This window comes from Pseudomonas khavaziana (assembly GCF_036704165.1).
In the GTDB taxonomy this organism is placed as follows: domain Bacteria; phylum Pseudomonadota; class Gammaproteobacteria; order Pseudomonadales; family Pseudomonadaceae; genus Aquipseudomonas; species Aquipseudomonas khavaziana.
Genome location: NZ_CP129946.1, coordinates 3,568,148 through 3,798,833, shown reverse-complemented (window position 1 = coordinate 3,798,833; position 230,686 = coordinate 3,568,148). Strand labels below are relative to the sequence as shown.

General features: G+C 60.7%; 189 protein-coding genes and 1 pseudogene (2 of these 190 cut by a window edge). 86 read left to right on the top strand and 104 right to left on the bottom strand.

The genetic code is table 11. The features are described 5' to 3' along the window. Both QYQ93_RS16745 and QYQ93_RS16740 read left to right on the top strand, forming a co-directional pair. On the top strand, positions 1-838 hold the 3' portion of the coding sequence (locus tag QYQ93_RS16745) for a sugar-binding transcriptional regulator (RefSeq protein WP_005788844.1). It extends 143 nt beyond the left edge of the window; the window shows 838 of its 981 coding nt (coding positions 144-981); its start codon lies off the left edge, out of view; its stop codon occupies positions 836-838. 394 nt (positions 839-1,232) lie between these two features. Continuing rightward, positions 1,233-2,801: a TerC family protein gene (locus tag QYQ93_RS16740; RefSeq protein ID WP_043051431.1), complete on the top strand. Its 1,569-nt coding sequence runs from the start codon at positions 1,233-1,235 to the stop codon at positions 2,799-2,801. A gap of 28 nt (positions 2,802-2,829) precedes the next feature. Here the strand turns inward: QYQ93_RS16740 and QYQ93_RS16735 are convergent. After that, positions 2,830-3,111 (bottom strand): annotated as a pseudogene (locus QYQ93_RS16735) (thioredoxin family protein); the annotation flags it as partial. Between the two features lie 320 nt (positions 3,112-3,431). Between QYQ93_RS16735 and QYQ93_RS16730 the strand changes: the two are divergent. The 8 genes from QYQ93_RS16730 to QYQ93_RS16695 all read left to right on the top strand — a co-directional run bounded on the left by QYQ93_RS16730 (position 3,432) and on the right by QYQ93_RS16695 (position 10,025). Further along, positions 3,432-4,280 carry a transporter substrate-binding domain-containing protein gene (locus QYQ93_RS16730; protein ID WP_043051430.1) on the top strand — a complete coding sequence of 283 codons (849 nt, stop codon included), beginning with the start codon at positions 3,432-3,434 and terminating at the stop codon, positions 4,278-4,280. Between the two features lie 52 nt (positions 4,281-4,332). Then, positions 4,333-4,995 carry an amino acid ABC transporter permease gene (locus QYQ93_RS16725; protein WP_043051429.1) on the top strand — a complete coding sequence of 221 codons (663 nt, stop codon included), beginning with the start codon at positions 4,333-4,335 and terminating at the stop codon, positions 4,993-4,995. A gap of 10 nt (positions 4,996-5,005) precedes the next feature. Next, positions 5,006-5,668: an amino acid ABC transporter permease gene (locus tag QYQ93_RS16720; protein WP_153871789.1), complete on the top strand. Its 663-nt coding sequence runs from the start codon at positions 5,006-5,008 to the stop codon at positions 5,666-5,668. Then, the gene (locus QYQ93_RS16715) at positions 5,665-6,447 is read left to right on the top strand and encodes an amino acid ABC transporter ATP-binding protein (RefSeq protein ID WP_056846219.1); all 783 of its coding nucleotides are present in this window, start codon (positions 5,665-5,667) and stop codon (positions 6,445-6,447) included. Before QYQ93_RS16720 ends, QYQ93_RS16715 begins: the two co-directional genes overlap by 4 nt. 15 nt (positions 6,448-6,462) lie before the next feature. Continuing rightward, positions 6,463-6,852: a RidA family protein gene (locus QYQ93_RS16710; RefSeq protein ID WP_034119946.1), complete on the top strand. Its 390-nt coding sequence runs from the start codon at positions 6,463-6,465 to the stop codon at positions 6,850-6,852. 169 nt (positions 6,853-7,021) lie between these two features. Continuing rightward, a complete protein-coding gene (locus QYQ93_RS16705) occupies positions 7,022-7,786 on the top strand; it encodes an IclR family transcriptional regulator (protein WP_338475084.1) in 765 nt (254 codons plus the stop codon). A gap of 9 nt (positions 7,787-7,795) precedes the next feature. Further along, complete coding sequence (locus QYQ93_RS16700) at positions 7,796-9,004, top strand: amino acid deaminase (protein WP_338475083.1); 1,209 nt, start codon at positions 7,796-7,798, stop codon at positions 9,002-9,004. 115 nt (positions 9,005-9,119) lie between these two features. After that, positions 9,120-10,025 (top strand): sugar kinase, encoded by a 906-nt coding sequence (locus QYQ93_RS16695; RefSeq protein WP_338475082.1) that lies wholly within the window; start codon positions 9,120-9,122, stop codon positions 10,023-10,025. A 121-nt stretch (positions 10,026-10,146) separates the two neighbouring features. On the opposite strand, the gene QYQ93_RS16690 is transcribed toward QYQ93_RS16695, so the two are convergent. The 12 genes from QYQ93_RS16690 to QYQ93_RS16635 all read right to left on the bottom strand — a co-directional run bounded on the left by QYQ93_RS16690 (position 10,147) and on the right by QYQ93_RS16635 (position 25,777). Further along, positions 10,147-10,422 (bottom strand): peptidylprolyl isomerase, encoded by a 276-nt coding sequence (locus QYQ93_RS16690; protein ID WP_003174397.1) that lies wholly within the window; start codon positions 10,420-10,422, stop codon positions 10,147-10,149. 43 nt (positions 10,423-10,465) lie between these two features. Continuing rightward, positions 10,466-13,003: a PAS domain-containing hybrid sensor histidine kinase/response regulator gene (locus QYQ93_RS16685; RefSeq protein ID WP_338475081.1), complete on the bottom strand. Its 2,538-nt coding sequence runs from the start codon at positions 13,001-13,003 to the stop codon at positions 10,466-10,468. Between the two features lie 140 nt (positions 13,004-13,143). Continuing rightward, complete coding sequence (locus QYQ93_RS16680; RefSeq protein WP_043050499.1) at positions 13,144-15,099, bottom strand: acetoacetate--CoA ligase; 1,956 nt, start codon at positions 15,097-15,099, stop codon at positions 13,144-13,146. Between the two features lie 161 nt (positions 15,100-15,260). Beyond that, complete coding sequence (locus tag QYQ93_RS16675; protein ID WP_043050500.1) at positions 15,261-16,034, bottom strand: 3-hydroxybutyrate dehydrogenase; 774 nt, start codon at positions 16,032-16,034, stop codon at positions 15,261-15,263. A 7-nt stretch (positions 16,035-16,041) separates the two neighbouring features. Then, entirely contained in the window at positions 16,042-17,433 is a 1,392-nt protein-coding gene (locus tag QYQ93_RS16670) for a GntP family permease (protein ID WP_043050501.1), read from the bottom strand. Positions 17,434-17,715: 282 nt separating this feature from the next. Then, positions 17,716-19,119 (bottom strand): sigma-54 interaction domain-containing protein, encoded by a 1,404-nt coding sequence (locus QYQ93_RS16665; protein ID WP_338475080.1) that lies wholly within the window; start codon positions 19,117-19,119, stop codon positions 17,716-17,718. A 121-nt stretch (positions 19,120-19,240) separates the two neighbouring features. Next, positions 19,241-20,812: an ABC transporter ATP-binding protein gene (locus QYQ93_RS16660; RefSeq protein WP_043050503.1), complete on the bottom strand. Its 1,572-nt coding sequence runs from the start codon at positions 20,810-20,812 to the stop codon at positions 19,241-19,243. A 10-nt stretch (positions 20,813-20,822) separates the two neighbouring features. Then, positions 20,823-21,845, bottom strand: coding sequence for an ABC transporter permease (locus tag QYQ93_RS16655; RefSeq protein WP_338475079.1), 1,023 nt, complete (start codon positions 21,843-21,845; stop codon positions 20,823-20,825). Next, positions 21,845-22,903, bottom strand: coding sequence for a microcin C ABC transporter permease YejB (locus QYQ93_RS16650; protein WP_043050505.1), 1,059 nt, complete (start codon positions 22,901-22,903; stop codon positions 21,845-21,847). Before QYQ93_RS16650 ends, QYQ93_RS16655 begins: the two co-directional genes overlap by 1 nt. Beyond that, positions 22,903-24,762, bottom strand: a complete 1,860-nt coding sequence (locus QYQ93_RS16645) for an extracellular solute-binding protein (RefSeq protein WP_338477269.1) — start codon at positions 24,760-24,762, stop codon at positions 22,903-22,905. Before QYQ93_RS16645 ends, QYQ93_RS16650 begins: the two co-directional genes overlap by 1 nt. Positions 24,763-24,891: 129 nt before the next feature. Next, on the bottom strand, positions 24,892-25,173 hold the full coding sequence (locus QYQ93_RS16640) for a peptidylprolyl isomerase (RefSeq protein ID WP_043050507.1): 282 nt from the start codon (positions 25,171-25,173) through the stop codon (positions 24,892-24,894). Between the two features lie 109 nt (positions 25,174-25,282). Then, complete coding sequence (locus QYQ93_RS16635) at positions 25,283-25,777, bottom strand: DUF1543 domain-containing protein (RefSeq protein WP_338475078.1); 495 nt, start codon at positions 25,775-25,777, stop codon at positions 25,283-25,285. Positions 25,778-25,883: 106 nt separating this feature from the next. Here QYQ93_RS16635 and QYQ93_RS16630 point away from each other — a divergent pair, with 106 nt between their 5' ends. Beyond that, complete coding sequence (locus QYQ93_RS16630) at positions 25,884-26,705, top strand: aldo/keto reductase (protein ID WP_043050509.1); 822 nt, start codon at positions 25,884-25,886, stop codon at positions 26,703-26,705. Between the two features lie 53 nt (positions 26,706-26,758). Here QYQ93_RS16630 and QYQ93_RS16625 read toward each other — a convergent pair whose 3' ends face one another. Beyond that, on the bottom strand, positions 26,759-27,274 hold the full coding sequence (locus QYQ93_RS16625) for an Hcp family type VI secretion system effector (RefSeq protein WP_043050510.1): 516 nt from the start codon (positions 27,272-27,274) through the stop codon (positions 26,759-26,761). Between the two features lie 456 nt (positions 27,275-27,730). Between QYQ93_RS16625 and tssA the strand changes: the two genes are divergently transcribed. Genes tssA through QYQ93_RS16550 form a run of 15 tightly spaced genes read left to right on the top strand, consistent with a single transcriptional unit; the run spans position 27,731 to position 45,001 of the window. Further along, positions 27,731-29,281 (top strand): type VI secretion system protein TssA, encoded by a 1,551-nt coding sequence (gene tssA, locus QYQ93_RS16620; protein ID WP_338475077.1) that lies wholly within the window; start codon positions 27,731-27,733, stop codon positions 29,279-29,281. A gap of 24 nt (positions 29,282-29,305) precedes the next feature. Further along, positions 29,306-29,815 carry a type VI secretion system contractile sheath small subunit gene (tssB, locus tag QYQ93_RS16615; RefSeq protein WP_338475076.1) on the top strand — a complete coding sequence of 170 codons (510 nt, stop codon included), beginning with the start codon at positions 29,306-29,308 and terminating at the stop codon, positions 29,813-29,815. Positions 29,816-29,830: 15 nt separating this feature from the next. After that, positions 29,831-31,309, top strand: a complete 1,479-nt coding sequence (gene tssC / locus QYQ93_RS16610) for a type VI secretion system contractile sheath large subunit (protein ID WP_338475075.1) — start codon at positions 29,831-29,833, stop codon at positions 31,307-31,309. 14 nt (positions 31,310-31,323) lie between these two features. Beyond that, positions 31,324-31,725: a type VI secretion system baseplate subunit TssE gene (tssE, locus tag QYQ93_RS16605; RefSeq protein WP_043050513.1), complete on the top strand. Its 402-nt coding sequence runs from the start codon at positions 31,324-31,326 to the stop codon at positions 31,723-31,725. Further along, positions 31,715-33,502, top strand: coding sequence for a type VI secretion system baseplate subunit TssF (gene tssF, locus QYQ93_RS16600; protein ID WP_043050514.1), 1,788 nt, complete (start codon positions 31,715-31,717; stop codon positions 33,500-33,502). The genes tssE and tssF overlap by 11 nt, the downstream gene beginning before the upstream one ends. Then, positions 33,466-34,473: a type VI secretion system baseplate subunit TssG gene (tssG, locus tag QYQ93_RS16595; RefSeq protein ID WP_338475074.1), complete on the top strand. Its 1,008-nt coding sequence runs from the start codon at positions 33,466-33,468 to the stop codon at positions 34,471-34,473. Before tssF ends, tssG begins: the two co-directional genes overlap by 37 nt. Positions 34,474-34,485: 12 nt before the next feature. Beyond that, positions 34,486-36,015 (top strand): sigma-54 interaction domain-containing protein, encoded by a 1,530-nt coding sequence (locus QYQ93_RS16590; RefSeq protein WP_043050516.1) that lies wholly within the window; start codon positions 34,486-34,488, stop codon positions 36,013-36,015. A 35-nt stretch (positions 36,016-36,050) separates the two neighbouring features. Then, entirely contained in the window at positions 36,051-36,182 is a 132-nt protein-coding gene (locus QYQ93_RS16585) for a hypothetical protein (RefSeq protein WP_043050517.1), read from the top strand. A 17-nt stretch (positions 36,183-36,199) separates the two neighbouring features. Then, positions 36,200-37,384 (top strand): type VI secretion system-associated FHA domain protein TagH, encoded by a 1,185-nt coding sequence (gene tagH / locus QYQ93_RS16580; RefSeq protein ID WP_338475073.1) that lies wholly within the window; start codon positions 36,200-36,202, stop codon positions 37,382-37,384. 5 nt (positions 37,385-37,389) lie between these two features. Continuing rightward, positions 37,390-37,875 carry a type VI secretion system lipoprotein TssJ gene (gene tssJ, locus QYQ93_RS16575; RefSeq protein WP_338475072.1) on the top strand — a complete coding sequence of 162 codons (486 nt, stop codon included), beginning with the start codon at positions 37,390-37,392 and terminating at the stop codon, positions 37,873-37,875. A 1-nt stretch (position 37,876) separates the two neighbouring features. Next, positions 37,877-39,205 (top strand): type VI secretion system baseplate subunit TssK, encoded by a 1,329-nt coding sequence (gene tssK / locus QYQ93_RS16570; protein ID WP_338475071.1) that lies wholly within the window; start codon positions 37,877-37,879, stop codon positions 39,203-39,205. 5 nt (positions 39,206-39,210) lie between these two features. Beyond that, positions 39,211-40,071, top strand: coding sequence for a type IVB secretion system protein IcmH/DotU (gene icmH, locus QYQ93_RS16565; protein ID WP_338475070.1), 861 nt, complete (start codon positions 39,211-39,213; stop codon positions 40,069-40,071). A 15-nt stretch (positions 40,072-40,086) separates the two neighbouring features. After that, positions 40,087-43,437, top strand: a complete 3,351-nt coding sequence (gene tssM, locus QYQ93_RS16560; protein ID WP_338475069.1) for a type VI secretion system membrane subunit TssM — start codon at positions 40,087-40,089, stop codon at positions 43,435-43,437. Continuing rightward, positions 43,434-44,165 carry a PP2C family protein-serine/threonine phosphatase gene (locus tag QYQ93_RS16555; protein ID WP_043050522.1) on the top strand — a complete coding sequence of 244 codons (732 nt, stop codon included), beginning with the start codon at positions 43,434-43,436 and terminating at the stop codon, positions 44,163-44,165. Before tssM ends, QYQ93_RS16555 begins: the two co-directional genes overlap by 4 nt. After that, complete coding sequence (locus tag QYQ93_RS16550; RefSeq protein WP_338475068.1) at positions 44,162-45,001, top strand: serine/threonine-protein kinase; 840 nt, start codon at positions 44,162-44,164, stop codon at positions 44,999-45,001. The genes QYQ93_RS16555 and QYQ93_RS16550 overlap by 4 nt, the downstream gene beginning before the upstream one ends. An 8-nt stretch (positions 45,002-45,009) precedes the next feature. On the opposite strand, the gene QYQ93_RS16545 is transcribed toward QYQ93_RS16550, so the two are convergent. Together QYQ93_RS16545 and QYQ93_RS16540 are read right to left on the bottom strand one after the other, a co-directional pair. Continuing rightward, positions 45,010-45,339: a DUF6388 family protein gene (locus tag QYQ93_RS16545; protein ID WP_043050524.1), complete on the bottom strand. Its 330-nt coding sequence runs from the start codon at positions 45,337-45,339 to the stop codon at positions 45,010-45,012. Between the two features lie 11 nt (positions 45,340-45,350). Next, positions 45,351-45,629 (bottom strand): hypothetical protein, encoded by a 279-nt coding sequence (locus QYQ93_RS16540; RefSeq protein WP_338475067.1) that lies wholly within the window; start codon positions 45,627-45,629, stop codon positions 45,351-45,353. A gap of 315 nt (positions 45,630-45,944) precedes the next feature. Here QYQ93_RS16540 and QYQ93_RS16535 point away from each other — a divergent pair, with 315 nt between their 5' ends. Beyond that, on the top strand, positions 45,945-48,014 hold the full coding sequence (locus QYQ93_RS16535) for an EAL domain-containing protein (protein WP_338475066.1): 2,070 nt from the start codon (positions 45,945-45,947) through the stop codon (positions 48,012-48,014). A gap of 427 nt (positions 48,015-48,441) precedes the next feature. Here the strand turns inward: QYQ93_RS16535 and QYQ93_RS16530 are convergent, their stop codons facing one another. Genes QYQ93_RS16530 through QYQ93_RS16520 form a run of 3 tightly spaced genes read right to left on the bottom strand, consistent with a single transcriptional unit; the run spans position 48,442 to position 51,725 of the window. Further along, complete coding sequence (locus tag QYQ93_RS16530) at positions 48,442-49,284, bottom strand: metal-dependent hydrolase (protein ID WP_043050872.1); 843 nt, start codon at positions 49,282-49,284, stop codon at positions 48,442-48,444. A gap of 15 nt (positions 49,285-49,299) precedes the next feature. Further along, entirely contained in the window at positions 49,300-50,190 is an 891-nt protein-coding gene (locus tag QYQ93_RS16525) for an SDR family NAD(P)-dependent oxidoreductase (RefSeq protein WP_217882754.1), read from the bottom strand. Then, positions 50,187-51,725 (bottom strand): NAD(P)/FAD-dependent oxidoreductase, encoded by a 1,539-nt coding sequence (locus tag QYQ93_RS16520; protein ID WP_338475065.1) that lies wholly within the window; start codon positions 51,723-51,725, stop codon positions 50,187-50,189. The genes QYQ93_RS16525 and QYQ93_RS16520 overlap by 4 nt, the downstream gene beginning before the upstream one ends. A gap of 288 nt (positions 51,726-52,013) precedes the next feature. On the opposite strand from QYQ93_RS16520, the gene QYQ93_RS16515 reads away from it, so the two are divergent. The 10 genes from QYQ93_RS16515 (at position 52,014) to QYQ93_RS16470 (ending at position 65,598) form a co-directional block, all read left to right on the top strand. Next, complete coding sequence (locus tag QYQ93_RS16515; RefSeq protein WP_338475064.1) at positions 52,014-53,012, top strand: alpha/beta hydrolase; 999 nt, start codon at positions 52,014-52,016, stop codon at positions 53,010-53,012. A gap of 309 nt (positions 53,013-53,321) precedes the next feature. After that, positions 53,322-54,602, top strand: coding sequence for an alkane 1-monooxygenase (locus tag QYQ93_RS16510; RefSeq protein WP_338475063.1), 1,281 nt, complete (start codon positions 53,322-53,324; stop codon positions 54,600-54,602). 124 nt (positions 54,603-54,726) lie between these two features. Continuing rightward, the gene (gene praA / locus QYQ93_RS16505; protein ID WP_043050877.1) at positions 54,727-55,221 is read left to right on the top strand and encodes an alkane oxidation protein activator PraA; all 495 of its coding nucleotides are present in this window, start codon (positions 54,727-54,729) and stop codon (positions 55,219-55,221) included. A 134-nt stretch (positions 55,222-55,355) separates the two neighbouring features. Next, positions 55,356-55,859, top strand: a complete 504-nt coding sequence (gene praB, locus QYQ93_RS16500) for an alkane oxidation protein activator PraB (protein ID WP_164486650.1) — start codon at positions 55,356-55,358, stop codon at positions 55,857-55,859. A 126-nt stretch (positions 55,860-55,985) separates the two neighbouring features. Beyond that, positions 55,986-57,395, top strand: a complete 1,410-nt coding sequence (locus QYQ93_RS16495; RefSeq protein ID WP_043050880.1) for an outer membrane protein transport protein — start codon at positions 55,986-55,988, stop codon at positions 57,393-57,395. Positions 57,396-57,646: 251 nt separating this feature from the next. After that, positions 57,647-60,172, top strand: a complete 2,526-nt coding sequence (locus QYQ93_RS16490; RefSeq protein ID WP_338475062.1) for an acyl-CoA dehydrogenase — start codon at positions 57,647-57,649, stop codon at positions 60,170-60,172. A gap of 157 nt (positions 60,173-60,329) precedes the next feature. Beyond that, positions 60,330-61,673 carry a 3-oxoacyl-ACP reductase gene (locus QYQ93_RS16485; RefSeq protein ID WP_338475061.1) on the top strand — a complete coding sequence of 448 codons (1,344 nt, stop codon included), beginning with the start codon at positions 60,330-60,332 and terminating at the stop codon, positions 61,671-61,673. Between the two features lie 4 nt (positions 61,674-61,677). Continuing rightward, positions 61,678-62,568 carry a MaoC/PaaZ C-terminal domain-containing protein gene (locus QYQ93_RS16480; protein WP_338475060.1) on the top strand — a complete coding sequence of 297 codons (891 nt, stop codon included), beginning with the start codon at positions 61,678-61,680 and terminating at the stop codon, positions 62,566-62,568. After that, positions 62,565-63,863 (top strand): acetyl-CoA C-acetyltransferase, encoded by a 1,299-nt coding sequence (locus tag QYQ93_RS16475; RefSeq protein ID WP_043050884.1) that lies wholly within the window; start codon positions 62,565-62,567, stop codon positions 63,861-63,863. The genes QYQ93_RS16480 and QYQ93_RS16475 overlap by 4 nt, the downstream gene beginning before the upstream one ends. 31 nt (positions 63,864-63,894) lie before the next feature. Further along, on the top strand, positions 63,895-65,598 hold the full coding sequence (locus QYQ93_RS16470) for an AMP-binding protein (RefSeq protein WP_338475059.1): 1,704 nt from the start codon (positions 63,895-63,897) through the stop codon (positions 65,596-65,598). Positions 65,599-65,622: 24 nt separating this feature from the next. Here QYQ93_RS16470 and QYQ93_RS16465 read toward each other — a convergent pair whose 3' ends face one another. Together QYQ93_RS16465 and QYQ93_RS16460 are read right to left on the bottom strand one after the other, a co-directional pair. Further along, entirely contained in the window at positions 65,623-67,707 is a 2,085-nt protein-coding gene (locus QYQ93_RS16465; RefSeq protein WP_338475058.1) for a M10 family metallopeptidase C-terminal domain-containing protein, read from the bottom strand. Positions 67,708-68,085: 378 nt separating this feature from the next. Then, positions 68,086-69,201, bottom strand: coding sequence for a Gfo/Idh/MocA family oxidoreductase (locus tag QYQ93_RS16460; RefSeq protein ID WP_338475057.1), 1,116 nt, complete (start codon positions 69,199-69,201; stop codon positions 68,086-68,088). Positions 69,202-69,532: 331 nt separating this feature from the next. Here QYQ93_RS16460 and QYQ93_RS16455 point away from each other — a divergent pair, with 331 nt between their 5' ends. After that, complete coding sequence (locus QYQ93_RS16455; RefSeq protein WP_043050888.1) at positions 69,533-70,573, top strand: WD40/YVTN/BNR-like repeat-containing protein; 1,041 nt, start codon at positions 69,533-69,535, stop codon at positions 70,571-70,573. 16 nt (positions 70,574-70,589) lie between these two features. After that, positions 70,590-72,965: an efflux RND transporter permease subunit gene (locus QYQ93_RS16450; protein ID WP_217882742.1), complete on the top strand. Its 2,376-nt coding sequence runs from the start codon at positions 70,590-70,592 to the stop codon at positions 72,963-72,965. Positions 72,966-73,021: 56 nt separating this feature from the next. Here QYQ93_RS16450 and QYQ93_RS16445 read toward each other — a convergent pair whose 3' ends face one another. After that, positions 73,022-77,971, bottom strand: coding sequence for a hypothetical protein (locus QYQ93_RS16445; RefSeq protein WP_338475056.1), 4,950 nt, complete (start codon positions 77,969-77,971; stop codon positions 73,022-73,024). Positions 77,972-78,200: 229 nt separating this feature from the next. On the opposite strand from QYQ93_RS16445, the gene QYQ93_RS16440 reads away from it, so the two are divergent. The 3 genes from QYQ93_RS16440 (at position 78,201) to QYQ93_RS16430 (ending at position 79,989) form a co-directional block, all read left to right on the top strand. Continuing rightward, positions 78,201-78,491, top strand: a complete 291-nt coding sequence (locus tag QYQ93_RS16440) for a DUF5629 family protein (protein WP_338475055.1) — start codon at positions 78,201-78,203, stop codon at positions 78,489-78,491. Next, a complete protein-coding gene (locus tag QYQ93_RS16435; RefSeq protein ID WP_043050893.1) occupies positions 78,478-79,653 on the top strand; it encodes a lactonase family protein in 1,176 nt (391 codons plus the stop codon). Before QYQ93_RS16440 ends, QYQ93_RS16435 begins: the two co-directional genes overlap by 14 nt. Before the next feature lie 156 nt (positions 79,654-79,809). Next, the gene (locus QYQ93_RS16430; RefSeq protein ID WP_338475054.1) at positions 79,810-79,989 is read left to right on the top strand and encodes a hypothetical protein; all 180 of its coding nucleotides are present in this window, start codon (positions 79,810-79,812) and stop codon (positions 79,987-79,989) included. A gap of 482 nt (positions 79,990-80,471) precedes the next feature. On the opposite strand, the gene QYQ93_RS16425 is transcribed toward QYQ93_RS16430, so the two are convergent. The 12 genes from QYQ93_RS16425 to QYQ93_RS16365 form a co-directional block, all read right to left on the bottom strand. Then, a complete protein-coding gene (locus QYQ93_RS16425) occupies positions 80,472-81,065 on the bottom strand; it encodes a glutathione S-transferase (RefSeq protein ID WP_338475053.1) in 594 nt (197 codons plus the stop codon). Further along, a complete protein-coding gene (locus QYQ93_RS16420) occupies positions 81,062-84,700 on the bottom strand; it encodes an AAA family ATPase (protein WP_338475052.1) in 3,639 nt (1,212 codons plus the stop codon). Before QYQ93_RS16420 ends, QYQ93_RS16425 begins: the two co-directional genes overlap by 4 nt. Next, positions 84,697-85,938, bottom strand: a complete 1,242-nt coding sequence (locus QYQ93_RS16415) for an exonuclease SbcCD subunit D C-terminal domain-containing protein (protein ID WP_338475051.1) — start codon at positions 85,936-85,938, stop codon at positions 84,697-84,699. Before QYQ93_RS16415 ends, QYQ93_RS16420 begins: the two co-directional genes overlap by 4 nt. A 411-nt stretch (positions 85,939-86,349) precedes the next feature. Next, positions 86,350-87,902 (bottom strand): IS3 family transposase gene (locus QYQ93_RS16410; RefSeq protein ID WP_124421718.1). Its coding sequence is split into 2 segments (ribosomal slippage): positions 86,350-87,440 and positions 87,440-87,902, totalling 1,554 coding nucleotides; the frame shifts between segments, so codons are not numbered across the junction. Positions 87,903-88,626: 724 nt separating this feature from the next. Beyond that, positions 88,627-90,267: a BatD family protein gene (locus QYQ93_RS16400; RefSeq protein ID WP_338475050.1), complete on the bottom strand. Its 1,641-nt coding sequence runs from the start codon at positions 90,265-90,267 to the stop codon at positions 88,627-88,629. After that, positions 90,264-92,003, bottom strand: coding sequence for a tetratricopeptide repeat protein (locus tag QYQ93_RS16395; protein WP_338475049.1), 1,740 nt, complete (start codon positions 92,001-92,003; stop codon positions 90,264-90,266). Before QYQ93_RS16395 ends, QYQ93_RS16400 begins: the two co-directional genes overlap by 4 nt. Continuing rightward, positions 92,000-93,088, bottom strand: coding sequence for a vWA domain-containing protein (locus QYQ93_RS16390; protein ID WP_124400873.1), 1,089 nt, complete (start codon positions 93,086-93,088; stop codon positions 92,000-92,002). Before QYQ93_RS16390 ends, QYQ93_RS16395 begins: the two co-directional genes overlap by 4 nt. Continuing rightward, entirely contained in the window at positions 93,081-93,575 is a 495-nt protein-coding gene (locus QYQ93_RS16385; RefSeq protein WP_043051325.1) for a DUF4381 domain-containing protein, read from the bottom strand. The genes QYQ93_RS16390 and QYQ93_RS16385 overlap by 8 nt, the downstream gene beginning before the upstream one ends. Beyond that, positions 93,572-94,504: a DUF58 domain-containing protein gene (locus tag QYQ93_RS16380; protein ID WP_043051324.1), complete on the bottom strand. Its 933-nt coding sequence runs from the start codon at positions 94,502-94,504 to the stop codon at positions 93,572-93,574. The genes QYQ93_RS16385 and QYQ93_RS16380 overlap by 4 nt, the downstream gene beginning before the upstream one ends. A 5-nt stretch (positions 94,505-94,509) precedes the next feature. Further along, a complete protein-coding gene (locus QYQ93_RS16375; protein ID WP_032892134.1) occupies positions 94,510-95,469 on the bottom strand; it encodes an AAA family ATPase in 960 nt (319 codons plus the stop codon). Positions 95,470-95,656: 187 nt separating this feature from the next. Beyond that, a complete protein-coding gene (locus QYQ93_RS16370) occupies positions 95,657-96,007 on the bottom strand; it encodes a hypothetical protein (RefSeq protein ID WP_043051323.1) in 351 nt (116 codons plus the stop codon). Between the two features lie 103 nt (positions 96,008-96,110). After that, positions 96,111-97,865, bottom strand: a complete 1,755-nt coding sequence (locus QYQ93_RS16365; protein WP_338475048.1) for a dermonecrotic toxin domain-containing protein — start codon at positions 97,863-97,865, stop codon at positions 96,111-96,113. Between the two features lie 464 nt (positions 97,866-98,329). Here QYQ93_RS16365 and QYQ93_RS16360 point away from each other — a divergent pair, with 464 nt between their 5' ends. Then, complete coding sequence (locus QYQ93_RS16360) at positions 98,330-103,189, top strand: NAD-glutamate dehydrogenase (RefSeq protein ID WP_043051321.1); 4,860 nt, start codon at positions 98,330-98,332, stop codon at positions 103,187-103,189. 99 nt (positions 103,190-103,288) lie between these two features. Here the strand turns inward: QYQ93_RS16360 and QYQ93_RS16355 are convergent, their stop codons facing one another. The 4 genes from QYQ93_RS16355 to QYQ93_RS16340 form a co-directional block, all read right to left on the bottom strand. Then, positions 103,289-104,293: a hypothetical protein gene (locus tag QYQ93_RS16355; RefSeq protein ID WP_338475047.1), complete on the bottom strand. Its 1,005-nt coding sequence runs from the start codon at positions 104,291-104,293 to the stop codon at positions 103,289-103,291. 73 nt (positions 104,294-104,366) lie between these two features. Then, positions 104,367-105,053 carry a GntR family transcriptional regulator gene (locus QYQ93_RS16350; RefSeq protein ID WP_338475046.1) on the bottom strand — a complete coding sequence of 229 codons (687 nt, stop codon included), beginning with the start codon at positions 105,051-105,053 and terminating at the stop codon, positions 104,367-104,369. A 17-nt stretch (positions 105,054-105,070) separates the two neighbouring features. Beyond that, a complete protein-coding gene (locus QYQ93_RS16345) occupies positions 105,071-105,772 on the bottom strand; it encodes a FadR/GntR family transcriptional regulator (RefSeq protein WP_043051318.1) in 702 nt (233 codons plus the stop codon). Between the two features lie 82 nt (positions 105,773-105,854). After that, positions 105,855-107,165, bottom strand: coding sequence for a C4-dicarboxylate transporter DctA (locus QYQ93_RS16340; protein ID WP_043051317.1), 1,311 nt, complete (start codon positions 107,163-107,165; stop codon positions 105,855-105,857). A 231-nt stretch (positions 107,166-107,396) separates the two neighbouring features. On the opposite strand from QYQ93_RS16340, the gene QYQ93_RS16335 reads away from it, so the two are divergent. Next, a complete protein-coding gene (locus QYQ93_RS16335) occupies positions 107,397-108,026 on the top strand; it encodes a DNA-3-methyladenine glycosylase I (RefSeq protein WP_043051316.1) in 630 nt (209 codons plus the stop codon). A gap of 551 nt (positions 108,027-108,577) precedes the next feature. On the opposite strand, the gene QYQ93_RS16330 is transcribed toward QYQ93_RS16335, so the two are convergent. From QYQ93_RS16330 to QYQ93_RS16300, 7 genes are all read right to left on the bottom strand, one after another. Next, positions 108,578-108,979 carry a cupin domain-containing protein gene (locus tag QYQ93_RS16330; RefSeq protein ID WP_043050948.1) on the bottom strand — a complete coding sequence of 134 codons (402 nt, stop codon included), beginning with the start codon at positions 108,977-108,979 and terminating at the stop codon, positions 108,578-108,580. An 84-nt stretch (positions 108,980-109,063) separates the two neighbouring features. Continuing rightward, positions 109,064-110,497: a PLP-dependent aminotransferase family protein gene (locus tag QYQ93_RS16325; protein WP_043050947.1), complete on the bottom strand. Its 1,434-nt coding sequence runs from the start codon at positions 110,495-110,497 to the stop codon at positions 109,064-109,066. A gap of 70 nt (positions 110,498-110,567) precedes the next feature. Beyond that, positions 110,568-111,335, bottom strand: coding sequence for an SDR family oxidoreductase (locus QYQ93_RS16320; RefSeq protein ID WP_043050946.1), 768 nt, complete (start codon positions 111,333-111,335; stop codon positions 110,568-110,570). Between the two features lie 21 nt (positions 111,336-111,356). Then, the gene (locus QYQ93_RS16315) at positions 111,357-112,424 is read right to left on the bottom strand and encodes a phosphotransferase family protein (protein WP_043050945.1); all 1,068 of its coding nucleotides are present in this window, start codon (positions 112,422-112,424) and stop codon (positions 111,357-111,359) included. 129 nt (positions 112,425-112,553) lie between these two features. Beyond that, complete coding sequence (locus tag QYQ93_RS16310) at positions 112,554-113,507, bottom strand: 2-hydroxyacid dehydrogenase (protein WP_043050944.1); 954 nt, start codon at positions 113,505-113,507, stop codon at positions 112,554-112,556. Positions 113,508-113,680: 173 nt separating this feature from the next. Beyond that, positions 113,681-114,112 (bottom strand): hypothetical protein, encoded by a 432-nt coding sequence (locus QYQ93_RS16305; RefSeq protein WP_043050943.1) that lies wholly within the window; start codon positions 114,110-114,112, stop codon positions 113,681-113,683. Positions 114,113-114,203: 91 nt separating this feature from the next. Then, positions 114,204-114,704: a DUF4822 domain-containing protein gene (locus tag QYQ93_RS16300; protein WP_043050942.1), complete on the bottom strand. Its 501-nt coding sequence runs from the start codon at positions 114,702-114,704 to the stop codon at positions 114,204-114,206. A gap of 478 nt (positions 114,705-115,182) precedes the next feature. Here QYQ93_RS16300 and QYQ93_RS16295 point away from each other — a divergent pair, with 478 nt between their 5' ends. Next, positions 115,183-116,460 carry a serine/threonine transporter gene (locus QYQ93_RS16295; protein WP_043050941.1) on the top strand — a complete coding sequence of 426 codons (1,278 nt, stop codon included), beginning with the start codon at positions 115,183-115,185 and terminating at the stop codon, positions 116,458-116,460. Positions 116,461-117,218: 758 nt separating this feature from the next. On the opposite strand, the gene acnB is transcribed toward QYQ93_RS16295, so the two are convergent. Beyond that, positions 117,219-119,828, bottom strand: a complete 2,610-nt coding sequence (acnB, locus tag QYQ93_RS16290) for a bifunctional aconitate hydratase 2/2-methylisocitrate dehydratase (protein WP_043050940.1) — start codon at positions 119,826-119,828, stop codon at positions 117,219-117,221. 396 nt (positions 119,829-120,224) lie between these two features. On the opposite strand from acnB, the gene QYQ93_RS16285 reads away from it, so the two are divergent. Beyond that, the gene (locus QYQ93_RS16285) at positions 120,225-120,695 is read left to right on the top strand and encodes a DUF1289 domain-containing protein (RefSeq protein WP_043050939.1); all 471 of its coding nucleotides are present in this window, start codon (positions 120,225-120,227) and stop codon (positions 120,693-120,695) included. Positions 120,696-120,818: 123 nt separating this feature from the next. Here QYQ93_RS16285 and QYQ93_RS16280 read toward each other — a convergent pair whose 3' ends face one another. Next, positions 120,819-121,682 carry a universal stress protein gene (locus QYQ93_RS16280; RefSeq protein ID WP_043050938.1) on the bottom strand — a complete coding sequence of 288 codons (864 nt, stop codon included), beginning with the start codon at positions 121,680-121,682 and terminating at the stop codon, positions 120,819-120,821. Between the two features lie 147 nt (positions 121,683-121,829). On the opposite strand from QYQ93_RS16280, the gene QYQ93_RS16275 reads away from it, so the two are divergent. Further along, complete coding sequence (locus QYQ93_RS16275) at positions 121,830-122,432, top strand: tRNA-(ms[2]io[6]A)-hydroxylase (RefSeq protein WP_056846174.1); 603 nt, start codon at positions 121,830-121,832, stop codon at positions 122,430-122,432. Here QYQ93_RS16275 and QYQ93_RS16270 read toward each other — a convergent pair. Continuing rightward, the gene (locus tag QYQ93_RS16270) at positions 122,388-123,587 is read right to left on the bottom strand and encodes an MFS transporter (protein ID WP_043050937.1); all 1,200 of its coding nucleotides are present in this window, start codon (positions 123,585-123,587) and stop codon (positions 122,388-122,390) included. The genes QYQ93_RS16275 and QYQ93_RS16270 overlap by 45 nt on opposite strands. A gap of 157 nt (positions 123,588-123,744) precedes the next feature. On the opposite strand from QYQ93_RS16270, the gene QYQ93_RS16265 reads away from it, so the two are divergent. Together QYQ93_RS16265 and QYQ93_RS16260 are read left to right on the top strand one after the other, a co-directional pair. Further along, positions 123,745-124,452 carry a response regulator gene (locus tag QYQ93_RS16265; RefSeq protein WP_043050936.1) on the top strand — a complete coding sequence of 236 codons (708 nt, stop codon included), beginning with the start codon at positions 123,745-123,747 and terminating at the stop codon, positions 124,450-124,452. Then, positions 124,453-125,730 (top strand): ATP-binding protein, encoded by a 1,278-nt coding sequence (locus QYQ93_RS16260; protein ID WP_338475045.1) that lies wholly within the window; start codon positions 124,453-124,455, stop codon positions 125,728-125,730. It abuts the gene before it with no gap. 139 nt (positions 125,731-125,869) lie between these two features. On the opposite strand, the gene QYQ93_RS16255 is transcribed toward QYQ93_RS16260, so the two are convergent. From QYQ93_RS16255 to QYQ93_RS16240, 4 genes are all read right to left on the bottom strand, one after another. Continuing rightward, positions 125,870-126,661 carry a MipA/OmpV family protein gene (locus QYQ93_RS16255; protein ID WP_338475044.1) on the bottom strand — a complete coding sequence of 264 codons (792 nt, stop codon included), beginning with the start codon at positions 126,659-126,661 and terminating at the stop codon, positions 125,870-125,872. A 16-nt stretch (positions 126,662-126,677) separates the two neighbouring features. Beyond that, entirely contained in the window at positions 126,678-128,501 is a 1,824-nt protein-coding gene (locus tag QYQ93_RS16250) for a serine hydrolase domain-containing protein (protein ID WP_338475043.1), read from the bottom strand. 344 nt (positions 128,502-128,845) lie between these two features. Then, positions 128,846-129,334, bottom strand: coding sequence for a GFA family protein (locus QYQ93_RS16245; RefSeq protein WP_043050932.1), 489 nt, complete (start codon positions 129,332-129,334; stop codon positions 128,846-128,848). Between the two features lie 33 nt (positions 129,335-129,367). Continuing rightward, positions 129,368-130,258, bottom strand: coding sequence for a LysR family transcriptional regulator (locus tag QYQ93_RS16240; RefSeq protein ID WP_338475042.1), 891 nt, complete (start codon positions 130,256-130,258; stop codon positions 129,368-129,370). A gap of 270 nt (positions 130,259-130,528) precedes the next feature. Between QYQ93_RS16240 and QYQ93_RS16235 the strand changes: the two genes are divergently transcribed. From QYQ93_RS16235 to dctM, 8 genes are all read left to right on the top strand, one after another. Then, entirely contained in the window at positions 130,529-131,347 is an 819-nt protein-coding gene (locus tag QYQ93_RS16235; protein ID WP_338475041.1) for an FAS1-like dehydratase domain-containing protein, read from the top strand. Between the two features lie 28 nt (positions 131,348-131,375). Beyond that, positions 131,376-132,539 (top strand): acyl-CoA dehydrogenase family protein, encoded by a 1,164-nt coding sequence (locus QYQ93_RS16230; protein ID WP_338475040.1) that lies wholly within the window; start codon positions 131,376-131,378, stop codon positions 132,537-132,539. A 10-nt stretch (positions 132,540-132,549) separates the two neighbouring features. Further along, positions 132,550-133,899: an MmgE/PrpD family protein gene (locus tag QYQ93_RS16225; protein WP_338475039.1), complete on the top strand. Its 1,350-nt coding sequence runs from the start codon at positions 132,550-132,552 to the stop codon at positions 133,897-133,899. 10 nt (positions 133,900-133,909) lie between these two features. After that, entirely contained in the window at positions 133,910-135,103 is a 1,194-nt protein-coding gene (locus tag QYQ93_RS16220) for a CaiB/BaiF CoA transferase family protein (protein ID WP_043050927.1), read from the top strand. 15 nt (positions 135,104-135,118) lie between these two features. Next, complete coding sequence (locus QYQ93_RS16215; protein ID WP_043050926.1) at positions 135,119-135,937, top strand: HpcH/HpaI aldolase/citrate lyase family protein; 819 nt, start codon at positions 135,119-135,121, stop codon at positions 135,935-135,937. A gap of 220 nt (positions 135,938-136,157) precedes the next feature. Then, positions 136,158-137,141, top strand: a complete 984-nt coding sequence (locus QYQ93_RS16210; protein WP_338475038.1) for a TRAP transporter substrate-binding protein — start codon at positions 136,158-136,160, stop codon at positions 137,139-137,141. 163 nt (positions 137,142-137,304) lie between these two features. Next, on the top strand, positions 137,305-137,937 hold the full coding sequence (locus QYQ93_RS16205) for a TRAP transporter small permease (protein ID WP_217882710.1): 633 nt from the start codon (positions 137,305-137,307) through the stop codon (positions 137,935-137,937). After that, the gene (gene dctM / locus QYQ93_RS16200; RefSeq protein WP_043051820.1) at positions 137,937-139,217 is read left to right on the top strand and encodes a C4-dicarboxylate TRAP transporter large permease protein DctM; all 1,281 of its coding nucleotides are present in this window, start codon (positions 137,937-137,939) and stop codon (positions 139,215-139,217) included. The genes QYQ93_RS16205 and dctM overlap by 1 nt, the downstream gene beginning before the upstream one ends. A gap of 119 nt (positions 139,218-139,336) precedes the next feature. Here dctM and ampC read toward each other — a convergent pair whose 3' ends face one another. After that, positions 139,337-140,479 carry a class C beta-lactamase gene (ampC, locus tag QYQ93_RS16195; protein ID WP_338475037.1) on the bottom strand — a complete coding sequence of 381 codons (1,143 nt, stop codon included), beginning with the start codon at positions 140,477-140,479 and terminating at the stop codon, positions 139,337-139,339. 130 nt (positions 140,480-140,609) lie between these two features. Here ampC and QYQ93_RS16190 point away from each other — a divergent pair, with 130 nt between their 5' ends. Continuing rightward, the gene (locus QYQ93_RS16190; RefSeq protein ID WP_043051818.1) at positions 140,610-141,482 is read left to right on the top strand and encodes a LysR family transcriptional regulator; all 873 of its coding nucleotides are present in this window, start codon (positions 140,610-140,612) and stop codon (positions 141,480-141,482) included. 152 nt (positions 141,483-141,634) lie between these two features. Here the strand turns inward: QYQ93_RS16190 and yghX are convergent, their stop codons facing one another. From yghX to QYQ93_RS16175, 3 genes are read right to left on the bottom strand one after another with little or no spacing between them, the layout of a single operon-like run. Continuing rightward, positions 141,635-142,522 carry a YghX family hydrolase gene (gene yghX / locus QYQ93_RS16185; protein ID WP_043051782.1) on the bottom strand — a complete coding sequence of 296 codons (888 nt, stop codon included), beginning with the start codon at positions 142,520-142,522 and terminating at the stop codon, positions 141,635-141,637. Positions 142,523-142,565: 43 nt separating this feature from the next. Further along, positions 142,566-143,060, bottom strand: a complete 495-nt coding sequence (locus tag QYQ93_RS16180) for a PaaI family thioesterase (protein ID WP_043051783.1) — start codon at positions 143,058-143,060, stop codon at positions 142,566-142,568. Between the two features lie 51 nt (positions 143,061-143,111). Further along, positions 143,112-144,002, bottom strand: coding sequence for a DMT family transporter (locus tag QYQ93_RS16175; protein WP_338475036.1), 891 nt, complete (start codon positions 144,000-144,002; stop codon positions 143,112-143,114). A gap of 89 nt (positions 144,003-144,091) precedes the next feature. On the opposite strand from QYQ93_RS16175, the gene QYQ93_RS16170 reads away from it, so the two are divergent. Further along, positions 144,092-145,417, top strand: a complete 1,326-nt coding sequence (locus tag QYQ93_RS16170; RefSeq protein ID WP_043051785.1) for a PLP-dependent aminotransferase family protein — start codon at positions 144,092-144,094, stop codon at positions 145,415-145,417. Positions 145,418-145,424: 7 nt separating this feature from the next. On the opposite strand, the gene QYQ93_RS16165 is transcribed toward QYQ93_RS16170, so the two are convergent. Further along, entirely contained in the window at positions 145,425-145,856 is a 432-nt protein-coding gene (locus tag QYQ93_RS16165) for a nuclear transport factor 2 family protein (protein ID WP_043051786.1), read from the bottom strand. 157 nt (positions 145,857-146,013) lie between these two features. Here QYQ93_RS16165 and QYQ93_RS16160 point away from each other — a divergent pair, with 157 nt between their 5' ends. Further along, on the top strand, positions 146,014-146,229 hold the full coding sequence (locus tag QYQ93_RS16160; protein WP_338475035.1) for a DUF6434 domain-containing protein: 216 nt from the start codon (positions 146,014-146,016) through the stop codon (positions 146,227-146,229). Positions 146,230-146,363: 134 nt separating this feature from the next. On the opposite strand, the gene QYQ93_RS16155 is transcribed toward QYQ93_RS16160, so the two are convergent. Next, positions 146,364-148,073 carry an amidase gene (locus QYQ93_RS16155; RefSeq protein WP_338477268.1) on the bottom strand — a complete coding sequence of 570 codons (1,710 nt, stop codon included), beginning with the start codon at positions 148,071-148,073 and terminating at the stop codon, positions 146,364-146,366. A gap of 192 nt (positions 148,074-148,265) precedes the next feature. Here QYQ93_RS16155 and QYQ93_RS16150 point away from each other — a divergent pair, with 192 nt between their 5' ends. Further along, positions 148,266-148,580, top strand: a complete 315-nt coding sequence (locus tag QYQ93_RS16150) for a DUF2834 domain-containing protein (RefSeq protein ID WP_338475034.1) — start codon at positions 148,266-148,268, stop codon at positions 148,578-148,580. 669 nt (positions 148,581-149,249) lie between these two features. On the opposite strand, the gene QYQ93_RS16145 is transcribed toward QYQ93_RS16150, so the two are convergent. Then, positions 149,250-150,461, bottom strand: coding sequence for an MFS transporter (locus QYQ93_RS16145; RefSeq protein ID WP_043051802.1), 1,212 nt, complete (start codon positions 150,459-150,461; stop codon positions 149,250-149,252). 144 nt (positions 150,462-150,605) lie between these two features. On the opposite strand from QYQ93_RS16145, the gene QYQ93_RS16140 reads away from it, so the two are divergent. Then, positions 150,606-151,379 (top strand): AraC family transcriptional regulator, encoded by a 774-nt coding sequence (locus tag QYQ93_RS16140; protein ID WP_043051801.1) that lies wholly within the window; start codon positions 150,606-150,608, stop codon positions 151,377-151,379. Here QYQ93_RS16140 and QYQ93_RS16135 read toward each other — a convergent pair. Next, the gene (locus tag QYQ93_RS16135) at positions 151,372-152,559 is read right to left on the bottom strand and encodes an MFS transporter (protein WP_419178741.1); all 1,188 of its coding nucleotides are present in this window, start codon (positions 152,557-152,559) and stop codon (positions 151,372-151,374) included. The genes QYQ93_RS16140 and QYQ93_RS16135 overlap by 8 nt on opposite strands. Before the next feature lie 193 nt (positions 152,560-152,752). Here QYQ93_RS16135 and QYQ93_RS16130 point away from each other — a divergent pair, with 193 nt between their 5' ends. Beyond that, positions 152,753-153,673, top strand: a complete 921-nt coding sequence (locus QYQ93_RS16130; protein ID WP_043051799.1) for an AraC family transcriptional regulator — start codon at positions 152,753-152,755, stop codon at positions 153,671-153,673. Here QYQ93_RS16130 and QYQ93_RS16125 read toward each other — a convergent pair. Further along, positions 153,648-154,151: a GAF domain-containing protein gene (locus tag QYQ93_RS16125; protein WP_338475033.1), complete on the bottom strand. Its 504-nt coding sequence runs from the start codon at positions 154,149-154,151 to the stop codon at positions 153,648-153,650. The two genes, QYQ93_RS16130 and QYQ93_RS16125, sit on opposite strands and share 26 nt — an antisense overlap. A gap of 52 nt (positions 154,152-154,203) precedes the next feature. Then, the gene (gene proP, locus QYQ93_RS16120; RefSeq protein ID WP_043051797.1) at positions 154,204-155,706 is read right to left on the bottom strand and encodes a glycine betaine/L-proline transporter ProP; all 1,503 of its coding nucleotides are present in this window, start codon (positions 155,704-155,706) and stop codon (positions 154,204-154,206) included. A 934-nt stretch (positions 155,707-156,640) separates the two neighbouring features. On the opposite strand from proP, the gene QYQ93_RS16115 reads away from it, so the two are divergent. Together QYQ93_RS16115 and QYQ93_RS16110 are read left to right on the top strand one after the other, a co-directional pair. Next, positions 156,641-157,171 carry a GNAT family N-acetyltransferase gene (locus QYQ93_RS16115; RefSeq protein WP_338475032.1) on the top strand — a complete coding sequence of 177 codons (531 nt, stop codon included), beginning with the start codon at positions 156,641-156,643 and terminating at the stop codon, positions 157,169-157,171. A gap of 143 nt (positions 157,172-157,314) precedes the next feature. Further along, positions 157,315-158,718 carry an MFS transporter gene (locus QYQ93_RS16110; protein ID WP_043051648.1) on the top strand — a complete coding sequence of 468 codons (1,404 nt, stop codon included), beginning with the start codon at positions 157,315-157,317 and terminating at the stop codon, positions 158,716-158,718. Here QYQ93_RS16110 and QYQ93_RS16105 read toward each other — a convergent pair. Continuing rightward, positions 158,705-159,565 (bottom strand): alpha/beta hydrolase, encoded by an 861-nt coding sequence (locus tag QYQ93_RS16105; RefSeq protein WP_338475031.1) that lies wholly within the window; start codon positions 159,563-159,565, stop codon positions 158,705-158,707. The genes QYQ93_RS16110 and QYQ93_RS16105 overlap by 14 nt on opposite strands. Beyond that, positions 159,558-160,544, bottom strand: a complete 987-nt coding sequence (locus QYQ93_RS16100) for a DMT family transporter (RefSeq protein ID WP_338475030.1) — start codon at positions 160,542-160,544, stop codon at positions 159,558-159,560. The genes QYQ93_RS16105 and QYQ93_RS16100 overlap by 8 nt, the downstream gene beginning before the upstream one ends. A 92-nt stretch (positions 160,545-160,636) precedes the next feature. Here QYQ93_RS16100 and QYQ93_RS16095 point away from each other — a divergent pair, with 92 nt between their 5' ends. Further along, on the top strand, positions 160,637-161,545 hold the full coding sequence (locus tag QYQ93_RS16095) for a LysR substrate-binding domain-containing protein (RefSeq protein ID WP_043051651.1): 909 nt from the start codon (positions 160,637-160,639) through the stop codon (positions 161,543-161,545). Between the two features lie 30 nt (positions 161,546-161,575). Here the strand turns inward: QYQ93_RS16095 and QYQ93_RS16090 are convergent, their stop codons facing one another. From QYQ93_RS16090 to QYQ93_RS16080, 3 genes are all read right to left on the bottom strand, one after another. Continuing rightward, positions 161,576-162,868: a PQQ-dependent sugar dehydrogenase gene (locus QYQ93_RS16090; RefSeq protein ID WP_043051652.1), complete on the bottom strand. Its 1,293-nt coding sequence runs from the start codon at positions 162,866-162,868 to the stop codon at positions 161,576-161,578. Further along, the gene (locus QYQ93_RS16085; RefSeq protein WP_043051653.1) at positions 162,865-163,290 is read right to left on the bottom strand and encodes a DUF2231 domain-containing protein; all 426 of its coding nucleotides are present in this window, start codon (positions 163,288-163,290) and stop codon (positions 162,865-162,867) included. Before QYQ93_RS16085 ends, QYQ93_RS16090 begins: the two co-directional genes overlap by 4 nt. An 88-nt stretch (positions 163,291-163,378) precedes the next feature. Further along, positions 163,379-163,702, bottom strand: coding sequence for a hypothetical protein (locus QYQ93_RS16080; protein WP_043051654.1), 324 nt, complete (start codon positions 163,700-163,702; stop codon positions 163,379-163,381). 224 nt (positions 163,703-163,926) lie between these two features. Between QYQ93_RS16080 and QYQ93_RS16075 the strand changes: the two genes are divergently transcribed. From QYQ93_RS16075 to QYQ93_RS16065, 3 genes are read left to right on the top strand one after another with little or no spacing between them, the layout of a single operon-like run. After that, a complete protein-coding gene (locus QYQ93_RS16075) occupies positions 163,927-164,406 on the top strand; it encodes an ATP-binding protein (protein ID WP_338475029.1) in 480 nt (159 codons plus the stop codon). A 14-nt stretch (positions 164,407-164,420) separates the two neighbouring features. Further along, on the top strand, positions 164,421-165,200 hold the full coding sequence (locus tag QYQ93_RS16070) for a nucleotidyltransferase domain-containing protein (RefSeq protein ID WP_338477267.1): 780 nt from the start codon (positions 164,421-164,423) through the stop codon (positions 165,198-165,200). Beyond that, on the top strand, positions 165,193-165,642 hold the full coding sequence (locus QYQ93_RS16065; RefSeq protein WP_338475028.1) for an NUDIX hydrolase: 450 nt from the start codon (positions 165,193-165,195) through the stop codon (positions 165,640-165,642). The genes QYQ93_RS16070 and QYQ93_RS16065 overlap by 8 nt, the downstream gene beginning before the upstream one ends. Here QYQ93_RS16065 and QYQ93_RS16060 read toward each other — a convergent pair. Beyond that, positions 165,639-166,691, bottom strand: coding sequence for an FAD-binding oxidoreductase (locus tag QYQ93_RS16060; protein WP_338475027.1), 1,053 nt, complete (start codon positions 166,689-166,691; stop codon positions 165,639-165,641). The genes QYQ93_RS16065 and QYQ93_RS16060 overlap by 4 nt on opposite strands. Positions 166,692-166,704: 13 nt before the next feature. Continuing rightward, positions 166,705-167,265 carry a cysteine hydrolase family protein gene (locus tag QYQ93_RS16055; protein WP_043051659.1) on the bottom strand — a complete coding sequence of 187 codons (561 nt, stop codon included), beginning with the start codon at positions 167,263-167,265 and terminating at the stop codon, positions 166,705-166,707. Positions 167,266-167,637: 372 nt separating this feature from the next. Between QYQ93_RS16055 and QYQ93_RS16050 the strand changes: the two genes are divergently transcribed. Beyond that, a complete protein-coding gene (locus QYQ93_RS16050; RefSeq protein WP_338475026.1) occupies positions 167,638-171,141 on the top strand; it encodes an AAA domain-containing protein in 3,504 nt (1,167 codons plus the stop codon). A 144-nt stretch (positions 171,142-171,285) separates the two neighbouring features. Continuing rightward, a complete protein-coding gene (locus QYQ93_RS16045; RefSeq protein ID WP_338475025.1) occupies positions 171,286-173,484 on the top strand; it encodes an OsmC domain/YcaO domain-containing protein in 2,199 nt (732 codons plus the stop codon). A gap of 526 nt (positions 173,485-174,010) precedes the next feature. Here QYQ93_RS16045 and QYQ93_RS16040 read toward each other — a convergent pair. The 5 genes from QYQ93_RS16040 to QYQ93_RS16020 form a co-directional block, all read right to left on the bottom strand. Beyond that, positions 174,011-175,177, bottom strand: a complete 1,167-nt coding sequence (locus QYQ93_RS16040) for a cystathionine gamma-synthase (protein WP_338475024.1) — start codon at positions 175,175-175,177, stop codon at positions 174,011-174,013. After that, positions 175,174-176,550 (bottom strand): cystathionine beta-synthase, encoded by a 1,377-nt coding sequence (locus QYQ93_RS16035; protein WP_338475023.1) that lies wholly within the window; start codon positions 176,548-176,550, stop codon positions 175,174-175,176. The genes QYQ93_RS16040 and QYQ93_RS16035 overlap by 4 nt, the downstream gene beginning before the upstream one ends. A gap of 280 nt (positions 176,551-176,830) precedes the next feature. Next, entirely contained in the window at positions 176,831-177,313 is a 483-nt protein-coding gene (locus tag QYQ93_RS16030; RefSeq protein WP_338475022.1) for a VOC family protein, read from the bottom strand. A gap of 54 nt (positions 177,314-177,367) precedes the next feature. After that, complete coding sequence (locus QYQ93_RS16025; protein ID WP_338475021.1) at positions 177,368-177,769, bottom strand: ester cyclase; 402 nt, start codon at positions 177,767-177,769, stop codon at positions 177,368-177,370. A gap of 16 nt (positions 177,770-177,785) precedes the next feature. Continuing rightward, positions 177,786-178,991, bottom strand: a complete 1,206-nt coding sequence (locus QYQ93_RS16020) for an MFS transporter (protein WP_338475020.1) — start codon at positions 178,989-178,991, stop codon at positions 177,786-177,788. 94 nt (positions 178,992-179,085) lie between these two features. On the opposite strand from QYQ93_RS16020, the gene QYQ93_RS16015 reads away from it, so the two are divergent. The 3 genes from QYQ93_RS16015 (at position 179,086) to QYQ93_RS16005 (ending at position 181,937) form a co-directional block, all read left to right on the top strand. Further along, on the top strand, positions 179,086-179,979 hold the full coding sequence (locus QYQ93_RS16015) for a LysR substrate-binding domain-containing protein (RefSeq protein WP_043047767.1): 894 nt from the start codon (positions 179,086-179,088) through the stop codon (positions 179,977-179,979). A 109-nt stretch (positions 179,980-180,088) separates the two neighbouring features. Continuing rightward, positions 180,089-180,511: a hypothetical protein gene (locus tag QYQ93_RS16010; RefSeq protein WP_043047765.1), complete on the top strand. Its 423-nt coding sequence runs from the start codon at positions 180,089-180,091 to the stop codon at positions 180,509-180,511. A 211-nt stretch (positions 180,512-180,722) separates the two neighbouring features. Beyond that, entirely contained in the window at positions 180,723-181,937 is a 1,215-nt protein-coding gene (locus QYQ93_RS16005) for an aldose 1-epimerase family protein (protein ID WP_338475019.1), read from the top strand. 104 nt (positions 181,938-182,041) lie between these two features. Here the strand turns inward: QYQ93_RS16005 and QYQ93_RS16000 are convergent, their stop codons facing one another. Then, the gene (locus tag QYQ93_RS16000) at positions 182,042-182,365 is read right to left on the bottom strand and encodes a thioredoxin family protein (protein WP_043047762.1); all 324 of its coding nucleotides are present in this window, start codon (positions 182,363-182,365) and stop codon (positions 182,042-182,044) included. Positions 182,366-182,675: 310 nt separating this feature from the next. On the opposite strand from QYQ93_RS16000, the gene hchA reads away from it, so the two are divergent. Together hchA and QYQ93_RS15990 are read left to right on the top strand one after the other, a co-directional pair. Continuing rightward, on the top strand, positions 182,676-183,554 hold the full coding sequence (hchA, locus tag QYQ93_RS15995) for a glyoxalase III HchA (RefSeq protein WP_338475018.1): 879 nt from the start codon (positions 182,676-182,678) through the stop codon (positions 183,552-183,554). 23 nt (positions 183,555-183,577) lie between these two features. Beyond that, on the top strand, positions 183,578-184,270 hold the full coding sequence (locus QYQ93_RS15990) for a PA1136 family autoinducer-binding transcriptional regulator (RefSeq protein WP_225924374.1): 693 nt from the start codon (positions 183,578-183,580) through the stop codon (positions 184,268-184,270). Between the two features lie 108 nt (positions 184,271-184,378). On the opposite strand, the gene QYQ93_RS15985 is transcribed toward QYQ93_RS15990, so the two are convergent. The 3 genes from QYQ93_RS15985 to QYQ93_RS15975 form a co-directional block, all read right to left on the bottom strand. Then, positions 184,379-185,131, bottom strand: coding sequence for a class I SAM-dependent methyltransferase (locus QYQ93_RS15985; protein WP_043047758.1), 753 nt, complete (start codon positions 185,129-185,131; stop codon positions 184,379-184,381). A 488-nt stretch (positions 185,132-185,619) separates the two neighbouring features. Further along, on the bottom strand, positions 185,620-185,940 hold the full coding sequence (locus QYQ93_RS15980) for a DMT family transporter (protein ID WP_042955101.1): 321 nt from the start codon (positions 185,938-185,940) through the stop codon (positions 185,620-185,622). A gap of 76 nt (positions 185,941-186,016) precedes the next feature. Next, entirely contained in the window at positions 186,017-186,463 is a 447-nt protein-coding gene (locus QYQ93_RS15975; protein ID WP_338475017.1) for a carboxymuconolactone decarboxylase family protein, read from the bottom strand. A gap of 195 nt (positions 186,464-186,658) precedes the next feature. Between QYQ93_RS15975 and QYQ93_RS15970 the strand changes: the two genes are divergently transcribed. From QYQ93_RS15970 to QYQ93_RS15960, 3 genes are all read left to right on the top strand, one after another. Continuing rightward, a complete protein-coding gene (locus tag QYQ93_RS15970) occupies positions 186,659-187,261 on the top strand; it encodes an FMN-dependent NADH-azoreductase (RefSeq protein WP_338475016.1) in 603 nt (200 codons plus the stop codon). 16 nt (positions 187,262-187,277) lie between these two features. Then, a complete protein-coding gene (locus QYQ93_RS15965; protein WP_338475015.1) occupies positions 187,278-188,690 on the top strand; it encodes a PLP-dependent aminotransferase family protein in 1,413 nt (470 codons plus the stop codon). Between the two features lie 83 nt (positions 188,691-188,773). Further along, positions 188,774-189,367: a TIGR00730 family Rossman fold protein gene (locus tag QYQ93_RS15960; protein ID WP_338475014.1), complete on the top strand. Its 594-nt coding sequence runs from the start codon at positions 188,774-188,776 to the stop codon at positions 189,365-189,367. Between the two features lie 124 nt (positions 189,368-189,491). On the opposite strand, the gene QYQ93_RS15955 is transcribed toward QYQ93_RS15960, so the two are convergent. The 3 genes from QYQ93_RS15955 to QYQ93_RS15945 form a co-directional block, all read right to left on the bottom strand. After that, on the bottom strand, positions 189,492-190,379 hold the full coding sequence (locus QYQ93_RS15955; RefSeq protein ID WP_338475013.1) for a serine hydrolase domain-containing protein: 888 nt from the start codon (positions 190,377-190,379) through the stop codon (positions 189,492-189,494). 126 nt (positions 190,380-190,505) lie between these two features. Beyond that, positions 190,506-190,946, bottom strand: coding sequence for a VOC family protein (locus QYQ93_RS15950; protein ID WP_338475012.1), 441 nt, complete (start codon positions 190,944-190,946; stop codon positions 190,506-190,508). Positions 190,947-191,177: 231 nt separating this feature from the next. Further along, the gene (locus tag QYQ93_RS15945) at positions 191,178-191,765 is read right to left on the bottom strand and encodes a TetR/AcrR family transcriptional regulator (protein ID WP_046068320.1); all 588 of its coding nucleotides are present in this window, start codon (positions 191,763-191,765) and stop codon (positions 191,178-191,180) included. A gap of 135 nt (positions 191,766-191,900) precedes the next feature. On the opposite strand from QYQ93_RS15945, the gene QYQ93_RS15940 reads away from it, so the two are divergent. Together QYQ93_RS15940 and QYQ93_RS15935 are read left to right on the top strand one after the other, a co-directional pair. After that, on the top strand, positions 191,901-192,932 hold the full coding sequence (locus QYQ93_RS15940) for an NADP-dependent oxidoreductase (protein WP_338475011.1): 1,032 nt from the start codon (positions 191,901-191,903) through the stop codon (positions 192,930-192,932). A 162-nt stretch (positions 192,933-193,094) separates the two neighbouring features. After that, entirely contained in the window at positions 193,095-193,394 is a 300-nt protein-coding gene (locus tag QYQ93_RS15935; protein ID WP_043047753.1) for a hypothetical protein, read from the top strand. Positions 193,395-193,435: 41 nt separating this feature from the next. Here the strand turns inward: QYQ93_RS15935 and QYQ93_RS15930 are convergent, their stop codons facing one another. Continuing rightward, a complete protein-coding gene (locus tag QYQ93_RS15930) occupies positions 193,436-194,056 on the bottom strand; it encodes a LysE family translocator (RefSeq protein ID WP_043047752.1) in 621 nt (206 codons plus the stop codon). Between the two features lie 150 nt (positions 194,057-194,206). Between QYQ93_RS15930 and QYQ93_RS15925 the strand changes: the two genes are divergently transcribed. From QYQ93_RS15925 to QYQ93_RS15905, 5 genes are all read left to right on the top strand, one after another. Continuing rightward, on the top strand, positions 194,207-194,995 hold the full coding sequence (locus tag QYQ93_RS15925; protein ID WP_338477266.1) for an NAD(P)-binding domain-containing protein: 789 nt from the start codon (positions 194,207-194,209) through the stop codon (positions 194,993-194,995). A gap of 87 nt (positions 194,996-195,082) precedes the next feature. Further along, complete coding sequence (locus QYQ93_RS15920; RefSeq protein WP_338475010.1) at positions 195,083-195,748, top strand: TIGR02466 family protein; 666 nt, start codon at positions 195,083-195,085, stop codon at positions 195,746-195,748. A 221-nt stretch (positions 195,749-195,969) separates the two neighbouring features. Beyond that, entirely contained in the window at positions 195,970-196,473 is a 504-nt protein-coding gene (locus QYQ93_RS15915; protein ID WP_422394024.1) for a sigma-70 family RNA polymerase sigma factor, read from the top strand. Further along, positions 196,470-197,438 (top strand): FecR family protein, encoded by a 969-nt coding sequence (locus tag QYQ93_RS15910; RefSeq protein ID WP_338475008.1) that lies wholly within the window; start codon positions 196,470-196,472, stop codon positions 197,436-197,438. The genes QYQ93_RS15915 and QYQ93_RS15910 overlap by 4 nt, the downstream gene beginning before the upstream one ends. A gap of 75 nt (positions 197,439-197,513) precedes the next feature. Continuing rightward, a complete protein-coding gene (locus tag QYQ93_RS15905) occupies positions 197,514-199,943 on the top strand; it encodes a TonB-dependent siderophore receptor (protein ID WP_052501132.1) in 2,430 nt (809 codons plus the stop codon). A gap of 44 nt (positions 199,944-199,987) precedes the next feature. Here the strand turns inward: QYQ93_RS15905 and QYQ93_RS15900 are convergent, their stop codons facing one another. The 22 genes from QYQ93_RS15900 to QYQ93_RS15795 form a co-directional block, all read right to left on the bottom strand. Then, positions 199,988-201,115 carry a sensor histidine kinase gene (locus QYQ93_RS15900; protein ID WP_043047746.1) on the bottom strand — a complete coding sequence of 376 codons (1,128 nt, stop codon included), beginning with the start codon at positions 201,113-201,115 and terminating at the stop codon, positions 199,988-199,990. A 359-nt stretch (positions 201,116-201,474) separates the two neighbouring features. Continuing rightward, the gene (locus QYQ93_RS28610; protein ID WP_422394056.1) at positions 201,475-202,188 is read right to left on the bottom strand and encodes a methyl-accepting chemotaxis protein; all 714 of its coding nucleotides are present in this window, start codon (positions 202,186-202,188) and stop codon (positions 201,475-201,477) included. A 962-nt stretch (positions 202,189-203,150) separates the two neighbouring features. Beyond that, positions 203,151-205,304 (bottom strand): TonB-dependent siderophore receptor, encoded by a 2,154-nt coding sequence (locus tag QYQ93_RS15890; protein ID WP_043047744.1) that lies wholly within the window; start codon positions 205,302-205,304, stop codon positions 203,151-203,153. 287 nt (positions 205,305-205,591) lie between these two features. After that, positions 205,592-208,159, bottom strand: a complete 2,568-nt coding sequence (locus QYQ93_RS15885; RefSeq protein WP_338475006.1) for an autotransporter outer membrane beta-barrel domain-containing protein — start codon at positions 208,157-208,159, stop codon at positions 205,592-205,594. Positions 208,160-208,407: 248 nt separating this feature from the next. Next, complete coding sequence (locus QYQ93_RS15880) at positions 208,408-209,169, bottom strand: PIG-L deacetylase family protein (protein ID WP_043047743.1); 762 nt, start codon at positions 209,167-209,169, stop codon at positions 208,408-208,410. Positions 209,170-209,348: 179 nt separating this feature from the next. Then, positions 209,349-210,008, bottom strand: a complete 660-nt coding sequence (locus QYQ93_RS15875) for a glycosyltransferase (protein ID WP_338475005.1) — start codon at positions 210,006-210,008, stop codon at positions 209,349-209,351. Beyond that, positions 210,005-210,604 (bottom strand): SAM-dependent methyltransferase, encoded by a 600-nt coding sequence (locus QYQ93_RS15870; RefSeq protein WP_338475004.1) that lies wholly within the window; start codon positions 210,602-210,604, stop codon positions 210,005-210,007. The genes QYQ93_RS15875 and QYQ93_RS15870 overlap by 4 nt, the downstream gene beginning before the upstream one ends. Further along, positions 210,601-211,359, bottom strand: coding sequence for a PIG-L deacetylase family protein (locus QYQ93_RS15865; protein WP_217883418.1), 759 nt, complete (start codon positions 211,357-211,359; stop codon positions 210,601-210,603). Before QYQ93_RS15865 ends, QYQ93_RS15870 begins: the two co-directional genes overlap by 4 nt. Further along, entirely contained in the window at positions 211,356-212,354 is a 999-nt protein-coding gene (locus QYQ93_RS15860) for an acyl-CoA dehydrogenase family protein (protein WP_043047736.1), read from the bottom strand. Before QYQ93_RS15860 ends, QYQ93_RS15865 begins: the two co-directional genes overlap by 4 nt. Position 212,355: 1 nt before the next feature. After that, on the bottom strand, positions 212,356-214,515 hold the full coding sequence (gene glgX / locus QYQ93_RS15855; protein WP_338475003.1) for a glycogen debranching protein GlgX: 2,160 nt from the start codon (positions 214,513-214,515) through the stop codon (positions 212,356-212,358). 121 nt (positions 214,516-214,636) lie between these two features. Further along, positions 214,637-214,906 (bottom strand): DUF2934 domain-containing protein, encoded by a 270-nt coding sequence (locus tag QYQ93_RS15850; protein WP_043047733.1) that lies wholly within the window; start codon positions 214,904-214,906, stop codon positions 214,637-214,639. A 23-nt stretch (positions 214,907-214,929) separates the two neighbouring features. Continuing rightward, entirely contained in the window at positions 214,930-217,680 is a 2,751-nt protein-coding gene (locus tag QYQ93_RS15845; protein ID WP_338475002.1) for a malto-oligosyltrehalose synthase, read from the bottom strand. Next, complete coding sequence (gene malQ / locus QYQ93_RS15840) at positions 217,677-219,761, bottom strand: 4-alpha-glucanotransferase (RefSeq protein ID WP_338475001.1); 2,085 nt, start codon at positions 219,759-219,761, stop codon at positions 217,677-217,679. Before malQ ends, QYQ93_RS15845 begins: the two co-directional genes overlap by 4 nt. Next, on the bottom strand, positions 219,758-221,503 hold the full coding sequence (gene treZ, locus QYQ93_RS15835) for a malto-oligosyltrehalose trehalohydrolase (protein WP_338475000.1): 1,746 nt from the start codon (positions 221,501-221,503) through the stop codon (positions 219,758-219,760). The genes malQ and treZ overlap by 4 nt, the downstream gene beginning before the upstream one ends. A gap of 20 nt (positions 221,504-221,523) precedes the next feature. Continuing rightward, positions 221,524-223,080 carry a glycogen synthase GlgA gene (glgA, locus tag QYQ93_RS15830; protein WP_338474999.1) on the bottom strand — a complete coding sequence of 519 codons (1,557 nt, stop codon included), beginning with the start codon at positions 223,078-223,080 and terminating at the stop codon, positions 221,524-221,526. 498 nt (positions 223,081-223,578) lie between these two features. Then, complete coding sequence (locus QYQ93_RS15825) at positions 223,579-224,532, bottom strand: D-2-hydroxyacid dehydrogenase family protein (protein ID WP_043047725.1); 954 nt, start codon at positions 224,530-224,532, stop codon at positions 223,579-223,581. 25 nt (positions 224,533-224,557) lie between these two features. Continuing rightward, a complete protein-coding gene (locus QYQ93_RS15820) occupies positions 224,558-225,559 on the bottom strand; it encodes an alpha/beta hydrolase (protein WP_338474998.1) in 1,002 nt (333 codons plus the stop codon). A gap of 45 nt (positions 225,560-225,604) precedes the next feature. Then, positions 225,605-226,048: a YqaA family protein gene (locus QYQ93_RS15815; RefSeq protein ID WP_338474997.1), complete on the bottom strand. Its 444-nt coding sequence runs from the start codon at positions 226,046-226,048 to the stop codon at positions 225,605-225,607. Positions 226,049-226,051: 3 nt separating this feature from the next. Further along, positions 226,052-226,498 carry a DUF411 domain-containing protein gene (locus QYQ93_RS15810; RefSeq protein ID WP_338474996.1) on the bottom strand — a complete coding sequence of 149 codons (447 nt, stop codon included), beginning with the start codon at positions 226,496-226,498 and terminating at the stop codon, positions 226,052-226,054. Positions 226,499-226,582: 84 nt separating this feature from the next. Further along, positions 226,583-227,041, bottom strand: coding sequence for an SRPBCC family protein (locus QYQ93_RS15805; RefSeq protein WP_043047699.1), 459 nt, complete (start codon positions 227,039-227,041; stop codon positions 226,583-226,585). Positions 227,042-227,131: 90 nt separating this feature from the next. Then, positions 227,132-229,126 (bottom strand): methyl-accepting chemotaxis protein, encoded by a 1,995-nt coding sequence (locus QYQ93_RS15800; RefSeq protein WP_043047698.1) that lies wholly within the window; start codon positions 229,124-229,126, stop codon positions 227,132-227,134. Positions 229,127-229,296: 170 nt separating this feature from the next. Then, positions 229,297-230,686, bottom strand: the 3' portion of a protein-coding gene (locus tag QYQ93_RS15795; protein ID WP_338474995.1) for a M91 family zinc metallopeptidase. 137 nt of this gene lie beyond the right edge of the window; only the last 1,390 of its 1,527 coding nucleotides appear in the window; the start codon falls outside the window, past its right edge; its stop codon occupies positions 229,297-229,299.

Genomic DNA, 230,686 nt, shown 5'->3' with positions numbered 1-230,686 from the left:
GCGGGCGCGGGATGAAGGCATTGTCGAGGTGCGCGTATTGCAGCACCCGGCGATGAATAATGAGCTGGAGAGGGCGCTGGTGGAGCGCTTCAAGCTTGACCGTGCCTTGATCGCGGTCGACCACAGCGACCCTGACACCCAGCGCTCGGCGGTCGCCAGCCTGGTGGCCAACTACCTGAACAAGACCCTCGGTGACGGCATGATCGTCGCCGTCGGCATGGGCCGTAACGTCGGCGCGGTGGCCGACAACGTCTTTCTGCCGGTGACGCGCAACTGCACCTTTGTGTGTGCCATTGGCGGTTCGCTCAAGGCCGGGGAGTACATGAACCCCGACCATATCTGCCGGCGCCTGGCCCTGCGCTTTGGCGGCGAGAGCGAAAGCCTGTATGCCCCGGCGCTGGTGGCCAACCCGGAACTGCGTGGCGTGCTGATCAATAACGACACGGTGCGCTCCACCCTCGACCGTGCACGGCGAGCCGACATTGCCCTGATCGGCATCGGCGACATGAGTGAGAACAGCAACATGGTGCGCATGGGCTGGTTCTCGCCCCAGGAGATCGCCCAGGCGCGGTTATCCGGCACCGTGGGGGACATGATGGGCTATGACTTCATCGACATTCACGGCCAGCCGGCGGTCAACGCCATTCAGGGCCGGGTGATCGGGTTGACCGTGCAGGAGCTGTTCCGTATCCCGGATGTGGTGGCGATTGCCAGTGAAAACACCAAGGCGGCGGCGACGTTGGGGGCGTTGCGCTCGGGGGTGATCAATACGCTGGCGACGACGGTGACCAATGCCCACACCATCCTGGCGCTGGATGATGCTACCCGAAAGTCCTGATCCCACACCGTTCCAAATGTGGAATGGGGGCTTGTGTGGGAGGGGGCTTGCTCCCGATAGCGGTGTGTCAGCCAGCTTGTATATTGACTGACACACCGCCATCGGGAGCAAGCCCCCTCCCACATTGGTTTTGCATGAGTTTGGGAGACAGGTTTTGTAATAGTTTTGCCCTGTGGGAGTTTTGTGTTTGGGCTGTAGGATTCAAGTCCTTTTGTCATTTCAGGACTTGCATGAACACCCTCTCGGAGCCTCCCAGTCGTCTTTCCCCAAGACAACCGCTGTTGCTGTTCCCGCTGAAGCACCCCGTATTCCGTCAACTAACCTTGTCCCGGTCGTATGACCGCACTTTGCCGTGCCCGGCGTTCTGAACACTTTAAAGACAGAGAATTTATAAATGGAATGGTTAGCGGATCCAACAGCCTGGCTCGGCCTTGCGACCTTGATTGTGCTGGAACTGGTGCTGGGTATCGACAACCTGGTGTTTATCGCGATCCTGGCGGACAAATTGCCGCCGGAACAGCGTGACCGTGCGCGGTTGATCGGTTTGTCCCTGGCCTTGCTGATGCGCCTGGGTCTGTTGGCGAGTATTTCCTGGTTGGTGACCCTCACGCAGCCGCTGTTCGAGGTGTTCGACAAGAGCTTCTCCGGTCGCGACCTGATCATGTTGTTTGGTGGTGTGTTCCTGTTGTTCAAGGCCACCATGGAATTGCATGAGCGCCTGGAAGGCCATGTGGCCCAGCACAAGGGCAGTGTGGCCTACGCCATGTTCTGGCCGATCGTCGCGCAGATCGTGGTGCTGGATGCGGTGTTCTCCCTCGACGCGGTGATTACCGCCGTGGGCATGGTTGACGAGCTGGCGGTGATGATGATCGCGGTGATCGTGTCCATTGGTTTGATGATCGTGGCGAGCAAGCCGCTGACCCGTTTCGTCAACGCCCACCCCACGGTCATCATGCTGTGCCTGGGCTTCTTGATGATGATCGGTTTCGCCCTGACCGCCGAAGGCTTGGGCTTCCATATTCCAAAGGGCTACCTGTACGCGGCCATTGGCTTCTCGATTTTGATCGAGGTGTTCAACCAGATCGCCCGCTCGCGTCGCAAGAAATCGGCACAAGGTGTGCTGCCGGTGCGTGAGCGTACGGCCCATGCGGTGATGCGTCTGCTCGGTGGTCGCAGCCTGGCGGTGGAAGAAGTGGGCGAAGAGGTTGCCGACATGCTGGGCGAGCCGGATGCCAACCAGGGGCCGCTGTTTGATCGACGTGAGCGGGTGATGATCAGCGGTGTGCTGCAACTGGCCGAGCGGCCGATTCGCTCCTTGATGACGCCTCGGGCCAAGGTTGACTGCATCGACCTGGCGGACGATCCCGAGACTATCCGCCTGAAGTTGATGCATTCGTCCTACTCGCGCCTGCCGTTGATCCGCAATGGCGCGGTGGATGAACCCCTGGGCTTTGTGCACAAGAAGGAGCTGCTCAAGGAATACCTGGCTGGTAACGAGCCGAACCTGGAACACCTGGCGCGCCGGGCGATCAATCTGCTGGAGAGCTTCTCGATCCTCAATGCCCTGGAACAGATGCGTCAGGAATCCACTCACATCGCCTTCGTGATCAACGAGTTCGGGGATTTCATGGGTGTGTTGAGCATGACCGACATCCTCGAATCCATCGCCGGTGAACTGCCCGACGCCAGTGAAATCGAGGGGCCGGACATTATCGAGGAGGGTGATGGCTTCCGTGCCAATGGGGCCTTGAACCTGAACCAGATTCGTCAGCGCACCGGCTTCAAGGCTGCGGCGACCGAGGATTATCAAACCTTGGCGGGTTTGGTGATGAGCCTGCTCGACCGTCTGCCGGTGGTGGGCGATAGCCTGGAGCATGAGGGCTGGCGTTTGACGGTGGTTGAAGTGGAGGAGCGTCGAGTGACGCAAGTGCGCTTACGCCCTTGCTTAGGTCATAACGGCTGAATATGTCTTTCACGCACTGCTCTTGTTCTTCCGTGGGGCCAAAGCCTTTGAATTTTTCTACCAGGGCCCCATTCAAGTAGATCAGCAGCGTCGGGGTGCCTGTCACGTCGGGGTGCCTCGGCGTGTGTGCGCAATCGAGCGCCAGGCAGACTATCCATGGATGCCTCCAGGCGGCCAGTTCAAAGAGGAGCCCTGCGCTCGCGCAGGCGGGGCAGTGCTCTGAAACGAAAAGAAGGAACACGGGGCGCGGTGTGTTCAGAACCCACTGAAATTCCGTCGCGCTGGAAATTTTTCGCGTGGCAATTCCCATGACAATCTCCCTTAAAGCCGTGGCGGTTTTTGCTGACGCTATGCCCGTGGATTGCCCACGTCTACTGTCAACTTTCACAGGTCAGCCCAGACGCTCAGTATCGGTGCGCAGTAACACCGGTGTGGGGCCTTGCGTAGCAAGTCCACTGCGCTGATGGCGTCTCACTGTCTACCTGTTCGAGCGCTATCGCGCTGACCCATAAGGCATTTCTGCCCCAAATAGTTTTTCTCCAGCGCCTATGGCACACTTTCTGCTGTCTATTCCGTTGTTACATACTTAGTTCCGGTATAGCGGAATATACAACCCTTGGAGTGCTTGTCATGCATCACCGACCTTCCGTGTTCAAAGCGTGTGCTCTTCTCTTCGCCGTCTCGGCGTCCCTCGCCAGTGTTGTGCAGGCGGCGGACAGCAAGCTCGATGACGTGCTCAAGCGCGGGCACCTAATCGTGGGTACAGGCAGTACCAATGCGCCGTGGCACTTCCAGGGAGCGGATGGCAAGTTGCAGGGGTTCGATATCGACATCGGCCGCATGGTGGCCAAGGGTTTGTTCAATGACCCGAGCAAGGTCGAGTTTGTGGTGCAGTCGTCCGACGCACGCATTCCCAACCTGCTCACCGACAAGGTTGATATGAGCTGCCAGTTCATCACCGTCACCGCCAGTCGTGCGCAGCAGGTGGCCTTCACCCTGCCGTATTACCGCGAAGGTGTCGGCCTGTTGCTGCCGAACAACAGCAAGTACAAGGAAATCGAAGATCTGCAGGCAGCGGGCGATGACGTCACCGTGGCTGTGCTGCAAAACGTGTATGCCGAAGAGCTGGTGCACCAGGCGCTGCCCAAGGCCAAGGTCGACCAATACGACAGTGTCGACCTGATGTACCAGGCCGTGAACTCCGGTCGCGCCGATGCCGCCGCCACCGACCAGTCTTCGGTCAAGTACCTGATGGTGCAGAACCCAGGCCGCTACCGCAGCCCTGCGTACGCCTGGAGCCCGCAAACCTATGCGTGCGCGGTCAAGCGCGGCGACCAGGACTGGCTGAACTTCGTCAACACCGCGCTGCACGAAGCCATGACCGGTGTGGAATTCCCCACCTACAAAGCTTCGTTCAAGCAGTGGTTTGGCGTGGACCTGCCAGAACCGGCGATTGGTTTTCCCGTGGAATTCAAGTGATCCGCAACAATAGGGGCGTGCCTGAACACGCCCCACTCAGGTACTGCTGACCATGAACTATCAGTTGAATTTTGCCGCCGTCTGGCGTGATTTCGACACCTTGCTGGCGGGGCTCGGCCTGGGCCTGCAGCTGGCGTTGCTGTCGATTGCCATCGGCTGCGTGATCGGCCTGCTGATGGCGTTTGCCATGCTGTCCCGGCACCGCGCGTTGCGCATCCTGGCCTCGGTGTACGTGACGGTGGTGCGCAATACGCCGATCCTGGTGCTGATTCTGTTGATCTACTTTGCCTTGCCGTCCCTGGGGATCCGCCTGGACAAGATCCCCTCGTTCATCATCACCCTGTCGCTGTATGCCGGTGCCTACCTGACCGAAGTGTTCCGCGCCGGGCTGCTGAATATTCCCAAGGGCCTGCGCGAAGCCGGGTTGGCCATCGGACTTGGCGAGTGGCGGATCCGCGCCTATATCACCGTGCCGGTGATGCTGCGCAATGTGTTGCCGGCGTTGTCGAACAACTTTATCTCGCTGTTCAAGGACACCTCCCTGGCCGCGGCGATTGCGGTGCCGGAGCTGACCTATTACGCCCGCAAGATCAACGTCGAAAGCTACCGGGTGATTGAAACCTGGCTGGTCACGACCGCGCTCTATGTGGCTGCCTGTTACCTCATTGCCATGCTGCTCCGTTACCTGGAACAGCGCCTGGCGATCCGTCGTTAAGGAGGGTTTCATGTACGAATCCCCCAGTTGGCTGCATGAATTATGGGTCGCCCGCGATACGCTCTGGGCCGGTTTCCAGGCCAGCGTGTACGTGTCGGCCCTGGCGATTATCTTCGGTACCCTGATCGGCATCGTCGCCGGGTTGATCCTGACCTACGGCAAGTTCTGGATGCGCGCGCCGTTTCGCCTGTACGTCGATTTGATCCGGGGCACACCGGTGTTTGTGCTGGTGCTGGCGTGTTTCTACATGCTGCCGGCCCTGGGTTGGCAGATCAGCGCATTCCAGGCCGGTGCGGTTGGGCTCACGTTGTTCTGTGGCTCCCATGTGTCGGAAATCGTGCGTGGCGCGCTGCAAGCCATTCCCCGGGGGCAGCTGGAAGCCGGCAAGGCGATTGGCCTGACGTTTTACCAGTCCCTGGGCTACGTGCTGTTGCCCCAGGCGCTTCGGCAGATCCTGCCGACCTGGGTCAATTCCTCCACGGAAATCGTCAAGGCCTCGACCTTGCTGTCGGTGATCGGCGTGGCTGAATTGCTGCTCAGTACCCAGCAGGTGATCGCACGCACCTTCATGACCCTGGAGTTCTACCTGTTCGCCGGGTTTCTGTTCTTTGTCATCAACTACGCCATTGAATTATTCGGGCGCTACATTGAAAAGCGGGTGGCCTTGCCATGAACCAAGCTCAAACCAACCAACCGCTGCTGGCTATTCGCGGCCTGCGTAAACAATACGGCGAGGTGGAAGTGCTCAAGGGCGTGGACCTGTCCATGCAGCGCGGCAATGTGGTGACCTTGATCGGCTCCAGCGGCTCGGGCAAGACCACCTTGCTGCGCTGCGTCAACTTGCTGGAAGAGTTCCAGGGCGGGCAGATCACCCTGGATGGCGAGTCCATCGGCTACCGCGAGGTCGGCGGCAAGCGCGTGCGCCATCCGGAGCGGGTGATTGCCCAGCACCGCGCAATGACCGGCATGGCGTTCCAGCAATTCAACCTGTTCCCGCATCTGACTGCGCTGCAAAACGTTACCCTCGGCTTGCTCAAGGTCAAGAAGATGGGCAAGGATGAAGCCGTGGCGCTGGCCGAGAAATGGCTGGACCGCGTCGGCCTGCTGGAGCGCCGTAATCACTTCCCGGGCCAATTGTCCGGTGGTCAGCAACAGCGCGTGGCGATTGCTCGGGCGATTGCCATGAACCCTAGCCTGATGCTGTTCGACGAAGTCACCTCGGCCCTCGACCCGGAGCTGGTGGGCGAAGTGCTCAGTGTGATCAAGGGGCTGGCGGAAGAGGGCATGACCATGTTGCTGGTCACCCACGAAATGCGCTTTGCCTATGAAGTCTCGGACCAGATCGTCTTCATGAACCAGGGCCGCATTGAAGAGCAGGGCACCGCCAAAGACATCTTCGAACGACCGCAGTCGCCGCGACTGGCGGAATTTCTCAAGAACATTCGTTTTTAACAAGGAGCAACTTGCATGAGCATTACTCGTTACGGTACCGGCAGCACTGCAGGTGGCGGCCAGCCACGTCCCTTCGCCCGTGCGGTGGAGGCCGATGGCTGGCTGTATGTGTCAGGCCAGGTGCCCGCCGTGGACGGCGAAATCATCAGCGGCGGCATCATCGAGCAGACCCGGCAGACCATGCGCAACGTGGTGGCGATCCTCGAAGAAGCCGGTTACGAACTCAAGGATGTGGTGCGCGTGGGTGTGTGGCTGGAAGACCCACGGGACTTCTGGAGTTTCAACAAAGTCTTCGGTGAATACTTCACCCCGGAACACGCCCCGGCGCGCGCCTGCGTGCAGGCCAATATGATGGTCGATTGCAAGGTCGAGATCGATTGCGTGGCCTACAAGAAAAAGGGCTGAAGTGCCCGGATCCTTAGCCCACAGCAAATCCAGTGTGGGAGGGGGCTTGCTCCCGATAGCGGTGGTTCAGTGACAGATTTGTTGACTGACACACCGCTATCGGGAGCAAGCCCCCTCCCACAGGGAATCTCTGCCAAATCCTGGAACTTTGACCGGATCCATCACTGCTATGAACGAAGACACCATCAAGCGCCGCGCCAAAGGCCTGGACCGTGCGTTCGATATCCTCGATTTTCTCAAGGAGATCGGCCAGCCCCTGCGCCCGAATGACATTGCCAGCGGCATTGGCAGCCCCAAGTCCACGGTCTACGAGCTGGTCGCTTCCCTGCTGGAGCGGCGCATCCTGGAAACCGTAGGCAAGGACGGTCACGTGTATCTGGGCCGCCAGTTGTATTTCCTCGGCCAGGCGCACCTGCGCCACTTCGACCTGACCCGCGAGGCCGACCACGCCTTGCAGGACATCGTCAGCCAGACCCACGAAACCGCGCAGATGTGCCTGCTCAATGGGCGCAAATACACGGTAGCCTTGATGCGCGAGGGCCAGCGGCATTTCAGGATTTCTTCGGATATCGGTGAAAACGCACCGATCCCATGGACCGCCTCCGGGCGCCTGCTGCTCGGGCATTTGAGCGACCAGCAGATCATCGACCTGATCGACCCCGACGATTTCATCCTGCCGGACGGCCAGCGCCTGCCGTTACACATCTTCCTGGCGCAGATCCGCCAGGCCACCCTCGATGGATTTTTTTCCTTCGACAGTGTGGCCGACACCTTTACCCATTGCTTTGCCGCTCCGGTGCGGGACGCCCAGGGCGTCAGCATCGCGACTTTGTGCATCGTTGCTCCGCGGGCCGATGCCAGCAAAAATTACCACGACTATCGCCGGGTGCTGATCGACAGCGCCAACAGCCTGGCCCGGCGTATCAACGATTAGGAGTTTTCCATGTCTGCCCTCAATGCCGTTGAAAAAGGCGCCGCCGTTATCGGTGCCCACTTGGTCCGCGACGTCAGCCTGCCTGCCCTGGTACTGCACCGCGACGCCCTGGAACACAATATTCGCTGGATGCAGGACTTTGTCAGCCGCAGCGGTGCCGAACTGGCGCCCCACGGCAAGACCAGCATGATGCCCGCGCTGTTCCAGCGCCAGCTCAGCGCCGGCGCCTGGGGCATCACCCTGGCCAGCGCCGTGCAGACCCGCGCTGCCTATGCGGGTGGCGTGCGTCGCGTGTTGATGGCCAACCAGTTGGTGGGCGCGCCGAACATGGCGTTGATCGCCGAGCTGCTGGCCGACAAGGATTTCGACTTCCATTGCATGGTCGATCACCCGGATAGCGTCGCCGACCTGGGCTTGTTCTTCGCCGCCCGTGGCCTGCGCCTGAACGTGATGATCGAATACGGCGTGGTCGGGGGCCGTTGCGGTTGCCGCAGCGAGCAGGAGGTGCGTGAGCTGGCCAAGGCAATCAAGGCCCAGCCCGCGCTGGCCCTGACCGGTATCGAAGGCTACGAAGGGGTGATCCACGGTGAACATGCCATCAGCGGCATTCGTGACTTCGCCGCCAGCCTGGTGCGCCTGGCGGTGGACTTGCAAGACAACGGCCTGTTCGACCTGCCCAAGCCGATCATCACGGCTTCGGGCTCGGCCTGGTACGACCTGATCGCCGAGTCGTTCGAAGCGCAGAATGCCGCCGGGCGTTTCCTCAGTGTGTTGCGCCCCGGCAGTTACGTGGCCCACGACCATGGCATCTATAAGGAGGCGCAGTGCTGCGTACTTGAACGCCGCAGCGACCTCAACGAGGGCCTGCGCCCGGCAATGGAAGTCTGGGCGCACGTGCAGTCGCTGCCGGAGCCGGGCTTTGCGGTGGTTGCCCTGGGCAAGCGCGACGTGGCTTATGACGCCGGTTTGCCGGTGCCGCTCAAGCGCTACAGGGCCGGGATCGTGCCGGCCCAAGGCGATGATGTGAGTGCCTGCAAGGTCACGGCGGTGATGGACCAGCATGCGTTCATGAGCGTGGCGCCGGGGGTTGAATTGCGTATTGGCGACATCATTTCGTTTGGTACGTCCCATCCTTGCCTGACCTTTGACAAGTGGCAGGTGGGGTGCCTGGTGGATGAGCAGTTGCAGGTGGTCGAGTCCCTGCATACCTGCTTCTAGACCGAGTCGCTCCTATCGGGGGCAAGCCCCCTCCCACATTTGAACTGTGCACACATTCGAAGGTGGGAGGGGGCTTGCCCCCGATGAGGCCATCAGCCCCACCGAGACAGCAGCCATGACCAACCAACCGCGCATCGCCCTCATCGGCGAATGCATGATCGAACTGCAACACCGCGCCGACGGCAGCCTGCATCAGAGCTTCGGCGGCGACACCCTGAACACGGCGGTGTACCTGCGCCGCGAACTGGGCGAGGTCGGCAGCGTCGACTACGTCACGGCCTTGGGCGATGACAGCTTCAGCGATGCCATGTGCGAGCAATGGCACGAAGAGGGCCTTGGCCTAGGCATGGTCCAGCGCCTGCCCGGACGCCTGCCGGGTTTGTACTGCATTCAGACCGACGCCAATGGCGAGCGCAAATTTCTCTATTGGCGCAACGAAGCGGCGGTGCGCGACTGCTTTACCACGCCGGCGGCCGAGCCGATACTGGCGGCGTTACCGGGTTATGACGTGGTGTATTTCAGCGGCATTACCCTGGCGGTGCTGGGAGCAGCGGGGCGCGAACGCCTGCTGCAAACCCTGGTGCAAACCCGTCGTCGTGGCGCCAGGGTAGTGTTCGATAACAATTACCGGCCAAGGCTGTGGGCCGATGTGGCAGCGGCCCGTGGAGCTTATCGCAAGGTGCTGGCCGAAGTGGATATCGCCTTGTTGACCGAGGACGACGAGCGCGCCTTGTTTGCCTATCAAGACAGCGAGCAGGTGTTTGCGGCGTATCCATCGATTGCAGAAGTGGTGCTCAAGCGTGGGGCGGATGCCTGTCTGATTCGTTGTGCGGGGGAGCGCTTTACAGTGCCTGCACTTAAAGTGGAGACGGTGGTGGATACCACGGCTGCGGGGGATTCGTTCAGTGCGGCGTATCTGGCGGGGCGGCTCAAAGGTGAGTCGCCGCAAGAGGCTGCCTTGGCGGGGCATCGGTTGGCGAGTCGGGTGATTCAGGTGTCGGGGGCTTTGATACCGAGGTGAATGGCCGCCTGGGGCGGATCGGGAGCAAGCCCCCTCCCACATTAGACTGCATTCCTTCAGTTGGAATAGGCTCAACTGTGGGAGGGGGCTTGCTCCCGATGGCGGTGTAAAGCCAGGCCCATCAGTCCCGGTAAAACACCTGCACCAGGTGATACCCGAACTTGCTCTTGATCGGCCCATGCACCACCTTCACCGGCTTCTTGAAGATTACCGCATCAATCGCCCCCACCATCTGCCCGGGCCGCACTTCACCGAGGTCACCGCCGCGTTTGCCCGACGGACAGGTGGAGTACTTTTTGGCCAGCACATCAAAGGCTTCGCCCTTGGCAATGCGCTGCTTGAGTTGTTCGGCTTCTTCGCTGGTTTTCACCAGGATATGACGGGCTTGGGCTTTCATTGGTCTCTATCAGCAGTGCGACGGCGCGCGATTATGCCTGAACTCATGCCTCGACGCCGAGCATGCTGCGGATTTTGGTGGCCAGCAGGTCGATGGAAAACGGCTTGGACACCATGTCCATGCCGTCTTCCAGGAAGCCTTGGCGTTCGGCGGCTTTCTCGGCATAACCGGTCATGAACAACACCCGCAGGCCCGGGCGATGCTGGCGGGCGATTTCCGCCAGTTGCCGACCGTTCATGCCCGGCAGACCAACGTCGGTCACCAGCAGGTCGACGCGCAGATCCGACTCCAGCAGCGGCAGCGCCGCGCGGGCATCCGCCGCCTGGTGGGCGGTGTAGCCCAGCTCGTTGAGCACGTTGACCACCAGCATGCGCACCGCCGGGTCGTCCTCGACCACCACCACGGCTTCACCGGCCTGGGCCACGGGGGCTTCGGCCAGGCTGGCGGGCAGGTGGCTTTCCAGCGCGGTGCCATACAAGCGCGGCAGATACAGGCGCACGCAGGTGCCCTGGCCCGGTTCGCTCTGGATGGTGACGTGGCCTCCAGACTGCTGGGCAAAGCCATAGATCATCGACAATCCCAGGCCGGTGCCTTGGCCGATGGGCTTGGTGGTGAAAAATGGATCGAAGGCTTTGGCGAGGATTTTCGGCGCCATGCCGCTGCCATTGTCGCTCACGCCGAGCATCACATAGTCGCCGGCCTTGACCGGCTCCAGGGTGGTGATATCGGTGCCGTCCAAATAGCTGTTGGCGGTTTCGATCAGCAACTCGCCGCCATCGGGCATCGCATCGCGGGCGTTGATCACCAGGTTGAGCAGGGCGTTTTCCAATTGGCTGGCGTCGGTGTTCACCGGCCAGATGTCCTTGCCCAATTGCACATTGAGTGTGATATGCGCGCCCTTGGTGCGCCGGAACAGGTCTTCCAGGGACGCCACCAACTGGTTGGGGTCGGTGGGGCGCCGGTCCAGCGACTGGCGCCGCGAGAACGCCAACAGGCGATGAGTGAGGGCCGCAGCACGGTGGGCGGAGGCGACGGCGGCGTCGGCAAAGCGGCCGATATCGTCGCTGCGTCCGGCGGCGATGTAGCGTTGCATCAGGTCGAGGCTGCCGATGATGCCGGTGAGCATATTGTTGAAGTCATGGGCGATGCCGCCAGTGAGCTGGCCCACCGCTTCCATCTTTTGCGCATGACGCAAGGCATCTTCGGCGCGCTCGCGCTCGAACATCTCGTTTTGCAGGCGCTGGTTGGCTTCGGCCAGGGCCTGGGTACGCTGGGCCACGCGTTCTTCGAGGTTTTCGTTGAGATGGCGCAGCGCTTCTTCGGTGAGCTTGCGTTCGGTCTCATCGATCACAAAGATGTAGAAACCATTGACCGAGCCGTCGTTGCTGAAACGTGGCAGGTACTTCATCAGCGCGTGGCGCGGGCGGCCGTCGCGATGGGGCGTGATGGTCATGAAACTGCATGCCTTGCCGTTGAGGGCGGCTTCGATCTTGTCTGCACGCCCGGCATACACCTCGTCGCCGAGCACTTCGCGGATGGACTTGCCGTACAGCTCCTGGGGGGTCATGCCGTACCAGTCGAGGTAGGCGCTGTTGTTCAAGCGGAAGCGCTGCTCATGGTCGACATAACCGATCAGCACCGGCATGGCGTTGATGATCAGTTGCAGCTCGGTCTGGCTTTGGCGCAGGGCCTGTTCGGTGTGCTTGCGCTCGGTAAGGTCCAGCGCGGCGCCGAGGAACCGCGCAGGGCGGCCTTGTTGGTCCTTGTAGCAGCGGCCACGGGCGAACACCCAGCGCACCTGGCCGTCGGCTTGCAGCAGGCGGTATTCCTCGGCGTATTCGGTGCCGAAGGTGATGCAATGCTTGATGCTGCGCGCCACCATGCCACGGTCTTCGGGGTGCACGCCTTGCAGGTAGGCGCTGATGGGCAGCAGGCCGGCGTCATTGGGGTCGACGCCATGCAGGTGGGCGAAATGGGCGTCGGCGATAAAGCGGTCTTCACCGATATCCCAATCCCAGGTGCCCACCGCATCGGTGGCTGCCAGGGCCAGTTGCAGGCGCTGCTCGGTACTGTGCTGGGCCTTGAGGCTCTCTTCGGAGCGCTGCTGCAGTTCGAGGGCTTTGCTGCGCCGCTCGTTGGTTTCGATGGCGGTGACCAGGATACCAGCCACCAGGCCGCTTTCATCGCGCACCGGGCTGTAGGTCAGGTCGAGCCAGATGTCGGTGTCGCGGCCCTGGCGTTGCACCACGAAGCGCTGCTCGCTGAAGGTGCGCACCTGGCCGCTGAGGACCGCGTCGTAGACCGGCCCGGCGAAGCTCTCCAGCTCCGGCCAGGTATGGTGCGCCGGCTGACCAAGGGCGCCGGGGTGCTTGTTGCCCACGAGCAGGGCAAAGGCATCGTTGTAGAGTTGAGTGAGTTGCGGCCCCCACAGCAGCACCATCGGCATCGGCGAATGCACGACGATATCGACGGCGGTGCGCAGGCTTTGCGGCCAATCAGTGGCCTCACCGAGGGGGCTTTGCGCCCAGTCCAGCCGCTTGATCAATGCAGCGGCTTCGCTACCGGTGGATGTTCCATTCATGAAAAAGCCCTGAGCATGACGCTTTGAAAAAATGACAACACCCATTGTCCCAAGGGATAACAGCGGGTGACTACCCCCGAAAAATAGCATGCCTTGAGGGTTTTTCTTCAAAACGCTGCGTCAGCGCTGAAACCTTTCATCTAATAATCCAGTTCAGCTCGATTGCGAAACTGGTCCAGCGCCTGGGGATTAGCCAGGGCATCGGTGTTCTTCACCGGCTCCCCGTGCACCACGTTGCGCACGGCCAATTCAACGATCTTGCCGCTGATGGTGCGGGGGATATCCGTGACAGTGAGGATCTTGGCCGGTACGTGGCGCGGTGTGGTGTTGGCGCGGATCACCTGGCGGATCTGCTGTTGCAGCGCCTCATCCAGTTGCACTCCGTCATCGAGACGCACAAACAGCACCACGCGCACATCGTCCTGCCAGCGTTGACCGATGGCGAGGCTTTCCAGCACCTGGGGGAGTTTTTCCACCTGGCGATAAATCTCGGCGGTGCCGATGCGCACGCCACCGGGGTTGAGCACAGCGTCCGAACGCCCGTGGATCAACAGGCTGCCATTGGCGCGTTGCTCGGCATAGTCACCCTGGGCCCATACACCGGGAAACTGGCTGAAGTAAGAGGCGCGCAGTTTTTGCTGGTGCGGGTCGTTCCACAAGCCGATGGGCATGGCGGGAAAGTGTCGAGTGCACACCAGTTCGCCTTTCTCCCCAAGCAGTGGTCGGCCCTGGTCGTCCCACACTTCAATGGCCATGGCCAGGCTCTTGCACTGCATCTCGCCGCGCCGCACCGGCAGTACCGGATTGCCAATCACAAAGCAGGAGACGATATCGGTGCCGCCGGACATCGACGACAGGCACAGCTCGGCCTTGATCTCGCGGTACACATAGTCATAACTCTGGGGCGACAGCGGCGAGCCGGTGGAAATCAGGCCCTTGAGGCTGCCCAGGTCGTGGCTCAGGCGCGGTTGCAGCCCGGCTTTTTCCAAAGTGGCAAGGAACTTGGGGCTGGTGCCGAACACACTGATTTTTTCCGCATCGATCAGGTCGATCAAGCGCTCGGGGCCGGGATGAAACGGTGAGCCGTCGTACAGCACCGCGGTGGCACCGAGCGCCAGCACCGACACCAGCCAGTTCCACATCATCCAGCCGCAGGTGGTGTAGTAGAACAGGCAGTCTTCGCGGCCGAGGTCGGCGTGCAGGCCGTGTTCCTTGAGGTGGGTGAGCAGCACGCCGCCGGTACCATGGATGATGCACTTGGGCACACCGGTGGTGCCGCTGGAATAGAGGATATACAGCGGGTGATCGAACGGCACCGCGACAAATTCAGGCTCGCCACCGGCTTGGTAGAAGTCGTTCCACAGCGCGACCCGGGCTTGGGTGCGGTAGTCCCCGACCCGCGCCTGAGGCTGGGTGTAGGGCACGATGATCAACTGTTGCAGGGACGGCAGGCGTTCGAGGATGTCATTGAGCTTGGCGCTCTGGTCGATGGCCTTGCCGGCATAGCGGTAGCCGGCGCAGGTGATCAGCACCTTGGGTTCGATCTGGCCGAATCGGTCGATCACGCCCTGGGTGCCGAAGTCCGGCGAGGAGCATGACCAGATTGCACCAAGGCTGGTGGTAGCCAGCATGCCGACCAGGGTTTGCCAGGTGTTGGGCATGCACGCCGCCACCCGGTCGCCGATGCCCACACCTGCCGCCCGCAGGCTGCGTTGCAGGCCGGCGACGTGGGCGGCCAGTTCGGCATAGCTCAGTTGTTCGCGCTGGCCGTCTTCGCTGATCGCCACCACGGCGGGGTGATCATCGCGGCGGCGTAACAGGTGTTCGGCAAAGTTCAGGGTGGCGCCAGGGAACCACTGGGCACTGGGCATTGCAGCGCCCTCGTCCAGGGCCGTGGTGGGTGGGCTGCGAAATTGCACGTCGAAGTACGCGACAATCGCCTGCCAGAAGTCCGGGCGCTGGTCGATGCTCCATTGGTGCAGGGCAGGGTAGTCGTGGAGCTGCAGGCTGTGGCGATCATTGATAAAACGCCGGAACTGGTCCATCCGCGTGTTGGCGATGCGTTCGGGGGAGGGTTGCCAGAGGATGTCGGACATAGCGAAATCTCTTGTTCTTGTATCGGTCTTTAAAACAATAGCGTTCCAATGTGGGAGGGGGCTTGCTCCCGATAGCAGTGTGTCAGGCAAACATCTGTAACTGAACCACCGCTATCGGGAGCAAGCCCCCTCCCACATTTTGATTTCCGGTGTCGGGGGGGTTATTGGGCCAGCCAGCCACCGTCGATATTCCACGCCGCACCGCGCACTTGGGCGCCAGCCTCGCTGCACAGGAACAACACCAGCTCGCCCAGTTGCGAAGGCGTGACGAACTCCAGCGACGGCTGTTTCTCCGCGAGCAAATCCTGCTGCGCCTGCTGCGGGTCGACCCCCGTGGCCACCCGATCATCAATCTGCTTCTGCACCAACGGCGTCAGCACCCAGCCCGGGCAGATGGCGTTGCAGGTCACGTTGCTGGTGGCAGTCTCCAAGCCCACCACCTTGGTCAGGCCAATCACCCCATGCTTTGCCGCCACATACGCGGCCTTGCCCACTGAGCCGACCTGGCCGTGCACCGAGGCGATGTTGACGATGCGTCCCCAGCCCTTGGCCTTCATGCCCGGCAAGCCCAGGCGTGTGCTGTGGAACACCGAGGACAGGTTGATGGCAATGATCGAATCCCAGCGTTCCACTGGAAAGTCTTCCACCGCCGCCACATGCTGGATGCCGGCGTTGTTGACCAGAATGTCGACGCCGCCGAACTCGCGCTCGGCGTAGGCGAACATGTCGGCAATCTGCGCCGGGTCGCTGACGTCTGCCGGGTGGTGACCGACCTTGCCGCCAAACGCCTGCACCTGGGCGATTACCGCGCTGGCGTCGCCGAAGCCATTGAGGATCAGGTTGGCACCGGCCTTGGCCAGGCTCAGGGCTATGCCTAAGCCGATGCCGCTGGTGGAGCCGGTGACCAGGGCGGTCTTGCCATTCAAAGTCGTCATGAAAACCTCACACAATGCCAGTGGCGTAGAAAGTACCGATCACCACGAACACCGCGAGGGTCTTGATGACGGTGATGCCGAAAATGTCCTTGTAGGCCTCGCGGTGGGTCAGCCCGGTGACCGCCAGCAGGGTGATCACCGCGCCGTTGTGGGGCAGGGTGTCCATGCCGCCGCTGGCCATGGCCGCGACCCGGTGCAGCACTTCAAGGGGGATATTGGCCGCGTGGGCCGCCGAAATAAAGCTCTCGGACATTGCCGCCAGGGCGATGCTCATGCCGCCGGAGGCGGAACCGGTGATGCCCGCCAGCAGGGTCACGGTAATCGCTTCGTTGACCAGCGGGTTGGGGATGCCCTTGAGCCAGTCCGCCAGTACCAGAAAGCCCGGCAGCGAAGCGATCACCGCACCAAAGCCGTATTCCGATGCAGTGTTCATGGCGGCGAGCAAGGCACCGCTCACCGCGCTCTTGCTGCCTTCGGCCAACTTGCTTTTGATTGCGGAGAAGCCGAACACCAGCACCACGATAATCCCCACCAGCAGCGCCGCCTGCACCGCCCAGATGGCGGTGAGTTTGGCAATTTCGGTGGTTACCGGCGTGCTCATGCCCGGCAGGCTGAGGCTGTGGGTCTTGCCGTACCACTGCGGGATCCAGTGGGTAAACAACAGGTTCATAACCCCCACCAGGATCAGCGGCGACAGCGCGACCCATGGGTTGGGCAAGGTGAGGTTCTCAGCCGTTTCTGGCTCATTGCGCAGCTCGGTGCCATAACCTTCACCGGCACGCTGGGCCTTGTTGCGCTGGCGCGCCAGGTAGAGCATGCCGGCACAGAACACGAAGATCGTGCCGATCAGCCCCAGCCACGGCGCCGCCCAGGCGGTGGTGTTGAAGAAGGTGCTGGGGATGATGTTCTGGATCTGCGGCGTGCCGGGCAGGGCGTCCATGGTGAACGAGAACGCACCGAGGGCAATGGTCGCCGGGATCAGGCGCTTGGGGATATTGCTCTGGCGGAACATCTCCGCCGCGAACGGGTACACCGCAAACACCACCACAAACAGCGATACGCCGCCGTAGGTGAGCAGGGCGCAGACCAATACGATGACCAGCATCGCCTGGCGGGTGCCCAGTAAGCGGATCGCAGCCGCCACGATCGAGCGCGAGAAACCCGACAACTCGATCAGCTTGCCGAATACCGCACCGAGCAGGAACACCGGGAAATATAGCTTGATAAAACCGACCATCTTTTCCATGAACACCCCGGTAAAGGCAGGGGCGACGGCTGATGGGTCGGTGAGCAGCACCGCGCCGAGGGCGGCGATGGGGGCAAACAGGATGACGCTATAGCCACGGTAGGCCGCCAGCATCAGCAGCGCGAGCGCGGCCAGGGCAATGATCACACTCATGGTGTGTCTCCATCGGATTGTTATTGTTGTGGGGTGAAGCGGTGGGAAGGGCTATAGCTAGATGTGTGCCATGTTGTTAACTTATTGAAAAACAACAATATTTTCAGGATTTTCAATGGTGCTTTGAAATTTTATCTCTATTTGGAGACAAACAATTACCTAATGTGGGAGGGGGCTTGCTCCCGATAGCAGTGGATCAGGTACAGATATTCAACCTGACACACTGCTATCGGGAGCAAGCCCCCTCCCACATTAGATTGTCTTTATATTGAGAATATTGTCTCAATTTAAAGAATGAGTAAGGCCCAACGCTACCATTTTCTTGTACAGGGTCGACCGCCCCAGCCCCAACCGCTTGGCGGCCTCCACCACATTGCCTTCGCACATCCTCAACGCCGTATCAATCACCTGCCGATCAAACCGCTCCCGCGCCGCCGCGAAGGTTTCACCCTCGACCGCCGCCACCGCGCCACGGTCCACCGGGCTGAACGTGCCAATCGCTGCGCGAATCTCACTGGCGTTCAATACCAGGTCATCACTCAACAATGCCGCCCGCTCCAATACATTGCGCAGTTCGCGGATATTCCCCGGCCACGCATGCTGGGCCAACAACGCCAAGGCATCACGATCAAGCTCGTGCTGGCTGCGCAGCTCTTCGAGGATCGCCTCGCTCAGGGCCGGTATATCTTCCAGGCGCTCGCGCAACGGCGGTACCTGGATTGGCAGCACGTTCAGCCTGTAATACAAATCCGCACGAAACTCGCCACGCTTTATCGCGGCTTCCAGGTCCATGGACGTGGCCGCAATCACCCGCACATCGCTGTGCAGCATCTCGTTGGAACCCACCGGTTCGAATTCCTTTTCCTGCAATACCCGCAGCAGTTTGCTTTGCAGCGGCAGCGGCATGTCGCCGATTTCGTCGAGGAACAGTGTGCCGCCCTGAGCGATCTGGAACTTGCCGGGGCGGCCCTTGCGGTCGGCGCCGGTAAACGCGCCGGGGGCGGTGCCGAAGAACTCGGCCTCGAGCAGGTCATGGGGAATCGCCGCGCTGTTGATGCTCACGAAAGCTTTGTGCGCCCGCGGTGACGCGCCGTGGATGGCCTGGGCGAGCAGTTCCTTGCCGGTGCCGGTTTCCCCCAGCAGCAACACCGGTGACTCGGCGCTTGCACTGCGCCGCGCCCGGCGCTTGACCTCGAGGCTGGCGGCACTGGTGCCGATAAAGTGCGCGAAGTTGTATTTGCTTTGCCGCGAACGCAGCAGCGAGCGCGTCGAGGCGAGCTCCTGCTGCATGCTCAGGTAACGCTCGATCAGCGGCGACAGGTTGCGCAGCTCATCGAACAGCGCGAACCCAATCGCGCCGATGACCGCCCCGGCATCGTCGTGGATCGGCAGGCGCATCACCACCAACGGGCCCTTGGGGGTGTCCTGGATATCCAGCAGGATCGGCCGGTCGTTGCGCACCACCTGGCGCAACAGGCTGTTGGAAATCACTTGCTCGCAGGGCTGGCCGATGGCCTCATCGGCGCTGTGCAGGCCAAAACGCTTGGCGTAACGCTCGTTCATCCACACGATATTCGCGTCGCGGTCGACGATGACCGTGCCTTCGCTGGACTGCTCGATGATCTCGAACAGCGACTGGATGGCCAAGCCGCGAACGTGCTGGTAGTCCTTGAGGCTGGTGCTCATGGGTACAGAATCCTGTTAATGATCGTTCCCACGCTCTGCGTGGGAATGCCTACCGTGACGCTCTGGGTCACTTGGCGTAGGGCCAGGGCGCGACGCGGAGCGTCTCGGGTTGTGTTCACCTCTACAAGGGAATATGCGCCGCTGCCAGCAGTTCTTTGGTGTAGGGGTGCTGCGGTGCTTCGAACACTTCATGACTGGCACCGCGCTCCACCACCTTGCCATCCTTGACCACGATCAGGTCATGGGCCATGGCACGCACCACGGCCAGGTCATGGCTGATAAACAGGTAGGTCAGGCCGTATTTGTCCTGCAGTTCACGCAGCAGCGCCACCACTTGTTTCTGCACCGTACGGTCCAGGGCCGAAGTGGGTTCGTCGAGCAGCATCAGCGCCGGCTTGAGCACCAGGGCGCGGGCGATGGCGATGCGCTGGCGCTGGCCGCCGGAGAATTCATGGGGGTAGCGATGCCGGCTGGCGGGGTCGAGACCCACGTCCTTGAGTACCTGGATGACTTGCGCGTCGCGCTCGGCCAGGCTGCACGGCGCGTGCACTTCCAGGCCCTCGCTGATGATCTGCTGCACCGACATGCGTGGGCTGAGGCTGCCATAGGGGTCTTGGAACACCACCTGCATCTGCTTGCGCCATGGGCGCATCTGCTGATGGTTAAGTGGGTCGAGGGCCTCGCCCTGGAAGCGGATGCTGCCGCTGGAATCGAGCAAGCGCAGGATCGCCTGGCCCAGGGTGGATTTGCCCGAGCCGGACTCGCCGACAATCCCCAGGGTCTTGCCGCGCTGCACGCTGAGGCTGATGCCGTCCACCGCATGCAGGTAGGTCTTGGGCCGAAACAATCCGCCGCCGAGGGGGAATTTCACGTTCAGGTCATCCACCTGAAGCACCGTTTCGCGCTCATCACCGCACAGCGCATCACCCGTGGGCTCGGCGTCCAACAGCAGGCGGCTGTAGGGGTGCTGCGGGGCCGTGAACAGGGTCTGGCAGTCGGCTTGCTCGACAATTTCCCCAGCGCGCATCACACAGACACGCTGGGCAATGCTGCGCACCAGGTTTAGGTCATGGCTGATCAGCAGCAGTGACATGCCCAGGCGTTGCTGCAAGGACTTGAGCAGCAGCAGGATCTTGCGCTGCACGGTCACGTCCAGCGCCGTGGTGGGTTCGTCGGCAATCAGCAGCTCCGGCTCGCAGGCCAGGGCCATGGCGATCATCACCCGCTGGCGCTGGCCACCGGACAGCTGGTGCGGGTAGGCCTTGAGCCGTTCCTGGGGCTTCTGGATGCCCACCAGTTCCAACAGTTCGAGGATGCGCGCCTGCGCCGCCTTGCCGCCCATGCCCTTGTGCAGCAGCAGGGTTTCGCCGATCTGCTTTTCGATGCTGTGCAGCGGGTTCAAGGAGGTCATCGGCTCCTGGAAGATCATCGCAATGCGGTTGCCGCGCAGCTTTTGCAGGGTGGCCGGCGACGCGCCCATCAGCTCCTGGCCACGATACTTCACCGAGCCGGTGCTCAATGTGCCGGCTTCGGGCAACAGTTGCAGGATCGAATGGGCCGTCACCGACTTGCCCGAGCCCGATTCCCCCACCAGCGCCAGGCACTCGCCGGGGCGCACGTCCAGGCTCAGGTTGCGCACCACGGTATGGCCGCTGAACGCGACGCACAGGTCGCGGATTTCGATCAGGTTCATAGGCAATTACTCATGAGCGAGGGTCGAAGGCGTCACGCAACGCCTCGCCGATAAACACCAGCAGCGACAGGATCAGCGCCAGGGTAAAAAACGCCGTGAGGCCCAGCCACGGCGCCTGCAGGTTTTGCTTGCCCTGGGCGATCAGCTCACCCAGCGAAGCACTGCCGGCAGGCATACCGAAGCCGAGGAAGTCCAGGGCGCTCAAGGTGGATATCGCCCCGGTGAGGATGAACGGCAAATAGCTCAAGGTGGCGGTCATGGCATTGGGCAGGATATGCCGGCGAATGATCTTGCCGTCGCCCAGGCCAAGGGCGCGTGCGGCCTTGACGTACTCCAAGTTGCGCCCGCGCAGGAACTCGGCACGCACCACATCCACCAGCGTCAGCCAGGAGAACAGCGCCATGATCCCCAGCAACCACCAGAAATTCGGCTCCACAAACCCGGACAGGATAATCAGCAGGTACAGCACCGGCAGCCCGGACCACACCTCGAGAATGCGCTGTCCGAGCAAGTCCACCCAGCCGCCGTAGTATCCCTGCAAGGCTCCGGCGGCGATGCCGATGGCGGCGCTGATGGCGGTCAAGGCCAGGGCAAACAGGATCGATACCCGCGCGCCAAAAATCACCCGCGCCAGCACATCGCGGGATTGGTCATCGGTGCCCAGCCAGTTTACCGCCGACGGTGGGCTCGGGGCAGGACGGGTCAATTCGTAGTTGGGCGTGTCGTCGCTGAACGGAATCGGCGGGAACAGCATCCAGCCGCCGTCCTGCTTGATCAGCTTTTGCACGTAGTCACTGCGGTAGTCGGCCTGGAAGGGCAGTTGCCCGCCGAACTGTTGCTCGGTGTAGCGCTTGAACACCGGGAAATACAGCTCGTTCTTGAAACTGAGCACCAGCGGTTTGTCGTTGGCGATCAACTCGCCGCCCAGGGTCAGGATAAACAGGCCGATAAACAACCACAGCGACCACCAGCCGCGACGGTTTTTCTTGAACCGCTCGAAACGCCGACGGGCTACGGGAGACAGGTTAAGCATCAGGCGTTCCTCGCGGCGAAGTCGATACGCGGATCCACCAGGGTGTAGCAGAGGTCACCGATGAGCTTTATCAAGAGCCCGAACAACGTAAAGATAAACAGCGAACCGAACACCACCGGGTAGTCCCGGGATACAGCGGCTTCATAGCTCATGCGGCCCAGGCCATCGAGGGAGAAAATCACCTCGATCAGCAGCGAGCCGGCAAAGAACACACTGATGAATGCCTGGGGAATGCCCGAGATCACCAGCAACATGGCGTTGCGAAACACATGACCGTACAGCACCCGGCGTTCGCTAAGGCCCTTGGCGCGGGCGGTGACCACGTACTGCCGGGTAATCTCATTGAGGAACGAGTTCTTGGTGAGGATGGTCAAGGTGGCGAATCCACCGATCACCAGCGCCGTCACCGGCAGCACCAGGTGCCAGAAATAGTCGGCAATCTTGCCCACTGTGCTCAGTTCGGCAAAGTTTTCCGAGACCAGCCCGCGCACCGGGAACCAGTTCAGCGAGGTGCCGCCGGCGAACACCACGATCAGGAACATCGCAAACAGGAACGCCGGCATCGCATAACCGATCACAATGGCGGTGCTGCTCCACATATCAAAGCTGCTGCCATGGCGCACGGCCTTGCGTATGCCCAAAGGGATCGACACCAGGTAGGTAATCAAGGTGGCCCACAGGCCAAGGGAAATCGTGACCGGCATTTTTTCCAGGATCAGGTCGGTCACCGTCGCGCCGCGAAAGAAGCTGTTGCCGAAATCCAGCTGGGCGTAGTTCTTGAGCATCAGCCACAGGCGTTCCGGCGCGGACTTGTCGAAGCCGTATTGTTTTTCGATGTCCTTGATCAGCTTCGGGTCCAGGCCGCGGCTGGCCCGCGAGCCGCTGATGCCTTCGCCGGATGCGCCGGCGACACCACCGCCGCCAATGCCTTGCAGATGGGCGATGGCCTGTTCCACCGGCCCGCCGGGCGCCGCTTGCACGATCACGAAGTTCACCAGCAGGATGATCACCAACGTCGGGATGATCAGCAGCAGGCGTCGTAGGGTATAGGCAAGCATCAGCGGGCCCCTCCGCGTTTTTTCAGCTCGGCTTGCATCTGCTCATTGGTCAGCGGGGTGGGGCTGACCTCCCACCAGGTTTCCAGGGCTTCATCGTTCTTCGCCTCGATGGCCGGGCGGCCGAAACGGTTCCACCACGCGGCGGAGGTGCCAGGCGGGTAGTAGTTGGGGATCCACAGGTAATTCCATTGCAGCACGCGGTCCAGGGCATGGGCGTAGGTGAGCATCTGCGCCTGGGTATTGGCCTTGACCAGACCATTGATCAGCGTATCGACGGCGGGGTCCTTGAGCACGATGTAGTTGTTGGCGCCCGAATCGAACGCGGCGGCGGAACCGAAGTAGTTGTACAGCTCCATGCCCGGCGAGGTGGTGACCGGAAAACCGGTGACGATCATGTCGTAGTCCCGGGCCATCAGGCGGTTGACGTATTGCGCGGAGTCGATGCGGCGGATATTGAGGGTGATGCCGATCTGCGCCAGGTTGCGTTTGTAAGGCAGCAACAGGCGCTCAAGGCCGTTCTGAACGTTGAGGAAGGTGAACTCCAGCGGCTCGCCTTCGGCATTTACCAGCTTGTCGCCAAGCGGTTTCCAGCCGGCCTCTTCCAGCAGGGCCAGGGCTTGCAATTGTTTATCGCGGATCATGCCGCTGCCGTCGGTGACCGGGGCCTTGAACACCTGGGTAAACACCTCGTCGGGGATCTGCCCGCGCAATGGTTCGAGGATCGCCAATTCTTCCTGGGTCGGCAATTGAGTGGCTGCCAAGGGGCTGTTGGAGAAGTAGCTCTGCTGACGGATGTACAGGTTACGCATCATCTGCCGATTGGCCCATTCGAAATCCCACAGCATCGCCAGGGCCTGGCGCACACGGCGATCCTTGAATATCGGTTTTTGCACGTTGAACACATAGCCCTGGGCCGGTTGCGGCATCTCCTTGGCCAGATGCGCACGTTGCAGGCGGCCATCGTCCAGCGACGGACCGTTGTAGCCGATGGAGTAACCGGTGGCGGAAAACTCACGATTGAAATCGTAGGCGCCGCCGCGCAGCACCTGGCGCGCCACCTCGGTGTCGCCGAAGTATTCCAGGCTCAGGTGATCGAAGTTGTACAGGCCACGGCTGACCGGCAAGTCCTTGCCCCACCAGTCGGGATCACGAGTAAAGGTGATGGTGCTGCCGGAATCGATCTTGCTCACCTTGTACGGGCCGCTGCCCAGCGGGGCTTCGTAGCCGCCACCGTTGGCAAAATCGCGGGTCTTCCACCAGTGCTCGGGGAACACCGGCAAGGTGGCGATATCCAGGGGCAGGGTGCGGTTCTCGTTGCTGGAAAAATCGAAGCGCACCTGGCGCTCACCTTCGACTTCGACGTGCTTGACGTCGGCGAACAACGTGCGAAAGCGCAGGCTGCCCTGGGTCATCAGCAAGTCAAAGCTGTAGCGCACGTCTTCGGCGGTAATCGGCGTGCCATCGGCAAAACGTGCCTTGGGGTTCAGGTAAAAGCGCAGCGACAGGCCGTCGTCGGCGCGCTCCATCTTTTCTGCCACCAGGCCGTAGACGGTGTAGGGCTCATCCAGCGAGCGCAGGGCCAGGGGCGCATACACCCAGCCGTCGACCTGGGACACGCCGATGCCTTTGTCGATATACGGCAACACATGGTCGAACCGCCCGACCTCCAGCGCCGAGCGTCGCAGGCTGCCGCCCTTGGGCGCATTGGGGTTGGCATAGTCGAAATGGCTGAAACCGGCCGGGTACTTGGCCGGCTCGCCGTAGACCGTCAGGTAGGTTTGCGGGGCCGCGATCACCGCAGTGCTGGCCAACAGCAGGGCCAAAGTAGAAGAGAGCAGAGATGAAAAAGCCAATCGCATAACAGCCTTGAACGCCGGGTGAAGAAGAATAAGGATTTGTACGCTAACGGCCTGGGCATCGCCAGTCATCAGATGCACAACGGCCCACCAAAGGGCGGGCCGTTGTTTATAGCATCAGCGCGGATTGAATCAATCCTGGCGGCTGGTGACTTCCAGCAGGTGATAACCGAACTGGGTTTTCACTGGACCTTGCACGGTGTTGACCGGCGCGCTGAAGACTACGGTGTCGAATTCCTTGACCATCTGGCCTGGGCCGAACGAACCCAGGTCACCGCCTTGGCGGCTGGATGGGCAGCTGGAATTGGCTTTGGCGATTTCTGCGAAATCAGCGCCGCCTTCGATCTGGGTCTTAAGTTCATTGCACTTGTCTTCAGTGGCAACGAGGATGTGACGGGCGGTGGCTTTGGCCATGGGGAATAACTCCTAGAGTAAAAAAACGGTGAGCCTACCGGATTCAGTCGGTTATTTCCTGGCAAAGTTCCCATCACTTGCTTGAGTCACTCCAAAAGCGTTCCAGGGCTCAGGGCAACACGATGTAGTCATTGCGCTGGACGACAGGGGCGTGCGGGCCTTGTACGAGATGGACATAACGCCCGTCCACCAGATCGATGGGCAGGCAATCGTCGATATCCAGGACCGCGTCGGTGTGGGCCTGGGACCAATGGCGCAACATCTGCCGTTTGCCCATGCTCATCGCTTCGCGTTTGTCACGGGCGACCACCAGGAGATAGTGGTGATCTTCTCCAAAACGATTGGCCTCATAGCCGCCGAGGTTGATGAAGTACAGGTGACGGGCGTCGCCGTGGGGCGCCAGTGGGCTGAGTTCGATCTTCCAGCCGTCGACGCCATCCACCGCCATCCATGAGTCGATGTGCACGCCCTTGGAGCTGCCGAACCAGGCTTCGCGTAGTTGCGCGTAGGTGGCCTGCAAAGTATCTGCCACTGCGAACACTACATCGTGCACCTCGATTTTGGCCCGTGGATGCTTGCCCCCGAGCATGACGACAAACAGCATTGCAGGTGATTCCTGGCGACTGGCGAGAGGGCAACCATACTGGGATTGAACCCTTTTGTCCGCTCAATGCCACATTGTTAATCCGTATCATCACCAGGAGGTTGTCATGCGTACCATTGATCTGGCCGGCGTTCCCGTCCCCGTCATCGGCCAGGGGACCTGGCGCATGGGCGAAGACCCGAGCTGGCGCCGCGCCGAAGTCGCCGCATTACAACTGGGTATCGACGAGGGCCTGACCCTCATCGATACCGCCGAGATGTATGGTGAGGGCGGTGCCGAAGAGGTGGTCGGCGAAGCCATTCGCGGCAAGCGCGACCAGGTGTTCCTGGTCAGCAAGGTCTACCCCCATAACGCCAGCCGCAACGGCGTGCCCCGTGCCTGTGAAGCCAGCCTGCAGCGCCTGGGCACCGATTACATTGACCTATACCTGCTGCACTGGCGCGGCCAGTACCCACTGGAAGAAACCGTCGAAGCCTTCGAACGTTTGCGCGAGGCGGGCAAGATCGGCCGGTGGGGGGTATCCAACTTCGATGTGGCGGACCTGCAGGAGCTCGCATCCCCGGCGTGTGCGACCAACCAGGTGCTCTATAACATCGAAGAACGCGGGATCGAATTCGACCTGCTGCCATGGTGGCAACAGCACCATTTGCCACTGATGGCTTACTGCCCGATCGCCCAGGGTGGTGAACTGCTATCGAGCTCGACCCTCAAGCAGATCGCCCTTCGCCATGAAGCGACACCGGCCCAGGTGTGCCTGGCCTGGGTCCTGCGCCAGGATGGCGTGATTGCTATCCCCAAGGCGGTCAACCCCGAACACATACGACTCAATGCCAGGGCAGCCACCCTCGTGCTGGATGAGCATGACCTCGACGCGATTGATCGTGTGTTTGGCGCGCCCAAGCGTAAGCACCCGCTGGCGATGGTCTAGGCCGTCAACAGGAACGGCGCCGTCCCTGGCAGCCGTTCCTGCTTCGAGCGCCGTTAGCCGGCTACCGGGCTACGCCAGTCGTCCGAGCCTGACGTACCGGCCACTTCGTGGGTCCAGGTGATCTTGCGATAAGTGAAATACACCTCCTCCAGATGGGTGAAATGGGCATTGTCCGGGTCCTGGCAGCTGGGCATGCGCGACTGGATGTCCACGATGGTCGCGCCTTCCAGTTCAATGGTGAAGTAGTGCTCCTGGGTGCCCGCCGAAGAAGTGCGCAACCATTCCAGGCGGCATGACACTTCTTCACCGGTGGTCAGTGCGCTGAACAGCAACGGTGATGATTTATCGAAGACCTTGCTGATCATCATGGGCTTATGCACGCGTTGGCCGGTTGGCTGGCCCGATTGCGGGTCGCGTGGAATGATCACTTGGTGGGCGAATGCCTGCACCAGTATCTGGTCCTCGTGACCTTCCTGATAAATATTGCCTACCGAGTCCTGGGTGAATGTACCTGCCGTGATCAAACCTTGTTTGACGCCAGTGATGGAGAGGTACGCGGGTGTTGGCATGATGGGTTTCCTTGCCTGGTTGAGTAGGTATGCCGAACGGCTAAGTTGCCGGACGGGCAGCTGCCTATTACAAGAAGCGTGCCTGAAAGTGTGGAGGCCAATGAAGCCGCAGGCTGTAATAAAAACAAGTAAGGTGGTCCGCAAATAATCGGTTTTTTAGTCATGGTAGTTGCGCAGATGTGCGCAGTTATTTGCTCGCATCGGTGGGCCAGAAAGTACAGCGGTGTGCGGGGTTTTCTGCGGCTGAACCGTGCAAATAACTGCGCAGCGCGCTGTATATAGTGGGGTGTAGGACATTCCTTAATTAATGCTCGGTTACTTGCTGGGCGTTTTTTTCACGGCTAAGGTTCACATAATTCAGTAAGGCTCTACGGAAGTTAAAGGCCTCCCTGACAATTTTGTTAATAATATTAAAAGTTTGCTTGTCTTGCCTTGGAAGGTGATGTGATCGAAAAAATGGAATATTCAGAAGAACTGTTCGACTATTATCAGGAAGTTGCGAAACTACCTTGTCGTCCTGACGGTTTTGCCGGCAGCGACATGCGTTTTTCCGCGGAGTTTGAAGCCCTCGAAGACGAGTTGGGCAAGATCCGATCGATTCATACGGAAGGTCCACCAGACTGGCACAAGGTCTGCCAGCTAAGCGAGTCTCTATTGCGCGGGCATTCCAAGGATCTGCGCGTTGCTGTCTGGTTGGCCTGGGCTCTGTATCAATGTCATTCATTCACTGGGTTACTGGCCGGTCTCGGGTTGCTGCGCGATCTCTGTGAGCACCATTGGGCACAGGTCTACCCCAGCAAGTTGCGTACGCGCGTGGCCGCGCTGGGTTGGCTGGTGTTGCGCATTGAGCCACTGTTCGCGCAGAACCTCTATGTTGCCGGGCAGTTGCCTGTGTTCCAGGCCCTGCTTGAGCACCTCGTGCGGCTTGATCAGCTGTGGGGGCAAAAGCTTGGCAATGAAGCGCCACAGTTGTTGCCGATCCGCAGGCAACTGTCGGAACGCCTGGCCTGCACCGAACAAGAGGGCGCCAAACCTGAGGTCGTCGTGGGCATCGCTCCCGTCAAGCCGGCAACCACCCAGTTGCCCCAACCCGGGCAACCCATTGACAACGAAAAGGACGCGCACAGGCTGCTGCGTTCATTGCAAGAGCAAGCCCGCCCATTGTGTGCCTGGTGGTTGCGCCAGGACACCAGGGATCCGCGTGCCTTGCGCCTGGGTCGGACCTTGGCGTGGATGACGCTCATCCATTATCCCGATGCCAACACTGAGCGAGTCACGGCGCTGCGCCCTCTGGCCGCCGACAAGCTCAAACGCTGCCAGGAACGCCTGGGCCAAGGCCAATATGCCGAGCTTTTGCTTGAGCTTGAAGTCAGCCTGACGGGCGCAATGTTCTGGTTCGACGGTTTACGCATGGCCTGGGAATGCCTCGAGGCCTTGCACGCAGACCTGGCCATGACCGAGCTGGAAATGCATTTCGCGTTGCTGCTGCAGCGCCTGCCGGACCTGCCGGAGTACCGGTTCGACGACGCCACACCTTTTGCCGACCCAGCCACCTGTGAGTGGATTGCGCTCCATGTCAGGCCGCATTTGCAACGGAGCGAACCTTTGGCCGTCGTGGCAGACACCCCCTGCGAACCCTGGGAGGTCGCGTTGGAAGCGGTGCTGCCTTGCCTGCGGAAGAAAGGGCTCAAGGCTGCGGTCGCAGTGCTCAAGCAGGGCTTGCACGCCGCGTCCGGCGAGCGGGCGCGTTTTCACTGGCGCCTGGCACTGGCCAGGTTGTGTGCGAAAGCGGGCAAGCACGACCTGGCCAGGGTCCAGCTGGAGCAGCTGCAGGAGCAATTGCAGCGTAACGGCCTGGAGCGCTGGGAGCCGGAACTGGCCGTGCAAGTGGGCCAGCGCCTGTACCGATGTTATGACCTGTTGCCACAAGGCCACGGCATACGCGAGTGCAAGGAGTCTCTCCATCGACGGTTATGCCAACTCGATCTCGAAGCAGTACTTGAATAAAGCCCTATCAAAAGGAGTAGCACCATGGCCAAAGACGGTTCGGTAGCCCCCAAGGAACGGATCAACATCACCTTCAGACCGGCCATTGGCGGCGCACAAGAGGACGTCGAACTGCCGCTGAAGTTGCTGGTGCTGGGGGACTTCACCCAGCGCGAGGACCTGCGCAAGCTCGAGGATCGCAAGCCCATTGGCATCGACAAGCACACCTTCGACGACGTACTGGCCAAACAAGCGCTGGGCTTGACACTGAGCGTACCCAATCGCCTCCAGGATGAAGTTTGCGTGGAGGAGTTGGCAATCCAGGTGCGGATCAACACGATGAAGGACTTCAACCCCGCGAACCTGGTCGAGCAGATCCCCGAATTGCAGAAACTGATGGCATTGCGTGAAGCCTTGGTGGCGCTCAAGGGCCCGCTGGGCAACACGCCGAACTTTCGCAAAGCCATTGAACATGCCCTGGCCAACGGCGATTGCCGCGCCCGGGTGCTGGCCGAGCTGGGGCTTCCCAGCCCTAACGCCGCACATATTCAGTAAAAGGACACTGAGACCATGACCACGAGCCAACAGGAATTGCAAACGGTACAAACCCCAGAAGCCGGCAGCATCCTCGATAACATCATTGCCCAGACATTGCTGAGCGCTGACGACGAGGCCTATGGCATCGCCAAGCGAGGAGTGTCGGCGTTTATCGCCGAGCTACTCAAGCCGCACAACCGTGAGGAGCCGGTAAAGAAGCGCCTCGTCGACCGGATGATCGCCGAGATCGATACCAAGCTCAGCCAGCAAATGGATGAGATCCTGCACCACCCCGACTTCCAGGCGCTGGAGGCTTCCTGGCGAGGCCTGCAGTTGCTGGTCGAACGCACTAACTTTCGCGAGAACATCAAGATCGAACTGCTGAATGTCTCGCGCCAGGACCTGCTGGACGATTTCGAGGACTCCTCGGAAATTACCCAGTCGGGACTCTACAAACATGTGTACAGCGCCGAATACGGCCAGTTCGGCGGCCAGCCGGTGGGCGCGATCATTGCCGACTACTTTCTTTCGCCCAGTGCCCCCGATGTGAAGCTGATGCGATACGCATCCAGCGTCGCCAGCATGGCCCACGCGCCGTTTATCACTGCCGCGGGCCCGAATTTCTTTGGCCTCGAAAGCTTCACCGGGCTGCCGGACCTCAAAGACCTGCAGGATCATTTCGAGGGACCGCAGTTTGCCAGGTGGCAAAGTTTTCGTCAGAGCGAAGACGCCCGCTACATTGGCCTCACCGTACCGCGCTTTCTGCTACGCACCCCGTACGACCCCCTTGAGTGTCCGGTCAAGACCTTTACCTATCAGGAGAACGTGGTCAACAGCCACGAGCACTACCTGTGGGGCAATACCGCCTATGCCTTTGCTACGCGCCTGACCGACAGCTTCGCGCGTTTTCGCTGGTGCCCGAATGTCATAGGCCCGCAAAGTGGCGGCGCTGTCGAGGGCCTTCCGCTGCACCACTTCCAGAGCATGGGAGAGATAGAAACCAAGATTCCTACCGAGGTACTGGTGTCGGATCGGCGCGAGTACGAGCTGGCGCAAGAAGGTTTCATCGCCTTGACCATGCGCAAGGGTAGCGATAACGCCGCGTTCTTCTCGGCCAGCTCGGTGCAGAAACCCAAGTTTTTTGGTGCCAGTGAAGAGGGCAGGGCCGCGGAGTTGAATTACCGGCTGGGCACTCAATTGCCCTACATGATGGTGGTCAATCGCCTGGCCCATTACCTCAAGGTGCTGCAACGCGAGCAACTGGGGGCGTGGAAGGAGCGCACGGACCTGGAGCTGGAGCTCAATAAATGGATTCGCCAGTATGTGGCGGACCAGGAAAACCCCAGTGCCGAAGTACGCGGACGGCGCCCCTTGCGTGCTGCGCGCATCGTCGTCAGCGATGTCGAGGGCGAGCCTGGTTGGTATCGGGTCAACCTGAGCGTGCGCCCGCATTTCAAGTACATGGGGGCGGACTTCACGTTGTCCCTGGTCGGTAAGCTCGATAAAGAATGAGCAGAGGCCAGGGCATGCCCCACCACAATAGCCTGTTCGAACGCCTTGAAGGCGATGCATCGACCCGCACATGCACCGTTGTGTCCGTCGCCGCACATTTGGGCAGGATGCTCAGCACTCGCGCAGGCAGTGTCCAGGCGCTGCCTGATTATGGTTTGCCTGACTTCAACGATATGCAGCTGAGCCTGCATGAGTCCCTGACCCGGTCGCGCCTGGTGATCGAGCGGTTCATTCAGGCCTATGAACCGCGGCTGGTGAATGTACGTGTGAGGTTGTTGCCCGCTGCCAAAGAGCCTTTGGCCTTGGCATTTGCCATCGATGCCGGGTTGGTCATCGACGGTACCACCCAGCCCGTGGTGTTCCAGGCGCGCCTGATGGATGCTGGACAAATCAAGGTCTGCGTCGATGACCATTAACCACTATTTTCAACACGAGCTCAGTGCGCTGCGCCAACTTGGGCGGCGCTTTGCCGAGCGCAATCCCGCCCTGGCGCCGTTTCTCGCAGAGGCTGGCCAGGACCCGGACGTCGAGCGCTTGCTGGAAGGCTTTGCGTTCCTGACCGGGCGGCTGCGCCAGAAACTCGATGATGAATTGCCGGAGTTGACGCATTCGTTGATGCACTTGCTGTGGCCCAATTATATGCGGCCAATCCCGGCCTTCAGCATCCTGCAGTTTGACCCCTTGAAGCGTGCAGGCCCCAGCGTCCGAGTGGCACGGGACACTGCGGTGGAAAGCACGCCGATACAAGGTGAGCGTTGCCGTTTTCGCACCTGCTATGCCACCGACGTCATGCCCCTGCAACTCAGCGGCCTGGAGTACCGGTGCCAAGGCGACGGGGCGTGGCTGGACCTGTGCCTGACCATGAGCGCCGAAGGCAGCTTCAATGACCTGACGTTTGATTCGTTACGGTTGCACCTGGCCGGCGACGATTACGTCAGCCAAGGCCTGTACCTTGGTCTATTGCGCCATCTTGACGGCATCCAATTGTCGTTGTCGGGGCACGACGGCTTGCCGGTCAACACAGCCGATGGACACCCCGTGACGCTACGCCTCAGTGCCGGTCAGGTTCAGCCCGTGGGTTTTGCCCCGGAGCAGGCGCTGATGCCCTATCCGCAAAATACGTTCGATGGTTATCGCCACCTGCAGGAGTACTTTGCCTTTCCTGAGAAGTATCTGTTTGTCGATATTCAAGGGCTGAATGTACTGCACACACTGCCTGGTGAGCTGCTCAAGCAGGCGCACGGAATGGTTGTGCGCTTCCAATTGCGCACGCAGGGGCGCGATGGCCTGCGCCCGTCCCTGGATAACGTGAAGCTGTACTGCACGCCTATCGCCAACCTGTTCAATCAAGACGCGATTCCCATTCGCCTGGATGGCAAGCAGGATGAGTACCTCCTGATGCCCGGTGGTTATGCGCCGGGCCACGCCAGTGTGTTCTCCGTGGACCGGGTCACCGGGTGGCGCCCCGGTGGGTTGGGTCACCAAACCTACGTGCCGTTCGAGTCCTTTGAACATGACACACACCACGAATCGCTGGCTGCACCTCCCAGCTACAGCATTCGACAGCGCTCGTCGTTGCAACATGGCGGGCTGGACACCTGGATGGGTTTTGGCACTCGCCGCGCACAGGGTCAGGAAACGTTGTCGGTCGAACTGACCTGTACCAATAGCAACCTGGCGCAGCAGATCCGTCCGGGCGAAATCAACCAGCCCGGCGAGCACACGCCGGAATCGTTGACGTTTCACAATATCACCACGCCTACCGCGAGCTTCACGCCGCCCTTGGAGCAGGATTTTCTGTGGAGGCTGATCAGCAACATGTCGCTCAACTATCTATCGTTGACCGATATCAACGCCTTGAAAATGGTGCTTGAAACCTATGACCTGCCGCGCCATCACGATCGACAGGCGCTCAAGGTCAGCCAGAAAAGGTTGGGCGCGCTGCGTTCCATCCGCTACGAGGCGGTGGACAGGCTGCACCGCGGGTTGCCTATCCGGGGGCTGCGCATCGACCTGACCGTCGACCCTCAAGGCTTCGTCGGCCACGGCGACCTGTTTCTGTTCGCCTCTGTCATCAATCAGTTCTTTGCGCTCTATGCCAACCTTAATTCTTATCACGAGTTGCGAGTCCTCAGCACACAAGGAGACGTGTATCTATGGCCATCCCGGACGGGCCAGCAACCCTTGCTCTGACCCGGCTTTGCCGTGTCATCCGCGAGTACACGCTGTACCAGGCGGTCTTGCAGGTGACCGAACGGTTGCGCGAAGCGCATCCGCTGCTGGACGAAGATGCGTTGTACGACCAACTGGAATTCCAGGCCAATCCGAGCCTGGGGTTTGCGGCACACGATATCGATCTGGTGGAGTTCTTCACGGACCACGGGCGTTTGCGTGCCCGCCTGCGCCTCAACGTGCTGGGGCTATTCGGTGCGGGTTCTCCACTGCCGGCGTTTTATGCTGAACAGGCGCTTGCCGAGCAGCCAGGGGGCAATCCCACCCGCGACTTCCTGGATATGTTTCACCATCGCCTGCACCGCCTGATGTTGCCGATCTGGCGTAAATATCGCTATCGGGCGTGTTTCCAGGCCGGGGCCAATGATGCGTTCTCTGCGCAGATGTTTGCGCTGCTCGGCCTGCGCGGCGACGCGATACGGCGTGCATCCCAACTGGACTGCAAACGTCTGCTGCCTTACCTGGGGCTGCTGAGCCTGCGGACGCGCTCGGCTGCCGTGATCGAGTCGGTGCTGCGCCACTACTTCAAGCACGACGCGTTGTTCATCGAGCAATGGGTCAAGCGCCGGGTTGATATCAATCCCGTGCAGCGCAACGGCCTGGGGCGTGCCAATTGTGCACTCGGTGAAGACCTGGTCCTGGGGCAGCAGGTTGCGGACCGCTGCGGCAAGTTCCGGGTGCAGTTGCAGGCGCTGGGCTGGCAACGGTTTCACGACTTCCTGCCGACTGGAAAGGCCCATCAGCCGCTGTGTGCACTGGTGCGCCTGGCTACTGGCAGTCCTTTGGACTATGACCTGCGCCTGGTGCTGGCGCGCAGCGAAATCAAGGCGCTGCACATTGGCCAGGACAACGTTTGCCGCCTGGGTTGGACCAGTTGGCTGGACCATGAGCGAGCCGATGGCGTGGTGATGCTCGCCGGCAATCTTTATTAGGGACTGATGACCATGCTTAATGAGGACATGCAGGCGCTGACCGGTACGTGTGCATTCACTGTCGATGCGCTGGCCGCCTGCTTCACCCGCCTGGGGTTTGAAAGTGATGAACACGTGCTGCCTGGAAAATGCGTTGCGGACGTCGCGCAACTGGCCCGGTGCGAGCTCAGCCAGCTGTATCTGCTCGATGAAGCGAGCGACCGATTAGAGCTGGTCGCCCAACATTTTCCCGATGGGCCTGCACCGGACTTGGCAAGCACACCCGTCGACCTGCGCAATCAACAACTGCTGCACTACACCTTGAACCGGCGCGCGGCCCTGAGCCTCGATGAGGTACAAGGCAGTTGCTATGACACCCGCTTCCTGCCTGTGTCGCCGACACCGTGGCGTGCGCTGCTGAGCATGCCTCTGTTCAGCGCAACGGATCGACTGACCGGCGTGTTGTTGTGCGCCAGCCAAAGCCCGCTCCAGTTGCACAGCTACGCAATCTCCCTGGGCCAATTGGGTAGTTTTGCCGTGAGCAGGCTGCTCCTGCTACGTGGCATGCGCCAAAGGCTTGGAGCGACGCCGAGGCAGGCTGTGCCGTTGGCCGGGGCATACGGCTTGATCGGCAACAGTGCAGCCATGGCCCAGACGCGCGAGTTGATCAGCAAAGTCCTGCATACCCCTTACACCGTGTTGCTGCGCGGCGAGACCGGCACCGGCAAGGAAGTGGTGGCACAGGCGATTCACGCGGCCGGCCCGCGCGGTGCCAAGGCTTTTGTCGTGCAGAACTGTGCGGCATTTGCCGACGGGTTGCTGGAGAGTGAACTGTTCGGCTATCGCAAAGGCGCGTTTACCGGTGCAGACCGCAATCATGCCGGGCTGTTTGACGCTGCCGACGGCGGTACGTTGCTGCTCGATGAAATCGGTGACATGCCGCTGCTATTGCAAGCCAAGTTGTTGCGGGTTCTGCAGGAAGGCGAGATTCGTCCGCTGGGCGCCAGTACGGCGCACAAGGTCGATGTGCGCATCATCGCCGCGACTCATCGCGACCTGACGGCCATGGTCGCCGAGGGGCGCTTTCGCGAAGACCTGTATTACCGGCTTGCGCAGTTCCCCCTCCAATTGCCCGCCCTGCGTGAGCGCGACGGCGATGTGCTGCAACTGGCCCGGCATTTCACCGACCAGGCCTGCTTGCAGTTGGGCAGGGCGCCGGTCGAGTGGTCGAGCGCTGCCCTCGATCAGCTGTCGAGCCACAGCTTTCCCGGCAATGTGCGTGAGCTCAAATGCCTGGTCGAACGCGCCGTGCTGCTGTGTGACGACAATCTGATTCTACCGGCGCACCTGTCAATGCCACTGGCGCCGGCACCGACCGCTGACGACGTAACGCTACGCCAGCGTATGGAGCGGGTAGAGCGGGTATTCCTGCTCGATTGCCTGCACAAGAACCAGGGCAACCGCACCCGTACCGCACGGGAGTTGGGGGTTGCGCGACGCACGCTGCTCTACCGGCTGGCGCGCTTGAACATTCCCGTTGGCAAGGCCAGGGAAGAGCGTTGAGTGGTGTACTTGATTTTCACTGAGGGAGAAACCTGATGCCTGATCGTTCGTGGCAAGCCGTCTTGCTGGTGTTGTGTTTATTGGGCGGCTGTAACGCCAACACCGTCTTTGACGATGCCGAGTATCGTCCTTTGGGCGACCCCCAGGCGGTCACCCGTGGCCGATGAATGGAGGGAGCCAAAGGATGCAGCTGGTGTTTGAGGCCTGCGCGGTCGAGGGTGCGCAAAACGTAGCCCCGGCCCGCAAAGTATTTGACAGTAGAGGCGGTGTGATCGGCCGCGGCTCCGGATGTGACTGGGTAATACCCGATCCGAGCCGCGTGCTCTCCAGCCATCACGGCTTGGTCGGCTATCGTGGGGCCCGCTATTTCCTGACGGATATCAGCCGCAATGGAATCGGGGTGGTGGGCAGCGCCGAACGCCTGCGTAAAGGGCAGGCGCGCTTGATCAGCGATGGCGATGTATTTGACCTCGGGCCGGTGACGATACGTGCGCAATTGCTGCAAGCGCCGCGCCACGGTAGCGAGCAGCGGGTTATCACGGGGGGACTGATTCCGGATGATGCGTTTCTGTCCTTGGATCCTCTGCATGCGTTGGACCTTGATCACCCGCGTAAAGCCAACTCGGAGGACTTGGACGCATTGAGCGAGAGAGTCGATGAGTCCGGCATCTGGACTGACAGCCAGGGTGCCGAACGGGAACACCTGATAGTGCCGTGCCCGGTCGAACCCGTTGCGGCACTTGGCGCGGAGGACCCGATAGCCGTGCCCTTGGATGAACTGTTCTGGGTGCAGTTTGCAACAGCCTTGGGCATCGACCTGGCTACCCTCGAAAGGTCCGGTCGGGAAGCACTGGCAATCAAGGTGGCGCGCTTGTTCCACCTGGGAGTGAACGGCTTGCAACAAACGCTGCGCACCTGTGACGAACTGAACAGCGAGTTGGCCTCGGGGGCCGGTGCCAGCCTGGACCTGTCCCAGAACCCTTTGAAGGTGTGTCCCGATACGGGGGCTGCGATTGCCGCCATGCTGGGTTCGCAGGTGTTGGGGCAACTGTCCGCTGAACGGGCGATCGTCCAGGCCTGCCGGGACCTGCAAGTGCGTCAAGCCGCCCTGCTGGCCGCATGCCGAAGCGCGCTGCGTAACGCCAGGACCGCCTTCGAGCCCAGCTACCTGATGGGGTGCTTCGAGTCCCAGGACAGGCCACCTAGATTTTTCGCGGATGCATGGCATTGGCGGGCTTACCAGCGTTACTACCAGCGGCTGGCGGCAGATGAACAACTGATCCGGCGTCCGCTGGACGGTGATTTTGCCAAGGCCTATGAGGAGCAGGTTCGCCTGATTGGCGCTCTGCATATGGATTTCCCAGGATGAACGTCATGTATCGAATTAACTCTGCAGCCGTGCTGCTGCTGTTCGGTCTGTTGGCAGGCTGCAGCGCGATTTCGCCTTTTTCGACGTTGACCAAGTTGGATCTGGTGCTGACCGCCAGCGAGCAGGTCAACCTTGACCTGCACGGTCGACCCTCTCCAGTGGTGGTCCACCTGATTGAACTGCGCCATGGCGTGGCCTTCGAGAATGCCGACTTCTTCAGCCTGTATGGCCATGCCGAGCAGGTACTGGCGAAGGACTGGGTGAGCAGTGAGGAAGTTGAACTGCGCCCCGGTGACCGCCTGGCGCTCAAACTCAGGGTCGGGCCTGACAGTCGCTTCGTGGGTATGCTCGCGGCTTATCGAGACTTGCCTCATGTACGCTGGCGGATGCTGGTGCCCGTCACCTCCCGGAAAGTGACACGGGCCGAGCTGGCGCTGGACCAGGCCGGCATTCGAGTGGCCGGCCAGGTGCCTGATCTGGAGACGCGCTGATATGCCTATCCATAAAGTCATCTGGCAGGAAGGTATGTTGTTGCGCCCACAGCACTTGCAGCACAACGACCGTTATTACCATCAGCAACTTGACCAGACGCGCCTGCTGGGCAGTGACGCCTGGGGTTTCCTGACGTTGGACCTCAACGTGCAGTACCTGAACCTGGGCAAGCTGGTGGTCAATCAGGCCAGCGGCGTATTGCCGGACGGCAGCCTGTTTGAGTTGAGTGCAGCCACGGAACCCTTGGTATTGCAGGTGCCGCCGAATACGGAACAGCAAGGGATATACTTGGCGCTGCCCCTGGCGACCGGCAATCAGGTCGAAGTGCGCCAACCGCAGCACAGCGATGTCCTGGCGCGTTACCTGAGCTGTGAAGTGGAAGTGGGGGATAGCAACGTGGGGGTAGATTCGCGTTGCCAGGTGCACTGCGCACGCCCCGATTTGCGTCTGCTGTTGGGCGAGCGCCAGAGCGACCAGCGCTTTGTCAAACTCAAGATTGCTCAGGTGCTCAATTCCAGCGCTGAGGGAGGCCTGAGCCTGGATACGGACTTTCTTCCGTCGTTCATTTTTGTGCAGGCGCATGGCTATGTGGCGTCGTGTCTCAAGGAAGTGATCGGCCTGCTTGCCAGCCGAGGCGACGCTATTGCGGCGCGAATCCGCGCCGGAGGCACCGGCGCGGGCGCGCAAATCGGTGACTTGTTGATGCTGCAAGTGATCAATCGCACAGAGCTGGAACTGCGTCACCGCCTGAGCCAGCCCCAGGTGCGTCCGGAGGCGGTGTTCCGCGCGTTGGTGTCGATGCTTGGCGAGTTATCAACCTTCGCCAACGACAGCAAGCGTGCGCAACTGGAGGTGCATTACCGGCATGGTGACCAGGGCGCGAGTTTTCGTGGGCTGATGGAGCCCGTGCGAGCGGTGTTGTCGATGGTGTTGGAACAGCACGCTATCGAATTGACCCTGCAGCAACGCCAGTACGGCGTGCTGGTGTGCCCGGTGAGCGATTTGAAATTGCTCGGTGCGGCCACATTCATCCTGGCCGCCACGGCGCAGTGTGACGCAGAGGAACTGCGCCAGCGTCTGCCGGCTCATCTGAAGATTGGGCCGGTAGAGCGCATACGGGAGTTGGTCAACCTGCACCTGGCCGGGATCAGGGTCAAACCGCTGCCGGTGGCGCCGCGGCAGATTCCGTTTCATGCCGCTAAGACCTATTTCATGCTCGACATGAGTGCCCGCGATATCGCGCAGCTGGAGCAGTCCGGTGGTTTTGCTTTCCATGTGGGAGGTGAGTTCGTCGGGCTTGAACTGGATTTTTGGGCCATCAGGAACTGAATGTCATGGACAGCGACTACTCACAAGATGAAAAAACCGTCCTGCTCGACCGCGACAGCCATGGGCCTGTACAGGGACCGCTGACGGACTTCCCGTCGCCGCCGCGCTACGAGCAACTTGAGGACCGCATGATCTACGCGGGTCATCTGCTTGACACGCAGAGTTTCAACGCGGGGCTCAACCCGGTGGTCGCCGCAGCCGGAGAGTTATTGTCGGAGATCGTGCGACTCAAGGTCAGCGCCGAGCGCGAAGACCTGTGCATGCTCAACGACCGGTTGTCATTGGCTGTGACTCAATTCGAAACCCGTGCCTTGCAGGGGGGTGTTGAAAACAACCAGGTCATCTCCGCGCGCTATGTGTTGTGCAGCGTGCTTGATGAGGCTGTCGTCACCACCCCTTGGGGAGCGCAGAGCGACTGGTCGAAGATGAGCTTGTTGAGTCGCTTCCATAACGAGACCTTTGGGGGCGAGAAGGTTTTTCAACTGCTGGAGCGACTGTCCCGTGATCCGCTCAAGCACCTGGCAATGCTAGAGCTGATGTACCTGTGCCTGTCCTTGGGTTTCGAAGGGAAATACCGGGTCATGGAGAGAGGTGTGTTGCAAGTCGAAGCCGTTCGCGATGCCTTGTATCGGCAGATCAGGCATGTGCGTGGGGATGCGCCGACAGGGCCCGTATTACCGGCACCCCATGGGCTGGCGAGGGGCAGGCGGCTGCGTGTGATTCCGGCCACTTGGTGGGTAGCCGCCACCCTGGCCTGCCTGCTTGCGATGTACACAGGGTTTGCCTGGTTGCTGAGCCAGGAGCGCGCGGATGCATTGCAAGCCCTTCAATTCCTGGCGTCGGACCCGATCCGCACGCCCTTGTAAACGCTGGAGCAATCAATGAGCGCATTTTTCAAGGGCGTTGGCGCCGTGCTGAGTCGGGTTTGGGTCTGGAGTCTGCTACTGGTACTTTGCAGCGCTGTACTGGTGTGGTGTCTCGGGCCGCTGCTGGCGGTGGCCGATCACCGCTTCTGGCAAGGACCGACGGCCCGCCTCGCCAGCATCAGTGTGTTGTTCCTGCTGTGGGGTTTGGCGATGGTGGTGGTCGGCGGACGACGGGCCGGTGGGCGCGAACGACCTGAACGCCTGGCGCCCCCTCAAGCCTTGAAATGGGTGGCGGACGAGCAGAAACACCTGCGCAGTCGGTTCAAGGAAGCGCTCCAGGTGCTCAAGACTTCTCCCCGTTATGGGATGCACAACGCGCGCTGGCGCCATGATCTGCCCTGGTACCTGATGATCGGCGATCAGGGCAGTGGCAAGACGCAGCTGCTGGCAACAGGCGGCTTGCAGTGGCCGCTCGATCACGCCGACACGCGAGCACTGGGCAACCACTGTGACTGGTACTTCGCCGATGCCGGCGTGCTGATCGATGCCCCTGGACGCTACCTGAGCCAACCCGACAGTGCCGTGGATGCAGCAGGGTGGGCGGCGTTGCTGGAAAGGCTCCGGTGGCGGCGCAGCGTGCGCCCGCTCAGTGGCGTGATCGTGACGCTTTCCGTGGACGCGTTGCTGACCACCACCGAGTACGATCTGGATCAGCACGCGCGACATGTACAGTCGCGCATGCAGGACATCCAGCAGTCATTGCATGTGGACGTACCGATCTACCTGGTGCTGACCCAGGCTGACCGACTGCCGGGCTTCGCCGAGTTTTTCGACGTGCCGCTCAGGGAGGCATCCGACGAGGTGCTGGGCCAACCCCTCGATGGCAGCTGCGCGACTGACGTCACGCAGGTTCGCCAAGCCGTCGAGCAATTTTTGCGGCGTTTGAACGCTGAACTGATCAGCCGCCTGCACCAGGAGCGCAATGTCGAGCGCCGCGGCCTGATGCTTGAATTCCCGCAACAGGCTGCGCGGATAGGCGAGCGTATTTGCCTGTTCATTGAGTCGGCTTTTTCGGCTCATCGCTACCAGCGTATCAATGGTCTGCGCGGCTTCTACCTGACCTGCGCCGGTGACAAACACGCTCGTTTTGTCCAGGGGCTGTTCAGCCGGGTGATCTTTGCCGAGGCCGACCTTGCAGGTTTGCAGGCTCCGGAGCAGCAGCGTATCCGGCGACGCCAGGGGCTGCTGGCAATGGCTGTAGCACTGGTGCTCGGTTGCGCCGCAGCGCTGTGGATGCACAGTTATTCCGTCAACCATCAACGGCTGACGCAAATGGCGGCGCTGACAACCGCCGTCTTGCCGGTCCTGAAGGGCCATGATGATGCGTCGTCGCTATTGCAGCTGTTGGATGCACGCCTGGCGGCGACCCAGGTCTTTCCTGCGTCGGCAGAGGTGCGCCTGATTGAACGCGCCGGCTTGTACCAAGGGGAACCGAGCCGCCCATGGGTTACCCAGGCTTATGATCAGGCGCTGCAACAGCACATGCTGGCGTGGATAACGGCCCAGCTCGGAGAGCAGGTGCGTGCCAACCTTGGAGACCGCGAGCAGTTGTTGGATCACCTGCGCGCATACCTGATGCTCAACGCACGTGAGCGTCGCGATAACAGTTGGTTGGCACAACACCTGACGAATCATTGGGCAGTACGTTTTGCCGCAGACATGTCGACCCGCAAACGCCTGGGCCAACACTTGGCGCGATTGCTTGAACGGCCATTCGTAACCCCCCTTGATGACAACCTCGTTGCCCAGGCGCGGGAAGCCCTGAGGGGTGAGTCATTGGCCGATGTGGTGTATCGGGTACTGCGCGAGCAGGCACGCGACCTGGAGCCCTTGCGCCTGGCCGAAGGCAAGGTATTTGCTGCGCTCGACCCACCGATTCCCGGGTTCTATACCAAGCGCTATGTGCAGTTCCTTGATGCTCAAGGTTCGAGGCTGGTAAATGCCATTGCCCAGGACAACTGGGTGCTGGGGGAGGCCACCGATTTGAGCTCCGAGGATTTGCGCCGGCTGATGATCCAATTGCAGCAGCGTTACTTCGGTGAATACGCCGATGCCTGGAGTGCGGCGCTCGGCCGCGTCAGGCTGCGGCAAACCGACAACCTGCGCGAAGATGCCGAACAACTCACGGCCCTGACATCGGCCCAGTCACCCCTGATCCTGCTATTGCAGCAACTGCGTGAAAACACTCGTCTGCTGCCGGGTCACGAACTTTTGGATCAGGTGACCCAGCGCTCGGGTGAACTGGGGGTAATAGCCAAGGCCTCGCTGGGGCAGGCGGGCCTTCCCGACGCCGGGCGACGAGCGTTGCAACGGCGTTTTGAACCCTTGCACCAGTTGCTGGACGAGCAGCAGGACCCCGGCGCGGCGTTGTCCCAGGCGTTGCGGCTGCTGGATGAGCTACACCTGCAACTGACGGCATTGAACCGCGATAGCGCACCGGAGCAGGCAGCGTTCCGGAGGGTAAAGGGTCGTATGGAGGGGCAGCACGATGTGATAGGGAACCTGCGTGATGCTGCAGCGCGCTTGCCGTTGCCACTTGCGGGGTGGTTTGAAGGGGTGGCCGATGTCAGTTGGCGGCATTTGTTGGAGCAGGCTTATGTGCACGTCAACCAGCGTTACCAGAGCGAGGTTTATAGCCTGTACGCCAAGGCGATTCGCCAGCGATACCCATTCAATGCCCATGCGGCCAGCGAAGTTGCTCTTACTGACTTTCATGAGTTTTTCAAACCGAATGGGGTCATGGCACGTTTTTACGACGGGTATCTGCGGCCATTCGTCAGTGTCGACGGTGCCCGCTATCGGTTGCGTGGCCTGGATGGTCAGGGCTTGCCGGTGTCGCACTCGTTGCTGGATCAACTGATGAAGGCCCAGGTTATCCGGCGCGGCTTCTTCACCCCGGATCAGGGTGAACTGTCGGTTCGGTTTACCTTGGCGCCCTACAGCCTGGATCAGTCAGTCAGCCGGGCGATCCTGCGCTTTGGCGACCAGCAGTTGGAATATCGCCACGGCCCGATCGTGCCCATGGCGTTCCATTGGCCAACCGATGCAGACAATGGGCGCAGCAGCCTTGTCCTGGAGAGAGGGGGGGACCAGCGGCCACTGGGAATCGAGAAGAACGCAGGCGCATGGTCGTTGTTCCGCTTTTTGGACCTGCTGCACAAAGAGCCCGCTAACGGACGAAACACACAAATTTTCAAGGCGGACCTCGCCGGCCTGCGTGCCAATTACCTGCTGACCAGCCAGCGTATACCTGGCCCGTTTGACATCGGCACCTGGCGCACTTTCCGACTGGCGCAGCAACTGTGAGCCAGGGACCTGGCCGGTGGCGCAGTGCCGGGCGCACCCAGCGCGGGCAGGCGCGGTTGCGCAACGAAGACGCGTTCCTGGACTGCCCGCAACATGGCTGCTGGGCAGTGGCCGACGGGATGGGCGGGCATCGACATGGCAATGTCGCCAGCCGCTGGGTGGTCAGCAGTCTCGCTTCAGTGTCGGCCCGGGGCAACCTAGATCAACGCATCGACGCGGTCCGCAAGAGCTTGCAAAGCGTCAATCAGCGCTTGAGAAGTTGCCGAGCCGGGCCTGACACAAGCGCTGATGCCATCATGGGCAGTACGGTGGTGGCCTTGTTGCTTGAGAGCGGGCGTGCGGCCTGTCTCTGGGCGGGGGATAGTCGCTGCTATCTATGGCGTGGGCAGCGTCTTTACCAGTTGTCGAGGGACCATTCGCTGTTGCAAGGCCTCATGAACGAGGGGCAAGTCAGTGCGACCCAAGCCCGGGCTTACCCTGGCGCCCGGGCCCTGACCCGGGCCATTGGTGCACGTTCGCCACTGCATCTGGAGGTACTGGAACTCAGTACCCGTCCAGGCGATGTGTTTTTGCTGTGCAGTGATGGCCTCTACCAGGCGCTCAGTCATGCAGACCTGGTCCGAGCGTTGCGCCTGGGCGCGCCGCAGCAGGCGGTGGAACGGCTGTTTGCCGAGGCGTTGCGTGGGGCAGCACGGGACGACCTGACCGCTGTAGTGGTGCAGCCTTGAGCTCGACGGGCGAGCCGCCTCGTTTGCTGGGCGGGCGCTATCACCTTGAGTACGTACTGGGCAAAGGCGGGATGGGTGTGGTGTATCGTGCTCGTGACCTGTTGCACGAACAATTAGGCGAGGCGTGTTCGCCTGTGGCACTCAAGCTATTGGGCGAACCTTTTGCCCAGTGCCCGGATGCACATGTGTTGTTGTTCAGCGAATTTGCGTTGGCGCGTAGCCTGCGACATCCGCGCGTGGTGCGGATGTTTTCGTTCGAGGTCGACACCCAGAGCCAAATCGCGTTTTTCACCATGGAGTGGCTGCAGGGCTTGACCCTGGACCGGCTGCTCCTGGAGTGTCCCGATGGTTTGCCCTGGCGGGAGCTGCAACCCATGGCCCTGCAGTTGCTGGATGCCCTGGGCTACACCCATCAACAGAATGTGCTGCACGGCGACGTCAAGCCAGCCAATGTCATGGTGGGACAGGAGGGGGTGTGCTTGTTCGATTTTGGGCTGGGGTGTGCACAAGCGCAGGTGGCGAGCCTGTCGAGCCTGAGTCGCAGCCGGTTCAATGCCTGGACGCCCGCTTATGCAGCGCCGGAGTTGCGCGAAGGCGGTGCGTTGAGCGCTGCCGCCGACGTGTACGGCGTGGCCTGTATCATCTACGAATTGGCCCATGGCAAGCGTCTTGGCAAGCACGCGCCGATGGATAGATTGACCTGCCCGAGGCAACTGCCCAGGCGCTGCTGGTCGGCGTTGCGTGTGGCGCTGGCAACAGACCCGCAACAGCGAACCATCACGGTCGCCGAACTAGGCAGGGCCATGAGTTGCAAACGGCCGCGTTGGTATCTGTAGGGCGAGGATCAGACCTTCAAGTCATGCAACTGGCAGTATTCGACCCAGTCCATGCCGGCCATCTGTGCGACTTCTTTATGCACCTCGCGACGTTGCGCCTCGAAGGCTTCGCTGGACTCGGCCGTCAGCTTGAGCGTCAGTTCCCAGGCGAACAGATGCTGTTGTTCTGCTTGTGCTTCGAAGGCTGCGTGCAGGCGTTCGGCGCGATACTGCGCCAGGGTTTCGCCCCTGGCCTGGGCCGCCAGTGGATTGAGGTTGTCCAGCTCACTGGCGATGTGCGGGTGTTCGCGCAGGAATCTGTCCAGTGCAAGCTGGTAGGTATCACTGGGTGTTGACAACGCTATGCACCTTAATTGGAGGGCCGGATCTCGGCATCGGAAGTATGGCTGCTGACCTGGCGCCGAGCCCGTTTGCGCGCCCTGCGCTGCATCCAGTTCTGCAACGGCGCGAGCAGAAAGAACGTCAGGTAGGCGACCAGCACCAATGCCAAGTCTACCCAGGTCTCGGCAACGGGTCCGGTAAACAGCTCGATGACGTTTTTGATCACGAACAGCAGCGCCACGCTGCACAACCACAGCAGGATGGTGACAAATAAGGGACGCATGGTGCTTGGTCGCTTGTCTTGCATAGTAAGGCTCCTTTGTGCCCGTTGTCGTTCCAGGCTAGATTCCCTGAGCGCACCCGCTGTTACGCAGGTTGTAACATCCTTTGACACGCAGAAAGGCGCGGATGATACCGACTCAGACAGCCTTAGGGGATGACTCAAGTCAGAAAGTTCGATAATTCATTAGAGAATTCGTGTAGTAACCCAGCAGATAGTGCCGAAAAAGCCTGAGAACCGTGGGCAAAAGGCTTTCACTCCCACCATCAGGACGTGTAGCGTTAGCGAGGGTCTCCGGCCCTGGTATCAAGCGGCAGTAAGGTGACGGGCAGAGGATGGCTCATGGCACAAACGCTGTTCAGACTTTTCCTTACCCAGCGCCTGGCAGTCTTGGCCAGCGCCGAATCGTTGCGTGTGATTCGTGAAGGACTGCTATGGATCCTGCCTTGCCTGCTGGTATCCGCCGGTTTCCTGATCCTGTCCGAATGCGCCCGGGTGCTGGGGTTCAGCCCGCAGGTGGTAGCGTTCCTGGCAGGGCTGCACAACCAGATCAGTTCGGTGATTCCCCTGCTGGTCGCGGCCTCCATCGGTTACATGTTGGCGATCCAGCACCGCCTTCCACAGTTGCCGGTCGCATTCCTGTGCCTCGCCCATGTGGTGGTTGCCACTTTTGTGCTGCGCGAATACCCCAGGGCTTCGGCCACTTTCTTGCTGTTTATAGCTATCGCCTCACCCTTGGTCAATGTGCCCGCCATCGCCTGGCTGCACCGCTTTCGTTGGACGCGACTGGTCAACGAAGACCTGGTCGGGCATAACCTCAAGGGCACCATCAATATGGTGCTCCCCGGTGCGATCACGGCGGTGTCGTTGGTGGTGCTGCTGTCGTTGCTGCTGATGATCCCTTGTGTGGCGCAATTGCAGGGGCCCCAGGTGCTCGATGCATTGCAAGCGCCCTACGGCGGCGGACTCTTTGTAACGCTGATGAATTCGCTGCTGTGGTTCTTCGGCATTCACGGCGTGTATGCGATGCAGCCGCTGTTCGACGTGCTGGACAAGGCCGTGGTGCTCAACGGCGCGGCGCAGGCCGCGGGGGAGCCAGTCCTGTACCTGCTCAACAGCGGCCTGTTGGGTAGTTTTGCGTTTATCGGCGGTTCCGGCGCCACATTGTGTCTGCTGCTGGCGATCCTGCTGTTTTCCAGGAGCCAATCCATGCGGTTGCTGGCTATGGCCAGTTTGCCGCTGTCGTTATTCAACGTCAGCGAGGTGCTGTTGTTCGGGTTGCCGATCATTCTCAACCCGCGTTTGTTCATCCCCTTTGTGCTGGTGCCGGCGTTCAACACCGTGGTGGCGCTGACGGCAGTGCAGTTGGGCTGGGTCTCACCGGCGGTGGCCAGCGTGCCATTTACCGCGCCGGTACTGCTCAATGCCTACCTCAGCACCCATGGTGATCTGGCGGCGGTGCTGCTGCAGCTGGCGCTGCTAGGTGTGGGTACTTTGGTGTATGCGCCCTACGTGCGGGCAATTCATCGCCAAACCTGCGAGGGTGGCACGGTTTATTTGAAGTCCCTGGACATGACCTTTCGCGGTCTTGAAGAAAAAGGCCGTCTGCTGAAGTTCGACCCGGTGCTGGCCTCCCACAGGGCTTCGGCACGACAGGCCGTGGAGTTGAGTCGAATCCAGCAGATCAGCGATTACGAGTTCTACCTTGAGTTCCAACCCCAGGTGTCGACCCGCACCGGCCTTTGCACCGGGTGCGAGGCGTTGATGCGTGCCCGGGACAGCCAAGGCACGGTGCATTCACCCTGGGAGTTCCTGCAATGGCTTGCGCAGGCCAGGCTGATGCCGGATGTGGACGTGTGGGTGGCGTCCCAGGCCGTGCGCCAGTATCAGAAGTGGAAGAAGGACGGTTTTGAATTGCCGATGACCATTAACATTTCCAGCGCCACCTTGAAGGACGCGGCCTATGCTGATCGTCTGGTGGACATTCTTGCCCAGGCCCATGGCTGGGTATCGGTGGAGATCACTGAGGACGCGCTGGTCAGTGATATCCCGGCTACGCGCCAGACCATCGAGAAACTGCAGGCCACGGGCGCCAAGGTGTATCTCGATGATTTCGGCACCGGCTTTTCTGCATTGAGTTACCTGCATCAGTTTCCTGTGGACTTCATCAAGATTGACCGCAGTTTTGTGGTTGCCCAGCGCGACCCCAAGGGCGCCCAGGTGCTGACCGGCATGTTGCGTTTTTGCGAGGCCTTGAAGCTGGGGGTGGTGGTGGAGGGGGTGGAAACTGCCGAGCAGTTGGGTTTTCTGAGTACGGGGCCCGAGGTGTTTATCCAGGGGTGGTATTTCAGCAAGGCACTGCCGGGGGATCAGTTGCCGGGGTTTGTGCGTGAGCGGGCGGCGTTGGCTTGATTCATATGTGGGAGGGGCCTGCCCCCGATCCCGGCCTGACGGCTGACCAGTATTTGACTGATGGTCTCGGTCCAAATGTGGGAGGGGGCTTGCTCCCGATGGCGGTCTCACAGCCAACCAGGATGTTCGGTTGATCGAGTACATATCCATTGTTTAGGTGACGGCCACTATTGGTTCCGCTCTTACAGCGGGTCACTTTGAAAAGCGCAAAGTAACCAAACGCTTTTGCCCCACCACTCGGCACCTCGCCCGGGCTCGGTGTGCCCGTAATCCGACAGGGATTTGGGGCGGCTAAACCGGCATCCCTGCCGGTTTACCCCCCAAAACCCTGTCGAATTCCGGCCAGCGTGGTTTAACGGGGCGCCTCAAATCAAAAGCAGATCAAGATCAAGGGCGGCTCGCTGCGCATCGTGGTTACGTTCGGCTGCTACGCCGACTCATACCCGCGCCGCGTCCGCTCAATCTCTTGCACCAACCCGTCTATCCCCGCCAGGCGTGCCCGGTTGTCATGATCCCAAGGATGAAACCCCGGTTTGAAATAATGCAGCCACGGCCGCAGCATGCGCGGGAACACGCCCTTGGGGCCATACAAATACTTGATCATGCGCCACAGCCCCTTGAGCTTGCCGCCCGAGGTGCGGTCGGCAATCAACAGGCGTACGTGGAAATCCAGTACCACCAGCCAGAACATCAGGGTGGTGGTCAGCATGGTCCCGGTGCGCAGCAGATAGCGTGCAGGGCCGGGCGTGATGACGCGGTTCCAGACATCGAACGCCACGGCTTTATGTTCGGTTTCTTCCAGGGCATGCCAGTACCACATCTGCTGGTAACCCTTGAGCGAGTCGCCAAAGCGCGAGGGGTCGCTCAGCAGGATTTCCGCGAGCATCGCGGTGTAATGCTCAAGGGCAATGGTTACTGCCAGGTTGAACGCTGGCGGCAGGTGTTTTTTCTGCAGGTCGAGGAAGAATTTCAGGCGCCCGTCGAGGGTGTGCGCCGGTAGCCCGGCCGCTTGCAGCAGGTCGTTGTAGGCCACATGTTCGCGACTGTGCATGGCCTCTTGGCCGATAAACCCCTGGATTTCCTTTTTCAGTTCTGGATCGTCGATCTGCCCACGGTAGTGGCGCACGCTGTCCATGAAAAAGAGTTCGCCTTGGGGAAACAACAGCGACAGGGCATTGAAGAAATGACTGATGACCGGACCTTGTTCATGCCAGTCCTTGATGCGCTCGGCAGGCAAGGCGAAACGGATATCGCGACGGATCGGCAACATGGTGCGTCCTCCTGTTCAGAGACGGGGCTCGTCGTTGGTTTCAAATACCGGCCTGCGTGGCTTGGGCGCCATGCGCTTACTGGCCAACACCACCAGCGCTTGATAGGCCGATGGCAGGCAACGGGCGAGTAGGTCGAGAAAATAGGCGTCGCGACCGATCAGCACGCGACGCTTGTTTTTGCGCACGCCTTGCAGGATCACCTTGGCGGCCTGGTCGGCATCGGTGATGAACAGCTTTTCAAAATCGGCGCGGGCTTGTTGCTCGCTGTGGATGAGAAACCCGGTCATGTTCGCGTCGATGCGGCTGCTGCGGCAGATATCAGTGCGAATGCCACCGGGGTGCACACAGGTGGCCGAGACCCCGCAGCGTTGCAGGTCGAGTTCCTGGCGCAGGGCTTCGGTAAAGCCGCGCACGGCAAACTTGGTGGCGTTGTAGCCGCTCATGCCGGGCTGGGCAAACAGGCCGAACACGCTGGAAGTGTTGACCACATGCCCGTCGCCGCTGGCTTTGAGGTAGGGCAGGAATGCCTTGGTGCCATGCACCACGCCCCAGAAGTTGATGCCGACGATCCATTCCAGGTCGGCGTAATCCACGCCTTCCACGGTACTCGACAGTGCCACCCCGGCATTATTGAAGACCAGGTTGACCTGGCCGTGCTCGGCGGCACAACGGGCCGCCCAATCCTGCATGGCTTGGCGGTCGGAGACGTCCAGCACTTGGGTGGTGACGGTCACGGGCGCCAAGGTCGAAGTCTGCACCAGTGTCAGGGTCTGCTCCAGCCCCTGGCTGTTCTTGTCCGCCAAGGCCAGGTGGCAGCCCTCCCGTGCCAGGGCCAGGGCCAGTGCGCGGCCCATGCCGGAGGCCGCACCGGTGATCGCCGCGACGCGGCCGTTGAATGACTTCATGACAGGCTGCCTTCTGTGGCGGAGTGGGGCGCGGGTAGCGGGCGCGGTGTGGCGGGCGTCGGCAGTGGGCTGGCAAGATAGTCCTTGAGCGCAAAATGCCGGGTGACCTGCTTAAAGCGCCAGGTCGAGCCGGGCCACAGCGTGGTGTTCTTGCCGGTGCGTGGGTCCAGGTACCAGCTCTGGCAGCCGCCGGTGTTCCAGATGGTGCGCTTGAGCTTGTCCTGCAACTGGCGGTTGTAGGCCTGCTCCACGGCGGGCTTGACCTCTACCGTGGCAATGCGCTGGCGCTGCATTTGGCGCAGTGCGTCGAGGATGTAGCTGACCTGGGCTTCGATCATCAGAATCATCGAGTTATGCCCCAGGCCGGTATTGGGCCCCACGATCAGGAACAGGTTGGGATAGCCCGGCACGGTGGTGCCTTTGTAGGCATGGGCGCCATCGCTCCAGGCGTCCATCAGGTCGATGCCGTCGCGGCCGATGATGCAACCGCGGGGCAAGGGGTCGCTGGCCTGGAAACCCGTGCCGAAGATCAGGCAGTCAGCGGGATGCTTGATGCCGTCGGCGGTGATCACACCGTCGGCTTCGATGCGTAGCACGCTGTCGGTGACCACCTCGACATTGCTGCGCGAGAGAGCCGGGTAGTAGTCGTTGGAGATCAACACGCGCTTGCAGCCAATGGTGTAGTCCGGCGTCAGCGTCTTGCGCAGGGAAGGGCGCGCCACTTGTCTGCGCAGGTGACGCAGGGCGATTTTCTGCACCATCTTCATCAGCCGTGGGTGCAAGGCAAAACCCACCACCCGGCCTTCCAGCGCCCAGTAGAGGGCGCTGCGCACCAGCTTTTGGGTGAACGGCAGGTGCTTGAACAGCCAGCGCTCGAGGGTTGAAATCGGCCGGTCGGGCTTGGGCATGATCCACGGTGGTGTGCGCTGGAACAGGTCCAGGTGCGCCACTTGCGGCGCGATGTGCGGCACGAACTGAATGGCACTGGCGCCGGTGCCGATCACCGCTACGCGCTTGCCTTTCAAGGCGTAGTCGTGGTCCCAGTGCTGGGAGTGGAAGCGCTTGCCCTTGAAGCTGTCCAGGCCTGGAATGTCCGGCATCGCCGGGCGCGACAAACCACCCATGCCCGATACCAGCACCCGTGCACTGACCAGGCGGCCATTGCTGAAGGTCAGGTGCCAGCGTTGCTGCTGCTCATCGAACTCCGCACGTTGCAGGCCCATGCCAAAACGCAGGTAGGGCGCCAGCTCGAAGCGCGTGGCGCATTGTTCCAGGTAGGCGCGGATCTCAGGTTGCGCCGCGAACTGCCGCGTCCAGTCCGGGTTGGGCGCAAAGGAAAACGAATACACATGGGACTGCACGTCACAGGCGCACCCTGGGTAATGGTTATCGCGCCACGTACCGCCGAGGGTCTCGGCCTGCTCAGCGATAAAGAAGTCGGTGAGTCCGGCCTCCTTGAGTTTGATCGCCATGCACAAGCCCGCGAAACCCGAGCCGATGATGGCGATGTCGATTGAATCACTGCGGGCATTCATAGGGCTGCCTCATTAGTAGCAAGCTTGGGCATCGAATCTGCTCCTGTTTTTGTTTTGTCTTTTAGATAGAACACCATTGCAAAGGAAAATTGAATTATTTATTTTAAAAAAGATTTTAAATAATCTACCTGAAAAAATCGCCTACGCTAGGACCTTGTTGCGCATGTGGGATTTGTCCGACGGGCGAGCACGCCATGCATCAAGTCCAGGTCCAGGGTGTGGACGATGGCTGAGGCCTTGATCAATTCCGGTCGGGTCGCCAGCCGCAGGGAAGCAGAGGACCGAGCTATGGCTGTCGAATGGGTAGTGGCTGCGGGTGTGCTGGTGGGCGCCAGCGCGGCGTTATGGGGCTTGAGTGCCTGGATGACGCGGCGCATTGAAGCGGCCGTTCCGAGCAACGGGCGCTTCGTCGAGGTACAGGGCGAGCGCTTTCATTATGTCGAAGAGGGCAAGGGCCCACCGCTGGTGATGATCCACGGGCTGATGGGCAACAGTCGCAACCTGACGTATGCCTTGTCCGGCCAACTGCGTGAACATTTTCGCGTGATCACCCTCGACCGACCGGGTTCGGGCTATTCCACCCGGCGCCGTGGTACGGCGCCAGACCTGCCGGCCCAGGCCCGTCAAATTGCCGCCTTCATCAACACACTCGATTTGGATAAGTCGCTGGTCCTGGGGCATTCCCTGGGCGGCGCGATTGCCTTGGCGCTGGCCCTGGACCATCCCCATGCGGTGTCCGGATTGGTGCTGGTGGCGCCCTTGACCCATCCCCAACGCATGTTGCCGCTGGTGTTCCTGTCTTTGGCGGTACGCCCGGCCTGGTTGCGCCGCTGGATGGCCCACACGTTGACCATGCCCGTTGGCCTGCTGACCAAGGACGCGGTGGTCAGGGGGGTATTCGCTCCCGATGCTGCGCCGCCGGACTTTGCCACCCGTGGCGGCGGGTTGCTGGGCATGCGCCCCGACAACTTCTACGCCGCCTCCACCGAGATCAACCGCGTCAACGATCACCTGCCGGACATGGTCAAGCGCTACCCGCAGCTGACGCTGCCTATCGGGCTGATCTATGGCGCGCAAGACCAGGTGCTCGACTTCCAGAAACACGGCCAGGCCCTGGCGAGCAAGGTGCCAGGATTGAAAATGCAGGTGGTGGAAGGCCGTGGGCACATGTTGCCGATCACCGCGACGCAGCGAGTGGCGGCGCTGGTAGAGCAGGTTGCCAAGCGCGTTCGAACCGGCGAAAACGTCAGGCAGTTGCAGCCACCCGTGGCCCTGGCGAGCAAATAAGTGTGCGACCCGACTCGCGGTTCAACGGCGTTGATGCCTGCCCTAGACACCTGACCACGCGGCTGAAAAAGAGACTGCTCGGTCACGGAAGAAAGGGCTGGAGAAACTAGTTGACGACCTAACGATTCCGCGCTATTTATTTAAAAAAATTATTTCAATGTGTAATTTGAAATTATTTTTGAAATGCCTAAGAGCGAATAAAATAATGAAAAAAACGCCTTTTATCGCATGGTCAATGTCTCGGAGCTGTCAGCGCTCCGTGAACCTCTCAGCTGCCCGAGCATTCAGTGAATGCGTGTGGAGGTTGCCATGAATCAGGCCCTGGCAACCTCGCAAGTCTGGACGGACGGCAAGCGCCACCTGTGGTGGCTGGGCATCATGCCCCTCGCAACTCCGCTACTTTCCGGCGCCCTGGCAATCGGCACCGGCGTGCAGCAACTCTGGTGGGTCGGCGTGCTGGTGATCTTCGGCTTGATCCCGTTGATCGATGGCCTGCTCGGCGAAGACGTCAGCAATCCACCTGAATCGGCCGTCAGCAATCTCGAATCCCAAAGCTACTACCGCTGGATCGTCTACACCGGCGTGCTGTTTGTGATCGCCTCAGTGGTCATCACCGGCTGGCTGGCCGCTGGCGGCATCGACTGGATCATCAACGGCGGCCTGCTGCACGCCACTGCCGCGCTGGAGCCCTCAAGCTGGCTGGCAAGGACCGCAGCATTCATCACAGCCCGTACCGAGTTGCACGGCGAAATCAGTGTGTTCACCTACTTGGGCATGGCGATGTCCACCGGCGCCGCCACCGGCATCGCAATTAACACCGCCCATGAACTGGGGCACAAGCCCAAGCCCCTGGAAGTGTTCCTGGCCAAGGTCACCCTGGCGCCGACGTTCTACGGGCACTTCTACACCGAACACAACCGCGGCCATCACGTACGGGTTGCCACCCCGGAGGATCCGGCCAGCTCGCGGCTGGGTGAGAGTTTCTGGGCGTTCCTGCCGCGCTCGGTGTGGTTCAGCGCCGTGTCGGCCTGGAACCTGGAGCGCGAACGCCTGCGCAAACTCGGCCTACCGGCCTTGCACTGGAAAAACGCAGTACTCAGTGCCTGGATGTACAGCGTGGTGTTGTGGGGCGCGATGATTGCCTGGCTGGGCGCGGCGGTGATTCCGTTCCTGATCATCCAGGGTATCTACGGGTTCTCGTTGCTGGAAGTGGTGAACTATGTCGAGCACTACGGGCTCAAGCGCCAGAAGTTGCCCAACGGTCGTTATGAACGCTGCTCGCCGCGCCATTCATGGAACAGTAATCGGATTGTCACCAATATCTTTCTGTTCCAACTTCAGCGGCACTCCGATCACCATGCCAACCCGACGCGCAGTTATCAGTCGTTGCGTCACTTCGATGAATCACCGCAACTGCCCTATGGCTACGCGAGCATGATTGTCTGGGCCTATGTGCCGTACTTGTGGCGGCGGCGCATGGATCATCGCGTACTCAATCACTATGCCGGGGATATCAGCCTGACCAATCTTCAACCGTCACAACGCTTGAAGTATCTGGAGAAATACAGCAACAGCGCGAAGCCGTTTTGAGATGAAGTAAGCAGTCAGGGCTTACTCGGGATCTGTGTATCGCGCAGGTCCTTATCGCCCCCAGTTTCAATTGCAAGAACGTGGTTTGACCCTACAAAAATAATTTAAGGGAAGGACGTCCACCATGCAAAGTTCTGCCAAGTTCACCGCCCACATCGTGCTGGCCGCGATGGGCCTGATTGTCTATCACCAGGCCCAGGCTGCCCGTATCGAACCCGCCGGCAGTGCCTTCACTGCCCAGGGGCCTATCAGTTTTTCCAAGGGCAAGCTGATCAGCGCCGACTGCACCATCAAGGTGGCAGGCAAGGTCGCTGCCGATGGTTCATCAGTGAATGTCGATAAAGTCGAATTCGACGGCGGCCTCAAATGCAGCCGCGTTGAAGCAATTAACCTGCCCTGGGTGCTGGTCGCCAAAGATACCAAAAGTGGCTCGATGTCGAAGATCAGCGTGGATGTGCACGCCTTTGGCCTGGGCGGCAAGTGTGGGCCTTCGACGGCCGACGGTACGTGGGATAACGCCACCGGCAAGTTGGAAGCTGCCGATGTGCCTATTGGCGAAGACTGCAAGATCAACACGGTGTCGATCAAGATGCCGGCCAACTTCAAAGTTGTCGAATAAAGCGTTTCGACTGTTGTAGCGGTAGATGCATTGAAATTTGGCTGGAAAGGGAAGTTCTGCAGTTTCACCGTGACCTCTCGATCATGGCCATTACCCCTGGCGAAATGAATCGCCATTACATGTGAGGAAAAACAATGAAAAGCTTGAAAACCCTCGTTTGTGCAACTTCGTTTGCTCTGTGCTTTGGCGCTGCTTCGATGGCGAATGCGGCAACTATTGCGCCTGCCGGTACCGGATTCACCACCGCGGGCTCCATCACTGTGACGTCGCCCGCCTCATTGAACCTGCCGGTGACGTGCAACATTGTATTTACCGGCTCCGTAGCAGGTGATGGTTCGAGTGCCTCGATTACCGGCGCACAAGTCAGCGGTTCCAACGCACTGTGTGGTGTTCCTCAGTTGCTGGGCTTGCCATGGACATTGAACGTGGCAAGTGGTGGTCCTGATGCCTTCAACGGTACGGTTTCGGGTGTGAATTTCAAAATCCTGAATAACTGCTCCGCTTCACCGGTGACCATCAATGTCGGCTTTAAAAACTCCACCAATACCCTGACCGTACCAAGCGCACAAACAGTTGGCTCCTGCAAAATTACCGCTCTGACCGCTACACCAAGCCCGGCCTTTACCGTTACCCCATAAGGGTCTTGAAGGTTTGACGTGATGATCACGCGTTGAAAAATACTAGCGCCTCGTAAGAGGCGCTGGTTGCAGCAGGCCAGGTCGGGACAACCGATCTTGGAGGATAAAAACAATAAGGAGTGGAGCATGAATAATAAGAAACAGCAGGCGCGCACACTGTTGAGCCTGGCAATCCTCGGCGGCCTGATCACGGCAACGGGACACGCTGAGGCTGGCGGTTTTGCGACACCGACCTTTGGTGCTCCAGGATGGGGGCGCGCCTTCGGTGGCGGCTCATTGTTCCAGAACGACCCTTCGGCGGCTTATAACAACCCAGCTGCAATGGCATTTATCGATCGCAACATTTCTCAGTTCACTGTCGATTACGCACGTATCAACATTAAATATAAAGGCACGGCAAAAGACTACGCAGGTAATGCGCCTGCTGCGGTTGATCCGACAGATTTGAGTTCTACACCTCGCACAGGAGATGGTGGGCAGGGCGGCTTCACAGCATGGTTGCCAACCGGCTTCATGGTGATGCCTATCAATGACCGTTTTGCCTTCGGATTAAGCCAAGTAGTACCGATGGGGGCGCGCACGACCTGGGATGACGACTGGATTGGTCGGGACTTTGCGGTCGATACGCGCATTGAAACCGTTGGGGTAACCGGGTCGTTATCGTTCAAGGTCAATGATGAGTTTTCCTTGGGGGCGGGGGCAATTGTCCAGCACACCAAGGGTTTCGTAAGCCAGAACCTCGACCTGTATGCGGCCGCGGCGTTGTCGCCGGAGATCGGTATTGCGTTCCCCTCAGGCGTGGGCTCATCGTTGATGCGGGTCAAGGTGGACAACACCTCGGTCGGCTGGTTTGCCGGCGTGGTTTGGAAACCCACTGAGTTCGATACCCTGGGCTTGAATTACCACGCGAAAATCAAGAACAAACTGGAAGGTAAATACAGTATTTATGCCGACGAGGCGAATAAGTCGCTGATAGAAGGTGGCCTGCCTGCGCTGGCTTATCCGGGGTTGGACCTCAACGTTAACGGCGCCAACGCGTCCACGCAATTGGACGTACCGGCAAACGCCTCCGTCGACTGGGTACACCAGTTCAATGATCGCCTCACGCTGGGCGCCAGCGTCACCTGGACCCAGTGGTCATCGTTCAAATCGCTGACGTTGAAATCTGACGGCACGCAGATTGTGTCGATTCCCTATAACTACAAGGACGCCTGGATGGTGTCACTCGGCGGCGACTACAAATTTACCGACGACTTTACCTTTCGCGCTGGGGTCGCAACCGACCAGACGCCCACGCGCAATTCCACGCGTGACCCACGTATTCCTGACGGTGACAGGGTGTTCGCTTCGCTGGGCTTTGGCTACAACATTCGCGCTATTCCAGGCTTGAGTGTCGATGGTGCTTACTCGCGGCAATTCGTTGAGAAAGCCAAGCTCAGAACTCATAACCAGGATCGTCTGGGCGGAGCCACGCTGGATGGTAAAGCGGACGCCAAAGGCGAAGTTGTCAGCCTTTCAGCCACTTATGCGTTCTGATTCATTAGGAGCGTAGAGCCAGTTGAACACCTGCTGGCAGCGGGGTCGCGCAGGCGACCCTGTTTGACCCGATAAGGTCGTACTTACAAGGCTGACGTGTTCAGCCGCTATTTTTTCGCCGAAGAACTAAATAAAAATTTCAAAACAAAATTTGAATTTGGTCTTTCAAGTTTGTAGTGTGGGTTTACGCCGCAGCTCATTTCGACCTGCCTGTGTATTGGCCGCACCCCGAATCAAGTAGAGGTATCCCCATGCTTATCTGGTTATTGGTGGGTTTCGCCGCAGCGATTGCCCTGGCGTATCGACAAGCCACCGCCACCCTGTGGCTCGGCGCTGGGCTAATCTGGCTGGCGGTTGGCTACCTGTTCAATGCAGTGGCCGGCCTGGGCACTGCTATCGCAGCCGTGCTGGTGGTGTTGCCGGCCTTGGTGCTGGCGATCAAACCCCTGCGCCGCGCCCTGCTGACCAGCAAGGCCCTGGGCCTGTTTCGTACAATCATGCCGGCGATGTCTGATACCGAGCGTGCGGCCATCGAGTCGGGCACTGTGTGGTGGGATGCGGAGCTGTTCAGCGGCAAGCCTAACTGGCAGCGCCTACTGCAAGCCGCGCCGGCCAGCCTGAGTGCCGAGGAGCAAGCCTTCCTCGACAACGAGGTGGAAAACCTGTGCGACATCGCCAATGACTGGGAAACCACCCAGGTCTGGCAAGACATGTCGCCCGAATGCTGGCAGTACACCAAGGATGCCGGGTTCCTCGGCATGATCATTCCCAAGCAGTACGGCGGCAAAGGGTTCTCCCATTACGCCCACTCCCAGGTAGTGATGAAGCTGTCGACCCGCTGCTCGGCGGCGGCGATTTCGGTGATGGTGCCCAACTCCCTGGGCCCGGCTGAACTGCTGCTGCATTACGGCACCGACGCCCAGCGCAATTACTACCTGCCGCGCCTGGCCAGGGGCGAAGACATCCCGTGTTTTGCCCTGACCAGCCCCTATGCCGGCTCCGATGCGGGCGCGATTCCAGACTTGGGCATCGTCTGTAAAGGCCTGCACGAAGGCGAGCAAGTGCTGGGTTTCAAAGTGACCTGGGACAAGCGCTACATCACTCTCGGCCCGATTGCCACGGTGCTGGGCCTGGCGTTCCGCGCCGAAGACCCGGACGGCTTGCTCGGCGCGCCCGGTTCACTGGGTATTACCTGCGCGCTGATCCCCACATCCCACCCAGGTGTGAACAGCGGTCGCCGCCACTGGCCGCTGAACGCGGTGTTCCAGAATGGTCCTACCACCGGCAAGGATGTTTTCATTCCGTTGGAATGGGTAATCGGCGGCCGCGAGCAGATCGGCAACGGCTGGCGCATGTTGATGGAATGCCTGGCGGCGGGGCGGGCGATTTCCCTGCCATCGGCCAACGTCGGCCTGGGTAAAGTCGCGGTGCGTGGTACCAGCGCCTATGCGGCGATGCGCAAGCAGTTCGGCCTGCCCATCGGCAAGTTTGAAGGGGTGCAGGCACCGTTGGCACGCATGGCCGGGCATTTGTATGCCTGCGATGCGGTGCGCAAGGTGTCGGTGGCGTCCCTGGATGCCGGCGAGAAACCGTCGGTAATCTCGGCCATCGCCAAGTACCACGTCACTGAGCGTGCGCGGATCATCGTCAACGACGGCATGGATATCGTCGCCGGCAAAGGCATCTGCATGGGCCCCAATAACTTCCTTGCCCGCGCCTACCAGCAAAGCCCCATCGCCATTACGGTGGAAGGCGCCAACATCATGACCCGCTGCCTGATCATCTTTGGCCAGGGCTTGATTCGTTGCCATCCCTACGTGTTTCGCGAGATGGAAGCGGCGCGCAACCCGGATCGGCGCAAGGCGCTGGAAGAGTTCGACAGCGCGATGTTCGGCCATGTGAGTTTTGTACTGGCCAACACCGTACGCGCAGCGGTGCATGCGCTGACTGGCGGGCGGCTGATTTCGGCGCCGGCCAAGACCGACCCGGCGCTGGCGTCCTACTACCGTCAGGCCAATCGGCTGTCGGTGGTGCTGGCGTTGATCTCGGACATTTCCATGGGCGTGTTGGGCGGTGCCCTCAAGCGTAAGGAAAGCATCACCGGGCGCCTGGGGGATATTCTCTCGCAGCTGTACATCCTGTCCTGCGTGCTCAAGCGTTTTGAGGATGATGGCCAGCCCCAGGCCGACATACCGCTGGTGCATTGGGCGGCCCAGGATGCATTGCTGCGCGCCCATGAAGCCTTGGCCGAAGTGCTCGATAACTACCCCTCGAAACCCGCTGCGGCGGTGATGCGTGGCTTGAGCTTTCCGCTGGGCATTCCACTGCGCAAACCCTCGGATCGGCTGCTGGCCCAGGTGGCGGATGTGGTGCAGACCCCGGGGGAAACCCGCGATCGTTTGCTGGCCAATTCCTATATCCCGCGCCCGGAAATCGACAAGCTGGCCTATGGCGAACTGGGTTTCCGTCTGTTGCCCCAGGTGGAATTGATCGAGGCTCGGCTCAAACCCGCCATCAAGCAAGGCCTGCTCGAGCCGCTGCCGATCTCGGCCATGGCTTTCACCGTCTGGCGCGTCAAGGCGCGGGCACTGGACTTGATCAGCGACGACGAAGACACCTTGCTGGCGCGCTATGTGGAGTACGCCGACCACGGCATCCAGGTCGATGACTTTCCCCAGGATTTTGGTTTGCTGGAGGCCTTGCAGCAGCGTAAGCAGGCGGTGGAGCCGACCGCCAAGCGTCGCAGCAATCAAAGCGAAAACGCGCCGGTCAACTAACAGAAACAGTGACCAAATGTAGGAGCGAGCTTGCTCGCGAAAAACGTCAACGATAACGCGGGTTTCTTGAATAAACGTGGCGCCTGTGAGTTTTTCGCGAGCAAGCTCGCTCCTACAGGCGTTAGGACCAGGATCAGTGTTGTGAGTGGAACCCTCTATGAGTGACTACTACCTTTCATTCGTCAATTCCCCCTGGGGCCGTCGTCTGGCCCAGGCTGTCGGCCTGCCGCAGCCTTTGCCGCTGCAACGCCATCGCGGTGGCCAGGCCGGGCTGGCCAACCCGGTGATCATCGCCGGGGCCGGGCGCCTGGTGGCATCGGTGCAGCGCATTTTCAGCGCCACCGACACCGTTGCCGCCACCCCGGCGACCCTCAAGGCGCCGTCTACCGTTAAGGTGCAAGGCGCGGTGTTCGACGCCAGTGACATCGCCGATCTGCAACAGCTGGATGAGCTCTACGTGTTCTTCCATGCCAACGCCAAGCGCTTCGGCCAACATGGCCGGGTGGTGGTACTCGGCACCGCGCCGGAACATTGCAAGGACTTGCCCCAGGCCGTCGCCCAGCGCGCTCTTGAAGGCTTGGTACGTTCACTGGCCAAGGAACTGCGCCGGGCGATCACCGTGCAGTTGCTCTACGTGGCGCCAGGTGCCGAGGAGGCATTGGACAGCAGCCTGCGCTTCTTCCTGTCGCGCTGTTCGGCCTATGTATCGGGGCAGGTGGTGCGCCTGCAAACACCGGTCGATGGCAACACTGCCGTCAATTGGGACAAACCCTTCGCCGGTCGACGTGCCTTGGTCACCGGCGCCTCCCGGGGCATCGGGCTGGCCATCGCCCAGGTGCTGGCGCGGGACGGCGCCCATGTGGTGTGCGTGGATGTGCCCCAGGCCCAGGATGCGTTGCAGCAGGCCGCCGCCAGTGTCGCAGGTTCGGCCTTGCCCCTGGACATCACTGCCGCCGACACTGCTGCGCTGTTGCAAGCCCACGTCAGTCAATACGGCGCCTTTGACGTGGTGGTGCACAACGCCGGCATCACCCGCGACAAGACCATCGCCAAGATGACCGAAGCTGCGTGGCGCAGTGTATTGGCAGTCAATCTCGAAGCGCCGTTGCAGCTCAGTGAGGCCTTGCTCGACAGCCAGGGCTTGAACCCGGGTGGGCGTATCGTGTGCGTGTCGTCGATTTCCGGTATCGCCGGCAACCTCGGGCAAAGCAACTACGCCACCTCCAAGGCCGGGGTGATAGGCCTGGTGCAGGGCCTGGCGCCGCGTGCGGCGGCTCGGCAGGTCACGGTGAATGCGGTGGCCCCCGGGTTTATCGAAACCCAGATGACCGCAAAAATCCCGCTGATGATCCGCGAAGCGGGGCGACGCATGAACTCGTTGTCCCAGGGCGGGCAGCCGATTGACGTGGCCGAGACCATCGCCTGGCTGGCCCATCCCGCGTCCGGCGGGGTCAATGGCCAGGTGGTGCGGGTGTGTGGCCAAAGCCTGTTGGGAGCCTGAGTCGATGGATTACGTGACGCAGATTATCGACCCAGCGCCCTCGCGCACGCAGTTGTTGCTCGATGGCATGCGCGCCTTGCGCAAGCCCAAGCTCGACGGCGCGCCGTCGTTGCCCACGGCGCGACTGGTGCGCTCGGCGGTGGAGCTGTCGCCCGCAGGTATCGCCGCTTACGCCCGGGCCTGTGGCTTTCGGCGTGAACAGGGCGTGCCACTGTCCTACCCCCATATATTGGCATTCCCACTGCATTTGATGCTGCTGACCCGGCCAAGCTTCCCGTACCCGGCCAGCGGCATGGTGCACCTGGCCAATCGCATTCGCCAGCACCAACGCCTGCACGAAGGCCAGGCGTTGCGCCTGGAGGTGTATTGCGAGCGCTGGGTCGCCCATCCAAAGGGGCAGGCGCTGAGTATCGCCACCCGCGCCTACGGTGCTGACGCCCTGGTGTGGGAAAGCGACAGCCTGTACCTGCGTCGCGACGTTGACAACCCCGTGGGTGAACCCTGGAGTGACCCTTTGCCGCTGCAGGAAGACGGTTTGTTGCGCACCCAACGCTGGGTATTGCCGGCTGATCTGGGGCGACGTTTTGCCAAGGTATCGGGGGACTTCAATCCGATTCACACCTCGGTCATCGGCGCCAGGCTCTTCGGTTTCCGGCGTGCCATCGCCCATGGCATGTGGACCCTGGGGCGCGCATTGGCGGCGCAACAACCACCCGGTGGCCTGGATCAGGCCCAGGCCCATTGCGATTTCAAGTTGCCGATCTTCCTGCCCGGCCAGGTCGCCTTGTGGAACCACCCGGTGACCGGCCCACGGCGTGAGTTCGAAGTGCGCAATTTTGCTGGGGACAAACCCCACATGCGCGGGCTATTCATTTGGAAAGAGAGCCAGGCATGAGTGACTACAGCTTCAACCCGGCCCCGACCCGCCGCGTGGCGATCATCGGCGGCAACCGCATCCCGTTTGCCCGCTCCAACACGGTGTACGCCCACGACAGCAACCAGGATTTATTGGTCGCCGCCCTGCAAGGTCTGGTAGACCGCTACAACCTGCACGGCCAACGCCTGGGCGAGTTTGCCGCCGGGGCGGTGGTCAAGCATTCGAGGGATTTCAACCTGGCCCGTGAGTCGTTGTTGTCCACCACGCTGTCGCCGCAGACCCCGGCCTATGATGTGCAACAAGCCTGTGGCACAGGGCTTGAAGCGGCGCTGTTGGTGGCGAATAAAATCGCCCTCGGCCAGATCGAGGTCGGGATTGCCGGCGGCGCCGACACCACCTCCGATGCGCCTATCGGTATCAACGAAACCTTGCGCCATACCTTGCTTGCCGCCAATCGGGCCAAAGGCATGGGCGACAAGCTCAAGACATTGCTGAAAGTGCGTCCATCGATGTTGTTCAAGCCGTTGCTGCCGCGTAACGGCGAGCCGCGCACCGGCTTGTCCATGGGCGAGCACTGCGAGGAAATGGCTAAGCGCTGGCAAATCAAACGCCTGGCCCAGGACGAACTGACCCTCACCAGTCACCAGCGCCTCGATGCGGCGTACAAACGCGGCTTCTTCGACGACCTGATCAGCCCCCATCGCGGTCTGGCCCGAGACAACAACCTGCGCGCCGATATCAGCCTGGAAAAACTCGCGGGCCTGTCGCCGGCATTCGACCGGCACAACGGCACACTCACCGCCGGCAACTCCACGCCGCTGACCGACGGCGCCTCGGTGGTGCTGCTCGCCAGTGAAGAATGGGCCAGCGCCAACGGCTGGCCGGTGCTGGCTTATTTGCGCACGGGTGAGACGGCGGCGGTGAATTTTGTCGATGGCACCGAGGGCCTGCTGATGGCGCCAGCGTACGCCGTACCGCGCATGCTTGAGCGCGAGGGCTTGAGTTTTGCCGACTTCGATTTATTCGAGATCCACGAAGCCTTTGCCGCCCAGGTGTTGTGTACGCTCAAGGCCTGGGAAGACCCCGAGTATTGCCGCGAGCGCTTGGGCTTGGACGCTCCCCTGGGCGCCATCGACCGCAGCAAGATGAACGTCAACGGCGGCTCACTGGGCTGCGGCCACCCCTTTGCCGCCACCGGTGGCCGGCAACTGGCGGCACTGGCCAAGGCGATCCATGAACGCGGTGGTGGTCGCGGCCTGATCTCGATCTGTGCGGCGGGCGGGTTGGGCATCACCGCGATCGTCGAAAAGTAACGCTGTCAAAAACAACAATAAGGACACTGCCATGAACGCTATCAGCCTGGAACACAGCGAACGCATCTGGTTGAACGCTTACCTGCCCGGCGTTCCGGCCGACATCGATGCCGGGATCGAAGACTACCCGTCATTGCGCGAAGTGTTCCTGGAGCACCTGGAAAAATTCCGCGAGCGGGTCGCCTACGTCAGCATCGGCACCGAAATGACTTACGCCGACTGGCAGGTCCAGGGTATTGCGTTTGCGGCCTGGCTGCAGGGCCAGGGCGTGAAGAAGGGCGACCGCGTGGCGCTGATGATGCCCAACTGCTTGCAGTACCCTATCTGCCTGTTGGGTACGATCCTGGCCGGGGCGGTGGTGGTCAACGTCAACCCGTTGTACACCGCCCATGAACTCAAGCATCTGCTCAAGGACAGCGGCGCCGAGACCGTGGTGATCTTCGAGAATTTTGCCCACACCCTGGAAAAAGCCATGGCAGGCAGCAGCGTCAAGCGCGTGGTGGTCGCGGCGATCGGTGATTTATTGGGCACCTTCAAGGGCACGGCGATGAACTTCATCCTGCGGCGTGTGCAGAAACAGGTGCCAGCCTTCAAGCTGCCCGGCGCGCTGCGTTTCAATCAGGTGATGAAACAGGGCAGGGCGATGAATCATCTGCCGGTCACCCTGGATCGCGACGAACTCGCCTTTTTGCAATATACCGGCGGCACCACCGGCGATGCCAAGGGGGTGATGCTCAGCCATCGCAATATCATCGCCAACCTGTTGCAAGCCAAGGCCTGGGTCGGCGACCAACTGGACCAGCACAAGCAGGAAACCAACGTGACCCTGCTGCCGCTGTATCACATCTTTTCCCTGACGGTGAACTGCCTGATGTTCATGTGCCTGGGCGGGCGCAATATCCTGATCGCCAACCCGCGGGACGTGAAGCGCGTGCAGATGATCCTGCGCAAAGAGCGCTTCAACGGGATTGCCGGGGTCAACACGCTGTTCAACGGCTTGCTGGAGAACAAGGAGTTCTGCGCAAGGGACTTTTCCGACCTGCGCCTGGTGATCGCCGGTGGCATGGCCACCCACACCGCTGTGGCCAAGCGCTGGAAAGAAGTCACCGGGCTGCCGATCGTCGAGGGTTACGGGCTGACCGAATGTTCGCCGGTGGTGAGCATCAGCCCCATCGATATTTCACGCATGCGCGAGATGGAATTCACCGGCAGCATCGGTGTGCCGCTGCCATCGACCTGGGTGCGCTTTATGCGCGAAGACGGCGAGCTGGCGGATATCGGCGAGCAAGGCGAACTGCAAGTACGCGGCCCGCAGGTGATGCAGGGCTACTGGCAACGCCCGAAGGAAACCGCCGAGGTGCTGGACGCCGAGGGCTGGCTGTCCACCGGTGATATCGGAGTGATGGATGCCCGCGGCTATATCCGCCTGGTGGACCGCAAGAAGGACATGATCCTGGTCTCGGGTTTTAACGTGTACCCCAATGAAATCGAGGATGTGGTGGCGATGCACCCGGGTGTCAGCGAAGTGGCCGCCATTGGCGTGGAAGATGCGGTGAGCGGGGAAAAGGTCAAGATCATCGTAGTGCGCAAGGACCCGAACCTGACCCCGGAGCAGATCCTCGCGCACTGCCGGGAATACCTGACGGGGTACAAGGTGCCGCGGTATGTGGAATTTCGCAGTACCGAACTGCCCAAGACGACTGTCGGCAAGGTACTGCGGCGGGCGTTGCGCTGACACTATCGACGTTGCCAGCAACGGTCAGAGGTAACCATCATCCCGAATGTTGAGGCCAATGACATCCTCGCTGTAGATCGGCCGAGTGCTTTTGATCAGAAAGTCAGTCTTGCAATCACCCGTCAGATCAATGGCGAGGAAGTACCGGTGGGTGTTCGGGTTGAAGGTCAGAAGGGTATCGCCCGGTCGCCCGCTGTATTGACTGACGTGGTTGAAAGTGACCTGTGTGTTTTTACTCAGACTGCTCAAGTCGATCTTGTCTTGGCCCGTGGTGAAGTCCATGAGCAAGTCCGGGTTGTCGCGCGTGGAGTCGCTGGCGGCCTGGTAGGTGAACGTGTTGAAGCCACCATTACCGGCCAGGTGGTCGGCTCCGCCCCCGCCGATCAATACGTTATCGCCGCTGTTTCCGGCAATACGGTCGTTGCCTTTGCCGCCAATGGCATTTTCGATGAGGGTGTCGGGTGTGATGTACACATTGTCAGTCAAGCCACCGACGCTGGAGCGCGAATTCGGCGCCAGGTTGATTCGCTGGGCTTGCGCGAAACCGGAAAAGTCCAGAGTGTCATTACCCTTTAGGTCGTGCACGCTGAAAACCGGTTGGTCTGTGGGCGACGAGAGGCTGGTTTCACGCCGGTCGGTATTGGCGTTGAAGCCGTAGACGGTGTCAGCCGTATCGCAGCCTGAAGGTGGAGGCGTGACAGGGGGCGGCGGGGCAGGGGTTGGCTTGGGGGGCGGAATGGGTGCAGGTTCTGGTTCTGGCTGAGGTGGCACGACAGGTGTAACCGTCGCATCTGGTGTAACGGGTATATCGGGCGTAGCCCCTGTCAAGATATCGCCAGGTTTTATCGGGCTTTTGCTCAGGATCACCAGCGCGGATCCAGGGTCGCCATTCACATTTAGAATCAGCCTGTACAGCTTGATGTTTGCATCGTAGTCCAGCGTCAGTTCACCTTTGCGCCCCGTGTGTTGGTCAACGAGTTGAGGAGTCTGGAGGCCCGCTTTTTTCAACAACCCAGATAGATCGATCTTGTCGATACCGCTTGTGAAGTCCGTGAGCGTATCCGGGTTTTCAGCCGGTGAGTCGCTGGCCCGGTTATAGACAAAGGTATCTGCGCCTCCACCCCCGGTCAGCGTGTCGCCTCCTGCACCTCCCGTCATGCGGTTGTTGACGTGATTGCCAATCAACACATCGTGCCCGGAGCCGCCGATGGCATTTTCCATGACCACGCCCTTGGCGATGGAGACGTTGCCCAGGCGACCGCCCACATCCGAGAGTGTCTCGGCGCCCAGGTTGATCTTTTGATTTTGCTTGAAACCGGAAAAATCCAAGGTATCTTCGCCACCCCCATCCCAGACACAAAAGTTGGTCAACTCGTCGGCGGAGGTCAACGTATAGTGGTCACGCTCAGTGTTGGAGTTGAAACCATAAGTTGTATTTCCTTTTCGAGTTTCGTAATTGGGCTCGTATAAGCGTTGAACGGCTGCGATATCGTGCATGGCCGGGGTCAAGTTGCTATCCGAAACACTCACGCCGCGCTCGTCGGCGGGGCGCCACCATTTGTTTTTGTAACTCATGGCAGTGTGCGTTTGGCTGTTTTCGGGATAGTTCTGGTTGGGATGTTGTAATCCCAGGCTATGACCAAGTTCATGAATCATCGACGAATGAGGGGGAGAGTTCCTGTTGCCTACCCCGATGCCTATATTTGCCGTTCCCTGGTCATTTGGCAGGGTTGCGTACCCGCCGACCCCATTGTTGGCGTGAAGGACAAAAAATGCATCTGCATGCTTGGCGTTTTCGGTGAACTTGACCTTGACCACGTCTTCCCAAGCCTTGATCGCGCTCCTGAACGCTTTCTTTCTGGCCTGGCTGAATTCAAGTGCACCACCGCCCTTGAGCCAGGCTGTTTGCGGGTCTGTGGCGTCGAAGAACTTGTAAGAAACGGATAATTGGCCATCGCCATTCTTGTCCTTTAATTTAAAGTTGTCGCGGGTCAGTTGCTGGGCGGCTTTGTCTGATACAGAGAGCGACCCTGGTAGTGGGGAGTCGCCAGCAGGGGGTTGAATTTGTCGGTGCAGGTGCATAGGTGCGTGAGATACGGTACTTGGCATGTTTATGTCCGGGAGGTATTTAATTTGTATGAGCACACAAGAGGTATCTGAGTGTTGGGGCCGAGGTAAAATGGCGTGTTTTTTAACAGAGGGCCAGGAAGCATTTATGTCGGTGTGTGATTAAAGATGAGGGGGTTTCTTAAAGGTTGGTGTATTTGTATTGGAGTGTATGAAGTGTGTTTTTTTGAAGGCAGATGAAGCTATTTAAAGTTGGGAAAAGTTACTGGTTTAAGTGCGATCCAACAGGTTTTTACTTGAGTTTAGTGAGGGGCAGCGCTCCATCCCTGCGAACACACTGATGGATAGGCCGGACAGTGCACGCCGACCCCGTAGGCGAGGGCGGCGTTTAATCGGCAGATCGGCGTGGATCAGCGTGCTCTACAGTTCGTTGACCTTGACCCAGCGTTCTTCGCGAGCCGCCGTACGAATCGCCGTCGCCAGCCTCTCGACTGCCCACGCCGCTTCAAAGTCCGTTCCATCCGCACCCTGGCCGGCCATGGCCATGATCAACTCCTGCACCTCCAAGGTCTTCAATTCGTTGTAGCCCAGTTGATGCCCCGCGGCAGGGCTGAATGCCGCATAACCGGGCAGGGCGGGGCCTGCCAGTACGCGCTGGAAACCGTCCTGGCCGATGCGGTACAGGCGCAGTTCATTCAAGCGTTCCTGGTCGAACGCCAAGGTGCCCTGGGTCCCGCTGATCTCAAAACTCAGGTGATTCTTGTAGCCGTGCTTGAGCCAGCTGCTGCTTACCGTGCCGCGGGCACCGTTGGCAAAGCGCAGCAGGGCATGCACCTGGTCATCCACGGCAATCGGTTTCAAATCGCGGTTTCCTTGGGTAGCGGGGCGTTGGGCATGCACGGTCTGGGTATCGGCACACACACTGACCACATCACCGACCAGATAGCGCGCCATCGACAGCAGATGGCTGCCCAGATCGGCCAGGGCACCACCGGCGTGTTCGACTGCACAACGCCACGACCACGGTGAAGCCGGGTCGGCCATGAAGTCCTCGCTGAATTCACCCTGGAAGCTGATGATCTCGCCGAGGTCGCCCTTGGCAATCATTTGCTTTGCCAGCACGATCATCGGGTTGTGCTGGTAGTTGTAGCCGACTCGCGTCACTACCCCGGCGGCACTGGCGGCGCGGCGCATGGCGTCGGCTTGCTCGAGGCTGACGGCCAGAGGTTTCTCGCAATACACCGCCTTGCCCGCCGCGATGGCGGCCATGGCCATGGGATAGTGCAAATGGTTGGGCGTGGTGATGGCTACGACGTCGACCTTGGGGTCGTCGATCAGTGCTTGCCAGTTGCCATGAGCCTGGGCAAAGCCCCAAGCCGTGGCACAGCGCTGGGCGCGCTCGGTGTCGGCATCGGCCAAGGCGACCAGCTTCAGGTGCACCGGCAGTTCAAACACCGCCCGCGCGTTATTGAACGCCAGCGCGTGGGCGCGGCCCATGAAGCCTGTACCGATCAAGCCGATTCCGAGTTCACGCATAGCCGTGGTCCTTTGGATTATTGTTTTCAGGAAGGCTATTAATGGAATAAATATTCGTTTAATTCAATAGGTGGAATAAAAATTCATTGCTCGTCAGCAAGTGGGCCACGCGCCTTGGGCTCATCATTTCTGCTGATAAAGCCATATTCACCCCTGGCCAAATGCCGTCAGTTAACAAAAGATAACGCAGCGCTGATTGTCAGACGATTCCAAAGCCCGATAGGATGGCCCCTGCTTACTCCAGGCGCTCTAGATTGCAGGTTTCACGGCCCTGGAAGATGAGACGACCTAACAATAATAAATGGGAGAAAGGTCTATGAGTGAGCCTGTCATGGGTTGGGTTGTTTGCCGCCCACGTGCCGCGCGCAGGGTTGCGTTGCTGGCCACAGCGCTCTCGCTGCTTGCCGGTGCCGTGTTGTCGACGCCGGTGCTGGCCGCCAGCGATGCCACCGCCGCCGCGGTCTCGGCGATTGAATCACCCAAGGCTGCCAAAGGCTTGATGATCGACGTAGCCCACGCAGGCAAACGTCTGGTGGCGGTCGGTGATCGCGGGCATATTCTCTATTCCGATGATCAGGGCAGCACCTGGACTCAAGCCAAGGTGCCCACCCGGCAACTGCTCACGGCGGTGTTTTTCGTCGACGACCAACGTGGTTGGGCCGTCGGCCATGATGCGCAAATCCTTGCCAGTGCCGATGGCGGCGCCACCTGGGCCCAGCAATACCAAGACCTCAAGCGCGAAGCGCCGTTGCTCGATGTGTGGTTCAACGATGCCAACCATGGTCTCGCCGTGGGCGCCTATGGTGCGCTGATCGAAACCACCGACGGCGGCACGTCCTGGAACGACGTCAGTGACCGTCTCGATAACGAAGACCAGTTCCACCTCAACGCCATTGCTTCGATCAAGGACGCCGGCCTGTTCATCGTCGGCGAGCAAGGCAGCATGTTCCGCTCCAGCGACGACGGCCAGACTTGGGAAAAACTCGAAGGCCCCTATGAGGGTTCGCTGTTTGGCGTGATCAGCACGGCGCAACCGCAGACTCTGCTGGCTTATGGTTTGCGCGGCAACCTGTACCGCTCTACCGATTTTGGCAGCACCTGGGATCAGGTCGAGCTCAATGCCACACGCGGTGCGTTGGAGTTCGGCTTGTCTGGGGCGACCTTGCTCGATGATGGCTCCATTGTCGTCGTCGGCAACGGCGGCAGCGTGGTGGTCAGTCATGACGATGGCCAGACGTTCAGCGTATTCAATCGCCCGGACCGGATTTCACTCTCGGCGGTCACGGCCGCAGGCAACGGCAACTTGATTCTGGTCGGGCAGGGTGGCGTTCGTGTCGCTACGCCCGCTGGCGCCGAACTCGTAAAACAATAATAAGGGCGGGGAACGCATGAGCAGCCATCACAACGATAAAGCGACCTTTCTTGAGCGCCTGATCTTCAACAATCGCCCGGCGGTGATCGTCATCTGCCTGCTGGTGAGCGTGTTCCTGTTCTGGCAGGCGACCTTGATTCGCCCGTCCACCAGCTTTGAAAAGATGATCCCCCTCAAGCACCCCTTCATCGAAAAGATGATGGAGCACCGCAACGACCTGGCCAACCTGGGCAATACCGTGCGTATCTCGGTGGAGGCCAAGGACGGCGACATCTTCACTAAGGAGTACATGGAGACCCTGCGGCAGATCAACGACGAGGTCTTCTACATCTCCGGCGTCGATCGTTCGGGCCTCAAATCATTGTGGAGCCCCAGCGTGCGCTGGACCGAAGTGACCGAAGAAGGTTTTGCCGGTGGCGAAGTGATCCCGCAGAGCTACAACGGCTCGCCGCAAAGCCTCGACCAGCTGCGTAACAACGTGCTCAAGTCCGGTCAGGTCGGGCGTCTGGTGGCCAACGACTTTAAGTCGAGTATCGTCGATATCCCGCTGCTGGAGTCCTACCCGGACCCGCAGGACCAGGGCAAGTTGCTGGCCTTGGACTACCAGAAGTTTTCCCATGAACTTGAGGACAAGATCCGCAACAAGTTCGAGGCGCAAAACCCTAATGTAAAAATCCACATTGTCGGTTTCGCCAAGAAAGTCGGCGACTTGATCGATGGCTTGATCATGGTGGTGCTGTTCTTTGGCATCGCCTTCATGATCACCCTGGTGCTGCTCTACTGGTTCACTTGGTGCATCCGCAGCACCATCGCCGTGTTGATTACCACCCTGGTGGCGGTGGTCTGGCAGTTGGGCTTGATGCACGCGGTCGGCTTCGGGTTGGACCCATACTCAATGCTGGTGCCGTTCCTGATCTTCGCCATCGGTATTTCCCACGGCGTGCAGAAGATCAACGGCATCGCCCTGCAATCCAGTGACGCCGATAACGCCCTGACCGCCGCACGGCGTACTTTCCGCCAGTTGTTTCTGCCGGGAATGATTGCGATCCTCGCCGACGCTGTCGGTTTTATCACGCTGCTGATCATCGATATCGGCGTGATCCGCGAGCTGGCCATTGGGGCTTCCATCGGTGTGGCAGTGATCGTGTTTACCAACCTGATCCTGCTGCCGGTGGCGATCTCCTACGTGGGTATCAGCAAGCGCGCGATTGAGCGCAGTAAAAAGGACGCGCACCGCGAACACCGTTTCTGGCGGCTGCTGTCCAAGTTCGCCAGCCCTAAAGTCGCGCCGGTCTCGATCTTCCTCGCCCTGATCGCCTTTGGCGGCGGTCTCTGGTACAGCCAGAACCTGAAGATCGGCGACCTTGACCAAGGTGCCCCGGAACTGCGCCCGGACTCGCGCTACAACAAAGACAACAACTTCATCATCAGCAATTACTCCACCAGTTCCGACGTGCTGGTGGTGATGGTCAAGACCAAGTCCGAAGGATGCTCGCGCTATGAAGCCATGGCGCCCATCGACCAGTTGATGTGGAAGATGCAGAACACCGAGGGCGTGCAGTCAGCAATCTCGTTGGTGACCGTGTCCAAGCAGATGATCAAGGGTATGAACGAAGGCAACCTGAAATGGGAAACCCTGTCGCGTAACCCGGACGTGCTCAATAACTCCATCGCCCGCGCCGATGGTCTGTACAACAACAATTGCTCCCTGGCGCCGGTGCTGGTGTTCCTCAACGATCACAAAGCCGAAACCCTCGACCGCGCCGTGCATGCGGTGCAGGACTTCGCCAAGGAGAACAACAAGGACGGCCTGGAGTTTATCCTCGCCGCCGGCAATGCCGGGATCGAAGCGGCCACCAATGAGGTGATCAAGGAGTCGGAGTTGATCATCCTGATCCTGGTGTACCTGTGCGTGGCGACCATGTGCATGATCACCTTCCGTTCCTGGGCGGCGACCCTGTGCATCGTGCTGCCGCTGGTATTGACGTCGGTACTGGGCAACGCGCTGATGGCGTTCATGGGCATCGGCGTGAAGGTCGCGACCTTGCCGGTGGTGGCCCTGGGCGTGGGGATTGGCGTGGACTACGGCATCTATATCTACAGTCGCCTGGAAAGTTTCCTGCGTGCCGGTCTTCCGCTGCAAGAGGCGTACTACCAGACGTTGAAATCCACCGGCAAGGCCGTGCTGTTCACCGGCTTGTGCCTGGCCATCGGTGTATGCACCTGGATCTTCTCGGCCATCAAGTTCCAGGCCGACATGGGCCTGATGCTGACCTTCATGCTGCTGTGGAACATGTTCGGCGCACTGTGGCTGCTGCCGGCCCTGGCGCGGTTCCTGATCAAGCCGGAGAAGCTGGCGGGGCAGAAGGGCAATTCGTTGTTTGCTCACTGAGCCCCGTCAAGGCTCGTGCTGCAGGAGCGAGCAGACTTGCTCCTGCAGCGCCAGGGTTATAGCTTCAGGAACAGTTTCTGATCCAGCGGTGGCTTGATCTGGGTCCGTAGGATGCGGTCGATTGACGAGTTATCCTGGCCGGCCTGGCGCACCAGGTCCTTTTGGGTCAGGTAGCGCTGCTCCGGAATCTTCAAGTGCGCAGCGCTGTAGTTTTCCACGGGCGAGTTTGCCTTGGGGTAATGGAAGTGCGCATACCACAAGTCCTTGAGTCCGTTTTTATCGCGTATCGCGTACTCGGTGAGAAAGTCGCCGCCCTTGAGGGGTTTGTGGCGCTTGACCAGGCCGATATCAACGCGGCCATGGGTCCACAGGTAATCGATATTCTCCGGTCGCGGCGCCTGGCGTAGATACCCATCGCACCGGTGGGCAATAGCCTGCTGGCGCATGTGTTCCACCGCGTTGCGCCATTGCTCTACCAGGGTTGCGGTTTGGCTATCGGCCTTGTGATTGGCCTGCGCTTCCCGTGCCACCTGCTCAAGACGATCCGCCTGGGCTTCGAGCATGTCGCTCCAGTCCTGGGGGTTGACGGATTCCCGTTGCGCCGGGTCATCGAGCTTCCTTTTCTGGAATTGAATCGAGCGTTCGATGGGCGCCTGCTCATCCATCAACTTGCGCGCCGTACCGATATACGCCGACAAAGGTTTAGGCGCGGGTACCGAAGTTGGTTTGAGCGCTACTGGCTTGACCACCTGCACCCATTCGCCTTCGTCCTGATGCCAGCTGTAGGTCCTCAGTGCCTGGCCGCTCTGGGGGTCAAGTACGTCGATGATCGGCACCGTCTCCCCAGGTTGCTTGTCGCGCAGGGTGCCGACCAAGGTCTGCTTGTCGCGGGTCTTGAAGACTCGCTTGCTGGCCGACTTGCGTGCCCGATCTTCCCGGCGGAGCACCAAAGGTGGCAGGTGTTGTTCTTCGCGGATCAGGTCGGCCAGTTCAGCCTGGGCCTGGGTGATGACGTTTTGCAGGCATTGAACGAAGAACTCGCCATAAACCGGCCTGACGCTTTCGGGGCTGATGTCCTGTAGGGCCTGGGTGTTGCGCAGCTCGGCCTGGTATCTGTCGATCAAGTTGCTGAGTACCGCGATACGTTCGTCGGCGGTATAGCCCTCGTGCTGCTGCAACTCGATGTGGGACATGGACACCGCATTGAGCTCGGCACGGTTGAAGCGATCAAGGAAGAACCTTTTCTCGGGAGCGTTAGTCGGGACCATACGGTCGATGCTCAACTCGCGCAGCGTGCTCAGTTGCTCCAGCCGGCTCGTCAGCAGCAGATCTGCCGGTGGTTGTTGAGTGCTCCTGATAAAGATCTCTGCCTGTTTCTTGTTGACCGGCGAGTCGTTTTTCCATTCATCGAGAAACGCTTCATAGGCGTTGCCCGCCTTCATCAAGCGGGCCAGGCGCATCTCGCGCAGGCTCATGGCTTCCACCATTTCAGCGTAGGCCCCCGGCTGATTGGCGCGGACCCTGTCTGCCAGGGCGGCCATCGGTTCACCCGAGGGGGCATGGGTAAACTCATCGGCGTCGTACAAATGATCGACATAGATCGAGCGCAGGATTTCGGCGATTGCCCGGTATTCGCCACCACGCACTTCTCTGAACACTTCCAGATCCATGGCGGGGTTATCGCTGCGTACTGCCTGGATCGCGTCTTTGCGGCCATCAATCGTGAAGCTGGCGTAGCGTTGATAGTCATCCAGGCGCTGGCGTAGCAATGCGGTCAGGTTGCGGTTGTTGCTCAGCTCCTGCTGGTAGCGATCGGTGAAGTCAGCGCCGCGCCCACTGCTGTTGACCAGGCCCCAGAGCGTTCTGAGGGTTTTATCTGACTTTTTCAGGCTCTGCTCGGTTTGCTGAAGACGCTCCCGGGCACTCATCATGAGTACCTCCATGGGCAGCACACGCTGCCTGTGGGACGCGAAGCTTTTAAGCATGGCTTCACCCTGAGTGGCGTTTCCCTCGAGGGTGGTTTGTATCCGGTCACTGACGGGCATGCCGCCCTTGAGCCGAGGAGCAATATCGAACTGCCAATGACCCTGGCCGTCGTGCTTCAAGGATGGACCGGTGCGCGCCTTGTCGTGCTCATCTATTACAAAAAAGCCGTCGAGATCCCTGGCCACCCTGAACCAGTGGTTATCGATATGAGCATGCAGTTTGTCGTCGATAAGGTAGAGACCTTGGGTCTTCCCACTTTGAATCGGTGTGACCTCGCGGGCCGGTGCCGGCACGCTGAAGGTGTTGATATAGGCGCGCTGGGCCGGGCTCAGGCCCCGCAGGCTGGAGAAGGCAAAGTCGAACGGCTGGTTGCTGTCGAGCAACCCGCTGGGCGCAGGCGCGTCTTCTTCGATCAGCACCTGGGTGGGCGGCGGAGTGTCGTCAGTGCGCCGCAGCGGGATCGACACTTGCGCACGCTCGATAAAGGGCACCTTGCCCAAGGGCCGCACGGCGGCCTCGCTGGGCGTGGAATGACTCAACAATGTAGCGACATTCACCAGCAGGTCCACCATCGCCTGCGTGGTGTCGGCATTGGCCGACTCAGTGGCGTGCTTGATGTCGTTTTCAACACTGGCCAGTTGCAGCAGCCAGCCGGCCATGGCCCCTGGGCCGCGCAGCACCGGAAGCAGGGTATTGAACAACAGCCAGCCCAATTCCTTGTGCAGCGCCCAGCGGCTTTGGGCGTCAGAGGTGGACTGGCCTTGGGCAAGGGTCACCAGGCTTTGGGCATTGCTGTTGTACAGGTACTGCATCAGATTGCCGTCGAGCAGGTCGCTTCTGAGCGTGCGGGCCGCAGCAAAATCGTCGAAGGCCAATGCCGTCGGGGCTGGAGTCGGCGGGGCGTCGAACTCATTGAACACACCGTAGCGGGCGACATGGGGCGTCTTGAAACCGCCATTGCCGTACACCGCGCGGGCTTTGTCGTCGGGCAGCCAGGCCAGGATACTCTGTTGCAACTCACCCGGTGCCTGGATGGCAGCCAACAGCGCGTCACGGCTGGTGAACTCGAGCAGCGCCGGCGAGAGCATCGGGCGATAGAGCAGATGCGGGCCGCGGGCCGGGTCCAGTGGCTCGATCAGGAACATATTGGCCACCTCATCCGGTGTCGCGCCAGGTTTGCGCAGGAACGCCAGGGGGCGCACAGTTATCTCCTGTTCGTCGACCCTGCGCGGGCCGGTGCCAGGCCGGGTTACGGCCTCGACAAAGCGGTAGCCTTGCGCGGTGATACCGGCTTGACCTTTGAGCTTGAGTTCCAGGGCCTGCATGTTCAGTTGCAGCGGCACCTGCTCGGCAAACAATGCGGCGCGCCCCCGGGCGACTGCGGTGTCGCTGAGCAGGCGCTGGTTCAGCAGGGCGGGGTAGCGCTCACCGATGTTGACCGTGCTGATCAGGTCCTTGAGCTCCTGCGGCATCTGGGTGTCGGTCACCGGCTGCCCGCGCAGGCGAATATCCATGCTGCCTTTTGGCAGGCCGGCGAGGTTAGCCAGGGCCATGTCCACCAGGCTCATCTTGATCGGCTCAATGTAGCCGCCGGCAAGGGTGCCGACGGCAACCTTGAAAGTGATCTCCAGGTCGCTTGCGCTATAGTCCTTGGAGGCCAGTTGGGCATTGAGCTGTTGTTCGGCATACGTGCGGATATCAGGGATATCGTTGAGAAAGGTTAGCCCCTGATGACGCGCTACGCTGCTGGCCAGGGCGAGGGTGTTGCGCTGGTAGGCAAGCCGCTCGGCCGCGCTGGCGTTGTTAAGCCACGCCGGCAGGTTACGCTTCATTTGCGCCAGCCTCCCTGGCGCTGTGCTCGGCTGGCTGTTGAACAGCTCAGCCGTGTCGGTGGCCTGGGAAACCAGTTGCTCGAGGTCGTCCACCTGCATGCTCGCCGGTAGGTGGATGGCCTGCAGGTTGTGCAACTGGCGATTGAGGATCACAGCGGCCTGGGTGTCGAAAATATTGCCGTCTGGCTCGACGCGCTTCCAGGACAGATGATCGAAGCTCAGTTGCCCTTCGAGCTGCTTGGACAGGGCCGCGGCGAACGCCTCCATCGAGGCATGGGGCGTCACCACACCCGCGGGCGTCACCTGCAATATCAGGTTCTGGCCGTTGACCTGGCGGGTGATCAACAGGTCGGGGTTCAGAAGGGCGGTGGCGGTAGCGGCCTGTTTCAATGTGGTCTGCACCATGAAGACCTGCGCAGCGTCGGTGCCGATCACTTGTCGGCGCTGCGCACTATCGGGGTAACGTACGATCTGGTCGAGGGTCTCGCGCTGCACCGCGCTCAGGCCCGGTTGTTGCAGGCCCGCCACGCGTACGGTGTCATTGAGACTGTCACTGAGCCAAAGCCAGTGGCTGGTAGCGCTGGCGGTATCCTGGCCCCAGAACCGGGTCAGGGCCTCTGCGTACGCGTCCACAAGGTGGGGGCGCAGGCTACGGATGGCCAGCTCGACAATGCGCGTATCCAGGGGTTCGCTACGGTTGCTCGCATCGACGACGCTCAGGGGGTTGGCGGAGTGGGATTCGACCCATCGACTCTGCGCCGTGAAGCCCAGGTCGCTACCGGTTGCCAGGTGCTCGAGGGCCAGGTCCAGCAGTGGCGTCAGTTTGTACTGTACCGAATCGGTCGGCAGGCGGGTCGCCAGGGAAGTATTGGCGCTGTTGAAGTCCAGCGTCGGGTAATGGCGCTTGAGGGCCTCGTCCAGCATGCCCGCAACCACTGAACGCACCGTTGGCCGGCTGGCGAACTGGCTGGCGACCACCTCGGCGGGTGAGTTGGCCGGTAGCGCCGGCATTTCGCTGAGCCTGCTCTGGAGGGTAGAGGGCGCGCGTATCGGTGTCGGCAAGTTCGAGCGTCGGGGCTGCGGACCGGCGAGTGATGGCTGGTCGACCTTTGGCTCAAGGGGGGGCGGCGCAGGTTCGGCGGGTAGCGTGGCAGTAAACATGCGAGGGTTGTTTCTGATCGATTGCATGGAGCAATTCCTTTGCTGGGATGGAAATCGAGCAAGAAAAATATCGTGTTGGCAGACGCGCGAAATCGACATTGCGTTAGGAGCTATTGCCGTAGCGTGCCCAAGCCCCGTGTTCCCTGGAGCCGCCCGGTGTATTTCCTCGTATTTGTAACCGGCGTGCGCGGCAAAGCAGGACCGCACTCGCTGCCCTGCGTTATCATCGAGGCTTTCCCGTAGATGATTGACTGCCATGACTGCCGACACCTTGACCACCGTCCTTGCCACCAGCGACATGCTTGAAATCGATGGCCTGCACGCTTTTGACTTCACGTTTGACGCCGAAAAGCTGCTGATCACCGCCATGGACGGCCGTGCGGAAAAGCGCTGGGCATTCAGCTCAGCCCAGGTGCAGGCGGCCACGTTTGACGACACCCTGCAAAGCTGGACCCTGACCGGTGATTCGGGCGAGCACCGCCTGATCTGCATGGGCGCCTTCACCGGCAACAATAACGATGAGGATGAAGCTGATGTTGATGCGTAAATTCTGGCCCCTGTTGATGGCGGGCAGCGTCGGTGCCATGTCGGTGCAGGCTGCACCGGCTGACACCTATGAACTGCTGGTAGGCAGCTACACCGCTGGTACCAGCGAAGGGATCTATCGCCTGCAGTTTGACAGCCGCACCGGCCAGTTCAGTGGCAAGCCCGTGCTGGCGGCCAAGACGGCCAACCCTTCGTGGTTGACGGTTTCCCAGGACCAGAAGTACCTGTTTGTGGTCAACGAGAACGGCCCGGGTCAGAAAGACCCGGTCGGCCGTGTCAGCAGCTACCGCATCGACCCGAAGAACTATCAGCTCACTTTGATCAACCAGGTACAGAGTCTGGGTAATGAGCCGACCCATTCCAGTATCGCCGCCGACGGCCGCCATCTGTTCGTCGCCAATTATTCGGTGCTGGAAGACCCGGGCGGCAGCCTGGCGATCCTGCCGGTAGACGGCGAGGGCAAGCTGTCGGCCCCGGTGCAGTTGAGCGGGCACCCGGCCAGCCGGGTGAACCCTGAGCGCCAGGCCTCCAACCATGTGCATTCGGTGGTGTCGTCGCCGGATGGCAAATATGTGTTTGTGCAGGACCTGGGCGCGGACAAGGTGTTTGTCTACCAATACGACCCAAAGGCCAATCACGAGCTGCCGCTGACCCCGGCCAACCCGCCTTCGGTGCAGTTGCCGCCGGGCAGTGGTCCGCGTCACTTGCTGTTCAGCGCTGACGGCAAGCACGCCTGGTTGACTACCGAGATGAGCGCCCAGGTCGCCGTGTTCGACTACAACGACGGAAAGCTCACGCAAACCCAGTTGCTGGACTATGCCGCCGGCCAACCGGTATCCGACAAGGCCGGTGCCGCGTTGCATGCTTCAAGCGATGGCAAGTTCCTCTACGTGAGTAACCGTGGCACGGCCAATCAGTTGCTGGTGTTCAGCATCGATCCGGCCACCGCGCACCTCAAGGAAGTCCAGCGCCGCTCCGTCGAAGGTGATCACCCACGCGAGTTCAGCCTCGACCCCAGCGGCAAGTTCCTGCTGACCGCTAACCAGAAAAGCAATGAAATCGTGGTGATAGAACGCGACCCCAAGACCGGCCTGCTGGGTAAAACCGTGCAGAAATTGCCGATCGATGCGCCCAGCGATATCAAGTTCCTGGTGCGTCAATAAGCCACAGGCCCCGCATTGCGGGGCCTGAGCCTTTGTATTAATTGCATTGATAGCAGCTACTGTTTCAAAGCATTTCTAAGGTCCAACCCTCGGGCGTAAGTTTGATTCCAAGGCCTCCAGCGGCCACTCAACCAAACGAACACAAGGGTTACCGCCATGAACTTGAATCTCTTCTCCATCATCGCTGCTTCTGCTGTTTCCGCCACCGTGGCGTTGCCAGCCGCTGCCAGCGTGGAAGTCACCGGCAAAAAATCCAGCGTCACGGCCTATACCCAGAAATACCTGCAACAGAGCGCCAACTTCTATGCCGCGTTGGATCACAAGAACCAGCACTAACGAAGATGAACCTGTGGGAGGGGGCTTGCTCCCGATGGCGGCCTTCGGGCCGACCAGGATCTTGGATCAGACCGAGTACATATCCATTGTTGCGGTAACGGCCACTAAGGGTTCCGCTTTTACAGCGGGTCACTTTTGGAAAAGAGCCCCAAAAGTAACCAAAAGGGCTCTTGCCCCACCACTCGGCACCTCGCCCAGGCTCGGTGTGCCCGTAATCCGCCATGGATTTGGGGAGCCGCCGCCACGCGCCATCCATGGCGCGGGGCGGCTAAACCGGCATCCCTGCCGGTTTACCCCCCAAATCCCTGTCGAATTCCGGCCAGCGTGGTTTAACGGGGCGCCTAAGATCAAGATCAGAAGCAGAGCAAGATCAAGAGCGGCTCGCTTCGCATCGTGGTTACTGACGGTCGCTACGTCAGAGTTGTGTAGATACCTATGGCTATCGGGGGCAAGCCCCCTCCCACAGTTTGATTGTGCTGGTTTTAAGATTTTGCCATTACTGCAATAAATAACGGCGACTCAAGAAACCGCTGCAACCAAGCCTGCAACCGCCGATAGGGCGTAGCCGCAAACCACTCTCGATCCACATGAGCAAACTGCCGTACAAATGGCGCCAGCGCCACATCCGCCAGGCTCAGGTGATCGGCGAGCAAATACTCCCGATTCGCCAGCAAATTCTCCAGCTTCTGCAAGAACACCTCGCCCTCGGCCCGATAATGTTCCATCGGTTGCTCCGGATAGCGTTCAGGGTACTTGTATCGATTCAAATAATGTTTGAACACCTGATCATTCTCGGCTATCAGCGCCAATACCTCAGGGTTGCCCTCGAGCAGCCAATCATCAGGATCGTGCTGTGCCAGGGCCCATTGCATGATGTCCAGGCTTTCTTCGAGCACTCGACCCTCCACGCTCAACACCGGCACCGTAGCCTTGGGCGACAGCGCCAGCATCTCGGCCGGCTTGGCTTTCAGGCTGACTTCGACAATACGCACCGCCACGCCTGAATAACGTAACGCCAACCGCGCCCGCATCGCATAGGGGCAGCGGCGGAACGAATACAGCAGCGCCTCGCTCACTTGACCTCCAGGGTGCTCAAGCCATTGCCCTGACGCTTGACCTGGATCTGTACCGGGATGCGCTCGTGCATTTCCTGCACGTGGGAGATCACCGCCACCTTGCGGCCCTGGGCCTGCAGGCCGTCCAGGGCATCCATGGCCAATTGCAGCGACTCAGGATCGAGGCTGCCGAAACCTTCGTCGATAAACAGCGACTCGATCTTCAAGGTACTCGACGCCATGGACGCCAGGCCCAGGGCCAGCGCCAACGACACTAGGAAGGTTTCGCCACCCGACAGCGAGTGCACCGAGCGCAGTTCGTCACCCATCTCGGTGTCCATCACCAGCAGGCCGAGCATGCTGCCGCCGCGTTTAAGCCGGTAGCGGCGCACCAGTTGGCGCAGTTGTACGTTGGCATGATGCACCAGCAAATCGAGGTTATAAGCCTGGGCGATCTTGCGGAAGGTGTCGCCGGTGGCCGAGCCGATCAGCGCATTCAGGCGCGCCCAGCGTTGCCACTCTTCGTAAGCCTTGGTGATCTGTTCGGTGAGGGCCTGGTTGGCGTCTTGGCGGCGCTGGTCTTCAGATTGACGTGCGCGCAGTTCCGCGCAGTGATTCTCGCCGTCGGCCAGTTGCTGATTCAGCATCGCCAGGCTGTTGTCCAATTGCTCGGCGTCCAGGTTGCCGTTGTGCAATGCCTGGTGTTCGGCCAGGCGTTGTTCACGCTCTTGCAGAAGTACCTTGGCCTGCTCGACGGCTTTCTCGCTGGCGTGCAGTTGCTGGCGCAGTTGTGCGACCTGGGCCTCGTCGAAGGCCAATAGGCGTGTCAGGCCGTCGTCATCCAGTTCGGGGTGCAACGCGCGCCATTGCGTGACGCGCGTTGTCAGGTCCTGTTGCTCAGCTTGCAGTGCTTGCTGACGTTCCTGCAGGGCCTTGAGGTCCGCCGCTATCTGCACCAGGGCTGTGTGTACGCTATGCAGTTGCTGGTTGGCGTCACTCTCGCCCTGGCGTGACTGCTCGACGCTCTGCTCCAGCTGTTGCTGCCAGTGTTCGGCGCTGGGATGCTCACCCAACATGGCGCTGAGTTTTTCCTGGATTACCTGTTGCTGCGCCGCCAACTCGTCGACCTGCAGAGTCAGGGCGTCGAGCTGCTGCTGACGGTGTTGCTGGTGGGTCTGTTGTTTCTCGATGGCTTGTTGGCGCTCTTGCTGTTCGGCCAGTTCATCACGTTGATGGCCTAGCTGCTCCAGGCGTTGGCTGACCTGTTGGTCGAGGCGCATGAAGGTCGTCGCGGGGTCGCTGCGCAGACCTTCAAGGGTGTCGGCCGGCAACAGGCCGACGAAGGCGTTGAGTTCTGTGTCGAGGCGTTCACGGTCGTTAGCCAGTTCGCGCTGCTGGTCCAGCAGCAATTGCCGGGCTTGTTGGCTGGCGTCCTGGGCCGCTTGCAGTTGTTGCTGCAAGCGCCCGGCGTTTTGTTGCAGGTTGAGCAGGGCGCTTTGACGCTGTTCGTCCTGGCTGATGCTTTGGGTCAGCTGTGCCAATTGTTGGGCCAGCCAGTTGCTGCGCTGGGCGACGCCCTGATTGAACAGCGAAGCGGACAGCGAATGGGCTTGCAGACTTAGTGCCAGGCCCTGCTGCTGTGTAGCCAGCTGCTCCTGTTGGCGCAGGAATTCCTTTTGTTCGGCGATCAGTCCGCCCACTTCACCGCGCAACTCGGTGAGTTTTTCCTTGAGGCTGTCCACGGCTTTCTGTGCCGTGGCTTCTTCGTTTTCATCATGGCGACCCAGGCTTTGCAGCAAGGCTTCGGGCTGGTGAAACGGATGCTCGTGGCTGCCGCATACCGGGCAGGGTTGGTCAGCCTGCAATTGCCCACGTAGTTCCTCGACGCTGGCACTGCGGGCCAGGCGTTGGCGCTCCAACAGTTGCTTGGTCACCGACAAGGCTTGCTCGGCAACACTCAGTTCGGCCTTGGTTTGCAGGCCAGCCTGGTTCAACTGTTCGCGTCGTTGCGCAGCGTCAGCCAGTTTCTGCGTCAGCGTGGCAGCCTGTTGATCCAGCTGTTGTTGGCTGTCCCACAAGCGCGCCAGGTCTTCGAAGGCGCGCTGTTGCTTGCGATTGTCTTGCAGCAGGCTGGCCAGTAATTGAATCTGTTCGGCCACTGCGTGAGGTTCGGCACCGGCCTCCTGATAGAGCAGGTCCAGGGCTTCACGCTGTTGGGTGAACTGTGCGGCGGCGGTGTTGGCACGCTCTTCGAGCTGTGGCAGTTCGGCCTGGCCTTGATTGAGGCGATTGCCGGTCAACATCAGCTGTTGCAGGCGGTCGCGGTAGGCATTCCAGGCCTCGCTCAAGGGGGCGAAGGCGGCGCTGTGCTCAAGCTCGGTGGCCAGGCGATGCAGGCGCTCGGCGACTCGGGCCTGCTTTTCCTGCAAACCCTCGAGCAGGGCCTGGCCTTCGACGCAGGCGTTTGCGTGCTGCTGTTTTTCCTCCGTGCGCTTGGCCAGTTCACGGGTCAAGTGGGCGAGGGTGTTTTGTTCTTCCACGGCCTGGCGTAGCAAGGGCGCGGCGTCGGCCTGGTTTTTCAGCGCGTCGGCCAATGCCGCGTGGGCGGCTACTTGCTGTTGTTGGGATTGTTCCTGGCGGACGTGCAGTGCGGCTTGCTGATCGATGTGTTGCTGAATCTGCGCGGCCAGTGGCGTCAGCAAGGTGTCGAGTTCTGCCTGGCGCAAGAAGTGATGGCGTTGCGGCGCCAGCTGGTCGAGGCGACCCAGGTCCTGGCGTTGCGGGCCTTGGCTGTCCCAGTGTTGCTGGGCTTGCTGCAGCTGTTCGACGGCGCTGAGCTGGCGCTCCTGCCATTCACGCAGTTCCTTGAGCCAGGTGTGCTGCAACTCCAGTTGCTTGAGCTGGGCCTGCTGGGTCTTTAGCTGTTGCTGGGCGTCGGCCAGCTGTTGATCCAGCTCGGCGCGGGCTTCGGTGGCCAGGGGCACTACGCCGGTGGCCTGGTCTTGCAGCTGTTTGTGGGCGTCCTTGGCGTCCTTGGCCTTGTCGAAGGCACGGCGGCCAAGCTGGGTGTACAGCGCGGTGTCGGTGAGCTTTTCCAGCAGTTCGCTGCGCTCATTGTCATTGGCCTTGAGAAAGGCGCTGAACTCGCTTTGCGCCAGCAAAACCGCACGGGTGAACTGCTCGAAGTTCAGGCCCAGGGCCAGTTCCAGCTGGGTCTTGTATTCGGTTTTCTGACTGGCCAGCAGTTGCTCGCTGTCCAGGTCGATCAGGCTTTGGCGGCTGTTCTGCAACTTGCCGCTGGCCTTGTCGCGGGCACGGTTGGCTTCCCAGCGCGCACGGTAGCGACGGCCGCTGACGCCGACGAAATCCACCTCGGCGTAGCCACCACCGGTACCGCGGCGAATCAGGGTGCGCGGGTCACCGATGGAGATATCGGTGTCGGCATCCGGCATCTTCGCCTGGCCGGTATCGCCCAGGCGCGGCACCGCGCCAAAGAGCGCCAGGCACAATGCATCGAGCAGGGTGCTTTTACCGGCGCCGGTCGGCCCGGTGATGGCGAACAGGCCCGCACTGGCCAGGGGCTCGGCGGTAAAGTCGATTTCGAACGGGCCGGCCAGAGAGGCAAGGTTTTTCAGGCGGATGGCGAGGATCTTCATGGCTGTTCACCCGCTTGTTGTACTTCCTGGAGCAGCACGGCGAAGTCTTTCAAGGTCTGCTCATCCACTTCACTGCCATAGTTGTCCTGCCAAGCGCGGCTGAACAGTTCCTGGGGCGTGAGCTGGTCGAGTTCGATCAAGCGCTCGTCGTCGGTTTCGGTGTTGCCGCGCTGGCCGGCGTATTCGGCGGCGATGCGCACCAGGCGCACGGCCTTGCCTTGCAGGGCGGTTTCGATCTGCTGGCGCAGGTCGGGTTGCGGCTCGTCAAGGCGCACGCGCACTTCCAGCCAGGGGTGGCGCTGGGTTTCGGCCAGCAGGTCGATGTCCGGCAACGCGGCCAGTTGCGTGAGGATCTCGGCCAGGGGCGCGGCTTCCAGACGTTGCAGGTTGACCGAGCGTGGAATCAGCAACGGCTCGACGCTGACCAGCCGCTCGCCCTGGAACATCACGTCGAGTACCTGGTGCTTGTAGCCGATTTCGGAAAACGACAGCGGAATCGGCGAGCCGCTATAGCGAATGCGCTCTTCGCCATTGACCTTTTGCGGCTTGTGCAAATGGCCGAGGGCAACATAGCCGACAGTTCTATCGAACAGGCTGGCCGGCAGCGCTTCGGCGTTACCAATGATCAGGCTGCGCTCGGAGTCTTCCGACACCGAACCGCCGGCCATATGCGCATGGCTGATGGCTATCAGCGCCTGGCCTTTCTTGCGTTTGGCGTTGGCGGCGGCGATCAGCCACTCATGCACCTGGCCGATACCGCGCAGGTAGTCGTCACCCAGCTGTGCACCGGTGACTTCCGCCGGGCGCAGGAAGGGCAATGCCAGGCACCAGGCGGCAATCTTGCCTTTGGCATCCGGCAAAGGGATCAGCAGGCGTTCGGCATCCAACTGGCCGTCGTCCAGCCACAACACCCGGCCCAGGGCATGGGTGCGCAGGCGGCGCATCAACGGCGCGGGCAATTCGATACGCGAACCGGAGTCATGGTTGCCGGCGATCATCACAATGGTCAGTTTCGGGTTTTGTTCGTGGGCGCTGATGATGAAGTCATACAGGCGCTCCTGGGCCTTGAGCGGCGGGTTGACCGTGTCGAAGATATCGCCGGCGATCAACAGCACATCCGGACGCTGGGCGTTGAGTTGTCCCAGCAGCCACTCAAGGAAACAGGCGTGTTCGAAGTCGCGTTCCTGGCCGTGGAGGTTTTGGCCCAGGTGCCAGTCGGAGGTGTGGAACAGACGCAAGGCGAACTCCGTGGAGAAGATGAAAAGGAGGGGAGTTTACCTGTAAATGCACTCGGGATGCCTGCGGGTGACCCAGATCTGATGTGGGAGGTAGCCAGCTTATCGGTCACTTACCCACCATCATCGGGGGAGCCTCCTCTTATCAAACTTCAAATAAGCTACTGATTTTAAAGAGTTAAAATTTAGTCTTAACGCCGGATATTTTGGCGGCGGCCCGGGATGCTGCGCGACGGCGCCACGTCGACGATGTGACCGGGTTGTTGGGTTGTTGGAGCGAGTACATATCCGTTGCTTAGGTAACGGCCACTATAGGTTCCGCCCTTACGGCGGCTCACTTTGCAAAAGCGGCAAAGTAAGCAAAACGCTCTTGCCCCCGGCGTTTTTCAAGGTAGTTGTCGCGTCAACCGTCTGCTATGCCGCTTTTTGTTCGGTCTGCTGTTCCCTATCCGGATTCAGCAGCACCGTTCCTACTGGTTCCCAGTTACGTGTTTGTCCTGACCACCGTTCAGGTCTTTTCCGGCGCTCCCGCTCATACAGCTCATGACGCAGCGCCAGTATCTGATGATCTTTCCCTCCATGGCGCTCTGATGGGGTGACGAAGCGGATCCGGCTGTGCCTGTGTTCGCTGTTGTACCACCGCATAAAATCCCTCACCCAAGTCCGTGCAGCGTCTAAGCTGGCGAAGCCTTCCAAGGGCCATTGCGGGCAGTATTTCAATGTTCTAAACAGTGATTCCGAATACGGGTTGTCATTGCTTACACGTGGACGACCGCGAGAAGGCGTGATACCCAGCTCATACATTTTGCTTAACAGCGTCACCGATTTCATTGGCGCTCCGTTATCAGAGTGCAATACCAAGGGCTCACGCAGGCACTTCTCATTGATCACGCTACGTTGCAACAGCGCAGCAGCTTTTTCACCACTTTCTTCATCATAAACTTCCCAACCTACCGCCTTGCGGCTGTAAATATCTTCGATCAAATACAGGTAAAAATACTTACCGCGTATGGGCGAAGGAAGATACGTGATGTCCCACGACCACACCTGATTAGGCCTCTGAGCTGCGTGCGTTGTCGGCATTACTACGCGCCGAGGTCGTCGACTACGACCTCTGTGGTGTTGTTGGCCGGCTGCTCGCAAGATGCGATAAAACGTAGCTTCCGACGCCAGATACCGTGCTTCGTCTGCCAGGCGCGGAACGATCTGGCTGGGAGGTAAATGGGCGTATAGCGGGCTGTTGCACAGGGTTACGATGGCTTGTCTTTCAATTTCACTCAGCGCATTACGCGGCTTGGGCCGCAAGGTGGTGGTGCGCGCATCGGCCTGTAACTCTGGCGCCTGAGTCCAGCGCTGCAAGGTTCGCAGCGACAGTCCAACCTCTTGGCAAGCGCGTAATTTTCGGGCGCCTGCGACGATGGCTTCAATCAACCAACCCACCAACAACTGCCGTTCCGGCAAAGAAGTCAGTTGTCCTCGCCGTCGGTCCCCCAGTAATCGTTGAGCTTTTTTCGCAGCACTAACAACGCTGCGGTTTCGGCCAATGCAGCGTCTTTACGGCGCAGATCGCGCTCCAGCTCCAGGATGCGTTTTTTGTCTTTACGCGTCTGCTCATGGTCAGCCATTTTTTGGATCTGCACCGCCTCTTGACCGCTAATACAGGCTTGACGCCAAGCATTGATCTGCTCGGGGTAAAGGCCGTTTCGACGGCAGTACTCACCTAATTCAAGTTGCGTCAGGCTGGCTGTTTCAATGACAGCGGTCAACCGGGCCTCAGCAGACCATTTATCAGAAAGCGATATATCTTCTGGCACTTTGCTTCCTTGGACACTGGCCATCTTGCGCCAGGTATACAGCGATACATCGCTGACCCCTTCACGGCGACAAACTTCGGCTACCGTCAGGTTCAGCGGGGGAAGCAACATCTTAAGCAATGTGGCTTTACGTTCGGGTGAATAGTACGTCACAACCTGTCTCTTTCCGCCCTCGGTATGCTTTTTTGGGGGTAAATCAGGAGAGGCGACAACTATCCTGACACCGGGGGCCCCACCACTCGGCACCTCGCCCGGGCTCGGTGTGCCCTCACTCCGGCTTGAATCCGTGGGCCCACGGCTTCAAACCTGCGTTCGGCCAGCGTGGTTTAACGGGGCGCCTGAGATCAAAAGCGACTCGCTGCGCATCGCAGATACGCTGGCGGCGCTTCTGCTTCTCTCGTAGGAGCGAGCTTGCTCGCGAAAAACCTGAGAACGCCGCGTTCTGTCTGGTTTCCCGCGTCATCGTTAACGACCTTCGCGGGCAAGCCCGCTCCCACAGGGGTACGCGCACGCTTCAACGATCAGGTCGGCTATAAGGCCGCCTCGCTGTGTTTTTGATCTCAGGCGGCCCACCAAATCCCTGTCGGATTACGGGCACACCGAGCCCGGGCGAGGTGCCGAGTGGTGGGGCAAGAGCGTTTTGCTTACTTTTGCCTGGGCCGGCATTCCGGCTTTTCAAAAGTGAGCCGCTGTAAAAGCGGAACCATAAGTGGCCGTTGCCCAAATAACGGATATGTACCCAGGACGAAAACCAACATCCTGCTCGGCTGTCAGGCCGCCACGGGAGCAAGCTCCCTAGTTTGCTGCGCGACAGCGTCACATCGAAGATGTGGTGGGGACTCCCACAGTTGATTTGAGTAGTGTCAGGGACCTTGGGTTATTTCGGATAGAGCGGCGGCAAGCTGGTGGTGTCGGTAGCCGGGTCTTGCCCGCGCTCGGCCACGGGGATGGCCTTGATCGCCCGCCACAGGTCGTCACCCAGCCAGTACTGGCCGCTTTCGCTGTACAGCGCACCATTCAAGCCATCCAGTGCATCTGACAATGGTACAAACCGCGCCGCCATGTCGGCCAGGGTTTCTGGCTGTTGCCTGGCCCAGGCGTCGAGGGCCTGGCGCGTAGCCTGGGGGTCGTTGGCCTGGGTGGCGCGCTTGAGGTCGTCGAGCAGAGTGCGTGGGCTTGGGCCGGTTTGCGCGGCGCGCTGCACGGCCGGTTGTCGGCGGGCACGCCACCAGAGACCGAAGCCCAGCAGGGTGGTGCAGGCCAGGAGCAGCGTGCTCAATTGCCACTGCCACAGGCGCTCATCGTCGGGGGCGGTGATGATGGTCGGTGTGGCAGGTGTATCCACCACCAGGCTTGGGTTAATCGCCACTTGCACGGTGCGCGCCGGCAGGCTGGTGCGCTCCAGGTGGTCTTCGTGGGTGTTCCACCACACCACTTCAACCGGCGGCAGTTCCAGGGCGCCGGCGCGGGTTGGGACCAGGGCTTCGCGGTCTTCACGGCTGCCGGTCAGGCCGCGGTCGCTGGTCTGGTTGCCGAGTACCGGTTGATCGGGATAGCGGCGCAGCCCATTGACTTCAGTGCTGGGCAACGCTGGCAGCTGCGCGCTGGACAGGCCTTCGGCCTTGACGGTGAGGCTGCGCGTCAGCGAGTCGCCGACTTGTACATGGTCGGGCGTGGGGTTCCAGCCTTCGTTCAAGGTCAGATTGCGTGCCGGCAGCCAAGGCGCGTCGGCGGGGTAAAGGTCTGGCTTGGGCTTGATCGTCAAGGGCAGGGCCGCGGAGCTGACGTGAATCATCTTGCCCGGCTTGGTGCCTTGCAGCGTGTTTTCCTGGGCCGGGCGCGACTCCACCAGCGTGGCGCTGAAGGTCTGCGCCGGAATCATCAGGGTGCCGCTGTGTTGCGGGTAGAGGGCGTAGCGGGTCTCGATCACGCCATGGCGAATGCTGTTGATGACCTTTTCATAGGTACGCGACTCGCCCAGTTGCTCGACACGGGCATCGGGAATCTGCAAGGGCGTGAGGCTGCTGTCGTCATACAGCGATACCGAATGATATACGCGCACGGTCAATAGGGCCTGGGCCTGGACGTACACACTGGTCTGGTCGAGGTTGACTTCGATAAACACCGGGGCCAGTTCGGCGCTGGTGTTCTGGCTGGCGGTTTCGACCACTTGCAGGGTGATCGGCTGGGTCTTGAGTGCGCCGACTTGCAGCGGTGGGATAACCACGTTGCCGTTTTCCTTGGGCAGCAAAGTGATGATCCAGCGCGTGGTGGCGTGGTTATCGCCGCCCAGGGTGGTGAGTTGGTTGATCTGGCGGGTGCCGCTGACTTCGAACTGCGCATCCAGGGGCGAGAGGTCGGGCTTGCCGAATTGGGTCACGTCGCTGGATTCCACCGTCAGCTCCACCGTTTCCCCGGAGTTGAGGCGGCTGCGGTCAACGCTGGCGATCAGATTCGCCGCCTGGGCGTGGCCTGCCGATATCGCGAGCAGGAGCAGAAGGGTGGTACGGCGGCTCATCGAGTTGTGTCCTGATGTTGTTGCTGTTCGTACCAGAATTTGCGCCGCAGCAGTTCGCCGGGATTGTCCGGGATCTCCTGCAGCCATTGCTCCAGGGCCTGGCGCCGTTCGCCTTCAAGGCGGGTATCGGCAGGGCGCAGGGGCGGCGTGGTGGTGTTTTCGTCGCCCAGTTCGCTGCCCGGCACTTCATTACCACCTGGCTGTGGCGCGGCGCTGGCTTGGGTTTCGCCGGTGGCGGCTTCACCCTGGCCCTGGGACGATTCCTCGCCAACCTGAGCCGTTTGCCCGCTGGCGCCCGGCTGTGCAGTTTGGCCGGGTTGGGCGGTTTCGTCATCTGCGTTTTTTGTTGGTTCGGCCGGCTCGGAGTGCGCCTGTGCTTGCATCAGCGTTTCAACCAAGGCTTTGTTTTTCAGCGCAGGTTGCAGGTCAGGCTGGGCTTCCAGGGCTTGCTCATAAGCATCGATGGCGGCCTCCAGTTCTCCAGCCTTGGCCAGGGCGTTGCCACGATTGTAGTGGGAATAGGCGTCGCTGCCTTGGGCAAAACGTTTAATGGCCTCGGTGTAATTGCCGGCTTCGTAGAGCGCCACGCCTTGCCATTGCGGGTCCTGGAAGCGTTCAGCGGCTTCGGCCGGGCGCTTGTGCTTGAGCAGGTATTGGCCTTGCTGGTCGGGACGCAGCCACAGGTCTTGCAGTTCAAAGGCATAGCTGGGCTGCGGCGCGCCCAATAGCAGCAACGGCAAGCAGAACAACCAGCCGCGCCGCCCGGCGCATGCAGCCAGCAGCAACAGCGGCAGGAGCAGCCAGTAGCCCTGGTCGGCCCAGGCATCCAGGAGCAGCAATTGGCCGTCGTCGCGCAGGACTTGTGTGCTGTCGAGCAGGCCGAGCTGGCGCAGGTCCTTATCATCCAGGCGCGCCGCCCGGTAGCGGCCGCCCATTTCGCTGGCGAAGGCCTTGAGGGTCGGGCTGTCGAGGCGCGGCACCAGGATCGCGCCCTGGTCGTCCTTGAGGAACTCGCCGTTTTCCTGGGTCACTGGCGTGCCTTCGCGACTGCCGATGCCGAGGATCGACAAGGGTGGTGCATGGGCGCTTTGCAGTTGCAGGCGGATACCTTGGCGTTCCTGTTTCGACAACGAAGAACCGACCAACAGCAAGCGCCCCTGGCCCAGGCCGCCTTGCTTGAGCAGGCCGAGGGCCTTTTCCACGGCCAGGTCCGCGCGGTGGCCGGGCTCGGGCATGATCGAGGGGCGCAGGGCTTCGAGCAGGTTGCGGCTGGTGGCCAGGTCATCCGAGAGCGGCACCAGGGTATGTGCGCTGCCGGCATATACGATGATGGCGGTCTGCGCATCGCTGCGTGCTTGCAACAAGTCATAAAGCTTGCGCCGCGCCTGCTCCAGGCGGTTGGGCGGGCTATCGGTGGCGAGCATTTGCGGGGTCAGCTCCAGCAGTACCACCAACGGGTCGGAGGGTTTCTGGCTGGACTGTTCCACTCGTTGCCAGCTAGGGCCAAGCAGCGCCAGTACGGCCAACAGCCAGGCAATACCGAGCACCACCCAGGGCGATTTGCTCTCGCGACCATTGCCACCACTGAGCAATACGGCATGGAAGGCCGGCGGCAGGATCATCTGCCAGCGCCCGGCGCGTTTTTGCCGGTGCCACAACTGCCACAGCAACCAGCCAAGCAGCGGCAACAGCAGCAGCCACCACGGGCGCAACCAATGCGGCCACAGGGCAATCATCGGCGCCTCCGCAAACGCAGGCGCTGAAGGCGCTGGCGCCATTCAGGGTGTTGTTGCAGGAAAATCCCCTTGCTCGACAGTTTATTGAACCCGCGTTGCAAGGCGTTGTTCGGCCAGCGCTCCTGGATCACCAGCAACAGGCTCAGGATCAGCGCCAGGGCCAACGGGGCGCTGTACAAGGCGTGGGCCGGGCGCGCTTGGGTCGGTTGTTGTTCGACGGGCTCGAGGGTGTCGAGGGTGTCCTTGATCTGTTGCAGTTCTTCGCCATCACGGGCACGGAAATACTGGCCCCCGGTGGCCTCGGCCAATGCCTTGAGCGCCGGCTCGTCAAGGTCCAGGCTCGGGTTCACACCGAGAATGCCCAGGGAACCGGTTTGCTCGGGGTCGGCACCGATGCCGATCGGGTAGATCTTCACCCCCTCTTCGGCCGCCAGGCGCGCCGCTGTCAGCGGGTCGATCTGCCCGGCGTTATTGGCGCCGTCAGTGATCAGGATCAGCACGCGGCTCTGCGCCGGGCGCTGGCGCAGGCGCTTGAGGGCCAGGCCAATGGCGTCGCCGATAGCGGTGTTTTTGCCGGCAATGCCGATGCGCGCTTCATCCAGCCAGGTGCGCACGGTGCGCCGGTCAAAGGTCAACGGAGCTTGCAGGTAGGCTTGCGTACCGAACAGGATCAAGCCCACTCGGTCACCTTCACGTTCTTCAAGAAAATCCCCGAGCAGGTGCTTGACCAGCGATAAGCGACTCACGTCGTCGCCCTGCCAGTGCATGTCGGGAAAATCCATGGAGCCGGATACGTCGACCGCCACCAGCAAGTCCCGTCCACTGGCGGCAACCGGCAAGGGTTCGCCGAGCCATTGCGGGCGGGCGGCGGCGATCAGCAGCAACAGCCACAGCACCACGAACGGCGCTTGCTGGCGCCAGCCGGGCAGGTTGGCGCGGGCGCGACGGCGGGCCAGGCCTTCGAGGTCGCTGAGGTAACTGACTTTCAACGCCGGCTCGCCGCTGTCGGCCACCGGCAGCACCAGGCGCATCAACCAGGGCAAAGGCAACAGGGCGAAGATCCACGGCCAGGCGAACTCAAACATGTTTGCGAATCCAGGTGTCGACGGCCTGGGTCAGGCCGGCGATGGCTTTGTCATCGAGTTTGCATTCGGGTTTGTAGGCGCCTTCCACCAGCACCATCCAGCGCGTCAGGCCGGCCGCGGGGCAGCGGTTATCCAGGAAGGCCAGCCATTTGCGCCCGTTGAGGGTGTGGCTCTGGCTGTAAGGGTAGTCGTTGCGACACAGGCGCTTGAGCAGGCCGTTAAGTTGCTGCAGCCAAGCGCCGGCGGGGGCGCCGTCGTAAGGCTTGGGCATCAGCGCCAACTCGGCCAGGGCGGCGATGCGCAACGGGTCCAGCGGTTGTTCGGCGCGGGCCACAGGGCGGCTGGTCGGCAGCAAGCGACGCAGGGACCACAGGCCCCAACCCAGCAGCGGGATCACCAGCAGCAAGAGCCACCAGCCCGGCGCCGGAGGCCAGAAACCAATGGCTGGCGGGGCAATCAGCGGTTGCAGTTGGTCCAGGCTGCTCATTGTTTTTTAACCGGGCGTTGCGGGTTGAGGTATTCGCGCAGTTGCTCGACCATTTCACTCTGGGTGCTCAAAGGCATCAGCAGCACGCGCAATTTCTGCGCGAGCCGTTCCCAGCGGGCGATTCGCGCCTCGGCCTGGGCCTTGTAGGCGTGGCGCAGGTCGATGTTCAGCGTGTCCAGTTCCAGCTGCGCGCCACGTTCGGCAAAACGCAGCAGCCCGGCGGCGGGCAGGGCGTGGTCCAGTGGGTCGGAGATCGGCAGCAACAGCAGGTCGCAATGGCGCGACAGCAGGCTCAGCTGTTGCTCGGCGCCTTCGGTGAGTGCGCGTTCATCGCAGATCACAATCCCCAGGCTGCCCGGGCGCAGCACTTCGCGGCCACGGCGCAGGGCCATGCCCAGGGCGTCGGCCTCCGGGCGGCTTTCGGTGTTCAGGCTCTGGTTGACCCGCACCAGGCGGTTGAGCAACTGCAGCAGGCTTTGCTTGCTGCGCCGAGGCTTGATCTCGTAGTGCTCGCTGTCGCCGAAGACCAGGCCGCCGACCCGGTCGTTATGCCCCAGCGCCGCCCAGCCGATCAGGCTGGCGGCCTGGGCGGCGAGCACCGACTTGAACATTTGTCCCGAGCCGAAAAACAGCCGGCAGCTTTGCTCGACCATGATGAAAATCGGCCGTTCGCGTTCTTCGTGGAATAACTTGGTGTGCGGCTCCTGGGTGCGCGCCGTGACGCGCCAGTCGATGGTGCGCACGTCGTCGCCGGCCTGGTACACGCGCACTTGGTCGAAGTCGACGCCGCGTCCGCGCAGCTTGGAGTGGTGCAGGCCGATCAAAGGGCTGCGCTGGCCCGGCGTGGAAAACAACTGCACTTCACGCACGCGATGACGCATCTCAATCAGTTCGCTGAGGGTTACGCGGATGCCATCGCCGGGGCTCATCGACTTCAAGCGACGGCAACAACGTCAAGAATGCGCTGTACCACGCGGTCCTGGTCAACCCCGGCGGCTTCGGCCTCGAATGACAGGATGATGCGGTGGCGCAGTACGTCGAACAGCACCGCCTGGATATCTTCGGGGCTCACGAAGTCACGACCGGCCAACCAGGCATGGGCGCGGGCGCAGCGGTCCAGGGCGATGGAGCCGCGGGGGCTGGCGCCGTAGGCGATCCACTCGGCCATTTCCGGGTCGAACTTGGACGGGGTGCGGGTGGCCATCACCAGTTGTACCAAGTATTCCTCCACCGCATCGGCCATGTACAAACCGAGGATTTCCTTGCGCGCGGCAAAGATTGCCTGCTGGCTCACGCGGCGCTCGGGCTTGGTTTCGCCATTCAGTGCTTCGCCCCGCGCCTGTTGCAGGATGCGCCGTTCGACGGCGGCGTCCGGGAAGCCGATTTTGACGTGCATCAGGAAACGGTCGAGCTGGGCTTCGGGCAGCGGGTAGGTGCCTTCCTGCTCGATCGGGTTCTGGGTGGCCATCACCAGGAACAGCGGCGACAGCTCATAGGTGCTGCGGCCCACGCTGACCTGGCGCTCGGCCATGGCCTCAAGCAAGGCCGACTGGACCTTGGCCGGGGCGCGGTTGATTTCGTCGGCCAATACCAGGTTGTGAAAGATCGGCCCCTGCTGGAACACGAAGCTGCCGGTTTCCGGGCGATAGATCTCGGTGCCGGTGATATCGGCGGGCAACAGGTCGGGAGTGAACTGGATACGATGGAACTGCGCTTCGATGCCTTCGGCCAATTCCTTGATCGCCTTGGTCTTGGCCAGCCCCGGTGCGCCTTCGACCAGCATGTGGCCGTCAGCAAGCAGGGCGATCAGCAGGCGATCGATGAGTTTTTCCTGGCCGAGAATCTGCGTAGAAAGAAAGGTTCGCAGCGCAAGCAGCGCTTCACGATGTTCCATCGATGACGGTTCCTGGAAAGATGGGCCTGGGGGTGTGAAAAATGCCAAGACCCTGGGGCGTCTACTTTAATGCATCGAGGAGGCGGCGACTAACGACGTAACGAGTATTTTTGGCAAAATCTGTAGGATTTTTGTATGTGCACCGCCCCTCCCACATTTGATCTTCGGTATCTTGGGGATCCTGGTTTTAAATCTGAATGAAAGTGCCGGTGCCTTTCAGGATGTTCTGCAGTGTCTCCTGCACCTCGGCCATGTCCGAGGCGGCGGTGGCATGGGTGATTTGCAGCCGGTCCTTGCCCCCAAGCGCATCGACATCATCCGCTGCAAGCTCGACCAGCAACGTCGTGGCACTCAAGGTGACTTTCAGCCCATCCAGCGTCGACGGTTCGTAATCCCAGGTCAGTTCCACTTCATCTTCATCCGGGTAACGGCTGAGCATGAACATCTCGCCGTTCTTGCCATGGCAGCAGAGCATAGCCATGTTGTCTTCTTCATCGTCACAGGGGTTGACGATCAAGAGGGTGGTGGTCAATTGCATGAAAAGTCCTGTTTAGGCGCGGTAAAGCGTGATTCTGCCATTAGCTGCGATCTTGTGTCGCTTTAAGTGGTTCACGCAGGCTGACGGTGCTTGGTCTGCGGCCTCAGGCTTTGAAGACAGCATTTGCGAATGATTTCGTAATGGGGGCGAACGCTTTGCCGAAACCCTCGCTCATGAGGGGTTTGAGGGTGCTGACTACACCGCTGACAATGCGCTCAGGGGCGGAGGGCCGGTTGTTGATATGGTCATCGATACCAATACCCAATTCCGCCGCACCGAGGCTGGTAGCGGCTGCGGTGAGGGCTACGCCAAAAGGAGGGAAGGCCATGCCAAGGGGGGCAAGAGCGATCAATCCATAGGAGGCTATCTTCAACCATTTCATCGCCGTGTTTTTCTCGTGGTCGCTATTGAGTACGAATAGCTGATCGGTCGCCGCCTTGGCAGCTTGTTCTGTGCGAAGCTGAAGTTCTTCAAAGGGGTTACCCTTGAACACTTTTCCGTCGAACAAACCGCCTTCTTTCCAATACCCATAACTTTCCTGAGTTTCTTGCGACACATAATGGTCCAGGTCGTCGGCAATCTGATCAATCTTCTTGTCCACGCCCAGGCTCCAGCCCCCAAACGGACCGAACATGGGGCCTGAGGAGGGACGATCTTGTGGCCGGAACAGCAGTTTAAAGGGCTCGCGCTTTTCAGGATCCCTCAATTGTTCACCAAGCCAGCGATTCATGGGTTCAACCGAGTCAAAACCCTGCAGTGGTGGCAGAAGGCCGGGGACATACAAAAGTATTCTTCCAGTTGTCTTGTCGCGTGTGTAGAACATTCGCGATTCAAAGCCGTTGAACGTGAGGAACTTGGATTCCAGGTTCGGATCAGCTTTATATGGTTGTTTAAAATCGTCTGGCGTCGCGCTCAGGTAGGTTTTGTCAGGGTGAAGGCCGGCAACGCCCATGGCGATTTTTCTGTCGTTTTCGGTCAGCGATTTTTCGTGATGCTGAATATGCGCAGCGGTCAAATACGCAATCGTTGAGGTGGCCGTAAACTGGGCGCGTGTATTAGCGTTCCAGTAGTCTTTCAAATAATTGTCGTAAGGCTTTTTATAGGCGTTGTCCCAGACCATCTGTTTGAATTCTTCAGGAGGGATCGGATGGTGGTTGCTGTGATCGTAGATGTCGGGTGCGCCCGGATAAGGCTCGAGATAGATACCGTGGGTCCATTTGTTATAGGTGAAATTGTTTGGGACTGAGTATTGGCCGTCAGGGCTTGGGGGGCCGGTGTGTCGGGACTTCGGATCTATCGTGATCAACGGGGGACCCTCACGATATTCACTCCTCGAACTTGGGCCACTGAAATAAGGCAGTTCAATGCCTTGAATATTAAGTCGGGCTGCATCGGTCAAGGATATTTTCTGGTTGATGACGCCTTTGTTATGTTCCTTGTCACTCTTGTGATTGAAAACAATGGTCATCAGAAAGGTTTTATCGGGATCGACGTCGATGAATCCGAATGTGGCCTCGATATGGGCTTTTACCTGCTCTGACGTGACTTCGTTGGGTGTCTTGATGGGGGTGTAGTTTCTGGCGTAATCATCCAGCGCCTCATTGCGCTTCACTGGGGCATCAAAATAGGCGCGTGAGGCCCCCTCCGGCGTCAGTACGGCTTTATCCTGAGACGCCTCGCTGAGTGTGTCCAAAAAGGCTGGCCGCTTGTAAGGCACTGCGTCAATCTGCTCGTTCAGCCAGTTCAACCAACCTGGCCGTTGCCGGGTAACGCCGGGCTGGGCGTTACCGGCAGAGGCGTCTGCAGGAGGGAGGGAAGGGATTTGTAGTGAAGGAAGATCTATTGGAGCGATAGACATATTCGACCTCAGAATGAGGATATAAAGAGATCTTCCTTGATTCGCCTGATGCCTGATTTAGTTGGCTCGAATTTGGAGGTAGTTCCGCAATGGTTGTAACGCATCTTAGAGTGTAGGAAGCTGACCCAGCGATAACCTTTCGAGTCTGGGTTGCCCTTTGTGCAACCTGTGTCTGCCTGCTGTTGACCGAATATGTCGCAGTGCAGCAAGCACCAGTCTTCCTACACTCGTTAAGCTGCGCAACGTATGTGCCCCGCGCCAGGCGCTTGACCTGCCCGTCGTACCGTCACCCGGCAGGGGCACATCTTATGGACGTTGTATGTGACCTGACTGTCTTGTCCAGCTTCACCCACCTGTCGCCCTGATTCGTTTATCGTGTCCCACGAACAGAGCCGACGGGTCTCCCCGTAAGGGGATAACACGCGACGCTTCCATCAATAACAAGCCCAAGCGGAGTACCACAGATGGCGTTCTTCACCGCAGCCAGCAAGGCCGACTTCCAGCACCAACTGCAAGCGGCACTGGCGCAGCACATCAGTGAACAGGCACTGCCACAAGTGGCGCTGTTCGCTGAACAATTCTTCGGCATCATTTCCCTGGACGAACTGACCCAGCGTCGCCTTTCCGACCTGGCCGGTTGCACCCTGTCTGCCTGGCGCCTGCTTGAGCGCTTTGATCACACCCAACCACAAGTGCGGGTCTACAACCCCGATTACGAACGTCATGGCTGGCAGTCGACCCATACCGCGGTCGAAGTGCTGCACCATGACCTGCCATTTCTGGTGGACTCGGTGCGCACCGAGCTGAACCGCCGCGGCTACAGCATCCACACCTTGCAAACCACCGTGCTCAGCGTACGTCGTGGCAGCAAGGGCGAGCTGCTGGAAATCCTGCCAAAAGGCACCCAGGGCGACGGCATCCTGCAAGAATCGCTGATGTACCTGGAAATCGACCGTTGCGCCAACGCCGCCGAGCTGAACGTGCTGAGCAAAGAGCTTGAGCAGGTGCTGGGTGAAGTGCGCGTGGCCGTGGCCGATTTCGAACCGATGAAAGCCAAGGTCCAGGACCTGCTGGCCGGTATCGACGCCAGCCCGTTTGCCATCGACGGCGAAGAAAAAGCCGAGATCAAGAACTTCCTCGAATGGCTGGTGGGCAATCACTTCACCTTCCTCGGCTACGAAGAGTTTGTGGTACGTGACGAGGCGGACGGCGGTCATATCGAATATGACGCCAGCTCCTTCCTCGGTCTGACCAAACTGCTGCGCGCCGGCCTCACCGCCGAAGACCTGCGCATCGAAGACTACGCCGTGGCCTACCTGCGCGAGCCGACCGTACTGTCGTTCGCCAAGGCTGCACACCCAAGCCGCGTGCACCGCCCGGCTTACCCGGACTATGTGTCGATCCGTGAAATCAGCGCCGACGGCAAGGTCATCAAGGAACACCGCTTCATGGGCCTGTACACCTCCTCGGTGTACGGTGAAAGCGTACGGGTGATTCCTTACATCCGTCGCAAGGTCGCTGAGATCGAACGTCGTTCGGGCTTCCAGGCCAAGGCGCACCTGGGCAAGGAGCTGGCCCAGGTGGTTGAAGTGCTGCCCCGTGACGACCTGTTCCAGACCCCGGTGGACGAGCTGTTCAACACCGTGATGTCCATCGTGCAGATCCAGGAACGCAACAAGATCCGCGTGTTCCTGCGCAAGGACCCGTACGGTCGTTTCTGCTACTGCCTGGCCTACGTGCCGCGTGACATCTATTCCACCGAAGTGCGCCAGAAGATCCAGCAAGTGCTGATGGATCGCCTGAAAGCATCGGACTGCGAGTTCTGGACCTTCTTCTCCGAGTCGGTACTGGCCCGTGTGCAACTGATCCTGCGGGTCGATCCGAAGAACCGCCTGGACATCGACCCGCTGCAGCTGGAAAAAGAAGTGGTGCAAGCCTGCCGCAGCTGGCAGGACGACTACGCCAGCCTGGTGGTGGAAAGCTTCGGCGAAGCCCACGGCACCAACGTGCTGGCCGACTTCCCGAAAGGCTTCCCGGCCGGCTACCGCGAGCGTTTTGCCGCGCATTCGGCCGTGGTCGACATGCAACACCTCAACAGCCTGACCGAAGCCAACCCGCTGGTGATGAGCTTCTATCAGCCGCTGGGCCAGGTCTCCGGCCAGCGTGAGCTGCATTGCAAGCTCTACCACGCTGATACCCCGCTGGCGTTGTCGGACGTGCTGCCGATCCTGGAAAACCTCGGCCTGCGCGTGTTGGGCGAGTTCCCGTATCGCCTGCGCCATGCCAATGGCCGCGAGTTCTGGATCCATGACTTCGCGTTCATCGCCGCCGAAGGCGTGAACCTGGATATCCAGCAGCTCAACGACACCCTGCAGGACGCGTTCGTGCACATCGTGCACGGCGATGCCGAGAACGATGCGTTCAACCGCCTGGTGCTGACCGCCGGCCTGCCATGGCGCGATGTCGCGCTGCTGCGTGCCTACGCTCGCTATCTCAAGCAGATCCGCCTGGGCTTCGACCTGGGCTACATCGCCAGTACCCTGAACAACCACACCGACATCGCCCGCGAGTTGACCCGGCTGTTCAAGACCCGCTTTTATCTCGCGCGCAAACTCACCGCCGACGACCTGGAAGACAAGCAGCAGCGCCTGGAACAAGCGATCCTCACCGCCCTGGACGACGTTCAGGTACTCAACGAAGACCGCATCCTGCGTCGCTACCTGGACCTGATCAAGGCTACGCTGCGTACCAACTTCTACCAGACCGACGCCAACGGCCAGAACAAGTCGTACTTCAGCTTCAAGTTCAATCCGCATGCGATTCCTGAGCTGCCAAAGCCGGTACCGAAGTTTGAAATCTTCGTGTACTCGCCGCGTGTCGAAGGTGTGCACCTGCGCTTTGGCAATGTCGCCCGTGGCGGCCTGCGCTGGTCCGACCGTGAAGAAGACTTCCGTACCGAAGTATTGGGCCTGGTAAAAGCCCAGCAGGTGAAGAACTCGGTGATCGTGCCGGTGGGTGCCAAGGGCGGCTTCCTGCCGCGTCGCCTGCCATTGGGTGGCAGCCGTGACGAGATCGCGGCCGAGGGTATCGCCTGCTACCGCATCTTCATTTCCGGGCTGCTGGACATTACCGACAACCTGAAGGATGGCGCCCTGGTGCCGCCGGCCAATGTCGTGCGTCATGACAACGATGACCCCTACCTGGTGGTGGCGGCGGACAAGGGCACTGCGACCTTCTCCGACATCGCCAACGGTATTGCCATCGACTACGGCTTCTGGCTGGGTGACGCGTTTGCCTCCGGCGGTTCCGCCGGTTACGACCACAAGAAGATGGGCATCACCGCCAAGGGCGCGTGGGTCGGTGTGCAGCGTCATTTCCGTGAGCGCGGCATCAACGTGCAGGAAGACAGCATCACTGTGGTGGGCGTCGGCGATATGGCCGGTGACGTGTTCGGTAACGGCTTGCTGATGTCCGACAAGCTGCAACTGGTCGCAGCCTTCAACCACCTGCATATCTTCATCGACCCGAACCCGAACCCGGCCACCAGCTTTGTCGAGCGCAAGCGCTTGTTCGAGCTGCCGCGTTCTTCGTGGACCGACTACGACACCAGCATCATGTCCGAAGGCGGCGGTATCTTCTCGCGCAGTGCCAAGAGCATTGCCATCTCGGCGCAGATGAAAGAGCGCTTCGACATCCAGGCCGACAAGCTGACCCCGACCGAACTGCTCAACGCCTTGCTCAAGGCGCCGGTGGACCTGTTGTGGAACGGCGGCATCGGTACCTACGTCAAGGCCAGCACCGAGAGCCATGCCGATGTGGGCGACAAGGCCAACGACGCGCTGCGCGTCAACGGCAACGAGTTGCGCTGCAAGGTAGTGGGCGAGGGCGGCAACCTCGGCATGACCCAGCTGGGGCGTGTGGAATTCGGCCTCAATGGCGGCGGTTCCAACACCGACTTCATCGATAACGCCGGTGGCGTGGACTGCTCCGACCACGAAGTGAATATCAAGATCCTGCTCAACGAAGTGGTGCAGGCCGGTGATATGACCGACAAGCAACGCAACCAGTTGCTGGCGAGCATGACCGACGAAGTCGGCCACCTGGTGTTGGGCAACAACTACAAGCAGACCCAGGCCCTGTCCCTGGCGGCGCGCCGTGCCTACGAGCGTGCCGCCGAGTACAAGCGCCTGATGAGCGACCTGGAAGGCCGAGGCAAGCTGGATCGCGCCATCGAATACTTGCCGACCGAAGAGCAGCTCAGCGAGCGCGCCTCTGCCGGCAAGGGCCTGACCCGTCCGGAGTTGTCGGTGCTGATCTCGTACAGCAAGATCGACCTCAAGGAAGCGCTGCTCAAGTCGCTGGTGCCGGATGACGAGTACCTGACCCGTGACATGGAGACCGCGTTCCCGCCGAGCCTGGTGGCCAAGTTCTCCGAGGCCATGCGTCGGCACCGTCTCAAGCGCGAGATCGTCAGCACCCAGATCGCCAACGACCTGGTCAACCACATGGGCATCACCTTCGTGCAGCGGCTCAAGGAGTCCACCGGCATGAGCCCGGCGAACGTGGCTGGCGCCTATGTGATCGTGCGTGACATCTTCCACCTCCCGCACTGGTTCCGTCAGATCGAAGCCCTGGACCACCAGGTCAGCGCCGATGTGCAACTGGAGCTGATGGATGAGCTGATGCGCCTGGGCCGCCGCGCTACGCGCTGGTTCCTGCGCAGCCGTCGCAACGAGCAGGACGCCGGGCGTGACACCGCGCACTTCGGCCCGCACCTGGCGGCGTTGGGCCTCAAGCTCGACGAGTTGCTGGAAGGTCCGACCCGCGAAGGTTGGCAGACCCGCTACCAGGCCTACACCGAAGCCGGCGTGCCGGAGTTGCTGGCGCGCATGGTGGCCGGTACGACTCACCTGTACACCTTGCTGCCGATCATCGAAGCCGCCGACGTGACCGGGCATGACGCCGCCGAAGTGGCCAAGGCCTACTTCGCGGTTGGCAGTGCCCTGGACCTGCCGTGGTACCTGCAGCAGATCAGCGACCTGCCGGTAGCCAACAACTGGCAGGCCCAGGCCCGCGAAGCCTTCCGCGACGATGTGGACTGGCAGCAACGGGCGATCACCATTTCGGTGCTGCAGATGGCCGACGCGCCACAAGACATGGAAGCCCGCGTGGCCCTGTGGCTTGAGCAACACCAGGACATGGCTGATCGCTGGCGCGCGATGATGGTGGAAATCCGTGCAGCCGTGGGCACGGACTACGCCATGTACGCGGTGGCCAACCGTGAGTTGCTGGACCTGGCGTTGAGCGGTCAGTCGGTGCTGTAAAAGTGCTGACAGAGCGTTAAAACCAGAAAAATCCTCGTGTCGAAAGACACGAGGATTTTTTTTGCAGTCGCGCTACTCAGGCTTCAGGCCAAGGCGCGGTCAATGGGGTGAGTAACCTATAACTACCTTGGGCTCATAGTATTTAGGAGCCGAGGCTATTTTGCTTGCCAGCTCCGACTGACTAGCTGGGACGGCTTCATGGTCAGCCACATTCATCTGATGATCGATGAAATTGAGCGCCTCTTCCAGCCCTGGGACAGGCCTGGTGGTAGCCGTTCTATTCCACTCGAATTTCAGCGCGGCATAGGCCTTTGGCAGGTCTCTGTCCATGCCATAGGTACGAGCAGGCTTGGTTTTGTCCCGTGCAAGGCCTGCAAGTGCATAGCCATACTCCAGCAACCCGTCCGGGTCACCTGTCCACGCCAATTGAGCAAGCCTTCGCTGCTTTTCAACCATCGTGGCGGTTGAGGCCGGGGAGAACACACGGTCCGCGAGTGCCCATGGATATCCGCTATCCGCGGCTCTTTGACACAGCACTTCAATTTCGGCCGTGCGCTCTACGGCGTTGGGCATCAGCCCCGGGTGTTCGCGGTAGGTCTGGGCGAGTTTATAGAGGGCCCTGGGATTGCCGGTGTCGGCAGCCTTGGTCAGCCAGGTGATGTCCTGGGTCAGGGCATACAGGTTGAACATGCTCTGTATGTCACCCTGGGCAGCACCCGTCGTGGACAGTGCCTTGGCCTTTGCCAGCGATTGGCTGTCACCCAGCCACATCAAGGCCAGGACATGATCCTGTGCCGCTGCGAGCCTGAGCCATCTTAGAGTCTGCGCAAATGGGTAGCGGAACCCTCCGAGTTGGTAGCCGGTGCAGGTAGCCATGGCGTATTGCGCTTCGGCCTCGCCCGCCAGCCCAGGAAAGGTCAAATAAAATTCGGCCTCTTCATAGCGTTCTTGATGGAACAACGCTGTACCGATCGCTTTCGACGTATGGGTCAGTTCGGCCAACGAGGTTTTCAGCGGCTCTGGCAGGGAGGCTTTTTGCTCGTTTAATTGGCTGATCAGGGTGTACAGGTTCTCGTAAACTTTTGGATCAATGATCATCTTCAATGCCAGTCATGAAGCACTCAATCAGTGCGAAATCCAGGCTATGGGAAGATGTCGGCAAGCCGGCGCTATATATCTAGGGCAGGGCAATTAGGCGGCATTGGAGGTGATCCAGGTGTTGGGTCATTCGCTCTACAGCGGTGGCGCAAGCATGCTGCTCCACGGCATTGGCAATCGCGGCGTGTTCTTCCCAGGTACAGGCCGTATGGGCTGTGTCTGGGCATTGCGCAATGGCCAGAGCCGTCAAAGGCACCAGGCTATTGAGGAATTGCGACAGTGGCGCATTCCTCGCCATTGCCGCCAATTGCAGGTGGAATTCCCCCGACAAGCGGATCGCGGTCCCGCGTTGTCCACGGGCCATGCAGTCACGTTCGCGGTTGATCAGTTCGCGCAATTGGTATACCTGGGCAGGCGTTGACTGAGCGCACGCCAGCTGCACCACGGTTATTTCGACCATGCGCCGCGCTTCCAGGATCTGCCGGGTTTGCAGGGCGTCCGGCGCAGCCACCTGGGCGCGTTGGTTGGGGCGAAGGATGATCACTTGCTGCTGGGATAGCTTTGCCAGCACGCGGCGGATCACACTGCGGCTCGCACCAAAGGTCTCAGCCAGGCCTTCCTCAGTAAAACGACTGGCGGGGGCGAGGCGTTGTTCCAGGATGGCGTCGAACAGTCGAGGGTAGATGTCATCCACCGAAGACTTTTTGCCGCCGACCAGGCGCAGGGGCGCAAGGATGGGTTCGTAGTGCATAGCGTGAGCATTCATGGCCTGCCTCCAAAAAATCAGCTGCCCAGATGGTCGTCCGGGATATTCAGGCGAATGCCCATGCGCAGGCCTTCCTGAAGGATGTGCCGACGCATTTCGGCACTGGCCAGGGCGCTGTTTTTGTTGCGGATGGCGCGCACCACGGCTTCGTTTTCCTGCAGGCGCTCGGCCAGGTGTTCAGGCGAGTTGCGCAGCACTTGTGCGCTTTGCTTGAGTGCGGTGCTGGTTTGCTGCACCACATTCTGGAAAATCGGGTTGGAGGTGAGGGCGAACAGTTCTTCGTGGAAATCGATATAGGCGTTCATGCCGGCTTCGGCATCGCCTGCGTCCAAGGCTTCGCGCATATCCATCAGGGTCAGGCGCAATTGGCCGACTTCCTTGCTGCTGATGGACTGGGCCACCAGGCCGACGATAAAAGGTTCGAGGGTGTAGCGCAGTTGCAGGATATCTTCGAGACTGGCGTCGGCCACGGCGTCGCTTGCGTGTGGCTCGCTGATGCTGGTTTCCAGCACCACTACGCCCTTGCCGGGCATGGAGCGCACCAGGCCGAGGGTTTCCAGCACGATCACGGCTTCACGCAGGCTCGGACGGCTGATGCCCAACTGTTCAGCCAATTCACGCTGGCCGGGCAACATTTCCCCGCGCCGCCACTGGCCGCGCTTGAGTGCGGCGCGCAGTTTTTCTACGACTGAATTGACGACGGTTGAGGTGCTGATCACGTCGTGCGCTCCTTAGGTTGCGAATACGAGGTTCAAACTGTTGAAGATCAAAGCGTGGAAGGGGGCAAGCCCCCCTCACACATTAGAATTCCTGATGCGCCGGCAGTACCGGTTTCTTGGCCTGGAAGGCATACCCTTGCTGGCCGTCCAGCACCTTGTTGGCGCGCTGGATATCAATATCTTTTTCCCAGCGGGCAATCGCCACGGTAGCCACGCAGTTGCCGATCAGGTTAGTCAATGCGCGGCCAATGCCCATGAACCAGTCCACTGCCAGTACCAGCACCAGGCCGACCACCGGAATGGCCGGGATCGCCGTGAGCGTCGCCGCCAGGATTACCAGCGCCGAACCCGGAATACCGTGGGCGCCTTTGGAGGTGATCAACGATACCAGCAGAATGGTCAGCAAGTCGGTCATCGACAAGGGTGTGCCGGTGGCGTTGGCGATAAACACGATGGCCAGGGTCAGGTAGATGGAAAAGCCGTCGAGGTTGAACGAGTATCCCGTGGGGATCACCAGGCCCACGGTGGAGCTGCCGATACCCAGGTGTTCCAGCTTGCGCATGATCTGCGGCAGCACGGCATCGGAAGAAGCGGTGCCCATCACGATCAGCAGCTCTTCACGCAGGTACTTGAGCAGCGGCAGCATGCGCAGGCCCGACAGGCGCATCACCAGGCCGAGGATCAGCGCGACGAAAGCAAAGCAGGTCAGGTAGAACAGCCCCACCAGGCTGCCCAGATGCTGCAGGGAGTCGAGGCCGTAGGTGCTGGTGGTGAACGCGATCGCGCCGAATACACCAATTGGCGCCAGGCGCACGATCATGCCCATGATGCGGAAGATCACATGGCTCAGCTCGTTGATCAGCCGGGAGATGCCGCTGGCCGCTTCGCCCACCAGGTTCAATGCACTACCGAACAGCACCGAGAACAGCAGCACTTGCAGCACGTTGTTGTCGGCGAATGCGCCGATCACCGAGTTGGGGATCAGGTCCATCAGGAACTGGCTGGTGCCCTTGATGTGCTGGCCCTTGTCGGCCAATTCATTCAAGCCGGCAGAGGAAAGCTGTTCAAGGTGGATATTGGCGCCGCTGCCAATGCCGGTGCTGAATGCCATGATCAGCCCGAGCACCAGGGCAACGGTGGTCAGCACTTCAAAGTAGATCACTGACTTGAGCCCGATGCGCCCGACTTTCTTCAAGTCGCCGGCGCCGGAAATACCGCTGACCACCACGCAGAAGACGATCAGGCCAATCAGCATTTTGATCAGCTTGATAAAGCCGTCGCCCAGTGGTTTGAGTTGCGAGGAGAATTCGGGAAGGGCCAGGCCGCAGACGATGCCTAGGATCAGGCCAATCACGACTTGCAGGAAAATCGAACGCGAGCACCATCTGAGCATGGGAAGGATCTCTATTCGGTGCCCTGGTGGTTCCAGGGCTTAATTGTTGTGGTCTTACCGGTAAGTCCAGTGCGCGGCCAGTCTACGCTTGGCTTTTTTCAAATCACAAGTAAATATTTGGCGATCGGCGGGTCCCGGTCTGACCAGTGGGTCGGTAAGTCCGGTGCTTGAGCGGTTGGCGGGGTTTGTTTTTTTTTGCGTATCATCGGCCCTTGGCACACGAGGTGATGGATGGACCAATCAGGACTGACCACCGACGCAGCAGGGCATGCCTATTGCTCTTGGCGCAACGCCGCCCCCGAATACCCGCATTACCACGACCACGAATGGGGCGTGCCGGTGGCCGACGACGTCCTGTTGTACGAGAAGATCTGCCTGGAGGGCTTCCAGGCGGGGATGGCGTGGATCACCATCCTGCGCAAGCGTGAAAGCTTTCGGCAGGCGTTCGAGGGCTTTGATTTTCGTCGGGTGGCGCAATACGGCGAGGCGGATGTGGAGCGCTTGATGCGTAACCCGGGCATCGTGCGCAATCGGGCCAAGATCGGTTCCGCGATCAATAATGCGCGGCGGGCTTGTGAACTGGTAGATGAAACCGGCTCGCTGGCCCACTGGTTGTGGGCATTCGAGCCCGCCGAGCAAGAGCGCCCGGCGGTGGTGGACATTGCGTACTGGACGGCCAATCCGACCTCACCGGCTTCGGTGCGCCTGTCCAAGGCCCTGAAGAAGCGTGGCTGGACCTTTGTGGGGCCGACCACTATGTATGCGTTGATGCAGGCGATGGGGATGGTCAATGATCATCTGGAAGGCTGCGTTTGCCGCCCTCGCATCGAAGCGCTACGGCGTACGTTCAAGCGCCCTTGAATCGGGCTGTAGGGGGCGGTGCGACGATTCGACTTGGTCCCGTTTGCTGTCTGGCAGCTTATAGCTATCTAACTGATGGCCGCGATCCAAATGTGGGAGGGGGCTTGCTCCCGATGGCGGCCTGACGGCCAACCAGGATGTTGGATCAGACCGAGTACATATCCATTGTTTAGGTAACGGCCACTATTGGTTCCGCCCTGACGGCGGGTCACTTTGGAAAAGAGCCCCAAAGTAACCAAAGGGCTCTTGCCCCACCACTCGGCACCTCGCCCAGGCTCGGTGTGCCCGTAATCCGACAGGGATTTGGGGGGGCCGCCGCCACGCGCCATCCATGGCGCGGGGCGGCTAAACCGGCATCCCTGCCGGTTTACCCCCCCAAATCCCTGTCGAATTCCGGCCAGCGTGGTTTAACGGGGCGCCTGAGATCAAAAGCAGATCAAGATCAAGGGCGACTCGCTGCGCATCGTGGTTACGGTCGGCTGCTACAAAGTTGTGTAGATACCCGTGCTCATCGGGGGCGAGCCCCTACATTGGCTCAGTGGTGCGGCGGCTTACTGTGGCAGGGGTGTGAGCACTTCAGCCTCGTCATCCATCACCATCACTACCAGCAGTTTGGCAGGTTGGGTCTGGCTGGCGTTGCTCGACTCGAAGTGCCGCGAGCCCGCCGGTTCGTAGAACGACTCCCCGGCTTTGTAGGTGATCGCCTTCTCATTGTTGACCCGCGACGTGACTTGGCCCTCCAGCACATAGGCCACGGCAGTACCGGTGTGGCTATGGGGTACGGTGGCCTGGCCGGGGGCGTAGTCCACGGTCAGCATGAGGACTTTCTTGCCGGGCACGTTGCTCAACGCATGCTCTTGCAGCACCTTGAGCGTTTCCTTGTTATAGACCGGGTCGTGGGCGTGGGCGCTGAGGGACGCGAGTATCAGCGTGGTGGCGAGCAGTCGTTTCATGGTGACGGTTCCAGGTAGTTCGAGACCTCTTCACCCTACGCCGTAGCCTGCACGCTACCAATGACCAATGCGCCGGAAAAACCCTTAGCCAATCTGCTGGAGGATGTCGCGGACCTTATCCAGCGCCGGGTCGATGTCCAGGGTTTCAATGGCGCCAAAACCGATGATCAGGCCCGGGCGGGCAGGTGCGTCGTGGTAGAACACGTCCAGCGGATACAAGCCCACTTCGGCCTGGCGTGCCATTTCTATCAGCAGCGTGATATCCACCGGCACTTTGCACAACGCTGCCATATGAAAGCCGGCCACCGTGGGCACTGCTTCAAACCAGGGTGACAGATCACCGGCCAGGCGCTGCAGGATGCGCTCGCGGCGCCCGGCATACACGCTATGACAACGGCGGATATGCTTGAGCAAATAGCCCTCGCTGATGAACTTGGCCAGTGCCCATTGCGGCAGGGTCGAACAGTGCTGGTCGGTCAGTTGCTTGGCCTTGAGCACCGCGGCATAAATCGCCGGCGGCAGCACCGCGTAGCCCAGGCGCAACTGCGGCAGCAAGGTTTTCGAGAAGGTCCCGACATAGGCCACCACGCCACGGGTGTCCATGCTTTGCAAGGAGTCGGTGGGGCGGCCTGCGTAGCGGAACTCGCTGTCGTAGTCGTCCTCGATGATGATCGCGCCAAGCTCGATGGCCCGTTCCAGCAGAGCTTCGCGGCGTGGCTGGCTCATGGGCATGCCGAGGGGGAACTGGTGGGATGGGGTCACGTAGATGAGCCGGGTACCCTCGGGAATGTCCTCGACCCGGATGCCCTGGTCGTCCACCGGCACACTGGCGACGCTCGCGCCCATGGCCACGAACAGTTGGCGTGCGGGGCTGTAGCCCGGGTCTTCCATGGCCACGATACTGCCCGGCTCCAGCACCACACGGGCGATCAGGTCGAGGGCCTGCTGGGCGCCATTGGTGACCACGATGTCGCGGTCGAGGCATTTGACCCCGCGGGAGAACGCGATATGCCCGGCGATGGCACTGCGCAAGGCGGGCAAGCCCTCGGGCTGGCTGTAGAAACCGCTGTGCTGGGCGATACGACGCAGGGCGTGCTGGGTGCAGCGCCGCCATTCGTCCTGGGGGAATTGATTGCGCGTGGTAGCGCCGCCGATAAATTCGTAGCGCAGGATATTGTCGTCGGTGGGGTGGCGCATGGGTGAGGGCAGTGCCGCCCACTTGCCCAGGTTGGCGGCGCAGGCCAGGTCGGTGGCGGTCTGCACGCGGTCGGGCTGTGGCGCCCAGGCATTGACGAAGGTGCCCCGGCCAATCCTGCCGACCAGCAGGCCTTCGTAAGTCAAGGTGGCGTAGGTGTCGGACACAGTTTTGCGCGATATACCCAATTGCTCGGCGAGCAGCCGGCTGGGGGGCAGTTGTGCGCCGGCCGAGAGTCGCCCGGTGGCGATGGCTTCGCGCAACTGCTGGTAAAGCTGGGCAGCCAGGTCCTTGCGGCCGGTGATGACGAGGTGCAGTTCCATGTTTCATCCTGGGGCAGATCGATCTGCGCCAAGGTTACGCGCAAACCGATCCGAAGAAACCCAGGCGATGTCAGGACAGGAAGCCGCCATCCACATTCAGCGACACGCCGGTGGTGTAGCTCGAGGCATCACTGGCCAGGTACAACACCGCGCCGGCCATTTCGCTGGGGGCGGCCACGCGCTTGAGCGGGATCTGGGCCAGGGCCGTTTTCAGGATGGAGTCGTTCTTGACCAGCGCCGAGGCGAACTTGGTGTCGGTCAGGCCCGGCAGCAGCGCGTTGCAACGGATGCCGAACGCCGCACATTCCTTGGCAAACACCTTGGTCATGTTGATCACGGCGGCCTTGGTCACCGAATAGATGCCCTGGAACACACCCGGCGAGATGCCGTTGATCGAAGCCACGTTGATGATGCTGCCGCCGCCGTTTTCGCGCATCAGCTTGCCGGCCTCCACCGACATGAAGAAGTAGCCGCGAATGTTCACGTCTACGGTCTTCTGGAATGCACCGAGGTCTGTGTCCAGCACGTTGCAGAACTGTGGGTTGGTCGCGGCATTGTTGACCAGGATATCCAGGCGGCCGAACTGCTCGCGGATGCCGGCAAACACTTGGGCGATCTGCTCCATTTCGCCAATGTGGCAGGCAATGGCGGTGGCCTTGCCGCCGTCGGCGATGATTGCATCGGCCACGTGCTGGCAACCTTCCAGTTTGCGGCTGGAAACAATCACATGGGCGCCTTGCTGGGCCAGCAGCTTGGCGATGGCCTCGCCGATACCACGGCTGGCGCCGGAAACGAAAGCAATCTTGCCGTCAAGGTCGAACAGGTTGGTCTTGGACATGAGGGTTCCTTGTGGTTGCAATCAGAGCGCGGATTTGCCGATGACATTCAGGCTCATCTGCTCAAGCAGTGTGTTCATATGGATGAACTGCGCAAAGCGTTTATCCTGGGTCTGGCCGTGGAAGAAGCGGTAGTAGATCTGCTGCACGATGCCGGCCAGGCGGAACAGGCCGTAGGTGTAATAGAAATCGAAATTGTCGATCTGGATGCCGGAGCGTTCGGCGTAGTAGTCGACGAACTGGCGGCGGGTGAGCATGCCCGGCGCGTTGCTCGGCTGGCGCCGCATCAGTTGCACCGGCGCCGGGTCGGCGGCTTCGATCCAGTAGGCGAGGGTGTTGCCCAGGTCCATCAGCGGATCGCCCAGGGTGGTCAGTTCCCAGTCCAGCACGCCGATGATCTGCATCGGGTTGTGTGGGTCGAGGATCACGTTATCGAAGCGGTAGTCGTTGTGCACGATGCTGGAGGTCGGGTGGTCGGCGGGCATTTTGTCATTGAGCCAGGCGCGCACTGCTTCCCATTTTGGCGCGTCGGGGGTCAGGGCCTTTTCGTAGCGGTCGCTCCAACCGCGAATCTGCCTTGCCACGTAGCCTTCGGGCTTGCCCAGGTCGGCCAGGCCGCAGGCCGCATAGTCGACCTGATGCAACTCGACGAACTTGTCGATAAAGCTCTTGCACAAGGCTTCGGTCTTGGTCGCGTCCAGCCCCAGTTCGGCCGGCAGGTCGGAACGCAGGATGATGCCGTTGACCCGTTCCATCACATAGAACTCGGCGCCGATCACTGACTCATCGGTGCAGTGCACGTAAGCCTTGGGGCAGTACGGGAAGCCATCCTTGAGTTGATTGAGAATGCGGTATTCGCGGCCCATGTCGTGGGCGGACTTGGCCTTGTGGCCAAACGGTGGGCGGCGTAGCACGAATTCCTGGCCCGGGTATTCCAGCAGGTAAGTCAGGTTTGACGCACCGCCGGGGAATTGGCTGATCTTGAGCGTTCCCTGCAAGCCTGGGATATGAGCCTTGAGGTAGGGATCGATCAGGCTGGCATCAAGCTCTTCGCCGGGGCGAATCTGGGTCGATTGGTCGTTCAGCGCCATGCTTATCCCTTCTGCTTATTCTAAAGGCCTTGGACTATTTCCTAATCTAATGCGCACCACCGCCCAGCGACAAGGTCGGGGCGGTTTAATAGGTTAGCGTGTTGAAGGGTGATCAGCGTGCCTGATTGGTCATTTTGCGGGCGCTGGCAACGTGACCGGCGTCAGGACCGGGCGGCCGGCAAAGTATTCCACCAGGTTGTCGGCCACCCGTTGCACCGTGTCGTGAGCGGCTTCCGGTGACAGGCCGGCCACGTGGGAGGTGAGCACGGTATTGTTCAGGCGCTTGAGGGCGTCCGGCACCTTGGGCTCATCGTCGAACACATCCAGCGCGGCGCCGCCGATACGCCGTTGTTCCAGCGCCGCCACCAGGTCGGCGGTCACCACCACGCTGCCGCGGCCGATATTGACCAGATAGCCATTAGGGCCCAACGCATCCAGGGCGTGTTTATCGATCAGGTGTCGCGTGCTGGCTCCGCCGGGCGTGGCCAGGATAAGGAAATCCGCAGTGCGAGCCAGTTCCACTGCAGTTGAGCAGTAGGTGTAATCCACGTCATCGCGGGGCTGACGGTTGTGGTAACTCACCTCCATGCCGAAGCCGAGGGCGGCACGCTTGGCGATTTCCATGCCCACCGCGCCCAGGCCGAGGATCCCCAATTGCTTGCCCGCAAGGGAAGGGCGCATGACCTTCGGCCATTCACTGCGCCGCACGGCTGCATCGGTCTGGGGAATGCCGCGCACCAGTGACAGCAGCAATGCCATGGCGTGGTCGGCCACCGAGGGCGCGTTGACCCCGGCGCCGTTGGTCACCACGATCCCACGGTTGCTCGCCGCCTGCAGGTCTACATGTTCGTAGCCGGCACCGATCACGCAGATGATCTCCAGCAACGGCAACGCGGCGATTTCCTCGGCGTACAGCCCCAGCGGCCCGCGGGTCAGCACGGCCTTGATCTGCCCTGCGTGGGCCTTGATCGCCTGCGCCCGCTCTGCGGGCGTCGGCGCCAGGATCACGTGAAAGTCGTTGCTCTCGATGATTTGCAGGTATTCGTTGATAGTTTCAACCAGGACCAGGACAGTGTTGGGCATGGGGCAGCTCTTACTGTGGGGTTCGATCCTGGGATTATGCGGGATTTTTGTGGCACTAAAACCGCGTCGCCAAAAGAATGTTTGCCTGGTTGAATGGAGGGCGTGCCGCTGGCGCCGACCCGGCTGGCAGCACAGGGTAATAGCGCCTCGGTACCCAGGAGGCGCTGACAGGGTTATTTGCTTTCTCGCGCTTTCTTTTGTGCTGCCTGGAAGATTTCCCGGTAGTCGTAGCTAGGAAAGAATTCCGTTTTGTAAGGACCCCAGGCAGTATTTTCCAGCGCCAGGTTTACGGCCGCCAGTCGCGATGCCGGTAAGCGCAGCACGATAACGTGGCCGATGCCCATGGTGATATTCCAGCTGACAATCTCTACCCCTGCAGGAGGAAATGTCTTGAAGAAATCCTGCTTTTCAAGTTGAGCCCTTAGTTCCCCCAGTGGGCGTGATTGATCATGTTTCAGAAATACAGTCAGCATTAGTGCATTGTCGGGCGTGACCACGGTCTCTTTGACTGCAACAGGTGCAGGGGCTTGGGCACTCACGCCGGTAGAAATAAAGGCTGATGCAACTACCGTGGAGATCAATAGTGATTTGAGTGGGTTTTTCACAGGAGAGTGTCTTCTTGTTGGTGTTTTATGAGTGCGTCAGTCAATAATCAATGCGAGGCAGCATCAATTCAGTCATTAGCGTTGGAAGTCATTAGTGGGTTCTGGTGGTTTTTATCGGACCTTTATACGGGGCGTGCACGACATAGATCCTGACGTTTTCATTGGTCTCTAGCATGTCGCGAGGTACTTCGCGGGAATAGGTGAACTCCTCGTTGTTGAGTGCTTCCAGGCGTCTCACGATGGACCTGTGCGGACCTTTGTCGGGCACGAGGATATGGGTGTTCCTGTCGCCTGTGACGAGGAAGTAACCGCCACCACCCTGTTCATACTTCGACAGCCCGGTGTCGGGGTAGAAGAACTCGTAGCGGTTGCGATTGGGGTCCCACATCGAAATACCCACTACGCCCGGGTACTTGTCCTTGACGTCAACGTCGGCGGCGCCCTCTATATAGACTTTTGTCGTCAGCCATTGAGGTGACGTGCCCAGTGCGTGGCTGTCGGGAAGTTCGGTTGTTTGTTGTGCCTGGCTCACAAGTGGATTAAGGAGTCCGGCGAGAAGAGCGGCGGTGAAGAGCAACTTGCGTTTTGGCATAGCAATTGACCTGGCAAAGTATGGATATGGTGGTGTTGATGGCTTGGTGGACTGAAATATAAGCGTGATAACTTGGTCGCTCAATGCTTGGGAAAATCCTTGTAACAAAAGCTGGGATTAATAATAAAAAACATATTAAAAAATATTATTTCAATGCGTTGTCAGTAGGTTTTTTCTTACAGGTTTTTATATGTGATTAAAGTTTAACTATTTTTTCTAGAGCGTCGCGTCGATCAGTATCTGGTTAATAGAGTCAACTATGCCAATGCCTGTGCTGGCAGCTGTTTAATTGCGCTGAATGGTCAGTGTCGAGGCCACTGCGCACTTGTCCCATGCGCGCGGAAGCCTGACCATTCCTCAGCTAAGTCTTTGCTTATTCAAGAGAATCCCGGACAATCCGGCCCTTGTTATGGTCAGGGCGCTGCCTGTCAGGTTTTTCTGACTCGTCCTGGCCGTGTGAATGCGGAGATCCGACCGGATGAATGATCAGGCCAATAGCGTCGACGAACGCTATGCAACGACACCTGCAACCCTCACAAGCTGGAGCCGCCAGGACACGACCTGGATGCTCGGGCTGTTCGGTACCGCCATTGGCGCCGGTACTTTGTTCTTGCCGATCAACGCCGGCCTGGGGGGCTTCTGGCCGCTGGTGATCCTGGCGCTGCTGGCCTTCCCGATGACATTCTTTGCCCACCGTGGGTTGACCCGTTTCGTGTTGTCGGGCCGTGAAGGCTCCGATATCACCGATGTGGTCGAAGAGCATTTCGGTATCAAGGCCGGTGCGCTGATCACGTTGCTGTATTTCTTCGCGATCTTCCCGATCCTGCTGATCTACAGCGTGGCCCTGACCAATACCGTCAGCAGTTTCATGGAGCATCAGCTGCACATCATGCCGCCACCCCGGGCGATCCTGGCGTTCGTGCTGATCCTCGGCTTGCTGGCCGTGGTACGTTGCGGCGAGCGGGTGATCGTCAAGGCCATGAGCCTGATGGTGTATCCGTTTATCGTCGCCTTGCTGTTCCTGGCCGTGTACCTGGTGCCGCACTGGAACGGTGGCATTCTCAGCACCGCCAGCGAAGTGCCGGCCCCTTCGGCGTTGCTCAACACGCTGTGGCTGGCAATTCCGGTGATGGTGTTCTCGTTCAATCATTCGCCAATCATCTCGGCTTTTGCGGTGGACCAGAAACGCCAATACGGCGCACATGCCGAGGAGCGCAGCTCGCAGATCCTGTCCCGCGCGCACCTGTTGATGGTGGCGATGGTGCTGTTCTTCGTGTTCAGTTGCGTGCTGACGCTGTCGCCCGCGCAGTTGGCCGAGGCGAAAGCGCAGAACTTGTCGATCCTGTCGTACCTGGCTAACCACTTTGACAACCCGACCATCGCTTTTGCCGCGCCATTGATTGCATTCGTGGCGATTGCCAAGTCGTTCCTGGGCCACTACATCGGTGCCAGCGAGGGCCTCAAGGGCCTGGTGGTCAAGACTGGCCGCCGCCCGGCACCGAAGACCCTGGACCGCATGACCGCCGCATTCATGCTGGTGGTGTGCTGGATCGTCGCCACGCTCAACCCGAGCATCCTCGGCATGATCGAGACCCTGGGTGGGCCGGTGATTGCGTCGATCCTGTTCCTGATGCCGATGTACGCGATCCGCAAGGTGCCGGCCATGGCCAAGTACCGTGGGCAGGCTTCGAATGTGTTTGTCACGGCAGTCGGCTTGGTTGCCATTACGGCATTGGTCTATTCGCTGATTGCCTAAGGCCTGACACAGCCTGCAAGGGCTAAGCAGATCCAAATGTGGGAGGGGGCTTGCTCCCGATAGCGGTGTATCAGTCACCCATGAATTGACTGAGCCACCGCTATCGGGAGCAAGCCCCCTCCCACAGTTGTTTGGTGGTGTTGCTGATGCCGAATTACAACCTGGCTGGTGTATCCGCTGTTTGCTCAATGCCTGACACAGCCTGCGAGGGCAACAGAGATCCAAATGTGGGAGGGGGCTTGCTCCCGATAGCGGTGTATCAGTCACCCATGAATTGTCTGAGCCACCGCTATCGGGAGCAAGCCCCCTCCCACAGTTGTTTGGTGGTGTTGCTGATGCCGAATTACAATCTGGCTGGTGTATCCGCTGCTTGCTCAAGGCCTGACACGGCCTGCGAGGGCAACAGAGATCCAAATCTGGGAGGGGGCTTGCTCCCGATAGCGGTGTATCAGTCACCCATGAATTGACTGAGCCACTGCTATCGGGAGCAAGCCCCCTCCCACAGTTGTTTGGTGGTGTTGCTGATGCCGAATTACAGCCTGGCTGGTGTATCCGCTGCTTGCTCAAGGCCTGACACAGCCTGCAAGGGCAACAGAGATCCAAATGTGGGAGGGGGCTTGCTCCCGATAGCGGCGTATCAGTCACCCATGAATTGACTGAGCCACTGCTATCAGGAGTAAGCCCCCTCCCACAGTATTACGGGCATAAAAAACGCCGCGTACCTTGCGATACGCGGCGTCTTTCACATCAACACACCGTTAAGCTTGGATCACCGGGATGTTGGCGCTTGCTGCGATCTTGCGGAACTCAGCGATCTGGTCGAAGTTCAGGTAGCGGTAGACGTCACTGGCCATGGTGTCCAGTTTCGCTGCGTAGCCCATGTACTCTTCAACGGTCGGCAGGCGACCCAGGGTAGAGGCCACGGCCGCCAGCTCAGCCGACGCCAGGTAGACGTTGGCACCATCACCCAGGCGGTTCGGGAAGTTACGGGTCGAAGTCGACACCACGGTGGAGTTTGGCTCTACCCGTGCCTGGTTACCCATGCACAGCGAGCAGCCCGGCATTTCCATGCGTGCGCCAGCCTTGCCGTAGATGCCGTAGTAGCCTTCTTCGGTCAGTTGGTGCGCGTCCATCTTGGTCGGCGGCGACAGCCACAGGCGGGTTGGCAACTGGCCCTTGACCTGCTCCAGCAACTTGCCGGCAGCACGGAAGTGACCGATGTTGGTCATGCACGAACCGATGAACACTTCGTCGATCTTCTCGCCGGCAACGCTGGACAGCAGACGGGCGTCGTCCGGGTCGTTTGGTGCGCAGAGGATCGGCTCGTTGATTTCGGCCAGGTCGATCTCGATGATTTCGGCGTATTCGGCGTCGGCATCGGCTTCCATCAGTTCCGGGTTGGCAACCCAGGCTTCCATCGCCTGGGCGCGGCGTTCCAGGGTACGCGCATCACCGTAGCCTTCACCGATCATCCAGCGCAGCAGGGTGATGTTGGAGTTCAGGTACTCGGTGACGGAGTCCTTGGACAGCTTGATGGTGCAGCCGGCAGCCGAACGTTCGGCCGAGGCGTCGGACAGCTCGAAAGCCTGCTCCAGCGTCAGGTCGTTCAGGCCTTCGATTTCCAGGATGCGCCCGGAGAAGGCGTTCTTCTTGCCTTTCTTCTCTACGGTCAGCAGGCCAGCCTGGATCGCGTAGTAAGGAATGGCATGTACCAGGTCACGCAGGGTGATGCCAGGCTTCATCTTGCCTTTGAAGCGCACCAGGATCGATTCCGGCATGTCCAGTGGCATCACGCCAGTGGCGGCGGCAAATGCTACCAGGCCAGAACCTGCCGGGAACGAGATGCCCATCGGGAAACGGGTGTGGGAGTCGCCACCGGTACCGACGGTGTCCGGCAGCAGCATGCGGTTCAGCCAGCTGTGGATGATGCCGTCGCCTGGACGCAGCGATACACCGCCACGTGTCATGATGAAGTCAGGCAGGGTGTGGTGGGTGGTCACGTCGATCGGCTTTGGATAGGCCGCAGTGTGGCAGAACGACTGCATCACCAGGTCGGTCGAGAAGCCCAGGCACGCCAGGTCCTTGAGTTCGTCACGGGTCATGGGACCAGTGGTGTCCTGGGAGCCCACGGTGGTCATCTTCGGCTCGCAGTAGGTGCCAGGACGAACGCCTTTGCCTTCTGGCAGGCCGCAGGCCTTGCCGACCATCTTCTGTGCCAGGGTGAAGCCCTTGCCGGTGTCGACAGGCGCCTCAGGCAGCTTGAACAGATCGGTAGGGCCCAAGCCCAGTTCGGCACGGGCCTTGTCGGTCAGACCACGACCGATGATCAGCGGGATACGGCCGCCGGCGCGAACTTCATCCAACAGCACCGGGGTCTTCATTTCGAAGGTGGTCAGGACTTCATCGGTGCCGTGCTTGCAGACTTTGCCAGCATGAGGGTACAGGTCGATCACGTCGCCCATGTTCATGTTGGTCACGTCGAATTCGATCGGCAGTGCGCCGGCGTCTTCCATGGTGTTGTAGAAGATCGGAGCGATCTTGCTGCCGAAGCAGAAACCGCCGGCACGCTTGTTCGGCACGTAAGGCACGTCGTCGCCGAAGAACCACAGTACCGAGTTGGTTGCCGACTTGCGCGACGAACCGGTACCGACCACGTCGCCAACGTAGGCGATCGGGAAGCCTTGGCCGCGCATCTCTTCGATCTGCTTCATCGGGCCGGTCTTGCCTTGCTCGTCCGGCACGATGCCTTCACGGGCCATTTTCAGCATGGCCAGGGCGTGCAACGGAATATCAGGGCGGGACCAGGCGTCAGGCGCAGGGGACAGGTCGTCGGTGTTGGTCTCGCCGGTAACCTTGAACACGCGCAGGCTGATCTTGTCGGCCAGGGTAGGGCGGTTGCGGAACCACTCGCCGTCAGCCCAGGACTGGATCACGCCTTTGGCATGCTCGTTGCCATTGCGGGCTTTTTCAGCCACGTCGTGGAACGCATCGAACATCAGCAGGGTGTGCTTGAGCTGGGCGGCCGCGACGGGCGCCAGGGTGGCGTCGTCCAGCAGCTCGACCAACGTCACGATGTTGTAGCCGCCTTGCATGGTGCCGAGCAGTTCAACAGCGCGTTTCTTGTCGATCAGGGGGGAACTGGCTTCGCCCTTGGCCAGGGCAGACAGGAAACCGGCCTTGACGTAGGCGGCTTCGTCAACGCCCGGTGGAATGCGGTTGGTGATCAGGTCAACGAGGAATTCTTCTTCGCCAGCCGGAGGATTTTTCAGCAGCTCGACCAGGCCTGCGGTTTGTTCGGCGTTAAGCGGCTGGGGAACGATACCCAGGGCGGCACGCTCTTCGATATGTTTGCGGTAGGCTTCAAGCACAGTTATTACCCTCATCAGTGGTCCCACGGGACGCTCATCCAGGAACGAACGGCACGCATGCGCTCGGGGGCTTTTTGAGCCGCAAAGCCAGCGCTGCCGTCATTCCTTTACAGAAGCTGCTTTCAAAGTTTTACGCCTGCAGAACGGAGCTGATGAGGGTTGGCGCGGGTTCTGACCTACCGGGTCGAGCCCGCGCCAACACCGTTCTGAAGGAACGACTGTGCTCGTGACGCTTTGAAAACAGCTTCCAGCGGATTATTGGCGCCTTACAAGGCCGGGTGATTCTACGGCAAAAAAAATCTAAAGGTAAGTTGCCTGGCCAAGTTTGCTGGGTGATCAACCTTAGACAAAGGGCTAACATGGCGCACTGTTTCGCTGATTTGCGTGTTGTTGACCATGCCCAACCAAACCATCAAGACCCCCTGCGTCGGCCTGTGCTCCACGGTCTACGGCGATCTCGTGTGTCGCGGCTGCAAGCGCTTTCACCACGAAGTGATCCAGTGGAACGGCTATAACGAAGAGGAAAAACGCGCAGTCTGGCGCAGGCTTGAGCAACTGCTGGTGCAGGTCATGGCCGGCAAAGTGGAGGTCTTCGACCCCAAGACCCTGCGCGGGCAGTTGGAGCAACGCAAGATTCGCTTTGTGCCGCACCAGTCCGAGTACTGCTGGGCCTACCAGCTGATTGCGCGCGGGGCGCGGGTGATCAACAACCTGGAGGCGTATGGCATGGTGCTGTTGCCGGAGTTTCGCGATTGGCCCTTGCCGGACCTGCGCGATGCCATTGATCGGGAGTTTTTTATCTTGTCCGAGGCGCATTACCAGCGCTATATCGCCCCGGCGTTCCTGAAAGACTCGCTATATACCTGACAGCATGCATCCAAATGTGGGAGGGGGCTTGCTCCCGATAGCAGTGTGTCAGTCAGCCCATCCTTCACTGACCCACCGCAATCGGGAGCAAGCCCCCTCCCACATTTTGCCCTCTATTGTGCTTCAGGGCTTGGTTGCCAGTTCTTGCAGATGATCCATCAACTCCTGCGGCTTGAGCACCAGCACATCGCTTTGTACCGCATCCAGCACCACCTCCGCCGTATTGCCAATCAGCGCCCCGGAAATCCCGGTGCGCGCCACGGTGCCGATGATGGTCACTGCCGCTTGCAACTGATGGGCGATGTGCGGGATCAGCACATCGGCGGGGCCTTCCTTGATATGCAGGTGCCTTTCGTCCACGTCGAACTCAGCCTGGAACGCCCGGCACTGCTCGCGATAGCGCGCCTCGATGGTTTCCTTGAGCTGGAAGGTCGGGTCCGCCGCCGACAGCATCGGCGATGGGTGGGCGCTGATCACATGCAGCTGCGCCTTGGCCAGGCTGGCGATATCAAAGCCGTGGTCGATGATCGAATTGTGCAGCGAGCGGTGTTCGCCGTCGGTGTTGCCCACATCGATGGCTGCCAGAATCACTCCGCCGGCCCATGGCGTGGCGGTCTTGACCAGCAGTACCGGCGTCGGGCAATAGCGCAGCAGCTTCCAGTCCGCCGGCGTCAGCAGGGCCTTTTTCAGCGGGCTGTCGGGGAAGTGTTGCTTGATCACCAGGCCGCAGCCCTCGGCTTGCTGCACATCGATGATGGTTTCATGCAGGCTGTCGTTCCAGGCCTGTTCGGTGGAGACGCTGTAGCCGTCGTTCCTTAAACCTTCCTTGAGCACGCTCAACAGTGCCGAATGCTCGTGGTTCTTGTCGCAGACCAGCAGGTGCAAGTGTGCGTCGGTCACCCCGGCGATCAGCTTGGCGCGCTTGAGGGCCAGGCTTTCCGAATGCTCGGGCTCGATGACCACCAGAATGCTGCGGATGGCTTGCATGATCAGGATCTCCAGGAAGGGGCATGCAACAACTATAGTTGCTGCCCGCCAGACGTCATGTTGATACACATCAAGGCCAGTGGCTGGTGGTCTGCGACGGGGTCGGTATAATCGGCGACCTTTTGTGATCCTTTGCCCGTGAGCCCGATGAACCTGCCCGAAATCCATGAATTCCTCGGCTGCCGCACCCCTGACGCTTGGGTGCAGGCTGCCCTGGCCGATCAGGACACCCTGCTGATCGACCACAAGAACTGCGAATTCAAAGCGGCCAGCACCGCCCTGAGCCTGATGGCCAAGTATCACGCCCACGTTGACCTGATCAACATGATGTCGCGCCTGGCCCGCGAAGAGCTGGTGCACCATGAGCAAGTCATGCGCCTGATGAAAAAGCGCAAGGTCGAGCTGCGCCAACTGCACGCCGGCCGTTATGCCTCCGGCTTGCGCAAGGTGGTGCGCAGCCATGAGCCGGTCAAGCTGGTGGACACCTTGGTGGTAGGCGCTTTTATCGAAGCGCGCAGTTGCGAGCGTTTCGAAGCGTTGGTGCCGCACTTGGACGAAGAACTCGGCAAGTTCTACTTCGGTCTGCTGAAAAGCGAGGCGCGACACTTCCAGGGGTACTTGAAGCTGGCGTACCAGTATGGTGACGCCAAGGACATCGCCCAGGTCATCGAGCGGGTGAGGGCGGCCGAACAGGAACTGATCGAATCACCCGACATCGAGTTCCGCTTTCACAGTGGCGTGCCAGCCTGAGGCCACGGCCACACCGAGCAAGGCGCTGATGCCGGCCAGCAGCAGGATCACCGTTCGCATGCCCAGGGGCGCTGCCAGCACGGCAATCATCAGGCCCGCCAATGGCTGGGCCAGGTTGTTGAGCAAGGTGATCACACCCACCGTCTTGCCGAAATCCTGGACTGGAATGACCCGTTGACGGGTGCTGCGCAGGTATACGTTGAACATCTTGTCGAAGCCGGTCACCAGCAGGAATCCCACTGCGTAAGCCCACACGCCGGGACTGATCGCGGTGATCAACGCGCCGACGGCAATCATCGAATACGACAGCCCGCCCATCACCTTCAGCGGCAATGATGAGCGCGCCAGATAAAACAGAATCACGATGGTGACCAGCGCGCCGGCGGCTTGCAGCAGGGCGTAGGCATCCTTGTCGGCGGCGTAATGGCCGGTGACCATCGCGGCCGAAGTGGCCAGCGTCACCCCGACAATCAGGTTCACGCCGACCGCCAGGGTAATGATGCGTTTCAACTCCACCCGACTGCGGATGTGGCCGAACGCGGTGCGCAGGGGTTGCAGCCAGATACCCGGGTGCTGCTCATGGACCTGCACGTTTACCGTGGTGTTGCGCTGCCAGGTCAGCATGGCCAGGTCTGCCAGCACAAACAGTGCGGCGACACCCAGCACTACCCAGGGCCACGCCCAGACTTCCAGCATCAGCGCTGCCAGCAATGGCCCGAGCACCAGCCCGCTCTGGTCGGCGATCTGTGAGTAGGACAAGGTCTTGGCATAGGTGTAATGCTGGAAGACATGTGGCATTACCACTTCGCGCGCCATAATGCCCTGGGTGGTCAATACCCCGCACACGGCGGACAGGATCACCAACCAATGGATACCGTCGAACAGCCCGTAAAGCGCCACCGCCACCACACAGGCCAATGCCCGGTACACCTGGCTGATATGCAGGATGCGCACCGGTGAAAACCTGTCGCAGAGCGCCCCGCACACCGGAAACGCCAGGTAGCGAGGCAGCGACTCGACAAAAAACGCCAGGCCCGCCCATGACACGCTATTGGTAGTCTGGAACACGATCAGCGGCACGATGAACAACAGGATCTGGTCGCCCAACCGTGACAGGAACAGCGAAACGAAGAACGCCAGGTAATCCTTGCGCATGGAACTCCCTGTGAATGGCGTAAAAGATTGCAGGTTATTTGTTAAAAACTCTTAAAAGCATGAAGCTTCGTCGGCACGTACTGGCCAACGGCTTCTGTTGGCTAGCTTGCCACCTATAATGCCCACACTTCAATCCGCCTATCCACACTGAGAATTTATGGAAAACCTGGGTCTGGGCAAGGTCCTGCTCGTTGAGGACGACGAGAAGCTGGCAGGGCTGATCGCACATTTTCTATCGCAACATGGTTTTGAGGTACGGGTGGTCCACCGGGGCGATAAAGCCTTGGCGGCGTTCATTGAGTTCAAGCCGAAGATTGTCGTGCTCGACTTGATGCTGCCGGGCCAGAGCGGGTTGCATGTATGCCGCGAGATTCGCAATGTGTCGGATACGCCCATCGTGATTCTCACCGCCAAGGAAGATGACCTGGACCATATCCTCGGCCTTGAGTCCGGCGCTGACGATTACGTGATCAAGCCGATCAAACCTCCGGTATTGCTGGCGCGTTTGCGCGCCTTGCAACGCCGACAAGTGCCCGAACCCACGGTACGCGGTGCCCTGGAGTTCGGCCGCTTGTCGATTGATCGCAGTTGCCGGGTGGTCAGCCTGGGGGGCGAGAACATCGACCTCACCACCATGGAGTTCGAGCTGCTGTGGTTGCTGGCCAGCAGCTCGGGCAAGATTCTTTCGCGCGATGACATTCTCAATCGCATGCGCGGCATTGCCTTCGACGGCCTCAACCGCAGCGTCGACGTCTATATCAGCAAATTGCGCGGCAAGCTCAACGACAACCCCCGCGAGCCGGTGTGCATCAAGACCATCTGGGGCAAGGGCTACCTGTTCAATCCGTTCGCGTGGGAGGCCTAGATGCTGCGCTTGTATCTGCGCCTCTATGTCATTCTTGCGCTCGGCCTGGCTGGCTCGATCTGGCTGGTCAACTACGGCCTGGACGCGTACATGCCCGAGTCCAACGAGACCTATAACCGTGAAGCCCTGCGCGGCCCGGCATGGGCCTTGGTGGAACAACTGCGACCGGTGCGGGGTGAGGCGCGCCAGGCACGCCTGGACGAGCTGCAACCGCATTATGGCTTGCGCCTGCAACTGGTGCCGCGCGACGCCCAGCACCTGAGCGAGCGCGAACAGAAGCTCTTGGCCAATGACCAGGTGGTGGTGCGCGAGGACTTCATGAAGTTCCTGGCACCTATCGACGACGGCCCGCAATTGCTTGAGATCCAACTCCCGGAAGAGCCCAAATGGCTGTACCTGTGGGCCTATGGGTTCCTCGGCGTGAGTCTGGCCATCGTCCTGTATTTCTGGGTGCGCCCGCACTGGCGCGATCTGGAACACATCCGCCTGGCCGCGCAACGCTTTGGTGACAACGACCTCGGTTCGCGCATCCTGTTGCCGCGTCGTTCCACCGTGCGCGAACTGGCCGGGCACTTCAACCAGATGGCCGAGCGCATCGAAAGCCTGATCGCCAACCAGCGCGAACTGACCAATGCCGTGTCCCATGAATTGCGCACGCCGATTGCGCGTTTGTCGTTCGAGCTCGATCAGCTCAGGCAGCAAAGTGATCCACGCCAGAGCCGTGAGCTGATCAGCGATATGTATTCCGACCTCGGCGAGCTGGAGGAAATGGTCTCCGAGCTGTTGACCTATGCCAGCCTGGAGCGCGGCGCCACCCAGGTGACCCGCGAGAATATCGAGGCCCACAGCTGGCTCGACAGCGTCATCGGCAGCGTGGCCCTGGAGGCCGAGGCGGAAGGGGTGCAGTTGTCACTGCGCACCTGTGAGGTCGACTTTATCCGGATCGAGCCACGCTTTATGGCGCGCGCAGTAATCAACCTGTTGCGCAACGCCATTCGCTATGCCGACCGCCGTGTGGAAGTGTCGCTGGTCAAGTTCGGCAGCGGTTACGAAGTGCGGGTCAATGACGACGGCCCGGGTGTGCCGCTGGAGGGGCGCACCAAGATCTTTGAACCCTTCCTGCGCCTTGACAGCAGCCGCGACCGCCGCACCGGTGGGTTTGGCCTGGGGCTGGCGCTGGTCAAGCGCGTGAGCCAATGGCATGGCGGGCAGGTGGAAGTGCTGGACTCGGAGTGGGGCGGGGCCTCATTCCGGATGACCTGGGCGTATGCCGAGTAACACTTTTTGAATACTGCGCAGGCCAAATGTGGGAGGGGGCTTGCTCCCGATAGCGGTGGGTCAGCTAGACACCTGTCACTGATACACCGCTATCGGGAGCAAGCCCCCTCCCACATTTTGATTGGGTTACCAACTTGAATCAGAAGGTGTATTCCACCATCCCCATTACCGACGTCTGCAAGCGCCGCTCCACAATCGGGCTCTTGCCCGCTTTATCCGCCAGGTACTGCACATCCAGCAAGGTGGAGAACTGAGTGTGCTCGTTGATCGGCAAGCTCCACACCAGGTTCATGCCATTGCTGATATTGCCGCCTGCGGCCTTGTATTCCTTGAAGCGGCTGCGTGCGGCCTGGCCGGTGGTCACGCCATACCAGGTCTGCAGGTAGTCGCGGTCGCCGAAGTGGCTGTTGAGGCTGGCATCGACGGAACCGAAGCGGCCTTCATAGAGGTTGGTGCCCAGGCTCAGCTCCAGGTGGGTGTAGGCCTTGCCGGTATCTTTGTGGTCATCTTCCTTGAGCGCATGTTCCAGGGTGGCGCCGATAATCACGCCGCCGAGGTTATACGCCGCGCTCACCCCCAGTTGCGGGCGTGACTTGATCTCGCCCATGCCTTTGAGGCGTTTGGAGCCGGCATGCATGCTTTGGTTTTTATCTTTACGAGAATCGCTTGCACCGACGTAGGCGCTGAGGCTCAAGGCATTGCCTTCATAGCCCCAGCCCAGGCCCGTGTCGGTGTCGAGGAAGATGCCCCAGGGGCTGACGATTTTGCCGCCCAGCACGGGAGCTGTCATGCGTTCGTCACTGCCGCTGTAGCGCGGCGCATTGGCCACGCCGGCATTGAGACTGTATTGCCAGTCTTCGGCCAGGGCCGTGCCGGCAGTGGCCAGCAGGCACAAGGAGGTGAATGACAGGCACAGGTTCTTTGGGTACATCAGGGGATGCTCCTGGTTAGAAATTCAGGGGGGTGTGGGGGGAATGCGTACGTTTGAAGGAGTAGCCCGAAGCACTCAGGCCGTTGATCTGGCGGCTGACGGTGTCGCCCAGGCCGTAGCCGCTGCCGGCCAACACCGCATGGGCGTTGTCCACGGGCAGCAGGATGTAGTCGGTCAACGGTTCGTCATGCAATTGGCCGCGGATCACCAGGAAACCTTCTTCCAGGCGCACGCTGATGCCGCTCAATGGTGCGTCGGGTTCGTGGGTGTTAAGCACCTGATAGGTGCCGATGGTGTCGGCCCAAACCGTGGACAAAGGCGGCGCTTCAATGCGCTCGCCAATGGCGATGCGCTGGCCGTGGCTGCGCGCGGTGAGTATCTGCCGGCCTTCTACTTTCACCACATCAAGCTGGATGCGGCCCAGGTCGCCCAGGTCCTTGAGCCAGAAACCGAGTACCTTTTTCTGCGCACGCAGCCAGCCTTGGTCATCGCGCAATAGCTCGAAATCATAACCGGCCAGTTCACCGAACAAGCGCTCATGGTCATCCTTGATGCGGAACACTCCCCAGGCGGTCGCGTAGAACCCGCCCAGGCGTTTGCGGTCAACGGCTGCCGGTACCTGACGCAGCTTGAGGCCGTGGCTGGGGGCCTGGCAGTCGTCGGCGCAGACGGGTTTGCCGGTCTGGGCCTCAAGCATCAGGCGCAGGCTGTCGGTGGACAGCGACACCACCATCTCTTCGGCATTGCTGTCGTTGGCCATGATGATCACGGCCAGTTGCTGGTCCGGCAGCAGGGTCAATTGCGCGGCGAAATCGTCACCGCCACCGCTGTGCTGATAGGTGCGCACGCCCGGACCAATCGGCTCGTCACCGCAGGGCGCCAGGAACCAGCCCAGGCCCATCTGGCAGTCGAAGTCCAGGGCGTTGCCGGTGTTTTGCTGGGTGAACATCGCGTCAATCGATGTGCTGTCCAGCACCTGGTTGCCTTTGTAGCTGCCCTTGGCGAACAGCATCTGCACATAGTGGCTCAGATCCTTGGGGCTGGCCCACAGGCCGCCGGCGGCGAGGTCGCGCACCTGCGCATCGGTGCTCGCGTTGCCGTCCTCATAGCCTAGGGCGCGAAAGCTCAAGTGCGCGCCGGTGCCGAGGAAACTGGACTGGTTCATCTGCAAGGGTTTGAACAGGCTGCTTTGCAATTGCGCTTCGAAACTTTTGCCGCTGCTGCGTTCGATGGCGGCGCCCACCAGTGAATAACCGAGGTTGGAATAAGCCACCTGGGAACCTGGCAGGCTGCTCAGCCACACGCCCGATACGCGCATCGGCATCTGCCCCATGGCGTAGGTGCTGTGCAGGTCGCGCAGATGTTCGCTGGGCAATCCGGACTGATGGCTGAGCAAACGCCGCAAGGTGATCGCACGATCAGCCTCGGCCTGGTCGCTATGAAAGCGTGAGCGTACGTAGAATTCGCGCAGGGTTTGCTGGATCGGCGCATCCAGTGCCAGGCGTTGTTGCTCTACCAGTTGCAATGCCGCGGTGGCGGTGATCAGTTTGGAGATGCCGCCGGCACGAAACGCCGTATTGGGCGTGACCGGCACGCCCTGGGCCTTATCGGCCAAGCCAAAGCCACGGGCCCAGATCAGCTCCTGGCCGTTGACCAGGGCAATTGACAAGCCAGCTACGTTTTCCCTCGCCATGTCCTTGGGAATGCGGGCTTGCAGATAACGGATGATCGCGCCGTAATCGCCTTTTTGAATCGCCGGCGGGGCAGGTGGCTGCGAGTGGCAACCGATACTGCCCAGCAGGCAACCCAACAGCGGAATACCGCGCAATCTGCGAAACATGGAAGAGCACCCGATTGGTATTTGGATGCTCGAATGCTAGGGCTGCGGGGGCCAACAATCTTTGAGTGCTTTGTCGGGAAACTGTCAAAGACTGTTAACGGCTACTGCTCCACATTACTTGAGTATGGCGCAACACCTGTGGGAGGGGGCTTGCCCTAATGCCAGTCAGTTAAGCGGTCATCGCCTTCTGTAGGAGCGAGCTTGCTCGCGAAAAACGTCAACGATAACGCGTGTTTGCTGAATGAACGCGGCGCCTGTAAGTTTTTCGCGAGCAAGCTCGCTCCTACAAAAGAGCCTTAACTGACTGGCATTAGGGCTTGCCCTCCCACATTTTCAAACCTCTATTAACCCACAAGTCCCAAACGCTCATGCCAATCGGCAATCGATTCATCAGGGTATTCATCGAACCGCAAGTCACCCTTGCGCACACTGACCTCCACCCACGGCGCCTTGGAGCCCAGCATCAGGTGCGTGTGTTCCGGCGGCACCGGCAGCGGCGTGTCGATGGCCGAGGCAAACGGGTGGATCAGCTCCGGCCACTGCGGGCTGAACAGCCACAGGCCGCTGCCGCACCGGGAGCAGAAATGCCGCTCGGCGCTGCTCGCATGGGCACGGCTGGCGCCCTCGGGCTTGAGCTTGGCGTGGTAGATGGAAATCTGTTTGCGCCCGCGTACCTTCAAGCTCTTGGCGTCACCGCCCAGGTTGATCGCGTATCCGCCGCCGCCCTGGGTCTTGCGGCAGATCGAGCAGTAGCAGCGCTGGTAAGGGTAGGGGTGGGCGCTGGTCAGGCTGAATGTCACAGCGCCACAATGGCAGGATCCTTCGAGTTGCATGGGGCGTCTCCTCTGGCAAGGTGACGTTCAAGCTTAGGCGTTTTCCGGCATCAAGGTAGCGATCAGTGCGCGAATGGTCCCCGGCAGCGCCTCCAATTCGCGCACCAGGATGCTGCGTTCGCGAATTGCCCAGGGCTCGTCCAGCTTCACGGTCACCAATTGCATGGTGCGGCTATGGCGCAGGGCGGCCGACTCGGGAATGATACCGATGCCCACCCCGGCCTCGACCATCCGGCAGATCGCTTCGAAGCTCGAAACCTGGATGCGCAGCGACAAGTGTTTGCCCAGGCGCTCGACGTGTTCGCGCAAAAAGCTCAACAGCGTGCTGCCTTCATGCAGGCCGATATGCTGGTATGCCAGGGTCTGCTCCAGGGTGACCGACGGCTGGTCTGCCAGGGGATGCCCGACCGGCACCATCAGCACCAGTTCATCGGTGCTGAAATGCAGCACTTGCAAACCCGACGCTTCTACGGGGCCGGCAATGATGCCCATGTCACTGGTGCCATCGAGCACGCCGCGCACGATATCCCGGGACAGGCGCTCCTGCAGGTCAACGGTCACCCCCGGCCGCTGGGACAAAAAGCCCGCCAGCACTTCCGGCAAGAACTCGGTGACCGCCGTGGTGTTGGCGAAGATGCGGATATGCCCGGCCGAATCCACGCCGTATTGGGTGAACTCGCTTTTCAGGTAATCGACCTGGCGCATGATCAACCGGGCGTGGTGCAACAGGCGTTCGCCTGCCGGGGTGATCTCCACCCCACGGCTGTCGCGGTACAACAGGCGGGTGTCGAGCTGGCCTTCCAGGGCCTTGATTCGCGCACTGGCGGCGGCCGGCGAGAGGAACGCCCGCTTGGCGCCCTGGGTCAGGCTGGGGGATTCGGCGATATGGATAAACAGGCGCAGGTCGGCGAGATCAAAATGCATAAAAACTCCGGATAGGAACACCAACCTCATCACCATGAAAATCCAAGGTGGGAGGGGGCTTGCTCCCGATAGCGGTGTATCAGCTAGCACATTGGGTACTGACCCACCGCCATCGGGAGCAAGCCCCCTCCCACATTGGGGATGCGGCGTTTTTTTGTAAGTTGGCGTTCAGCATAACCGAACGCTGGATTATTGAAATGCAAATTCTCAGAACGGCCAGGCCCTTGCATGATCGGCAGCAGATACCCACTGCCTGAGGATCTGCACCCGATGAGTGCCACTGATTGGATCGGCCGAAGTGAAACCGCCCACGACCACCTGAGCCATAACCTGCTCAAGCGTATCGCCGCTACGTTGGGCGAAAGCGTGCCCGCCGAGGGCGAAGCCGTTGCGCCACTTTGGCAATGGTGCTTCTTCCAGGACCCACTGCCGGAATCGGCCTTGGGCAGCGACGGTCATCCGGCCCGCGGCGGCTTCCTGCCGCCGGCCGATAATCGCAATCGCATGTGGGCCGGTGGGCGTATCGAATTCCTGCACCCGCTGCGTGCCGGCGAGGCGGCCACCCGTGTGTCGACCATCACTCAGGTCGAAGAAAAGGCCGGGCGCACCGGCGTGTTGCTGTTTGTCACCGTGCGCCATGACTACTCCCAGGACGGTCGTCTGGCGATCCGCGAGGAACAGGACATCGTTTACCGCGAACCCACACCGCCCAAGACCGGCAGTGGCGATGCCCTGGCCCAGGGCGAATGGACGGAGACGGTCGAGCCGACGCCCACCTTGTTGTTCCGCTACAGCGCCGCGACCTTCAACGGCCACCGCATCCACTACGACTACCCCTATGTCACCGGTACCGAAGGTTATGCCGGCCTGGTGGTGCATGGCCCGCTGATCGCCACCTTGAACCTGCGGGCGTTCTGCCGGGCGCATCCCGACGCGACGCTGCGCCGTTTCAGCTATCGCGGCGTACGCCCATTGATTGCGCCGCAACCGTTTGAGGTGGGCGGGCGCATCTGCGCACCCGGGGTCGCAGAACTCTGGGCCGGCAATGCCGAAGGCCTGGCGCAGACCGCCCAGGTGCATTTCGAATAATCCAAGAACAACAGGCGGAGAGCCGTTAATGAACCCCCATGACAATGAAGAACTCAATGCCATCCGCGAAGGCGTGCGTGCCTTGTGCGCCGAGTTCGATGCCGCCTACTGGCGCAGTGTCGATGAACAAAAGGGCTTTCCCGAAGCCTTCGTCAAGGCGCTGACCGACGCCGGTTGGCTGTCGGCGATGATTCCCGAGGAGTACGGCGGCTCCGGCCTGGGGCTGGCCGAAGCCTCGGTGATCCTCGAGGAGGTCAACCGCTGCGGCGGCAATTCCGGCACCGTGCACGGCCAGATGTACAACATGTTCACCCTGTTGCGTCACGGCAGTGAGGCGCAGAAACGCTTCTACCTGCCCAAGCTGGCCAGCGGTGAGCTGCGCCTGCAGTCGATGGGCGTCACCGAGCCGACCACCGGCACCGACACCACCAAGATCAAGACCACCGCGATCAAGCGTGGCGACAAGTACGTGATCAACGGTCAGAAAGTCTGGATCTCGCGGGTGCAGCACTCCGACCTGATGATCCTGCTGGCGCGCACCACGCCCTTGGCCGAGGTGAAGAAAAAGTCCGAAGGCATGTCGATCTTCCTGGTCGACCTGCGCGACGCCATCGGTAACGGCCTGAGCGTGCAGCCCATCGCCAATATGGTCAACCACGAGACTAACGAACTGTTCTTCGACAACCTGGAGTTGCCCGCTGACAGCCTGATTGGCGAGGAGGGCAAGGGCTTCAAGTACATCCTCGATGGCCTGAATGCCGAGCGCACCCTGATCGCCGCCGAATGCGTCGGTGACGGTCGTTGGTTTATCGAAAAGGCCAGCGCCTACGCCCGCGACCGCGTGGTGTTTGGCCGGCCCATCGGGCAGAACCAGGGCGTGCAGTTCCCGATTGCCGAGGCCCATATCGAGATCGAAGCGGCCGACCTGATGCGCTGGCGCGCCTGTGAGGAATACGACAGCGGCAAGCACGCCGGGGCCAGCGCCAACATGGCCAAGTACCTGGCGGCCAAGGCGTCCTGGGAAGCGGCCAACGCCTGCCTGCAAACCCACGGCGGTTTTGGCTTTGCCTGCGAATACGACGTGGAGCGCAAATTCCGCGAGACCCGCCTGTACCAGGTGGCGCCGATCTCCACCAACCTGATCCTGTCCTACGTGGCCGAGCATTTGCTCGAACTGCCACGTAGCTTCTGAGGGCCTGAGCATGCGTGATACCCAGGCCCTGTGCCGTTTCCTCGCCGATCTGACGTACCAACAGGTGCCCGAGCCGGTACTGGCGCGCATCGAAGAGCTGTATCTGGATTGGCTCGCTTCGGCGTTGGCCAGCCGGGGCGCACACCCGATTCCACTGTTCGAACGCTATGCGCAGAAGATGGGGCCGAGCAGCGGAGCGGCCCAGGTGATCGTCAACGGCACCGGCACCAGCGCGTATTTTGCCGCGTTGGTCAACGCGGCCTCATCCCATCTGGTGGAGCAGGATGACCTGCACAACAGCTCGGTGCTGCACCCGGCCACGGTGGTGTTTCCTGCCGCTTTGGCCGCTGCCCAGGACCTCAACAAGTCAGGCCGCGAGTTGTTGTTGGCCTCGGTGGCCGGTTATGAGGCTGGGATTCGCATCGGTGAATTCATGGGTCGCTCCCACTATCGCATCTTCCACACCACGGCCACGGTCGGCACCTTGGCGGCGGCGGTCGCGGTGGGCAAGTTGCTTGATTTCAACCAGGAACAGTTCATCAACCTGCTCGGCAGCGCCGGCACCCAGGCGGCCGGGCTGTGGGAGTTCTTGCGCGATGCCGCCGACTCCAAGCAACTGCATACGGCCAAGGCCGCGGCGGACGGCTTGCTGGCGGCCTATCTCACCGCCGATGGCTTGACCGGCGCACGCAATATCCTGGAAGGCGACCAGGGCCTGGCGGCGGGCATGTCCACTGATGCCGAGCCAGGCAAATTATCCGCCGGCCTGGGCAGCCGTTGGGCGCTGGTGGAAACCTCGTTCAAATTCCACGCTTCCTGTCGCCACACCCATCCAGCCGCCGATGCGCTGCTGGCGGTGATGCAGCGCGAAGGTTTGAGCGCGCTACAGATTGCTCGGGTACAGACCCGCGTGCACCAAGGCGCCATCGATGTGCTCGGTCGAGTGACGGTGCCGACCACGGTGCACCAGGCCAAATTCTCCATGGGCACCGTGCTCGGCCTGATCGCCGTGCATGGCAAGGCGGGTCTGCCTGAATTCCATGAACTGGCGTTGAACGACCCCGCTGTCGCGGCCTTTCGCGACAAGGTCAGCATGACTCTCGACCCCGAGGTCGATGCTGCTTACCCGCAACGCTGGCTGGGCCGCGTCACCGTCACCACCACCGATGGCCGCACGCTGCACGGCGCCATCGACGAGCCCAAGGGCGACCCAGGCAACAGCCTGAGTCGCGCCGAACTGGCGGACAAGTTCCAGCGCCTGACCCATTTCAGCGGTGCCCGCACACCGGCCCAGGCCAATGGCCTGATCGAGCAGGTGTGGAACCTGCGTCACACCGCGTCCATGGCCCATTGGCTTTGAGGGATTTGTCATGAGTAACCAACGACCGCTGGACGGCATTACCGTCGTCAGCCTGGAACACGCGATTGCCGCGCCATTCTGCACCCGCCAACTGGCCGATCTCGGCGCCCGGGTGATCAAGGTCGAGCGCCCCGGTGCCGGTGACTTTGCCCGGGGCTATGACGAGCGCGTGCGTGGCCTGGCGTCGCACTTCGTCTGGACCAACCGTTCAAAAGAGAGCCTGACCCTGGACCTCAAGCAGGACGAGGCGGGCGCCATTCTCGAGGCGTTGCTCGCCGATGCCGATGTGCTGGTGCAGAACCTGGCCCCCGGCGCGGCGGCGCGCATGGGCTTGTCGTTCGAGGCGCTGCATGAGCGTTTCCCGCGGCTGATCGTCTGTGATATTTCCGGCTACGGCGAAGGCGGGCCCTACGAGAAAAAGAAAGCCTACGACCTGTTGATCCAGAGTGAAGGCGGCTTTCTCTCGGTGACCGGTGGCCCGGGTGACGAGCAAATGGCCAAGGCCGGTTGCTCCATCGCCGATATCTCCGCCGGCATGTACGCTTACAGCGGCATCCTTTCGGCGCTGCTGCTGCGTGGCAAGACCGGCAAAGGCAGCCGCATCGACGTGAGCATGCTCGAAAGCCTGGTGGAGTGGATGGGTTACCCGATGTACTACGCCTTCGACGGCGCGCCACCGCCACCGCGTGCCGGCGCGGCGCATTCGACGATTTACCCCTACGGGCCGTTTCCCACCGGTGACGGCAGTACGGTGATGCTCGGGTTGCAGAACGAGCGTGAGTGGGCGGCGTTCTGCGACAAGGTATTGCTCACCCCTGCGCTGGCGACGGACGAACGTTTCAGCGCCAATTTCAAGCGTTCGGCCAACCGCGACGCGCTGCGCCAGATCATTGTCGCAAGCTTTGCCCAGTTGGACGCCGAGGCGCTGATCCAGCGCCTGGAGCACGCGCAGATCGCCAGCGCCCGGGTCAACGATATGCAAGGCGTGTGGGACCACCCGCAACTCAAGGCCCGTGACAGCTGGCGCGAAGTCGACAGCCCGGCCGGGCCGTTGCCGTCGCTGTTGCCACCGGCCCGCAATGCCGCGTTTACCCCGCGCATGGATGGCGTGCCGGCTTTGGGACAACACAGCCAGGGCATCCTCGACAAGCTGGGTTATTGCGCTGACACCATCGACAGCCTGCGTGCACGCGGCGTTATCTAACCAGGAATTTCAGCGATGCCAAAGCCCCTAGTACGTTCAGCGTTATTTGTGCCGGGCAGCCGCCCGGAGCGGTTTGCCAAGGCCCTGGCCAGTGGCGCCGACGCGGTAATCGTGGATTTTGAAGACGCAGTGGAAGAGCCCCTCAAGCGCCAGGCCCGGGACAACCTGGGGGCGTTTTTGCACGCCCATCCCGGGGCCCAGGTGTGGGTGCGTATCAATGCGCCGGAGCACGCCGAGCATTTTGAGGATGTGGCGTTCTGCAAGGCCCATGCAAATGTCGCGGGTGTGCTGCTGCCCAAGGTCGAGAGCGCAGCCCAGGTCGCCGTGGTGGCTGCCACCGGCAAACCCATCTGGCCGATCATCGAAAGCGCTCGCGGCTTGTTGGCCGTGGCCGACATTGCCCATGCGCCGCTGGTGCAGCGGCTGTCGTTCGGTGGCTTGGACCTGGCCCTGGACCTCAACCTGAGCAGCCATTCCCGCGCCGCTGAGTTTGCCCTCGACCAGGCGCGCCTGGCGCTGATCGTGCATTCGCGCGCCGCCGGGCTGGTCGCACCGCTGGACGGCGTACACCCCGCCATCGACGACCCCGAGGGCCTGCGCCGCTCGATCCGGCATGCCTATGAAATGGGTTTTGCCGGGGCGTTGTGTATCCATCCCAAGCAGGTTCCGGTGATTCACCAGGCGCTGGCGCCCAGCGCCGAAGACTTGGCCTGGGCCAAGCGCGTGGTGGAGGCCGGTGCCCATGGGGCAGGGGCGTATCAGATTGATGGGCAGATGGTGGATGCGCCGGTGCTGTTGCGCGCGCAACGGCTGCTCACTGGCGAAACCGAATAAAAACTGTGGGAGCGGGCTTGCTCGCGAATGCGGTATGCCAGGCGCCGAATCGTTGACTAATCCACCGCATTCGCGAGCAAGCCCGCACACATTAGAACATCAGCGCTTAATAGGCCCGCGTTCGGCCAGGCCGAACGCAGGTATCTAAAATTCGAAATTCTCAACACGCATCACATCAGGCACCTTGCCTGACAACACAACAATAAGAAGGTGATTTCCCATGCTCAAGTTTTCTCGGGCGCTGCTGTGCGCCGCCACCTTGTTTGCCGCAGGCCTGGCCCAGGCGGCGGACCCGATTGTGATCAAGTTTGCCCATGTGGTCGCCGAAAACACCCCCAAGGGCCAGGGCGCGCTGCTGTTCAAAAAACTTGCTGAAGAACGCCTGCCCGGCAAGGTCAAGGTAGAGGTGTACCCCAACTCATCGCTGTTCGGCGATGGCAAGGAAATGGAAGCGCTGTTGCTGGGCGATGTGCAGATGCTGGCGCCGTCCCTGGCCAAGTTCGAGCACTACACCAAGCAAGTGCAGATCTACGACCTGCCGTTCCTGTTCAACGACCTGGCCGCGGTCGACCGTTTCCAGGCCGCCGAGGGCAAGCAGCTGCTGACCTCGATGCAGGACAAGAACATCCTCGGCCTGGCCTATTGGCACAACGGCCTCAAGCAGCTCTCCGCCAACAAGGCCTTGCATGAACCCAAGGACGCCCGTGGCCTGAAGTTCCGCGTGCAAGCCTCCAGCGTGCTCGAGGAACAGTTCAAGGCGATCCGTGCCAACCCACGCAAGATGAGCTTCGCCGAAGTCTATCAAGGGCTGCAGACCGGCACCGTGAATGGCACCGAGAACACCTGGTCGAACTATGAAAGCCAGAAGGTCAACGAGGTGCAGAAATACTTCACCGAATCCAACCACGGCCTGATCGACTACATGGTGATCACCAACGCCAAGTTCTGGAACGGCCTGCCGCCGGATATCCGCAGTACCCTGGAGCAGATCATGGCCGAGGTCACCGTCGAGGTAAACAAACAGGCCGAAGCGCTGAACCAGTCGTCCAAGCAGAAGATCATCGACGCCAAGACCAGTGAAATCATCGAACTGACTCCAGAGCAACGTTCCCTTTGGCGCGAGGCCATGCGCCCGGTGTGGCAGAAGTTCGAAGGCGAGATCGGGGCTGACCTGATCAAGGCGGCGGACGCTTCCAACCAGTAATCCCCAGGGTGTACTGAGATCCAATGTGGGAGGGGGCTTGCTCCCGATAGCGGTGGATCAGAGGCAGATCTGCAAGCTGACACGCTGCTATCGGGAGCAAGCCCCCTCCCACATTTCGGGCAAGTTCCACCCTGGTATTTCATTTGCCTCGCGAGGTTTTGCCATGCAAACGCTAAGGCGCGTCTGGGAGCACCTGGAGGAAGGCTTTATTGCCTTCCTGCTCGCCGCCATGACCCTGGTGACATTCGTCTACGTCATGCTCAACAACATCTACACCCTGTTCTTCGCCCTGGCGGATAAATGGGCCTGGAGCAGCAATTTCTTCAACGCCCTGGGCGATGGCACCATGACCTGGGCCCAGGACATGACCTGGAGCGTGGCGCTGACCAAGGCCATGTTCGGCTGGCTGATTTTCTTCGGCATTTCCTACGGTGTACGCACCGCCGGCCACCTCGGCGTGGACGCATTGGTCAGGCTGACCAAGCGCCCGGTGCAACGCCTGCTCGGCCTGCTCGCCTGCCTGTGCTGCCTGGCCTATGCCGGGTTGTTCATGGTGGCCAGCTACAAGTGGGTGAGTGCGGTGATGACCGCGCATATCGGCGCCGAAGACCTCGACCAGTTCGGCATCGATGTGGGCGACATCGTGGCGATCGTGCCCATCGGCTTTGCCTTGGTATTCATCCGCTACCTGGAAATTTTCTATCGCATCTTTACCCACCGCCAGGTCGGGTTGGGGCTGGCCGACGAGGCCGGTGAGGCCAGCAAGTTGGCCGGCAGCCATGAGGAGCGTCACTGATGGCCGTGCTCTGTCTGTTTCTGCTGTTGTTTGTGTTCATGTTCCTCGGCGTGCCGATTGCGATTTCCCTGGGGCTGTCCGGTGCGGTGTCGATTCTGATGTTCAGCCAGGACTCGGTGAGTTCCCTGGCGATCAAGCTGTTTGAAACCTCCGACGCCTACACCTTCCTGGCGATTCCGTTCTTCCTGCTGTCCGGCGCGTTCATGACCACCGGCGGCGTAGCCCAGAGGCTGATCGACTTCGCCAATGCCTGTGTCGGCCACATCCGCGGCGGCCTGGCGATTGCGGCGGTGCTGGCCTGCATGTTGTTTGCGGCGCTGTCCGGCTCGTCACCGGCCACGGTGGCGGCGGTGGGCTCGATTGCCGTGGCAGGCATGGTGCGTTCCGGTTATCCGAAGGAGTTTGGTGCGGGGATCATCTGCAACGCCGGGACCTTGGGGATCCTGATTCCGCCGTCAATTGTGATGGTGGTGTATTCGGCGGCGACCGAAACCTCGGTGGGCAAGCTGTTCATGGCCGGGGTGATCCCGGGACTGTTGCTGGGCCTGATGCTGATGATCGCGATCTACATCGTCGCACGCATCAAGAAATTGCCGGCGCAACCACGGGCGACGTTCCGCGAGTGGCTCAGTTGCGCCCGCCGGGCTTTCTGGGGCCTGTTGCTGTTGGTGATCATCCTCGGCGGCATCTACAGCGGCATGTTCACCCCCACCGAAGCGGCGGCGGTGGCGGCGGTGTATTCGGCGTTTGTGGCGCTGTTTATCTACAAGGACATGAAGCTGCGCGACTGCCCCAAGGTGCTGCTGGAATCCGGGCGGTTGTCGATCATGCTGATGTTCATCATCGCCAACGCCATGCTGTTTGCCCATGTGCTGACCACTGAGCAGATTCCCCAGGAAATCACTGCGTGGGTGATCTCTGAAGGGCTAACGCCGATTGGTTTCTTGATCATGGTCAACGTGGTGCTGCTGATTGCCGGCAGCTTCATGGAGCCCTCGGCCATCGTGCTGATTCTGGCGCCGATCTTCTTCCCGATTGCGATGAAGCTGGGCATTGATCCGATTCACCTGGGCATCGTGATGGTGGTGAACATGGAAATCGGTCTGGTGCATCCACCGGTGGGGTTGAACCTGTTTGTGACCTCGGCGGTGACGGGGTTGACCCTGGGGCAAACCATTCGCGCGGCGATGCCGTGGCTGATGATCCTGTTGGTGTTCCTGATCATGGTCACTTATTTGCCGTTCATTTCCCTCGCACTGCCGCAGTGGCTCGGAATGTAAACGCAGTCAAAAATGTGGGAGGGGGCTTGCTCCCGATGAGGGAGTGTCAGTAGTGCATCTGTAACTGAACCACCACCATCGGGAGCAAGCCCCCTCCCACAGGGCTTTTGTGTTCGGAGTTATTTATCCAGCGCACTCAAGATCGCGTGCGCCACCTTCACCCGCTCGGCATTCGGGTAGTTGCGGTTCGCCAGGATCACCACGCCCATGTCCTTGCTTGGCACATACGCCACATACGCACCAAAGCCGCCAGTGGAGCCGGTCTTGTTGTACAGCACGTTGGCCGGTTGCGCCTGGGCCGGGCTCAGCCAGTTGACCTTGTGCGGCTCCATCGCCATCGGCGTGGAGTTGCCGTCGATCAAAGCTTGCAGGGTGATGGGGTAGGGGTAGCGTTCCCAACCCAGGCCCTGGGTCATTTCGTTGACCCTGTAGTAGCCGGCGTGAGTGGCAGCGATGGCTTGTTGCAGGGGCTGTTCCAGGGTCTGCGGGTGCATGTTGGCGATCACGTAGCGAGCCAGGTCCTGGCTGCTGGTCTTGATGCCGTAGGCTTCGCTGTCCAGGGCGCCGGGGCTCACGCGTACGGGATTTTGCTGCTTGTCATAGCCTTGGGCATATTGGCCGGCTTTGTCGGCACGCACGCGGACATAAGTGTTGGTCAAGCCCAGCTTGGGCAGCAGGGTCTTCTCCATCGCGACGTTGAATGGCTGCCCCAGGCTTCGCGCTGCCAGGTAGCCGAACAGGCCGATACTGGGGTTGGAATACAGACGCTGTTCACCCGGGGCATACGTGGGTTTCCAGTGCTGGAAGTAGCTGAGCATTGAGGCTGCACGGTCGGCGGCGTCCGGAAACTGCAGCGGCAGGCCTCCTGGGGTATAGGTCGCCAGTTGCAGCAGGCTGATGCGGTCAAACGCGCTGCCGGCCAGGGCGGGCAAGTGTTGGCTGGCCATATCCGACAGTTTGAGCTTGCCGGTGGCCTGGGCATACCCGCCGAGGGTGGCGGTGAAGGTTTTACTCACCGAGCCTATTTCGAACAGGGTGTCTTCGGTTACCGGGGCCTGGGTGTCCTTGGCAGCGACGCCGTAGTTAAAGTATTGCACCTTGCCCTTGTTGACCACGGCCACCGACAAGCCCGGGATAGCTTGCTGCTGCATCAAGGCTTTGACGTTGCTGTCCACGACCTGGCGTATATCGACGGCGGCCATGCAACTACCAGACCCCAGCAATAACGCGGAAACCAGCAGTGTTTGTAAGTTGCGCTTCATGGTGACTCGCTTCCATGTAAAAGAGTGATGACGATCAGAACCTGCGCAGGCGTGGCAAATCTAGGTGGATTTCAGGACGCGGGCAAACGATGATATCTCGCACCAGCCATTAGAAAAATTGGGGTAAGCCTTGCTGCGTTCCCATCTGCCGCTCAATGCCCTGCGTGCCTTCGAAGCCTCGGCGCGCCATTTGAGCTTTACCCGTGCGGCCATTGAGCTGTGCGTGACCCAGGCGGCCGTCAGCCATCAGGTTAAAAGTCTCGAAGCCCAACTCAATGTTACGTTGTTCAAGCGCTTGCCTCGGGGCCTGATGCTCACCAGCGAAGGCGAAACCCTGCTGCCGGTGCTGCGTGATGCCTTTGATCGCATTGCCCTGACGTTGGGCCAGTTCGAGGGCGGGCATTACCGTGAAGTGCTGACGGTGGGGGCGGTCGGCACCTTTGCGGTGGGCTGGCTGTTGCCACGCCTGGCGGATTTCCACAGTCGCTACCCGTTTATCGACCTGCGCCTGTCCACCCACAACAACCGCGTGGATGTGGCCGCCGAAGGCCTTGACTACGCGATCCGCTTTGGCGCCGGCGCCTGGCACGGCACCGATGCATGCCCATTGCTGGAGGCGCCGTTGACGGTGTTGTGCGTACCGCAGATTGCCGAGCAACTGCACAGTCCGGCGGACGTGTTGAAGCACACCTTGCTGCGCTCCTACCGTGTCGATGAGTGGAGCCTGTGGTTCCAGGCCGCCGGCTTGCCCTTTGACACGCGGGTGCCGCGCAGTATCGTGTTCGACTCCTCGCTGGCGATGATGGAAGCCGCCCTGCAAGGCAGCGGCGTGGCCCTGGCGCCGGCGCTGATGTTTTCGCGGCAGTTGGAGAGCGATGTGTTCCGCCAGCCGTTCCAGGTAGGAATTACGACTGGCAGCTATTGGTTGACCCGTTTGCAGTCGCGCAATGAGACATCGGCGATGCTGGCGTTCAAAGGATGGTTGCAGACCAGTGCTGCCTGATGTGGGAGAGGGATCGCCCTCTGTAGGAGCGAGCTGGCTCGCGAAAAACGTCAACGATAACGCGTGCTTCCTGAATCAACGCGGTGTCTGTGAGTTTTTCGCGAGCCAGCTCGCTCCTACAAAAGCCTTAACTGATCGGCATTAGGGTGCTGTCAGGCGAGGTATTTGTGGAACCATGCCAGGGTACGCTCCCAGGCGAGGTTCGCTGCCGCTTCGTCATAGCGCGGTGTCGAATCGTTGTGAAAACCGTGGTTGGCACCTTTGTAGATATACGCTTCATAAGTGGTGCCGGCGGCTTTCAATGCCTGCTCATACGCCGGCCAGCCCTCATTGATTCGCGTATCCAGCTCACCGTAATGCAGCATGATCGGCGCCTTGATGCGCGGTACATCCTTGGCATCGGGTTGGCGCCCGTAGAACGACACCGCCGCGCCCAGTTCCGGGTAGGCCACCGCCGCCGCATTGGTCACGCCGCCGCCATAGCAGAACCCGGTGATGCCGACCTTGCCGGTGCTGCTGTCGTGGTGCATCAGCCATTCGATGGCGGCGAAGAAGTCGTTCATTAGCTTGGTCGGGTCGACGGTCTGTTGCAGTGCCACGCCTTTTTCGTCGTTGCCGGGGTAGCCGCCGACCGAGGTCAGGCCGTCCGGGGCCAGGGCGATAAAGCCGGCCTTGGCCAGGCGCCGGGCAACGTCTTCGATATAGGGGTTCAGGCCACGGTTTTCATGCACCACCACCACGGCCGGCAGCTTGCCGGCGACCTTGGCCGGGCGCACCAGGTAGCCGCGCACCGTGCCGTTGCCCTTGGGCGACGGGTAGGTGATGTAGTCGGCGACGATGTCCGGGTCGGTGAATTTCACTTGTTCGGCCAGGGCGTAGTTGGGGCTAAGGGCTGCCAGCAGCGCCGAAGCGGTGAGGCCGCCGAAGGTGAACAGCGCCGCACGGTCGAGAAATTCGCGGCGGTTGAGCTTGCCGTGGGCGTAGCCGTCGTAGAGCTCCAGCAGTTCGGGGGCGAAGTCCTTGGCGGTGAGACGGGTCATTGTGCAGTCCTCGGTCAGCGGTTGCAGTCACTGTAGACCAGGATCACGTCTCGCGACCATGGGCGGCCGCGGCCAGTTGGCCGGTGTCGACGCGCACGAACACCGAGTCGCCGATGGCGGTGAGTACATCGCCGGCATACACCTCGCAAACCACGCGGCTTTTGCGTCCAACCTCGCCTTCGACCCGGGCACGCAGGGTCAGGGGCACACCCATGGGGGTGGGCTTGATGAATTTGATACCGAGGTTGCCGGTGACGCAGTCAATGCGCGGCAGGCTGCCGGGTTCACGTTGCTCGGCGCGGTAGTGGTAGGCCATGGCGGTCCAGTTGGAATGGCAGTCCACCAGCATGGCGATCAGGCCACCGTAGACCAGGTCTGGCCAGCCGCTGTATTTAGCCTCGGGCTGATGCTCGGCGATGACGTGCATGCCATCGTCGGCCCAGCGGCTCTTGATGTGCAGGCCGTGGGGGTTGCTGCTGCCGCAGCCGTAGCAGATGCCTTCAGGCGCGGTGGTGTCCTGCAGAGATGCGCGGTGCATGTAGAGTCCTTGTTGTTCTTGGGGCGACGCCTCTGTTTAGCAGGCCCCGCGTCAGCGAGCAAACTTCTTCGCCCCGACCACGCAGCCGATCACCGCCACCGTCACCAGTACCATGCCCAGGCTGACCTGTTCGTGCAGCAGGCCCGCCGCCAGCGCCAGGCCGAAGAAAGGTTGCAGCAATTGCAACTGGCCGACCGCAGCAATACCGCCCTGGGCCAGGCCGCGATACCAGAACACAAAGCCGATCAACATGCTGAACAGCGACACGTATCCCAGGCTCAGCCACGCCGGCAGGCTGATGCCATTGAAGGACGAAGGCGCCAGCAGCAGGCTCAGCGGCGCCACCACCGGCAGCGACACCACCAACGCCCAGCAGATCACCTGCCAGCCGCCGAGGCTGCGCGACAGTTTGGCGCCTTCGGCATAACCCAGGCCGCATACCAGCACCGCCAACAGCATCAATAAGTCGCCCGCAGGAGCGGCGCTCAAGCCTTGGGCCAAGGCATAACCCATCACCAACAAGCTGCCCAGGATCGAAAACAACCAGAACACCGGCCTGGGCCGCTCGCCGCCACGCAGCACGCCGAACACCGCCGTGGCCAATGGCAGCAGGCCGATGAAGACGATGGAGTGGGCCGAGGTCACGTATTGCAGGGCCAGGGCCGTCAGCAGTGGGAAGCCGATCACCACGCCCAGGGCGACGATGATCAGCGGTGCCCATTGCTGGCGGGCCGGGCGTTTCTCCTTGAACAGCCACAACAGGCCTATGCCCAGCAAGGCGGCGAGGGTTGCGCGGAGCATGGTCAGGAATACCGGGTCGAATTCCATCACCGCCAGGCGCGTGGCCGGCAGCGATCCGCTGAAAATCACCACGCCGATAAAACCGTTGATCCAGCCTTGGGTGCTGCTATCCAGGGGGCCGAGGGGGGAGGTGCGTTCCATGAGGGACTGTCCGGAAAAAGGAGGTTGCGTGTCGGCTATCCTAGGCTCGAAGATTAGGGCAATCAAAAAATTGTCATGGATACAGCCCTATGCCCCGTGCCCGCTACAAGTCGCTGGTCGATACCTTCGCCGAGGCCATTCGCAGCGGCCGGATGTCACCCGGTACGCGCCTGCCCACCCACCGACAATTGGCCGCCGAGCATGGCTTGGCGCTGGTGACTGCCAGCCGGGTGTACAGCGAGTTGGAAGCCATGGGCCTGGTCAGTGGCGAGACCGGGCGTGGCACCTTCGTGCGCGAGATTGCGTTGCCGCCGGGGCAGGGCAGTGGGCAGATGACGGTGGCGGCGGGCCTGCTGGATCTGAACTTCAACTACCCGTCCTTGCCGGGCCAGGCCGAACTGTTGCGCACGGCGTTGCGTCAACTGGCGCTGTCCGGCGACCTGGAGGCGCTGCTGCGTTACCAGCCCCATGCCGGGCGTGTGCATGAGCGCGCCGCTGTGGCGCGACACTTGTTGAACCGAGGGCTGGCGGTGGATGCCGAGCAAGTGCTGGTGGTCAGCGGCGCCCAGCATGGCTTGGCGGTGACCCTGATGGCGTTGCTCAAGCCTGGGGATGTGATCGCGGTGGATGCGCTGACCTACTCAGGCTTCAAGGTGCTGGCTGAAACCCTGCATCTGGAAATTGTCGCCATCCCGGTCACCGCCAGCGGCCCGGACCTGGATCACCTGCACAACCTGTGTCGCAGGCGTCCGGTACGTGCGGTGTACAGCATGCCGACCCTGCATAACCCGCTGGGCTGGGTGCTGAGCCTGGAACAGCGCGAGCGCTTGGTGGCAGTTGCACGGCAGCACAACCTGATGATCATCGAAGATGGCGCCTACGCGTTTCTCGCCGAGGACGCACCCGCGCCGTTGGCAACGCTGGCCCCGGAGCGCACGGTGTATATCGGCGGGTTGTCCAAGAGCGTCGCCACCGGTTTGCGCGTTGGTTTTATCGCTGCGCCGTCGGCCTGGGTGAACACGTTGGAACGCACGATCATGGCCACCACCTGGAACGTACCGGGGGTGATGAGTGCGATTGCGGTGGCCTGGCTCGAAGACGGTACGGTGGCGCAACTGGAGGCGCAAAAGCGCGACGATGCCCAGGCCCGCCAGGTGTTGGCGGCGCAGGTGCTGGCGGGGGTGAGGTATATCAGCCATCCGTCATCGTATTTTTTGTGGTTGCCACTGGCGGAGGATGCGCGCGCCGATCAAGTCGCCATGACCTTGCAGCGCGACGGCGTCTGCGTCTCCACCGCCGAGCCTTTCGCGGTCTCGGCCCAGGTGCCCCACGCACTGCGCCTGGCCCTTGGCTCGGTGTCGATGGGGCAGTTGCGTGAAGCCCTGGTGAAGGTGCGCAAGGTGGTGGCGTGGTGACCTGTCCTCAGTATTTGTAAGCCTGGCGCCCGATCAGCAGCCATTTGCCGTGTTGCTTCTGCCAGACCTGGAAGTTATCGATGTCGGTGGGTGTATCCACGCCACTGTTCACCGCCAAGGCGTGGAAGTGGTTGCGCACCAGAGCGGTATCGCCACTGAGGGTAATGGTCTGGTTTTGCATCTCCAGGGTCTTGAAGGCGCTGGTATGGGATTCCAGATCGGCGATGAATTGCGCCTTGTTCTGCACCTTGCCGCTGGAGTGGCCGTAGGTGAGCTTGTCGGACGTCAATGCGTGAAGCTGCTTGAGGTCCAGGTGCAGCATGGCTTGGGTCAATTGATCGACTGCCTGGGCCACGTCCTTTTCTGCGGTAGCAGGCGCGGCGGCGACATAGCCGCAGAACAGGCACAGAAAACCGATCAGCACTTTGAGCTTGGGCATGGGTGTTTCCTTGTTTTTGTTGGGGTGGACACGACGAGGTATGTCGTCGTACAACCATGCATTAGTTTCGACGGAGAAGGAAAGTGAAATTTTGCAGCGGTGTGATGTGATTAGAGGTTAGGGTGGGTAAACACGCCTCCATAAGCCAAGGTGCAAAATGGACTTTGACTGGCATAGCGACCGTCTCACCCGCGCTACACCCGTGACTCCAAACTACAAAAACACTCAGAACGTCCGCCGTTTCATGCTTGAGCAGTGCGGGCCGACGTTCAAGTTCAACCGTCCATTCATGGCATGGATACGCAATGGCGCCCCCAAGACTATGGGCGATGTGGTGGACGAGTGGCGGCGTCGCGAGGCTGCGCGCTCCTGAGCCACGGTGCTTGATGTGAAAATACGCTCAAAATGTGAGAGGGGGCTTGCTCCCGATAGCGGTGTGTCAGTACCCGATGTGCTGACTGAACTGCCGCTATCGGGAGCAAGCCCCCTCCCACAGTTGAATTGCGTTTAGCTGGCTGCCAATGGTGGCGTACGCGGCGGGATCATCCGTTTACTGCCGGTGGCTTCGAATGCCGAGGCAAAGCGCAGCAGTGCCGAATCGTCATAGGCCCGCCCGGCAAACGTCAGCCCTACCGGCATGCCGATATCCGCCATTACGCCCATCGGCACGGTGACGGTGGGCACGCCCAGGTGGCGAATCGCGAGGTTGCCGTTGGCTACCCACACGCCGTTGCTCCAGGCGATGTCGGCAGACGCTTCGTTCACATCGGCATCCGCCGGGCCCACATCGGCCACGGTCGGGAACAGCACGGCGTCGAGGCCGAGGTTGTCCATCCAGTCTTCCAGGTCGATGCGCCGGGTTTGCTCAAGGCCACGCAGGCCTTCGGGCAGGGTGCCGATCTGGTCCCATGGGGTGATGCCGCGTTGGGCCATGCGAACGTATTCGTCCATGCCGGCGGCCAGGTCGTCTTCACGGTTGGGCAGGGTGCCGGGGTCGTGGGGGAAGATCTTCGGCCCGTCCACATCGGCCAGGCGGTTCAGGCTCGGGTCACCGTTGGCGCGCAGGAAGTCGTCGAACGCCCAGGCGGACAGCTCCCACAACTCATCGTGGAGAAACTCCTTGGATACCAGGCCACGGGTGAACACCGTCGGCGCGCCGGGGCGATCGCCTTCGCAGTTGGACACCAGCGGGAAATCCACTTCGATCACTTCGGCACCCGCCGCTTCCAATGCCTGTCGCGCGGCTTGCCACAACTCGATCACCGTGGCACGGGTGTGGATTTTTTGCCCGGTCGGCCCGCCGATCCCCGGTTTTTCGCTGGTGCCAGCATCCGGGTCGGCATTGATGTACATGCGCGGCACGCCAAAGCGTTTGCCGGCCAGGCTTGCGCTGCCGGTCGCCAGGGCAGCGTACGACGCTGGGCGCACCGACGTGACGCCGGGGATCGGCACCCAGGGCTGCAGGCGCCACAGGTCGCCGCGCTTGTCAGGGTCTTCGGCCACCACCACATCGAGCACTTCGAGCAGGTCGGCCATGGTGCGTGCATAGGGCACTACCACGTCCATGGTCGGGGTCAACGGCCAATTGCCGCGCACCGAAATCACGCCACGGGAGGGCGTGTAGGCACATAGGCCATTGTTGGAGGCCGGGCCGCGACCGCTCGACCAGGTTTCCTCGGCCAGGCCAAACGCCGCGAAGCTGGCGGCAGTCGCGGTGCCGGCACCATTGGAGGAGCCGGAGGCAAACGGCGCGGTGAGGTAGTCGGCGTTGTAGGGGCTTTCGGCGCGGCCATACACGCCACGCTGCATGCCGCCATTGGCCATCGGCGGCATGTTGGTCTTGCCCAGGCAGATGGCGCCGCCGGCACGCAGGCGCTCGATGGTGAAGGCGTCACGCTGGGCGACCAGCTTGGCAAACGCGGGGCTACCGGACGCAGCCGTCAGACCCTTGACCAGATAGCTGTCCTTGGCGGTGTAGGGAATGCCATCCAGCGGCCCCAGGGGCTGGCCCTTGGCACGGCGTGCGTCAGAGGCTTCGGCTTCCTTGAGGGCGTCGGGGTTGCGGACCACCACGGCATTCAATGCGGTGGCGGTGTGCGGGCCATCGTAGGCATCGATCCGCGAGAGGTACGCCTGGACCAGTTCAACTGCCGTGGTCTGACCGGCTTCCAGCGCAGCGCGCAATTGGGCAATGGAGACTTCAGTAACTTGCATCAGGTTTTTTTCGCCGCCTTCAAGTGGGGGTATGGCGGCAGTCTACGTACAGATATTTCACAAAACCAGCGTGGCATGCTCCGGGTAGGCGGCGTGCATGATTGGCCAGATGAGCACGTCAACGCGATTGCGAGCGGCGGGCCTTTGTCGCTAAGGTGGCCGCGATGACGACCATTGCACTTCAAGGAAGAGACCATGCACAGACCCTATATCGCCCTGGCTGCCTTGCTGGGATTTACCCTCTACACGGTGGGGACGATGCTCACGGCCGAGCATTCGCTGTTGGCGTTTGGACGGGAACTGATGTCGCGGCCCGATACGGCGCAGGTGGTGATCGACCTGTATCTGATGGCGGTGCTGGCGTGTGTGTGGATGTACCGCGACGCGCGTGGGCGAGGGCGGTCGCTGGCGTCGGTGTTGCCGTACTTTTTGTTGACGGCGGTGTTTGTGTCGGTGGGGCCGTTGCTTTACATCGTGGTCAATGGGTTTTCCCGTCGGCCACGTAACTGAGCTGATGTGGCGGTTCGTTATGACCTGTGGTGGGACTTATTATGTGGGAGGGGGCTTGCTCCCGATGGCGGCCTGACTGCCGACCGGAATGTTGGATTGGTTCGAGTACATATCCATTGTTTAGGTAACGGCCACTATTGGTTCCGCCCTTACGGCGGGTCACTTTCGAAAAGCGCGAAAGTAACCAAAGCGCTCTTGCCCCACCACTCGGCACCTCGCTTAGGCTCGGTGTGCCCGTAATCCGCCATGGATTTGGGGGGCCGCCGCCACGCGCCATCCATGGCGCGGGGCGGCTAAACCGGCATCCCTGCCGGTTTACCCCCCAAATCCCTGTCGAATTCCGGCCAGCGTGGTTTAACGGGGCGCCTCAGATCAAAAGCAAGATCAAGAGCGGCTCGCTTCGCATCGTGGTTACTGGTGGTCGCTACGGCGGAGTTGTGTAGATACCCATGCTCTTCGGGGGCAAGCCCTAATGCCAGTCAGTTAAGGCTTTTTTGTAGGAGCGAGCTTGCTCGCGAAAAACTTACAGGCGCCGCGTTCATTCAGCAAACGCGCGTTATCGTTGACGTTTTTCGCGAGCAAGCTCGCTCCTACAGAAGGCGATGATCGCTTAACTGACAGGCATTAGGGCAAGCCCCCTCCCACATTTGGATTGGTTGCACCCAGCAATCACACCCCCTTTGTCGAAGGCAGCAATATCGTCAGGATGCCCACCAACGGCAGGAACGAACACAACTTGTAGACATACTCGATCCCATGATGGTCGGCGAGCATGCCGAGCAGCGCCGCACCGATCCCGCTGAAACCGAACATCAGGCCGAAGAATATCCCGGCGATCATGCCCACATTGCCGGGCACCAGCTCCTGGGCGAATACCACGATGGCCGAGAACGCCGAGGCGATGACGAAGCCGATGACCACGCTGAGTACGGCGGTCCAGAACAGGTCGACATAGGGCAGGGCGAGGGTGAACGGCGCGGCGCCGAGGATCGAGAACCAGATGACTTTCTTGCGGCCGATTTTGTCGCCGATCGGGCCACCGGCGAAGGTGCCGACCGCCACGGCGCCGAGGAACAGGAACAGGTACATCTGCGAGCTGGAAACCGACAGCTGGAACTTCTCAATCAGGTAGAAGGTGAAGTAGCTGGTCAGGCTGGTCATGTACCAGTATTTGGAGAACACCAGCACGGCCAGGACCACCAGGGCAAAGGTCACGCGGCCTTTGGACAGGCCATGGGTTGCCTGGCTGCCTTGCTTGAGCTTGAACAGGTTGAGGTGGTGGCGGTACCAGCGACTCAAACCGTACAGCACCAGGATCGCGAACACTGCGAACAGGCCGAACCAGGCGATATGGCTTTGGCCGTAGGGAATGATGATGGCCGCCGCCAGCAACGGGCCGAAGGCGCTGCCGGTGTTGCCGCCGACCTGGAAGGTCGATTGCGCCAAGCCATAGCGGCCACCGGAAGCCAGGCGGGCGACGCGGGAGGTTTCCGGGTGGAAGGTCGACGAGCCGACGCCCACCAACCCCGCCGCGAGCAGAATCGCCGGGAAGCTGCCGACAAACGCCAGCATCAAAATACCGATCAAGGTGCACACCATGCCTGCCGGCAGCAGCCAGGGTTTGGGGTGACGGTCGGTGTGATAGCCGATCCAGGGTTGCAGCAGGGATGCGGTCAACTGGAAGGTCAGGGTAATCAGGCCGACCTGGGTGAAGCTCAGGCCGTAGTTGGCCTTGAGCATCGGGTAGACCGACGGCAGCACGGCCTGGATCAGGTCATTGATCAAATGCGCCAGGGCACAGGCGCCAAGGACGCGCATCACCAAGGGGCTTATCTGGGGCGTGGCTGTGGCAGCGGCGGGTGTCGCGGTGAGACTCGACATGCGGGCATTCCATACAAGGCAGCAAACAGGGGCAGACAGGACTTTAGCTGGCAGCCATTTCTAATTGTTTCGAAAGCTATGCTAAATTCGAAGAAAAAGCCTGTCTCGCGCAATTCGGGCAGAAACCATCGCAAAAAGGGCAAAATGATCAGATCACTGGATAAATTTCTTCGGGATATCGATGAGGGCGACTGGGCTGTCATCAGCTCGGCCACCGATTATCCGGAAAACTGGGTGATCCCTGAACACAGCCACAACAAGCATCAGCTGCTGTACGCCATCGGTGGCGTCATGGTGGTGTATTCGGCCCTGCGGCAATGGACGGTACCGCCCAATCGTGGCTTTTGGATGCCCTGTGGTCAAGTTCACTCATTGCGCTGCGTAGGCACGTTGAAGATGCGCAGTGTGTTCGTGCGCCCGGACAGCTTCCCGAACCTGCCGGCCGAGCCGAAGACAGTGACGGTTTCCCCATTGCTGAGTGAGCTGATCAAGGCTTCGGTCAGCCTGAAACCGCCCTATGCCGAGGACTCACGCGATGCCCGGATCATGCACCTGATCCTCGACGAACTGGCCAACCTACCCGCCTTGCCACTGTCCCTGCCACAACCTGTTGACCCGCGCCTGAGCCAGATCTGCCTGGCGTTGCAGAACGAACCGGGAGATGCCTCCACCGTCGCGCACTGGAGTACGCGCCTGGGGCTGGACCAAACCACCATCCAGCGCCTGTTCCGCAAGGAAACCGGCATGACCTTCGGCCAATGGCGCCAGCAGGCGCGGCTGCTGCTGGCGCTGGAGCGCATTGCGGTGGGGGAGAAGATTATCGATGTGGCGTTTGAACTGGGGTATGAGAGCCCGAGTGCGTTTACCAGTATGTTCAAGAAGCAGTTTGGCAGGACGCCGAGCCAGTTTTTCAGATAACGCCTTTGATAACGTGCATACGCGCTGGGCGGCGTGAGGCCAGGCAGGCCAGCAGCGTGGCGACTATCAGCAATCCAGCGCTCAGTTCAAAGGTAGCCTGGTAGCCGCTCAGGTCGAACGCCACGCCACCGACGGTGGCGCCGGCTGCAATCGCCAATTGAATGATGGCGACCATCAATCCGCCCCCGGCCTCGGCGTCGTCGGGCAAGGTTTTTGCCAGCCAGGTCCACCAGCCTACGGGCGCGGCGGTTGCTACCAGACCCCAACTGCCCAGCAGCAGCGTAGTCATCAGCGTTGAACTGCCGAATGCCACCAGCGCCAGGGCGATGCCTGCCATGATCAATGGAATGGCAATCAGCGTCGGATAAAGGTTGTGCTTCAGGAGACGGTCAATCAAGAACGTGCCCGTCAGACCTGCCAGACCGAGCACCAGCAGTATCAACGACAACGTGGACACCCCGACCCGCGTGACACTTTCCAGGAACGGGCGCAGGTAGGTGAACAACATGAACTGGCCCATGAAGAACACGCTGACGGCGAACATGCCCAGGGCCACCGTAGAACTTTTCATCAGGCGCAATGCGTTGCCGGTTTTCGCTTTGCCGGTGGGCTTCAACGCTGGCAGGCTGACCAGCAGCCACACCAGTGCAATCACAGCCACTGGCACCACGCAGAAAAACGCTCCGCGCCAGCCGATTATGCCGCCGAGAAAGCTGCCCAGCGGCGCCGCAATTACCGTCGCCAGGGCGTTGCCGCCGTTGACGATGGCCAAGGCTCGCGGTACTTGGGCCGGCGACACCAGGCGCATGGCCGTGGCTGCCGACAGCGACCAGAAGCCGCCAATCGCCACGCCGATCAAGCCACGGCCGAGCATGAACACCCAGTATGTGGGCGCGAACGCCACCACCGTGCCGGAGATAATCATCAGCAGCGTCAGCGCCATCAATAGGCGCTTGCGATCCACCCGTGCAGCAATCGACGCGATCACCAGGCTGGTGAGCAGGGCAAACACACCCGATACGGAAATGCCCTGGCCGGCCTGGCCTTCGCTGATGTGCAAGTCGGCGGCCAAGGGCGTCAGCAGGCTGACGGGCATGAATTCGGAGGCGACCAGTGCGAACGCCGCAAGCGACATCGCCAGCACTGCGCCCCAACGTTGCGGTTCGCAGGCGTTGGACATCATTGCAAAAGGCTCAGCAGGTGTTTCATAGGAATGTTCCTTGGCGAGGTATCGATCCATTTTCCCCAGGCAGGCAAGGCTTCTGTAGTGCGTTTCAGCGGATTACTTGCCTGATCCTCTAAGTTTCAGCCATTTGCGGCGACGCCCTGGATGTACGCAGGTAAAGTTGCATGAAGAATTGCAAGGGCCTGCCATGACCAACACTCAATCGCTGCTGGATGCGCTGATTCAGTCCATTGATTCACGCACCCCGGCGCCCGGTGACTATTCGATGTCGATTGCCGGGCTGGGGTTTTATCGGCGTGACCAACCTGCTGCGCCGGTGGTATGCATGGTCGAACCGTGCATCGTGCTGGTAGTGCAGGGCGAGAAGCAGTTGTGGGTCGGCGGTGAGGGCTACCCCTACGACGCCTCCCGCTTCCTGGTGACGTCGCTGGACATTCCGGCCAATTCGCAAGTGCTGGTTGCCAGCCCCGAGCAACCCTGCCTGGGGCTGACGTTCAAACTGGACCTGCGCATGCTGGCCGAGCTGATTGCCCAGGGTGATCTGCCGCCGACCCGTGAACGGACAATGATGAAGGGCGTTGGTATCGGCTCGGTGACTGGCGGCATGCTGGCTGGCTTCGCGCGCCTGGTGGCGCTGCTGGACGAGCCCGAAGCGATACCGGTGCTTGCGCCGCTGATCCAGCGCGAGATTCATTACCGCCTATTGAAAAGCGATCAGGCCGCTCGCCTGCGCCAGATCTGCTCGGTGGACGGGCAGGGCTATCGCATTGCCAAGGCCATCGATTGGCTGAAATTGAATTTTGCCGCCGCACTGCGTGTGGAAGAATTGGCAGCCCGCGTGCAGATGAGCGCGGCAACCTTTCATCATCATTTCCGGCAATTGACCGCAATGAGTCCTTTGCAATACCAGAAATGGCTGCGCTTGAACGAGGCGCGACGCTTGATGTTGAACGAGCACCGGGACGTGTCCAGCGCCGCGTTCAAAGTGGGCTATGAGAGCCCGTCACAGTTCAGCCGTGAGTACAGTCGGCTGTTTGGCTTGGCGCCCAAGCGCGATATCGCCTTGTTACGGGGCAGGGATGTCAGTGATCCGCCGGGCTCAGATTAGCGTAGAAAATGCAGCCGATAAGCCGCGCAAACAGGCTCAGGGTTTCAGGCAGATTGGGGTCATCGAACAGCATCGCCCGCGAATCCAGCGCACACAGCGCTCCGAACAGGCGCCCATCGGGCAGAAAGATCGGCGCGCCGGCATAGCTTTCAATGGCGTATTGCTTGACCACCGGGCGCGACGCAAAGCGGCCGTTTTGACTGATCTGCGGGATGAACATGGCCTGGGGGTTGATGCAGAACTCACTGCATAGGGTGGTTTCCAGGTCGAGTACATCGTCGACATTGATGCCCATTTGCAGAGGGTCGTAGGCCGAGCAGACCACCCATTCCAGGTCAGTAAATTTGGCGATGCCGGCAAATCTCATGCCGGTCAAGCGCGTGACCAGCTTGAGGATGTTGGTTGTGGCTTCGATTTCTGCGATAGCGGCGCGTTCGTCTGCGCTGAGTAGCGATTGTGCGGTGACGCTTGGATGCATGCTGAACACTCCAATGGCGTGGCCGCTCGCAGCGGCCACGCACAGTCAGGTCTTAGTTGATCCGTGGGTGCTGCTGCACCAGGTTTTCACGTTTGGCTTGCAGCGCGGCAATCTCGGCGTCGATGTCTTCGATCTTCTGCTCGATATTGTCATGATGCTCCTGCAGCAGTTCCTTGGCTTCCGCCATATCGGACGCCGCAGGTGCGGCGCCGCGTAGGGGCTTGTTGGCGGTTTCCTTCATGGTCAGGCCAGTGACCAGGCCGACCACGGCGAACACCATCAGGTAGTAGGCAGGCATGTACAGGTCGTTGGTGCTTTCCACCAGCCAGGCGACGACGGTTGGCGTGACGCCGGCGATCAGCACCGAGACGTTGAATGCACTGGCCAGGGCGCTGTAGCGCAGGTGCGTAGGGAACATTGCCGGCAAGGTGGAGGCCATCACGCCGATAAAGAAGTTCAGCACAATGGCCAGGATCAGCAGGCCGCTGAAGATCAGCCCGGTCTTGCCGCTGGTGATCAGCATGAACGCCGGGATCGACAGGAACAGCAGACCGATGCTGCCGGCGATGATGAACGGCTTGCGGCCGATCTTGTCGCTGACAAAGCCAATGAACGGCTGCACGAACAACATGCCGACCATGATTGCGATGATGATCAGTACGCCGCTGTTTTCGGCGTAGTGCAGGTTGTGGGACAGGTAGCTCGGCATGTAGGTGAGCAGCATGTAGTAGGTCACGTTGGTGGCCGCGACGATACCGATGCAGGTCAACAGGCTGCGCCAGTGCTTGGTGGCGATTTCCTTGAACGACACTCGAGGGCCGTGGGTCAGGCCTTCGCGGTCGCCTTGTTCAAGCTTGTCGACGTGCTGCTGGAATGCTGGGGTCTCTTCCAGCGCATGGCGCAGGTACAGGCCGATCATGCCCAGGGGCAGGGCGAGGAAGAACGGCAGGCGCCAGCCCCAGGATTCGAATTCGGCTTCGCCGAGCACGGTGGAGATCAATACCACCACACCAGCGCCAAGCACGAAACCGGCAATCGAACCGAAGTCCAGCCAACTGCCGAGGAAGCCGCGCTTGCGGTCCGGAGCGTACTCGGCGACGAAGATCGACGCGCCAGTGTACTCGCCACCCACCGAGAAGCCTTGGGCCATTTTGCACAACAGCAGCAAAATCGGCGCCCAGATGCCGATGGAAGCGTAGCCGGGAATCAAGCCAATGGCGAAGGTGCTCAGGGACATGATCACGATGGTGGCGGCGAGGACTTTTTGCCGCCCGTACTTATCGCCCAATGCGCCGAAGAACAGGCCGCCCAGTGGGCGAATCAGGAAGGGCACGGAGAAGGTGCCCAGTGCAGCGATCATTTGCACGCTGGGGGACGCGTCGGGGAAGAACACCTTGCCCAGCACATAGGCGACAAAGCCATACACACCAAAGTCGAACCATTCCATGGCATTGCCCAGTGCGGCAGCAGTGATTGCTTTGCGCATCTTGCTGTCGTCGACAATGGTGATGTCTTTCAAGCCGATGGGTTTGACGCGTTTTTTCCGTAATTTCATGCGGGCCACTCTTAAAGCTGAACAGGGGAGGTGCCATCGCCACGATGGCACCACTCTGTCAGTTCAGATACAAGAGGACACGAAATAATTCACCCCGGCGGGTACTTTTTCTCGCGGTTGCGAAAATATCGTTATCAGTGCCCTCGCAGCAGCGTGCAAATCCAGGCTTCAACCAAATTCAAATCTGGGAGGGGGCTTGCTCCCGATGGCCATAGGTATCTACACAACTTCGTGGGCTGTATCCGCCGAGGGTAACCACGATGCGAAGCGAGCAGCTCTTGATCTTGATCTGCTTTTGATCTTAGGCGCCCCGTCAAACCACGCTGGCCGGAATTCGACAGGGATTTGGGGGGTAAACCGGCAGGGATGCCGGTTTAGCCGCCCCGCGCCATGGATGGCGCGTGGCGGCGGCCCCCCAAATCCCTGTCGGATTACGGGCACACCGAGCCTAAGCGAGGTGCCGAGTGGTGGGGCAAGAGCGTTTTGGTTACTTTTGCGCTTTTCAAAAGTGACCCGCTGTAAAAGCCAGCCCTTTCAAGGTCTTTGGAAAAAGCCCCAAAACATGATCGTTTTTTGACCAAAAGAGATGCTGGCTGAGCCAAATTCAACTCGTTTATTTCTTAATTTCAGCCTGGAATTGGCGTAGGACGCGATTTAGGCAAAGACCTTGAAAGGGCTGGCTGTAAAAGCGGAACCAATAGCAGCCGTTACCGCAGGAATGGATATGTACTCGGTCTGATCCAACATTCTGGTCGGCTGTCAGGCCGCCATCGGGAGCAAGCCCCCTCCCACATTTGGTCTTCGCTGCTTTAAGCATTTCGTTCGCTTAACTGACAGGCATTAGAGCAATCCCCCACATTGTTGAGCGGCGGCGATGGCGATATTGGCTAAACTCGGTTCGCAGGTTCATGCCGTAAATCGGGACGTCATTTGTATGCAAAACCGCCATTCACGCCTCAGCTACCGCCAACCACAGCCCGCTGATGTTCAGCAATTGCTCGCGATATTCGGCGACCCGCAGACCAATTTGTTCAACCCGGCCGGGCCCATGCCGGATCTCGCGGCGGCCCGGCGCTTGCTGGCCCATTGGATGGAACAATGGGCCACTCACGGCTACGGCTGGTGGGCGATTGTCCGTAAAGAAGCGCCCGGACACATCATCGGGTTTGGCGGCATTGCGCCGCTAAACTATCTGACACAACGACGCGTCAACCTCGGCTATCGCTTTGCCGTCGAAGCCTGGGGGCAGGGCTACGCCACCGAGGTGGGGCGTGATGCGTTGGTGCTGGCGTTTGAAACCCTCGGTCTGCCGGAAGTCTTCGGGCTGGTACGACCCGACCATGTCGCGTCGATCCGTGTGCTGGAAAAGATCGGCATGCAACCTTTCGGCCTGTTGGACGACGTGCCAGGCCAAGCACCTAGCTTGGTGATGCGGGTTTGTCATCCTACAACTGCTCAAGACTGACATTTTTTATACTCATCTGTTTCCCGGATAACCGGCCCTTTTTCTGATTGACACTGCGCAGGCGTCCCGATATAAAAGTCGCAGTTGTACGACGACATATAACGTTACATATGTCCTATCTAACAAAAATAAAAAGTGATGCCATGAATCTGAACGAGCCCATCAGTGCCCATCGTGTCGGCCAGGCAGTCGGCAGCTATCGCTGGACGATCTGCGCGATGCTGTTTTTCGCCACCACGGTCAATTACCTCGACCGCCAGGTGCTCAGCCTGTTGGCACCGCAACTCTCGACACAATTTGGCTGGAGCAACACCGACTACGCCAACATCGCGGCGGTGTTCCAGTTTGTCTATGCCATCTCCATGCTGTTTGCCGGGCGGTTTGTCGACAAGATCGGCACCAAGACCGCGTATGTAGTGGCGATTGGGATCTGGTCCACCGGGGCGATCATGCATGCTTTCTCGGTGCCGATGGGCGAGGGCATCGCCGCGATCAGCGGGGCAATCGGCCTGGCGGTGATCCCGGTGTCGATTGCCGGTTTCATGTTGTCCCGGGCAGTATTGGCGATTGGTGAAGCAGGCAACTTTCCCATTGCGATCAAGGCGACTGCCGAGTATTTCCCCAAGAAAGAACGCTCCCTGGCCACCGGCATTTTCAACTCCGGTGCCAACGTCGGTGCGATCCTGGCGCCGATCTGTGTGCCACTGATTGCCGGCCTGTGGGGCTGGGAAGCGGCCTTTATGGTCATCGGCATGCTGGGGTTCCTGTGGGTCGCGGTCTGGGCCGCGGTATACGAAAAACCGGAACAGCAAAAACGCCTGTCGGCCGAAGAACTGGCCTATATCCGCAGCGACCAGACCGTACCACCGTTGACTCCAGCGCCTGCGGGCACCACCGCAAAGAAAGTCTCCTGGTTCAAGCTGCTGACCTACCGCCAGACTTGGGCGTTCGCTTTTGGCAAGTTCATGACCGATGGCGTGTGGTGGTTCTTCCTGTTCTGGCTGCCCACCTACCTGTCGGCACAGTACGGCATGAAAGGCGCCGATATCGTCATGCCGCTGGCGGTGCTGTACAGCATGACCATGGTCGGCAGCATCGGTGGCGGCTGGTTCCCCAGCTATTTCATGGCGCGTGGCGATGCGCCCTATGACGGACGCATGAAAGCCATGCTGGTGATTGCGCTGTTCCCGCTGGTGGTGTTGCTGGCGCAGCCGCTCGGTTACCTGAGCTTCTGGGTGCCGGTGCTGCTCATCGGCGTGGGCGCCTCGGCGCACCAGGCGTGGTCGTGCAATATCTTCACCACCGTGTCCGACATGTTCCCGCAGAAAACCGTGGCCTCGGTGGTCGGCATCGGTGGCATGGCCGGTGGCCTGGGCGGCGTGGTCATGACCAAGATCGGCGGCTGGGTGTTCGACTATTACAAGTCGATCAACGACATCCACACCGGCTACATGATCATGTTTGCCATTTGCGCCCTGGCCTACCTGGTGGCCTGGAGCGTGATGAAGGCACTGGTGCCGCGCCACAAGGAAATCACTGATCTCTAGTGGCCACTGCGGGCAAGCGGAGAAACGCCATCAGCGCGGCAACGATAGACTCTGGAGCATCTTCTTGCACCAGATGCCCGGCATGGGGGACGCGCAGGTAGCGTGCCCCGGCCAATCTGCCAGCCAGTGCATCGCCTTGCGCCACCGGGATCCACTGATCCTCCTCACCCCAGAGCAACTGCACCGGGCAGCGGATGCTGGCAAGCTGCACTTCAATGGCGTCGGTATAACGCTGATCCATTTGTGCAATCTGACGGTAAAAGGCTGCCTGGCCACTCTCGCCTGTCCATGGCGTGACATAGGCGTGCAGCACCTCGGCAGGCAGCGGCTTGAAGGCGGCGCCCTGGAGATACGCGCGCACAATCGCCTCATGGATATACGCCGGCGCGTCGCTGAATGCCTGTTCATGGCGGCGCACATGCTGGACCAGCGGCGAACCCCAGGGCGCGAGGGCGACGGGATCGATCAAGGTCAGGCTGGCGTAGTCGCAGCCATCCAGCAGATGTGCCCGTAGTGCCGTGGCACCGCCAAAGTCATGGGCGAGCACATGGGGCCGCTCCAGCCGCCAATGTTGGAGCAGCGCGGCGAGCAGAATGTTTTGCACGCCGAGGGAGACGTCCTGCCCCGAGGCTTTTTCCGACTGGCCGTAGCCAAGCAGGTCGTAATAGAACACGCGACAGTGCCGGGCGAACAATGGCGCGATGCGTCGCCATACGTGGGACGAGAAGGGTGTGCCGTGCACCATCACCAGGGCCGGCCCCTGGGTGCCGAGCTGGCCCCAGCGCACGACGTGGCCATGAAAATCAAAGGCTTCGGGCAGTGCCAGGGCGTCACTTGAGTCAGTCATGTTGCAGTTCTCCCAAAGTCTGGTGGGTTGCCGCAGGTTTTGCCTGCGCCAGGATGATACGCACCGCCATCACCACGCCAATCAGCACGGCGGCCAGGCCCGCGACCTCCAGGAGCGTCGGCCAGCGCTGGTGAAACCAAAGGCCGAGCAGGGTGGCGAACAAGGATTCAAGGGCAATCAATTGACCGCTCAACACCATGGGCAGGCGCCGCGTCGCTGCGTTCCAGGCCCACGCGCCGACGACGGTGGACATCACCGCGATCACCAGGCTCCAGGCATACAACGGCCATGCCTGGCTCCAACCAGCGCCAAGGGATGGCAACTGCAATAAGCCTAGCGCGTATATCCAGGGCAGCAGGCACAGCGCCGCTACGCCTGCACCCACCAGCATCAGGGCGGTCCAAAGACCGGTTGCGCCGGCTGGCAGGCGCGCCAGCTGCTTTTGGTTGATCACGCTGAACCCCAGCCATAAGGCCACCGCACCCAACGAGAAGCACAATCCGGCCAGCCAGGAACCGCTACCCAGCGAGGGCTGGTGCAGGCTGCTGATGTTGGCCAGCAACAGCCCCACCGTGAGGCAAGACAGCGGCATCACCAACTGGCGCCAATGCAGGGTCTTATGGCTGGCGTTGCCTACCAGCGCCAATAGCACCGGGACCATGCCGACGCAGGCTGGCGTCAATACCGGGCCGCCGAATATCACGCCGGCGGCAATACAGACGCCATAGCCCAGGCAACCCAATGCGCCCAGTATCGCCGCGAACAGCCGCTGGCCTGGGCTTAGCACAGGCAGTTGCGCCCGGCACAGGATCATCCAGACGACACCGAGTCCCCCGGCTATCAAGAAGCGCACGGCCATCAGGTCGTAGAGGCTGTAGGCCCCGGTGACGTAGGGCGCAATAAAATTCAGCGCCCAGCCGAGGGTGGCGACCACCGCGAATATCACGCCGATAGAAACCGAGGTTGGGGAAGTGCTCATCAGGCTGATCCATGAAGTAATGCATCCATGGTGCCCAGCCACGTGGGTGTGCTACAAACGAGTTCTCGGCCTTGAATGCATAACCTCAGATTATGAATCTACTCGGCAAAACCCTACCGCCCCTCGCCAGTTTGTTGCCGTTTGAAGCGGCGGCGCGCCTGGAGAGTTTCTCCAAGGCGGCCGAAGAGCTGCACATCACCCAGGCGGCTGTCAGCCGGCAGATTCGTGGGCTGGAAGACAATCTGGGGGTGAAACTGTTCATCCGGCGCAACCGTGCGGTGTTCCTCACGCAAGAGGGGCGTGAGTTGGGGCGGGTGGTCAGCCTTGCGTTGCAAAGCATCAGTGATGGCGCGGCTAACCTGCGCGCCTCCCCGCAACGCAACCGGGTGGTGTTGCTGTGCCAATTGTGTGAGGCGTTCTATTGGCTGATGCCGCGTTTGTCGACGTTTCACCAGCAATACCCGCAGATTGAAATCCAGGTAGTGACCTGCACGCGGCCTATCACCCAGTTCGATGGACATTTCGATGTGGCCCTGCAAAGTACCCGGCGCGCCAGTGGCGCCCATAGGCTGATGTTCACCGCCTCCGACGAGGTGTTCCCGGTGTGCAGCCCGGCCTACCTTTGCCCGCAACAACCGTTATCGCTGGCTGAGTTACAGCCCTGCACGTTTTTGCACCACAGCTCCGAGCCTCCGCACCTGATGGAGTGGAATGAGTGGCTGCAGGTGTTCGGTCGGGTGTTGGCCAGGGATGCGCGCAGTGCCACTTTCGACAGCTACCCGCTGATGTTGCAGGCGGCGGTGGAAGGGCACGGTGTCGCCATGGGCTGGCGTCGTACCGCAAGCCGGTTGATCGAGAGTGGGGCGTTGGTAAGGCCCTGTGCTGAAAGCGTGTTTTTGCCTGAGGCTATTTCGGTCTACAGGCAGCAAGGGGCGGGCAGTCGGGACGAGGTAGAAGCGCTGCTGGCGTGGCTGCAAGCGCAATTGCACAGTGACGGCTGACAGGGGCGTCGCCACCCCTGTCATATCCGGTTAACGGTTACGGGTGACTCGCCAAACGGTATTGGCCAGGTCATCGGCAATGATCAGCGCACCTTTGGGGTCCACCGTCACGCCCACCGGGCGCCCACGGGTCTTGCCATCGTCACCGCGAAACCCTGTGGCGAAGTCGATGGGTTCGCCAGCAGGCTTGCCATTGCTGAACGGCACGAAGATCACCTTGTAGCCCACCGGCTTGTCGCGGTTCCAGCTGCCGTGTTCGCCGACAAACACGCCATCGGCAAATTTTTCACCCATGGCCGGGATGGAAAAATCCACGCCCAATGCCGCCACATGGGAGCCCAGGCTGTAATCGGGCTTGATCGCCGCGGCCACCTTGGCGGGGTTCTGCGGTTGTGCGCGTGGGTCGACGTTCTGGCCCCAGTAGCTGTACGGCCAGCCGTAGAAGGCGCCTTCTCGCACCGACGTCAGGTAGTCCGGCACCAGGTCGGGGCCGAGTTCATCGCGTTCGTTGACCACCGTCCACAGTTGCCCGGAACCCGGTTGGATGGTCAGCGCCGTGGGGTTGCGCAAGCCGGTTGCGTAGGGCCTGTGGGCACCGGTGGCCGCGTCGATCTGCCAGACCATGGCGCGGTCAATCTCCACTTCCATGCCGCGTTCGGTGATGTTGCTGTTGGAGCCAATTCCCACATACAGCTGGCGTCCGTCGTCGCTCACGGCCAATGACTTGGTCCAGTGGTGGTTGATCTGCGCCGGCAGGTCGGTGACTTTGACGGGCGGGGCGCTGGCCTTGGTCTGGCCATCGGCATAGTCGAAGCGCACCAGTGCGTCCTGGTTGGCTACATAGAGTTTGCCGTCGGCGAACGCCAGGCCATAGGGTGCGTTGAGGTTATCGGCGAACACCGTCTTGAGCTCGTAGGTACCGTCACCGTCGGCGTCGCGCAGCAGGGTAATGCGGTTGCCGCCCTTGACCTTGGTATTGCCCTGGGCCTTGATCACGCTGGCGATCACATCCTTGGGCTTGAGCTTGGCCGCACTGCCGCCACGGCCTTCGGCCACCAGGATGTCACCGTTGGGCAGCACCAGGGTCTGGCGCGGGATCGCCAGGTCGGTGGCGATGGCGGTCACGCTGTAGCCTTCGGGCACTTGGGGTTTTTGTTCGCCCCATGGGGTGGGCTCGGCGATCTTCATGCTCGGCAGCAGGCTGCTTTGTTGTTCGGGCAGCTTGGGATCGGGGCCGCGGGCCTGGGTTTTGTCGCCTTCGCCACCGCAGGCACTGAGCAGCAGGGCGGCGCTGAGCAAGGTCAGTGTGTTGAGGGTCTTCATCGGGCAACTCCTGAGCGCAGGTTGGTCAAGCCGATCCAGGTCGCGATGATCGCCATCACAGTGACAATCGCCGACAGCACCAGGCCGGTGGGCATCATGGCGTAGGCGTCCTTGGCATGCTGGAACGCATTGACCAGCCCAAGCACCCAGGTGCCCAGCAACAGCAGGAAGTAAGCCACAGGTCGCCCGCCCTTGTGCTCGGCGCGCACCAGGTTGACCAGCGCAAACAGCAGGGCAAAACCGCAGAACACCAGCGCCCCGGCGATCAGCCACGAGGCGAAGTTGGCCCATTGGATCTGGTAGGTCTGGCCGTAGGCGATATCACTGAGCAAGGCCCCGAGAAACAGCGGCACGGTGCCTGCCAGCAAGGTCCCATGCAATGGGCCAGGTCTGACGACGGGGTAAGTGGGGAGGGTAGTCATGGGGGTGGCGGCTCCTTATCGTTCTGCACCCTGGGCTCAGGGTGCGCTGACTTCGCATAGGAAAGGAGCATGGCATTTGTAAGAAAGTTCACTGGGAGGTCGTGTCGAGATGTTTTTCGAACCATGCCGCGTAGGGGGTATTGCTGACTTTGCAGCGGTTGTAATCCGGAGCGCCGTCGTGCCACCACGCCGGCCCACGCTCGCCCAATGCGACCTTGGCATGCTGCACCTGCTGCCGCGCGGCTTTCAATGCCTGGGCGTCAGTGTCGCCCTTGGCCGCTTTGACCGCTCGGCGTGCATCCATCAGTACATTAACCCAATGCTGGCGGGTTGCCTCATCCAAGGCCGGATTGGTACAGCGCCACAGTTGCCCCTTGACCACAAAATAACGGCCGTCCGGTGTGCTAAGCATGATGCCGGTGTAGCACCCGCAGCACGCCCCACAGCATCGACATCACAATTGCCATCCAACCGGCAAACAGGCTGAAGAGTGTCATTGCAAGGTTCATCACAGTCTCCCCATTGCGTTGTTGTCTCTTTATAGGTGACCTCGCTCGTACACCAGGATTCAACTGGATGTGTTTACGGCTGCGGCTGCATGATTCATCCTGCCGGGCCGATAAGAGGAAACGCCTTATGCCAACCCTGCATCTGCTGTGCGGCAAGATTGCCTCCGGCAAGTCCACCCTCGCCAAGACCCTGGCCGCCGAGCACCGAGCCATTGTGCTCAGCGAAGACCACTGGCTGGCCAGTCTTTACCCCGGTGAAATCCAGGCCATCGCCGACTACCTGCGCTGTGCCCAGCGGGTGCGCGGTGTACTCGGACCGCTGGTGGTCAATCTGTTGGAAACCGGCGTGAATGTGGTCCTGGATTTCCCGGCCAACACCCTGGCCAACCGTGAGTGGTTGCTCGGCCTGGCCCAAACGGCCAACGTGCCCCACCGCCTGCATTATCTGGAACTGGACGATGCGACCTGCCGTGCCCGCCTGCACGCGCGCAACGCCCAGGGCGAGCACGACTTTGCTGCAACTGACGCCGAATTCGACCTGATCACTCGCCACTTTAGTGTGCCGAGTGAAGAGGAAGGCCTGGTGATTGAGGTGCATCGCCCGTGACCCTCCTGCAAAGCATGGGCGTCGATGCCGACGGGTTTATCCTCACCGTCGCCGATGTTCCCGTACAAATCGAGTTCCAGCCCGTGCTGGCGGATGTCTGCGCAACCCTGTACCAGGCGGCGTTCGGGCTGCATGGGCTTTATCTGTATGGCAGCGTCGCACGAGGCCAGGCCGAGGTCGGTTTTTCTGATCTCGACCTCTCGTTGATCCTCAACGATCCCCCGGATGCCTCGGTGCTCGAACAGCTTGAAGCGGCCCGAACTGCCTTGGAGCAACGGCATCCGCAAGTGACCAAGATCGACTTCGATATCGGTCATCGCGTTCAAGTGTTGGCACCGGAAAATCGCAACAGTTGGGGCTTCTGGCTCAAGCATCATTGCCGCTGTGTATCGGGCGAAGACCTTGCACCGCACTTCGACCCGTTTCGCCCGTCACGCGCCATCGCCATGGCGGTCAATGGCGACTTCGAGCAAGCGCTCACGGCGTATCTCGTGCGTATCGAACAGGCCGGCACTGAACACGCACGTCATCGCCTGCAGCGTGAAGCATCGCGGGCCTTGATCCGGGCCACCCACACCTTGCGCGCAGACGATGCCCACATGTGGCCGCACGCCCTGGAAGAGTACGTCGCGCTGTTTGTTCAGCAGTACCCCTCGATGCGCGTGCAAATCGCGTACTTCCTGTTTGAAGCGCGTAATCCCAGCGCTGAGTGCGAGGTGTTTTCCATGCGGCTGCGGGTGTTTTTGAGTTGGATGGTTGCGGCGCTCAGGGAAAGGAATCAATCAAATGCGTGAACGCAAAGCCGCACGACTAATGGTGATAAGCCCTGCAAAGCAGGTGCTGCTGTTCCGCTTCGTGCATAAAGACGGCGCATTGGCTGGCAGGAATTACTGGGCTACGCCGGGCGGTGGTGTTGAAGCCGGGGAAACCTATCACAGCGCCGCAATCCGTGAACTGCGCGAAGAGACCGGCATCACTGTCAGCGGCGTTGGCGAATCCGTGGCAGAACGCAGTTTCCCATTGATGCTGCCCAGCGGCGAAACCGTGTTGGCGATCGAGCGCTATTTCGTGGTGCGGGCGCCCAGCGAGGCGCTGTCCAGGGCCGAGTGGACGGCTGAGGAGACCCAGGTGATGGCGGATCATCGTTGGTGGTCGGCAGAGGCGCTGCGCACTACGACGGACACGGTGTGGCCGCAGGGGCTGGTGGAAATGCTCGAGGACGCCGGCGCCTTCTAACCGTTTTCAGGTTGGAAGAACCGCTCGGGCCTGCAAGGCGCCAGGGCAGGGCAGATCCTATCCTCCATGATCTCTTCGCTGGCAAGACGCCCCACTATGGCTGCCAGCGTCACACCAGGATGCATCGCGCAGACGTACACCCGGCTGATGCCTGGCAAGTCGCCGATAATCGGTACGCCATCGGCCGGGATAGGCCGCAGCCCGACGCAGGCCAATTGTGGCTCGATGAACGTGACCCCTTCGAGTTCATCCGCAATAGCCTGGGCGGTGCGCCGAGCGATGGCGGCCGCCTGGTTTTCCGGGGCGTCGCCCAGATAGTCTTCGGCTGCCAGCCAGGTACCCTCTGCACTTTCGCGCACCTCCATTGCAGGGTTGGAAATAAGCGTGCGCACGATGCCGGGTGGGGCGTTGTAGCGGATAAAGATCGCAGGAGAGGCTTCAATCGGCAGGGGCACACCCAATAGCTTCGTCAGCGCGGGGATCCCGGTGCCGGCTGCGAGCACCACCACGTCGGCATCGATGACGCCCAGGCTGGTTTCAACGCCGGTGACCTGTGAGCCGTGCATCCTGAAACCCAATACCCGGGTGTGTGTCAGCAGCGTGGCACCGTGGGCCTGGGCACCTTCCATTAAGGCATGGGCGGTGTGTATCGCGTCGAGTGCGCCTTCTTCGGCTTTGAATTGGGCCTGCTCAGGCGGGTTTCTCAAACGCGGCTCAAGTGCCTGGATACGCTGGCGAGTGATCCGTGAATCCGCCCCAGGCTGAATGTCTGCGCCGTAACACAGGGCGCCTGTCCAGCGAATTTTCACGGCGGGCAGCTCATGCTCCAGGCGGTGATACGCGTCAATCGCTGCACTGCGCAACGCGGCAATGGGGTCGGGTGCGTCGTGGGTCGTGTTGAGCCAGGCAAATGAGGTGGCCGTGACCCCGGACGCGACTTCGCCGGCCTCGACCACCGTCACATTCGCGCCCTTGGCGGCCAGGTGATAGGCCAGTGAAGCCCCCACGATACCGGCGCCAATCACCACAATGCGCTTACCTTTATGCATATCCGCTTCCTTGTTAATGATTCGCCAGGATCTCGCTGGTCTGGAACACCCTGGCATAGTCCATCGCCAGGTTACTGAGCGACAACGCGTGTACATCTTCAGCCGGCCACAGGCGTCCCGACAAGTCGGTTTGGTCGAAAGTAAAACAGGCGTCCGCCGCCACGATCACATCAAACCCCAGGTTGCCGCCTGAGCGCACGGTGGCCTCCACGGAGTTGTTGGTGATAACTCCGACGATCACCAATTGCCTGATCGAGCGCATGTGCAGCCAGCGCTCCAGGCCCGTGGCGCTGAAGGCATCCGGTACGTTTTTCTCCACCACATGCTCGTGGGCCAGGGGTTGCAGTGCGCCTTGGAATTCACAGCCGGGCTGGCCTGGCCAGAACACCGAGCCCGGAGAACGGGAGATATGCCGCACATGGATGACCGGGCGTTGCGCATGACGCCAGGCGTTAAGCAGTTGCTGTATGCGTAGCTCGGCGTCTGGGTTGTTGCGACGGCCAAGGGCGGGGTCGGCCATGCCTTTTTGCATATCGATGATCACCAGTGCAGCGTTCGTCGCCAACGGTTCCATGGCCTGTCCTTTTGCGGGTGAGGCGCGAAACATAACAGCCGATGCGGGGCTTATACAGTGGCCTGTTCGAAAATATGACGGGCCAATGGCAGTTTGACGCTTGACCGTTATTCAACTGGCCTGGCGCAATCTAAATGTGGGAAGGGGCTTGCTCCCGATAGCGGTGCGTCAGTGAGCTTATTTGTCACTGATCCACCGCTATCGGGAGCAAGCCCCCCACAGAAAATCACCCTGACCCTCGGCGCTTGCTGAGCGCCAGGCAATCAGCGAATGGCTCTGGATTGGCCATCTGGCTGCTGAAACGCTACCCTCGTTCTCAATTCCCCAACCACCGACCGTAACAGTGAGTCACGGTCTGCATGAATCAGGACGATGAACGATTATTCTCTGAAGCTCGCGAACTACTGGCGAAACTCCCTGGCCGATGCCGAAAACGGCAATGGCGCTTTATTCAACAGCCATGTCAAAGCCTATACGGTCTTGCCCATGGCCGCCTTGGCCGCGGGCTGTTTGCCGGCTGAGCAGGTGGAGCTGCTATTTGCCGGCGAACCAGCGCAGTTACTACACGTCGGCGTGACCTTACGACCGTTTGTCTATGCCTCGCGTCCGGAACACCGCAAGGCGCGCAATGGGTTGCCGGCGTTCATCACACCGATTCTTTGCCGTGTGTCGGTCACCCGCGACGGGCGCATCTACGCGACCGGGCCGGCGTTGGTGCCGCGTGACATCCTCGAGCCGTTGGATCATGACAATTTCACCCTCGGGGCGCAGTACGACCTGGACCGCTTTCTGGCCACCCAAGAGGCGCCCCGGTTCGAACCGCCTGCCTCCGGTACCGACGTGGACCCGGAGCAGTATCGCGAAAAGTGGATCAGCTACCTGCGCTACTGCAAGAACATGTTCCACACGGTGTGCAACGCTTGGGACGGTGTGGAAGACGGCTTCGACCCGGTCAACTACTGTTACCTGTTCAAGGAGCAGAAGGCTGACGGTTTCAGCATCAACATCGTTGCGCTCTACGATCACCTGCGTGCCAGCAAACCCGATGTGCCATTGTTCGAGCGATTTGCACAGCGTGGCCCCACCGCCGATGAGCCGTGCCTTGCGGCCAACAGCCTGTTCGCCAGCCGACGCGGGCATGCCGGTGACGAATACGCGCTGGCGCCTGCCCAGCGCGACAGCCTGGCGCACCTTTTGGCCGGGAACGCCGGGGATATACTGGCGGTCAACGGGCCCCCGGGCACCGGGAAAACCACCTTGGTCCTCTCTGTGGTGGCCTCGCTCTGGGCCAAGGCTGCCGCAGAAGGCGGCGAACCGCCGGTGATTGTCGCCAGCTCGACGAACAATCAAGCGGTCACCAATATCATCAAGGCGTTCGGTAAAGACTTCGCCGCGGGCACCGGGCCCTTCGCCGGGCGCTGGTTGCCCGACATCAATAGCTTCGGCGCTTACTTTCCCAAGGCCTCGGCGGAAGCGGAGATGGCGCGCACTTACCAGACCAAGAGCTTCTTCCTTGAGCTTGAGTCGCACGCCTATCTCGACAAGGCCCAGCAGGCTTACCTGGGCCGCGCGGCGATGGCTTTTGCTGGCGACCCGCAACCCACGCTGAAAAATACCGTGGACAAGCTCCAGGCCGAAATTCGCCTGCGCCAGCAGCAACTCGCCGCGATCGAGCATACTTGGCCACGGCTGGTGGCTGCCCGCAAAGCTATTCAGGATCTGCTCGGCAATGATCCACGGGCGGCCATCGGCCGCCTTGAAACCCAGCAGCGGTTGCAGACTGAACAGCTGGCGAACACCCAGGCACGCTTGAAAGACTTCAAGCACTACCTGGCCCATGAATCGTTGATCTACACGCTGTTTGGCTGGTTCGGCCCGATTGCCGCCAAGCGCTTGCGCCTGGCCAAGCTTCACGTCGATGAGGCAGACACTGAGCTGCAAAGCGCCATCGATGTGCATGACATGGAGCGCCGCCTGACCGCCGCCGTGGGCCACGCCGCGCAAAGCCTGAGAACACTCCAAGCTCAGCGGGAGCGGGTGGACGAGTTGCTGCGCGGCGAGCAGCGCGAGCTGTTGAACTGGCAGGCGGTGATTGGCGTATTACCCCGCGCGGTCGGCAAGCCTGCCGCACAGGTGACGCTGGAGGACTGTGATGCCTGGGCGGACACTTCGTTGCGCTTCGAGACCTTCCTGCTGACCACCCATTATTGGGAGGGGCGTTGGTTGATGGAAGTCGCCGAGGAGTTGCCGCTGATCCTCAAAAGCCGTAAAAAAAATGGCCGCAAGACCCTGGAAACAAACTGGCGGCGCTGGATGAAGCTCACGCCCTGTGTGGTCGCGACATTCCACCGATTACCGGGCGAACTGTCGTGCAGCCGTCGTGATGGCGATGGTTATGTCAAAGACTATGCGCTGAATTTCATCGACCTGCTGATCGTCGACGAAGCAGGCCAGGTGCTTCCCGAGGTGGCGGCGCCGTCTTTCGCCCTGGCCAGGCAAGCTCTGGTGATCGGCGACACTCAGCAGATCGAACCCATCTGGTCGATACCGGCAGCAGTGGATATCGGCAATTTGCTCAGCGCCGGGCTGTTGTCACGCAGCAGCGTGGACGACGATTACGAGGCGTTCTGTGACAGCGGGCGCAGCGCCGCCAATGGCAGCGTCATGGCGATTGCGCAGTCGACCAGCCGCTATCACTACGACCCTGACCTGGCGCGCGGCCTTTACCTCTACGAACACCGCCGTTGCTATGACTCGATCATCGATTACTGCAACGCCCTCTGCTACAAGGGCAAGCTGCAACCGCGCCGGGGCGCCAAGCCCGAAGGTGGCTTGCCTGGGCTGGGCTACCTGCATATCGACGGGATGTGCCAGCAGAAACAGGGTGGCAGCCGTCATAACCTGCTTGAGGCACAGACCATTGCTGCCTGGATCAAGGCCAACGAACAGCAGCTCGTTGAGCGCTACGACAAAGCGCTCTGGGAGATTCTTGGGGTGATAACCCCCTTCGGCGCCCAGACCCGAGCGATCATCGAGGCGTGCAGCGCATTGGGCATTCGCACCGGCAAGCTCGACGGTGAAATGACCGTCGGTACGGTGCATTCTTTCCAGGGCGCCGAGCGGCCCGTGGTGATTTTCTCGGCGGTGTACTCCAAGCACGCCGACGGCGCGTTTATCGACCGTCGGGACAGCATGTTGAACGTGGCTGTATCTCGCGCCAAAGACAGTTTCCTGGTGTTCGGCGACATGGACCTGTTCAGCCAGATACCCGCCAGTAAGCCTCGTGGTCGCCTGGCCCAGTACCTGTTGCACAGCCCGGAAAACGCATTGGCGTTCGACTTCCAGCCCCGGGTGGACCTGCTCACGGCGCGCACCGGCTTGAGCCACCTGCATGAATTTGCCGAGCATGACCGGTTCCTGTTGCGCACCCTGGAAACGGCACGCCAGCAGGTGCAGATCGTGACGCCTTGGGTCAAGTTGCGCGGGATGCGCGAAAGCGGCGCCTTGGATGCAATGGTCGGCACGGTGCAGCGGGGCGTGCCGGTGACGGTCTACACCGACTTGCGCTTCAACACCGACATCAACCCCGGCAGGTCCGAAGGCAACCCGGGCAAAATTGCTGAATTCAAGGAGGCGATTGCGGCGCTCAAACAGCATGCCGTACAGGTGCGCGTGGTCAACAAGGTGCACAGCAAGCTGGTGATGGCCGATGAGGAGTTACTCTGCGTCGGCTCATTCAATTGGTTGAGCGCCGCACGTTCGGGCGATTACGTGCACCACGAAACGTCCATGGTCTATCACGGGCCGGACGTCAGCAGTGAGCTGACCATCAACCGCACGAGCCTGGCGCGACGCCTGAGCTCAAGCCAGCCTTAGCCTGGCGCAATGCTATGCCAGGGGCCACAGGCTGCTGGCATAGCGACACCGATCGGCAGCCCACACGCAAAACCCTGAGACTTCCCGGCGAAAATCTTCATAATGGCGGCCAATTCGTTTAGCTCGTTATTCTGGTGTGCCCGCATGGAAATTAAGGTCAACTTTCTCGACAACCTTCGGCTTGAAGCCAAGTTCGATGACTTCACGGTCATTGCCGACCAGCCCATCCGCTACAAGGGCGATGGTTCGGCACCGGGGCCATTCGATTACTTCCTGGCTTCGTCGGCGTTGTGTGCGGCGTACTTTGTGAAGTTGTACTGCCAGACGCGCAATATTCCCACGGAGAATATTCGTCTGTCGCAGAACAACATCGTCGACCCGGAAAACCGCTACAACCAGATTTTCAAGATCCAGGTCGAGCTGCCTACGGATATCTCCGACAAGGATCGGCAGGGCATCCTGCGTTCCATCGACCGATGCACCGTGAAGAAGGTGGTGCAGGCCGGGCCGGAGTTTGTGATTGAAGAGGTAGAGAATCTCGACGCCGACGCCCAGGCATTGCTGATGCCCAACTCGACGTCTGAGGCCGGCACCTACATCGCCGGCAAGGACCTGCCGCTGGAGCAGACCATCGCCAACATGTCCGCGATCCTCGCCGGCCTGGGCATGAAGATCGAGATCGCTTCGTGGCGCAATATCGTGCCCAACGTCTGGTCGCTGCATATCCGCGATGCCCATTCGCCGATGTGCTTTACCAACGGCAAGGGCGCAACGAAGGAGGGCGCCCTGGCGTCGGCGCTGGGCGAGTTCATCGAGCGGCTCAACTGCAACTTCTTCTACAACGACCAGTTCTGGGGCGAGGAGCTGGCCAATGCGCCGTTCGTGCATTACCCGGATGAGCGCTGGTTCCAGCCGGGCAAAAATGACGAGCTGCCGAGTGAAATCCTCGATGCCTACTGCCTGAAGATTTACAACCGCGAGGGCGAGTTGCGCGGTTCGCACCTGTTTGACACCAACTCGGGCAATGAAGCCCGTGGCATTGTCTCGCTGCCGTTCGTGCGCCAATCCGATGGCGAGGTGGTGTATTTCCCCTCCAACCTGATCGAAAACCTCTACCTGAGCAACGGCATGAGCGCCGGCAACACTTTGGCCGAAGCCCAGGTGCAGTGCCTGTCGGAGATTTTCGAGCGGGCGGTGAAGCGCGAAATCATCGAAGGCGAATTCGCGCTGCCGGACGTACCGGCCGAAGTGCTGGCCAAGTACCCGAGCATTCTGGCGGGCATTCAGGGCCTGGAGGCCCAGGGCTTCCCGGTGCTGGTCAAGGATGCGTCCCTGGGCGGTGAATTCCCGGTGATGTGTGTGACCTTGATGAACCCGCGTACGGGCGGGGTGTTTGCCTCGTTCGGCGCGCACCCAAGCCTGGAAGTGGCGCTGGAGCGCAGCCTCACCGAGCTGCTGCAGGGCCGCAGTTTCGAAGGCTTGAACGACCTGCCGCAGCCGACCTTCGAAGGCCAGGCGGTCACCGAGCCGAACAACTTCGTCGAGCACTTTATCGACTCCAGCGGCGTGGTGTCGTGGCGCTTCTTCAGTGCCCAGTCCGATTATGAATTCGTCGAGTGGGACTTCTCCGGCCACGGCGAAGATTCCAACGCCCAGGAGGCCGCGACGCTGTTCGGCATCCTTGAAGGCATGGGCAAGGAGAGCTACATGGCGGTGTACGAACACCTGGGCGCCACCGCCTGCCGCATCCTGGTGCCGGACTACTCGGAAATCTATCCGGTGGACGACCTGATTTGGGATAACACCAACAAGGCGCTGTTTTTCCGCGAAGACATCCTCAACCTGCACCGCCTCGACGAGGACGAGTTGCAGGCACTGGTCGACCGCCTGATCGAAAGCGAGCTGGACGACTACACCGATATCACTACCCTGATCGGCATCGAGTTCGACGACAACACCGCGTGGGGCCAACTGACCATCCTGGAGCTGAAGCTGCTGATCTTCCTGGCCCTCAAGCAGTATGACGAGGCCAAGGAATGCGTGGAGATGTTCCTGCAGTACAACGACAACACCGCCGAGCGTGGCCTGTTTTACCAGGCGATGAACGCAGTGTTGGAGATGGAGCTGGATGACGACCTGGAGCTGGCCGACTACGAAGCCAACTTCCGGCGCATGTTTGGCAACGAGCGCATGGATGCGGTGATCGGCTCGGTGGACGGCAGTGTGCGGTTCTATGGATTGACGCCGACCAGCATGAAGCTGGAAGGACTGGATCGGCATTTGCGGCTGATCGACAGCTATAAGAAGCTGCATGCGGCCCGGGCCAACGTAAGCCTTGGCTGATTTACACTGTCAATGTGGGAGGGGGCTTGCCCCCGATAGCGGTGGGTCAGTTGCAAACAAGCTGACTGATGCACCGCCATCGGGAGCAAGCTCCCTCCCACATTTTTGATCGATGTTTGATGTTAGATGTATGCCAGGGCTCGGGCTGAATTCGCGCGCAGGTCCTCCACATTCTCAACCCGCACTGACATAATCTCGAGCTGATTGCGCATTCAATGTGGGAGGGGGCTTGCTCCCGATAGCGGTGGGTCAGTTACAAATAAGCTGACTGATGCACCGCCATCGGGGCAAGCCTCCTCCCACATTTTTGATCGATGTTTGATGTTAGATGTATGCCAGGGCTCGGGCTGAATTCGCGCGCAGGTCCTCCACATTCTCAACCCGCACTAACATAATCTCGAGCTGATTGCGCATTCAATGTGGGAGGGGGCTTGCTCCCGATAGCGGTGGGTCAGTTGCAAATAAGCTGACTGATGCACCGCCATCGGGAGCAAGCCCCCTCCCACATGTTGCTCGATGTTTGGCGTTAGATGTGCGCCAGGGCTTGGGCCAGGTCCGCGCGCAGATCCTCCACATCTTCAACCCCCACCGACAACCGCACCAACCCATCGCCAATCCCCAACTGCGCCCGCGTCGCCGCCGGGATGCTCGCATGGGTCATGATCGCCGGGTGTTCGATCAGGCTTTCCACGCCCCCCAGGCTCTCGGCCAGGGCGAAGATCTTGACGTTTTCCAGGAAGCGCGTTGCACCGGCCAGGTCGCTGTTCAAATCCACCGAAATCATCCCGCCAAACCCGCGCATCTGTTGTTTTGCCAACTCGTGCTGTGGGTGGGATTTCAAGCCTGGGTAGTGAACACGCGATACCTGTGGCTGTTGTTCCAGCCAGGTGGCCAGGTCCAGGGCATTGCTGCAATGGCGCTCCATGCGCAGCGCCAGGGTCTTTACCCCGCGCAAGGTCAGGAACGCGTCGAACGGCCCGGCAATGGCGCCCACTGAGTTCTGCAGGAAGCCCAAGCGTTCTGCCAGATCAGGGTTGTCGCCCACCACGGCGATACCGCCGATCACATCGGAATGCCCATTGAGGTACTTGGTAGTGGAGTGCACCACAATATCGAAACCCAGCTCCAGCGGCCGCTGGATCCACGGGCTGGCGAAGGTGTTGTCGGCCACGCAGATAATCCCGCGGGCACGGCAGATGCGCGCAACGGCGCGCAGGTCGGTGAGACTCAGCAGCGGATTGCTCGGGGTCTCGACCCAGACCATGCGCGTGTCGTCCTGCAACGACGCTTCAAAGGCCGACAAGTCGCTCAGGTCGACATAGCTGAAACGGTGCCCGGCGCTGCGCTGGCGTACCTTGTCGAACAGCCGGAACGTGCCGCCATACAGGTCATTACCCGAGACGACATGCGCGCCGGCATCCAGCAGTTCCAGCACCGTGGAAATCGCCGCCAGCCCCGAGGCAAACGCAAACGCCTGGCTGCCGCCTTCAAGGTCCGCCACGCAGCGTTCCAGGGCAAAGCGCGTGGGGTTGTGGGAGCGGCCGTAGTCGAAGCCCTTGTGCACACCGGGGCTGTCTTGCAGGTAGGTGGAGTTGGCGTAGATCGGCGGCATCAGCGCGCCCGTGGTCGGGTCGGGTGACTGCCCGGCGTGGATCACACGGGTGGCAAACGCGCTGTTATCGGGCTGACTCATGCAAGGGATCTCCGTAGGTGGTTAAGCAGGTCGACGCGGGTAATCAGGCCATGGAAGCCTGAGGCGTCAGCAATGATGGCGACCAGGCCGCGATCCAGTTCTGCCTGCAGTTCGGCCAGGCTGGCGCTGGGGGCCAGGGTGTGCAAGGTATCGGTCATGGCGCTGGCGACGGTCATGGAAAAATCCGCGGCGTCGTGGTGCAGGCCCAGCAGGATGTCGGACTCATCGATGACGCCCACCAGCTGTTGGCCGTCTACCAGCACCGGCAGTTGCGACACATCCGCCAGGCGCATGCGCTGGAAGGCGGTGAGCAGGGTGTCATCGGGGCTGACGCTGATCACGCGGCCGTCTTCGAAGCGGCGGGCGATCAGGTCGCGCAGGTCGCCGTAGTGCTTGTACTGCAACAGGCCGGCGTCGTTCATCCATTGGTCGTTGTAAACCTTCGACAAGTACCGCGTGCCGGTGTCGCAGACGAAGGTCACCACACGCTTGGGCTCGGTTTGCTCACGGCAGTAGCGCAGGGCGGCGGCGAGCAGGGTGCCGGTGGACGAGCCGCCGAGAATGCCTTCGGCCTTGAGCAACTGGCGGGCGTGGTCGAAGCTTTCTTCATCACTGATGGAGTAGGCGTGGCGCACACTGGAGAGGTCGGCAATCGAGGGGATGAAGTCCTCGCCGATGCCTTCCACGGCCCAGGAACCGGGGGTTTCCAGCTGACCGCTGCGGCTGTATTCGGCCATCACCGAACCCACCGGATCGGCCAGCACCATGGCGAGCTCTGGCTGCACGCGCTTGAAAAAGCGGGTCAGGCCAGTAAGGGTTCCGGCCGAGCCGACGCCCACCACAATCGCGTCGACATCATGCTGGGTCTGCGCCCAGATCTCCGGCGCGGTGCTGGTCTCGTGGGCCAGGGGATTGGCCGGGTTGTTGAACTGGTCGGCGAAGAAGGAATCCGGAATATCCTTGGCCAGGCGTGCAGCAACGTCCTGGTAATACTCGGGATGGTCCTTGCCCACATCGGAGCGGGTGATATGCACCTCTGCGCCCATGGCCTTGAGGTGCAGGACTTTTTCCGTGGACATCTTGTCCGGCACCACCAGCACCACCCGGTAACCCTTGGCCCGGCCCACCAGCGCCAGGCCCAGGCCGGTATTGCCGGCGGTGGCTTCGATGATGGTGCCACCAGGACGCAGGCGCCCGTCGCGCTCGGCGGCGTCGATCATCGCCAGGCCAATGCGGTCCTTGATCGACCCCCCGGGGTTTTGTGATTCAAGCTTGAGAAACAATGTGCAAGGGCCAGTGTCGAAGCGGCTGACCTTGACCAGCGGTGTGTTACCGATCAGCTCCAGTACGGCAGGGCGTGAAGGTGTTGGCATGTCGTCACCTGGTTACGGGATGGGCGTAGGGTAGGGGGACAGCAAAAGGCATGACTTCGAACATAGGCCGGTATCGCCCAGGTCGCAACCTGGCGGTCCGATGCATGACTTTTTTTGGCGCATGGGTGACGCGAGGCGGGCCTAATGTGGGAGCTCGATGAAGAGCATATGTGGGAGCTGTCGAGCCCCAGCGAGGCTGCGATGGCGGCGGCACTGCTGGCACGTGTGGTGGCTGACCCACCGCCGTCGCGGCCTCGCTAAAGCTCGTGCCGCTCCCACATCAGTCACCGGCAATGGCGGCTTCGATAGCAGCAATATCAATCTTGGTCATCTTCATCATCGCCTCAAACGCACGCTTGGCGACGGCGGTGTCCTTGCTGGTCACCGCATCGACCAACACCCGTGGCGAGATCTGCCATGACAGACCCCATTTGTCCTTGCACCAGCCGCAGGCGCTTTCCTTTCCACCATTGCCAACGATGGCATTCCATAACCGATCGGTTTCCTCCTGGTCGTCCGTGGATACTTGAAAAGAAAACGCCTCGCTGTGCTTGAACGCCGAACCGCCGTTCAGGCCGATGCACGGGATGCCCATGACGGTGAATTCCACCGTCAATGCATCGCCCTGTTTACCGGAGGGGTAGTCGCCAGGGGCGTAGTGCACGGCGTTCACTTTGCTGTCGGGGAAGGTCTTGGCGTAGAAGGTCGCCGCCTCCAGGGCATCGCCGTTGTACCAGAGGCAGATGGTATTTTTGTTGTTCATCGCAAACTCCTCGGGTTGATAGGAGTATGAAGTCTAGACGAGGGTGCCGCCCTGTCAGCCGGCGTTCCCTTTCAGCTGATGGGCGACCGCTGCCTTATCGATCACCGACCAGACGCGAGCGAATTTCCCGTCGACGCATTCATAGAAAACGTTTTCGTCAAACACGACAGTTTTGCCGTTGATCGGCAGCCCGAAAAACTCGCCCCTGGGACTGACCCTGAAGTTCAGCCGACTGGCGACGGTCGGCGGGTCGGCAACCAACAGCTGAATGCGGAACACCAGGTCGGGGATTTCCCGGAAGTCGCGCTCCAGCATCGCCCGGTAGCCCTCCAGGCCAACCGGGCTGTCGTTGTAGGTCACATCAGGATGGACAAAATCGCCCAGGTGCTGCCAATCCTGACGGTTCAGACAATCGATATAGCCTTGGTAGAAGTTGGCGAGTTGGTCGCGGGTCATGGGCCGTTCTCCTGGTTTAAGCGCGCTCGTCCACTATCGCCGGCAAGCGGATGTCCCCGCAAGTGCGTGACTGGGTATGCCGCGAACGCCAGCTCAAACCCAGCACCATCAGCAAACCCAGGCCGGCCATCAACGCGCCAGCCAGGGAAATGGCCGGGTAGCCCAGCCCTGCGTTGATCACCGCGCCACCCAACGCCGCGCCAATCGCATTACCGAAATTGAACGCACCGATGTTCATCGCGGAAGCCAGGTTAGGCGCATCCTTGGCGGCTTCCATCACACGCATCTGCAACGGCGGCACCAAGGCAAAACTGGCGGCGCCCCACAGCAGGATCGACAAGGCGGCGGGCAACGGCCATTGCATCAGCACCGAGAAGGCCAGCAGCACGGCAATCAACACCACCAGCGAAGTGATCAAGGTGCGATCCACCGAACGGTCCGCAGACTTGCCTCCCCACACATTACCCAGGGTCAGGCCGACACCGAACAGCACGAGCATGCCGGTGACGAAGTTGGTCGAGGCGTGGGTGACGTCACGCAGAATCGGTGCGATATAGGTGAACACTGTGAACATTGCACTGGAACCCACCACGGTCAGCGCCAGCGCAGCCAGCACCGGCCCGCGCCCCAGTACGCGGATTTCGGCCATCAGGCTGCCACCTTTCGGCGCGGGAGCATTGGGCAATGCCCACCACAGCGCCGCCATCACCACTGCACCTAACCCGCTGATGCCCCAGAACGCCGTGCGCCAACCAAAGTTCTCGCCAAACCAGGTGGCCAGGGGCACACCGCCAATGGTCGCCAGGGTCAGTCCCAGGAACATCGCGGCAACGGCCCCCGCGCGCTTCTCCGGCGCGACCACACTCGCGGCCACAATCGAGCCAATGCCGAAGAATGCCCCGTGGTTCAGCGACGTCACCAGCCTGGCAATCATCAAGGTCTGGTAGTTGGTAGCCATCGCCGAGAGCAGATTACCCAGGGTGAAAATCGCCATCAGCCCGATCAGCAGGTAACGGCGTGGCACCCTGGCCGTGGCGAGGGTCATGATCGGCGCGCCGATCAGCACGCCCATGGCATAGGCGCTAACCAACAGCCCCGCGGCGGGAATGGATACGCCAAGATCGGCGGCAATACCGGGCAACATGCCCATGGGTGCGAACTCCGTGACCCCGATGCCAAAGGCACCGATGGACAAGGCTACAAGGGGGGGATTGATACGCATGGTTGACTCCTCATCTATGTGTCAAATGCTACAATCCAGCCTTTTGCAGCAGTAGCCCTTGGTTGGGAACTACAGCTTTGCGCAGGAGGCACAAATGGACATCGGTGGTCGCTCGGGAGAGATGGAAGTGTTCGCCATGGTCGCCGAGCACGGCAGCCTGTCGGGCGCTGCGCGAGCCCTTGGGCTGACGCCATCGTCCATCAGCCGCATCATCACCCGCACCGAACGACGCATCGGTACCCGGCTGCTGCTGCGCACCACCCGCGCCATCACCTTCACCGCCGAAGGCGAAGCCTACCTGCGCGGCGCCCGGCGCATCCTTGCGGACATGGCCGAAGTCGAAGACGCCATCACCGACCAAGGCGCCCCCCGCGGCCGCCTGCGAGTCAGCGCCGCCCTGGCCCATGGCCGTATGACCATCGTGCCGCTGATCGCCGCCTTCAGCGCCCGCTATCCCGCCATCGTCGTCGACCTGATGCTCGGCGATGAAGTCGTGGACATCCTCGGCGGCCAGGCCGACGTCGCCATCCGCTTCGGCCCCCTCGTCGACAGCCCCCTGACCGCCCGCCACATCGGCTCCACCGGCCAGGTGATCGTCGCCTCACCCGACTACCTCGCGCGCCACGGCACCCCGGTCGTGCCGCAGGATTTACTCAACCACAACTGCCTGCGCTTCAACTTCCGCCGGGCGGCGCCTGACTGGCCGTTTCGGGTGGAGGGGCGGGAGTTTTCGTTGAAAGTGACGGGGACGATTGAAGGCAATAGTGGGGAAGCGTTGGCGCAATTGGCGAAGTTGGGGGCGGGGATTGCACGGATTGGGGCGTTCAGTGTGGTGGAGGAGGTGAGGCGGGGGGAGTTGGTGGTGTTGCTGGAGGAGTATAACCCGGGGGATGTGGAGCCGATTCATGCCGTGTTTGTGGGGGGAGGGGCGATGCCGGCGCGGGTTAGGGCGTTTGTGGATTTTTTGGTGGAGCGGCATGGGGTTTGATGAGGTGTGATTGTGGATCTTTTAGACGATGGGTATTTGACCGGCGGATTTCAGCCACAAGTTGGGCGGCACTCCCCTTGAATAAGCGATAACTAATATGGACTCCGCGATGAAAAACTGGATATCTAATACGAAAATTAATGCGCTGTTAGAGGATGGCTCTCAAGAATTTGATGGCGTGAAAGTTAAGCGGGACCTTATAGAGTACTGCGACAGGTATCAAAAAATATATCCTTTTGAAATTCTGGAAGAGCCACTTAACTTTCTGATAAGCAACGTAAATTCAGATGGTAAATATAGGGAGGTGCGAGCACTGCTTAGGATTGCTGCTGAAGAATACTGCATTAGTTTAAACGAGATAGCCGAGGCTCTTCTTGATCTGTTAGATATGCATATCCTTTCTACTGACCAGGCGAAGAAAATTATCAACCACCTTTTCGAAGCATTTTCCTGCAGTGAAAAACCTGAAGATTTCATTCCAAGGGAGGATGCCTATTTGTGCAAAAAACTATTTGCGATTACCTCTAGCTAGCAAATGGTTCAAACCACTCCGGCCGGATATGTTGAAGCCCATGCCGCTCAACCCGTTTTTCGATCCAATCTGCTCGCGATGGCACCGACTCAATCCTCCAATCTCTCCTGGCTCTATGCTGGTGGTTACCTGCATTGTGTCGCTTTTTAAGCTTGCTGAAACGTTTCATCGAGTTTATAAAACCGCTACAACTCCAAGAAAGGCTACCGCCATGACTCCGCTCAAACTCCTCATCGCCCTCAGCACACTGTCCGCTGCCTCCCACGCCATGGCCTGGGATTACGTCCTGCTCGACACCGACAAAGCTGCCCAGAACTGGCAGGTCACCAGCCAGCAACTCGGCATACGAACCGACAAACCCTTCAGCGTCACTCTGCGCACCTTGCACGGCGGTCGGCAGGAGGGCGTCAGCATTGTCGATATCGATAACGGCACGATGAAACTCTCGGTGGTGCCGACTCGCGGGATGAACGTGTTGCAGGCCTCGGTGGGCGATGTGCGCATGGGTTGGGATTCGCCGGTCAAGGAGGTGGTCAACCCGTCGTTCATTGAACTCAATGGTCGTGGCGGCCTGGGCTGGTTGGAAGGTTTCAATGAGCTGGTCACCCGCTGCGGATACGAATGGGTCGGCCACCCCGGCATCGACAATGGCGAACTGCTGACCCTGCACGGTCGCGCCGCCAACATTCCTGCGAACAAAGTCACCCTGCACATCGATGAAAAACCACCGTACGCCATCACCCTGCGTGGCGAGCTGAAAGAACAGGCGTTCAAGAAGGTCGACTTCTCCGTCGCGACCGAACTGGTCACCGAGGCTGGCAGCGTGGTGTTCGCCCTCAACGATACCCTGACCAACAACGGCGACTACCCGAAGGAATACCAGGCGCTGTATCACAGTAACTTCAGCACGCCGTTCCTGGAGCAGGGCGCTCGTTTCGCCGCGCCGGTGAAACAGGTGTCGCCGTTCAACGACAAGGCCAAGGGCGAACTGGCCGACTGGCAAACCTACCGCGCACCCACCAAGGACTACGACGAAACGGTTTACAACGTAGTGCCGTATGCCGATGCCAAGGGCGATACGTTGACGGTGTTGCATAACAAGGCCGGCAGCCTGGGCGTTTCGGTGGGCTTCAATACGCAGACACTGCCGGTGTTTTCCCTGTGGAAAAACACCGATACCCAAGGCCAGGGCTATGTCACAGGGCTGGAGCCGGGCACAAGTTTTTCCTACAACCGCCGGTATCAGCGGCCACTGAACCTGGTGCCTACCATTGGGCCGAAGGAACACAAACAGTTCCGCATCAGCTACAGCTTGTTGGCGGATAAGGCGGCGGTAGATAAGGCCTTGAAGCAGGTGAGCGAGATTCAGGCCGGGCGGGAGACTGAGGTGCGGCAGACGCCGTTGGTTGATTTGACCAAGGGGTAACACAGGTTAGGAATAAACAGAGAATATGAGTGGCACTTACTTAACCTTCTTCGGTTTCAGTAATTGGTTAGCGGTCAAGTAAGTGCTGTTCAGGTTCGTCTATTTTAGTTTCTTATTGCATTAATAGCATTTTCATAAGCGCTCTTAGGATTAACGCCAACTATTTTGCCCGTCACTTCTCCGTGCTTGAAAATTACTACAGTAGGCACATTTCGTACGCCATATTGCGCTGCGGTGGCTGGAGATTCATCAGTATTTACAATGCCAACTGAATAGCTACCATCAGAGGCCTGTGCGAGCTCCTTGATGACTGGACCTACCATTCGGCAAGGGCCGCTCCACGGGGCTGTAAAAAAAATCAGGATAGAGGCTTGTGAAGGAAGCACAATACTATTGAAGTTATCGTCATTAATTTCGATCGCGTTCATTTTCATTCCTCTTGATGAGACAATTATCCACGGTTCAATGATATTGTGATTTCCATGTTGAGCCTGTCTACTGTGAGAGTTGACAGTTGGTTATGTGTATTTGAAGTAAATATAATTCCAATAGGCATCTTTAGATGCAGGAAGACGGGTGAATAAATTCTATTTTCATCATGCGAGCTCTTGACTTTTTGCTCTTCCAGCAGAGCGACTCAGCAATGCTTCGTTTATTAGAGGGAAATCCCTCATTGCAGCACCTCTATCACCTCACTAGCATGAGCCTCGACACTCAGCCAGTTCAGAGGGAAAGCTCATGACGACCCAACAACATGACGACAAGCAACCCACCCCGGATCCTGCAGAAAACAACGCGTTTTTCCCCTCTCCCTATTCCCTCAGCCAATTCACCTCACCCAAATCCGACCTCAGTGGCGCCGACTACCCCAACCCCTACAATGGCGGGCGCTGGAAGGTCCTGGTGATCGGTGCTGATGAGCGTTACCTGCTGACCGACAACGGCACGATGTTCTCCACCGGCAATCACCCGGTGGAAACCCTGCTGCCCATGTATCACCTGGATAAAGCCGGCTTCACGTTCGATATCGCGACGCTGTCGGGCAACCCGGTGAAGTTCGAGTTTTGGGCCATGCCTTCCGAAGATGTGGAAGTGCAGGGCTTTTATGCCAAATACCGCGAGCAGTTCAAGCGCCCGCTCAAGCTGGCCGAGGTGATCGAGAATGCGCTGGGTGAGGACTCGGACTATATCGGCGTGTTTGTCCCCGGTGGGCACGGAGCGTTGATCGGCTTGCCGCAGAGTGCCGAGGTGAAGGCGGTACTGGAGTGGATGGTCGCGAAGGACAAGTTCGTGATTTCGCTGTGTCATGGCCCGGCCGCGCTGCTCGCAGCGGGTGTGGGCGAGTCCAGGGACTCCTATCTGTTCAGCGGTTACAGGATCTGCGCCTTTCCCGATGCGCTCGATGCCAAGACGCCTGATATCGGTTATATGCCGGGCCATCTGACCTGGAAATTCGGCGAGCAACTGCAAGCGCTGGGGGTTGAGATCGTCAATCAGGACATTACCGGGGCGACCCTGCAGGATCGCAAGTTGTTGACCGGCGACAGCCCGTTGGCAGGCAATAATCTCGGCAAGCTGGCTGCGGATGCATTGCTCAAAGCGGTCGCGGCGGGGTGACTGAGGCCACTGCCGAGAGGGCGATGCGCGCCGTTTTCGCTATCGAGGCGGCGCAGACGCTGGAGGCTATCCAGCAGGCGGTGCGTGGTTTCGCCGAGGCCTACGGCTATGATCGGTTCGTGCTGTTTTCCGCCTCGTCAGCGAGTGAAGAAGTGGTGGAGCGTATCTATTGGGTAGAGGGCGATTGGTTCGGTAGTGGCCAGGGTGTGGATGCCCAGACCTATGTGCGTCGCTGCCCGATCACGCGCCATGTGCTGGATAATCGTGAAGCCTTCTTCTGGATCAAGGTGCAGGACAAAGGCGGGGAGCGCTACCACGTGGTTCGTGCACCAAGCGGCCCTGGTGTGCAAGGACTGCAGGTGCCGGTGTTCGGTCCGCAAGGGCTTGAGGGTGCCATGAGCCTGGGCGGCGAGCGGGTGGACGGCTCGGCTAGAGTACGCCTGGGGTTGAGCATGGTCGCCACGGCGGCTTTTTTCTGCGCACACAGGCTGCTTGAGCCGCCGGTGGCTGAATGGGTAGGCAAGCTTTCCCAGCGTGAGCGGGAAGTGCTGGCGTGGACGGCTGCCGGCCGGCGCCAGGCCGATATCGCGGCAACCCTCGGTTTATCGGAGCGCACCGTGGAGAATCACTTGCGCTCGGCGCGCCGGCGTCTTGGGGTGGCGACGACCGCGCAGGCCGTCAGGATTGCGATTCGCAAGGGGGAGATTGAGGGTTGAAGAAGAGGTATTTTGAATACACGTTAGTTAATACACGGTGACGGCCCACAACGCTTGTCCTGGAGCGGACATGGTAAAGCGCTGGGGCAGCATCGACATTTGAAAGAGTCAAACTTTGCGTGCCCAGCTTCCGAACATCACATCGCCGATGTAGATGCCTGAAGAGGCTGAACGCTCCTGATCCAACCGCTCTTGCAGCGTTTCAATGTCGACCTCTTCTACACTGGCCACCCCTAATGCGGTGATCCGCGGTAAGCACGCTCGAACGATGGCGCCAAGGCTGTAGGGTGTATCAGGTGTTTGTATCAGGCATTCAGCCCGCACGCTTTCAACGCTCAAGCCTGCCTGTGTAAAAATGCCGTGCAGATTAAAACCGATGTGTAGATCGGCGCCTTCGCGAGCAATCATTTCCTGTATCCAGGATTGCGCCCTTTTATGCAAAGGGAAGGGATCCAGGCTTGTGGGCACCATCGTCGTATCGTGCTCTTGAAAGACCATGATGCCAGTGGGGCGCAAGTACTTCGACAGCGCACGAATCGTTGCCACCGCATCCTTCTGATACATCAGGACACGCCGCCCAACGATTGCGTCAAAAGTGCCGAGAAAGTCCTGCAGTTCTGAAACATCACACTGCAGAAATTTCAGCGAAGGGTGGTTTCGTGATGCGTTGCGCTGGCGTGCACTGGCGATGGCTGCGGCGTCACGATCGATTCCGATGATCTCTGCGTCATTCTCCACCAAATCACACAACAGAAATGAAACATCACCCGAGCCGCAGCCTACGTCCAGGATTCGCATCCCTTTTGCGATTCCTGCGTCGATCAGTAAGCGTGTGGTGAAGTCGGGTAGGTTGGTCGACATTACTAAGCCTCACTGAGTTTATGAGTAAACGTATCGCATCTTTTTGGCCATCATGCCTCTTCGTAGCGAAAGCTGCCTGCGACGATCCCGAACTCAAAGAGCTGGATTATCTGCTCGGTTACGAGAACGTCAATTCTTATTACCGGGCTTTTCGGCAGTGAGGAAGGTTTCACTCAGTCAGTGGCGACTCTCCAATGCATGAAGTGTGACGGTGGCGGTATGTGGACTGGGATGTCCGTTTCTGGCCGATTGCTGCCTGTCAACAAGAGCAGCAGTCGACCCACTGCTGACGTTGGCGACAGACAGCAATCGGCCAATAGCGGACGTAGATGGCGGATTCGCTTCTGGGCAAAAGCTGCTCTTGCTGAAGGGCAACGGCAACGCTGGCAGGTCGGATGTTGTACGTCACACAGTGCCCCGCAGTTTATTCAGCGGCTGGCCCAGTATTTATCGAATCTAATAAATACCTGCTCACTATCGACTCGGCACTAATTTGCCGTAACCAGTTTGAGACCGATCACGCCTGCCAGTATCAGCATAATGCACAGAATCCGTAACGGCGCGGTGGAGTCCCCCAGCAGCGCCATGCCAATGATAGCGGTACCGGCGGCGCCGATTCCGGTCCAGACAGCGTAGGCGCTGCCCACCGGAAGCGTGCGCAGGGAGATGGACAGCAGGATCACGCTGAAGACGCCGGTTACGACGGTGAGCAAACCGGGGGTGAATCGGGTGAAGCCATCCGAGGCCTTCATTGAGAACGCGAAGGCAATTTCAAGAATGCCGGCCAAGCCGAGAAGTAGCCATGCCATAGAGTGAACCCTCAAGAAATACAGTAGGTGTGTGGCGAGGGGCCTAGCCTCCTCACCACCACTAATCTGCTTCGACTTAAGCCTTGGCGGCCGCTGCTGGAGCGGTACGGAAGGTGATGCCCAGTCGATTGAAGGCATTCATCAAGGCAATGCCATAAGTGAGATCGGCCAGGTCCTTGTCACTGAACTCGGCTGCAGCGGCAGCGTAGTCAGCGTCCGAAACATCACTGGCGGTGACCGCTTCGGCAAAGGCCAGCGCCACACGCTCACGGAGTGTGAAGACTGCGCCAGCGTCATTCCATACGGGCACCAGCGCCAATTTGTCCACGGCCAGGCCTTGCTTGAGCAAGTCTCGCGAGTGCATGTCGATGCAAAAGGCACACCCGTTGATTTGCGAAACCCGCAGGTAGACCAGGTCGATCAGTTCCTTGGACAGGCCGCTATTCTGCAGGTAGACGTAAACCCCGCCGAACGCCTTGTAACCTTCGGGGGAAGCTTTGGTGTAGTCGAGACGTGTTGTCATGGTTAAATCCTGTAGCGGTTGGATGAGACCGCCATCTTGGAGCGCCATGGCCTAGCCCGGAAGATCCATGATCTGGCTTGAATGCTAGACCATGAATGCGTCGTTATGGTCTAGTCGGAATCTTCATTCTTGGCTCTCTGGAATGGATCATGGGATTAGTAGGCTGAAGGCCATCCATCCAGGAAGTAACGCACCATGAATATCCTCCATGTTAGTGCCAGCCCTCGCGGGCAAGCATCGGAGAGCAACGCACTCTCCCACAAGATCATCGAAAGCCTGCGTCGGCGGCACCCAGATGCCGAGGTGACCGAACGCCCCATCGCCGGCAACGTCCTGGCGCCGGTGGACGAGCCTTATGCAACATCCCAGCAGTCCCTCGTGGATGTCTCTTCCGACGGTTCTATGGCCCAGTCCGAGCGGCTTGTTCGCGAGTTGGAGCTGGCCGATGTTGTGGTGATCGCTACGCCCATGCATAACTACACGGTACCCGCGACGCTCAAGCTTTGGCTCGATCACATTGCGCGGGTGCGCCGCACCTTCGATATCTCGGCCCAGGGCAAGATAGGCCTGTTGCATGACCGGCCTGTGTTCGTCGCAATTGCCTCGGGCGGACGGTTTTCCGGGGAGCGTGCCCACCAGCCGGACTTCTTAACACCGTACCTGAAAACGATACTCGGCATGATCGGACTGCACGACGTGACCTTCTTCACCATTGAAGGCACTGCTTCGCGCCAGGAAACACTGGCCCAGACGCGCCTCCAAACCGACCAGGCGCTGCACGACTACTTTGCAACCTGAACAGGACCGTCGCCGGATGAGCACCTCGATTAAGACCTTCTCACCGCTGGACGCCGGCTCCACTGAGCCGATTTACCGGCAACTATACTGGCGCTTCCGCAGCGCGATTGCCGACGGTTTGCTCAAGCCGGGCGAACGCATACCCGCGGCCCGGGCCCTGGCCAAAGAGCTTGGGCTGGCCAGGGGCACCATCGACACGGCGTATTCGCTGCTGGTGGCCGAAGGTTATATCCAGGCCCGTGGCCAAGCCGGCACCGTGGTGGCTGAAGGGATCAAGGCCAGCCTGCCGGTACGCCCCATGACGGCCAGCGAGCACAACACCGTCCGGCGCAAGGCGGCCGTCTTGCCGTTTCAAATGGGGTTGCCGGCACTGGATGCGTTCCCGCGCAAGATCTGGTCGAAAATCGCCGCGCGTTGCGTCCGGGCCACGCAGCTCGCCGACATGGCCAACCCCTGCATCTTTGGCCTGTACTCGCTGCGCACGGCGATTGCCAGCTACTTGCAGGTTGCCCGGGGTATCCACTGCTCGCCTGCACAAGTCTTCGTCACCTCGGGCTACCGCAACTCGCTGGGGCTGATCGCCCACGCACTGCTGGAACCGGGCGATCGGGTGCTAGTGGAAGACCCGGGCTACCTGTTCACTCGGCCGTTGCTGGATTACCTGAATATCAACGCCATACCGATACCCGTAGACCAGGACGGCATGCTGGTATCCCACGCCGTGCAAAAGGGTAAAGGTGCCCGCGCTGTGGTGGTCACGCCGGCCCATCAAAGCCCGCTGTGTGTTTCGCTGTCCTTGCCTAGGCGCCTGGAGCTGCTGGATTGGGCCAGCCGTCAGCAAGCCTGGATCATCGAGGACGACTACGACGGAGAATACCGTTATGTCAGCCGGCCATTGCCGGCCCTCAAGAGTCTGGATCGCGACGGCCGGGTGCTCTATGCCGGGACCTTCAGCAAGGTGTTGTTTCCCGGCATCCGCCTCGCCTATCTGGTGGTGCCTGCGGCTCAAGTGGAACGCTTCGAACACGTGAGCCAGACCTTCCTAGGCGGTTGCCCGGAGCTGACCCAGGCGATCGTCGCGACGTTTATGACTGAGGGGCATTTTGCGCGGCATATCCAGCGGATGCGAAAACTCTACGGTGAACGTCGGGAAGCCACGGCCAGAGGGCTGCGCAAAGCATTGGGCGAGCATATTTCGATTGATGCCCAACCGGGCGGGATGCACTTGATCCTGCGCCTGAACGCTCAACAGTCAGACCGCCTGTGCATGGAACGCCTGGCACAGGCCGGCATTTATGCAGAAGCCTTGAACGACTGGAATATTGAAGGCCAGACTGGCCCCGGCCTGCTTCTGGGCTTTGCCAATATCGAATCGGAGGCTGTCGCCGAGGTCTTTGGAAAACGCATCTTGGATGCGCTCATGGCCTGATCCGCAAGCCAGTTCTTGGCTCTTTCGCCCTATGGTCGGGGCCGCTAGGCTGCACGGCTTGTTCTCACCAGCCTGGAGTCTTCATGCCCACTCTCCTGCACAGCGTTGCGGTTTTCTGCGGTACCAATTTCGGCTCCAACCCGGAGTATGCGCAGGGCGCTCAGGCCCTAGGCCGGGAAATCGCCCGGCGCGGCATTCGCCTGGTCTACGGCGGCACCCACAAAGGCTTGATGGGGGTGGTGGCGGATGCCGCATTGGCTGAAGGTGGTGAAGTCGTCGGCATCATCACCCTGTTGCTGCATGAGCGCGGTCATTCCCACGCCGGGCTCACCCAACATGAAGTGACCCAGGACATGCGCAGCCGCAAGACCCGAATGAGTGACTACGCCGACGCTTTCATTGCCTTGCCCGGCGGGCTGGGAACACTGGAAGAATTGTTTGAAGCGGCCACGCTGACCCAGGTAGGCGAACACCACAAGGGCGTGGCGTGCCTTAATACGGCAGGGTTCTTCAACCCGGTGCGCAGCCTGTTCGATCATGCGGTGAAGGAAGGCTTCATGAAGGTCGAACACAGCCAGATGCTGATGTTCAACGAGCACCCCGGCGCCTTGATTGATGCTCTGGAGCGGTGGCAGGCGCCGGTGGTTTCCAAACTGATCGAGCCGATGGCGAAGTAATTGTTTTTGGCCTTGGCGATGCTGCTCCCTAATTATTTCGCCAAGGCCTTTTTATTTACCACGGATGGGTAGCACTGGCCTGCACACGAATCAGGAGGCCAACGCCAATAGGACTTCGACGTTCTCAGTCCCTCTGCCGCAGAACTTGCATCAGCTGTCTAACAACAATGGCTTCGACGGCACCTTCGCTGGCGCCCGCCTCAAAAGCAGCGCAACAAGCCGATGCGTTACCGTCGCAGATACGGTAGACAGCAATGACATTGTCCGGCCCGCAGCCTGTGTGCCCGCATAGGGAATATCCGCCTTCAATCGTTCCCTGCATCATGCCAAGGCCATATCCCGGCGTGATCCATGGGCGCCCGGGAATCGGGCCGCCCAATGTTCGTGCGCTCTGCATTTCCTCAAGCAAGTCCGTGGAGAGTAGGTCTGCACAAAAGAGTCGATCCAGAAATAACGCTGCTTGCGAAATGTGGCCGATCAACAAGCCGTGGTAAACCCAGGCGGGATCATAATTTGATGCACTTCCAAGGTGGGTCGTTTGCAAATCTGCTGGCGTTTTTGCAAAGCGAACGCTCGATAAGCCCAGCGGAGAAAGTGTGCGTTGAATTACCGCTTCATCAAGTTTCAGATCAGTCAGCCTTTCGATTAGCCTGCCGACAAGCAGGTAGCCAACATTCGAGTAACGCCAACCTTGTCCGGGACTGTATCGGAGTCGAGCACCGTCAAGGCGTTGCATCATTTCATCGGCCGGCCAGGCGGGCTCACTGTTTTCAACGGCGCAGTGATACTCCGCAAGTTCTGCGTAATCAGCCAGACCGGCCTCATGCCGCAGTAACTGGCGTAGCGTAAAAGGCTGATCAAGAACGGGGTCGTCCAATCCGACCAGCCCGTCACGCACCAACGATAGGGCCGTAGCAGCCAAGACCGTTTTCGTGAAACTCCACCAGGGGACCATCAGTTCTGAGCAATCAGCCGCTTGTAGCTGACCATTTGAAACGAGTGAACTGAACATTGGCTTCCTTGGAGTCTTAAGCGGATCGCAAGCTTGACAAGATACCTCAACCATTCCTCTTCGCGCACGCAAGGTCAGCCGTTGCACTGTCCTGAACGACTGCTCTTGGCCGATAGCTGACGCTCACTAACGACCATTTTCGACCAACAGCGGACGCTCGCCCAACCGCTCTACCAACCTCACGAGATAACCATCGGCATCCTGGACGATGAATTCTCGCTGGCCTACTTCTACATTTTCAGCCCGATACCAAGTGTCTTTGCATTCTCGATAGAGTGAAACACCAGCCTGATCAAGTTTTTGGATGATGGGGGCGACAGCTTCCACATCAATCTGTAGGTTCATGCCTCTTCCAAACGGCCTGGTCAACGGCGCCGTCAGCCATTGACCCGCGCGCGGATCAATCTGCTCAAGCATTACTTGAGCGCCATTCAAATCAAGGTATGCAAACCCATCTTCCGGGCGTTGATAAGCTACTTTGAACCCCAGGCAAGAAACCCAAAAAGCCAAGCTGCCCTGCAGGTTGGTGACCATTAACTCCGGCACCAGTTTGTTGCGTTCGAACATGAGATGACTTCCATTTCACAAGGCCCATTTTTGCAGGCGAACAGGTGTCAGTATCCAATAAATGCGCCGCGATCCAAATGTGGGAGGGGGCTTGCTCCCGATAGCGGTGGGTCAGCCAACATCAATGTTTGCTGGTCTCACGTCTTCGCGGGCAAGCCCCACATTTGGATCGTAGAGTATCAGCTAGATAGCGGTCGGCTGTCAGGCTCCAGGGAGAGCAAGCTTACTCCCCTATCGCAGCAGCCCCGATAGCAAAATACGAAAGCTGGCGATCGCTTGCGTCGACGCCAAATGTGGATCAGCCGCACTGGCAATCCACAAAGACGCATTCAACGCAGCGCCGTTGACCAGATAGGCAGTCGCCTGTGCATCCACGGGTTTGATGACGTTCTGATCGATCAACACCTGAATGCTGTGCATGGTGCTGGCCAGGCACGCGCTTTGGCTGGCGGCCCGCGCCGGATCGCCAAGAACCGCAGGGCCATCCAGCAGAACGATACGTTGAATTTCCGGTTCAAGTGCAAGCTTGATCCACTCGACGCACTCCTCAACGAAACCCTCCCACGGCGTATCTGCTGTTTCCACGACTGCACGTAGGCGCGCCGAGGATTCTTCGTCTATCTGAGCAATCACGGCTTCCAACAGGCCTTTCTTGCCACCGAAGTGGTGATAGAGCGCGCCGCGTGTCAGTTCGGCATCCGCTGTCAGATCCTCCATGGCAGTTTCGGCGTAGCCCTTCTCTGCAAAGGCTTTGCGGCCTGCCGCGATCAATTTGCTACGCGTTGACGCAATCATATCTGCACGTTTTTGTCGCGCCATCAGGCTCTCCTTACTAGATCATGAATGCATTGACATGCAGTGCGTATGTTAATACATTAATTGCATACATTTTGTATGTGAGTGCGGCAGACGTTGCCTACCGCATCATTTGATCAACCCAAGCGCGAGAATGTAATGACAAAACTATCGAATCAGCAGGTCGTATTGGCGGCGCGTCCAGACGGAGACTTGAAGCCATCCGACCTACGTCTTGAGGATGTAGCCGTACCGATACCTGGCGAGCGCGAAGTTCTGCTGGAAACCATTTACCTCTCGATTGACCCTTATATGCGCTGGTGGATGAGGGCTGAAAAGTCCTACAACGATCCTATCGAGATCGACCAGGTCATCGTCGGTGCTACGGTGTCTCGTGTGAGGGAGTCTCATCACCCCGATTGGCAAGTCGGTGCTTGGGTATTGGCTTTTTCCGGATGGCAACGCTTTGCCGTTTCAGACGGCAGCGACCTGCGTCGACTTGATCCAGACCTGGCGCCGCCTTCCACCGCACTGGGCGTGCTTGGAATGACTGGTTTCACGGCCTACGCGGGCTTGCGTAACATTGGCAAGCCCAAGCCGGGCGAAACCGTTGTGGTTGCGGCTGCCAGCGGCGCGGTCGGCTCTATGGTCGGACAAATCGCCCGTCTGCGTGGTGCGCGAGCGGTAGGCATCACTACCGGGGCGCATAAACTCTCTTACGTGAAGGACGAGCTGCGTTTCGATGCAGTGGCCGATTACAACGCGCCAGACTTCGCGGAACAACTGGCCAAAGCCTGCCCGGACGGGATTGACGTCTATTTTGAAAGTGTCGGCGGAAAAATCTGGGATGCGGTGCTGCCGCTCTTGAATACTTACGCTCGCGTACCTGTGTGCGGGGTTATTTCTCAATACGAGAAACCGTCCGGTGCCCAGGAAAACACCGATCGCCTCTCCAATACGATGGCGCAGATTATGGGCAAGAGCCTGACCCTGCGTGGTTTCATCCAGACGGAATATGCTCAAGAGCAGCTAGCTGATTTTCTCGAGGAGGCGGGCCAGTGGATCGCCGATGGCAAATTGAGTTATCGCGAACAGATTACCCATGGGTTGCATACGGCGCCGCAAGCTTTGATCGACCAACTCAAGGGACGTAACTTTGGCAAGACGATTGTCCAGGTAAGTGAGGTGTAATCCGGTCTAGCTGGAACCCTGCCCATTAAAACGAGCTCATACCAGGATAGGGGTGTTATGAAACGATTTGAGATTCAACAGATCGCGCAGCCGCACACGCCGGGAACGAGCGACTGTGCCTGGAAGTCTACCTGTATCTAATCATGGGTAAGGTACAGGGCAATGGACAAGATAATCACCGTGGATCAACTGGCTACTACTGACCTTGGATCCATCAACGAGATATGGCTGGGCGGCACCCATACCCAGCTGTGCCTATGGCGTGGCGAACAAGTGTTCACCCACGAAATGCTCAGCGAGGGCACCCACGATCAGAATATGCGACGCCTATGCTTGCAGTTGGTCGATCCTGACGATCATGCCGCGGTGGCCAGCGTCGAGTTGATCGTGCGCCAACGCCTGGAAAAGATGGGTAAGAAGGGCGAGTTTTATCCGGCGCAGGAGGCGGACACCTATCAATAGCCGCTTCATAGCGCTTTTCCCATCTGGATGAGAGGCGAGGTTCAAGCCCTGCGCGCAGTCAACAACACCGTCGCCGCCGCCGACAACAACCCTGCGCAGCAACGATTGAAGATGCGCTTGCCCCTCGGCTCGGCGAACCAGCGGCGCATATGCAGGCCCATGTAGGCGTAGGCGCTGATGGCGACCCATTCCAGTGCCAGGAACATCGCGCCCAGCAGGGCAAATTGCGTAGTGATGGGCTGGCCGGGCACTACGAACTGCGGGAGGAAAGCGGTGAAGATCAGAATGGCTTTCGGGTTGCCCGCTGCCACCAGAAACTCCTGCCTTGCCAGGGCCCACAAACCCACCTTGTGCGTGGCAGTTTGCGCTTCCTTCTGCGGATCCGCCCCCCACAGTTGATATGCGAGATAAAACAGGTACGCCGCACCGAGCAACTTGATCCCGTAGAACAACAACTCCGACGTTTGCAGCACCACCGCCAACCCTGTAGAGGCGAGGGCGATCATGCCGGCGAAGGCCAGCAAGCGGCCGAGACCGGCCAGGCAGGAGGTGCGATAGCCGTAACGGGTGGCGTTGCTCACCGACAGCAGGTTGTTGGGGCCGGGCGCCATGTTCAGGGCGAAGCAGGCGGGGAGAAAGAGGGCGAGGGTGGCGAGGTCCATGGCGGCTCCAGGTGGCAGGTGGCAGGTGACAGAGGCATGAGCATAAGGCTACGTGGCGCGGTTGGACAATCCTTGCGTTGGCCCGCTGCCTTGTAATCTGGCTATGATGCTGCAACACCCATGATGGGCTTTGAAAACGGAGGAAACACCTTGCTGAGCATCGGCATTCTGGGCGTCGGCGAATTGACTGAAAAAGTCGTGATCGGCCTGCGCCGCGGCGGTTTCAGCGGGCATGTGCTGCTGTCACCACGCAACCATGAGCGCGCCCGGCAGTTGGGCAGGGCCTGGGCTTGTGAGGTTATGGCCGACAACCAAAGCGTGGTCGATCAGGCGGACCTGTTGTTCCTGGGTGTGCGCCCCGATGGGGTGGAAGGACTGTCCAGGGAGGTCCGCCTCAAGCCGGGACAATCTTTGGTTTCCCTGGTCGCCGGCATGAAGCTGGAGGACCTGGCGCGTAGCTTCCCACAGGCGCAGCCAATGCGGGCGATGCTGTCCTACGCCGCGCAGATCAACCAATCGACAGTGGTGGTGACGCCCTCGGGGCAGGCCCATGAGGCGTTGTTGGCCACCCTGGGGAGGTTGATCGTGCTGGATCAGGAAGATGCCTTCGAACTGGCCACCGTCGCGGCCTGCATGAACGGTTGGTTCTATTTCTTTCTCAATGATCTCCAGCAGTGGTTTACCGATAAAGGACTGAGTCCGGAGCATGCCCGGCAATTGGTGATGGGCAATATGCAGGACTGCCTGGCCAGCGCCGGTCATCAGCCTCAGGTGCGCATGGACACCTTGGGCAATGCCATCGCGACACCGGGCACCTTCACGGCGGCCGGGCTCGAAGTGCTGCGCGACAAAGGCGCGCCGCAGGCGTGGGCAGCGGCATGTGATGAGGTGCTGGAGCGCTTGCAGAAAACGTCGCAGGGGCACTCCGGCGATCAATAACCCTTAAGTTCTTAACAAAGGTTTACACCACTGGTTGCGCTTATTCGGTATGTTTTTCAGCCACTTGCGTAACCGGGTAGTGCCTCGATGCAGACTTCTCATCAGCGGTTGGATCCGCAGCTCATCACCATCCGCCGGCTGTTTCCAAGCCCGTTGGCCAGCATCCAGGTGCCGGATGCGCATTGGCTCAACGGGGAGCTCAAAGCCCTGATTGCCCAGCGCATGGCCGCCGACACCCGGGGGGCGCAGCGCAGCAATACCGGCGGCTGGCAGTCCGCCCATGATTTCCCGGAGTGGGGCGGGGCAGCCTGCGAGACGCTGGTGAGGTTTGCCACAGAGTTCGCCACTCAGCTGACGGCCGTGCATAGCGAACAATACGGCTTTATCGAGCCCGGTTTCGAATGGAAGATCAATGCCTGGGTGAACGTGAATGAGGCCGGGCACAGCAATGCATTGCACGGCCACCCGGGGGCGTTCTGGTCCGGGGTGTATTGGGTCGATGCCGGTGGCCGGGAGGACGACCCGGCGGTGGGCGGAGACCTGGAATTCCTCGACCCGCGCGGCATGGTGGCCTCGACCTACAACCCGGCCCTGCGAATGAGAGTGGAGGACTGCCTGACTGCTGGGTTCAGTAGTACCTGCGCGGCGGCCAGCGGCACCTTCGTCATGTTTCCGTCTTGGCTTATGCACTCGGTACGACGCTTTTCAGGTACGCGGCGGCGGATCTCAATTGCGTTCAACTTTGGGGTTTGAGCGTGCCCGGCCGGGCGCGCAGCCACCTGAGTAGAGGAAGCAACGGGCGTCAGGGTCGTGGAATGCCCATCAGAACATCGCCGATTGTTGCCCACCAATACCGCTGCTTCATTGCAGGACCTTTTACGTGTACGGGTAAGACGTTTCACTGATAGAATGCGATGAATTCTCATTAACATCTGTCTTATATCGTGCAACCAACTCCACCAGCCAATCATCACGTGTCTCAATCTATCGGGCAACTCTACAGCCACCACCACGGTTGGCTGCAGGGTTGGTTGCGCAGGCGTTTGGGCAATGCGGCTGATGCGGCAGACTTGGCCCAGGATACGTTCGTGCGTTTGCTCAGCAGTAGGCCTGGCGAGCCGCTGAACTTCACAACTCCACGTGCGTATCTGGCCACTGTTGCCAATCGCCTCACCCTCAACCTCTACCGCCGTCGCTCACTGGAACAGGCCTACCTGGCTGCGCTGGCGCAAACCCCGGAAGACCTGACGCCGTCGCTGGAACATCAGGCGCTGGTGCTTGAAGCCCTCGACGAGATCGACCAGGTACTTGCGCTCTTGCCGGCCAAAACCCGGCAAGCGTTCCTGATGTCACAACTGGAGGGGTATACGCAGGAAGAGATCGCCAGCCGGCTCGGTCTCAGCGTGCGTTCGGTACAGCGCTACCTTGCGCGGGCTCTGGAAGAATGCATTGTGCTCGCCAGCCAGAGCGCGGCATGAATAACACGCCCATCGACCGGCGTATTGCTCGCGAAGCGGCCAACTGGTACGTACGCTTGCAGAACAGCAACGCGTGCGCCGCCGAGCATGCCGCTGGCGCCGAGTGGCGAGCGCGGCATGCCGACCACGAACGGGCCTGGCAACTGGCCGAGCAGTTTTGCGGTCGAGCCCAGCAGCTTGCCGCACGTGCAGAGCGCGCAGCGCTTGAGCGCCCACGCGGCCTGGAGCGGCGGCAGGTGCTCAAGACCCTGGCGATGCTGATCGCTGCCGCTCCGCTGGGCCTTGCCGCCCATCGGGGGCTGCCATGGCGCGAGTGGCAGGCGGACGAGCGCACCGCCGCAGGCGAGCAGCGCACCCTGGACCTGCCGGATGGCGTGCAGATTCGCCTGAACACTGGCAGCGCTGTCGACATTGCCTACGACGACAGCGTTCGTCGCATACGTCTTATCGCCGGCGAGATGCTCTTTGAGGTACCCCACATGACTGCGGGGCCGCCGTTCATCGTCGACACCGCCGAAGCCCGCATCGTCCTTTTCGGCAACCGCCTAATGGTGCGCCAATACCCGCAGCGCACTTACCTCGCCGCGCTGGACGGCACGGCCGTGGTGCGCCCGCGGCTGTTACCCGGGGAGGAGGGCATGATGCGCCTGGCGGCGGGTCGGCAGACCTACGTCAACAACCAGGCCGTGGAATATTCGATGACACTGGCGCATAACCGTCTGGACTGGCTTGCCGGCGTGCTGCGCGCAGAAAAGATGCGCCTGGATGATTTCATCACTGAGTTGGATCGCTATCGTCCCGGCCTGCTGCGTTGCGATCCAGCCGTCGCAGGGTTGCTGATTTCCGGCACCTTCCAGTTGCGCGATACCGACCAGATTCTCCAGGCTCTCAGCCAGACGCTGCCGGTAAGCGTCCTTTACCGCACGCCCTACTGGGTGACTGTCACCCCGCGTAGGAATGCGTAAATAAGCGTGTCGTGTTTTTGCCCAGCTACGTGTCCCTCTCATAACAACATCACTTTCATGGGCGGGGACGAACACATGGCGACGACGCTGGGCATGCAACCATTGGCGCGGGCGGTACACGCGACCGCACTGGGCCTGATCATTGCGGGTGGCGGCCTGACTTGCGCTACTCTGCTGGCCGCCGAGCAGGGCGCGCAGCAGAGCCGGGCCTATCAGGTGCCGGCCGGCAACCTGAGCAGTGCACTCTCTACCTTCGCCAGCCAGGCGGGTATTACCCTGCCGATCGAGCCTGGGATGGTGGAAGGTCTGCGCAGCCCTGGTCTGCATGCCGCCACCAGCGTGGACGATGGCCTGCAGCAACTGCTCCAGGGCACCGGCCTGCAAGCCTCAGCGCAGGGTAATGGTCTCTTCGTGTTGACACCGCAGGTGGCGGATACAGCCCTGGAGCTGGGTGCGACCAGCATCATCGGCCAACGTCTGGCAGCGACGACCGAAAACAGCGGCTCCTACACTACCGGAACCATGCAGACTGCCACAAAACTGCCCTTGAGCCTGCGCGAAACGCCGCAATCGGTCAGCGTGGTGACGCGCAAGCGCATGGATGACAAGGCCATGACCAGCATCAGCGACGTGGTCAAAAGTGCTCCGGGGCTTTTCCTGAATAACTCCGGCGGTGCTGGGCGGCCGACGTTCAGCGCACGGGGGTTCGACGTCGACAACATCATGTACGACGGTTTTCCCACCAGCTTCCTCACCTATCTGCCCAGCGGCGAGGCCAACCTGGCGATGTATGACCGGGTGGAGATCGTGCGCGGCCCCAACGGGCTGGCCCAGGGCGCCGGCAGCCCTGCGGGTGCTATCAACCTGGTGCGCAAGCGTCCTACCTCTCAATTCCAGGGCACATTCACCGGCAGTGCCGGCAGTTGGGATGATTACTCCGGTACGCTGGATGTCGGTGGCCCGCTCAATGACAGCGGCACCCTGCGCGCGCGTACCGTGGTTTCGCGGCAGGACGCCAAGAGTTTCCGAGACTCGGTGGAGAGTGATAATGATCTGTTCTACGGCGTGGTCGATGCTGACCTGAGTGAAACCACCACCCTGACTCTGGGCGGTTACCGCCAAAAGAGCCACACCAACTATATCTGGGGGGGATTGCCCATGGCCCGTGGCGGCGGTCATCTTAGACTGCCCCGCGACACCTTCCTGGGGCAGGACTGGGAATACTCGGACAATCGCACCACCGGCTATTTCGCTACCCTGGAGCAAGGCTTGCCCAATGACTGGACGCTGCGTGCGGCCGCCATGCAGTCCAAGACCGACACCGACGTGCTGGCCTCTTCGATCTGGGAATACAACCGCCGGTATCTTTGGACGGAAGCCATGGAGCAGAAGGAAACCGGCTACGACCTGGCGCTCAGCGGCCCCTTCCAACTGCTCGGCCAACAGCATGACCTGACCCTGGGCGTCAGCAGGCGCAAGCTGGATTATCGCTCCGGCAAAGCCTGGAGCGCATACACCGACGCCGGCATCAACCCTTTTATATGGGATCCACGTGGGCATGCCAAGCCGGATTACGTCAGGGGCAGTAATGGCCTTCCTGAAACCACCACCCAGGACAGCGTGTATGCCAGCACCCGTCTGCGCTTGACTGAGCCGCTCTCGCTGATCCTTGGTGGTCGTGTCGACTGGTATGAGTTCGACGACAGCGCAAACAGCGAAAGCAACTACAAGGTCACGCGCAATCTGACGCGCTACGCCGGCCTGGTCTATGACCTGGATACCCATCATTCGGTGTATGTCAGCTATACCGATATCTTCAAGCCGCAGAGCGAAAAAGGCGTTGATGCAAAAGCCATCGTTCCTGTCGTAGGTGAGAATTATGAAATGGGTATCAAAGGCGAATATTTTGACGGCGCATTGAATGCCAGCATGGCGGTTTTCCAGATTGACCAGAAGAATCGCGCCCAAGAACTGACTGACGTCAAAGGCTGTGGCTCGGGCCCGGCCAGCGCCTGTTATGAAGCTGCCGGCCTGGTACGCAGTCGCGGTATTGATATGGAAATCCAGGGCGCCCTCACCGATAACTGGCAGTTGGCGGGTGGCTACACCTACACCCAGACCCAATACGTCAGCGATGCCAATGCGGCCCGCGAGGGCGAAGACTTCGATCGCAAGAAACCGCGCCAACTGTTCAAGCTCTCGACCATCTACACCTTGCCTGGTGAGTTGCAACGTTGGCGCGTCGGTGGCGATGTCTACCAGCAAAGCCGCATCCGCACCGCGGGAGGCGCCGGTGCCACAGCCTGGAAAAACGAACAGGGCTCGTACACCGTGGTCGGTCTGGTAGCAGGCTACAAGGCCAGCGATCAATTGGACCTGCAGCTGAACCTCAACAACCTGTTCGACCGTGTGTACTACAGCAGCGTGGCCAATGGTGCCTATAGCCCGTACGACATTTATGGCGACCCACGTAATTTGAAATTGACAGCGCGCTACAGTTTCTAGTGAAGCTCTTATCGCTCGATCAAGCCATTAACGGCGTGGGTGGCTTACCGGTCGAGGGGGAGCCTCACGCTAAATACCGTGCCCTGTTCTGCATCCGAGCTGACTTCGATGGATCCGGCATGGGATGCCACGATTTCCGAGGCGATGAACAGGCCCAGGCCCAACCCTTCTGCAGGGCCATGATCGATTGCCGAGCGCTGGGAGAAACGGCCCATGGGGTTGAATATGAAGGGCAGCACGTCCTCGGGTATCGCCTCGCCACTGTTGTGCACGGTGAATATCGCGCAATCCTCCAGGGTTTCCAGTTCGACTTTGATAGGCCGTGTGGTGTCCCCATGCTGCACTGCGTTGCTGATGATGTTCGAGAAGACCTGTTCCATTCTGGCACCATCAAATTTGCCTGAAACGGCAGCCTTCATGTCGAATACGACATTGGCCTCTGGATGAAACGCCTGGATTTCTTCCACCACCCGCTGGCACAGCGGTGCGAGATCGATATCCGCGGTTTTTACCGGGATGCCCGGGCCCATCTGGCAACGTGTCAGGTCAAGCAGGTCGCCAACAATCCGGCTCGCTCGGCGCACACTGGTGTACATCTGGTTGGCAATTTTGGTGTCCCGGGCTCCGGCGTCCTTTGAACGCCTGAGCACGTCGGCTCCCAGCAGGATCGCGCCCAAGGGCGTGCGCAAGTCGTGGCCGAGTATGCCCAGGAACACATTGCGTGACGCCTCGACCGCACGTGAATAGCTGGCGATGGACTCGGCGAGGGCCTGATCGATGGCCTCGTGGAACCGAGTCATATCGTCGACATTGATCGGCGTGCCTTCAGTGACCTGCCTCATCCATTGGCTGACCACACTGGTTCTGAGTGCGCGATATTCCGAGACCATTTGATCAATCGTGAATCCGGCCATCAGGCGCGTCATTGCGTGGGTTTCAGCGGCGGTTTCCTGATCATCGGCCGGAATCAGCCCTTGGGCCTTGGCTATTTGTTCTCGCTTCGTCTGCGTGGTGCGCAAGTCGCTCACGATGGCTCGCAACATCTGCTCGGCATGATCGCGCAGCGCTACGCTATCGAGGTCTGCGCCCGGGGTCTTGATGGTTCTGGCGAAGTCTTCCCAGGCCTGCAGGATCGGCTCGAGGTGCTCAAGGATGAAGTCGGACAGGCGCATGTCTGGAGTCCTGGTAGGAGGCGAGGCGGGCAGAAAAGCGAGGCTGCGCAGGTAAGTGTGAATGTCGGCAGTGTAGGAGGTTGTCCGTTGCTTTAATAGCTCGACCGGTGGCGTGCACTCTGCGGCACCTGGCAGGTGGGAAGGCAGCCGCGGTCCAACTGTGGGGGGGACTTGCCCTAATGCCAGCCAGTTAAGGTTTTTGTAGGAGCGAGCTTGCTCGCGAAAAACCCATAGACGCCGCGTTTGTTCAGGAATCACGCGTTATCGTTGACGTTTTTCGCGAGCAAGCTCGCTCCTACAGAGGACACTGACGCTTAACTGACTGCCACATTTTGCCCGTGGTATGGCTGGTGCTCTACTTAAGGATGAAACCTGCGCCCCAGCGCATCCAGCCGCACCGCAATCGGCGGCAGGCGTTCGCTGCTGCGGGCAAGGGTCTCGACGTCGTCGGCGGTGTTCTGGGCGATGTTTTGCACAGACTGCAGGCGTTCGACAATTTCCAGGTTCGCCGAGGTCTGCTCGCGGGTGGTGGTGACGATGTGGCCGTTGAGTTGATCGATATGGGCAATGTCCTGGCCCACGGAGCGGAGCATGTCCACCGCCAACTGGCTGTCTTCCACGCAGCGCTCCACGCCTTCGCGGCTGGCGTGCATGGCTTCGACGGCCTGGCGACTGCCCTGTTGCAGGCCCTCGATGATGGTCTTGATTTCCTGGGTGGAGAGCGCGGTGCGCTGGGCCAGGCTGCGCACTTCATCGGCCACCACGGCAAAGCCCCGGCCCTGCTCGCCGGCGCGGGCGGCTTCAATGGCGGCGTTGAGGGCCAACAGGTTGGTTTGGTTGGCGATGCTGTTGATCACCTCCAGCACCGAGCCGATCTGCTCGGCCTGCACGGCCAGGGATTGCACGGTGGATTCAGTGCCGTTGATGCGTGATGCCAATTGGCTGATTTCATGTTGGGCGCGACCGACGCTTTCCTGGCCGCGGACAATCTGCCGGCTGGCCTGGCCTGCGTGTTCCACCGCTTGTTCGACCTGCACCGTGATGTGACCGGTGGCGGCTTCCAGGCGCTGCATCGAACCGGTCATCTCGCCGATCTGCGCCAATTGATGGTGCGCGCCTTTTTCCAGGGTGCCGCTGGCGGTGGCCAGTTCCTGACCGAGTTGCCCCAGGCCGTGGGAATCGCGGGCGACGCCATCGATCAGGTGGGTGAGCTGTTGCAGGAAGTGGTCGAAACGCGTGGCCAGGGAGACCCGTGACTTGCCTTCGCCTTTGGCCGACTCCACGGTGATCTGCGAGGTGACGGCGAGCATCTTCTCGAGCATTTCCTGGCTCTCGACCGCTTCGGCCTGGCTATGCACCGCCAGGTAAAGCAGGGCGACGGTTTCCATCACCACGTAGAACGCATGAACGAAGATCATCGTCCAGCCGCCGTGATGCTCCATCACAAACACCGCAAAACCCTGGTGCTGCAACGCGTGGAATACCAGGTGATGCACAGCGATGGTCAGCGCGGCCACGAGGATCGGCAGCCAGTCACGGTAGAAGGTCAACACCGCCAGTAATGCGAAAATGCCGAAGTGGGCTTCGATCACCCCATGCGCCTGGTTGATGTGCAGCGCCGCCATCACCATCAGGCCGGCGCCCAGTGCGCAGCGCATCACACGGGTGCCGCCGATGACGCGGTAGAGCGCGGTCAGCACCACGCCGGTGCCGCCACCGACGATCAGCGCCTGTAGCCAGGTGTCATGCCAGAACGCCAAGCCCAGGGAGAATAGCGACATCAGCCAGATCAATGCCAGCATGATGCGGTCGGCCTTGCGGTAGTGCTCAAGAAAACGGGGGCGGACGGGCATTCACTCTTACTCCATGAGGGTGGGGTGCCGAGGTCAAGCAAGCACGCGGCGTGCCACGAAGGCCTGCCGCTGTGGAGTGAAGCAGATATTCGGGATTTTTGCGGTTGCCAACGTTTTATCGGCAGACCTTGTGGGGACTTTAGAACGGCTGCCCGAACAGGCAGCCGCAGCAGCATGGGCGCTTAGAAGCTGTACTTGGCGGTCAGCATCATGTTGCGCGGAGCGCCATAGGAATCACCGCCATAGCTCGCAGAGTCAGCGATGGCCTGGTAGTACTTGCGGTCAAAGATGTTGTTGGCGTTGAGCTGCAGGTCCAGATGCTGGTTGACCCGGTAACCGGCCATCAGGTCGGTGACCGCATAGCCGCCTTGTTTGAGCCGATATTGGCTGCCATCTGCCAGTGCGATGTCGTTGTACATGCGGCTCTGCCAGGAGATGTTGCCGCCCACACGAAGTTTTTCCAGCGGGCCCTGGAAGTTGTAGCGGGTGGTCAGCTTGAACAGATGCTCCGGGGTGTCAGTGTCGAACTGCTTGTTGACCTTCTGCGGGTTGGCATCGTCCTTGATGGTGTGGGTGCGCGCGTAGGTATAACCACCGCCGACCTGCCAGTTCTCAGTCAAGGCGCCTTGCAGTTCGAAGTCGATACCCTGGCTGCGGATTTCCCCCGAGGCTTGGTAGCAGGAGGCCTGCGGGCAATCTGGCACGACGATCTTTACGGCGCGGTTTTCCTGGTCGACGCGGAACATCGCCAGGCTCGCATTCAGCGCGCCGCCCAGGTATTCGCCCTTGATACCCACTTCATAGTTCTTGCCGACAATCGGCTTGAGCGGGGTCGCGCTGGTGTTCTTTTCCTTCTGCGGTGTGAAGATATCGCTGTAGCTGACATACACCGAGTGCTGGTCGTCCAGCTCGTAGATCAGGCCGGCGTAGCGGGTGAGGTTACGGGTGACCTTGTAGTCACCGTCGCCATCGCGGTTATCGTAGTCGTACCAGTCCAGGCGCCCGCCGAGGATCAGCTTGAGCGGGTCGGCCAGGCTCAGGCGCGTGGTCAGGTAAAAGCCGTCCTGGGTGGTGACGTCGCGTGTGTTGTTGGTGTGGACGAAGTTCGGCTTGCCGGCATTGAGCGGCCAGTCCCTTTCATAGGGACTGTAATTGTGGGTGGTCATGTCGTAGATGCGCTTGCTGGCACCCACCACCAGTTCGTGGGTGCGCCCGAATGCCTGGAACGGGCCGCTGGCAAAGGCGTCGACCCCGGCCTGGTTTTCATCGTAGGCGGCCTGGTACACCGTGCGAGCCAGGATGTTGTCGGTCCAGCGCGACTGGTAGGAGCCGGAAAACAACGCATCCTGTTCGGAATAATTGGCGTTGACCTGCAGGTTCCAGTCATTGGCCAGGCGTTGGCGTAGCTCGGCAAATACCGTGTTGATTTCCTGGTCCTTGTTTTCCCAGTCGGTGCCCGGGTTGTAGGAGCGCGACAGGTTCAGGTGGTGGCCGTCCTGGCCGATCATCGACGAGCCCCAGAAGTAGTTGGTCTTGTCTTTCTGGTTCGAGAAACCGAGGGTCAGGCTGGTGTCTTCGCTCAGGTCGGCTTCGGTCACCGCATAGAACAGGCCGTGATCCTGCTCGGCGTTATCGATGAAACTGTTGGCATCGCGGTAGGAGGTCACGACCCGGCCGCGCCAGGTACCACTGTCATTGAGCGGGCTGGAGGCATCAAGCTCGCCGCGGTAGTCATCCCAACTGCCGGCGGCGCCGGTCAGGGTGACTTTCTGCTCATACAAAGGCCGCTTACGAATCAGGTTGATGGCCGCCGATGGGTTGCCTGCGCCGGTGACCAGGCCGGTAGCGCCGCGCACCACCTCGACGCGGTCGAACATCGCCAGGTTCGGCTGGGCGCCTACCGAAACGCCGTTATAGCCGCTGGGGATACCGTCATACATGAGGTTGTCGATATCGAAACCACGGGCGGTAAAGGCTTGGCGGCCAGGGCCATTGGAGTAGTTCAGGAACAGCCCAGGCGTGGCGTTGACCACGTCGTTGATGCTGGTCATCGCCTGGTCGTCCATGCGCTGGCGGGTGATCACGGTCACGGCCTGCGGGGTTTCGCGCAGGGTCAGGGGAAGCTTGGTCGCGGTGCTCATCGAGCCGGTGGTGTACGACTCGGTGCCTTCGGTGGTTTGGCCCAGCTGTTGACCGGAGACCTGGGTGGCGCCCAGTTCAATGGTCGCCGGTGCTTCGGCATCGGCGGCCAGGGCCGCGTGAGAGGTTGTCAGGCAAATGGCAATCGCCATCAGGCTGGGTGAAAATACGTTGCCGCTGCGTTGTTGCACAAACATTGTTATAGGGCTCCCCAGAAGCCATCCGTGGCGAACAATAAATCTGTTGATAATTATTCGCATCAGTGTGGCAGATTGAATCCGTAGGAAAAAGCCTTGGGGAAGAATTAGTTAACGGAGTTTTCCATGGGTTGCGGCCAGGCGTTTGCATGGCGAGCATCCGGAGCCGGATGGATACCTTGCACTCAGTTGAACGCGGCAATGTATGCGGCCGGTGTCAGAAAACCCTCCGGGTGAAAGACTATGTACCGCAGTGGCCCCGCTTCCACTGCGATACAAAGGCGGTCTCAGAACGCCATTCTCAGGCCGAACGTGCCCTGGCGGCCGCGGAGCATATTGCTGTCCAGATTCTTTTCGGTGCCGATCTCACCATACAGGCTCACACCCTGTGCAACTTCCAGGGTAGCGCCAAGGCTGACATCCACCGTGGTGGATTTCTGCTCGGTGTCGATACGGGTTTCATGGTTGAACAACACGCTGTTGTCTCCAGCGCTGGCGTGCCAGATGTTGGCCCTGATATAGGGCTGCAGCGGCATGCCATTGACGCTGTAATCGCCGCGCAGGCGCACGCCCAGGCGCGTGGTGACATTGGTATCAGCATCATAGGAAATGTCTGAAATTCCATCGTTCTGGCTATCCAGCTTGGTCTTGCCGACGATCAGCTGTGCCTGCGGTTCCACCACCCAGTTGGCGCTCAGGGCCAGCGGCCAGCCGACTTCGGCGGAGGCGGTGACATTATGCCCACGGGTTTTCATTTTCACGCCGCGGTCTGACTCGCTATTGCCATCAAAGCGAGTACCCATCAGTACCAGATCAAGATAAGCCTGGTCAGCGCCGATCAGCGTCCAGTAGACCCCAAGGCTGTCGCCGCGCAACGTGGTCTTGCCGGCATCCTTGTCCTCCCAGCCGCTGTTGAAGCCTTTCACATTGCCCTTGAGACGGCTATGACCGACGAAGAACCCGAGGCGCTGCAGCAGGCCGTTGTCCAGGCTACTGGCGAACACATCGGTGCCCACTTGGAAGCCTGTCAGCGAACCGTCCAGGGTAGGGCTAACAGCACCGGCGAAACTCTGGCGGCTGCTGTTGCCATAGACCCGGCCCCAACCGGCCGGCAAGGCACCGGTTTGTTGCTGGCGGCTCTGGTCGCCCATGCGCTTGTGGTAGGTACCGAGCATGCCTTGCACGATTTGCTGGGCGGCGGGAAACAGCGCAGCGTACAGCGGTACTTCGGGACGATAGATCGGCACCTCCTTGTCAGTCGGGCCAGGCAGAGGCGGGGTTCCTTCCACCGGTTCCGGCGCTGGGATGGTGGGTACTTCAGGGTCAGGGTTGGGCAGCGGAGCGGGCGGCGTAGTGGAGCGCAGGTAGAAGTTCTCTGCCGTTCCAGCGGTGACCCCGCCTTTGTACAGATAGTAGTCATACGCGCCGGCGCTTACCCTGTTGCCCAAGGTAAACGCGCTCTCAGGTCCGCTGGCACCATTAAGCGCTTGCACTATCAGGATGCCGTCTCGCACTGTCGCTGCACCCGCGCCCCCAAGGTTGTTGATCAGCACATCGGTATTGCCTGCGAATGTACCGCTGCTGACCACCAGTTTGTCGCTCGCCGAGTCGTCTGCCCCCAGCACGGTTTGTAACGCCAGGCGCCCGCCGTTGCCGGTGTAATTGCCGTTGATAGTCAAGGTGTCGCTGGCGGTAGAGCTGGCGGTGGTCATGTCGAGGGTGCCGCTGTTGGTCACATTGACCAGTTGGCCGGCGGTGAACGGGTCGATGCTGCCTGTGCCGACCAGCAGCGCACTGCTGCCATCGATGGACAGGGCACCGGTACCGGTCGCGCTGTCTCCCAGCTTCAACGTGCCGCCGAGGGTCATTTGCGAGCCGTTGTCCAGGCGGACGTTTTCCCACTGGGTGAAGAGGGCGGGGTCACCGACCTTGGTGTTGTCCAGAGTCAGGGTATCGATGCCCAGGCCCCCATCCAACAATTGCGCCGCAGCCACCTGCGCTGCCACCAGCCCCTGAAGCAATGCGGTATCGTCGCCTTCCCCCATAAGCACGGAGGAATGCAGGTTGCCGCCGGACCAGACCAAGTCATCATTGCCAAAGCTGAGCAACAACTGCCCATTGACGGTACCACCGGAGATGATTATCTGATCGTCACCGCCACTGACACTGATATTGCCGCCGACGAACGCGTTACCCCAGATCAGGATAGTGTCCCTGCCGAAGCCAGTCACCAGGTTGCCGATGATCCTGCCGCCAGACATATCGAAACGATTGTCATCGAGTTTCATGTTGACCCGGCCAATGATGCCGTTGGTCATTATCGCCTTGTCGCCGTCCTCGAAGGCGCCGGTGATCGTACCGCCGCTCATGAAGAACTCGTCCAGCCCGTCGCCCTGTTCCAGCGAGGCGATGGTGCCGCCGCTCATGGCAAAACGGTCGATGCCTGCCCCCTGGGTGACGGCACCTGCCTGGCCACCGGAAATCTGCACGACATCGGCGCCCGAGCCCTGGCTGACCGACCCGGTGATGCTGCCCAGGTTGAGCCGGAAAATATTGTTGCCGTCGCCTTGGTCGAGGCTGCCATCGATCCCGGCGCTCGGGCCGTTCACATCGACCAGATCATTGCCGCCCACGTACACCACATTTCCGCTCACTCTGCCGGTTGCGGTGATTTCAAGGGTGTTATCGCCGCCGTTATCGCTAAAACCCGGCGCGGTGGCGCTGTCACACGTGGAGGTGTCGCTGCCTGGCGTGTTGTTAATGGTGCACGCCCCATACGAGGCCAGCGGCCAGGCCGCCAGTACAATGGCTGAGGCAATGCCTGAGTACAGCAGAGAAGCAATCCGTGTGCGCATGGTCGGCCCTCGCTTGAGCACAATGATGTCCGGCACCTGGCACACTAGGCGCGGTTCAAAACCATGGCAACGAAGAACACGGTACGGATCAGGGACTACGGGTTACCTGCGTCTGAAAACACCGGCCAATGCAAAGGGTTGGCATGGCTTTCTCGAATGCACCTTAACCAGTGCAGACTTTTTGCACCTTAGCCGTAGATTTGATAGGCCGCTACTGTAAGAAATAACAGGTATAGACGAGTCAGCAGCTAGGCAAATACGATCTCGTAGGGTTCACGAATACGCTCGAGCAACACTTGGGCCAGCTTGGGCGGTAAACCGATCTGCGGATCGCCGACCAATTGGCTGGCATAGGCATGGGTCGCGTGCAGCTTGCGCGCCACGCTCCAGGTATCCAGGCGTATCTTGCGGGCGCGCTGCCAGGGCATCACCGAAGCTTCCCGTGCCGGCCAGTGCCAGGCCCAGACCGGCAGTTCATACAGCCTGGCCCCCACCAGGCTGCAGGCCTTGGCGCTGGCGCGGCCAACGGCATCGTGATCGTCATTACCGTCGTGGCACCACGTGGTAAACACCCTGTCGCCCGGTTGCAGGTAGCGCGCGATGAACTGGCTCATGGGCTGTTCGTGGGCGGCCAGTGCGTCATCGCGAAACCCGCCGCGGATCCATTTCAGGCTGTGCAACGGCATGCCCAGGCGGCGCAATGCTTCGGCGCTTTCCTGGGGGCGCACCACGCTCAAGCGGCTGGCCGGCCACACGTGGGAGCCGGGATGGCTGGCGCTGCCATCGGTGATGGAGATCAATTGCAAGGGGTGTTCGCGGGTACTGAGCAGTTGCAGCAAACCGCCGCACGCCAGCACTTCATCGCCCGGGTGCGGGGCGATGACTACGACGCGTGCGCCGGGCGGCACCAGGCGGGTAAGTGCGATGGCGGGAACCTGTGCCAGCTGCGGCGCACTGTTCCAGATTTGCGCGGGGCCGCGACGGCCTTCGCTTAAGGAGGCAGGCTTCATGGGGTGTCACATCCTTGTCGGTTGATGCCGGGTCGTACCCCGTTGACGGGACGACGCTCTTGTTTTCACCCCAGGCTCCGCTGGAGTGAGTGCACGGCACGCCAATCCTGGCGTGCCGTGCAAGGCGCTATGAGCATAGACAAGGATCTGGAGCTTTTACACGTTGGCGTGTCGTTTTATTACGAAAGCTGCATCAGACTTTTCAAGTAGTCACCGAACCCGCCCTGGGCGCGGCAGTCCAGGCGCGCACTGGTGACCACTTGCGGCGCATGGCTCCAGGCAATCGAGGCGCCGCAACGTTCCAGCTCGCGCACCAGTTGCACATCTTCATGGCAGGCCAGCGGTTCGAACCCACCGGCCTGCACGTAGGCGCTGGCGCTCACTCCCAGATTGGCGCCATGGATATGCCGATGCCCATCGCGAGCCTGGTAAGCCTGGTGATAACGAATCTGTGCCGCCGAGTCGAAGCCTTCGCTCCAGGCATCCACCGTCACCGTGCCACACACGGCATCGCAGCCCAGGGCCAGTTGCGCCACCAGCCAGTCAGGGGCCACGCGGCTGTCGGCGTCGGTGCAGGAAATCCAGCGTGCGCCCTGTTCCAATAAATACCGTGCGCCGTCGCCTCGGGCTTGCCCGACATTGCGCGCCTGCACCGGCAGGCTGTGCACCCCATGCGCCTGGGCGATCGCGGCGCTGCCATCGGTGCAGCTGTCGAGCACCACCAGGATCTGCACCGCTTCCCTCAGCAGGCCGGGATGGTTGGCGGCGATCTGCGCAGCCCTGAGGCAGTGACCGAGCAGCGCTTCTTCGTTGTGCACCGGGATCAGAATACCGATCATCGCAAACCCTCGTGGTGTGCGACCGAGGTACCGTCGCGGCTCCACAGGTCGAGCAGGAAATCCTGGTCATGATATTGCGCCAGGGGTGGTACACCCAGCCGCTGCTGGAGCAGGGCGTGCACCTGTTCGGCGGTTTGCGGGCAACCCTCGATGGGCGGGCGCCAATGGCAGGCCAGCAACTGACCGTCAGCGGTCAGGGCGGCGAGGGCGCAATCGATCAGGTGATGCAGGTCATCGGCATCCAGGTAATAACACAGCTCACTCAGCACGATCAGCTCGAACTGTCCGGCGGGCCATTGCCCGGGCAGGCGGCGCTGTTCCACCTGGGCATGGGAGAACGCTGCCAGCCGCGTCTGTGCCAGCAACACCGCCGCCTGGGACGCGTCGCAACACACCAGGCGATCGCAGCGGCTCGCCAGTTCAGCGCTCAATTCGCCGTTGGCGCAGCCAGGTTCAAGGATCGAGACGTAGTGCGGCCGGGTCAGCACGGCCAGTGTCACAGCGCGCTTGCGTTGTTCGTACCAGCGCTGACGAAAGGCCCAGGGGTCGTCGTTGCCGGCAAACAGTTGATCGAAGTATGGGGTTGCCACACTCATACGAACACCACTTCAAAAGGTTGCAGCAAACGCTCCACCACATAGGGCGCGAGTACCGGTGGCAGGCCGATTTGCGGATCGCCTTCCAGCTGGCTGGCGAAGGCGTGGATCGCGTGGCGTTTGCGCGCCACGGCCTCGATGGTCAACGGGATTTTGCGCGCCCGATGCCAAGGCACCATGTCGTCTTCAGCCGTGGCCCAGTGCCAGGTCCACACCGGCAGCTCATACAAGGTCGCGCCGACGGCCTGGGCCGCCTTGGCGCTGGCGCGGCCTACGGCTTCATGGTCGCAATGGCCGTCTTCGCGCCAGGTGGCGAACACCACGTCGGTGGGTTTGAGGTGGCGCTGGATAAACTCGCACAGTTGGGCTTCGTGCTCGGCCACTTTGCTGTCGGCAAACCCGGCGCGCAGCCATTTCAAACTGTGCAGCGGCAGGCCGAGGCGATGCAGGGCCTGGGCCGACTCCTGGGGGCGCACCACACTCAGGCGCTCCACCGGCCAGCGCCGGGAGCCGGGATGGCTGGCACTGCCGTCGGTCACGGAGATCAACTGGATGGGCCGTCCCAGCGCTGCCAAACCCTGCAGCAGGCCACCGCTGCCGAGCACTTCATCGTCCGGATGGGGGGCGATGATCACCGCGCGATGCCCCTCGGGTACCAACTGGGCGACGCTGATGTGCGGCAACTCGGCCAGCCGCGTTGAGGTTTGCCAGTGATTGAGCGATGTACCTTGGCCGACAATCGGATTGGGCTTCATAACTGCCACCTCCCTGTGGGTTCGCCGGCAACCTGTTCGCCCAGGGCGGCAAGGTCGCGTTCGGCATGGCTTTGGCGCACATACACCGGCAAATCCGCCATCAACTGGGCAAAGTGCGGGTCCTTGCAATAAGGCCCCGCACCGACGCCACGGCCAACGTGATGCATGACTTGTTCGACAGTGTTCTCGATACAGGCCCGTGCCTGTTGCGCCAGTTGCCGGGCATCTGCGCCGGGCTCGCGGTCGATCTGCTCGGCGCTGGCGCGCAGCACGCAGGCGGCACTGTTGAGGGCGCTGTCGACGGCGCCGAGATGGGCCAGGGCATGGGGTTCGGGGCGCTGGGCACAGTGGGCGCGCAACACTTCACCCAGGCGCTGCGCGGTGCCGTACCAGCATGCGGCGATGCCGATCCCGCCGTGCCAGAAACCTGGGCGGGACAGGTAATCGCCCGGGCCACCGACCGCAACACCCCAGGCCTCGCGAAACAGGACTTCGACGCTGCCCGTGGCCGCCATGCCCACGGCACTCCATCCCTCATCGGTGACCGTCACGCCAGGTTGATCCATTGCCACCGCCACCAGTTGCTGGCGATCCTCCTCGTCCCAGGCGGTCAGCAAGCCATGGCTGACCACCGCCGCGCCGGAGCACCACGCCTTGCGCCCATCTACCACGAGCCGCTGGCCAGCGTGTCGCACCCGCACTTTGGCCGTCGGCGGCTCAGACGCCCACATGCCCCATGTACTGCCCAGCGGCGGCAGCGGGCTGTCGAGTTCGGCAATGATCGCCAACGCATCGGTATGGCCTTCGAACAACTTGCACAGGCGCAAGTCATGCCCCGCCACCTGCGCCAGCCCACTGAAGCGGGCCAGGGTCTGGCCACCGCCGGGCAGCGGCAGTTGATCCAGACCTTCTTCCTGGAGCGCCTTCAGTGCGTCACCCAGGGCCTGCGTATCCGCATAACCCCGGTAGCCCTGAAGGAAACCGTGCAACGCCATCTCACACCTCGCCTTCGCGTTGCAGTTCAAACAACAGCAGCGAGCGGCCGGTCACCGCGTATTCATGCTCGAAATCAAAGCGCTCCTGACCGCGTACGGCCGGGTCGTTGGTGTCGAGCATGCAGGTCCAGAACTCACCCTCTGGCACCGGCGGCAGGCGGAAATTGACCATGTCGTGATGAGCATTGACCACCAGCAGCAAGGTAGCGTCCGCACCGGCACGCCGAATTCCGGTTTCCTGGGCGCGGCCATCCATCAGCATGCCCAGGCAGCGGCCCTGGCTGTCTTCCCATTGCTCGGTGGTCATCTCGTTGCTATCCGGCGCCAACCAGGTGACGTCCTTCACGCCGATATCTTCGTTGTAGTCGCCGACCAGGAAGCGCCCGCGGCGCAGGATCGGATACGCCAGGCGCAGCTTGATCAGGCGCTTGACGAACTTGAGCAGGGCCTTGCCGTCGTCGTCCAGGTCCCAATTGACCCAGCCGATCTCACTGTCCTGGCAATAGGCGTTGTTATTGCCATGCTGGGTACGGGCGAACTCGTCCCCGGCGACGATCATCGGCGTGCCTTGGGCCAGCAACAGGGTGGCGAAGAAATTGCGCATCTGGCGCAGGCGCAGTTCGTTGATTTCCGGATCGTCGGTGGGGCCTTCGACGCCGTGGTTCCAGGACAGGTTGTTGTTGCTGCCGTCCTGGTTGTTTTCGTCGTTGGCCTCGTTGTGCTTGTCGTTGTACGAGACCAGGTCGTGCAAGGTGAAACCGTCGTGGGCGGTGATGAAGTTCACCGAGCTGTAGGGCCGACGTCCGCGATGATTGAACATCTCGCCCGAAGCGGTCATGCGCCCGGCGAAATCCGCCAGTTGGCCGTCGTCGCCTTTCCAGAACGCGCGCACGGTATCGCGGAAGCGGTCGTTCCATTCCACCCAGCCTGGCGGGAAGTTGCCCACTTGATAACCACCGGGGCCGCAGTCCCAGGGTTCGGCGATCAGTTTCAACTGGCGCAGTATCGGGTCCTGACGGCAGGCGACGAGGAAGCTGTGGCGTTCATCAAAGCCATCGCGGTAGCGCCCCAGAATGGTCGCCAGGTCGAAGCGGAAACCGTCCACATGCATCTCGGTGGCCCAGTAGCGCAGCGAGTCGGTGACCATTTGCAGCACGCAGGGGTGGCTCAGGTCCAGGGTGTTGCCGGTGCCCGAATCATTGATGTAGAAGCGCTTGTCATCGGGCATCAGCCGGTAGTAGGAGGCGTTGTCGATGCCGCGCATGGACAGGGTCGGGCCGCGCTCGTTGCCTTCGGCAGTGTGGTTGTAGACCACGTCGAGGATCACCTCCAACTTCTGCTCATGCAGGTGCGCGACCATCTCCTTGAACTCGGCGATCTTGCCGCTGGCCAGGTAACGAGGGTCGGGGGCGAAAAAAGCAATGCTGTTGTAGCCCCAGTAGTTGGTCATCCCTTTTTCCAGCAGATGCTGGTCGTTGACGAAGGCGTGCACCGGCAGCAGTTCGACCGAAGAAATACCCAGCTGGCGGATGTGCTTGAGCACGTCATCTTCCATCAGACCGGCGCAGGTGCCGCGTACCGACTCGCCCACCGATGGATGGCGCATGCTGATGCCGCGCAGGTGGGTTTCATAGATGATCGTACGGTCCCATGGCACCCGTACCGGTTGATCATTGCCCCAGGTGTGCGCCGGGTCAATGACCTTGCACTTGGGCACGAAAGGCGCGCTGTCACGCTCATCGAAGCTGAGGTCGTCGTCCGGATGGCCGATGGTGTAGCCAAACAGCGCCTCGGACCATTTGAGCTCACCCACCAACTGCTTCGCGTAGGGGTCGATCAGCAGCTTGTTATGGTTGAAGCGATGACCATTGGCCGGGTCATAAGCGCCATACACGCGGTAGCCGTAAATCAGCCCGGGATGGGCGTCGGGCAGGTAGCCGTGGAAGATCTCATCGGTGTATTCGGGCAGCTCGATGCGCTCCAGCTCTACTTCGCCGGCATCGTCGAACAGGCACAGCTCGACTTTGGTGGCATTGGCCGAGAACAGTGCAAAGTTGACGCCCAGGCCGTCCCAGGTGGCGCCGAGGGGGAAGGGCAAACCTTCACGAATCCGCGACGGTTCATGTTCCGGCGTCGCTGTGGTTTTATCGGGTTTGCTCATTGAGTTGCTCCTGCAAGGGGTCTTTTTTCGGGCCGAACGCGACCGTGCTGACGGTGCTTCAGCGCATGGCATGGACGGAAAAGGGCCTGCAGCTCGCGATGCGGGCTGCAGGCCCTGGCAATCAAGGGGCAGGCGGCTTCGGCTTTTTCGGCGCGGCTGGTTTTTTTGCCGCAGGCTTTGCGGCGGAAGGCGCAGCAGGCTTAGGCTTTGCGGCGGCCTTGGGCGCGGTTTTCGGCTTGGCGGCTGGCTTGGGCTTGCTGGGGGTCAGCGCTTCGGCTTCGGCCAGCTTGCGCGCCATTTCCCAGTGGCGATCATGTGCACCGTCAGGCTTACCTTCAGACTCCCAGATCTGATGCGCTAATTCGCGAATGCGTTTGTCTTCTTTACTCATCACAAACTCCTCACAGAAAATATTCAGCTTTCTTGATTATCAGGATTGATAAAGACATTGACCGGGAGATCCCCCAGGGCAGCGCTGATTAACAGCTCCTTGTTGGGTGTGACTGCGCGTGTTTGAAAAAGTCCCTTCCAGTTTTGTGTTGTGGCGGCGAACGGTAATTTAACCCGCGTATCGCCCCAAACCGGCGCATTGATCTGGGGAAACATGCCGTTTTCCAGCAGTTGATAAGGCCAGCGCGGTACCACCACCAGCAGCTGCTGGCCTTGATGTTGGCGATAGAACGCGACCACCCGCTCGGCATGCTGGCCGACCACTTCCAGCGCGGTATAGCTGCCGTAGCGGAACAGCTCGGGACAGGTTTTGCGCAAGCCCAACACCTGGGCGATCAACGCCTGTTTGATACGCCCGTCACGCCAGTTGAACAACAGTTCGCCGATATCCGGTGGGGTATCGAGCGCGTGTTGGCGCGCAGCGAAATCCACCGGGCGACGGTTGTCCGGGTCCACCAGGCTGAAGTCCCAGAACTCATCGCCCTGGTACACATCCGGTACGCCCGGCACGGTGAGATGAAGCAAGGTTTGCGCCAGCCCGTTCAGGGCGCCGGCGGGGGCGATGGCTTGGGCGGCGCTGTCCAGCGCACGACGCAATGGCGCACCGGCTTCACTGAGTAACAGGCGCTTGAGGAACCCTTCCACACCTTGTTCATAGGCGTCGTTGGGGGCGCTCCAACTGCTCTGCAACTTGGCCTCGCGCAGGGCTTTTTGCTGCCACTGCCAGAGGCGCTGCTGGTAGGCCTTAAGGTCTGGGTTGTGCTCCAGCGGCCAGCTGCCGAGCAACACCTGATACAGGATCAGCTCGTCACCGGCCGAGGGGCTATCAGCATTTTCCCGCAAGGGCGCGGCCAGGCTGCGCCAATGCTCGACTTGTTCGGCATACCAGGGCGCGCACTCGCTGAGCACCGCCAGGCGCGCGCGGGTGTCTTCGCCGCGTTTATGGTCGTGGGTGGCGGTGGCCAGCAGGTTGTCGGGGAAGGCCTCCAGGCGTTGTTGATTAGCGGCGTGGAAGTCCGCCAACGGCGCATTGAACTGTTCGGTGCTGAAACCCACATCATTACGCGACAGCAGCACTGCCGAGCGATAGAACGCGGTGTCTTCCACGGCCTTGGCGGCGGCGGGCGATGTCAACTGCTGGAAGCGCACGCAGGCATGCTTGAGGATCTTGCGCTCACGGCCCACCGGGCGATTGCGCCAAGGCTGGCCGCCCAGCCATTTTTCCAGATGCTCAAGCACCGGCCAGTCGCCTTCGTTGAGGGTGCTGCGCGCACCGTCCATGGCCTGCTGGAATATCTTGTCGTCGGCCGCACTGCGGCCCCTGGCACTGATGTAGGTGCGGTACACCGGGAAGTGCACGATCAGTTCCTGCAAAGCCCGGCGGATGGCGCCCAGGGTCAGGTCGCGGGTCATCACATCGTCGCGGGCCACTTGCAGCAGGGCCTGGGCTACGCTTTCGAAGTCGCCGCCCAACGAGCCATTGAGGATCTGCTGGCGTGCCAGCCGGGCCTCTTCAATAAACGCCGAAGGGCGTTCGCTGTGCCGCGTCCACAACTCGGCCAGCGGGGCAAAGCCATCTGGATGGTGCTGCAGCAATGACAGTTGGTTCATGAATTCGTAGCCGGTGGTGCCGTCCACCTGCCAGTCTTCACGCAGGGTTTCCCCTTCACCAAGGATCTTTTCCACGAAGATCGGCAAATGGCGCTGGGGCGACAAAGCATCCACGCGGCGGCGCAACTTACGGCAATAACCACGCGGGTCGGCCAGGCCGTCGATATGGTCGATGCGCAGACCGTCCACCAGGCCTTCGCTGATCAGCTCGAAGATCTTGCCGTGGGTGGCTTCGAACACCGCCGTGCGTTCCACACGCAGGCCGCCCAGCTCATTGACGTCGAAGAAGCGCCGCCAGTTGATATCGTCAGCGGCGGTGCGCCAGCTGGCCAGGCGGTAGGCCTGTTGCTCGAGCAGATGGTGCAGGCGCTCGAACCCCTCGGGCTGGCGACCGTCGAAAGCGACCAGCCGCTGCTCGATAGCCGGCAGAACTTCGGTAGCGCGTTCGGCCAGCGCTTGCTTGAGCCAGGCGGCTTCGGCGTAGGCGTCGTCCTGATAGGCGAGGGCGGCAAAGCGCTCGGCCAGCGGCTTGAGCCCCTCGTCGTGGCCAAGGATCAAGGCGTAGTCCCTTGGGCAGATCGGAAAGCGATGTTCGTAGTGCTCGGCGTAGAAGGCGCCGTGAGCGGCATCGAACTTGAGGGTCAGCGTGCCGCTCTGCAGGGCTTCACCGTAATCGCTGCCCAGGAAGGGCATGAGCAGTTGGCCTTTGAGCAAGGGGTCGGGCGAATGCCACTGGATATCGAAGAATTCGCTGTAGGGGCTCAAGCGGCCCCACTCCAGCAGGTCCAGCCACCAGGGGTTATCCGCACCGCCCACGGCCATATGGTTGGAGACGATATCAAGGATCAGCCCCATGTCATATTCGCGCAGGGCGGCGACCAGGCGCCGCAGCGCCGCTTCGCCGCCCAGCTCCGGGTTGACACGGGTGGGGTCGACCACATCGTAGCCATGCATGGAGCCGGCGCGAGCACTCAGCAACGGCGAGGCATACAGATGGCTGATGCCAAGCTGGGCGAAATACGGCACCAGCGGTACCGCGTCATCAAGGGTAAAGTCTTTATGAAATTGCAGGCGCTGGGTTGCGCGCAGGGGCAGTGCTTTCATCGGTCACGCTCATAAGCTTGGTTGCGCGCTACCGCCAGCAGTTCGAGGCGGCGCGCAGCACTATTATTGTCGAGCAGGCTGGCGGCCTCGCCTGGCAAGCGACGGCGCCAATTGGGGTGGGTGTCGAGGGTGCCGGGCAGGTTGGCTTGCTCTTGGATGCCCAGTGCGTCCTCCAGCGGCAGCAGTACCAGTGGCGCACGGGTGTGCCCCAGGTAGCGCACACTGGCGTCGATCATATGATCGGTGTCGTTGCGGATCTCATCGACAAAGTTCTGCGGGTCCTGGCCCAAGGCTTGGCGCAGCGCCTGGCGTTCTTGCAGGCGGTGCTCACTCCATTGCTCCACGGTCGGCGCGTCGATCAGGCCGAGTTGGATATTCCATTCGATATCGCGGCTGTGCCACCAACCGTTGAGCGTGGGCAAGTCGTGGGTGCTGGTGGTGGCCAAGGCGTTGTCAGGCCAGTCCAGGATCGGCTTGAATTGGCCTTCATGGTTCTGTTCGAACAGCAGCACGCGCATGCCCAGGATCGAGCGGGCGCTGAGCTTCTCGCGCAGGCCGTCGGGCACGGTGCCCAGGTCTTCACCGAGGACGATGGCCTGATGGCGGTGGGATTCCAGGGCCAGCAGGCGCAGCAGGTCGTCCACCGGGTAATACAGGTAGGCACCTTCACGGGGCGAGGCGCCCAAGGGAATCACCCACAGGCGTTGCAGACCCATCACATGGTCGATACGCAAGCCGCCGGCATGGGCGAAGTTGGCCCGCAACATTTCGATAAAGGCGCGAAAGCCGTTGCGCTTGAGGCCTTCGGGGGAGAACGCGGAGATGCCCCAACCTTGGCCCGCACGGTTGAGAATATCCGGCGGAGCGCCAACCGTGAGATCGGCGAGCAGTTCGTCCTGACGGCTCCAGGCCTGGCTGCCGCCGCCGTCCGCGCCGACTGCCAGGTCGGCGATCAGGCCGATGCCCATGCCGCTGCCACGGGCGGCTTGTTGTGCGCGCTCCAGGCTGCGGGCGATCAGCCATTGGGTGAAAGCGAAGTAACCGATCTCATCGCGGTTTTGCTCGGCGAACTGCGCCAGGGCCGGGCTTTGAGGGGTGCGCCAGGCTTCGGGCCAATGGCGCCAGTCGAGTTCTTCACCGGCAGCGGCGCGCTGAGCTTGTATGGCTTCGAAACGGCAGTGGTTCTCCAAGGCTTCGCCGCCGCACTGGCGGAAGCTCTGGAAGTCGGCATGCTGTGGGTGCGCGCCGTGGCGGAAGTCTTCATACAGCGTGCGCAACAGGTGTTGCTTGGCCTTGGCGGCGGCGGGCCAGTCGATCAGGGGCAGTTGCTCCAGGGCGTGCAGTTCGTCCGTCAGCCCGGCAGCCTCGATGGCATTGCGCACTTCACGCTCGCCCAGGATGCATGCGGGCGAAGCATACAGGCTGTTGAGAAACAGGCGGCTGGACGGCGAGTAAGGGCTGAAACGTTCGGTGTCGGCGCTGAACATCGCGTGCATCGGGCTGATCGCCACCGCCTCGGCACCGCGCTCGGCGGCCGCGCGCACCAGATGCTCCAGGGCCAGGGTGTCGCCGAAGCCGCCATCGCCGAGGCGGCGCAGGGCATACAGCTGCGCGCTCAGACCCCAGGCGCGGGCGGGGCGGCTGTCCACCGCGTCGGCCACGCTGAAGCAGTGAGCGGGGGCAACGGCCAGGGTGAAGGTTTGCCCGTCGATATGTACCTGATGGTAGCCCAGGGCGATCACACCGGGCAGCACGGCATCACCGTCGAGGCGCAGCTCCAGGGTTTCACCGCCTTCGAGGCTGACGCGACACGGGGTGTCCGGTGCAAAGTAACGCGCCAGGTCCAGGCCTTCACCGCTGTCGGTGGTCATCAACGGCGGCAGGTGGGTGTCTTGTTGTACTTGCTCAAGCTCGCGCAGGCTGGCGTCGATCTCCGCATCGGTATCGGCCGGGTGCCCCAGCCCTTTGAGGACCGCACGCAGGGCATCGGCTTGCACATGTTGCGGGCGACCGTTGGCATCGATCCAATCGACGGCCAGGCCCGCGCGGCTGGCGAGTAGTTCCAGGTTCGCTTCGCTCAAAAGTGTTCTCCAGCAGGGGATAGGGACACGCGGGCGCTATGGGGTGGCAACTGCGCACCTTGCTCGGCCGGTGTTTGGAAGATGAGGTGTCGAGGGGCCGGGTGGTCGAGGGGCAGTTCGCCCAGGTTCAGGTCGATCTGCAACAGGCTGCCATTGCCCAGGCGCCAACGCGCCGTGACGGCGCCCTCGGCCAGCACCTGCGCGCCCAGGGCCACGGCGCCGGGCAAATGCGGTGCCACATGCAGGTGGCGCAGGCTCAGCAGGTGACGGTAGAGCTGGGCGTGGTCGTTCTCGACAAATGAAGGCATTGATTGCAAAAAGGTGGGCAGCGCGTTGGGATCGGGGATGCGTTCGCGTTGCTCGGGGTCGTGAAACGCGGCGAAATCAGCAAACTCATTGCGCCGACCTTCGCGTACCGCCTCGGCCAGTTCGCCATGATGATCGGTGAAAAACAGAAAGGGTTCGGCGGCGTTGACCTCATCGCCCATGAAAATCATCGGAATCATGGGGCCCAACAGCAACAGGGCGGTTGCCGCTTTCAGCGCCTGGGGCGAGCACAGCTGGTGCAGACGCTCACCCAGGGCGCGATTACCGACCTGGTCGTGGTTCTGCAGGAACGCCACAAAGGCGCTGGGCGGCAGATCGGCACTGGGTTCGCCGCGTGCATGTCCATGACGGGTGATATCGCCCTGGTAGATAAATCCTTCGCCCAGGCAGCGCGCCAACTTGGCGGTAGGCTGTTCGGCAAAGTCGTTGTAATAGGCATCGGTTTCGCCGGTCAGCAGTACATGCAGCACGTTATGAAAGTCGTCATTCCATTGGGCGTCGAAATCGTCCTTTAACAGGCTGGCCTGGTTCAGCTCGTTTTCCAGCATCAGCCAGACGTGACGCCCGCTGTCCACTTGCTCACGCACTCGCTGCGCAAGTTCCTTCAGGAAACCGGGATTATCGATGGCGTGCACCGCATCCAGGCGCAGGCCGTCGAAGCGGTATTCCAGCAGCCACATCAAGGCGTTGTCGAGGAAGAAATCCCGTACTTCACGGCGTTCGAAATCGATGCCGGCGCCCCAGGGCGTGTGCACGTCTTCATGGAAGAACCCCTTGGCGTATTGGCCCAGGTAATTGCCGTCGGGCCCGAAGTGGTTGTAGACCACATCCAGGATCACGGCGAGGCCGTGGGCATGGGCGCTGTCGATCAGGTGCTTGAGCTGTTCGGGCGACCCGTATGACGCTTGAGGCGCGTAGGGCAGCACGCCGTCGTAGCCCCAATTGCGTTCGCCGGGAAATTGCGCCAATGGCATCAGCTCAATGGCGGTGATGCCCAGTTCGGCCAGGCGTGGCAAGTGCTTTTCGACTTCGGTGTAACCGCCCATGGCGCCAACGTGCAGCTCGTAGATCACTGCTGTATGCCAGGGGCGGCCCTGCCACTGGCTGTGGCGCCACTCATAGGCATGTGGGTCGACCACTCGGCTCCAGCCATGTACATCCACTGCCTGGGCCCTGGATGCGGGGTCGGGCACTGCCCGTTCCCCATCGATATTGAAGCGGTAGAGCGTGCCGGCAGGGCACGCCGTCTCGACTTCGAACCAGCCATCTGCCTGGGGCAGCATGGCAATGGATTTCCCGTGTTCCAATTCAACGCTGACATAAAACGCGTCTGGCGCCCACAGGGCAAAACGCGTGTGTTGCGCGTCCAGCATGATTGCGCCGTGGGGCGAGGTTTCCAGAGTCCGTAGTGGCATCTATGAAGCCCTCCCAATGATTATTTAGTCGATTTCCCCAGGGCCTTGGCCACCAGTTGTTCGTAGAGCTCAGCGTAGGGTTCTACCGCCTGGCACCAGTTGAAGGGTTGGGTCATGGCGCAGCTGCGCATGGCGTTAAGCAGGCCAGGCAGGGCAAAGACCTTGAAGGCGCGGCTCAGGGCTTCCCTGTAGCTGTCCACAGTGGACTCATTGAACAGAAAGCCGGTGACGCCATCCTCAATGGTGTCTGCAAGGCCGCCGGTGTTACGCGCCACCGGCAACGAGCCGAAGCGCTGTGCATACATCTGGCTCAGGCCGCACGGCTCATACCGTGACGGCATCAGCAGGAAGTCGCTGCCGGCGAACATGCGGCGGGCATCGGTTTCGTTGAAGCCGATGCGCACGCCCACCTGGCCAGGGAAACGCAGTGCCAGTTCACGCATGGCCTGTTCTTCTTCCGGCTCGCCACGGCCGATGATCGCGATCTGGCCGCCGTTCTCAACAATGAAACTGGCGACTGCTTCGGTCAGGTCCAGGCCTTTCTGGTAGACCAGGCGCGATACCACGGCGAACAGCGGGCCGCTGGATGGCTGCAGCCCAAACAATTCGCGCACATGGGCGGCGTTGATGGCTTTGCCTTCCCAGTCGCCAATATTGAAATTGTGGGTCAGGTGCGTGTCGGTGGAGGTTTCCCAGCTTTCGTCAATCCCGTTGGGAATGCCGCTGAGCAAGCCTTGCTGGGTCTTGCTGGCGAGGAACCCATCCAGGCCGCAGCCGAATTCGGGTGTGGTGATTTCCTGGGCGTAGGTGGCGCTCACGGTGGTGATATGGCTGGAATACGCCATGCCGGCCTTGAGAAACGACATCTTGCCGTAGAACTCCATGCCTTCCTGTTGCAGGGCATGGGGGGGAATGCCCAGCTCGGGCGTCGACGCCAGGCTCACCACGCCCTGGTAGGCCAGGTTATGAATGGTGAACAGCGTCGGCGTGCGTGACCCACGCCAGTGCATATAAGCCGGGGCCAGGCCAGCCGGCCAGTCGTGGGCGTGCACCAGGTCCGGGCACCAGTGGATTTGCGCCAAGTTGGCGGCCATGTCGGCGGCGGCCAGGCCCAGGCGGGCGAAGCGAATATGGTTGTCCGGCCAGTCACGGCCGTTGTTTGCCCCGTAGGGCGTGCCCTCGCGCTCGTACAGTTCAGGGCAGATGAGCACATAGATGACCAGGCCATCCTTGAGGTCCATGCGCCCGATCTTGCACGGCGGCAATGCAGCGTGACCACCCAACTCGCCGACGATGTGTATCGGGTTGTCGCTTTCCATCACCTGCGGGTAACCGGGGATCAGCACCCGCACATCGTGCAGGTGGGCCATGGCGCGGGGCAGTGCGGCGGACACGTCGCCCAGGCCACCGGTTTTCACCAGGTCGGCGAATTCGGAGGTGACGAACAACACTTTCTTTCGATTCGGGTTCTGACTCACGATCGGCCGCACAGTGTTGGGCAGGTCGGCCAAAGACTTAGGCCCCCCTGCCGGCTGACTAAAACGCTCTCCCTGAGTATCTACTGCGGCACTGATCATAATGCACTCCCATCTGTTGGTCGGCTAATGGCCCGCTGCCATCAGCTCCGATTGACCGCGTCCTGCGGCCAGGCACACAAGCGCTGTACTAACTGGCAAGGCGTATGCCAGTTGCGGCTTAGGCTTAAAAAGATTGGATGGACGGGCATTGGGCGTGAATTGCGCGTGCTCGTCCTTACCTAAAACTGGACCTGCGGCGGAGTTCGAAAGTTTCGATTTTTTGCGGGGTTTTTGTTTTGGAACGGACCCATCGGTCATCAGTCTAGGACAGATCCCAGCGCCTGTAGGGTTTTCAGCGGGATTTTGTAGGACAAAAATCTTTTAAGCTTAAGCTGCTGGCGATTAGCCTCCATTCTCTGTAGGAGCGAGCTTGCTCGCGAAACACTCAAGAGCGCCGCGCATACCTTGAATGTCGCGCGCTATCATTGACCGCTTTCGCGAGCAAGCTAGCGTCTACAGGGGGCAGGCCAAGCACGGCGCTCGCACTGATTTGGTGCGTCAACCAAGACTACGAACGGGCGTACCGTTGGCCCAGGCCTGGATATCTTCGATCATCTGCTGGTAGAACTGCCGGTAATTTTGCTCGCTCACATACCCGATATGGGGCGTCGCCAGTACATTGGGCAAGCTGCGCAACGGATGGTCAGCCGGCAGCGGTTCCTCGGCGTACACGTCCAGCGCCGCCCCAGCCAGGCGGCCACTGCTCAGTGCCTGTACCAGGGCCTGCTCGTCCACAATCGGCCCGCGTGCGGTGTTGACCAGGCGCGCCGTCGGCTTCATCCAGCCCAGTGCCTGGGCATCCACCAACCCGCGACTACGTTCACTGAGTACCAAGTGGATGGTCAGGATATCGGCTTGCTCGAACAGCTCGCGCTTGCTGACCCAGGTCACCCCCGATTCTGCCGCCCGCTGCGGCGTGAGGTTCTCACTCCAGGCAATCACCCGCATGCCGAACACCTGGCCGAAGCGGGCGACCTTTTGGCCGATACTGCCCAAGCCGAGAATTGCCAAGGTCTTGCCGTGCAGGTCGCCGCCCAGGCCGACCTGCCAGCCGCCTGCGCGTAGCGAGTTGGCTTCGGCAAGCAGATTGCGCGTGCAAGCCATGATCAAAGCCCAAGTCAGTTCCGGTGCTGCGTGTTTGTAGCTGTCGGTGCCGCACACCTGGATACCCAGGGCCTTGGCGGCGGGAATGTCGATAGCGGCATTGCGCATGCCGCCGGTCACCAGCAATTTGAGCGACGGCAGGCCTTGCAGCAGCGCCTTGTCGAAGGTTGAGCGTTCGCGCATCACGCAAATCACCTCGAAGCCCTGCAGACGCTCGACCATTGTGGCGGTGTCGGCGGGGTAATCATGGAGAAAGTGCACCTGGCCCACGGCGTCCAGCACCGACCAGTCCACCACACCCCTGGCTACATTCTGCCAATCATCCATCACTGCAATCTGTACCGACATTTACGCGTGCCTCGCAAAGGTTGGATCAAAGGGTTTTCAAACCCTGCAACAGCGCTTTATGAAACTGCTCCGGCTCTTCCATCTGTGGCGCATGGCCCAGGCCCGGGAATTCCACCAGGGTAGCGCGGGGAATCAACTTGGCCACCTGCTTGCCCAGCGCCTGGTAATTGCCAATCCTGGCCTTGACCTCCGGTGGCGCTACATCTTTGCCAATGGCGGTGGTGTCGCTGGTACCGATCAGCAGCAGGGTGGGCACCTGCAAGTTCTTGAACTCGTAGTAGACCGGCTGGGTGAAGATCATGTCGTAAATCAGCGCCGAGTTCCATGCGACCTGGGTATGCCCAGGGCCTTTGTTCAGGCCGACGAGCATATCCACCCAACGCTCGTATTCGGGTTTCCAGCGCCCGACGTAATAGGTGTCGCGCTCATATTTGCGCACGCCGTCGGCGCTCATCTTCAACTCACGCTGATACCACTGGTCGACGCTCTGGTAGGGCACGCCCAGGGCTTTCCAGTCTTCCAGACCAATAGGATTCACCAGCCCAAGCTGCTCGGTTTGGCTGGGGTACATCAGCGCATAACGGGTGGCGAGCATGCCGCCGGTGGAGTGACCGATCACCGTGGCCTTCTGGATGCCGAGTTTTTCCAGCAATTGGTGGGTGTTGGCCGCCAGTTGCTGGAAACTGTACTGGTAGTGGTCGGGTTTGCTGGAAGTGCAGAAGCCGATCTGGTCCGGCGCGATCACGCGGTAACCAGCGTCGCTCAGGGCCTTGATCGAACCTTCCCAGGTGGCACCGCAGAAGTTCTTGCCGTGCATCAGCACCACGCTGCGGCCGTTGGCTGTGCCTTTGGCGGGGATATCCATGTAGCCCATTTGCAGGGATTTGCCTTGGGACTGGAAGGTGAAATACTCCAGCGGATATGGGTATTGAAACCCTTGCAGCTCGGGGCCATAGGTGGCGGCGAACACGGGAGCGGCAGTGCCTGACAACAGGCCAGCGACGCACAACGCACGGATAAAAGGCATGGGTTCCAGCTCCGAGAGAGATGACCGGATGCTCTTTGGACGAGATTAACTGGGGATTAACACCCACTGCAGGGTCAGCGCTGCGAGCACGCCATAACGCATGCCTTTGGCCAGGGTTACCAGCAGCAGGAAACGCCACAATGGCTCACGCATCACCCCGGCAACCAGCGTCAGCGGATCACCAATGATCGGCACCCAACTGAGCAGCAACGTCCAATGCCCCCAGCGCGCGTAATGTCCACGTGCTTTTTCCAGTTGCTTGGCGCTGATCGGAAACCAGCGCCGCTCCTTGAAGCGCTCCACCGAACGCCCCAGCAGCCAATTGACCACCGACCCCAATACGTTGCCCAGGGTGGCGATGCCCAGCAGTAGCCACAGATGGTAATGCCCGCTGAGCAGCAGGCCGACCAGCACCGCTTCCGATTGCAAGGGCAGTAACGTCGCGGCGCCGAATGCCGCGGCGAACAGCCCCAGGTAACCCATCAGCACCGGTCAGTGAGCCGGATACTCGGCCACCACCACATCTTTGCCGTCATGGGTCAGGCCGATGACTTGATAGGGCTCGCTACGGCCTTCTACTTCCATGCCTGGTGAACCCAAAGGCATGCCGGGTGCCGCGAGCCCCAGCAGGTCGTCACGCTTGCGCAAGGCCAGTACCTGCTCGGCGGGCACATGGCCTTCGACGAACTTGCCGTCGATCACCGCGGTGTGGCACGAGCCGAGGCGTGGAGCCACTCCCAGGCGCTGCTTCACTGCGCTCATGTCTGCTTCAACGTGATCGTTGACCTTGAAGCCGTTGCCTTCGAGGTGGCTGATCCACTTTTTGCAGCAACCGCAATTGGCGTCGCGGTGCACGTCGATGGGAATCAGGTCGGCGGCCTGGGCCAGGGTAGTGCTGAACAGCGCGCAGAGCAGGGCCAATCGCAGTGGGTTTTTCATCCTGGGGGTCTCGCTGAAAATGCGGCAATAAACCGCGCATTCTCCCTGCTTTTTGCAGTGGGGCGCTGCTGTAGTGTTTCTAAATTATACGGAGCCGGAGGTTTCCAGCCGCTGCTTGAGCCGGTCCAGCGCAAGGGCGGACAGCTCGATCATGCTTTCGTGAAGGGCCGCCAGTTGCAATTCGGTCTCATAAGTCAGTACACGCTTGAATAGCGTGCCGCCACGCTGAACGTGCAGGAAATAATGGATAGCGCCGTCGACAGCCAGGGACGTGAACGCAGTACGGAATTCATTGGGGCAGCGAGCTATTTGCACGCGGTAGCTCATGGCCACGCGTATGCCCAGCAGGTCAATGATTTCAGTAAACCGCGTACCCACCGGCAGTGAACCGCGGGTGCCGGTGTCGGCGCTGAGGGAGGTGGGGTGCCATTCGTGCCAGCGATCAGGCTGGGTGACGTAGTCGTAGACTGTCTTGATAGGGGCCTGGATGAAGCGTTCCTGACTGATCTGCTCCAAGCGGATCGGATGCTCAGTCACGTGCATGACACACCTCCTGTGTGGCGGGTTATAACACTGGGAGTTGTCAGGATAGTCCGACTCCCGCGCTTTGCACGGGAGTATTCAGACCGCTGATCAACGCACTTTGAAGCGACCCATCAAACTGATCACCCGGCCATTGGCCTCCAGCAGGCTCTGAGTATTGGTTTGCGTGGCATGCCCGCTTTCCACCAGCTCTTCGACCATGTGGCGGATCTGCACCATGCTGCGATTGATTTCTTCGGTCACCGCGCTTTGCTGCTCGGCGGCCGTAGCGATCTGGGTGCTGAGGTTGTTGATATGACTGACTGAACCGGCCATCTCATCCAGGCCGGTGTTGACCCGCGCCGTGGCATCCGCTGCTGATTGGCAACTGGCCTGGGTGTTTTCCATGGCGGCGACCGAGGAACTGACGCCGGTGGTCAGGCGTGCCAGCATCTCGTTGATCTGCGAGGTACTGGCCTGGGTGCGGGCCGCCAGTGCGCGCACTTCGTCGGCTACCACGGCAAAGCCGCGGCCTTGCTCGCCGGCACGTGCTGCTTCAATCGCGGCGTTTAGCGCCAGCAGGTTGGTCTGGCCGGCAATGGCGCCGATTACGCCGAGGGTTTCAGTGATGCGTGCGGCGTCCTGGCGCATGTTTTCCACGGTGTGGGTTGCGCTGGCTACTTCACCGATCAACGCGCTGACGCTGGTGGAGGCTTCACCCACCACCACCCGGGAGCGGTCGGCATGTTCGTTTGCCCGCTGGGTGAACGAGGCGGTCTCGGCGGCGTTTTGCGCCACGGTGTCGGCGGTGGAGCTCATTTCGGTGATGGCGGTGACGGTCTGGTCGGTTTCCGAGGCATGCCTGACCAGGATCTGGTTGGTATGGGCTGATGTTCGTTGCAACTGCTCAAGCCCGGAAGACATGGCGCCGGTGGCTTGGGTCACTTCGCCGATCATGTTTTGCAGGTAGACGATAAAGCGGTTCACCGAGTGGCCGATAGCGCCCAACTCGTCTTCGGCCCGGATGGTGATGCGTCGCGTCAGGTCGGCGTCGCCGGTAGAGAGGGCGTCAATATTGGTTTTCAGCGTTTTCATGCGCTGCACCAGTTGGCGGATGGCATAGGCGGCCAGCAGCACCAGCAGCAACACCATAGGGATCTGCACCAAGGCCAGGCTGCCGAGCACATCATTGCGCTGGGCGGTAATCAGTGAGGTGGGCAGGGCGGTGGCGAGGAACCACGGCGTGCCCTCGATGGCACGCATGTAGAAGGTGCTGGCCACGCCCTGGTTGTCGAATTCACTGCGTTGCGACCCCTGGTCGCGATGGGCCAGGGCTTTGCTGACCTGCGCGGCGAAGGCCGAGGTGCCGGCCAGTTCGCTGATGTTCTTCAACACCACAGGGCTACTCAAGCGCGTGCTGTTGCTGATGATCTTGCCATCGGCCTCGACGATCAGCATTTGCCCGCCGATGTCTTTTTCCTTGCTGGCCACCAGCTCATTGAAGAAACCCAGGGTCACGTCGATGGTGGCCACGCCATAGGCCGCGCCGTCACGCTGGATCGCCATGGCGCAGTTGGTGCGCGGCTCCTGGCTGGCATCGTCCTTGTAGGCGGCAGCCCAGGCACATTGGCCGCGTGGGGAGGCGAGGCCGCCCTTGTACCAGCTCTGGTCGTAATAGTTGGGGGCGGGGTCGCTGTTCCAGAAGGTGTTGACCGCCAGTTTGCCCGAGGCATCGCGGTGCCAGAAGGTACTGTGCTTGTTGCGCCCCGGTGTCCGCTGATTGGGCAACGGCCAGATGCCGCCGCCAAATACTTTCAGCTCGCCGTATTGATCCACCAGGCCAGGCAAGACCTTGTCGATGGCATCGCTGTCGAGCAGGGGGATGGTCTGGGTGATGCTGCGTTGCTGGGCCTGGACCTTGTTCAGTTCGCCCTGGATCTGTTCGGCCACTTCGGCCACTCGATTGAGCACCACCTGTTCTTCGGTGTGCTGCAGCTTGGGCGCGACCAACTGGCCGATACCCACGACGGTCAATACGAATAACACCAGGACGAATAGCACCAGGAACAGGGTGTAGCGGGCTTGGATGGAGCGCAGTGGGGGCATGGGAGGTCGTCCTTACGAAGCGTTATTGTCGACGCGGCTTTGTTAGAGCTTCGTCGAGCTATCGGCTTGGCAAGGAGGAGCTTTAGGCACCAGCGTAAAAAGGAAGGAGTGCTGACGCAGGCGCGTGGCGTCAGCGATCGCCCTGCGCGCACTCTTGAGGGCCGGGCACCTCAGGCGCCGTTGCCCTGGTCGCTCAGGTCAAAGTTGTATGACTTTCTCAACGGCTTACCCATCTCTTCGTTCAACTCGTTTTCAGTGAATGGCTTGGGATTGATTGTGTCTGGAGGCGTTGAGGGGTCGTTGTCGAAATCGTAGGGGGTTGCACGGCTGCGGCGCCCTATGGCTTGAAGCTCGTCATTGCTGACAAGGTTCCACGCTCCCGACTCCAACTGTTCGATACTTTCACCTGCCAGGAAGGTACCGGTTGCGCCATTGTAGGCATGGGCAATCTCATGGAAGAGGCCAGTGACGGGGACCATCGTATTGGTGCGGTCGGCACTTTCCAGAATAGACGGATGGGCGTAGAAAAGCCGCGCCCGATCGGCGCGGGAGCCGGGAACGCCATCCTTGATCACGCCCAGCCTGGTGTCGTCAATCGTGGCGCGAACTTGGGGGGCCATGTTGTCCAGTTCGGTGCTGCCAAACAGGTAGGCAGTCTCGCTGCCACCGCCCTGTTCGACGCTGACGGTGCCACCATTGCGGACCGCCAGTTCATCCATCTTGTCGAGGGCTTGCTGGCCTATGGGTGAACTGCGAAGAAACTCGAAGTCGTCGGCAACCTGCTGCTTGAAACCATGGGTACCGTCCTGCACAGTGAAACCCCGGTCCCCCGCGTTGCTTGGATTCACCTGGGTAAACACCGAACCTTGGGAACGATCGAAATAATCAGTGGCGCCGGCATAGATGCGGTCCTCGGGCCGGTTATTCCAGATAGCGTCATTGCCTTTGCCGGTGTAGAAGCTCGTACGGTCATATCCGACCAAATGGTCATCACCGTTGCCGCCATGTAACACGTTATGCCCGCTGCCTGCGAAAAGCCGATCCTCATCATCGCCACCATCGAGGTAGCTCTGCTTGGTCGAGGGGCCGAGTCCGGCGTGAAGGGCATCCTTGCCCTGATTGCCATACAACACGCTATTGCCGCTTCCACCTATAAGGGTGTCATCGTCTTCGTTGCCCGCGGCATAGCCGAGGCCGCTGCCCAGCCGCAACAAGTCCTTGCCTTTACCTCCATAGAGCCTGCTCCTGCCGCCGCCGGCCTGGATGTCGTCGTCTCCATCGCCACCTTCAACGTCAAGTGTCAGCTTGACGTCATCGTCGACGACCACTGAATCATTGCCGCCTCTGGTCTCTATCCACAGGGCTTGTCGATGACCCCCTTCTTGTGTCTCAAACAGGTACGCCTTGCCATTGATGAGAATCTGCAACTTGTCGCCGCGATAGCTGCGCACATGAATATGGTCCGCGTGATCACCGGTTTCTATATACAGCCAGTTACCCACGATCTGTGGGTCGTTGGGGGGCGATGAATCCCACTCAATGATCCTGCTGATTTGCGTA

Coding starts and splice junctions, on each gene's coding strand:
- QYQ93_RS16335 (WP_043051316.1), top strand. CDS start 107,397: ATGGACCAATCAGGACTGACCACCGACGCAGCAGGGCATGCCTATTGC.
- QYQ93_RS15970 (WP_338475016.1), top strand. CDS start 186,659: ATGAATATCCTCCATGTTAGTGCCAGCCCTCGCGGGCAAGCATCGGAG.
- QYQ93_RS16690 (WP_003174397.1), bottom strand. CDS start 10,422: ATGAAAGCCCAAGCCCGTCATATCCTGGTGAAAACCAGCGAAGAAGCC.
- QYQ93_RS16320 (WP_043050946.1), bottom strand. CDS start 111,335: ATGTCCAAGACCAACCTGTTCGACCTTGACGGCAAGATTGCTTTCGTT.
- QYQ93_RS16535 (WP_338475066.1), top strand. CDS start 45,945: ATGGCACAAACGCTGTTCAGACTTTTCCTTACCCAGCGCCTGGCAGTC.
- QYQ93_RS16250 (WP_338475043.1), bottom strand. CDS start 128,501: ATGTTTCGCAGATTGCGCGGTATTCCGCTGTTGGGTTGCCTGCTGGGC.
- QYQ93_RS16660 (WP_043050503.1), bottom strand. CDS start 20,812: ATGAACCTGATCGAAATCCGCGACCTGTGCGTCGCGTTCAGCGGCCAT.
- QYQ93_RS16145 (WP_043051802.1), bottom strand. CDS start 150,461: ATGTCGAGTCTCACCGCGACACCCGCCGCTGCCACAGCCACGCCCCAG.
- QYQ93_RS16400 (WP_338475050.1), bottom strand. CDS start 90,267: ATGAGCCGCCGTACCACCCTTCTGCTCCTGCTCGCGATATCGGCAGGC.
- QYQ93_RS16235 (WP_338475041.1), top strand. CDS start 130,529: ATGAGTGCCACTGATTGGATCGGCCGAAGTGAAACCGCCCACGACCAC.
- QYQ93_RS15945 (WP_046068320.1), bottom strand. CDS start 191,765: ATGGCGCGACAAAAACGTGCAGATATGATTGCGTCAACGCGTAGCAAA.
- QYQ93_RS28610 (WP_422394056.1), bottom strand. CDS start 202,188: ATGCAGCGCCTGGAAGCCGCCACCGGTCACATCACGGTGCAGGTCGAA.
- QYQ93_RS16380 (WP_043051324.1), bottom strand. CDS start 94,504: ATGAGCCCCGGCGATGGCATCCGCGTAACCCTCAGCGAACTGATTGAG.
- QYQ93_RS16240 (WP_338475042.1), bottom strand. CDS start 130,258: ATGCATTTTGATCTCGCCGACCTGCGCCTGTTTATCCATATCGCCGAA.
- QYQ93_RS16450 (WP_217882742.1), top strand. CDS start 70,590: ATGAGCAGCCATCACAACGATAAAGCGACCTTTCTTGAGCGCCTGATC.
- QYQ93_RS16705 (WP_338475084.1), top strand. CDS start 7,022: ATGAACGAAGACACCATCAAGCGCCGCGCCAAAGGCCTGGACCGTGCG.
- QYQ93_RS16725 (WP_043051429.1), top strand. CDS start 4,333: ATGAACTATCAGTTGAATTTTGCCGCCGTCTGGCGTGATTTCGACACC.
- tssF (WP_043050514.1), top strand. CDS start 31,715: ATGACCATTAACCACTATTTTCAACACGAGCTCAGTGCGCTGCGCCAA.
- QYQ93_RS16540 (WP_338475067.1), bottom strand. CDS start 45,629: ATGCAAGACAAGCGACCAAGCACCATGCGTCCCTTATTTGTCACCATC.
- QYQ93_RS16170 (WP_043051785.1), top strand. CDS start 144,092: ATGCCCCGTGCCCGCTACAAGTCGCTGGTCGATACCTTCGCCGAGGCC.
- QYQ93_RS15880 (WP_043047743.1), bottom strand. CDS start 209,169: ATGAAGCCTGCCTCCTTAAGCGAAGGCCGTCGCGGCCCCGCGCAAATC.
- QYQ93_RS16050 (WP_338475026.1), top strand. CDS start 167,638: ATGAACGATTATTCTCTGAAGCTCGCGAACTACTGGCGAAACTCCCTG.
- QYQ93_RS16680 (WP_043050499.1), bottom strand. CDS start 15,099: ATGTCCGACATCCTCTGGCAACCCTCCCCCGAACGCATCGCCAACACG.
- dctM (WP_043051820.1), top strand. CDS start 137,937: ATGGCCGTGCTCTGTCTGTTTCTGCTGTTGTTTGTGTTCATGTTCCTC.
- ampC (WP_338475037.1), bottom strand. CDS start 140,479: ATGAAGCGCAACTTACAAACACTGCTGGTTTCCGCGTTATTGCTGGGG.
- QYQ93_RS16625 (WP_043050510.1), bottom strand. CDS start 27,274: ATGCCAACACCCGCGTACCTCTCCATCACTGGCGTCAAACAAGGTTTG.
- tssJ (WP_338475072.1), top strand. CDS start 37,390: ATGTATCGAATTAACTCTGCAGCCGTGCTGCTGCTGTTCGGTCTGTTG.
- QYQ93_RS16420 (WP_338475052.1), bottom strand. CDS start 84,700: ATGAAGATCCTCGCCATCCGCCTGAAAAACCTTGCCTCTCTGGCCGGC.
- QYQ93_RS16285 (WP_043050939.1), top strand. CDS start 120,225: ATGCCCAACCAAACCATCAAGACCCCCTGCGTCGGCCTGTGCTCCACG.
- QYQ93_RS15930 (WP_043047752.1), bottom strand. CDS start 194,056: ATGGACCTCGCCACCCTCGCCCTCTTTCTCCCCGCCTGCTTCGCCCTG.
- QYQ93_RS16670 (WP_043050501.1), bottom strand. CDS start 17,433: ATGAGTGTGATCATTGCCCTGGCCGCGCTCGCGCTGCTGATGCTGGCG.
- QYQ93_RS16495 (WP_043050880.1), top strand. CDS start 55,986: ATGAATAATAAGAAACAGCAGGCGCGCACACTGTTGAGCCTGGCAATC.
- QYQ93_RS15900 (WP_043047746.1), bottom strand. CDS start 201,115: ATGCGCCTGTCCGACTTCATCCTTGAGCACCTCGAGCCGATCCTGCAG.
- QYQ93_RS16530 (WP_043050872.1), bottom strand. CDS start 49,284: ATGTTGCCGATCCGTCGCGATATCCGTTTCGCCTTGCCTGCCGAGCGC.
- QYQ93_RS15890 (WP_043047744.1), bottom strand. CDS start 205,304: ATGTTTGTGCAACAACGCAGCGGCAACGTATTTTCACCCAGCCTGATG.
- QYQ93_RS16510 (WP_338475063.1), top strand. CDS start 53,322: ATGAATCAGGCCCTGGCAACCTCGCAAGTCTGGACGGACGGCAAGCGC.
- QYQ93_RS15885 (WP_338475006.1), bottom strand. CDS start 208,159: ATGCGCACACGGATTGCTTCTCTGCTGTACTCAGGCATTGCCTCAGCC.
- QYQ93_RS16470 (WP_338475059.1), top strand. CDS start 63,895: ATGAACGCTATCAGCCTGGAACACAGCGAACGCATCTGGTTGAACGCT.
- tssC (WP_338475075.1), top strand. CDS start 29,831: ATGACCACGAGCCAACAGGAATTGCAAACGGTACAAACCCCAGAAGCC.
- QYQ93_RS16065 (WP_338475028.1), top strand. CDS start 165,193: ATGCGTGAACGCAAAGCCGCACGACTAATGGTGATAAGCCCTGCAAAG.
- QYQ93_RS16525 (WP_217882754.1), bottom strand. CDS start 50,190: ATGAAGTCATTCAACGGCCGCGTCGCGGCGATCACCGGTGCGGCCTCC.
- QYQ93_RS15865 (WP_217883418.1), bottom strand. CDS start 211,359: ATGAAGCCCAATCCGATTGTCGGCCAAGGTACATCGCTCAATCACTGG.
- QYQ93_RS16040 (WP_338475024.1), bottom strand. CDS start 175,177: ATGAGTCAGCCCGATAACAGCGCGTTTGCCACCCGTGTGATCCACGCC.
- QYQ93_RS16175 (WP_338475036.1), bottom strand. CDS start 144,002: ATGGAACGCACCTCCCCCCTCGGCCCCCTGGATAGCAGCACCCAAGGC.
- glgX (WP_338475003.1), bottom strand. CDS start 214,515: ATGAGCAAACCCGATAAAACCACAGCGACGCCGGAACATGAACCGTCG.
- QYQ93_RS16475 (WP_043050884.1), top strand. CDS start 62,565: ATGAGTGACTACAGCTTCAACCCGGCCCCGACCCGCCGCGTGGCGATC.
- icmH (WP_338475070.1), top strand. CDS start 39,211: ATGGACAGCGACTACTCACAAGATGAAAAAACCGTCCTGCTCGACCGC.
- QYQ93_RS15965 (WP_338475015.1), top strand. CDS start 187,278: ATGAGCACCTCGATTAAGACCTTCTCACCGCTGGACGCCGGCTCCACT.
- QYQ93_RS16300 (WP_043050942.1), bottom strand. CDS start 114,704: ATGCCAAAACGCAAGTTGCTCTTCACCGCCGCTCTTCTCGCCGGACTC.
- QYQ93_RS16230 (WP_338475040.1), top strand. CDS start 131,376: ATGAACCCCCATGACAATGAAGAACTCAATGCCATCCGCGAAGGCGTG.
- QYQ93_RS15980 (WP_042955101.1), bottom strand. CDS start 185,940: ATGGCATGGCTACTTCTCGGCTTGGCCGGCATTCTTGAAATTGCCTTC.
- QYQ93_RS16255 (WP_338475044.1), bottom strand. CDS start 126,661: ATGTACCCAAAGAACCTGTGCCTGTCATTCACCTCCTTGTGCCTGCTG.
- tssB (WP_338475076.1), top strand. CDS start 29,306: ATGGCCAAAGACGGTTCGGTAGCCCCCAAGGAACGGATCAACATCACC.
- praA (WP_043050877.1), top strand. CDS start 54,727: ATGCAAAGTTCTGCCAAGTTCACCGCCCACATCGTGCTGGCCGCGATG.
- QYQ93_RS16365 (WP_338475048.1), bottom strand. CDS start 97,865: ATGTCTATCGCTCCAATAGATCTTCCTTCACTACAAATCCCTTCCCTC.
- QYQ93_RS16295 (WP_043050941.1), top strand. CDS start 115,183: ATGAATGATCAGGCCAATAGCGTCGACGAACGCTATGCAACGACACCT.
- QYQ93_RS16665 (WP_338475080.1), bottom strand. CDS start 19,119: ATGAGCACCAGCCTCAAGGACTACCAGCACGTTCGCGGCTTGGCCATC.
- QYQ93_RS16645 (WP_338477269.1), bottom strand. CDS start 24,762: ATGCGATTGGCTTTTTCATCTCTGCTCTCTTCTACTTTGGCCCTGCTG.
- QYQ93_RS16740 (WP_043051431.1), top strand. CDS start 1,233: ATGGAATGGTTAGCGGATCCAACAGCCTGGCTCGGCCTTGCGACCTTG.
- QYQ93_RS16125 (WP_338475033.1), bottom strand. CDS start 154,151: ATGCATCCAAGCGTCACCGCACAATCGCTACTCAGCGCAGACGAACGC.
- QYQ93_RS16160 (WP_338475035.1), top strand. CDS start 146,014: ATGGACTTTGACTGGCATAGCGACCGTCTCACCCGCGCTACACCCGTG.
- tssG (WP_338475074.1), top strand. CDS start 33,466: ATGGCCATCCCGGACGGGCCAGCAACCCTTGCTCTGACCCGGCTTTGC.
- QYQ93_RS16630 (WP_043050509.1), top strand. CDS start 25,884: ATGCGTACCATTGATCTGGCCGGCGTTCCCGTCCCCGTCATCGGCCAG.
- QYQ93_RS16130 (WP_043051799.1), top strand. CDS start 152,753: ATGACCAACACTCAATCGCTGCTGGATGCGCTGATTCAGTCCATTGAT.
- QYQ93_RS16245 (WP_043050932.1), bottom strand. CDS start 129,334: ATGCAACTCGAAGGATCCTGCCATTGTGGCGCTGTGACATTCAGCCTG.
- QYQ93_RS15825 (WP_043047725.1), bottom strand. CDS start 224,532: ATGTCGGTACAGATTGCAGTGATGGATGATTGGCAGAATGTAGCCAGG.
- QYQ93_RS16710 (WP_034119946.1), top strand. CDS start 6,463: ATGAGCATTACTCGTTACGGTACCGGCAGCACTGCAGGTGGCGGCCAG.
- QYQ93_RS16275 (WP_056846174.1), top strand. CDS start 121,830: ATGAACCTGCCCGAAATCCATGAATTCCTCGGCTGCCGCACCCCTGAC.
- QYQ93_RS16000 (WP_043047762.1), bottom strand. CDS start 182,365: ATGAACGCGATCGAAATTAATGACGATAACTTCAATAGTATTGTGCTT.
- QYQ93_RS16015 (WP_043047767.1), top strand. CDS start 179,086: ATGGACATCGGTGGTCGCTCGGGAGAGATGGAAGTGTTCGCCATGGTC.
- QYQ93_RS16030 (WP_338475022.1), bottom strand. CDS start 177,313: ATGAACAACAAAAATACCATCTGCCTCTGGTACAACGGCGATGCCCTG.
- QYQ93_RS16220 (WP_043050927.1), top strand. CDS start 133,910: ATGAGTAACCAACGACCGCTGGACGGCATTACCGTCGTCAGCCTGGAA.
- QYQ93_RS16265 (WP_043050936.1), top strand. CDS start 123,745: ATGGAAAACCTGGGTCTGGGCAAGGTCCTGCTCGTTGAGGACGACGAG.
- QYQ93_RS15805 (WP_043047699.1), bottom strand. CDS start 227,041: ATGCACGTGACTGAGCATCCGATCCGCTTGGAGCAGATCAGTCAGGAA.
- QYQ93_RS16695 (WP_338475082.1), top strand. CDS start 9,120: ATGACCAACCAACCGCGCATCGCCCTCATCGGCGAATGCATGATCGAA.
- QYQ93_RS15860 (WP_043047736.1), bottom strand. CDS start 212,354: ATGGCGTTGCACGGTTTCCTTCAGGGCTACCGGGGTTATGCGGATACG.
- QYQ93_RS15920 (WP_338475010.1), top strand. CDS start 195,083: ATGCAGACTTCTCATCAGCGGTTGGATCCGCAGCTCATCACCATCCGC.
- QYQ93_RS16370 (WP_043051323.1), bottom strand. CDS start 96,007: ATGCAATTGACCACCACCCTCTTGATCGTCAACCCCTGTGACGATGAA.
- QYQ93_RS16180 (WP_043051783.1), bottom strand. CDS start 143,060: ATGCACCGCGCATCTCTGCAGGACACCACCGCGCCTGAAGGCATCTGC.
- QYQ93_RS16385 (WP_043051325.1), bottom strand. CDS start 93,575: ATGAGCAGCCTGGACCAACTGCAACCGCTGATTGCCCCGCCAGCCATT.
- QYQ93_RS16080 (WP_043051654.1), bottom strand. CDS start 163,702: ATGCTTAGCACACCGGACGGCCGTTATTTTGTGGTCAAGGGGCAACTG.
- QYQ93_RS15935 (WP_043047753.1), top strand. CDS start 193,095: ATGGACAAGATAATCACCGTGGATCAACTGGCTACTACTGACCTTGGA.
- QYQ93_RS16310 (WP_043050944.1), bottom strand. CDS start 113,507: ATGCCCAACACTGTCCTGGTCCTGGTTGAAACTATCAACGAATACCTG.
- QYQ93_RS16110 (WP_043051648.1), top strand. CDS start 157,315: ATGAATCTGAACGAGCCCATCAGTGCCCATCGTGTCGGCCAGGCAGTC.
- QYQ93_RS16280 (WP_043050938.1), bottom strand. CDS start 121,682: ATGCAAGCCATCCGCAGCATTCTGGTGGTCATCGAGCCCGAGCATTCG.
- QYQ93_RS16215 (WP_043050926.1), top strand. CDS start 135,119: ATGCCAAAGCCCCTAGTACGTTCAGCGTTATTTGTGCCGGGCAGCCGC.
- QYQ93_RS16360 (WP_043051321.1), top strand. CDS start 98,330: ATGGCGTTCTTCACCGCAGCCAGCAAGGCCGACTTCCAGCACCAACTG.
- tssK (WP_338475071.1), top strand. CDS start 37,877: ATGCCTATCCATAAAGTCATCTGGCAGGAAGGTATGTTGTTGCGCCCA.
- QYQ93_RS15940 (WP_338475011.1), top strand. CDS start 191,901: ATGACAAAACTATCGAATCAGCAGGTCGTATTGGCGGCGCGTCCAGAC.
- QYQ93_RS16085 (WP_043051653.1), bottom strand. CDS start 163,290: ATGACTACCCTCCCCACTTACCCCGTCGTCAGACCTGGCCCATTGCAT.
- QYQ93_RS16515 (WP_338475064.1), top strand. CDS start 52,014: ATGGCTGTCGAATGGGTAGTGGCTGCGGGTGTGCTGGTGGGCGCCAGC.
- glgA (WP_338474999.1), bottom strand. CDS start 223,080: ATGATCAGTGCCGCAGTAGATACTCAGGGAGAGCGTTTTAGTCAGCCG.
- QYQ93_RS16715 (WP_056846219.1), top strand. CDS start 5,665: ATGAACCAAGCTCAAACCAACCAACCGCTGCTGGCTATTCGCGGCCTG.
- QYQ93_RS16020 (WP_338475020.1), bottom strand. CDS start 178,991: ATGCGTATCAATCCCCCCCTTGTAGCCTTGTCCATCGGTGCCTTTGGC.
- QYQ93_RS15990 (WP_225924374.1), top strand. CDS start 183,578: ATGCGCGCCGTTTTCGCTATCGAGGCGGCGCAGACGCTGGAGGCTATC.
- QYQ93_RS16315 (WP_043050945.1), bottom strand. CDS start 112,424: ATGGCGCTGAACGACCAATCGACCCAGATTCGCCCCGGCGAAGAGCTT.
- QYQ93_RS16010 (WP_043047765.1), top strand. CDS start 180,089: ATGAAAAACTGGATATCTAATACGAAAATTAATGCGCTGTTAGAGGAT.
- QYQ93_RS16090 (WP_043051652.1), bottom strand. CDS start 162,868: ATGAAGACCCTCAACACACTGACCTTGCTCAGCGCCGCCCTGCTGCTC.
- tssA (WP_338475077.1), top strand. CDS start 27,731: ATGGAATATTCAGAAGAACTGTTCGACTATTATCAGGAAGTTGCGAAA.
- QYQ93_RS16490 (WP_338475062.1), top strand. CDS start 57,647: ATGCTTATCTGGTTATTGGTGGGTTTCGCCGCAGCGATTGCCCTGGCG.
- QYQ93_RS16375 (WP_032892134.1), bottom strand. CDS start 95,469: ATGGAACATCGTGAAGCGCTGCTTGCGCTGCGAACCTTTCTTTCTACG.
- proP (WP_043051797.1), bottom strand. CDS start 155,706: ATGAAATTACGGAAAAAACGCGTCAAACCCATCGGCTTGAAAGACATC.
- QYQ93_RS15850 (WP_043047733.1), bottom strand. CDS start 214,906: ATGAGTAAAGAAGACAAACGCATTCGCGAATTAGCGCATCAGATCTGG.
- yghX (WP_043051782.1), bottom strand. CDS start 142,522: ATGACCCGTCTCACCGCCAAGGACTTCGCCCCCGAACTGCTGGAGCTC.
- QYQ93_RS16640 (WP_043050507.1), bottom strand. CDS start 25,173: ATGGCCAAAGCCACCGCCCGTCACATCCTCGTTGCCACTGAAGACAAG.
- QYQ93_RS16455 (WP_043050888.1), top strand. CDS start 69,533: ATGGGTTGGGTTGTTTGCCGCCCACGTGCCGCGCGCAGGGTTGCGTTG.
- QYQ93_RS16045 (WP_338475025.1), top strand. CDS start 171,286: ATGGAAATTAAGGTCAACTTTCTCGACAACCTTCGGCTTGAAGCCAAG.
- QYQ93_RS16655 (WP_338475079.1), bottom strand. CDS start 21,845: ATGCTTAACCTGTCTCCCGTAGCCCGTCGGCGTTTCGAGCGGTTCAAG.
- QYQ93_RS16440 (WP_338475055.1), top strand. CDS start 78,201: ATGACTGCCGACACCTTGACCACCGTCCTTGCCACCAGCGACATGCTT.
- QYQ93_RS16005 (WP_338475019.1), top strand. CDS start 180,723: ATGACTCCGCTCAAACTCCTCATCGCCCTCAGCACACTGTCCGCTGCC.
- QYQ93_RS16225 (WP_338475039.1), top strand. CDS start 132,550: ATGCGTGATACCCAGGCCCTGTGCCGTTTCCTCGCCGATCTGACGTAC.
- hchA (WP_338475018.1), top strand. CDS start 182,676: ATGACGACCCAACAACATGACGACAAGCAACCCACCCCGGATCCTGCA.
- QYQ93_RS16635 (WP_338475078.1), bottom strand. CDS start 25,777: ATGCTGTTTGTCGTCATGCTCGGGGGCAAGCATCCACGGGCCAAAATC.
- QYQ93_RS15955 (WP_338475013.1), bottom strand. CDS start 190,379: ATGTTCAGTTCACTCGTTTCAAATGGTCAGCTACAAGCGGCTGATTGC.
- tssE (WP_043050513.1), top strand. CDS start 31,324: ATGCCCCACCACAATAGCCTGTTCGAACGCCTTGAAGGCGATGCATCG.
- QYQ93_RS16585 (WP_043050517.1), top strand. CDS start 36,051: ATGCCTGATCGTTCGTGGCAAGCCGTCTTGCTGGTGTTGTGTTTATTG.
- QYQ93_RS16480 (WP_338475060.1), top strand. CDS start 61,678: ATGGATTACGTGACGCAGATTATCGACCCAGCGCCCTCGCGCACGCAG.
- QYQ93_RS16205 (WP_217882710.1), top strand. CDS start 137,305: ATGCAAACGCTAAGGCGCGTCTGGGAGCACCTGGAGGAAGGCTTTATT.
- QYQ93_RS16340 (WP_043051317.1), bottom strand. CDS start 107,165: ATGCTCAGATGGTGCTCGCGTTCGATTTTCCTGCAAGTCGTGATTGGC.
- QYQ93_RS16675 (WP_043050500.1), bottom strand. CDS start 16,034: ATGACGACTTTGAATGGCAAGACCGCCCTGGTCACCGGCTCCACCAGC.
- QYQ93_RS16025 (WP_338475021.1), bottom strand. CDS start 177,769: ATGACCCGCGACCAACTCGCCAACTTCTACCAAGGCTATATCGATTGT.
- QYQ93_RS15950 (WP_338475012.1), bottom strand. CDS start 190,946: ATGTTCGAACGCAACAAACTGGTGCCGGAGTTAATGGTCACCAACCTG.
- QYQ93_RS15810 (WP_338474996.1), bottom strand. CDS start 226,498: ATGAAAAACCCACTGCGATTGGCCCTGCTCTGCGCGCTGTTCAGCACT.
- QYQ93_RS16390 (WP_124400873.1), bottom strand. CDS start 93,088: ATGTTTGAGTTCGCCTGGCCGTGGATCTTCGCCCTGTTGCCTTTGCCC.
- QYQ93_RS16520 (WP_338475065.1), bottom strand. CDS start 51,725: ATGAATGCCCGCAGTGATTCAATCGACATCGCCATCATCGGCTCGGGT.
- QYQ93_RS16135 (WP_419178741.1), bottom strand. CDS start 152,559: ATGTCCAACGCCTGCGAACCGCAACGTTGGGGCGCAGTGCTGGCGATG.
- QYQ93_RS15985 (WP_043047758.1), bottom strand. CDS start 185,131: ATGTCGACCAACCTACCCGACTTCACCACACGCTTACTGATCGACGCA.
- QYQ93_RS16700 (WP_338475083.1), top strand. CDS start 7,796: ATGTCTGCCCTCAATGCCGTTGAAAAAGGCGCCGCCGTTATCGGTGCC.
- QYQ93_RS16430 (WP_338475054.1), top strand. CDS start 79,810: ATGAACTTGAATCTCTTCTCCATCATCGCTGCTTCTGCTGTTTCCGCC.
- QYQ93_RS16055 (WP_043051659.1), bottom strand. CDS start 167,265: ATGGAACCGTTGGCGACGAACGCTGCACTGGTGATCATCGATATGCAA.
- QYQ93_RS16075 (WP_338475029.1), top strand. CDS start 163,927: ATGCCAACCCTGCATCTGCTGTGCGGCAAGATTGCCTCCGGCAAGTCC.
- QYQ93_RS16095 (WP_043051651.1), top strand. CDS start 160,637: ATGAATCTACTCGGCAAAACCCTACCGCCCCTCGCCAGTTTGTTGCCG.
- praB (WP_164486650.1), top strand. CDS start 55,356: ATGAAAAGCTTGAAAACCCTCGTTTGTGCAACTTCGTTTGCTCTGTGC.
- QYQ93_RS16730 (WP_043051430.1), top strand. CDS start 3,432: ATGCATCACCGACCTTCCGTGTTCAAAGCGTGTGCTCTTCTCTTCGCC.
- QYQ93_RS16460 (WP_338475057.1), bottom strand. CDS start 69,201: ATGCGTGAACTCGGAATCGGCTTGATCGGTACAGGCTTCATGGGCCGC.
- QYQ93_RS16650 (WP_043050505.1), bottom strand. CDS start 22,903: ATGCTTGCCTATACCCTACGACGCCTGCTGCTGATCATCCCGACGTTG.
- QYQ93_RS15845 (WP_338475002.1), bottom strand. CDS start 217,680: ATGAAAGCACTGCCCCTGCGCGCAACCCAGCGCCTGCAATTTCATAAA.
- QYQ93_RS16330 (WP_043050948.1), bottom strand. CDS start 108,979: ATGAAACGACTGCTCGCCACCACGCTGATACTCGCGTCCCTCAGCGCC.
- QYQ93_RS16035 (WP_338475023.1), bottom strand. CDS start 176,550: ATGCCAACACCTTCACGCCCTGCCGTACTGGAGCTGATCGGTAACACA.
- QYQ93_RS16445 (WP_338475056.1), bottom strand. CDS start 77,971: ATGCAATCGATCAGAAACAACCCTCGCATGTTTACTGCCACGCTACCC.
- treZ (WP_338475000.1), bottom strand. CDS start 221,503: ATGCCACTACGGACTCTGGAAACCTCGCCCCACGGCGCAATCATGCTG.
- QYQ93_RS15800 (WP_043047698.1), bottom strand. CDS start 229,126: ATGCCCCCACTGCGCTCCATCCAAGCCCGCTACACCCTGTTCCTGGTG.
- QYQ93_RS16485 (WP_338475061.1), top strand. CDS start 60,330: ATGAGTGACTACTACCTTTCATTCGTCAATTCCCCCTGGGGCCGTCGT.
- QYQ93_RS16210 (WP_338475038.1), top strand. CDS start 136,158: ATGCTCAAGTTTTCTCGGGCGCTGCTGTGCGCCGCCACCTTGTTTGCC.
- QYQ93_RS16435 (WP_043050893.1), top strand. CDS start 78,478: ATGTTGATGCGTAAATTCTGGCCCCTGTTGATGGCGGGCAGCGTCGGT.
- QYQ93_RS16465 (WP_338475058.1), bottom strand. CDS start 67,707: ATGCCAAGTACCGTATCTCACGCACCTATGCACCTGCACCGACAAATT.
- QYQ93_RS15960 (WP_338475014.1), top strand. CDS start 188,774: ATGCCCACTCTCCTGCACAGCGTTGCGGTTTTCTGCGGTACCAATTTC.
- QYQ93_RS16060 (WP_338475027.1), bottom strand. CDS start 166,691: ATGCATAAAGGTAAGCGCATTGTGGTGATTGGCGCCGGTATCGTGGGG.
- QYQ93_RS16685 (WP_338475081.1), bottom strand. CDS start 13,003: ATGAATGGAACATCCACCGGTAGCGAAGCCGCTGCATTGATCAAGCGG.
- QYQ93_RS16325 (WP_043050947.1), bottom strand. CDS start 110,497: ATGGAACTGCACCTCGTCATCACCGGCCGCAAGGACCTGGCTGCCCAG.
- QYQ93_RS16350 (WP_338475046.1), bottom strand. CDS start 105,053: ATGAATGCTCACGCTATGCACTACGAACCCATCCTTGCGCCCCTGCGC.
- QYQ93_RS16270 (WP_043050937.1), bottom strand. CDS start 123,587: ATGCGCAAGGATTACCTGGCGTTCTTCGTTTCGCTGTTCCTGTCACGG.
- tssM (WP_338475069.1), top strand. CDS start 40,087: ATGAGCGCATTTTTCAAGGGCGTTGGCGCCGTGCTGAGTCGGGTTTGG.
- QYQ93_RS16105 (WP_338475031.1), bottom strand. CDS start 159,565: ATGACTGACTCAAGTGACGCCCTGGCACTGCCCGAAGCCTTTGATTTT.
- QYQ93_RS15820 (WP_338474998.1), bottom strand. CDS start 225,559: ATGCCTTTTATCCGTGCGTTGTGCGTCGCTGGCCTGTTGTCAGGCACT.
- QYQ93_RS16395 (WP_338475049.1), bottom strand. CDS start 92,003: ATGATTGCCCTGTGGCCGCATTGGTTGCGCCCGTGGTGGCTGCTGCTG.
- QYQ93_RS16150 (WP_338475034.1), top strand. CDS start 148,266: ATGCACAGACCCTATATCGCCCTGGCTGCCTTGCTGGGATTTACCCTC.
- QYQ93_RS16070 (WP_338477267.1), top strand. CDS start 164,421: ATGGGCGTCGATGCCGACGGGTTTATCCTCACCGTCGCCGATGTTCCC.
- QYQ93_RS16720 (WP_153871789.1), top strand. CDS start 5,006: ATGTACGAATCCCCCAGTTGGCTGCATGAATTATGGGTCGCCCGCGAT.
- QYQ93_RS15905 (WP_052501132.1), top strand. CDS start 197,514: ATGGCGACGACGCTGGGCATGCAACCATTGGCGCGGGCGGTACACGCG.
- QYQ93_RS16140 (WP_043051801.1), top strand. CDS start 150,606: ATGATCAGATCACTGGATAAATTTCTTCGGGATATCGATGAGGGCGAC.
- QYQ93_RS16590 (WP_043050516.1), top strand. CDS start 34,486: ATGCTTAATGAGGACATGCAGGCGCTGACCGGTACGTGTGCATTCACT.
- tagH (WP_338475073.1), top strand. CDS start 36,200: ATGCAGCTGGTGTTTGAGGCCTGCGCGGTCGAGGGTGCGCAAAACGTA.
- QYQ93_RS15975 (WP_338475017.1), bottom strand. CDS start 186,463: ATGACAACACGTCTCGACTACACCAAAGCTTCCCCCGAAGGTTACAAG.
- QYQ93_RS15870 (WP_338475004.1), bottom strand. CDS start 210,604: ATGAGTGTGGCAACCCCATACTTCGATCAACTGTTTGCCGGCAACGAC.
- QYQ93_RS16100 (WP_338475030.1), bottom strand. CDS start 160,544: ATGAGCACTTCCCCAACCTCGGTTTCTATCGGCGTGATATTCGCGGTG.
- QYQ93_RS15910 (WP_338475008.1), top strand. CDS start 196,470: ATGAATAACACGCCCATCGACCGGCGTATTGCTCGCGAAGCGGCCAAC.
- QYQ93_RS16260 (WP_338475045.1), top strand. CDS start 124,453: ATGCTGCGCTTGTATCTGCGCCTCTATGTCATTCTTGCGCTCGGCCTG.
- QYQ93_RS15875 (WP_338475005.1), bottom strand. CDS start 210,008: ATGATCGGTATTCTGATCCCGGTGCACAACGAAGAAGCGCTGCTCGGT.
- QYQ93_RS16165 (WP_043051786.1), bottom strand. CDS start 145,856: ATGCCCAAGCTCAAAGTGCTGATCGGTTTTCTGTGCCTGTTCTGCGGC.
- QYQ93_RS16115 (WP_338475032.1), top strand. CDS start 156,641: ATGCAAAACCGCCATTCACGCCTCAGCTACCGCCAACCACAGCCCGCT.